At 55.0% G+C, this 225,957-nt stretch carries 226 protein-coding genes, 5 tRNA genes, 1 rRNA gene, 2 pseudogenes and 2 CRISPR repeat arrays (2 of these 236 running past the window's edge); of the genes and pseudogenes, 112 read left to right on the top strand and 122 right to left on the bottom strand.

Annotated features, from left to right (window positions below):
• Positions 1-813 (bottom strand): 16S ribosomal RNA (locus ACZ5ZS_RS03710) (it extends 692 nt beyond the left edge of the window).
• A 213-nt stretch (positions 814-1,026) separates the two neighbouring features.
• Positions 1,027-1,938 (bottom strand): membrane dipeptidase, encoded by a 912-nt coding sequence (locus ACZ5ZS_RS03705; RefSeq protein WP_188597184.1) that lies wholly within the window; start codon positions 1,936-1,938, stop codon positions 1,027-1,029.
• 64 nt (positions 1,939-2,002) lie between these two features.
• Here ACZ5ZS_RS03705 and ACZ5ZS_RS03700 point away from each other — a divergent pair, with 64 nt between their 5' ends.
• Complete coding sequence (locus ACZ5ZS_RS03700; protein WP_188597019.1) at positions 2,003-3,169, top strand: MFS transporter; 1,167 nt, start codon at positions 2,003-2,005, stop codon at positions 3,167-3,169.
• Positions 3,170-3,227: 58 nt separating this feature from the next.
• Here ACZ5ZS_RS03700 and ACZ5ZS_RS03695 read toward each other — a convergent pair whose 3' ends face one another.
• The gene (locus ACZ5ZS_RS03695; RefSeq protein ID WP_188597018.1) at positions 3,228-5,231 is read right to left on the bottom strand and encodes a thioredoxin domain-containing protein; all 2,004 of its coding nucleotides are present in this window, start codon (positions 5,229-5,231) and stop codon (positions 3,228-3,230) included.
• Positions 5,232-5,332: 101 nt separating this feature from the next.
• Positions 5,333-5,409: transfer RNA gene (locus ACZ5ZS_RS03690), tRNA-Ala, on the bottom strand.
• Between the two features lie 89 nt (positions 5,410-5,498).
• Here ACZ5ZS_RS03690 and ACZ5ZS_RS03685 point away from each other — a divergent pair.
• The 3 genes from ACZ5ZS_RS03685 to ACZ5ZS_RS03675 all read left to right on the top strand — a co-directional run bounded on the left by ACZ5ZS_RS03685 (position 5,499) and on the right by ACZ5ZS_RS03675 (position 9,073).
• Positions 5,499-6,368, top strand: a complete 870-nt coding sequence (locus ACZ5ZS_RS03685) for an NAD(P)-dependent oxidoreductase (protein ID WP_188597017.1) — start codon at positions 5,499-5,501, stop codon at positions 6,366-6,368.
• A gap of 355 nt (positions 6,369-6,723) precedes the next feature.
• The gene (locus ACZ5ZS_RS03680; RefSeq protein ID WP_229657752.1) at positions 6,724-8,310 is read left to right on the top strand and encodes a B12-binding domain-containing radical SAM protein; all 1,587 of its coding nucleotides are present in this window, start codon (positions 6,724-6,726) and stop codon (positions 8,308-8,310) included.
• 109 nt (positions 8,311-8,419) lie between these two features.
• On the top strand, positions 8,420-9,073 hold the full coding sequence (locus ACZ5ZS_RS03675; protein WP_188597015.1) for a trimeric intracellular cation channel family protein: 654 nt from the start codon (positions 8,420-8,422) through the stop codon (positions 9,071-9,073).
• Here the strand turns inward: ACZ5ZS_RS03675 and ACZ5ZS_RS03670 are convergent.
• From ACZ5ZS_RS03670 to ACZ5ZS_RS03650, 5 genes are all read right to left on the bottom strand, one after another.
• On the bottom strand, positions 9,021-9,437 hold the full coding sequence (locus tag ACZ5ZS_RS03670; RefSeq protein WP_188597014.1) for a hypothetical protein: 417 nt from the start codon (positions 9,435-9,437) through the stop codon (positions 9,021-9,023). The genes ACZ5ZS_RS03675 and ACZ5ZS_RS03670 overlap by 53 nt on opposite strands.
• 13 nt (positions 9,438-9,450) lie before the next feature.
• The gene (locus ACZ5ZS_RS03665; RefSeq protein WP_188597013.1) at positions 9,451-10,299 is read right to left on the bottom strand and encodes an SPFH domain-containing protein; all 849 of its coding nucleotides are present in this window, start codon (positions 10,297-10,299) and stop codon (positions 9,451-9,453) included.
• A 509-nt stretch (positions 10,300-10,808) separates the two neighbouring features.
• Positions 10,809-11,162 (bottom strand): DUF488 domain-containing protein, encoded by a 354-nt coding sequence (locus ACZ5ZS_RS03660; protein WP_188597012.1) that lies wholly within the window; start codon positions 11,160-11,162, stop codon positions 10,809-10,811.
• 310 nt (positions 11,163-11,472) lie between these two features.
• Positions 11,473-11,727, bottom strand: a complete 255-nt coding sequence (locus tag ACZ5ZS_RS03655) for a hypothetical protein (RefSeq protein WP_229657751.1) — start codon at positions 11,725-11,727, stop codon at positions 11,473-11,475.
• Between the two features lie 384 nt (positions 11,728-12,111).
• Positions 12,112-12,486: a hypothetical protein gene (locus ACZ5ZS_RS03650; protein ID WP_229657750.1), complete on the bottom strand. Its 375-nt coding sequence runs from the start codon at positions 12,484-12,486 to the stop codon at positions 12,112-12,114.
• Positions 12,487-13,366: 880 nt separating this feature from the next.
• Here ACZ5ZS_RS03650 and ACZ5ZS_RS03645 point away from each other — a divergent pair.
• The 3 genes from ACZ5ZS_RS03645 (at position 13,367) to ACZ5ZS_RS03635 (ending at position 16,854) form a co-directional block, all read left to right on the top strand.
• Positions 13,367-13,873, top strand: coding sequence for a hypothetical protein (locus ACZ5ZS_RS03645; protein ID WP_188597011.1), 507 nt, complete (start codon positions 13,367-13,369; stop codon positions 13,871-13,873).
• 74 nt (positions 13,874-13,947) lie between these two features.
• Positions 13,948-14,244 carry an antibiotic biosynthesis monooxygenase gene (locus ACZ5ZS_RS03640; RefSeq protein ID WP_075059942.1) on the top strand — a complete coding sequence of 99 codons (297 nt, stop codon included), beginning with the start codon at positions 13,948-13,950 and terminating at the stop codon, positions 14,242-14,244.
• A 171-nt stretch (positions 14,245-14,415) separates the two neighbouring features.
• On the top strand, positions 14,416-16,854 hold the full coding sequence (locus ACZ5ZS_RS03635; RefSeq protein ID WP_188597010.1) for an Ig-like domain-containing protein: 2,439 nt from the start codon (positions 14,416-14,418) through the stop codon (positions 16,852-16,854).
• On the opposite strand, the gene ACZ5ZS_RS03630 is transcribed toward ACZ5ZS_RS03635, so the two are convergent.
• Genes ACZ5ZS_RS03630 through ACZ5ZS_RS03620 form a run of 3 tightly spaced genes read right to left on the bottom strand, consistent with a single transcriptional unit; the run spans position 16,771 to position 19,125 of the window.
• Positions 16,771-17,412, bottom strand: coding sequence for a YkgJ family cysteine cluster protein (locus tag ACZ5ZS_RS03630; protein ID WP_188597009.1), 642 nt, complete (start codon positions 17,410-17,412; stop codon positions 16,771-16,773). The two genes, ACZ5ZS_RS03635 and ACZ5ZS_RS03630, sit on opposite strands and share 84 nt — an antisense overlap.
• Positions 17,413-17,416: 4 nt before the next feature.
• The gene (locus ACZ5ZS_RS03625; RefSeq protein ID WP_425445013.1) at positions 17,417-18,316 is read right to left on the bottom strand and encodes an electron transfer flavoprotein subunit alpha/FixB family protein; all 900 of its coding nucleotides are present in this window, start codon (positions 18,314-18,316) and stop codon (positions 17,417-17,419) included.
• Positions 18,317-18,321: 5 nt separating this feature from the next.
• Complete coding sequence (locus ACZ5ZS_RS03620) at positions 18,322-19,125, bottom strand: electron transfer flavoprotein subunit beta/FixA family protein (protein ID WP_188597007.1); 804 nt, start codon at positions 19,123-19,125, stop codon at positions 18,322-18,324.
• 180 nt (positions 19,126-19,305) lie between these two features.
• Here ACZ5ZS_RS03620 and ACZ5ZS_RS03615 point away from each other — a divergent pair, with 180 nt between their 5' ends.
• The 6 genes from ACZ5ZS_RS03615 to ACZ5ZS_RS03590 all read left to right on the top strand — a co-directional run bounded on the left by ACZ5ZS_RS03615 (position 19,306) and on the right by ACZ5ZS_RS03590 (position 24,129).
• Positions 19,306-21,765, top strand: a complete 2,460-nt coding sequence (locus ACZ5ZS_RS03615) for a V-type ATPase 116kDa subunit family protein (RefSeq protein WP_188597006.1) — start codon at positions 19,306-19,308, stop codon at positions 21,763-21,765.
• Between the two features lie 187 nt (positions 21,766-21,952).
• Complete coding sequence (locus ACZ5ZS_RS03610) at positions 21,953-22,444, top strand: CBS domain-containing protein (RefSeq protein ID WP_188597005.1); 492 nt, start codon at positions 21,953-21,955, stop codon at positions 22,442-22,444.
• Between the two features lie 197 nt (positions 22,445-22,641).
• A complete protein-coding gene (locus tag ACZ5ZS_RS03605; RefSeq protein WP_188597004.1) occupies positions 22,642-22,818 on the top strand; it encodes a hypothetical protein in 177 nt (58 codons plus the stop codon).
• 180 nt (positions 22,819-22,998) lie between these two features.
• A tRNA-Leu gene (locus tag ACZ5ZS_RS03600) sits at positions 22,999-23,086 on the top strand.
• A 100-nt stretch (positions 23,087-23,186) separates the two neighbouring features.
• A complete protein-coding gene (locus tag ACZ5ZS_RS03595) occupies positions 23,187-23,918 on the top strand; it encodes a PD-(D/E)XK nuclease family protein (protein WP_188597003.1) in 732 nt (243 codons plus the stop codon).
• A gap of 34 nt (positions 23,919-23,952) precedes the next feature.
• The gene (locus ACZ5ZS_RS03590; RefSeq protein WP_188597002.1) at positions 23,953-24,129 is read left to right on the top strand and encodes a hypothetical protein; all 177 of its coding nucleotides are present in this window, start codon (positions 23,953-23,955) and stop codon (positions 24,127-24,129) included.
• Positions 24,130-24,481: 352 nt separating this feature from the next.
• Here the strand turns inward: ACZ5ZS_RS03590 and ACZ5ZS_RS03585 are convergent, their stop codons facing one another.
• The 3 genes from ACZ5ZS_RS03585 to ACZ5ZS_RS03575 form a co-directional block, all read right to left on the bottom strand.
• The gene (locus tag ACZ5ZS_RS03585; RefSeq protein ID WP_188597001.1) at positions 24,482-24,790 is read right to left on the bottom strand and encodes a hypothetical protein; all 309 of its coding nucleotides are present in this window, start codon (positions 24,788-24,790) and stop codon (positions 24,482-24,484) included.
• Between the two features lie 258 nt (positions 24,791-25,048).
• Positions 25,049-25,462 (bottom strand): hypothetical protein, encoded by a 414-nt coding sequence (locus ACZ5ZS_RS03580; RefSeq protein ID WP_188597000.1) that lies wholly within the window; start codon positions 25,460-25,462, stop codon positions 25,049-25,051.
• A gap of 171 nt (positions 25,463-25,633) precedes the next feature.
• Positions 25,634-25,756, bottom strand: a complete 123-nt coding sequence (locus ACZ5ZS_RS03575; protein WP_464858531.1) for a hypothetical protein — start codon at positions 25,754-25,756, stop codon at positions 25,634-25,636.
• A gap of 755 nt (positions 25,757-26,511) precedes the next feature.
• On the opposite strand from ACZ5ZS_RS03575, the gene ACZ5ZS_RS03570 reads away from it, so the two are divergent.
• Together ACZ5ZS_RS03570 and ACZ5ZS_RS03565 are read left to right on the top strand one after the other, a co-directional pair.
• On the top strand, positions 26,512-26,691 hold the full coding sequence (locus ACZ5ZS_RS03570; protein ID WP_075060418.1) for a DUF1059 domain-containing protein: 180 nt from the start codon (positions 26,512-26,514) through the stop codon (positions 26,689-26,691).
• A gap of 363 nt (positions 26,692-27,054) precedes the next feature.
• Positions 27,055-28,176, top strand: a complete 1,122-nt coding sequence (locus tag ACZ5ZS_RS03565) for an MFS transporter (protein WP_188596999.1) — start codon at positions 27,055-27,057, stop codon at positions 28,174-28,176.
• Between the two features lie 162 nt (positions 28,177-28,338).
• Here ACZ5ZS_RS03565 and ACZ5ZS_RS03560 read toward each other — a convergent pair whose 3' ends face one another.
• Positions 28,339-29,274: a substrate-binding domain-containing protein gene (locus tag ACZ5ZS_RS03560; RefSeq protein ID WP_188596998.1), complete on the bottom strand. Its 936-nt coding sequence runs from the start codon at positions 29,272-29,274 to the stop codon at positions 28,339-28,341.
• A 90-nt stretch (positions 29,275-29,364) separates the two neighbouring features.
• On the opposite strand from ACZ5ZS_RS03560, the gene ACZ5ZS_RS03555 reads away from it, so the two are divergent.
• From ACZ5ZS_RS03555 to ACZ5ZS_RS03510, 10 genes are all read left to right on the top strand, one after another.
• On the top strand, positions 29,365-29,673 hold the full coding sequence (locus ACZ5ZS_RS03555; RefSeq protein ID WP_188596997.1) for a twin-arginine translocase TatA/TatE family subunit: 309 nt from the start codon (positions 29,365-29,367) through the stop codon (positions 29,671-29,673).
• The gene (tatC, locus tag ACZ5ZS_RS03550) at positions 29,673-30,470 is read left to right on the top strand and encodes a twin-arginine translocase subunit TatC (RefSeq protein ID WP_188596996.1); all 798 of its coding nucleotides are present in this window, start codon (positions 29,673-29,675) and stop codon (positions 30,468-30,470) included. The genes ACZ5ZS_RS03555 and tatC overlap by 1 nt, the downstream gene beginning before the upstream one ends.
• A 23-nt stretch (positions 30,471-30,493) precedes the next feature.
• Complete coding sequence (locus ACZ5ZS_RS03545) at positions 30,494-30,682, top strand: 50S ribosomal protein L24e (RefSeq protein WP_188596995.1); 189 nt, start codon at positions 30,494-30,496, stop codon at positions 30,680-30,682.
• A gap of 45 nt (positions 30,683-30,727) precedes the next feature.
• A complete protein-coding gene (gene infB, locus ACZ5ZS_RS03540) occupies positions 30,728-32,506 on the top strand; it encodes a translation initiation factor IF-2 (RefSeq protein WP_188596994.1) in 1,779 nt (592 codons plus the stop codon).
• 42 nt (positions 32,507-32,548) lie between these two features.
• Entirely contained in the window at positions 32,549-32,980 is a 432-nt protein-coding gene (locus tag ACZ5ZS_RS03535; protein WP_188596993.1) for a 30S ribosomal protein S6e, read from the top strand.
• A gap of 132 nt (positions 32,981-33,112) precedes the next feature.
• Positions 33,113-33,655 (top strand): hypothetical protein, encoded by a 543-nt coding sequence (locus ACZ5ZS_RS03530; RefSeq protein WP_188596992.1) that lies wholly within the window; start codon positions 33,113-33,115, stop codon positions 33,653-33,655.
• A gap of 43 nt (positions 33,656-33,698) precedes the next feature.
• Positions 33,699-34,361, top strand: a complete 663-nt coding sequence (locus tag ACZ5ZS_RS03525) for an endonuclease III domain-containing protein (RefSeq protein ID WP_188596991.1) — start codon at positions 33,699-33,701, stop codon at positions 34,359-34,361.
• 22 nt (positions 34,362-34,383) lie between these two features.
• Positions 34,384-35,127, top strand: a complete 744-nt coding sequence (locus ACZ5ZS_RS03520) for an exodeoxyribonuclease III (protein WP_188596990.1) — start codon at positions 34,384-34,386, stop codon at positions 35,125-35,127.
• A complete protein-coding gene (locus ACZ5ZS_RS03515; protein WP_188596989.1) occupies positions 35,128-36,111 on the top strand; it encodes a ketopantoate reductase family protein in 984 nt (327 codons plus the stop codon).
• Between the two features lie 110 nt (positions 36,112-36,221).
• Positions 36,222-36,632 carry a helix-turn-helix domain-containing protein gene (locus ACZ5ZS_RS03510; protein WP_188596988.1) on the top strand — a complete coding sequence of 137 codons (411 nt, stop codon included), beginning with the start codon at positions 36,222-36,224 and terminating at the stop codon, positions 36,630-36,632.
• A 43-nt stretch (positions 36,633-36,675) separates the two neighbouring features.
• Here ACZ5ZS_RS03510 and ACZ5ZS_RS03505 read toward each other — a convergent pair whose 3' ends face one another.
• Positions 36,676-36,867: a DUF1922 domain-containing protein gene (locus ACZ5ZS_RS03505; protein WP_188596987.1), complete on the bottom strand. Its 192-nt coding sequence runs from the start codon at positions 36,865-36,867 to the stop codon at positions 36,676-36,678.
• A 74-nt stretch (positions 36,868-36,941) separates the two neighbouring features.
• Between ACZ5ZS_RS03505 and ACZ5ZS_RS03500 the strand changes: the two genes are divergently transcribed.
• Both ACZ5ZS_RS03500 and ACZ5ZS_RS03495 read left to right on the top strand, forming a co-directional pair.
• Entirely contained in the window at positions 36,942-37,724 is a 783-nt protein-coding gene (locus ACZ5ZS_RS03500) for a nicotinamide mononucleotide deamidase-related protein (protein ID WP_188596986.1), read from the top strand.
• Positions 37,721-38,425: a phosphorylase family protein gene (locus tag ACZ5ZS_RS03495; RefSeq protein ID WP_188596985.1), complete on the top strand. Its 705-nt coding sequence runs from the start codon at positions 37,721-37,723 to the stop codon at positions 38,423-38,425. Before ACZ5ZS_RS03500 ends, ACZ5ZS_RS03495 begins: the two co-directional genes overlap by 4 nt.
• 121 nt (positions 38,426-38,546) lie before the next feature.
• Here the strand turns inward: ACZ5ZS_RS03495 and ACZ5ZS_RS03490 are convergent, their stop codons facing one another.
• From ACZ5ZS_RS03490 to ACZ5ZS_RS03480, 3 genes are read right to left on the bottom strand one after another with little or no spacing between them, the layout of a single operon-like run.
• A complete protein-coding gene (locus ACZ5ZS_RS03490; RefSeq protein WP_188597183.1) occupies positions 38,547-39,122 on the bottom strand; it encodes an Ntn hydrolase family protein in 576 nt (191 codons plus the stop codon).
• A 37-nt stretch (positions 39,123-39,159) separates the two neighbouring features.
• Positions 39,160-39,939: a peptidylprolyl isomerase gene (locus ACZ5ZS_RS03485; protein ID WP_306464053.1), complete on the bottom strand. Its 780-nt coding sequence runs from the start codon at positions 39,937-39,939 to the stop codon at positions 39,160-39,162.
• Positions 39,939-40,172, bottom strand: a complete 234-nt coding sequence (locus ACZ5ZS_RS03480) for a 30S ribosomal protein S17e (protein WP_188596983.1) — start codon at positions 40,170-40,172, stop codon at positions 39,939-39,941. The genes ACZ5ZS_RS03485 and ACZ5ZS_RS03480 overlap by 1 nt, the downstream gene beginning before the upstream one ends.
• A gap of 53 nt (positions 40,173-40,225) precedes the next feature.
• Between ACZ5ZS_RS03480 and sfsA the strand changes: the two are divergent.
• The 3 genes and pseudogenes from sfsA to ACZ5ZS_RS03465 all read left to right on the top strand — a co-directional run bounded on the left by sfsA (position 40,226) and on the right by ACZ5ZS_RS03465 (position 43,025).
• A pseudogene (sfsA, locus tag ACZ5ZS_RS03475) lies at positions 40,226-40,904 on the top strand (DNA/RNA nuclease SfsA).
• 22 nt (positions 40,905-40,926) lie between these two features.
• Positions 40,927-41,595, top strand: coding sequence for a 30S ribosomal protein S7 (locus tag ACZ5ZS_RS03470; RefSeq protein WP_188596981.1), 669 nt, complete (start codon positions 40,927-40,929; stop codon positions 41,593-41,595).
• A 38-nt stretch (positions 41,596-41,633) separates the two neighbouring features.
• Positions 41,634-43,025 carry a glycoside hydrolase family 57 protein gene (locus tag ACZ5ZS_RS03465; RefSeq protein WP_188596980.1) on the top strand — a complete coding sequence of 464 codons (1,392 nt, stop codon included), beginning with the start codon at positions 41,634-41,636 and terminating at the stop codon, positions 43,023-43,025.
• On the opposite strand, the gene ACZ5ZS_RS03460 is transcribed toward ACZ5ZS_RS03465, so the two are convergent.
• Complete coding sequence (locus tag ACZ5ZS_RS03460; protein ID WP_188596979.1) at positions 43,022-43,618, bottom strand: hypothetical protein; 597 nt, start codon at positions 43,616-43,618, stop codon at positions 43,022-43,024. The two genes, ACZ5ZS_RS03465 and ACZ5ZS_RS03460, sit on opposite strands and share 4 nt — an antisense overlap.
• A gap of 207 nt (positions 43,619-43,825) precedes the next feature.
• Between ACZ5ZS_RS03460 and ACZ5ZS_RS03455 the strand changes: the two genes are divergently transcribed.
• Genes ACZ5ZS_RS03455 through ACZ5ZS_RS03435 form a run of 5 tightly spaced genes read left to right on the top strand, consistent with a single transcriptional unit; the run spans position 43,826 to position 50,121 of the window.
• Entirely contained in the window at positions 43,826-45,232 is a 1,407-nt protein-coding gene (locus tag ACZ5ZS_RS03455) for a hypothetical protein (RefSeq protein ID WP_188596978.1), read from the top strand.
• Positions 45,222-46,778: a hypothetical protein gene (locus ACZ5ZS_RS03450; RefSeq protein ID WP_188596977.1), complete on the top strand. Its 1,557-nt coding sequence runs from the start codon at positions 45,222-45,224 to the stop codon at positions 46,776-46,778. The genes ACZ5ZS_RS03455 and ACZ5ZS_RS03450 overlap by 11 nt, the downstream gene beginning before the upstream one ends.
• A 6-nt stretch (positions 46,779-46,784) precedes the next feature.
• Positions 46,785-48,779, top strand: a complete 1,995-nt coding sequence (locus ACZ5ZS_RS03445; protein ID WP_188596976.1) for a hypothetical protein — start codon at positions 46,785-46,787, stop codon at positions 48,777-48,779.
• Positions 48,780-49,505 (top strand): hypothetical protein, encoded by a 726-nt coding sequence (locus ACZ5ZS_RS03440; protein ID WP_188596975.1) that lies wholly within the window; start codon positions 48,780-48,782, stop codon positions 49,503-49,505. It begins immediately after the preceding gene.
• A 4-nt stretch (positions 49,506-49,509) separates the two neighbouring features.
• Complete coding sequence (locus ACZ5ZS_RS03435) at positions 49,510-50,121, top strand: hypothetical protein (protein WP_188596974.1); 612 nt, start codon at positions 49,510-49,512, stop codon at positions 50,119-50,121.
• Between the two features lie 13 nt (positions 50,122-50,134).
• Here ACZ5ZS_RS03435 and ACZ5ZS_RS03430 read toward each other — a convergent pair whose 3' ends face one another.
• The 9 genes and pseudogenes from ACZ5ZS_RS03430 to ACZ5ZS_RS03390 all read right to left on the bottom strand — a co-directional run bounded on the left by ACZ5ZS_RS03430 (position 50,135) and on the right by ACZ5ZS_RS03390 (position 63,362).
• On the bottom strand, positions 50,135-51,274 hold the full coding sequence (locus ACZ5ZS_RS03430) for a cystathionine gamma-synthase family protein (protein WP_188596973.1): 1,140 nt from the start codon (positions 51,272-51,274) through the stop codon (positions 50,135-50,137).
• Between the two features lie 129 nt (positions 51,275-51,403).
• Positions 51,404-55,822 (bottom strand): glucodextranase DOMON-like domain-containing protein, encoded by a 4,419-nt coding sequence (locus ACZ5ZS_RS03425; protein ID WP_464858601.1) that lies wholly within the window; start codon positions 55,820-55,822, stop codon positions 51,404-51,406.
• Positions 55,823-55,981: 159 nt separating this feature from the next.
• Positions 55,982-56,647: pseudogene (locus ACZ5ZS_RS03420) on the bottom strand (glycoside hydrolase); the annotation flags it as partial.
• A 116-nt stretch (positions 56,648-56,763) separates the two neighbouring features.
• Entirely contained in the window at positions 56,764-57,618 is an 855-nt protein-coding gene (locus tag ACZ5ZS_RS03415; protein ID WP_188596971.1) for a sugar ABC transporter permease, read from the bottom strand.
• Positions 57,618-58,496, bottom strand: coding sequence for a carbohydrate ABC transporter permease (locus tag ACZ5ZS_RS03410; RefSeq protein ID WP_188596970.1), 879 nt, complete (start codon positions 58,494-58,496; stop codon positions 57,618-57,620). The genes ACZ5ZS_RS03415 and ACZ5ZS_RS03410 overlap by 1 nt, the downstream gene beginning before the upstream one ends.
• Before the next feature lie 31 nt (positions 58,497-58,527).
• Complete coding sequence (locus ACZ5ZS_RS03405) at positions 58,528-59,982, bottom strand: extracellular solute-binding protein (RefSeq protein WP_188596969.1); 1,455 nt, start codon at positions 59,980-59,982, stop codon at positions 58,528-58,530.
• A gap of 158 nt (positions 59,983-60,140) precedes the next feature.
• A complete protein-coding gene (locus tag ACZ5ZS_RS03400; protein WP_188596968.1) occupies positions 60,141-61,382 on the bottom strand; it encodes a cytochrome ubiquinol oxidase subunit I in 1,242 nt (413 codons plus the stop codon).
• Positions 61,379-62,692, bottom strand: coding sequence for a cytochrome ubiquinol oxidase subunit I (locus ACZ5ZS_RS03395; protein WP_188596967.1), 1,314 nt, complete (start codon positions 62,690-62,692; stop codon positions 61,379-61,381). Before ACZ5ZS_RS03395 ends, ACZ5ZS_RS03400 begins: the two co-directional genes overlap by 4 nt.
• A 142-nt stretch (positions 62,693-62,834) precedes the next feature.
• The gene (locus tag ACZ5ZS_RS03390; RefSeq protein WP_188596966.1) at positions 62,835-63,362 is read right to left on the bottom strand and encodes a hypothetical protein; all 528 of its coding nucleotides are present in this window, start codon (positions 63,360-63,362) and stop codon (positions 62,835-62,837) included.
• A gap of 225 nt (positions 63,363-63,587) precedes the next feature.
• Between ACZ5ZS_RS03390 and ACZ5ZS_RS03385 the strand changes: the two genes are divergently transcribed.
• The 5 genes from ACZ5ZS_RS03385 (at position 63,588) to ACZ5ZS_RS03365 (ending at position 67,735) form a co-directional block, all read left to right on the top strand.
• Positions 63,588-64,763 (top strand): NAD(P)/FAD-dependent oxidoreductase, encoded by a 1,176-nt coding sequence (locus ACZ5ZS_RS03385; protein ID WP_188596965.1) that lies wholly within the window; start codon positions 63,588-63,590, stop codon positions 64,761-64,763.
• The gene (locus ACZ5ZS_RS03380; protein ID WP_188596964.1) at positions 64,760-65,182 is read left to right on the top strand and encodes a DUF1641 domain-containing protein; all 423 of its coding nucleotides are present in this window, start codon (positions 64,760-64,762) and stop codon (positions 65,180-65,182) included. Before ACZ5ZS_RS03385 ends, ACZ5ZS_RS03380 begins: the two co-directional genes overlap by 4 nt.
• 55 nt (positions 65,183-65,237) lie before the next feature.
• Positions 65,238-65,576, top strand: coding sequence for a TusE/DsrC/DsvC family sulfur relay protein (locus ACZ5ZS_RS03375; protein ID WP_188596963.1), 339 nt, complete (start codon positions 65,238-65,240; stop codon positions 65,574-65,576).
• Positions 65,573-66,919: a cobyrinate a,c-diamide synthase gene (locus ACZ5ZS_RS03370; RefSeq protein WP_188596962.1), complete on the top strand. Its 1,347-nt coding sequence runs from the start codon at positions 65,573-65,575 to the stop codon at positions 66,917-66,919. The genes ACZ5ZS_RS03375 and ACZ5ZS_RS03370 overlap by 4 nt, the downstream gene beginning before the upstream one ends.
• A 78-nt stretch (positions 66,920-66,997) precedes the next feature.
• The gene (locus tag ACZ5ZS_RS03365) at positions 66,998-67,735 is read left to right on the top strand and encodes a creatininase family protein (protein WP_188596961.1); all 738 of its coding nucleotides are present in this window, start codon (positions 66,998-67,000) and stop codon (positions 67,733-67,735) included.
• Between the two features lie 95 nt (positions 67,736-67,830).
• On the opposite strand, the gene ACZ5ZS_RS03360 is transcribed toward ACZ5ZS_RS03365, so the two are convergent.
• Positions 67,831-68,160 carry a transcription factor S gene (locus ACZ5ZS_RS03360; protein ID WP_188597182.1) on the bottom strand — a complete coding sequence of 110 codons (330 nt, stop codon included), beginning with the start codon at positions 68,158-68,160 and terminating at the stop codon, positions 67,831-67,833.
• A 58-nt stretch (positions 68,161-68,218) separates the two neighbouring features.
• On the opposite strand from ACZ5ZS_RS03360, the gene ACZ5ZS_RS03355 reads away from it, so the two are divergent.
• Positions 68,219-68,698 carry a 30S ribosomal protein S19e gene (locus ACZ5ZS_RS03355; RefSeq protein ID WP_188596960.1) on the top strand — a complete coding sequence of 160 codons (480 nt, stop codon included), beginning with the start codon at positions 68,219-68,221 and terminating at the stop codon, positions 68,696-68,698.
• Positions 68,699-68,838: 140 nt separating this feature from the next.
• Here the strand turns inward: ACZ5ZS_RS03355 and ACZ5ZS_RS03350 are convergent, their stop codons facing one another.
• The gene (locus tag ACZ5ZS_RS03350) at positions 68,839-69,579 is read right to left on the bottom strand and encodes an RsmD family RNA methyltransferase (protein WP_188596959.1); all 741 of its coding nucleotides are present in this window, start codon (positions 69,577-69,579) and stop codon (positions 68,839-68,841) included.
• Positions 69,580-69,685: 106 nt separating this feature from the next.
• Here ACZ5ZS_RS03350 and ACZ5ZS_RS03345 point away from each other — a divergent pair, with 106 nt between their 5' ends.
• The 9 genes from ACZ5ZS_RS03345 to ACZ5ZS_RS03305 all read left to right on the top strand — a co-directional run bounded on the left by ACZ5ZS_RS03345 (position 69,686) and on the right by ACZ5ZS_RS03305 (position 79,518).
• Positions 69,686-71,131, top strand: coding sequence for an HD domain-containing protein (locus ACZ5ZS_RS03345; RefSeq protein ID WP_188596958.1), 1,446 nt, complete (start codon positions 69,686-69,688; stop codon positions 71,129-71,131).
• A 168-nt stretch (positions 71,132-71,299) separates the two neighbouring features.
• A complete protein-coding gene (locus ACZ5ZS_RS03340; protein WP_188596957.1) occupies positions 71,300-72,067 on the top strand; it encodes a hypothetical protein in 768 nt (255 codons plus the stop codon).
• A 6-nt stretch (positions 72,068-72,073) separates the two neighbouring features.
• Entirely contained in the window at positions 72,074-72,529 is a 456-nt protein-coding gene (gene aprB / locus ACZ5ZS_RS03335; protein WP_188596956.1) for an adenylyl-sulfate reductase subunit beta, read from the top strand.
• Positions 72,530-72,566: 37 nt separating this feature from the next.
• A complete protein-coding gene (aprA, locus tag ACZ5ZS_RS03330; RefSeq protein WP_188597181.1) occupies positions 72,567-74,381 on the top strand; it encodes an adenylyl-sulfate reductase subunit alpha in 1,815 nt (604 codons plus the stop codon).
• 5 nt (positions 74,382-74,386) lie between these two features.
• Positions 74,387-75,757, top strand: coding sequence for a sulfate adenylyltransferase (gene sat / locus ACZ5ZS_RS03325; protein WP_188596955.1), 1,371 nt, complete (start codon positions 74,387-74,389; stop codon positions 75,755-75,757).
• Positions 75,754-76,098 (top strand): DUF6955 family protein, encoded by a 345-nt coding sequence (locus ACZ5ZS_RS03320; protein WP_188596954.1) that lies wholly within the window; start codon positions 75,754-75,756, stop codon positions 76,096-76,098. The genes sat and ACZ5ZS_RS03320 overlap by 4 nt, the downstream gene beginning before the upstream one ends.
• Positions 76,099-76,128: 30 nt before the next feature.
• Positions 76,129-77,118 (top strand): molybdopterin-binding protein, encoded by a 990-nt coding sequence (locus ACZ5ZS_RS03315; protein ID WP_188596953.1) that lies wholly within the window; start codon positions 76,129-76,131, stop codon positions 77,116-77,118.
• A 145-nt stretch (positions 77,119-77,263) separates the two neighbouring features.
• Positions 77,264-78,283 carry a replication factor C small subunit gene (locus ACZ5ZS_RS03310; RefSeq protein ID WP_464858518.1) on the top strand — a complete coding sequence of 340 codons (1,020 nt, stop codon included), beginning with the start codon at positions 77,264-77,266 and terminating at the stop codon, positions 78,281-78,283.
• Positions 78,280-79,518: a replication factor C large subunit gene (locus tag ACZ5ZS_RS03305; protein ID WP_188596454.1), complete on the top strand. Its 1,239-nt coding sequence runs from the start codon at positions 78,280-78,282 to the stop codon at positions 79,516-79,518. The genes ACZ5ZS_RS03310 and ACZ5ZS_RS03305 overlap by 4 nt, the downstream gene beginning before the upstream one ends.
• Before the next feature lie 13 nt (positions 79,519-79,531).
• On the opposite strand, the gene ACZ5ZS_RS03300 is transcribed toward ACZ5ZS_RS03305, so the two are convergent.
• From ACZ5ZS_RS03300 to pcn, 10 genes are all read right to left on the bottom strand, one after another.
• On the bottom strand, positions 79,532-79,822 hold the full coding sequence (locus ACZ5ZS_RS03300; RefSeq protein ID WP_188596453.1) for a winged helix-turn-helix domain-containing protein: 291 nt from the start codon (positions 79,820-79,822) through the stop codon (positions 79,532-79,534).
• Positions 79,815-81,008, bottom strand: coding sequence for an ORC1-type DNA replication protein (locus ACZ5ZS_RS03295; RefSeq protein WP_188596452.1), 1,194 nt, complete (start codon positions 81,006-81,008; stop codon positions 79,815-79,817). Before ACZ5ZS_RS03295 ends, ACZ5ZS_RS03300 begins: the two co-directional genes overlap by 8 nt.
• An 81-nt stretch (positions 81,009-81,089) precedes the next feature.
• The gene (locus ACZ5ZS_RS03290; RefSeq protein WP_188596451.1) at positions 81,090-81,293 is read right to left on the bottom strand and encodes a 50S ribosomal protein L38e; all 204 of its coding nucleotides are present in this window, start codon (positions 81,291-81,293) and stop codon (positions 81,090-81,092) included.
• Positions 81,294-81,316: 23 nt separating this feature from the next.
• Complete coding sequence (locus ACZ5ZS_RS03285) at positions 81,317-81,556, bottom strand: RNA-protein complex protein Nop10 (RefSeq protein WP_188596450.1); 240 nt, start codon at positions 81,554-81,556, stop codon at positions 81,317-81,319.
• 78 nt (positions 81,557-81,634) lie between these two features.
• A complete protein-coding gene (locus ACZ5ZS_RS03280; protein ID WP_188596449.1) occupies positions 81,635-82,483 on the bottom strand; it encodes a translation initiation factor IF-2 subunit alpha in 849 nt (282 codons plus the stop codon).
• A 96-nt stretch (positions 82,484-82,579) separates the two neighbouring features.
• Positions 82,580-82,783, bottom strand: a complete 204-nt coding sequence (locus tag ACZ5ZS_RS03275) for a 30S ribosomal protein S27e (protein ID WP_188596448.1) — start codon at positions 82,781-82,783, stop codon at positions 82,580-82,582.
• 5 nt (positions 82,784-82,788) lie between these two features.
• The gene (locus tag ACZ5ZS_RS03270; protein WP_188596447.1) at positions 82,789-83,070 is read right to left on the bottom strand and encodes a 50S ribosomal protein L44e; all 282 of its coding nucleotides are present in this window, start codon (positions 83,068-83,070) and stop codon (positions 82,789-82,791) included.
• 2 nt (positions 83,071-83,072) lie between these two features.
• Positions 83,073-83,594 (bottom strand): DNA replication complex GINS family protein, encoded by a 522-nt coding sequence (locus ACZ5ZS_RS03265; protein WP_188596446.1) that lies wholly within the window; start codon positions 83,592-83,594, stop codon positions 83,073-83,075.
• Positions 83,585-84,613 carry a DNA primase small subunit domain-containing protein gene (locus ACZ5ZS_RS03260; protein WP_188596445.1) on the bottom strand — a complete coding sequence of 343 codons (1,029 nt, stop codon included), beginning with the start codon at positions 84,611-84,613 and terminating at the stop codon, positions 83,585-83,587. Before ACZ5ZS_RS03260 ends, ACZ5ZS_RS03265 begins: the two co-directional genes overlap by 10 nt.
• A 1-nt stretch (position 84,614) precedes the next feature.
• Complete coding sequence (pcn, locus tag ACZ5ZS_RS03255) at positions 84,615-85,358, bottom strand: proliferating cell nuclear antigen (pcna) (protein WP_188596444.1); 744 nt, start codon at positions 85,356-85,358, stop codon at positions 84,615-84,617.
• 177 nt (positions 85,359-85,535) lie between these two features.
• Here pcn and ACZ5ZS_RS03250 point away from each other — a divergent pair, with 177 nt between their 5' ends.
• Positions 85,536-86,942, top strand: coding sequence for a purine-cytosine permease family protein (locus ACZ5ZS_RS03250; RefSeq protein ID WP_188596443.1), 1,407 nt, complete (start codon positions 85,536-85,538; stop codon positions 86,940-86,942).
• A 54-nt stretch (positions 86,943-86,996) separates the two neighbouring features.
• Here ACZ5ZS_RS03250 and udp read toward each other — a convergent pair whose 3' ends face one another.
• The 5 genes from udp to ACZ5ZS_RS03225 are packed head-to-tail and all read right to left on the bottom strand — an operon-like array spanning position 86,997 to position 90,290.
• Positions 86,997-87,803: a uridine phosphorylase gene (gene udp / locus ACZ5ZS_RS03245; RefSeq protein WP_188596442.1), complete on the bottom strand. Its 807-nt coding sequence runs from the start codon at positions 87,801-87,803 to the stop codon at positions 86,997-86,999.
• Between the two features lie 22 nt (positions 87,804-87,825).
• Positions 87,826-88,428 carry a protein-tyrosine phosphatase family protein gene (locus ACZ5ZS_RS03240; protein ID WP_162508746.1) on the bottom strand — a complete coding sequence of 201 codons (603 nt, stop codon included), beginning with the start codon at positions 88,426-88,428 and terminating at the stop codon, positions 87,826-87,828.
• Complete coding sequence (locus tag ACZ5ZS_RS03235; RefSeq protein WP_188596441.1) at positions 88,425-89,177, bottom strand: SPOR domain-containing protein; 753 nt, start codon at positions 89,175-89,177, stop codon at positions 88,425-88,427. The genes ACZ5ZS_RS03240 and ACZ5ZS_RS03235 overlap by 4 nt, the downstream gene beginning before the upstream one ends.
• Before the next feature lie 58 nt (positions 89,178-89,235).
• Positions 89,236-89,961: a nucleotidyltransferase family protein gene (locus tag ACZ5ZS_RS03230; protein ID WP_188596440.1), complete on the bottom strand. Its 726-nt coding sequence runs from the start codon at positions 89,959-89,961 to the stop codon at positions 89,236-89,238.
• Positions 89,958-90,290, bottom strand: a complete 333-nt coding sequence (locus tag ACZ5ZS_RS03225; RefSeq protein ID WP_229657691.1) for a hypothetical protein — start codon at positions 90,288-90,290, stop codon at positions 89,958-89,960. Before ACZ5ZS_RS03225 ends, ACZ5ZS_RS03230 begins: the two co-directional genes overlap by 4 nt.
• A gap of 182 nt (positions 90,291-90,472) precedes the next feature.
• Here ACZ5ZS_RS03225 and ACZ5ZS_RS03220 point away from each other — a divergent pair, with 182 nt between their 5' ends.
• The 7 genes from ACZ5ZS_RS03220 to ACZ5ZS_RS03190 all read left to right on the top strand — a co-directional run bounded on the left by ACZ5ZS_RS03220 (position 90,473) and on the right by ACZ5ZS_RS03190 (position 97,011).
• Positions 90,473-91,114, top strand: a complete 642-nt coding sequence (locus tag ACZ5ZS_RS03220; protein WP_464858512.1) for a glycerophosphodiester phosphodiesterase — start codon at positions 90,473-90,475, stop codon at positions 91,112-91,114.
• 43 nt (positions 91,115-91,157) lie between these two features.
• On the top strand, positions 91,158-93,161 hold the full coding sequence (locus ACZ5ZS_RS03215; protein ID WP_188596438.1) for a COG1361 S-layer family protein: 2,004 nt from the start codon (positions 91,158-91,160) through the stop codon (positions 93,159-93,161).
• A 92-nt stretch (positions 93,162-93,253) separates the two neighbouring features.
• Positions 93,254-93,466, top strand: a complete 213-nt coding sequence (locus ACZ5ZS_RS03210; RefSeq protein WP_188596437.1) for a zinc finger domain-containing protein — start codon at positions 93,254-93,256, stop codon at positions 93,464-93,466.
• A 26-nt stretch (positions 93,467-93,492) separates the two neighbouring features.
• Positions 93,493-93,756, top strand: a complete 264-nt coding sequence (locus ACZ5ZS_RS03205) for an elongation factor 1-beta (RefSeq protein ID WP_229657701.1) — start codon at positions 93,493-93,495, stop codon at positions 93,754-93,756.
• Positions 93,757-93,832: 76 nt separating this feature from the next.
• Complete coding sequence (locus ACZ5ZS_RS03200; protein WP_464858510.1) at positions 93,833-96,043, top strand: CDC48 family AAA ATPase; 2,211 nt, start codon at positions 93,833-93,835, stop codon at positions 96,041-96,043.
• Positions 96,040-96,264: a hypothetical protein gene (locus ACZ5ZS_RS03195; protein WP_188596434.1), complete on the top strand. Its 225-nt coding sequence runs from the start codon at positions 96,040-96,042 to the stop codon at positions 96,262-96,264. The genes ACZ5ZS_RS03200 and ACZ5ZS_RS03195 overlap by 4 nt, the downstream gene beginning before the upstream one ends.
• Before the next feature lie 66 nt (positions 96,265-96,330).
• Entirely contained in the window at positions 96,331-97,011 is a 681-nt protein-coding gene (locus ACZ5ZS_RS03190; RefSeq protein WP_188596433.1) for a TIGR00266 family protein, read from the top strand.
• 30 nt (positions 97,012-97,041) lie between these two features.
• Here ACZ5ZS_RS03190 and ACZ5ZS_RS03185 read toward each other — a convergent pair whose 3' ends face one another.
• Positions 97,042-97,368: a winged helix-turn-helix domain-containing protein gene (locus ACZ5ZS_RS03185; protein ID WP_188596432.1), complete on the bottom strand. Its 327-nt coding sequence runs from the start codon at positions 97,366-97,368 to the stop codon at positions 97,042-97,044.
• Positions 97,355-97,990: a hypothetical protein gene (locus ACZ5ZS_RS03180; protein ID WP_188596431.1), complete on the bottom strand. Its 636-nt coding sequence runs from the start codon at positions 97,988-97,990 to the stop codon at positions 97,355-97,357. Before ACZ5ZS_RS03180 ends, ACZ5ZS_RS03185 begins: the two co-directional genes overlap by 14 nt.
• A 96-nt stretch (positions 97,991-98,086) precedes the next feature.
• Between ACZ5ZS_RS03180 and ACZ5ZS_RS03175 the strand changes: the two genes are divergently transcribed.
• The 3 genes from ACZ5ZS_RS03175 (at position 98,087) to ACZ5ZS_RS03165 (ending at position 99,964) form a co-directional block, all read left to right on the top strand.
• Positions 98,087-98,866, top strand: coding sequence for an ATP-binding cassette domain-containing protein (locus tag ACZ5ZS_RS03175; RefSeq protein ID WP_188596430.1), 780 nt, complete (start codon positions 98,087-98,089; stop codon positions 98,864-98,866).
• 5 nt (positions 98,867-98,871) lie between these two features.
• A complete protein-coding gene (locus ACZ5ZS_RS03170) occupies positions 98,872-99,138 on the top strand; it encodes a hypothetical protein (protein ID WP_188596429.1) in 267 nt (88 codons plus the stop codon).
• A 208-nt stretch (positions 99,139-99,346) separates the two neighbouring features.
• Entirely contained in the window at positions 99,347-99,964 is a 618-nt protein-coding gene (locus ACZ5ZS_RS03165) for a hypothetical protein (RefSeq protein WP_188596428.1), read from the top strand.
• A 287-nt stretch (positions 99,965-100,251) separates the two neighbouring features.
• Here ACZ5ZS_RS03165 and ACZ5ZS_RS03160 read toward each other — a convergent pair whose 3' ends face one another.
• Entirely contained in the window at positions 100,252-100,869 is a 618-nt protein-coding gene (locus tag ACZ5ZS_RS03160) for a hypothetical protein (RefSeq protein ID WP_188596427.1), read from the bottom strand.
• A gap of 148 nt (positions 100,870-101,017) precedes the next feature.
• On the opposite strand from ACZ5ZS_RS03160, the gene ACZ5ZS_RS03155 reads away from it, so the two are divergent.
• Positions 101,018-101,341, top strand: coding sequence for an AbrB/MazE/SpoVT family DNA-binding domain-containing protein (locus tag ACZ5ZS_RS03155; RefSeq protein WP_188596426.1), 324 nt, complete (start codon positions 101,018-101,020; stop codon positions 101,339-101,341).
• Positions 101,342-101,461: 120 nt separating this feature from the next.
• Positions 101,462-102,367 (top strand): pirin family protein, encoded by a 906-nt coding sequence (locus ACZ5ZS_RS03150; protein ID WP_188596425.1) that lies wholly within the window; start codon positions 101,462-101,464, stop codon positions 102,365-102,367.
• 396 nt (positions 102,368-102,763) lie between these two features.
• Here ACZ5ZS_RS03150 and ACZ5ZS_RS03145 read toward each other — a convergent pair.
• Positions 102,764-102,851: transfer RNA gene (locus ACZ5ZS_RS03145), tRNA-Leu, on the bottom strand.
• Between the two features lie 92 nt (positions 102,852-102,943).
• Here ACZ5ZS_RS03145 and ACZ5ZS_RS03140 point away from each other — a divergent pair.
• Positions 102,944-103,882 (top strand): mechanosensitive ion channel family protein, encoded by a 939-nt coding sequence (locus ACZ5ZS_RS03140; RefSeq protein ID WP_188596424.1) that lies wholly within the window; start codon positions 102,944-102,946, stop codon positions 103,880-103,882.
• Positions 103,883-103,917: 35 nt separating this feature from the next.
• The gene (locus tag ACZ5ZS_RS03135) at positions 103,918-104,550 is read left to right on the top strand and encodes a hypothetical protein (protein WP_188596423.1); all 633 of its coding nucleotides are present in this window, start codon (positions 103,918-103,920) and stop codon (positions 104,548-104,550) included.
• On the opposite strand, the gene endA is transcribed toward ACZ5ZS_RS03135, so the two are convergent.
• On the bottom strand, positions 104,551-105,099 hold the full coding sequence (gene endA, locus ACZ5ZS_RS03130; RefSeq protein ID WP_306464046.1) for a tRNA-intron lyase: 549 nt from the start codon (positions 105,097-105,099) through the stop codon (positions 104,551-104,553).
• Positions 105,080-105,469 carry a hypothetical protein gene (locus ACZ5ZS_RS03125; RefSeq protein WP_188596422.1) on the bottom strand — a complete coding sequence of 130 codons (390 nt, stop codon included), beginning with the start codon at positions 105,467-105,469 and terminating at the stop codon, positions 105,080-105,082. Before ACZ5ZS_RS03125 ends, endA begins: the two co-directional genes overlap by 20 nt.
• An 84-nt stretch (positions 105,470-105,553) precedes the next feature.
• Here ACZ5ZS_RS03125 and rqcH point away from each other — a divergent pair, with 84 nt between their 5' ends.
• Together rqcH and ACZ5ZS_RS03115 are read left to right on the top strand one after the other, a co-directional pair.
• The gene (gene rqcH / locus ACZ5ZS_RS03120) at positions 105,554-107,494 is read left to right on the top strand and encodes a ribosome rescue protein RqcH (RefSeq protein ID WP_188596421.1); all 1,941 of its coding nucleotides are present in this window, start codon (positions 105,554-105,556) and stop codon (positions 107,492-107,494) included.
• A gap of 195 nt (positions 107,495-107,689) precedes the next feature.
• Entirely contained in the window at positions 107,690-108,949 is a 1,260-nt protein-coding gene (locus tag ACZ5ZS_RS03115; protein ID WP_188596420.1) for a mandelate racemase/muconate lactonizing enzyme family protein, read from the top strand.
• A 63-nt stretch (positions 108,950-109,012) separates the two neighbouring features.
• Here ACZ5ZS_RS03115 and ACZ5ZS_RS03110 read toward each other — a convergent pair whose 3' ends face one another.
• Positions 109,013-109,675, bottom strand: coding sequence for a 5-deoxy-glucuronate isomerase (locus tag ACZ5ZS_RS03110; RefSeq protein ID WP_188596419.1), 663 nt, complete (start codon positions 109,673-109,675; stop codon positions 109,013-109,015).
• Positions 109,676-109,799: 124 nt separating this feature from the next.
• Here ACZ5ZS_RS03110 and iolC point away from each other — a divergent pair, with 124 nt between their 5' ends.
• The gene (iolC, locus tag ACZ5ZS_RS03105; RefSeq protein WP_188596418.1) at positions 109,800-110,819 is read left to right on the top strand and encodes a 5-dehydro-2-deoxygluconokinase; all 1,020 of its coding nucleotides are present in this window, start codon (positions 109,800-109,802) and stop codon (positions 110,817-110,819) included.
• On the opposite strand, the gene ACZ5ZS_RS03100 is transcribed toward iolC, so the two are convergent.
• Together ACZ5ZS_RS03100 and ACZ5ZS_RS03095 are read right to left on the bottom strand one after the other, a co-directional pair.
• Positions 110,797-111,087, bottom strand: coding sequence for a Gfo/Idh/MocA family oxidoreductase (locus ACZ5ZS_RS03100; RefSeq protein ID WP_188596417.1), 291 nt, complete (start codon positions 111,085-111,087; stop codon positions 110,797-110,799). The two genes, iolC and ACZ5ZS_RS03100, sit on opposite strands and share 23 nt — an antisense overlap.
• 30 nt (positions 111,088-111,117) lie before the next feature.
• Positions 111,118-111,801 (bottom strand): Gfo/Idh/MocA family oxidoreductase, encoded by a 684-nt coding sequence (locus tag ACZ5ZS_RS03095; protein ID WP_188596416.1) that lies wholly within the window; start codon positions 111,799-111,801, stop codon positions 111,118-111,120.
• A 99-nt stretch (positions 111,802-111,900) separates the two neighbouring features.
• Here ACZ5ZS_RS03095 and ACZ5ZS_RS03090 point away from each other — a divergent pair, with 99 nt between their 5' ends.
• Positions 111,901-112,641 carry a sugar phosphate isomerase/epimerase family protein gene (locus ACZ5ZS_RS03090; RefSeq protein WP_188596415.1) on the top strand — a complete coding sequence of 247 codons (741 nt, stop codon included), beginning with the start codon at positions 111,901-111,903 and terminating at the stop codon, positions 112,639-112,641.
• Positions 112,642-112,687: 46 nt separating this feature from the next.
• Here the strand turns inward: ACZ5ZS_RS03090 and ACZ5ZS_RS03085 are convergent, their stop codons facing one another.
• The 7 genes from ACZ5ZS_RS03085 to ACZ5ZS_RS03055 form a co-directional block, all read right to left on the bottom strand.
• Positions 112,688-113,392, bottom strand: coding sequence for an HAD family hydrolase (locus ACZ5ZS_RS03085; protein WP_188596414.1), 705 nt, complete (start codon positions 113,390-113,392; stop codon positions 112,688-112,690).
• 186 nt (positions 113,393-113,578) lie between these two features.
• Entirely contained in the window at positions 113,579-114,958 is a 1,380-nt protein-coding gene (locus ACZ5ZS_RS03080; protein WP_188596413.1) for an MFS transporter, read from the bottom strand.
• A 271-nt stretch (positions 114,959-115,229) separates the two neighbouring features.
• Positions 115,230-116,216, bottom strand: coding sequence for a Cgl0159 family (beta/alpha)8-fold protein (locus ACZ5ZS_RS03075; protein ID WP_188596412.1), 987 nt, complete (start codon positions 116,214-116,216; stop codon positions 115,230-115,232).
• 4 nt (positions 116,217-116,220) lie between these two features.
• Positions 116,221-117,207, bottom strand: a complete 987-nt coding sequence (locus ACZ5ZS_RS03070) for a Gfo/Idh/MocA family oxidoreductase (protein ID WP_188596411.1) — start codon at positions 117,205-117,207, stop codon at positions 116,221-116,223.
• Positions 117,208-117,308: 101 nt separating this feature from the next.
• Positions 117,309-118,790, bottom strand: a complete 1,482-nt coding sequence (locus tag ACZ5ZS_RS03065) for an aldehyde dehydrogenase family protein (protein ID WP_188596410.1) — start codon at positions 118,788-118,790, stop codon at positions 117,309-117,311.
• Between the two features lie 118 nt (positions 118,791-118,908).
• Positions 118,909-120,684, bottom strand: a complete 1,776-nt coding sequence (locus ACZ5ZS_RS03060) for a thiamine pyrophosphate-binding protein (RefSeq protein WP_188596409.1) — start codon at positions 120,682-120,684, stop codon at positions 118,909-118,911.
• Positions 120,685-120,758: 74 nt separating this feature from the next.
• Positions 120,759-121,502, bottom strand: a complete 744-nt coding sequence (locus ACZ5ZS_RS03055) for an ATP-binding cassette domain-containing protein (protein ID WP_188596408.1) — start codon at positions 121,500-121,502, stop codon at positions 120,759-120,761.
• 111 nt (positions 121,503-121,613) lie between these two features.
• Between ACZ5ZS_RS03055 and ACZ5ZS_RS03050 the strand changes: the two genes are divergently transcribed.
• A complete protein-coding gene (locus tag ACZ5ZS_RS03050; protein WP_188596407.1) occupies positions 121,614-122,600 on the top strand; it encodes an ABC transporter permease in 987 nt (328 codons plus the stop codon).
• 110 nt (positions 122,601-122,710) lie between these two features.
• Positions 122,711-123,844: a sugar ABC transporter substrate-binding protein gene (locus ACZ5ZS_RS03045; RefSeq protein WP_188596406.1), complete on the top strand. Its 1,134-nt coding sequence runs from the start codon at positions 122,711-122,713 to the stop codon at positions 123,842-123,844.
• A 59-nt stretch (positions 123,845-123,903) separates the two neighbouring features.
• Here the strand turns inward: ACZ5ZS_RS03045 and ACZ5ZS_RS03040 are convergent, their stop codons facing one another.
• Positions 123,904-125,331 carry an MFS transporter gene (locus ACZ5ZS_RS03040; protein WP_229657690.1) on the bottom strand — a complete coding sequence of 476 codons (1,428 nt, stop codon included), beginning with the start codon at positions 125,329-125,331 and terminating at the stop codon, positions 123,904-123,906.
• Between the two features lie 279 nt (positions 125,332-125,610).
• Here ACZ5ZS_RS03040 and ACZ5ZS_RS03035 point away from each other — a divergent pair, with 279 nt between their 5' ends.
• On the top strand, positions 125,611-126,093 hold the full coding sequence (locus ACZ5ZS_RS03035; RefSeq protein WP_188596405.1) for a hypothetical protein: 483 nt from the start codon (positions 125,611-125,613) through the stop codon (positions 126,091-126,093).
• Positions 126,094-126,140: 47 nt separating this feature from the next.
• On the opposite strand, the gene ACZ5ZS_RS03030 is transcribed toward ACZ5ZS_RS03035, so the two are convergent.
• Positions 126,141-126,938, bottom strand: a complete 798-nt coding sequence (locus tag ACZ5ZS_RS03030) for an S-methyl-5'-thioadenosine phosphorylase (protein ID WP_188596490.1) — start codon at positions 126,936-126,938, stop codon at positions 126,141-126,143.
• A gap of 81 nt (positions 126,939-127,019) precedes the next feature.
• Between ACZ5ZS_RS03030 and ACZ5ZS_RS03025 the strand changes: the two genes are divergently transcribed.
• The gene (locus ACZ5ZS_RS03025; RefSeq protein ID WP_188596404.1) at positions 127,020-127,583 is read left to right on the top strand and encodes a hypothetical protein; all 564 of its coding nucleotides are present in this window, start codon (positions 127,020-127,022) and stop codon (positions 127,581-127,583) included.
• A gap of 13 nt (positions 127,584-127,596) precedes the next feature.
• Here the strand turns inward: ACZ5ZS_RS03025 and ACZ5ZS_RS03020 are convergent, their stop codons facing one another.
• On the bottom strand, positions 127,597-128,727 hold the full coding sequence (locus tag ACZ5ZS_RS03020; protein ID WP_188596403.1) for a tyrosine--tRNA ligase: 1,131 nt from the start codon (positions 128,725-128,727) through the stop codon (positions 127,597-127,599).
• Between the two features lie 359 nt (positions 128,728-129,086).
• Between ACZ5ZS_RS03020 and ACZ5ZS_RS03015 the strand changes: the two genes are divergently transcribed.
• Positions 129,087-130,202, top strand: a complete 1,116-nt coding sequence (locus tag ACZ5ZS_RS03015; protein ID WP_188596402.1) for a DUF763 domain-containing protein — start codon at positions 129,087-129,089, stop codon at positions 130,200-130,202.
• Here the strand turns inward: ACZ5ZS_RS03015 and rpmC are convergent.
• Together rpmC and ACZ5ZS_RS03005 are read right to left on the bottom strand one after the other, a co-directional pair.
• Positions 130,180-130,404, bottom strand: coding sequence for a 50S ribosomal protein L29 (gene rpmC, locus ACZ5ZS_RS03010; RefSeq protein ID WP_188596401.1), 225 nt, complete (start codon positions 130,402-130,404; stop codon positions 130,180-130,182). The two genes, ACZ5ZS_RS03015 and rpmC, sit on opposite strands and share 23 nt — an antisense overlap.
• Complete coding sequence (locus ACZ5ZS_RS03005) at positions 130,394-131,062, bottom strand: 30S ribosomal protein S3 (RefSeq protein ID WP_188596400.1); 669 nt, start codon at positions 131,060-131,062, stop codon at positions 130,394-130,396. The genes rpmC and ACZ5ZS_RS03005 overlap by 11 nt, the downstream gene beginning before the upstream one ends.
• Positions 131,063-131,174: 112 nt before the next feature.
• Between ACZ5ZS_RS03005 and speE the strand changes: the two genes are divergently transcribed.
• Positions 131,175-132,122, top strand: a complete 948-nt coding sequence (gene speE / locus ACZ5ZS_RS03000; protein WP_229657689.1) for a polyamine aminopropyltransferase — start codon at positions 131,175-131,177, stop codon at positions 132,120-132,122.
• Here speE and folE read toward each other — a convergent pair.
• Positions 132,102-132,638 carry a GTP cyclohydrolase I FolE gene (gene folE, locus ACZ5ZS_RS02995; RefSeq protein WP_464858598.1) on the bottom strand — a complete coding sequence of 179 codons (537 nt, stop codon included), beginning with the start codon at positions 132,636-132,638 and terminating at the stop codon, positions 132,102-132,104. The two genes, speE and folE, sit on opposite strands and share 21 nt — an antisense overlap.
• Before the next feature lie 167 nt (positions 132,639-132,805).
• On the opposite strand from folE, the gene ACZ5ZS_RS02990 reads away from it, so the two are divergent.
• Complete coding sequence (locus tag ACZ5ZS_RS02990) at positions 132,806-133,300, top strand: hypothetical protein (RefSeq protein ID WP_188596398.1); 495 nt, start codon at positions 132,806-132,808, stop codon at positions 133,298-133,300.
• Here the strand turns inward: ACZ5ZS_RS02990 and ACZ5ZS_RS02985 are convergent.
• The gene (locus ACZ5ZS_RS02985; protein ID WP_188596397.1) at positions 133,282-133,980 is read right to left on the bottom strand and encodes an adenosylcobinamide amidohydrolase; all 699 of its coding nucleotides are present in this window, start codon (positions 133,978-133,980) and stop codon (positions 133,282-133,284) included. The two genes, ACZ5ZS_RS02990 and ACZ5ZS_RS02985, sit on opposite strands and share 19 nt — an antisense overlap.
• On the bottom strand, positions 133,977-135,122 hold the full coding sequence (locus ACZ5ZS_RS02980; RefSeq protein ID WP_188596396.1) for an MFS transporter: 1,146 nt from the start codon (positions 135,120-135,122) through the stop codon (positions 133,977-133,979). Before ACZ5ZS_RS02980 ends, ACZ5ZS_RS02985 begins: the two co-directional genes overlap by 4 nt.
• A gap of 109 nt (positions 135,123-135,231) precedes the next feature.
• Between ACZ5ZS_RS02980 and ACZ5ZS_RS02975 the strand changes: the two genes are divergently transcribed.
• Positions 135,232-135,834 (top strand): MBL fold metallo-hydrolase, encoded by a 603-nt coding sequence (locus tag ACZ5ZS_RS02975; RefSeq protein WP_188596395.1) that lies wholly within the window; start codon positions 135,232-135,234, stop codon positions 135,832-135,834.
• A gap of 110 nt (positions 135,835-135,944) precedes the next feature.
• Here the strand turns inward: ACZ5ZS_RS02975 and ACZ5ZS_RS02970 are convergent, their stop codons facing one another.
• The 4 genes from ACZ5ZS_RS02970 to ACZ5ZS_RS02955 form a co-directional block, all read right to left on the bottom strand.
• The gene (locus ACZ5ZS_RS02970; RefSeq protein WP_188596394.1) at positions 135,945-137,294 is read right to left on the bottom strand and encodes a lyase family protein; all 1,350 of its coding nucleotides are present in this window, start codon (positions 137,292-137,294) and stop codon (positions 135,945-135,947) included.
• Positions 137,284-138,495, bottom strand: a complete 1,212-nt coding sequence (locus tag ACZ5ZS_RS02965; RefSeq protein ID WP_188596393.1) for an argininosuccinate synthase — start codon at positions 138,493-138,495, stop codon at positions 137,284-137,286. The genes ACZ5ZS_RS02970 and ACZ5ZS_RS02965 overlap by 11 nt, the downstream gene beginning before the upstream one ends.
• A gap of 107 nt (positions 138,496-138,602) precedes the next feature.
• Entirely contained in the window at positions 138,603-139,673 is a 1,071-nt protein-coding gene (gene argC, locus ACZ5ZS_RS02960) for an N-acetyl-gamma-glutamyl-phosphate reductase (RefSeq protein ID WP_188596392.1), read from the bottom strand.
• Positions 139,666-140,382: a hypothetical protein gene (locus ACZ5ZS_RS02955; protein WP_188596391.1), complete on the bottom strand. Its 717-nt coding sequence runs from the start codon at positions 140,380-140,382 to the stop codon at positions 139,666-139,668. Before ACZ5ZS_RS02955 ends, argC begins: the two co-directional genes overlap by 8 nt.
• A gap of 75 nt (positions 140,383-140,457) precedes the next feature.
• Between ACZ5ZS_RS02955 and ACZ5ZS_RS02950 the strand changes: the two genes are divergently transcribed.
• The 3 genes from ACZ5ZS_RS02950 to ACZ5ZS_RS02940 are packed head-to-tail and all read left to right on the top strand — an operon-like array spanning position 140,458 to position 142,555.
• Positions 140,458-141,048 (top strand): hypothetical protein, encoded by a 591-nt coding sequence (locus tag ACZ5ZS_RS02950; RefSeq protein WP_464858497.1) that lies wholly within the window; start codon positions 140,458-140,460, stop codon positions 141,046-141,048.
• Positions 141,049-141,074: 26 nt separating this feature from the next.
• Positions 141,075-141,386, top strand: a complete 312-nt coding sequence (locus ACZ5ZS_RS02945; RefSeq protein ID WP_464858495.1) for an ATP-grasp domain-containing protein — start codon at positions 141,075-141,077, stop codon at positions 141,384-141,386.
• Complete coding sequence (locus ACZ5ZS_RS02940; RefSeq protein WP_188596389.1) at positions 141,386-142,555, top strand: aspartate aminotransferase family protein; 1,170 nt, start codon at positions 141,386-141,388, stop codon at positions 142,553-142,555. The genes ACZ5ZS_RS02945 and ACZ5ZS_RS02940 overlap by 1 nt, the downstream gene beginning before the upstream one ends.
• On the opposite strand, the gene ACZ5ZS_RS02935 is transcribed toward ACZ5ZS_RS02940, so the two are convergent.
• The 6 genes from ACZ5ZS_RS02935 to glpK form a co-directional block, all read right to left on the bottom strand.
• Complete coding sequence (locus ACZ5ZS_RS02935; protein WP_188596388.1) at positions 142,552-143,610, bottom strand: M20/M25/M40 family metallo-hydrolase; 1,059 nt, start codon at positions 143,608-143,610, stop codon at positions 142,552-142,554. The two genes, ACZ5ZS_RS02940 and ACZ5ZS_RS02935, sit on opposite strands and share 4 nt — an antisense overlap.
• Complete coding sequence (gene lysX / locus ACZ5ZS_RS02930) at positions 143,610-144,455, bottom strand: lysine biosynthesis protein LysX (protein WP_188596387.1); 846 nt, start codon at positions 144,453-144,455, stop codon at positions 143,610-143,612. The genes ACZ5ZS_RS02935 and lysX overlap by 1 nt, the downstream gene beginning before the upstream one ends.
• On the bottom strand, positions 144,456-144,632 hold the full coding sequence (gene lysW/argW / locus ACZ5ZS_RS02925) for an alpha-aminoadipate/glutamate carrier protein LysW (RefSeq protein WP_188596386.1): 177 nt from the start codon (positions 144,630-144,632) through the stop codon (positions 144,456-144,458).
• Between the two features lie 73 nt (positions 144,633-144,705).
• On the bottom strand, positions 144,706-145,503 hold the full coding sequence (locus ACZ5ZS_RS02920; RefSeq protein WP_188596385.1) for a [LysW]-aminoadipate/[LysW]-glutamate kinase: 798 nt from the start codon (positions 145,501-145,503) through the stop codon (positions 144,706-144,708).
• Between the two features lie 92 nt (positions 145,504-145,595).
• Positions 145,596-146,999 (bottom strand): MFS transporter, encoded by a 1,404-nt coding sequence (locus ACZ5ZS_RS02915; RefSeq protein ID WP_188596384.1) that lies wholly within the window; start codon positions 146,997-146,999, stop codon positions 145,596-145,598.
• A gap of 111 nt (positions 147,000-147,110) precedes the next feature.
• Complete coding sequence (glpK, locus tag ACZ5ZS_RS02910) at positions 147,111-148,658, bottom strand: glycerol kinase GlpK (protein ID WP_188596383.1); 1,548 nt, start codon at positions 148,656-148,658, stop codon at positions 147,111-147,113.
• A gap of 108 nt (positions 148,659-148,766) precedes the next feature.
• Between glpK and ACZ5ZS_RS02905 the strand changes: the two genes are divergently transcribed.
• Positions 148,767-150,548, top strand: a complete 1,782-nt coding sequence (locus tag ACZ5ZS_RS02905) for a chloride channel protein (protein WP_229657687.1) — start codon at positions 148,767-148,769, stop codon at positions 150,546-150,548.
• Between the two features lie 11 nt (positions 150,549-150,559).
• Here the strand turns inward: ACZ5ZS_RS02905 and ACZ5ZS_RS02900 are convergent, their stop codons facing one another.
• On the bottom strand, positions 150,560-151,705 hold the full coding sequence (locus ACZ5ZS_RS02900; RefSeq protein WP_188596381.1) for an MFS transporter: 1,146 nt from the start codon (positions 151,703-151,705) through the stop codon (positions 150,560-150,562).
• 87 nt (positions 151,706-151,792) lie between these two features.
• On the opposite strand from ACZ5ZS_RS02900, the gene ACZ5ZS_RS02895 reads away from it, so the two are divergent.
• Genes ACZ5ZS_RS02895 through ACZ5ZS_RS02880 form a run of 4 tightly spaced genes read left to right on the top strand, consistent with a single transcriptional unit; the run spans position 151,793 to position 154,975 of the window.
• Complete coding sequence (locus tag ACZ5ZS_RS02895) at positions 151,793-153,094, top strand: FAD-dependent oxidoreductase (protein ID WP_188596380.1); 1,302 nt, start codon at positions 151,793-151,795, stop codon at positions 153,092-153,094.
• Positions 153,094-153,567 carry an SRPBCC domain-containing protein gene (locus ACZ5ZS_RS02890; RefSeq protein ID WP_188596379.1) on the top strand — a complete coding sequence of 158 codons (474 nt, stop codon included), beginning with the start codon at positions 153,094-153,096 and terminating at the stop codon, positions 153,565-153,567. Before ACZ5ZS_RS02895 ends, ACZ5ZS_RS02890 begins: the two co-directional genes overlap by 1 nt.
• Positions 153,568-153,622: 55 nt before the next feature.
• Positions 153,623-154,354 carry a hypothetical protein gene (locus tag ACZ5ZS_RS02885; protein WP_188596378.1) on the top strand — a complete coding sequence of 244 codons (732 nt, stop codon included), beginning with the start codon at positions 153,623-153,625 and terminating at the stop codon, positions 154,352-154,354.
• Positions 154,355-154,402: 48 nt separating this feature from the next.
• Positions 154,403-154,975, top strand: coding sequence for a DUF998 domain-containing protein (locus ACZ5ZS_RS02880; protein ID WP_188596377.1), 573 nt, complete (start codon positions 154,403-154,405; stop codon positions 154,973-154,975).
• Here ACZ5ZS_RS02880 and ACZ5ZS_RS02875 read toward each other — a convergent pair.
• From ACZ5ZS_RS02875 to ACZ5ZS_RS02865, 3 genes are all read right to left on the bottom strand, one after another.
• Positions 154,953-155,297, bottom strand: a complete 345-nt coding sequence (locus ACZ5ZS_RS02875; RefSeq protein WP_464858490.1) for a hypothetical protein — start codon at positions 155,295-155,297, stop codon at positions 154,953-154,955. The genes ACZ5ZS_RS02880 and ACZ5ZS_RS02875 overlap by 23 nt on opposite strands.
• A gap of 117 nt (positions 155,298-155,414) precedes the next feature.
• Positions 155,415-155,491 (bottom strand) — tRNA-Ala (locus ACZ5ZS_RS02870).
• A 26-nt stretch (positions 155,492-155,517) separates the two neighbouring features.
• Positions 155,518-155,937: an HIT family protein gene (locus ACZ5ZS_RS02865; RefSeq protein WP_188596375.1), complete on the bottom strand. Its 420-nt coding sequence runs from the start codon at positions 155,935-155,937 to the stop codon at positions 155,518-155,520.
• Between the two features lie 90 nt (positions 155,938-156,027).
• Here ACZ5ZS_RS02865 and ACZ5ZS_RS02860 point away from each other — a divergent pair, with 90 nt between their 5' ends.
• Positions 156,028-157,359, top strand: coding sequence for a fucose isomerase (locus tag ACZ5ZS_RS02860; protein ID WP_188596374.1), 1,332 nt, complete (start codon positions 156,028-156,030; stop codon positions 157,357-157,359).
• A gap of 44 nt (positions 157,360-157,403) precedes the next feature.
• Entirely contained in the window at positions 157,404-157,823 is a 420-nt protein-coding gene (locus tag ACZ5ZS_RS02855) for a hypothetical protein (protein WP_188596373.1), read from the top strand.
• Between the two features lie 266 nt (positions 157,824-158,089).
• Here ACZ5ZS_RS02855 and ACZ5ZS_RS02850 read toward each other — a convergent pair whose 3' ends face one another.
• From ACZ5ZS_RS02850 to ACZ5ZS_RS02840, 3 genes are all read right to left on the bottom strand, one after another.
• A complete protein-coding gene (locus ACZ5ZS_RS02850; protein WP_188596372.1) occupies positions 158,090-159,748 on the bottom strand; it encodes a hypothetical protein in 1,659 nt (552 codons plus the stop codon).
• A 482-nt stretch (positions 159,749-160,230) separates the two neighbouring features.
• Positions 160,231-161,052 carry a metallophosphoesterase family protein gene (locus ACZ5ZS_RS02845; RefSeq protein ID WP_188596371.1) on the bottom strand — a complete coding sequence of 274 codons (822 nt, stop codon included), beginning with the start codon at positions 161,050-161,052 and terminating at the stop codon, positions 160,231-160,233.
• A gap of 191 nt (positions 161,053-161,243) precedes the next feature.
• Positions 161,244-161,879, bottom strand: a complete 636-nt coding sequence (locus tag ACZ5ZS_RS02840; RefSeq protein WP_229657700.1) for a metallophosphoesterase family protein — start codon at positions 161,877-161,879, stop codon at positions 161,244-161,246.
• 366 nt (positions 161,880-162,245) lie between these two features.
• On the opposite strand from ACZ5ZS_RS02840, the gene ACZ5ZS_RS02835 reads away from it, so the two are divergent.
• The gene (locus ACZ5ZS_RS02835) at positions 162,246-162,740 is read left to right on the top strand and encodes a hypothetical protein (protein WP_188596369.1); all 495 of its coding nucleotides are present in this window, start codon (positions 162,246-162,248) and stop codon (positions 162,738-162,740) included.
• 282 nt (positions 162,741-163,022) lie between these two features.
• On the opposite strand, the gene ACZ5ZS_RS02830 is transcribed toward ACZ5ZS_RS02835, so the two are convergent.
• The 4 genes from ACZ5ZS_RS02830 to ACZ5ZS_RS02815 all read right to left on the bottom strand — a co-directional run bounded on the left by ACZ5ZS_RS02830 (position 163,023) and on the right by ACZ5ZS_RS02815 (position 167,602).
• Positions 163,023-164,693 (bottom strand): hypothetical protein, encoded by a 1,671-nt coding sequence (locus tag ACZ5ZS_RS02830; protein WP_464858486.1) that lies wholly within the window; start codon positions 164,691-164,693, stop codon positions 163,023-163,025.
• A gap of 438 nt (positions 164,694-165,131) precedes the next feature.
• Positions 165,132-165,452 carry a hypothetical protein gene (locus ACZ5ZS_RS02825; RefSeq protein WP_188596367.1) on the bottom strand — a complete coding sequence of 107 codons (321 nt, stop codon included), beginning with the start codon at positions 165,450-165,452 and terminating at the stop codon, positions 165,132-165,134.
• 30 nt (positions 165,453-165,482) lie between these two features.
• Entirely contained in the window at positions 165,483-165,923 is a 441-nt protein-coding gene (locus tag ACZ5ZS_RS02820; protein WP_188596366.1) for a MarR family winged helix-turn-helix transcriptional regulator, read from the bottom strand.
• The gene (locus ACZ5ZS_RS02815) at positions 165,920-167,602 is read right to left on the bottom strand and encodes an MFS transporter (RefSeq protein ID WP_188596365.1); all 1,683 of its coding nucleotides are present in this window, start codon (positions 167,600-167,602) and stop codon (positions 165,920-165,922) included. Before ACZ5ZS_RS02815 ends, ACZ5ZS_RS02820 begins: the two co-directional genes overlap by 4 nt.
• Before the next feature lie 81 nt (positions 167,603-167,683).
• Between ACZ5ZS_RS02815 and thiE the strand changes: the two genes are divergently transcribed.
• Positions 167,684-168,298 (top strand): thiamine phosphate synthase, encoded by a 615-nt coding sequence (gene thiE / locus ACZ5ZS_RS02810; protein ID WP_188596364.1) that lies wholly within the window; start codon positions 167,684-167,686, stop codon positions 168,296-168,298.
• Here the strand turns inward: thiE and ACZ5ZS_RS02805 are convergent.
• From ACZ5ZS_RS02805 to ACZ5ZS_RS02795, 3 genes are read right to left on the bottom strand one after another with little or no spacing between them, the layout of a single operon-like run.
• Complete coding sequence (locus tag ACZ5ZS_RS02805) at positions 168,276-169,121, bottom strand: DUF92 domain-containing protein (RefSeq protein WP_188596363.1); 846 nt, start codon at positions 169,119-169,121, stop codon at positions 168,276-168,278. The two genes, thiE and ACZ5ZS_RS02805, sit on opposite strands and share 23 nt — an antisense overlap.
• 58 nt (positions 169,122-169,179) lie before the next feature.
• Entirely contained in the window at positions 169,180-169,497 is a 318-nt protein-coding gene (locus tag ACZ5ZS_RS02800) for a TA0938 family protein (RefSeq protein WP_188596362.1), read from the bottom strand.
• Positions 169,494-170,393, bottom strand: coding sequence for a thiaminase II/PqqC family protein (locus tag ACZ5ZS_RS02795; protein ID WP_188596361.1), 900 nt, complete (start codon positions 170,391-170,393; stop codon positions 169,494-169,496). The genes ACZ5ZS_RS02800 and ACZ5ZS_RS02795 overlap by 4 nt, the downstream gene beginning before the upstream one ends.
• 332 nt (positions 170,394-170,725) lie before the next feature.
• Here ACZ5ZS_RS02795 and ACZ5ZS_RS02790 point away from each other — a divergent pair, with 332 nt between their 5' ends.
• From ACZ5ZS_RS02790 to ACZ5ZS_RS02780, 3 genes are read left to right on the top strand one after another with little or no spacing between them, the layout of a single operon-like run.
• On the top strand, positions 170,726-170,944 hold the full coding sequence (locus tag ACZ5ZS_RS02790; RefSeq protein ID WP_188596360.1) for a hypothetical protein: 219 nt from the start codon (positions 170,726-170,728) through the stop codon (positions 170,942-170,944).
• Complete coding sequence (locus tag ACZ5ZS_RS02785) at positions 170,929-171,942, top strand: polyprenyl synthetase family protein (RefSeq protein WP_188596359.1); 1,014 nt, start codon at positions 170,929-170,931, stop codon at positions 171,940-171,942. Before ACZ5ZS_RS02790 ends, ACZ5ZS_RS02785 begins: the two co-directional genes overlap by 16 nt.
• Positions 171,942-172,703, top strand: a complete 762-nt coding sequence (locus ACZ5ZS_RS02780) for an isopentenyl phosphate kinase (protein WP_188596358.1) — start codon at positions 171,942-171,944, stop codon at positions 172,701-172,703. The genes ACZ5ZS_RS02785 and ACZ5ZS_RS02780 overlap by 1 nt, the downstream gene beginning before the upstream one ends.
• Positions 172,704-172,725: 22 nt before the next feature.
• On the opposite strand, the gene ACZ5ZS_RS02775 is transcribed toward ACZ5ZS_RS02780, so the two are convergent.
• Positions 172,726-173,388: a hypothetical protein gene (locus tag ACZ5ZS_RS02775; RefSeq protein WP_188596357.1), complete on the bottom strand. Its 663-nt coding sequence runs from the start codon at positions 173,386-173,388 to the stop codon at positions 172,726-172,728.
• Between the two features lie 49 nt (positions 173,389-173,437).
• On the opposite strand from ACZ5ZS_RS02775, the gene ACZ5ZS_RS02770 reads away from it, so the two are divergent.
• A complete protein-coding gene (locus tag ACZ5ZS_RS02770) occupies positions 173,438-174,409 on the top strand; it encodes a hypothetical protein (RefSeq protein WP_188596356.1) in 972 nt (323 codons plus the stop codon).
• 17 nt (positions 174,410-174,426) lie between these two features.
• Here the strand turns inward: ACZ5ZS_RS02770 and ACZ5ZS_RS02765 are convergent, their stop codons facing one another.
• The 3 genes from ACZ5ZS_RS02765 to ACZ5ZS_RS02755 form a co-directional block, all read right to left on the bottom strand.
• Positions 174,427-174,804, bottom strand: a complete 378-nt coding sequence (locus ACZ5ZS_RS02765) for a universal stress protein (RefSeq protein ID WP_188596355.1) — start codon at positions 174,802-174,804, stop codon at positions 174,427-174,429.
• Between the two features lie 31 nt (positions 174,805-174,835).
• Positions 174,836-175,810, bottom strand: a complete 975-nt coding sequence (locus ACZ5ZS_RS02760; protein WP_188596354.1) for an NAD-dependent epimerase/dehydratase family protein — start codon at positions 175,808-175,810, stop codon at positions 174,836-174,838.
• Positions 175,811-176,046: 236 nt separating this feature from the next.
• Complete coding sequence (locus ACZ5ZS_RS02755) at positions 176,047-176,490, bottom strand: pyrimidine dimer DNA glycosylase/endonuclease V (protein ID WP_188596353.1); 444 nt, start codon at positions 176,488-176,490, stop codon at positions 176,047-176,049.
• Positions 176,491-176,603: 113 nt separating this feature from the next.
• On the opposite strand from ACZ5ZS_RS02755, the gene ACZ5ZS_RS02750 reads away from it, so the two are divergent.
• Entirely contained in the window at positions 176,604-176,984 is a 381-nt protein-coding gene (locus ACZ5ZS_RS02750) for a putative metallopeptidase (RefSeq protein ID WP_188596352.1), read from the top strand.
• Positions 176,985-177,009: 25 nt separating this feature from the next.
• Positions 177,010-178,185, top strand: coding sequence for an MFS transporter (locus tag ACZ5ZS_RS02745; RefSeq protein ID WP_188596351.1), 1,176 nt, complete (start codon positions 177,010-177,012; stop codon positions 178,183-178,185).
• A gap of 30 nt (positions 178,186-178,215) precedes the next feature.
• Here ACZ5ZS_RS02745 and cas6 read toward each other — a convergent pair whose 3' ends face one another.
• The 5 genes from cas6 to ACZ5ZS_RS02720 all read right to left on the bottom strand — a co-directional run bounded on the left by cas6 (position 178,216) and on the right by ACZ5ZS_RS02720 (position 180,688).
• Positions 178,216-179,091, bottom strand: coding sequence for a CRISPR system precrRNA processing endoribonuclease RAMP protein Cas6 (cas6, locus tag ACZ5ZS_RS02740; RefSeq protein WP_188596350.1), 876 nt, complete (start codon positions 179,089-179,091; stop codon positions 178,216-178,218).
• Positions 179,092-179,170: 79 nt separating this feature from the next.
• Positions 179,171-180,031 carry a putative CRISPR-associated protein gene (locus ACZ5ZS_RS02735; RefSeq protein WP_188596349.1) on the bottom strand — a complete coding sequence of 287 codons (861 nt, stop codon included), beginning with the start codon at positions 180,029-180,031 and terminating at the stop codon, positions 179,171-179,173.
• A 44-nt stretch (positions 180,032-180,075) separates the two neighbouring features.
• Positions 180,076-180,219, bottom strand: a complete 144-nt coding sequence (locus ACZ5ZS_RS02730) for a hypothetical protein (protein ID WP_464858481.1) — start codon at positions 180,217-180,219, stop codon at positions 180,076-180,078.
• Positions 180,220-180,296: 77 nt separating this feature from the next.
• Positions 180,297-180,371: transfer RNA gene (locus tag ACZ5ZS_RS02725), tRNA-Glu, on the bottom strand.
• Between the two features lie 128 nt (positions 180,372-180,499).
• Complete coding sequence (locus tag ACZ5ZS_RS02720; protein ID WP_229657686.1) at positions 180,500-180,688, bottom strand: chromatin protein Cren7; 189 nt, start codon at positions 180,686-180,688, stop codon at positions 180,500-180,502.
• 595 nt (positions 180,689-181,283) lie between these two features.
• Here ACZ5ZS_RS02720 and ACZ5ZS_RS02715 point away from each other — a divergent pair.
• On the top strand, positions 181,284-181,859 hold the full coding sequence (locus ACZ5ZS_RS02715) for a protoglobin domain-containing protein (RefSeq protein WP_188596348.1): 576 nt from the start codon (positions 181,284-181,286) through the stop codon (positions 181,857-181,859).
• 35 nt (positions 181,860-181,894) lie between these two features.
• On the opposite strand, the gene cas2 is transcribed toward ACZ5ZS_RS02715, so the two are convergent.
• Positions 181,895-182,185: a CRISPR-associated endonuclease Cas2 gene (gene cas2 / locus ACZ5ZS_RS02710; RefSeq protein ID WP_188596347.1), complete on the bottom strand. Its 291-nt coding sequence runs from the start codon at positions 182,183-182,185 to the stop codon at positions 181,895-181,897.
• Between the two features lie 85 nt (positions 182,186-182,270).
• On the opposite strand from cas2, the gene cas4a reads away from it, so the two are divergent.
• The 3 genes from cas4a to cas4 all read left to right on the top strand — a co-directional run bounded on the left by cas4a (position 182,271) and on the right by cas4 (position 188,299).
• Positions 182,271-183,287 carry a type I-A CRISPR-associated protein Cas4/Csa1 gene (cas4a, locus tag ACZ5ZS_RS02705; RefSeq protein WP_188596346.1) on the top strand — a complete coding sequence of 339 codons (1,017 nt, stop codon included), beginning with the start codon at positions 182,271-182,273 and terminating at the stop codon, positions 183,285-183,287.
• Positions 183,247-184,173: a CRISPR-associated endonuclease Cas1 gene (gene cas1 / locus ACZ5ZS_RS02700; RefSeq protein WP_229657685.1), complete on the top strand. Its 927-nt coding sequence runs from the start codon at positions 183,247-183,249 to the stop codon at positions 184,171-184,173. The genes cas4a and cas1 overlap by 41 nt, the downstream gene beginning before the upstream one ends.
• Before the next feature lie 202 nt (positions 184,174-184,375).
• Positions 184,376-187,572: a CRISPR direct-repeat array (repeat unit 25 nt; unit sequence GCAGAATCTACAAAAGAATTGAGAG).
• A 151-nt stretch (positions 187,573-187,723) separates the two neighbouring features.
• Entirely contained in the window at positions 187,724-188,299 is a 576-nt protein-coding gene (gene cas4 / locus ACZ5ZS_RS02695) for a CRISPR-associated protein Cas4 (RefSeq protein ID WP_188596344.1), read from the top strand.
• A gap of 82 nt (positions 188,300-188,381) precedes the next feature.
• Here cas4 and ACZ5ZS_RS02690 read toward each other — a convergent pair whose 3' ends face one another.
• The 3 genes from ACZ5ZS_RS02690 to ACZ5ZS_RS02680 form a co-directional block, all read right to left on the bottom strand.
• On the bottom strand, positions 188,382-189,419 hold the full coding sequence (locus ACZ5ZS_RS02690; protein ID WP_188596343.1) for a type III-B CRISPR module-associated Cmr3 family protein: 1,038 nt from the start codon (positions 189,417-189,419) through the stop codon (positions 188,382-188,384).
• Entirely contained in the window at positions 189,416-192,685 is a 3,270-nt protein-coding gene (cas10, locus tag ACZ5ZS_RS02685) for a type III-B CRISPR-associated protein Cas10/Cmr2 (protein ID WP_188596342.1), read from the bottom strand. Before cas10 ends, ACZ5ZS_RS02690 begins: the two co-directional genes overlap by 4 nt.
• 147 nt (positions 192,686-192,832) lie before the next feature.
• Entirely contained in the window at positions 192,833-194,131 is a 1,299-nt protein-coding gene (locus ACZ5ZS_RS02680; protein ID WP_188596341.1) for a TM1812 family CRISPR-associated protein, read from the bottom strand.
• A gap of 153 nt (positions 194,132-194,284) precedes the next feature.
• Between ACZ5ZS_RS02680 and ACZ5ZS_RS02675 the strand changes: the two genes are divergently transcribed.
• Together ACZ5ZS_RS02675 and ACZ5ZS_RS02670 are read left to right on the top strand one after the other, a co-directional pair.
• Entirely contained in the window at positions 194,285-195,340 is a 1,056-nt protein-coding gene (locus ACZ5ZS_RS02675; RefSeq protein WP_188596340.1) for a DNA double-strand break repair nuclease NurA, read from the top strand.
• Positions 195,337-197,070: an ATP-binding protein gene (locus tag ACZ5ZS_RS02670; protein ID WP_464858477.1), complete on the top strand. Its 1,734-nt coding sequence runs from the start codon at positions 195,337-195,339 to the stop codon at positions 197,068-197,070. The genes ACZ5ZS_RS02675 and ACZ5ZS_RS02670 overlap by 4 nt, the downstream gene beginning before the upstream one ends.
• Here ACZ5ZS_RS02670 and ACZ5ZS_RS02665 read toward each other — a convergent pair.
• The 10 genes from ACZ5ZS_RS02665 to ACZ5ZS_RS02620 all read right to left on the bottom strand — a co-directional run bounded on the left by ACZ5ZS_RS02665 (position 197,048) and on the right by ACZ5ZS_RS02620 (position 213,436).
• A complete protein-coding gene (locus ACZ5ZS_RS02665) occupies positions 197,048-197,839 on the bottom strand; it encodes a hypothetical protein (protein ID WP_188596339.1) in 792 nt (263 codons plus the stop codon). The genes ACZ5ZS_RS02670 and ACZ5ZS_RS02665 overlap by 23 nt on opposite strands.
• A 35-nt stretch (positions 197,840-197,874) precedes the next feature.
• The gene (locus ACZ5ZS_RS02660; RefSeq protein WP_162508521.1) at positions 197,875-198,522 is read right to left on the bottom strand and encodes a hypothetical protein; all 648 of its coding nucleotides are present in this window, start codon (positions 198,520-198,522) and stop codon (positions 197,875-197,877) included.
• A gap of 507 nt (positions 198,523-199,029) precedes the next feature.
• Entirely contained in the window at positions 199,030-200,043 is a 1,014-nt protein-coding gene (locus ACZ5ZS_RS02655) for an AAA family ATPase (RefSeq protein ID WP_188596338.1), read from the bottom strand.
• Between the two features lie 67 nt (positions 200,044-200,110).
• Positions 200,111-201,016, bottom strand: coding sequence for a type III-B CRISPR module RAMP protein Cmr6 (cmr6, locus tag ACZ5ZS_RS02650; RefSeq protein ID WP_229657699.1), 906 nt, complete (start codon positions 201,014-201,016; stop codon positions 200,111-200,113).
• Positions 201,007-202,236: an RAMP superfamily CRISPR-associated protein gene (locus ACZ5ZS_RS02645; RefSeq protein ID WP_188596337.1), complete on the bottom strand. Its 1,230-nt coding sequence runs from the start codon at positions 202,234-202,236 to the stop codon at positions 201,007-201,009. The genes cmr6 and ACZ5ZS_RS02645 overlap by 10 nt, the downstream gene beginning before the upstream one ends.
• Positions 202,237-202,740 (bottom strand): type III-B CRISPR module-associated protein Cmr5, encoded by a 504-nt coding sequence (gene cmr5, locus ACZ5ZS_RS02640; protein WP_188596336.1) that lies wholly within the window; start codon positions 202,738-202,740, stop codon positions 202,237-202,239.
• Positions 202,737-203,693, bottom strand: a complete 957-nt coding sequence (gene cmr4 / locus ACZ5ZS_RS02635; RefSeq protein WP_188596335.1) for a type III-B CRISPR module RAMP protein Cmr4 — start codon at positions 203,691-203,693, stop codon at positions 202,737-202,739. Before cmr4 ends, cmr5 begins: the two co-directional genes overlap by 4 nt.
• A gap of 322 nt (positions 203,694-204,015) precedes the next feature.
• Positions 204,016-209,090: direct repeats of the CRISPR family, unit length 25 nt; unit sequence CTCTCAATTCTTTTGTAGATTCTGC.
• A gap of 473 nt (positions 209,091-209,563) precedes the next feature.
• Positions 209,564-210,505 (bottom strand): acetamidase/formamidase family protein, encoded by a 942-nt coding sequence (locus tag ACZ5ZS_RS02630; RefSeq protein WP_188596334.1) that lies wholly within the window; start codon positions 210,503-210,505, stop codon positions 209,564-209,566.
• Positions 210,502-211,773 carry an APC family permease gene (locus ACZ5ZS_RS02625; RefSeq protein WP_229657683.1) on the bottom strand — a complete coding sequence of 424 codons (1,272 nt, stop codon included), beginning with the start codon at positions 211,771-211,773 and terminating at the stop codon, positions 210,502-210,504. Before ACZ5ZS_RS02625 ends, ACZ5ZS_RS02630 begins: the two co-directional genes overlap by 4 nt.
• A 193-nt stretch (positions 211,774-211,966) precedes the next feature.
• Positions 211,967-213,436: an acetyl-CoA hydrolase/transferase C-terminal domain-containing protein gene (locus ACZ5ZS_RS02620; RefSeq protein WP_229657698.1), complete on the bottom strand. Its 1,470-nt coding sequence runs from the start codon at positions 213,434-213,436 to the stop codon at positions 211,967-211,969.
• Positions 213,437-213,784: 348 nt separating this feature from the next.
• On the opposite strand from ACZ5ZS_RS02620, the gene ACZ5ZS_RS02615 reads away from it, so the two are divergent.
• The 7 genes from ACZ5ZS_RS02615 to ACZ5ZS_RS02585 all read left to right on the top strand — a co-directional run bounded on the left by ACZ5ZS_RS02615 (position 213,785) and on the right by ACZ5ZS_RS02585 (position 217,592).
• Positions 213,785-214,951, top strand: a complete 1,167-nt coding sequence (locus ACZ5ZS_RS02615; protein WP_188596332.1) for an acyl-CoA dehydrogenase family protein — start codon at positions 213,785-213,787, stop codon at positions 214,949-214,951.
• 44 nt (positions 214,952-214,995) lie between these two features.
• A complete protein-coding gene (locus ACZ5ZS_RS02610; RefSeq protein ID WP_188596331.1) occupies positions 214,996-215,361 on the top strand; it encodes a DsrE family protein in 366 nt (121 codons plus the stop codon).
• 90 nt (positions 215,362-215,451) lie between these two features.
• On the top strand, positions 215,452-215,886 hold the full coding sequence (gene hjc / locus ACZ5ZS_RS02605; RefSeq protein ID WP_188596330.1) for a Holliday junction resolvase Hjc: 435 nt from the start codon (positions 215,452-215,454) through the stop codon (positions 215,884-215,886).
• A gap of 107 nt (positions 215,887-215,993) precedes the next feature.
• Positions 215,994-216,335 carry a hypothetical protein gene (locus tag ACZ5ZS_RS02600; protein WP_229657682.1) on the top strand — a complete coding sequence of 114 codons (342 nt, stop codon included), beginning with the start codon at positions 215,994-215,996 and terminating at the stop codon, positions 216,333-216,335.
• The gene (locus ACZ5ZS_RS02595) at positions 216,328-216,702 is read left to right on the top strand and encodes a hypothetical protein (protein ID WP_188596328.1); all 375 of its coding nucleotides are present in this window, start codon (positions 216,328-216,330) and stop codon (positions 216,700-216,702) included. The genes ACZ5ZS_RS02600 and ACZ5ZS_RS02595 overlap by 8 nt, the downstream gene beginning before the upstream one ends.
• Positions 216,703-216,870: 168 nt before the next feature.
• Positions 216,871-217,275 (top strand): HEPN domain-containing protein, encoded by a 405-nt coding sequence (locus ACZ5ZS_RS02590; RefSeq protein WP_188596327.1) that lies wholly within the window; start codon positions 216,871-216,873, stop codon positions 217,273-217,275.
• Positions 217,263-217,592: a nucleotidyltransferase domain-containing protein gene (locus ACZ5ZS_RS02585; protein ID WP_188596326.1), complete on the top strand. Its 330-nt coding sequence runs from the start codon at positions 217,263-217,265 to the stop codon at positions 217,590-217,592. Before ACZ5ZS_RS02590 ends, ACZ5ZS_RS02585 begins: the two co-directional genes overlap by 13 nt.
• 394 nt (positions 217,593-217,986) lie before the next feature.
• On the opposite strand, the gene ACZ5ZS_RS02580 is transcribed toward ACZ5ZS_RS02585, so the two are convergent.
• Positions 217,987-218,832 (bottom strand): ankyrin repeat domain-containing protein, encoded by an 846-nt coding sequence (locus tag ACZ5ZS_RS02580; RefSeq protein ID WP_188596325.1) that lies wholly within the window; start codon positions 218,830-218,832, stop codon positions 217,987-217,989.
• A 277-nt stretch (positions 218,833-219,109) separates the two neighbouring features.
• Between ACZ5ZS_RS02580 and ACZ5ZS_RS02575 the strand changes: the two genes are divergently transcribed.
• The 3 genes from ACZ5ZS_RS02575 to ACZ5ZS_RS02565 all read left to right on the top strand — a co-directional run bounded on the left by ACZ5ZS_RS02575 (position 219,110) and on the right by ACZ5ZS_RS02565 (position 221,892).
• A complete protein-coding gene (locus ACZ5ZS_RS02575; RefSeq protein ID WP_188596324.1) occupies positions 219,110-219,715 on the top strand; it encodes a hypothetical protein in 606 nt (201 codons plus the stop codon).
• Between the two features lie 263 nt (positions 219,716-219,978).
• Positions 219,979-220,476 (top strand): hypothetical protein, encoded by a 498-nt coding sequence (locus tag ACZ5ZS_RS02570; protein WP_188596323.1) that lies wholly within the window; start codon positions 219,979-219,981, stop codon positions 220,474-220,476.
• Positions 220,477-220,587: 111 nt separating this feature from the next.
• Positions 220,588-221,892, top strand: a complete 1,305-nt coding sequence (locus ACZ5ZS_RS02565) for a M20/M25/M40 family metallo-hydrolase (RefSeq protein ID WP_188596322.1) — start codon at positions 220,588-220,590, stop codon at positions 221,890-221,892.
• A 25-nt stretch (positions 221,893-221,917) separates the two neighbouring features.
• Here ACZ5ZS_RS02565 and ACZ5ZS_RS02560 read toward each other — a convergent pair whose 3' ends face one another.
• Positions 221,918-222,559, bottom strand: a complete 642-nt coding sequence (locus ACZ5ZS_RS02560) for an SAM-dependent methyltransferase (RefSeq protein WP_188596321.1) — start codon at positions 222,557-222,559, stop codon at positions 221,918-221,920.
• 260 nt (positions 222,560-222,819) lie between these two features.
• Here ACZ5ZS_RS02560 and ACZ5ZS_RS02555 point away from each other — a divergent pair, with 260 nt between their 5' ends.
• On the top strand, positions 222,820-224,211 hold the full coding sequence (locus ACZ5ZS_RS02555) for an outer membrane protein assembly factor BamB family protein (protein ID WP_188596320.1): 1,392 nt from the start codon (positions 222,820-222,822) through the stop codon (positions 224,209-224,211).
• 25 nt (positions 224,212-224,236) lie between these two features.
• Here ACZ5ZS_RS02555 and ACZ5ZS_RS02550 read toward each other — a convergent pair whose 3' ends face one another.
• Positions 224,237-225,724, bottom strand: a complete 1,488-nt coding sequence (locus tag ACZ5ZS_RS02550; RefSeq protein WP_188596319.1) for a (Fe-S)-binding protein — start codon at positions 225,722-225,724, stop codon at positions 224,237-224,239.
• Positions 225,721-225,957, bottom strand: the 3' portion of a protein-coding gene (locus ACZ5ZS_RS02545) for a respiratory nitrate reductase subunit gamma (protein WP_188596318.1). The gene runs 543 nt beyond the window's last position; only the last 237 of its 780 coding nucleotides appear in the window; its start codon lies off the right edge, out of view; the stop codon is at positions 225,721-225,723. The genes ACZ5ZS_RS02550 and ACZ5ZS_RS02545 overlap by 4 nt, the downstream gene beginning before the upstream one ends.

The following is a 225,957-nucleotide window of genomic DNA, read 5'->3' as shown; positions in this document are numbered from 1 at the left end:
CTAAGCCCGCCCAACAGCTAGCCCGCATAGTTTACAGCTGGGACTACAGGGGTATCTAATCCCCTTTGCTCCCCCAGCTTTCGCCCCTCACCGTCGGGCGCGTTCCAGCCGAGCGCCTCCGCCACTGGTGGTCCTCCTGGGATTATCGGATTTCGCCCCTACCCCAGGAGTACCCTCGGCCTCTCCCGCCCCCAAGCCCGGCAGTACCTTCCCCAGCCCCCGGGTTGAGCCCGGGGATTTCAGAGCAAGGCTTGCCGGGCCGGCTACGGGCGCTTTAGGCCCAGTAATCACCCCGACCACTCGCGGAGCTGGTATTACCGCGGCGGCTGACACCAGACTTGCCCCCCGCTTATTCCCCCGGCTTTCTACACCGGGGAAAAGCTACCCTCATCGGGTAGCACTCGGGGTAACCCCGTCGCAGTTTCCTGCATTGCGGAGGTTTCGCGCCTGCTGCACCCCATAGGGCCTGGGCCCTTGTCTCAGTGCCCATCTCGGGGCTCCCGCTCTCACGGCCCCCATCCGTCTTCGGCTTGGTGGGCCATTACCCCACCAACAACCATGATGGACCGCAGCCCCATCCTAGGGCGAATCGCGCCGGGTGCCGGACGCGGTTCCTTTCGGGGAGGGAGCCTTCCAGCTTCCCTCTCCTATGGGGAATTAGCCCCAGTTTCCCGGGGTTATTCCCCTCCCTAGGGTAGGTTGGCCACGTGTTACTGAGCCGTCCGCCATGCCCTGGCGGATCCCCAAGACATCCGACTCGCATGGCTAAGCCTCACCCCGATAGCGGTCGGGTCCGGCAGGATCAACCGGTTTCTGGGGATGGCCGCCCAAGGCCGCCCCAGGGGATGGGATGGGTCCAGGCCTCTCCTTCGTCGCCGGTGGTTGGATGAATCACCCCGTAACCTTCGCCCCAGGCTAGCCCCGAGGCGGTGTTAGGGGGCTCATTTGTAAACGCCTCGGGAAAAATCAGTCGCTGGAGCATTTATAAGTTTTACCTCAACGTTGGCGCCAGGGGCGTTTTGTGTATCACGTATTTTTAACCCTATCGGCCCTAAGCGTTTCATTAACGACCCGCAGCGGATTCTCCCATAGCTCATCTCCGTGGCCGACCGCCTCGACCAACTTGCTTATCATCAATATATTCTCGAAGCCGCTGGGAGTCTCGTCTATGCCGAGCATATCTGTGCCCACCGCAACGTGACCCCACCCAAAGCTCTCCCCTATGTACTTGAGGTTATCCACCATGCCTTGAATCGTAGGCGACGGAAGGGTCTCGCGTATTGCGGTCACCCCAATCACCCCGCCCGTCCTCACTATGGCCTCTATCTCCTCATCATCCAGGTTGCGTTTATGCCCCTTCAATGCAGCGGCGTTGGCATGAGACGCTATGACCGGCTTCTTGGAAATCGAGGCGACGTCCAGAACCGTGCGTTTACTGGCGTGGGCCACATCCACGATAACGCCAAGCTCGTTGGCCAACCTAACCAATTCCTCCCCCTCGCCCGTCAATCCGTAATCCTTACGGGTCATGCAGGAGGAGGCGAAGCGGTTATCCTCGTTCCAAGTGATGCCGATGGCCCTTACCCCTAGCTCCCTAAGCAGCAGCAAGTCACCGGCGTCGCCCAGGACATCGGCCCCCTCAATCGAGAGGAGTAGATTGATGCCCGGCCTTAGATCGCCTTCCCTCCGTACTATATTGACTAGCCCTGCCCTTTCTAATTCCAAGTAAAACCTCACCTGCTCCAGGAGAAGCTTCATTAGGGCTGGACGAGCTGTTTTCCCAACCCCCCTCAACTCAACCCGGGGAAACACGGCCGCGAATACTAACGCATGCTCGAAGTTCCTCAGCATGGATATGCTGGATTGAGCATTGCCATTGATGACGTCCGCCCTCATAGATGCGTATGCCAAATCCTCATGCAAGTCCGCCAACCGCATTGTGGAAACCATTGGCTCCCCGATAAAAACGCACTTATTTAAAGGGATTAATCCGTGTAGGTAGGTGGCGGGGAGCGTTAACTTAATACTGATCGCAAAGGGAGTTAGGACTCTGGCATTCGGGGCGGTGAGCGTGTTGACGCCCATATACTTAGCGATGCTTGGATACCCGCCGCAATTGGTGGGGCTGGGCATATTCTTCATAGTGGCGGGCAATGCCGTGTCCAACATATTATTGACGTGGTACGGAAACCTCGTCGGCAGGAGGAGAATGCTCGTGGCGTTCAGCTCATTAATGGCGGCGTCGGGGGCCCTCCTATTCCTGGGGGGACCATTCCCGCTACTCGCGGCGGCGCTGGCCATGGGCAACATAAGCACGACGGGCACTGAGGCCGGGCCGTTCCAATCAATAGAGGTCGGCGTCCTCCCCAGGCTGGCGGGGGCGAGGATAGGCCGCGTGCTGGGCGTCTATAACGTGATCGGGTACTCCGCATCCGCCCTAGGCGCACTGGCTGCTTCGCTTCCCTCATACGTGGAGGATCCATTGATGGCTATAAGAGACATGTACCTGGGCTACGCCGCCGTGGGGGTCATCTTGGCGTCCATATACGCAGGCATGGAAGGCTTAAATTCTAGCAAAGCATCCGCTGGGCTGAGTCATGTCTCGCCGGCGGCGAGGGCGGACATAGGCAAGCTCTCCGCCCTGTTCGCAGTGGATGCGTTCGGGGGAGGCCTCGTTTCTCAATCCATAGTATCGTATTGGTTCTATGTGAGGTACGGGGCATCGCTGAGGGAGTTGGGCATCATATTCCTGGCGGTCAACTCTGTGACGGCGGCATCAATAATCGCGGCGCCCCTAGTGGCCGAGCGGTTGGGTAACCTGAAAACCATGGTGTACACCCACATGGTATCAAGCGCCTTCCTGATCCTGATCCCCCTGGCCAGCACATTGCCGGGGAGCCTCTTATTTCTATTGCTCAGGCAAAGCACGTCCCAAATGGACGTGCCCACCAGGCAAGCATTCATGGCTCAGATATTCGGGGACGAGGAGCGGGTTCCCGCCATGGCTATCACGAACACGGCGAGGAGCCTCGCTGCCCTGCCGGGCGCGCCAATCGCCGGCTCCGCCATAGCGGTGGGATTGCTGGGGCTGCCGTTTTTGTTGAGCGGGTCATCCAAGATAGCCTACGACGCTGCGATTTACCTCTCGTATAGGGAGAGGGCTAGCTGACGACTCCCTGCCCTAAAGGGCGGGGCTTCATGATGTTTTTGTACAGGGTTGAGACGAATCAATACAGAAACATGTACTTATCCCGCGCGAAATCCACAATTAATTGCCGTAACTTGATGGGGTCTTCAATAGGCATGCTGCATTGAGAGTACGCGCACACGTATGCCGCTGTCCTTCCACGTCTTATCATTGCCTTGACTGATTCATCTACTACCAAGTCATCCAGCGAATCGCCCCGTATTGGGATCACCAGTTTGCCTGGCCTGAACGTCATCAAGGCGGTTCCATGAAGTTCCTCGAACTTCTTATCGTCGTTTCCCACTATTACCACGCGGGGAGGATCGAGGAAGTGATCGCCCATCGCAATGAAGAATGAGGCGGCAAAGGGACCGAAGCGAAGCGCTTCTCCATACAGCGCCTTAATGGCTTCCTCTGCGTCTGGGCTCGGGGACCCGCCTATTATCCTGGAGAGAACATCCATGGCTATTACGGCTATTGAGGCCGGGCTCCAGTTAGGCGAGTCGCCGAGCGGATCGATTAGGACCCGTAATGAGCCGCCTCCATCTTGAATTGAGTATAGAGGGCCGCCATCGCTCATGAACATCCTCAAGCCCCGTCCACAAGCCACTGCCAGCTCCAGGTATTTCCTATCCCCCGTGCGCTGAAACGCCGATAGTAGGGCCAGCATTGTATAGGCCTGGTCATCCAGGTACCCGGGGCCCAAGCGCTTGCCGTTCCTGTACCCCCTCCTCACCAAGCCGTCATCCATCAACCGCGACGCGAGGAAATCCACAGCAATGAGCGCGCGATCGGCGAAGGCTGGATCCACGTAATCCCCCGCCGCTAGGCCAGCAATTGCCGCCGCTGCTGTGGAGTGGGCATAGATGGTGCGATCGATGGGGGGCTTCTCCCTCCCCTCTCTAGCGGTCCTCATTTTATCAATGGCGGTCCTCAATACATTCAAGCCCTCAACCGAGGCATCGTTGGATACGTGTAGAACCGCCTTCTCCCCGCTTGGGAAGCGATCTAGGCCGAAATGCTCGTAGACTGCCTGAAGCTCTTCCTGTGTGAGTATGGACGCCAGCTCCTCAATGCTCCATTTATAGTAACCGCCCTCCTCTCCCCCGGAATCCGCGCCTTGACTGGAGTAGTAACCGCCTTCATCGTCTCCGAGGACAGAGTTAATGTACTCGAGCGTATCCACGGCCACCGATCTAAGGTACTTATTGCCGGTGGCGGCGAATGCCTCAACGTAATTCATTGAGAGCTCAGCGTTATCTATCAGTAGCTTCTCGAAGTGGGGGACCAGCCAAGCATCGTCCACCGAGTACCTGTGAAAACCGCCGCCCAATTGATCATGTATGCCTCCCCTCCCCATCGCCTCCAACGTGTGCACCGCTGCGTCTATGAAGCTGGAATTGGAGTAGAAACCCCTGTAGAGGAGGAGGGAGTGAAAAGTGACTTGCGGGAACTTCGGGAATGAACCGAAGCCGCCGTGCTCCTCGTCGTACATATCCATTATCCTCAGCAGAACTCCATTAATCGCCGATAGATCCACGCGATCCACGTCATTCTTCTCAGTTTGGACCCCACTTATGGGCACACCCCCATTGCCATCCCTATAGGCCTTCAACACGGCCTCAAGCACCCTGGGCATGCCGGGCAGCCCCATTGAGTCCCTCGGGGGGAAGTAAGTGCCGGCGAAAATGGCTTCCCCGCTGGGCGTTAGGAACACGGTGAGGGGCCAACCCGCTTGGCCGGATAGTGATGATGCGATTCCCTGAAGTATTTTATCTATGTCCGGCCTCTCATCCCTATCAACCTTTATAGGCACGAAAAATTCATTAATGATGCGAGCCACCTCCGGATCATCGTATGTAGACTCATCCATTACATTGCACCAATGACACCACGATGCGCCTACATCAACGAGAATAGGCCTATTCTCGCTTCTGGCCAACTCGAACGCCTCGCTGCACCAACCCCACCAATTAACCGGGCTCCCGGCGGCCTTCAACAGATAAGGCGAGCCGCTGCCCGTCAAGCAAGCCATCCTGTCCATTAAGTTAAGGAGCGGACCCCCTAATTATATTAGGCGGGAGCGGCGGGCCTGTGCGAGCGGGCGCGGCGATGGTGGCGTCAACAGGGGTTAATGCATAATCATGGTGGACCGGGTGGGATTTGAACCCACGATCTCCCGCGTGCGAGGCGGATATCCTTCCAGGCTAGACTACCGGCCCTTGAATTGATTGGGGCCATGCCTTTTAAAAGATTTTCCGCCGCGCGGTTAACTGGTTAAGTTTATTTTCCCCACGACCTGGACCAGATCATGCGGGTCGGCTTAATAGGCCTGGGAGTAATGGGGTACAGGATAGGCGCTAACTTGGCCAGGGCAGGCAAGCTCCAGTTGGTCTATAATAGGACTAGGGAGAAGGCGGATAGATTCAGCGCTGAACACGGCGTGGAGGTGGCCTCCACCGTGGGGGAATTAGTCGAGGGAACCGACGTGGTGCTGACCATGTTATCGGATGACTCCGCGGTTTCCTCTGTGATCAGGGAAGCGCTTCCGGTGATTAAGGGCAAGGTAATAATAGACATGTCCACTATATCCCCCACCACCAGCATCGGCTTGGCGGATCAGGTGAGGAGGGGCGGAGGCAACATGATGGATGCACCCGTTATAGGCACTTCAATACACGTGGAGCAGAAAAAGATAGCGGTCCTGGTGGGCGGGCCAAGGGAGCTCTTCGAGACTGCCAAGGATATAATTGGAGCAACTGCCGCTGCGGTCGAGTACATGGGGGGCAACGGCATGGGGCTCTACGCTAAATTGGTTAATAACTTGCTTCTGGGCGCATACGTGGCCGCCATGGGGGAGGCATACTGGTTCGGCGTGAGGAGCGGGGTGAAGCCGGAGGATGTGGAGAAGGTGTTGAGGCAACTCAGCAGCGCCAGGTCCCCCACCGCCGATTTAAAGGTGCCCAAGATCAGGAGCGGGGATTACTCAACTCAATTCGCATTGAGGCATATGAGGAAGGACTTGGAGATAGTGCAGAGGGAGACCCAGAACATAGGCATGCCGGCTCCAATGTCGTCTCTTGCGCTTCAATTATATAGATTAGTGGAGCAGGGAGGGGGAGGTGACTTGGACTTCGCGGCCGTGGCGGAGCTGTTCAAACCCAGGAGTAACACTTCCTAGCCTCCACGGAACCCCCATTGATTGCAGCAATGCGGCGGAGCGAATCCATGCCGCATCGATGAAAGGCGGTGAATCCGTATTACAGCCAAACGCGGCGTCAATGCGATCGGCCAGGAAAGAATGCGGAGACGCATCACGCTGGTGGCGTTTGAGAGGAGGATATTGCTAAAGCATGTGTTAAATAATAATATTGGTAATAAGATGATTGATAAGTCGAAGTAAAAGGAGTAAGCGAAGTAGTTAGCAATATTATACCTCAACCATTAATGACGAGAAGGAGGTAGGTTGCTACCTAATTCGAGCAATTCAGTTAACTGACAAAAGTTTAAATACTTAAATAATGCTTGAAAGCAGCATGTCAAGCCGGTCGGGTTATCCCGTGGTTTTGACCAGCGAGGGCTCGACCGCAAGCGATACCTTCGGCGCATCCATCGCGGGCTTCATAAGCGCATTGCCGGATTACTACATACGGGATTGGGTGGCCCGTCTCTACTTCCAGGTTAAGAGCGATAGGAGGGGCATAGTCAAGCGAGCTCCCTACGGCATAGCCAAGGTGCATGCATCGCTGGCTAGGGCCGGCATCGATGCAGTGATAGCTGACCCAAATAAGCTGGATAAGGTGGTGGGGCCCAGCACCAAGGTGCTCGGCATATACACCATGGACCCGCTGGGGCTCAGCTACGGATCGGGCATAGTTTACTGGATATTGACGCTGGCCGGCCTTAGGTACGCCGGCACTCCCTACATATCTAAGTCATTCCTTAAGGTACTGGATAACCCAGCAGTCAAGAGAAATAGGAACGGCATGAAGATAGTGGTGGGGGGACCCGCTGTTTGGCAATTGGTAGACACGGGAATGCAGGCCAAGCTGGGCATCGACGTGGTGTACGAGGGGGAGTTCGAGGAGGATGGGCCTGCCGTATTCAAGCGATTGCTGGCGGGTGAGGCTGTGCCAGCCGTGGTCACGGCCAGGCGGCCGGTTCCAGTCGACTTGATCCCTACCATAACGACGCCGGCAATCGGCGGGTTGGTCGAGGTCACCAGGGGATGCGGTAGGGGGTGCCAGTTCTGCACCCCCACGTTGAGCGGCATGATAAGGTCCATTCCCTTCGAGGGCCACGTGGATAAGGAGATAAGGATCAACATAGAGGTGGGTGGGGTAAAGGAGATAGGGCTGCACAGCGAGGAGTTCTTCAGGTATGGAGCTAAGGGAATAGACCCCAATCCGAATAAGGTGATCGACTTGGTGCAGAAGGCGTATAAATTGGTCAAGTCATACGGCGATGATTACGGCATAACCACTGACTTCACCACAGCGGCGGTGGCGGTGCAGGCGAGGAAGTTGGTGGAGGAGGTGGGCCAGTACATGAATGAGGGGGGCCAGATGAATTTCATAGAGATGGGGATAGAGACGGGATCGCCCAGGCTGTTGGCAATGGTTATGCCGGGCAAGGTATTGCCATTCAAGCCAGCCCAGTACCCCGATATAGTGGAGAACGCGGTCGGCATACTCAACGACAGCGGTTGGATAGTGGTTGGAACAATGATAATAAACCTGCCCGGGGAGACCGATGACGATGTGATTAAGAACCTAGAGCTTTTGGATAGGTTGAGCAAGCTCAGGATAATGACGTTCCCATTGCCGTTCATACCGATGGGCGCATTGAGGCACAGGGACTTCACTGTCCTCGACAAGATACTGGAGAACCCGCTGCGAGAGGAATTCGTATTACGGGCACTATCAAAGGCCATGAGCGAGGCGTACGCGGATGCCGATGTGGTGACGGCCAAGATGGAGAACCCGGTGGTGCGCCGACTAATAAAGCACTTGATGCATGCAGCCGTTGGGTTCGTGCTGAGGCGGTACAAGGAGAAGCTGCAATCCATGGAGCCCAGGCGACCCACGGCTCCCCAGGAAATCAAGTGGAAAATACACGTGTAGTTGCTTCCATCTTCATTATTTTAGTTAATTCATTCAATGTGTATACCCCATGTCTTGCCCATAAGTGGGAGGGGCATAAAATTAAAGCGCGCAACTCAGGGGAGCGGCGATGCTTGCCTCTCTGGTAATAGATGTGCTGAATTACGTGGGGATCGTTGCGTTCGCGGTGTCCGGCGCGTTGAAGGCCATTGAGAAGGACATGGATCTCCTGGGCGTGGTAGTGCTGGGATTCTCAACGGCATTGGTGGGGGGAATAACTAGGGATGTACTGCTCGGAGTGACCCCGCCCGTCAACATCACGTACCTCCCCTATCCAATCACCGCCATAGTGGCATCGCTCGCCGCGCTGCCGTTCGCTAGGTACGTGATGAGGGGAATCAAGCCATTCCTATACGCGGACGCCCTCGGCCTCGGCGCGTTCACAGCCATAGGCGCCCAGGTGGCGTTCATCCACGGCATAAATCCCCTAGGCATCGCCATGCTGGCCTCCATAACGGCGGTGGGGGGAGGCGTGGTGAGGGATCTACTGGCCAACGAGGTGCCTATGGTTTTATCAAGGGAGGTATACGCGACTGCGTCAATAATAGGCGGGCTTGCGTATTGGCCACTCGCCGAGGTATCTCCCCCCGGCGACGCGGCGTTGATAGTCACGGTGCTTGTCTCCTCAATAAGGATAGCGGCCATAGAGAGGGGATGGTCCCTTCCCCGCGCTAGGAGCTTGGCTTGGAAAGGAGACCGCCAGCGACACCAGCGATCAAGTTGATCAAAATGAAGATGCCGACCCTTGCTCTAAGGGGGCCCCCATAGGCGTCGAACGCTATTGATAATATGGCCAGGACAGCCAGGGTATAGGCAGCGAGCCTTCGAGCGTCCTTTAAGATAGAGTAATAGCTGGAACCCTCCTGGAGCCCGTACGGCGAGGCAAAGGCCAGCAGCAATGCGTACAAGGCAACTATCAGCCCCAGATCCACCCATTGCCCCACGTAGATTGCCCAGAATGGGCTGAGCACCAATCGCACTGGGTAGAAAATATCGGCGACGAGCTCCAAGCCGAGGGTCAACGCCGAGACCACAAATGAATAGCCGATCCCGGCAATTAATTGCAGCCTGAGCCGCCTGGCGCTCATATGGGCTAGGCCCTCATTGCTCCTTCTTCTCCTCCCTCCTAGGGATCAATTGCTCCAGGCCGGGCAGCGAGCCGCCCACTATCAGGTTGACAGGGTAGTAGGGGACTCCCAGCATCATGTTTGTCGCCGCGGGATCCGACTTGCTGGCCATGACCTCCGCCAGCCTAGCCCTCACGGCTTGCAGTGTGTCCACGCCGAGGGCCAGGTACTGAACTATCCTCCTCATCGTGTCGTCCTCCGGCTCAAGCCTCACTATCCTACACGCTATTAAGTTGATCCCTATCTCCTCCATTGCGGATCTAAGCGATGCGGCGACGGCGTCGGTTATCTTGTGTAGGTTGGCGTAGACCTCCCTCAGGGAGACCAGGTTCAGGACCTGAGACACGGATTGATCCACTATGGGGGATAGGAATGCCGCCAACGCGTCGACGGTGTACTTCAGCTCCCCGAATTGAACGCTATTCACGAGCTTCGCTGGATCGCTCACGGTGAAGAAATAGGCAACTTGGTACCGCATGGCCACCAATTCCTTGGTTTGGCTCACCCCCTCGCTCCTCGCCTCATGCCTTGCGGTGCTCACGAACAGCACCTCTATCTCCCAGGGAAGGTTCCCACTGTATTGAAGCCTTGAGAAGAATTGGGAGACCGGGTTGGCCGGCGTCTGCAAGTCGTGGGCGCCCGCGTCGAAAACGCCGGTTATCTGTCCCTGCACCCTCACCACCGCCTTCTGGTTTGAGTAAACGATGAGGCGGGACCTGGTCCTCACGTCCACTGAGTGGTACTTTACTATCAAGTCATTGGCCCCCATCTCATCCCGTCCCTGCTCATTTATTGTGGATATGACTGGTGCCCTTATGGACATATACATCTATTCACGCCCCTCCCTAATATACTTTCCACTCGGGGAAGAAAATAACCACACGGGCCGCCAGGCAATTTGGTAGGGGGCAGTAGGCCCTCCGTGGAGCCGCGAGAAACTACATATAATTACTTATGAGTAACTTAAGCAAATCGTGATTATTGACCTTCCATTCATGACTGATGATGAGCCAGCTTAGCTCATGGTGGTTCCAGCGGTCACCGTTTCAGTCTGTGACACTCCACGCGATTTAGGTCCATGACTCACTACACGTTCACTCATGACTCCCAATGGCCAAGTAATGTTCAAAGTAGAGGAGGCAACCTTGTCATCCCTCAACTTCAATTAATTACTACTGGATACCGCAACCACACAGCAAGCTCAACAGTTGGGTCCGGCGAGCCATGCTGTCTTCCCATAAACTACCTTTACCCTAACGCCCCTCAAGGCGCTCTCCACTTCACAGTCCTCTCTGGAGACTCTCAGCAAATGCCTTCACTACCATACACCCCCTAAACAACTCCTTTGCTTCTCAGGTATTCCAGCAAAGCCACGGCATTGTTCCGCTCCCTGTCCCTAGCTGAGTAGAGAAGCGTCACTTTATTGCCCTTAGCGAGCGAGATCAATCTATCCACTGCCTCCCGCTTCGAATCCAGCTCCCTCCAATACCTTGACTTGAACTCCTCCCACCTGCTGGGCTCGTGATTAAACCAACGCCTAAGCTCGCCGCTCGGGGCAATTTCCTTAAGCCATACATCTATCCTAGCCTTCTCACCCTTAATCCCGCGCGGCCATAAGGCATCAACTAGGATCCGCAAACCATCCTCCTCCTCAACAGCATCGTATACTCGCTTGACCTTAAGCATCTGTTTAAGGGATAGTTGAATATTTAAGATTTTTCAACGATACTAAAAATATAAGGATAGCATGCACTAGTAACATTTAGAGTACTAATTCTTTAGATATCAATAACAACAGTGCAGTAACAACAGTACAGTGCACTTATCCTTCATTCGCTACATTCCAACGTTGTATTGCATAGTTAAAGAGAGGAACCGCGAACATCTGTGCACCGCGCGGCCGCATTTCCATGCTGCGCTTCCTTCAATGTACTACCTTTCACGTAGTCCCCCTATGAGTTGTTGCGGCAATGGGAAGCCCTTAACCCTAAGAGGCCTAGAACACCTTTTCTATTAGGACATCTGCAGGCTTGTATGCTCCGTTATCCGCGACGAGAAATGATGCTTTCACTAAATTGCTTATCAATTCGGTTAGCCTCTTGTCATCTATCCTGGCTCCCTCCTTAGCCTCTATGGCCCTTTTCACGTCGCTCCACCTGCACCCTTTTTTGCAAACTGCCATTATTGTCTTGTACCTTTCCCTGGCCTCCTCCCTACCCCTGAGGAAATTATTGAACTCCTCCTCTATCAAGGAGACGGCAGTGGTGATTGTCTTATTGAGGGCCTTCTCGTGATCCCCCTCCTGGAGGTAATTGAATCCATAATAGGTTAACTACCCCGGAATACCGCCGAGGGTGTCCACCGCATCCTCAAGCTTGCTCTCCTCTACGTTTACCTTCACCTCGGCGAAACCCTCTCTTAAGAATTCCAATGCAGTTTTCTTAGGCAAAGGTTGTATAATGCCTCGGTATAAGCTCTGCCGTAAAGCGGATACTTTGCATCATCTAATTTTAGGAAGTCGTAAACCATTCCGGTTTCGCTGCCAGTAAATATGAACTTAATCCCTAGATTATCATATGCATAAGCTATGGGATGAAGGAGATCATATCCTTTTAATTTCCTTAATTCCTGCGATTCATCGAAGATTAACACTACCTTTTTTCCCTTCCTTCTCCCCCACCTCCGATAGTTTATCTAAGATTTGGGAAAACTCCACCCTCTCCTTCCCCCAGCTAAACCTAATGTTAACCCCCATGAGGCTTACTCCCCTTAATGCTGTGAATGCCTTCTTCAACTTACTTGGAAGGAATGCATTTATACCTCTTTCCAATTCTTGGAGTAAATCCTTGTAATTAATATAAGTTGAAGTATCGAATTTCCTCAAGTCCAAGTAAATCCAGATAGCATCCTCCTGCTTTGCCAAGACCTTTACAAGCGAGGATTTCCCGCTCCTCCTGATACCCAGCAGGAGAGTCATTGGATAGTCTATCCCAAACTTGAGTTTTCTCATTTCCTCCTCCCTGTCAAATAAATCCTTAGGATCTTCCTTCGGTTTCGGATCAAATAACAGAGAGGAGAGATCCCCAGTTACTGGGGAGATCCCCAGTAAATTTAAGCCTTATGGACCTTATGGATGTTTCCTACCATCATCGGCAAACCTCCCGAAAGGATGTAATTTCATTAACTAGCGAACAGCCTCCACCCTTCAGAAGAAAACTTCCGCCTCCCAACAACGTCCCGGAACCAAGGGGTAGCGGGCGCGGCTCTACCATTAAGGAGACTCACCCAAATCCCACATCCGGCGTTAAACCGCGATTAATGCATCCACACCTCGCACATTTGAGGTATATGCTGGATCCACGAGGAGAGACTCCTTCCCCGTCCTTCGTTAATTACCATTGAATGATGGCCCTAAGCTCCTTGAGACCAGCATCCATTAGGCTCCTCCTCAACCCCTTACCCGACCTACCCACTAACTCTAACCCCAACGTACTCAATAATCATACGTCGTAGTTAAGGGCAAGGTAATGCCCCATCTTGATGAAGATCCCTTCTATATTGATGGCATCTCATGCACCGTAAAATGCGTCATCCTTTCCACTCCTAATGAATGGAACACCCCCTCCACAACGAACCTTCCTTTTAGGCATCCACCCTTATCATTGGCGAGTCCTCTCAAGCGACGGAGCAGCCAGATCCATACACGAAGATCCAATCGCCATCAGCTGGACCCTAAACCATTCATTTCGCTTCTTGGAGATACCTACTCGGCGAAAGGATTTTTCCTAAAATGCACCATGGATTGAGTCCATGGAACATCTTTGGGTTAATATTTCATTCACGTGGCGACTGGAGGCGTCGCTAATCGAAGCATATTTAAGTCTCCTATAATGGGACTAAACAATATGTCGGCTTCCCCCTCCGATTCACCGCTCTCCCCACTGGAGAGGCTGCAGTTATTGGTTCCGGGGTTTAGAGGGTACAAGATAAAGGATTTGATAAGGCAGGACGATTTCCTGGTCAGGCAAGCCATAGTTCAATCCCTGGAGGAGGCCGCCAGGCTATTGGAGGAGCAGGCAGCGGAGAAGGCGATGGAGGATCCCCTAAGCGCTGCCGTCCAGGAATATGAGAGACTACTATCGGAACTGAGGAGCCTTACATTAGACATAAAGAGCGCTCCGATGGGGGACTCCGGAATGCATGATAGGTTCAAGCTTTTCCCGGAGGACTTGGAAAAGATAGTTCAGTACGACTTGGGGCTAGTCAATGCCGCCAGGGCCATACTGGATGGTGCAAGGGCGAGAAGGGAACCGGCGGCTCTGATCGGAATGATAAGGGAACTCAGGAATAGATTTAATGAAAGGAGCAAACTACTCATTCCGGGCCCACTGCGTTGATCCACTCGCCCGGCGCCCGGATTGGGGGCTCGCCCAGCAAAGGTATAAAAGCCCATTTGCTTGGAATGAATATGCTGATAAATGTCGGTTTTTACTATAGGGTTAAGAAGGGTCATGAGCGCGAGTTCGAGGAAGTGGCCGGCAAGATATTCAATCAGTTAAGGATGACGCATCCCGGCTTCAGGGACGCAAAGCTTTATAGGAACGTTAACGATCCACAGGATTACCTCTTGTTCAGCGAGTGGGATGATTTGGATTCGTTCAAGTCATTTATATCGAGCGATGCCTACAGGGATGCAGTATCATATGGAAGAACAATAATAGAGGGGCGACCGCTGCATAGGATAATGCAGCAGGTTGAACAGCAATAATAACGAGTAGGGTAAGTCATTCAAAGAACCTCAAGATGTGCTTTAACATTAGTGTCTAGCCGTCAGTGGCTTTATTGTACTAATGATATAGAGTAATGTTTATATATGCGTTACCAATTATTGGACACGCTATCAGCAACCTTTAATAGCACTTCCCCTCATCGACCCCTAATGAGGAGGATATTGCTGGCATTGCTCGCTGTGGCGGCGTTCGCCACGTCGCTTAGCGCTGCCTCCCCGTTAATAGTGGTCGGGCCCGTTTCCGCCCATTACCAGTCCTTTACAGTAAATGAGACGGCCGGTCGTCTTTTGCTTCCTGTGAATAACTTCACGTTGATTACTACTATCAGTTCAGCGGTGCCTTTTAATGCAACCATTGAGCTCAGGGTGGGCAATTACTCGGCCGTGCGCGAGGCGTTGATTAACGGTTCATACCTTGTCTCGTTTCCAGTCTCCATGAGGTTCGGCGAGTACCCGGCCTCGATCACGGTGTATGGAGGTAGGGCTCCATTGACTTCCCGCAACTTCACGCTGACGCTCTCGCCGCCCGAGATATCCAACGTCACGCTATCATCATGCGGCGTATCCCAGGCGTTGCCGGCCACAATTCTATTTTCGACGGCATCCATGTCGTTCACCGTCACGTCGGTGGCCCCCATAATGGTAAATGCATCCCTGGCGGCGGATGGATCCTCGTTCTCCACGCCCCTCCTGCTTAACTATTCATCGACGGTCAGCGAATCAATTCAACTGCCGCTGGGCAATTCATCAGTCTCCATTTCGCTGGAATACTATGGGGAGAGCCTGGCGGCCTACTCCTCCTTCATAATTAGGGAGCAGCCGACGCTCTCCGCATCGTACTCCTACGGGAATTACACGGCGCTGCTTGGCAACGGCACTGAGGCAATAGTATCCACGACGTATCCGTTATCAATTAGTTACCAGGCCCCCAATGTGCTGGGGACCAAGGTGTATACGTCGTTCAGCAATGGAGCACAAGGAACATCCATTGTGTTCGGCAGTCCAGGTAAGTACTCCGGGCAGGTAACGCTTGCGTACGGCAGCTGCAGCGTGGATTCCATACGCTTCTCTGTGATAGCCATAAACCCCAGCGTGTCCGTCGCTCTCATTAATGAAACCCTCCCCGCAGGAATCCCCTCCCCGCTATACTTGAGCGTCTCATTCAATCAATCCCTGATCAAGTACGTGCTGTTGAGAACCATCGGAGGCGTGGGCGTGCAAGTATCGCCGGCCAACTACGTGCTTAGGTACCCTGGGCTAGTCCCCATACCGGTCACCCCGTACTCTATAGGCGCCGGCTCAATTTCATTATCGTACTCAGCGATGGATTATGCTGGCCATGAGTACGGCCCGTTCAACGCATCGATGATGATAAACTCCATCGCGCCCAGCATAAATATTGAGGCGCCATCTATCACGTACGGGGAGGCGGAGAACTTGACCGTGATCCTCAGCTTCATGGGGTACCCCATAAGATCGGCGGGCGTTCAAGTGACGATCACGAAGGGGGGGCAAACCATGCTTAATTACGTTGGAAAAACGAATGCAGAGGGACGTCTAATCGTTGAATTCACGCCTCCATCAACGGGCACCTACATAGCCTCCGCCAAATTCGTGTCGCAGTCACCGATACCGATACAGAACTCCACGGTTTTCGCGGTTCTGCAAGCCAGGCCATCCTTGACAATAAAGCTGAACTCAACCCAGGCCGTGTACGGCGAATCTGTGCTGATCAATGCATCGCTGACCCCCAACGCGGCAGCAGGCATTATATCCATATTCGTGAACAACACGCTGCTCACCTCCAGAAACGGCACCTCCGCCTCATTCCTATTCACGCCGCCGGTCGCCGGTAGGTACTTGATAATAGCCCAGTACTCCGGCAATCAGAACTACATGCCGGCGGAATCCCAGGAAGCATTGATAGTGGGAAAGGCGACTTGCTCGATAAGGTTGGAGGGCGTATCGGGGACCGTGGGCGAGCCCCTGCATTTGCAGGGAGCCATATCCCCCACGCCCTCCGCAACCATAATGGCGGAGATCAACGGTACAAGCCTAGGCTCCATACAGGCATCGCCGTACTTCTCGCTTGAGTTCACGCCGCCGCTGCCCGGCCGCTACGTGGCCAACTTCTCGTGGAGCGGTAACTCCAACTTCAATCCATGCTGGGCAACGGAGCTAATAAAGGTATTGAAGGCTGTCCCCAGCGTGGAGCTGATCCCATCAACGTATTACGGAGTGGCTGGTGGGTTAGTGACCGTCGACGTCATCATAAAGAGCAATGCATCTCTTCCCACAAATTCATCCGCGGTGCTAGAGTTGAGCAGCGGCGGCGTTGATCATAGAATTCCCATTGCAGTGACTAATGGGACCCAGATCAGACTGACGCTGAACGGGTCGACGTCAATATACCTATACTATTTGGGTAATGAGTACTACGTGGAAGGCGTTGGAGGGCCGATAGAGATAAACGCTATCCCCGGCGTAGGTGGCTTGCCGTTATACTCAATAGTGGGTTACCCCATCGCTGCCCTGCTTGGTTTGCTGACCGCCATAATTGCCGAGAGAACCGCCAAGGGAAGGCGTTAGTTCCATTACCTCCTTATCGAGCACGTGCATGAATTCAGCTATGCTCTTCCCCGCTCCACCGCCTTCATTCCATCTACGCGCGAATTCCTCGAACCTCCTCTTGGCTGCCATTGATGACTCAATCACCGACGCCTCGCCGCTCAAGTCGTGATAGTTTCCCCGACCCACGCCTGGGCAGTAACCCACTGCCCCATTGAATAACTCAAATGACGCCACGCCGTCCATCCTATATATGAAGGGATAGTACCTGCAGGAAAGGGGCCGGTAATCGTGTATGGAGCACACAAGTCTACCTTCCTCCCATTTAGTGAATATGCAGGCCCCGTCCAGCTTCTTGCGCAGGACTAAGTAATGCTCGCCCCCCTCCACCTGAATGGATGGGTAATCCCAGCTCCCCGCCACGGATTTGGGGTATAAAGCCGAGACTTGGCTTGGGAGGAGACCGAGGCGGGAGTATATCCTTGCCAAGTCATCTAGGTTAACTGTTATCCAGTAACGCCTGCAGCACTCGCCGCAGAGGGTGCATTGAAATCTTATTTTTGGGCCCACGAACTGCATCTATTCACTTACCCAAAGCCTTCCTCAGCTTCTCCTTGAGGACTGGGACGAATTTATAGAGGTCCTCCACCACTCCGTAATCGGCGTACTGGAATATGGGCGCGTTCTTATCCGTGTTCACCGCGACCACTAACCTGGACTCCAGCATTCCTGCTATGTGCTGTGGTTGCCCCGATATCCCTATCGCCATGTACATCTTGGGCCTCACCTTGTGCCCGCTCAATCCAACCCAGTGATCCTCCGATAACCACTTGAGGTCGGCCGCTATTGGCCTGGAGCAACCTACCTGCGCGCCCAGCACCTCGGCTAACTCCATGGCCAGCTTCAAGTCATCTTGCTTCTTGAATCCACGGCCCACCGACACTATCAACTCCGCGTCCTCTATCTTCAGCGAGCCCTTTGCCTTCTCCTCCCTGCCGGTTAACTCGATTGTGGGCATTGCCTTCCTCCTCTCCACTGCTGGCTTGCTGGGTTTCTCCGCCGGCTGGAACCTCTTGGGCTGCACTACGAGGGCGACGGGGCCGTCCACCTCCACCTCCTCAGCTCCTCTATTCCCCATTGAGTACTTGGAGAACTTATTGGGCGCCAGGACGTCCACCACGTCGACTAGGTTGGGTATGCCGAGCTTTCCCGCTATGTAGCCGGCGATCGTTTTTCCATCCTTGGTGGCAGGAAAAACCAAGTGACTGAGACCGCTTAATTCCCCCGCCACCGCGTCATAGAGCACTGCTGGGTCGCATATAGCACCGCAATCGATTAACACGACCCTCCCCGCCCCATACTTGGCTGCTCTCTCCGCTGCCTGATCATCCCCGTTGAGGATGAACACCAGCGCGTCTCCGCCGAGCTTCTGGGCTAGACCCATTACCTCCAGCGTGGATGGGGTGGCGAATACTCCTATCACGCTCATCACCTCGGGGTTATTATTCCCTCCTGAGATAAGTACTGGATCAATTTATCGGCCTTCTCCTCAACCGTTCCGCTCTCTATCAACACCTTCTTGCGCTGTATCTGAAGCGGCTTTAGATCCGTGGTTCTGGCCCTTACCTGGACCTGCAATCCCAAGTCGCTCAGTGAGACCTTGCTTAGGGGCTTCTTCATCGCCATCCTTATCTGGAGGAGGGGGGGTATCCTAGGCGTGTTTATCTCCCTGGTCACAGTCATAACGACGGGCAACTTGGACCTCACCACCTGCACCTCATCCTCCAAATCCCTCTTCACCACTATGAAATCGCTTCCCGCCTGCGAGATCTCCCTGACATACGTTATTATGGGTATCCCCAGCTCCGCCGCAATCCTTGCAGGGACTTGACTGCTGTACCCGTCTATAGTGGCTTCTCCTCCTATTATCACGTCGAATTGCCCCACTTTCTTCCTAATCGTCTCCACTATGGCCTTGGCCGTGGCCGTTTGATCCGTTCCAATCAATCCATCATCAATCACAAGAATGGCTTCATCGATGCCCATTGCCAGCACCTCGCGGGCCAAGTTCTCGGCCTCCCCGCCTCTCTTGGCGATAGGCGGGTACTTGGACACCATCACCGCTATTGTTTTGCCCCCCTTCATCTTTTCCTTAAGCCTTATCGCCTCCTCCGCTGCATTTCTATCTATGTCGCTTATCTTAAGCGGTGTGTCCTCCACCATTATTTTATTCGCGGCTGTCCTCAGATTGCTCGTGTCTAGGGCTGGTTTTACCAGCACCACAATATTCATATGTAGAATAACCAGCGGATGGGCATTTATAAAATTTGCCTTAACGACATTGAAAACAGCGCCTTGACTTATCGAGCGAATACTTTACTGGCGTAGAATAACGAAGACCGCGGAGACAACTGATAGGCGAGACCGTACATGGATTAATCTTAAAAACCCCGAAAGCCTGTCCTGAAGTATATGCCCATTGAGCGAGTGACGGAGTATAGAATATCCGTGCCATACGAGGCCGCGCTTGATGTTATCGCTAAGATAGGCGAGACCGGGGTCTTCATGTTCATGCCGCGACCATCAGAGATGCCGTCTCCACCCATACCACAAGACGTATATGATAAGGTGAAATACGTGGAGGAGGCGGCCAGGGAACTGCGGCAATTGGTCCAGGAGGCGGAGGGGAAGGTCGAGGTTTATAGGTTCAAGTCGTTCGGGGACATGCTCGCCAGCATATATGGAGACATATCTAACGTTATGCTGAGGATAAAGCAGTTCCAGGATAGAGTAATCGCTGCATCGACGGAGATGGATAGGTATTCAGCCTTGCTGGCAGCCTCATCCGCGTTGAAGGCAATGCCAAGCGATCTTAAGCACTTCTCCGCAGTGCTGGCCAGGGTTCAATCCAAGGACCTAAGCGACTTGGGGAAGGCCATTGAATCAATGGATGCGATTGCAATGGAGGTATCGCGAGATCAAGGCAGGGCCAGCGTCATAGTGCTCTACCCCAAGTGGATGGGCGAGTCCGTGATGAACTCGCTGAGGCTATTCAATGCGGAGGTGATGGAGCTGGCTGGGATCGACGTGTCGCGCATCAGCGAGGCGGCTTCGAAGCTGGGCAGGGAGAAGGAGGAGGCGGAGAGGGAGTTGATGGAGTACGTGAGGAGGGAGGCGCCTCGCATTGCCGCCCTCGTGGAGCTGGCCTCGTCCGCATCGGATGTGTTCAAGACATACACTGGAAACGCCTTCGAGGAGGGCGGGGAGTTCCTGGCCAGGATAGACATGCTTAGGGCCTCCATGGATGAATTGAGGAGGAGAGCTGAGGAGTTAACCCAGGTGCTGGAGTTCCTGGGGGAACTCAAGAGGAATAACATAAACTCGATAAAACTAGGCGCCATACGGTATAGGGTATTCCTGGCAAAGGGGGAGGTACCCCCCGAACTGGAGAGGCTTGCTGGCTACGACATAAACATGGGGGGGTACTACGCCTACGTTGCCATAAACCCCCCAGCCCAGCTTCAAGTTAACGCGATAGAGGTCAGCCCGGATCTATTATCCGACGTGGATAATGGGATAAAGGTCGTGGAGAGGCAGCGGGAGGAGACTAGGAGGAGGGTGGAGGAATTGGAGGATGAACTTAATCGATTGGTCGAATCATACAACCAAGTATCCAATTTCGGGGTGGACGGCGCGAGGAGCATTGAAGGCGGAAGAGTGGTAACGCTGAGGGGCTACGTTGTTGAGCGCAATGCCAAGAAGTTCGAGGACGCCCTCTTTAAGATATTCTCCGTGCTGGCCATCGATGCCAAGGTCAGGAAGTTCTCCAAGGTAATGCAAGTGGCTGAGGTTAACCCCAGGGAGGCACCGACGAGCGAGTCCTACCCCTCCTTCGTGGATGCATTCAAAAACATAGTGTACATGTATGGAGTGCCCGAGTACAAGGAGGTCAGCCCGGTCCCCATAGCTGCCTTCTTCTTCCCAATATTCTTCGGATGGATGTTCCCGGACGCGGGGCACGGCCTGCTGGTCCTCTTGATGGGGCTTGCCCTATATAAGTATAGATATAAGGGCGGGAACTCCTTGATGAGGAGCATATTCGGGGGTAAGTACAGCACGTGGGGCCTCATATTCATGATGATGGGGATAATGGCCATCGTGTTCGCTGTGATCTACTCCGGCGAGTTCTTTGGGCTGGACCTGATACCCACGCTGACGGGCCTCCACATAATAGAGCTATCCGCTAGCGCGGGCTTATCTCCTTCAATGGATTGGATAGATTACACGTTCACGGCGGCCATATTGTTTGGCTTGATGGTGCTTACCTTCGCCTTAATACTCACTGTGATCAATAAAATCAGGCTGGGACACGTATTGGATGGCATGATACTGACATCCACCATAGTCGTATTCATAGGGGCTGCGTTGACTTTCATGTCCGTAGGCTTGGTTCCAATACTTTACCCGCCGATCTACGATTACATCAAATCCATGTATGCAGTCAACATTTCGCTGTTCATAATCGGCATGGCGATGTTCGGCGCATTGGTGGGCTACGTCAAGTACAAGTACAGGCACGAGAGGCTGGACATGGGCGAGCTGATAATAGCGTTCGCCATAGAGGGCATATTGGCTGCGTTGGCCAACGTGATTTCATTTATGAGGCTCGGCATAGTGGCACTCGTCCACTCGCTGCTCACTGCGATGAGCATAGGCCTGGTGGACACCATGGGTGGGTTGACCAATCCTGCCGGCTTCATAGTGTTCGTCGCATTAAACCTCCTAATAGCCCTGGGCGAGGGGTTCCTCACGTTCATTCAAGGACTCAGGCTCCACTATTACGAAATGTTCTCCAAGTTCTTCGAGGGACTCGGCACTCCATTTGCAGCGTTCAAAATAGGAGGAAGGCTAACCATGATCGAGATAGGGTGAGACCATCAATAAAAGACCGAGAAGTTCCAGGCCTTTGGTCTTCCACGCCGTAATTCGCCCCTCGCTGGTCGGAGCCGAATCATATCATTAATTCAAACATCAAACCCGCGGGCAGCTAGTTTTCAATATCAAGTACTGTGTAAGCGTTGCGCGGAAACATTTAAATGAGCGGGGGACTGAGAATCCCATGGAGCTCCCCAGGGTCAGCGACGTGATGCGAGAGGTGGCCGTCACCGCAAGCGAATCCGATCCTTTGCTGTTGGCGGTTAAATTAATGATGGATAACAAGATAAGCGTTGTTCTGGTCACCGACGAGACCGATGCGCCCGTGGGGATCCTGACGGAGAGGGACGTGGTTAAGGCCGTTGACTCCAGCGGGGGCTCCGTTGCAGCGATGACGGTGGGCTCCATCATGACGAGGTCGCCCATAACAATAACCAAGGACGCCAGCATATTGAAGGCGATCCACATAATGGCGAAGCACGGGATCAGGCACCTGCCCGTCGTCGATGAAAACGGATTCCTGGAGGGCATAGTATCCATTAGGGACGTCGCTGTTGAGGTGGCCCGAATGTTGGTGGACATGGAGGTGATGGGGGTGACGGAGGAGGAGAGAGAGTTGATCCGCTCCCTACGGGATGAGGTGGACGTTAACATAGATGAGGGGCGGGGATTCTAGTGGAGTTGCTGCCCAGTTCCCGCCATGCAGGCCCGAGCCGTGCGTCTTAGTCGGGTTGAACCCCCTAACCAAGCTAGACTACGGCCCCTCGACGCAGCAATGCCGGGTGCGTTTTTATTTTTTATCCCAACCAATCCTAGCCCGCCTCATGCACAACAGCAATCTTTAAAACCGGCCCTGCTCGAATCGTTGCCAGTATGGCGTACGTTCCCAAATCATTAATGCTGGGACGATGCTGGAGATGCGGCAAGAGGATATACAAGGCAGATGATTACTTCACCTGCCCCAAATGCGGATCCATGTACTGCACCACATGCGCCAAGAAGCAAAGGGGCAAGTGTCCAATAGATGGGTCCGAGCTTATCCCCCATTAATGCCGCCCCCAAAGCAATCACCAGGATCCATATCTGACTTCCTCTCCGCCCTAAAGGGCGAGGATCCCCTTGGGGCGATTCATAGGTTTATCGATTCATCGATCATAAATGCACGAATTGATCCTTGCCTGGAACCACACACGGTAAAATTTAAATGGTACCCTCCCATCGGCATCATGGGCGGGGGTACCCGAGCATGGTCAAAGGGGGCGGGTTTAGGTCCCGTTGGCGAAGGCCTGCGTGGGTTCAAATCCCACCCCCCGCACCATTATAATGACTATGAATCATAGAGCTGGATTACCTTAGATGTAATGGGATCCCATGCAGAGAAAGATATTTAATTCATGGCATTGATTACTTAGTTGGAAATGAGTGATCTAAGGGAAACGATAAGGATGCTGCTCAAGGAGGACCCGACAATAATACGGGATGCGCTAGTAAGTAATCCGTCTATCGTATACGATGCACTTATAAAATTAATGCCATGGCAGAACTTGGCCACGAAGGATGATATAAAGGAAATGAAAGAAACAATGGCAACAAAAGAAGACCTAAACAATCTACGAAAGGAAATGAAAGAAACAATGGCAACAAAAGAAGACCTAAAAATGATGGCTACTAGGGAAGACCTGGAAAAGCTCAAGGAGGAGGTCTGGAGGGAGCTGAAGAGCCTGAGGATTATGTTGGACTCGCTGGGAGCCAGGGGGGGATTGGTGAATGAGGATGCTGTGAGGAACGGCGTAAAGGAGCTGCTGGCCAGCGTTGGTTATAAGGCAGAGAAGTGGGTGTACTATGATGGAGATGGTTACGTGTATGGGTACGCATCTGAGATAGATGTTGATATATTGATCAGGAATGGCGTGAGGATAATCGCAGAAATAACATCGACGCTTAAGCGCGGAGATCTGCCCTTCATAAAGCGCAAGGCAGAGCTTTACGAGAAGTCCACCGGCATGAAGCCCGACAAGGTAATAGTGATAACTGCCTTCATACACGACAAAAACCCGGACCTAGTAGTTGCGAGAGCGCGGATGCTTGGCATAGATATAATAAAGCCCGGCGAGGACGTGGGTCCTCAAACCAAGGAGAAGCAGAAGTGAGATATAGCAGTAAACCTCCTCGCTGGTGGATCTCTTGAATCAACACTTAGTGGGAAGCAGGTATGCCGGACCCACTGGGACTAGGCTGTTCTCAACAGTCTCTTATGTTGATAACGCTGGGATTAAAGCTAAGGCGTCTCGGTTCAACTTCATAGCTCACAGCGCGTTGAGGGAGCTGATAATCCCTGTAATTACTTCAGTGAGGGGCTAAGATCATGCTAGTCCACGCGATATTCCAGGCAGCCCTTGCTATTATTCGCCTTACTGATGGTAGTATTCACGCGATCCAGGGTCTCGGCGAATACCATAAAATTAAAAGAACGGCACGAGATTGGGCTCTTCATCATTCGAATGCCGCCCCACATTGACGGGGTACGATTAATCCTTGGGGATAAGCGTTACTTGGAATAAGGGGGTAAGGGGGTTTGATTTTTTAAGAAAGGGGGCGCCCTTACTGTAGGGGCTTCATCTTGACGTTCAATTTTATGTCCGATCCCAAGCGTGCCAGTATTAGTATTGACTGACCTGATTTCAATGTTAATGTATACTTAGCATACATTCCTCTAAATTCGCCGATGTCGAAGTAATTTACATAATACACACCTATCGGCCCAGGAGTGATATTGCCTATTGGCCGTGGTGTCGGCTATGCTGAAGTACCCTCCATTAATGGTCACAGTTACGTTAACTGGGTATTGCCAGACCGTGTTATTAACGACCACAACGCGTGTTACATTGATTGGCGCGCTGATGAACTCAGCTATATCTGGTGGGGGTGGAACTATACGATAGATATGCACCAGCACTGCACCCGCCATGGCAGCCACCAACATTATCCCGACCAGGCCTCCGATCAAGAGGGGGTTAGCCATGCTCGGTTGGAAACCCCAATTGGACGCGTGGATTTAGTAGTAATGTCGATAGTAAGGCCATACCACGGCCATACCACCTTAACCGCCCACGCTTGAGTAGGCTAACCGTTAATGAGCCGCTTGGGCTTCTGACATACCCCCGCCCTAAAGGGCGAGGTTAGCCGTTCGCTTTATGAGGACCGACTTAGGACATTTCCTCATTATTCAATTTTAAGGCAGTGATTCGGCTTACTTTCTAGGTCAATGCCATGAATGGCGTTAGCCAATGAGCCCCAATTTCACTTCACCATTCGCCACCACCGGCCTTTCACGTACATCAACATCCTTCATGGGTCCCAGCTTAACCATGATTAGCAATGCCTGCCCAGGCTCAAGCATTGTTTCAAAGCTCGTATAGTTCCCTCTAAAATAGTTTATTTTAAAGAGCGTGCTATTAATTGAATATTCTCCATCCAACATGCACCTCAATGAGCCCGTAGCATTAAGCGCCGTTGATGCACATAGGGGCCTTATTAAGGCCGATTGATTAGCCATGCTGAAGGACGTGCCCTTGGTGGTTACCATGACCTTGGCTGGGTAACTAAACGTATTGGAAATTACTATTATGCGGCTCATGGACGTCGACGAACTAATATTCATGCCTAGTCCTAGTACTAATATCGCTGGCTTCATGAATACGGCAAAAGTAAGTATAATTACAATTGCTAGACCCACCGCTAAAGCCATACTGGCTACTTTACCCAGGCTCCATGCATTAAGACCACGACCCCCAACCCTCAACAGCGGGGAGACTACCCTACCACTGATTATTGAGTTGACATTCACCTTTTCCAAGAGCCCTATTTAATGCCAGATCATACCGTGCTTGATGTATACGTACTCCCTATCCCCAAGCCTCTTAATAATTACTGAACCCTCCCTACCACACTTAGGACACCTGCCTCTGCCTATGCTTCTAGAGCTCACGAAACACACTCAGACTAGAGATTTTTAGTGGTAACCGGTGGTAAAAAATACACAGAACCTTGAGTTAACTGATCCCCTCCCCGCCTTGGGGGGCGGGGGTTCCCGGGGTCTGGATTACCCCCTTGGGGCTACTCCGCCTCCTCCCTTGGAATTGTGGGGAAGATCAGCCCCACCCTTCAAGAGCTGACCAGGGGAGGAGCGAAGGAGAAGCGGGGCAAGCCCCTAAAAACCCACCCCACCCCAAAAGACGAGACCTACCTTTCCTATATAATGGAGATAAACCATTAGTCAACTATTGAAGACTAGTCTACTGATCATTGTAGAGCATTGGTGAAAATTGGTCCGCGAGCTGTCCCGTCCTTTAGAGCTTCCCATCTTATGGTTGGTTCCCTCTCCCCATGGGCAATCCCCATATCTAACCAATTACCAAAAAAAGCTCCCCTACAACAACGCTCACCTCTCATCCCTTCGAGCAAGGTCTTCTGCTGCCCAGGGATAAACCATTTTCTCAACCTGGGTGACCTAATAGGGGGACCCAGGCTCGGTGCAAGGGGCTCAAAACAGCTAAACCCAAAAACTTGCTCTAGTTGTACACCTAATACATGGAAGGAGCTATATTTTGTAATATTTGCTCTCATAATGTTGAGGCCCACGCAAATTTAGGCATTGCATCCAAAACATCTAAGGGCGATTATTTAAGTCTTTAATATTACAAAAACAAAACATTTATAACTAACAGTAGCTGAAATTAGTATATGCCGTATGGCTTTAAATGTAAGGACGTGGGCATGCAGTGTGGCTTTGAGGTTCACGGCGTATCCTCGGAGCAGGAAATGATGGATATAGTGGCGGCGCATGCACGGCATGCCCATGGCATGACTACAATACCTCCAGCCACTTTGGACGCCGTTAAGAAGGCAATAAAGAAAGAGTAATGGCAATTGCCATCAACTACAAACAAATTAAACCCTCTCTTTCCTTTTTCTTCATCTCTTTTCCCTCCCTTGAGCTTTCTACATTATCATTCTATGGGATCCCGCAAAATGACCTGGTTGAAGTGGGTCAGCAACATGTTCCTAGGTACATACGGTGAAGCCGCTTCCTCCTTAGGAGAGTACTCCCTGGCCCGCCTAACTCCCACGGCAAGCGCACCCAAGGGTATTGGAAGAGACCCTTAGCAGCTGACCCCCACGTCCAGGCTCGCATTCAAGCCCCCATCAATAGCGGAGCCTCGCCTATGGTGTTTAATCGACTTATCTCCGGCATTAAATAAAAAGGATCTGTTGACGGCGGGGGCAGTGAGGAAGTGGTTAATCATAGTCCAGGGATTGGTTCCCATGCTCTTGGTGGGCACTTATCAATATAGCTGGAACATCTTCATGAAGCCCCTAGCCAACAGCTTTGGAGTCGGTCTCCCTCTCATCCAAACCGCCTACTCCCTATTCGTTCTATTCTCAACACTATCACAAGTGCTTGGGGGGTACGTGGCCGATGCGCGGGGGCCGGCGATCGTGGGAGCCACCGGCAGCGCATTGGCCGGCATCGGCATGATGACTGCGGGACTGACTAAGTCGATATACGCCTTCTACGCGCTTTGGTCCCTGGGAAGCACGGGGGTCGGCTTTGTGTATGCCGTCTCAATAAACCTAGGCGTCAAGTGGTTCGGCAAATCAAGGGGGCTCGCCACTGGTCTGATAAACATGGGCTTTGGGCTGGGCTCCACTTTCTTCAATCCATTCATATCCCCCCTGGCCAGCCGCGGGGATTACCTAGCGCCGATGATGATCATAGGCGGCGCGTTGTTGATCGTGTCTACCGCATTGATGGCCAGCAGCAAGTACCCGGCAGCGGATAAGAGGGGGAAGGGAAGCAATCCATTGCCTCCTGGCCCAAGCTTCTGGTTGATCTTCATATCATTCTCGCTGGCATCCATACCTCTCCAACTCTATTCATCGAGTCTGTCCGTGATGGGGGTGAGGTATGATTACTTCACCGTGACTGCTGCTGCCACGGTGCTGCCCCTGTTCAGCGGCATAGGGCGGCCCATAATGGGCTTCATATCGGATTCCTGGGGAAGGAGGAATGCCATACTTGCCGAAATATCGATGCTGGCTGTGGCTACTCCCCTTGTGTTGAGCGGCCTTCCAGTCCTATACATAGCGGCGGCCGGCTTGGTGGGATTCCTAGGCGGTGCAATGATGACGCTATACGCGTCGCTGATAGGGGATAGATATGGAACCTCATCATCGACTTTCCTATTCGGCATAATCTATAACGGGAAATTCGTGGCGGCCGTGCTGGCCAGCGTTTTATTTGCCTTCATGATTATCCGCTACGGATTGATGGATGCGGTCCTGCTGGAGGCGGGCTTAACGGCTATGTCGATACCGTTTTTCTTGGCCGCTAAGCCTGGTGAGTAAACTACCTGCCCTCACGGACAAGGCCCCGGCGAGCATGGATGAGACGAGTATGATCATTCCGAGCTCAAGCATGCAGAGACCTGGGGGGGGGCTTTTCCAATCGGGAAATCAGGAACCAGGCACTGCGGGCTTTCGGTGGCCCTCATATTAGGGAACCGGCAATCACACTATGTATCCCTTCATTCTGCTTATCATGCTCTTAGCTACGTCGGATTCCAGCAGGGACTCGAATTTCCTTATGGCCGGCCTATTGTTTCCCCTCAAGTACACGAAGTCGAAGTCCTCCACCGCTAACCTAATGAATTGTAGGCCGAGGAGTGAGGCAGCGTATTCTATTGCCACCCCCACATCGGCTTCTCCCCTGGCCACGGCCTTAGCCACCTCGACGTGGGTGCGCGCCACGGACGGGGGGCTGGCCACCTCGGCTGGATCCAGTCCATTATCTGCCAGGAATTTATCAATCAACATCCGAGTGCCAGAGCCGAGGTTCCTCATCTTCAACCTGAGCCTGCCCTCCCGCAACCCCTCCACTACTTGCTTAAGCGTTAATTCGCTTCTAATCACTAGGCCTATGCTCCTCCTATACCCCTTCACCAATCGCAGCTCCTTGGAGAGCCCCAACTCATCTATGGCCTCCTCATTACCTCCCATCAAATGAATGCCAGCCACGTCTACCTCCATCATCAATACCTTGGATAGACCATTAAGCGAGCCCACCCACTCGCTGGATGATGATAACTCCAGCAAGCCGAGCAAACGCGGCACCGCCTCATCATTGCTGCCCGACACGGCGAGGTCAGCGCCGCCTCCCATTATTGCCTCCAACTCCCTCAGCAGGGCAACGCCATCCCCCGTCAACCTGGCTCCCCCGCCGCCCTCCCCTCCCCTTTGCCTCTCCATCAATCTACGTCCCAGGAAGGACTCGGCCTTGCTTATCCACTCCCAAGCCGAGGCGTACGGCACTCCAACTCGCCTGGCGGCTGCATTTAAGGAGCCCAGCTCCATCACAGATTTAAGCAGGTAGGCGAACCTAGCGTCCACCCTCAACCCATTACCTATTATCAATTCATCCCTGCTCCGCCTAGATACTGCCGGCACTCGTTTAAGTAACCGTCTCTCAGATAAACTTGACGTTGCGGCCGGAGATCCCCGGTAAATATATATACTCCTCTTCACGCCTTTCGAAGCATGCCTGGAAGCGTGTGGGACTGGATAATCTTGATCGTGGTGGCGCTGGTGCTATTCGGGGGCGCTAGCAAGTTACCGGAGATATTCAGGTCCCTGGGAAGGGCCTTCGGGGAGTTCAGGAAGGGCCAGATAGAGGTTGAGAACGAGCTGAGGCAGATGCAGTCAAGCACCCCACAGACCCAGCCGCAGCAACAGAATCAACAGTCGCAACCAGATGAGAGGAAAAACGATGAGGAGAGCGTGGAGGAGCTGAAGAAGAAGATAGAGGAGCTGCAGAGGCAGGTCGAGGAGCTGAAGAAGGGTAAGTGATGTCCGGGGAGGAGCTGCTCTCCCACTTGGCTGAATTGACTAGGAGACTCAGGCGGGCATTGCTTGCAGTCGCGTTGGCATTTATCTTTTCCTTCGCCTTCGGCGTAAGAATGGTGAAGGTGGGCGGGGATCCATTGCTTCCCGTTCCCTACCCATCAATAGATCACAGCATCTCCACTATGCTGGTGAGCAGATTCGTGGAGTCCCTCCTCCCCAGCCAGGTTAAGTTGATATCGATAGGCGTGTTCGATCCGCTCTACGCCTCGATAGAGGTGTCGCTGCTGCTATCCGCCGCCGTCGCGCTGCCGGTCGTAATGTGGGAGCTGTGGGGATTCGTGGCGCCGGGCCTTTACCCGCACGAGAGGAAGGCCGTCAAGGCCGCAATAATTCCATCCATTGCCCTCTTCGCCGCGGGGGCGTTGTTCGCCTACGCCGTTATAGTTCCAACAATGTTGAAGTTCTTCCTTTTATTTGATGAATCCCTGGGAGTGGAGCCGACGCTCAGCATTAAATCCTTCATAGGCACAGTGGTCTCCTTCATGGCTGCCATGGGCATCGGCTTCCAGTTGCCGCTGGTGATGGCTGGCCTCACCAAGGTCGGGGCCGTGAGCGCGGAAGCGTGGAGAAGGAATTGGAGGTGGGGCGTGCTCGCGTCATTTGTATTTGCATTGATAGTGTCGCCTGGAGCCACGGGGGGGATAATAGAGACGACAATAGGCTTATCCCTCTCTGCGCTGTACGTGGTGGGCATCGCGGTGGCCAAGGCCGTGGAGCCTAGGAGGCGACAAAATTTATAAATCATGAAGGAGCGCCCAAAGCCATGAGGATATATAATTGCAGTTACTGCGGGAGACCGATCGCGCCGGGCACTGGCTTCATGTATGTTAGGAGCGATGGCACTGTCTCCAGGTTCTGCAGTAGGAAGTGCTTCGTCAGCGCCAGGATGGGGAGGAACCCCAGGAGGCTGGCCTGGATACGTAAGGCGCAGGGAGCCGGGCAGGGGGCGTAGTGGATTAGGGTAATGATTTTTAAATAGCTATATCCTCGACTCGATATGGTTGAGTACAGGGCACCCATAGTTGTAGTGGTGGGCCACGTAGATGTTGGGAAGACGCTGCTGCTGGATAAGATAAGGAACACTGCCGTGGCCTATAGGGAGCCCGGCATGATAACGCAGCACATAGGTCTCTCATACCTGCCCTGGCCCGCCATAGAGCGGTACGCGGCGAGCCTCCTGGCCAAGTTCAAGCTGAGCGGGAAGATATGGGTGAGGGGGTTCCTAATGGTTGACACGCCGGGCCACGCGGCGTTCTCCAACCTTAGGCGAAGGGGAGGATCCGTGGCCGACTTGGCTATACTGGTCATCGATGCATTGGAGGGAGTGGAGGAGCAAACCAAGGAGAGCCTCTTCCTGTTGAAGTCCAGGGGCATACCGTTCGTGGTGGCTGCGAATAAGGTAGACAAGATATACGGCTGGGAACCCCACCCCAACTTCGCCTTCATAGATTCATACGAGGCGCAGGACGAGGCGGTGCAGGGCCGCGTGGAGGAAATGATAGCCAGGATAGCGGGGGAGCTGGCGGAGCACGGCATAGAGGCGGATAGGTACGATAGGGTGGCGGATTACTCGAGGCAGGTGCCCATAGTGCCAACGAGCGCGGTGACCGGGGAGGGGGTGGCTGACCTACTCGTGGTGCTGGCGGGGCTCACGCAGAGACTGGTGAGGGATAGGCTCGCCGTGGGAAATGGGCCGGGGAGAGGCGTCATAATGGAGATAAAGGAGGAGAAGGGTTGGGGAACCACGGCGGACGCCATAATATACGACGGCTCCGTGAGGAGGGGGGATAGGATAGCTGCGTTGGGCTTGGATGGGCCCTTCAACACCACGGTCAGGCTGCTGGTCATGCCGAAGCCCCTGGATGAGATGAGGGACCCCGAGGATAAGTACGTGTTCGTGGACGAGGTCAAGGCCGCGGCGGGCGTCAGGGTGGTCGGCGACTCCCTGGAGCGAGCCGTGCCTGGGTCCCCCCTGATAGTGGTGAGGGATGAGGCGCAGCTGAGGAGCGCTATGAGCGAGCTGAGCGCGGAGGCGGCGGCCATCAGGATAGAGGTTGATAGGAGCGGGGTCGTTGCCAAGGCCGATACGCTGGGGACCTTGGAGAGCATGGTCATGTACTTGAGGGGCCAGAACATACCCGTCAGGAGGGCTGATATAGGGCCCGTGACCAGGCGAGATGTGATAGAGGCCTCCGTGGTGAGGAGGAGGGATCCCCTCTACGCCGTCGTCCTGGCGTTCAATGTGAAGGTTACCCCTGAGGCGGAGGTGGAGGCGCAGCAGCATGGGGTCAGGGTTTTCCAGAACAACATACTGTACAGATTAGTTGATGACTTCCTGAATTGGCACAGGGAGCAGAGGAACCGGTCTGTGGAGGAGGAGTTGGCTAAATTGGTGCGGCCAGGCAAGGTGAGGCTGATGCCTGGGTACGTGTTTAGGAGGAGCAACCCCATAATAGTCGGCGTCAAGGTGCTTGAGGGCCAGTTAAAGCCTGGGTATCGATTGAGGAGGGCGGATGATGGGAGGGTCATAGGCACCGTGATGCAGATACAGAATAATGGGAGGCCGGTTCAATTAGCCAGGAAGGGGGAGGAGGTGGCGGTATCCATTCAAGGCAATTCCATGGTGGGCAGGCATGTGAGGGAGGGGGATGACCTCTACGTTGACCTCCCGGAGGATCACTTGATTAAGTTGCTCACGGATTTCAGGGAGCACTTGGAGCCGGGCGAGGTGGACTTGATTCATGAGTACCAGGAGGCCAGGAAGCGGTGGGCCTGAGCCCGGGGCAAAATTTAAATAAGATGCTGAAATGACTCTTCGATGCCTACTTTCAAGTTAGTGATATCGGATCCCCTCAGCGGCAGGGCTAAGCAGGTGGAGGTGAAGGACAGGGAGGCAGAGCGATTGATCGGGGCCCGCATTGGGGACACCGTGGACGCCAAACTATTGGAGGGAGCCATTCAATTGCCAAGCGAGCTGAAGCTCAAGATAACGGGCGGAAGCGGGTTCGAGGGGGCGCCCATGCTGCCTCACCTACAGGGCCCGGCCAAGCGGTACCTCCTTCTCTCCGGCCCGCCGGGGTACAGGCCAAGCGAGGAGGGGGGCAGGAGGAGGAAATTGGTGCGCGGCAACACGGTTAGCGATCAAACCGTTCAAATCAACATGGTGCTGGTTTACCCCAGCGATTGGAAGGGAGAACCCGTAATTAAGGAGGAGCCCAAGAAGGAGGAGCAGGAGGCAGCGCAGCAGTAAGGAGCGGCCCGCCTTCAATCAATGCTTGGGGTTTGATCCTGGATGGCTGGGTCGGTTTTCACGCTTCACTACATGGTAATTGAGATTATATATTGCGTGATAATTTATTAAGTCGCGCCAAAGTCCTTGCCCGTGAATAGGTTTCGCTCAGCAACGTTGACTAGCTTGACGGCGGGCATCACAATAATGGCAGTCCTATCGCTCACCGCATTCGTGCCGCTTCAATCGCTGTTCTCCTGGCCCCTCGTATCGATCCTCTGGATCCTCTGGGGCCTTGGCATTGCCGCGTATAGATTGTTTGGGAGCTCCGGGCTGGAGTCATCAACGTATATCCGCAGATACACCCCGTACTCCCTGGCGTTGACTCTTGCATTCATAGTGTTCGGCATGATGCATGAATGGACGCTGATGGGGGCGACTCTGATGGCTGGGTACTCGTTCGAGTTGGTGGCGGGCTTCATACTTTACAACGACTTCAAGAGGATCAGCGGGCGATTCAACGCCATCCTCTTCCTGGTGGGCATAACGCTATTCATACTCGCCCTCCCACTCGCGTTGTTCAGGCTCCCGTGGCCGGCAGTGGCCGGGGTCTTGTTGAAGACCATAAGCATAGCCAAGGTAGTCGCCGGGTCAAGCGAGCCCCCCGCGCTGGAGGAGAGGGCTGCCGCCGCGTAGGCGGTGAGGAGGCGTTTTTAAATCGATTCAGTGCCCGGCAGCCGTGCTGAGCAGGGAGGCCGTGATTCAAGCCCTTAAGGGCGTGAGGCTGGATCCGGAGAGGTTCGTGGCTTGGAAGGTGTTGCTGGAGGGCGGTTCCATATTTGAGGCGCTCGTAGCGACGGTGCTCACCCAGAACACGAGCGACGCCAATGCCGGCAAGGCGCTTGAGGCGCTGAGGAGGCGGGTGGGCAACGTAACGCCCAGGGGAATCTTATCGCTGGGCGAGGAGGAGTTAGCATCAATAATACGGCCGGCCGGGATGCATAGGAGGAGGGCAAGGCAGTTGATGGAGTTGGCCAGGGCGGCGGCCGGCGTTGATTTGGAGGGGGTGAGGGGGATGGATGTTGGGGAGGCTAGGCGGTTTTTGATGTCTATGCCGGGGGTTGGGCCCAAGACGGCCGACGTGATATTGGTGAATCTCGGGAAGCCCGCGTTCCCGGTGGACACCCACATACTCAGGATAAGCAAGAGGCTGGGCTTGGCTTCCACGTATAATGAGGCGAGCAAGGCATGGATGGGGATATTCAGGAAGGACGAGTACTTGTGGGGCCACTTATCCCTAATAGAGTTTGGGAGGAACGTGTGTAGGGCCAGAAATCCAAAGTGCGGCGAGTGCGGGCTGCGGGATTACTGTGATTACTATAAGAGACGGGTAGCGTTTTAAGCCCTGGAGTCGACGCCTTGCCGTGATGCTGCTCTCTTGGAACGTGAATGGGCTGCGCGCGGCCCTCGGGCGGGGGGTGCTGGACCTGGTTAGGTCGGGCCGTTATGATATATTGATGTTCCAGGAAGTGAAGGCGGACTCCGTGCCGCTGGACCTGCAGATGTCGGGCTACGAGGCGTACATGGCTACATCCAGGAGGAGGGGCTACAGCGGCGTCTTAACGCTCACTCGGATTCACCCAGTAAACGTCATCAAGGGGCTTGGGGTGGAGGAGTTCGACAGCGAGGGGAGGCTCTTGGCGCTGGAGCTCGATGACTTGTACGTGATCAACGCGTACTTCCCCAACGCTGGGGAGGAGCTGGGGAGGCTGGACTTCAAGCTCCGCTTCGACGAGGCCTTCGAGCGATTCGTGCTGGGGCTGGGGAAGCCCGTCGTGGCGTGCGGGGACTTCAACGTGGCGCACGAGGAGAGGGATATAGCTAGGCCCAGGGAGAATAGGAATCACGCTGGCTTCACGGACGAGGAGAGGGCGTGGTTCACGCGATTCCTGTCGCTGGGCTTCATAGATACCTACAGGTTATTCGTGAAGGAGGGGGGCCACTACACGTGGTGGTCCTATAGGTTCCACGCCAGGGAGAAGAACATCGGGTGGAGGATAGATTACTGCGTGGCGTCGGAGTCGTTGAGGGGCAGGATAAGGGGGGCGGGGATTTTGGAGGACGTGAGGGGGTCGGATCACGCCCCCATAACCCTGGAGATCGCGTAGGTGTCTTTTAAAGCGGGGCCGTTCAAGCAATTCATGGCTAGGGTGGCGGTTATTGGATTGAACGCCGGCACGGCCTACCTCGCCTACCTGCTGGCGAGGGGCGGGCACAAGGTTACCCTCGTGGCCGGCGCCAGGGAGGCCCGGATCCTAGAGCTGGAGCCCCATCGTCGGCTGGGCCTGCTGGGGGATAATAGAGTGTTCACGCTGGACTTCCTGTCCACGTTGATGGAGGTGGAGGAGGGCGGGGACGCGGAGGTGAGGGGGGGCGATGTAGTGCTTGGCGGGAGGCGGCTTGGCTCGTTCGACGCCGTCTACACGGGGACGGAGGAGGAGTTGGTGGTAAGCGGGGCGGGGGATTCAGTGTCGTCCAGCGACCCCTTCCTCGCGCTCTCGCAGTGCATGGCCATGCGGGCGGCCGGGGTGGATGCGGGGGTGGCGGTTGACTTGGATGAGTGGGTGATCAGCCGCAGCGGGTGTGAGAGGCGGGGGGAGGCGGGGCTTAGGGTGGAGGTGAGGGCTAGGAGGGCGGCGAATGGGGGGGTATTCATAGGCGTTGGGAGGAGGTTCGTGGACGTCGGCGGGACGGAGACCGTGGTGAGGAGGAGCATGCATGAAGTGTTGATCGGAATAGGGGAGGCGGGGAAGATGCTGGGGATGGGAGATCAAAGGCCGGTGGGGTTCGATTATGCCTGGGCGGGGGGCTCCGGGATATACGTGATAGGATCCAAGCCTGCCTCCCTGGGCGGAATGTCTGCCAGGCGAATCCACGCCTCGTTTAGGGACGCCGACGTGGAGGCGAGGGCATTGTTGCTTGGAGGGAGGCCGGTGCACGTAGTGGTTGCTTCAAGGGGCGGTGGCTTCACGCTGCGGGACGCCGTCGACTTGTATAGGTGGGTGGGCGGCGATTCGCTTGGTTTCCTGTTTGACGTGGGGCATTATCAATCCATGGGTAGGTTGAGGGGGGTTTTCTCCTTTATCCTCTAGCCAACGTTGTGGCTGTTCGATATTCGAATGCCGCTCACGTGCGCGCGGGTTGGGTTCGTATGCAAAACGTTTATAAAAGAGGACTGTGACTCTGTTGTTGGTGGTAATTGGTGGTGTCACTTGTCTCAATAAAGGAGAAGGAGGCTGACGAATTGGTGGAGAGGTTCGGAGAGGAGGATCTGCTTAAGTGCATATTCGGCCTCTCGTCCACCGAAATAGAGATATACAACACGCTGAGCAAGGGGGATACGATGACTGTGGCTGAGGTGGCCAACGCCGTGGGCAAGTCGAGGAGCACCGTGGAGCGCTCCCTCATAAAGTTCGTACAGCTCGGGCTGGCCAATAGGAGGCCGGTGCTCGCCAGAAACGGCGGCTATACCTACGTTTACTCCGTGAAGTCGCCCGAGCAGATCAGAAGCAGATTAACCGAGCTGGTCGATGCCTTCCACGAGCGCGCTAAGGCGATAGCGGAGTCCTTCCACGCAATAGCCAAAAGGCAGGAGCCAAAGCCCAGGAATTAAGCGAGCGTTTCTAGTCAATGCTAGTCCATCTCTATAATCCATTCTATTTAGCGGAGCCCTCCAGTAGTTTCCTAATGATGGATTGAGCCTCCCTCCCGGAGGGAGCCCTCTCCACCAGCGTGGCCTCCGCTATTTGGAACGTTGCCCCGCAGTATGGACAGGAATGGGAGCGTGACCTGGCCCTGGCCGCGGATGGCCTGCCGCACCTGGGGCAGAGCAGGACCAAGTACTCCATGGCTATAAGTCCATGAGGTCCATTATAAACCTCGCGCGTATATATTTATATGAGGGAGGGGGTTGTGGAAATCGATGAGGGCATGGATATTATCCATCGGCAATGAGCTCCTCATCGGTAGAACCGTGAATACCAACGCTGCCTGGCTGGCCAGGAAGCTGACGCTGCTTGGGTACGATGTTAGGAGGGAGGTAACGGTGCCCGACGAGGAGGACGAGGAGGCAGAGGCGTTCCGGGACGCCGTGAGGCGAGGAGTGGAGCTTGTGGTGTCCACTGGGGGCCTGGGCCCCACCTTTGACGATAAGACCAGCGAGTCCCTTGCCAAGGCATTGGGGCGGCAGTATGATTTAAACGACGCAGCGCTGGAGCTCGTGAAGCGTAGGTTCGCCGCCGCTGGGCTGGAGCTCACGCAGCCCAGGTTGAAGCAAGCCATGATGCCCCGGGGAGCGGAGCCCATCCCCAACCCGGTGGGCACGGCGCCGGGCATTTGGGTGAGGGAGGGAAGCTCAATCATAATAGCCATGCCTGGGGTCCCGGCGGAGATGCAGGGAATGTTCGAGCAATACGTTGAGCCCAGGCTCAGGGAGGTCGGGCCTAGGCTGAGCTTCGCCGAGGAGAGCTTCACGGTGAGGGGCGTGCCGGAGGCTGATGCGGCCCCAATAATAGAGAGGGGGATGAGGATGGGGAGGAGGGTGTACGTTAAGAGCCACCCCAAGGGACATGAGGTGGGGGCGCCCTACCTGGAGATACACGTGTACGCCAGCGCCGAGAGCGAGGGCGAGGCGAGGGAGGAGGTTGCCAGGGTGGCTGGTTACTTGAGGGAGGAGTTGAGGAAGGCTGGGGGCGAGGTAGAGTGAGCCCGGTGCACTTGAAGGCCAGGAAGGGCGAGGTGGCGAGCAATGCAGTGCTGGCGGGGGACCCCGGCAGGATAAGGCTACTATCTAGGCTACTCACCAATCCCAGGACGGTTAATACAAATAGGGGATTCCTCGTGGTGACCGGCGAGCGAGGCGGGGTGGAGATCACCCTGGCGTCCCACGGGATAGGGGGGCCGTCCGCCGCCATAGTGCTGGAGGAATTAATAAGGCTGGGCGCCTCCAACATAGTTAGGCTAGGCACTGCTGGAGGCGTGACTGCCAACCCGGGCGAGTACCTGGTGGCCAGGGGCGCGGCCTACCTGCCTGGGGGCCTGTACGAGCAGTACCTGGGCCGATTATCATACCCCGCCGCCGCCGACCCATCCCTCCACCTTGCATTGATCGATGAGGTGAAGAAGCGGGGACTGCCCGCCAGGGAGGGTGTTGTGTACAGCAGCGATGCGTTCTACGCGGAGAATAGGCTGGACGCGTCGAGCTTGGCGGGGCTTGGCGTGGCTGGCGTCGAGATGGAGTGCGGCGCCATCCTGGTGATAGCATCAATAAGGGGCGCCAGGGCTGGGTGCGTGCTAATGATAAGCAATAAGCTGGGCGGCGCATTTCTTCCAACCCGCGCCATAGGTGACATGGCATTGAAGGCAGGGGATGCAGTGATGGCTGCATTGTCGAGACTAGGCCGTTGATGCCCCGCCCCCTCGCTTGCCTTCCGCCTGGGTTTCCCAGGGAGGCGGTCTTCCTCCCGCTATGAGCGGGGTCGGTCAATGCGTTTTGAAAGTGATTTCGGGTTTGCTGGGATTTCGTGAGTTAGAGGTATTTCGACGTATCGATTTCCTTGAAGCCCTCCTTCGGGGTTATAGTTATCACGTCCACGCCCTCGCCGCTGGCCGGATCGTGCATCATGGCCGCCCGCACCGCCCGTATGCCCAGCTTAATGGCGTCCTCCAGGCTCATTCCATCCCTATATCCATCCTCAAGCACGCCGAACGCCGTGGGGGACCCGCTGCCCGTGGAGGCGAACCTCCTCTCCTCAGTCACGGAGCCGTACCAGTCAATGGTGTACAGGACGGGGCCTTCCTGCTCGGTGACGCCGCCAAGTATCATGTGGGCTATGAATATGTAGGGCCTGCTGGAGAACATGGCTACTGAGGCGTAATTGGCGAGGGTCTTCACGGGAACCGGTAGGCCCGTGCGTATCTTGTAATCCATGGCTTGAAGCGTCAAGGCCTCGAGTATCTTCTGGACGTCGGCGACTCCCCCGCTCATCGTGGCCGCCACGTGATCGTCTATGCGCCATATCTTCCTCCCCCTCCTGTGAGCTATGTAGTACCCAGCCGTAACCCTCCTGTCCGTGGCGAGCACCACGGCGTCGCGAGCCACCATTCCAACCGTGGTCGTCCCTGTCTCCAGGTTATTGGCGTTAGGCTTGAGCACTCTGGACACCTCCCTCCTGTTGCTGCGCCTGGGCTTGCTCCTGCTGCGGCTGCCCTCCTCCCTCCTCCTTCTGCTCCTCCCTCTTAATGGTTATCTCCTCGATGAACTGAACCTTCTCTGCGCCGAACTTCTCAGCCAGGTCCTCCGCTATCCTGAGCTTCACGTTGCCTATCTTATCGATGAAGAGGGTGCTGGGGGGCAGCTTGACGGTTACGGACTTAGCCGCCTTATCCACGCTCACCTCCACGTCCCCACCCTCGACTCGGGGGAGGTATATCTTCACTATCTGCTTTGCCTTCTCCTCGTCCGTGACCAGCTTCTTGACTATCCTGCCCTTTATTAGGAGAGTCTTGCCGGCGAGGGGGTGATTGAAGTCCAGTATGGCCCTCCCGCTGGATATGCTTATAACCCTGGCCTGCTGGCCGTCCATCTCCACGACGTCGCCGGGCTTCGGTATCTTGCCGTACTTATAGAACTCCCTTATGGAGAGCGTCTTCACCTTTCCCTGATCACGCTCACCGAACGCCTTGTCGGGCGGGACCTCGACGTTGACCTCGCCGCCCTCATCGGTCGCCAGGAGGGCTTGCTCCAGGGGCTCGAATAGTTTCGTCTCCCCCACTATTATGAGGCGCGGGCCGTAGACCTCGTCCGGGTTGTATATGTTGGCCTGCTTAGCAGTGTCCTCCACGGTGGTCTCCACCACCTTGCCGTCATCCTTGGAGGTGACCGTGTACTCGAGCAGTATGTAGTCTCCCTTCTGAACCATCACTCCTCCACCTCCTCCAGCCTGGGCGCCTCCTCACTGGCCTCCTCAGACTCCATCCTAACCACGTGGGTCACGTACCCGGCTATCTTGTTCCGTATCCTCTTCGACGGAACCTTGGCCACGGCGTTCACCAACTCCTTATTGGCCTCGAAATCCTTGGATGCCTTATCCCCATAAAGCGATATCAACTCCTCGGCCGCCCTCTTTATGTACCTCGGCCTTATCTTGCCCATAATTGGAAGACGGGGATGGGCATTTATAAACATTAACTCCTAAATCCCCGCCAATGCTTGCGGGGAACCCGGTCTACGAGTTCCGGGATACTTGGGAGGCCCGGGTCATCAACAGGCCCAATAGGTTTATTGTGGAGACTGACTCGGGGCCGTGCCACCTCCACGATCCGGGGCGGCTCCTCGACCTCATATACCCGGGCAATAAGGTGCTGGTGCGGAAAAGCGGGGGAGGCGCGACTGAGGTGCAGGGTGACGGCCGCGTGGAGCTGGGACGGCGGGGAGTGGGTCGTGGTGGACAGCGGGATACACTCCGATATAGCCTCCAAGTTCCTACCAAGCGGGTCCAGGAGGGAGGTGAGGGTTGGGAGGCATAGGCTGGACTTCGCCTTCGACGACGCGTACGTGGAGGTGAAGGGGTGCACGCTGGCGGTGGGCGGCAGGGCCCTCTTCCCCGACGCGCCGACTAGGCGCGGGGCGGAGCACATGGAGCTGCTGGCGCGGTTGAGGAGGGAGGGGCGGAGGGGCATCGCCTTCATCCTGGTCATGAGGAGGGCGACCTGCTTCGCCCCGAATTGGGGCATGGATCCCAGGTTCTCCGCCGCGTTTCGGGAAGCGGTGGACTCGGGCGTCGAGGTTTGGGTGAAGCGGTTCGGCTTGAGGGGGAGCGAGTTGGTGTATGGGGGAGACCTCGATCTCTGCCCGGATTGGCGACGTGAACACAATGTTTATTAATTCCACATGGAGATGGGGCGCAATGAGCGATCAGAGCCAGCAGCTGCCCAAGGGAACCACAGTTTATCAGGTATCGGGCGCCCAGATAATAGAGGAGTGCCCGAGGGCCGTGAGGACGCTCAGCGACGAGCCCATTAAGTTGTTCGGCAAGTGGACCTACGAGGACGTCGTGATAAGGGATCCGGGCTTGAGGAGGTACATGTGCTTGAAGCCCATGGTCCTGCCCCACACTGAGGGGAGGAACCAGAGGAGGAGGTTCGGGAAGGACAGGATGCCAATAGTGGAGAGACTAATGAACGCCCTCCTGCATCCCGGCAAGAACGCGGGGAAGAAGCATAAGGTGTACGGCGTCGTCAAGAGGTCCTTCGACATAATCTACCTGTCCACGGGAAAGAACCCCATCCAAGTGCTGGTGGATGCCATAGTTAACTCCGCCCCCAGGGAGGAGGTGACGAGGGTCATCTACGGAGGCATAGCGTACCCCGTGGCGGTTGACGTGACGCCGGCCAGGAGGCTGGACACGGCGATTAGGTGGATAGCGGAGGGCGCGCGGGGATGCTCTCATAACAACCCCAAGCCGCTTGAGGAGTGCTTGGCGGAGGAGATAATGGCGGCCGCGGCGGGCGACTTGAAGAGCTACGCAGTGAAGCACAGGGACGACGCGGAGAGGGTGGCGGCGTCGGCCAGGTAAGGAAAACCTTTATTACTTTCCCCATCGTTCCTCAAAGAATGGTAAAGAGATTGGTCCTTTTCCTGGAGATGCATCAACCGCGGCGCGTGAACCCGCTCCTCCCCTACTCCGCCAACAGGGGCCTCGAGGTGTTCGACGACGTCCTCAACAGGAGGATAGCGGAGAGGGCTGCGGGGAACTCCTACAGGAAGGTGCTCTCAATAGTGGGGGAGGCGCATCGCCTGTACGGGAGCAGGGTGGGCGTTGGGGTTACGGGTACCCTGCTGGAGCAGTTGAGGAGGTGGGGCGGGGACGTGGTGGAGACGCTGGGGAGGCTGGCGGAGGAGGGGGCGGTGGAGCTCGTGGGGGAGACGTACTACCACTCCCTGGCCAGCGAGTTGGATATAGGGGAGTTCCGGGAGCAGGTGGAGATGCAGGTGGATGCTATTAAGGCGCTGGGGGCGAGGCCATCCACTGCGGAGAACACCGAGTTCATCCTAAACAATAGGGTGGCGGAGGCTCTGGGAGGCATGGGTTTTCAGGCAGTGCTGGGGGAGGGGGTGGAGCGGGTCCTGGGGTGGCGGTCCCCGAACTACCTGTACAGGATAAACGGCGTTAAGCTCCTGTTGCGGAATTACAGGTTGTCGGATGACGTGGGCTTCAGGTTCAGCAGCAGGGAGTGGGATCAGTACCCCCTCACGGCTGATAAGTACGTGGAGTGGGTGAGGGCCTCCCCGGGTGACCTCGTGTTCGTTGGGATGGACATGGAGACGTTCGGGGAGCACCAGTGGGAGGGCACTGGGATACTGGAGTTCCTCAAGTGGCTCTTCAGGAGGGCTAGGGAGGAGGGGGTGAGCGTGGAGTCGCCGGGCGACGCGGCGGCGGAGCTGGACGCTAGGGAGGGCATAAGCATAGAGCCCTGGGGCACCACGTCCTGGGCCGACAGGGAGAAGGACCTAAGCGCGTGGCTTGGAAGCGAGGAGCAGGTTAGGGCCTTCGCCTTCCTGAGGATGACCATGGCCGCGGCGAGGAGGGCTGGGGGGCGGGCGCTGGAGGCGTGGCGGTACCTGTCCACCAGCGATCACCTCTACTACCTAAGCTCCAAGCGGGGCCCGGAGGGGGACGTGCACGGTTACTTCAGCCCAGGCTCGCCGCGACGCTACTTCGAGGCCTTCATGGCAGCCATACAGAGGGTGTGGGATTACGCGTCGCTGAGGATGGGGGACGCCGAGCTACTGGAGGCGGTGAGGGGGGTCGAGCTGCCGCGGGAGGCTTGGTTCCTGGTGGAGGGGGGCGGGGCGGCTAGGAGCATAGATGAGCTGGAGGCCGTGTTGAGGGGGAGGGGGGAGTTGAGGAGGAGGTACTGCGAGTCGGGGGACGTGGAGAGGTGGTTCTCCAACCTGCTGGGCCCCATGGGGGTCAAGGTGGCCGCCGGGGTATGTGGTCGCTAGGGCCCGCGGAGCAGGCCGAGCCTCCTCAGAAGGGATTCCCAGTCCAGCTTGAAGATGACCAGGCCCAGCAGCACGAAGGCGACGCTGCTTATAATGCCCAAGTCGAACGGCGTCAGGCCGAGGAAGGATAGGTAATCCGACACCAGGCCTATCCCCATCAACTCCACCGGTATCTCCACCGCGCTCTTGATCAGCTTAGCCGCCAGCATGTAGGCGTTGAGCTTGAGGAGGGGGACGCGCGCGGCTCCGCTGCCGAAGTACATGTAGTCCTCCACGGGGAAGCCGGGGAGTATGGCCAGTATCACCAAGGCCAAGTAGAAGTAACGCGAGCCGGAGAACCGCCTCAGCAGGCCCACGTTCCTGTTCCTCCCCAGCCACCTCTCCATGGCCGCCCCGGCCCCGTACATGACGTTCTTAGACACCGCGGCCCCAACGCCGCTCGCCACTATGGCAAGGGCCACCATTGGGGGCGACGCATCGAACCTTATGAGGAGCGTGGTGGCTATGAGCGTGTAGGACACGCCCGTGAACGGCGTGGCATTGGCGAGGAAACTCACGGTGAATATGGCCAACATCAAGTAGAGCAGATCCATTTAATTACCTTTGAATAATAACATATTAAAAAATATTATCGACTGCTCAACGCTTCCTAAACCTAAGAAGCAACAATGATGCTGTTAATAAGATATGGAGAAGAATGGAATAAATGGGGAAGCATTCATATGAAGATCCATAGTTAACATTGCCGTTCTTTGAATGGTAGGGAATAATATTTATATTTCTGATAATTACTTAAGCACATGGTTAGGCATAAAGGGCAAACTACCGCAATAGAGACGGCCGTTGCTATAGCAGTGATACTGGTGGGAGTCTACGCTCTCTTGGAGATCATTCCCCAGTACTCACACGTGACTGGCACACAGGTGAATACATTTCAACTAGAGGAAACCGCGCAGGAAGTGCTGCAAGAGATACTGACCACGCCAGGTTACCCGATTAATTGGGGCCTCAACGCATCATCACTATCCGCGTTCGGGTTGGCGGAACCGGGAGAACCCTACGTGTTGGATCCATTTAAGGTGATTAACCTAATATATTGGGGCTACTCAAATGGATATGGAAACGGAGCATATTGTAGCCTGAATAAGACCGTTAGCAATGGCTTTGAAACATACCTTAACGAATCAGGAATAAATACGCTGCAGTTGGATAACTTTCTCCTGGTGCCGGGAGGAAGCAAATGGATAGTATCCTACGAGGAGGTAAAAACCCTGTTGGGCCTCAATGGGTATGACTTCATGTTGACCATAGAGCCGCTGTTCAATGTGACCGTGCTGCCGCCAAGGGGAAACAGCTCCAGCACAGTGGTTATCGTTGAGGTCACGAGGTTCGGAGAAAGCGGGTCGGACTCCGCGGTGATCAATGCTACTGTGTCGCTGCAGTACTTAATAGCGACGACGTCAGGCAACGGAATAAACGAAGTGATTCAAGGCGATGCAGCGGCGTCAACCAACGCCAGCGGCTACGCGAAGATCACCATAAACGCGCCCTATAGCTCGAACAACTTCTATTACTTCGATGCATTCGCGTCCCTAGATGGATACGGGGATCATGGGTATTACACCACCGCCGCCCAAGCTCCATTGCTGATGGCAATGATACTGCCATTCACGTCATCCTACAACAACATAACATTCATCGACCCACATCTATTGACTAACTGCTTACTTAACTCAGGCGAGATAAGCAACCCAGGGCAATCCGCGCTTGGGTTAAGGATAGCGGCAGTGTACAAATCAATATATGGATACACCTTCAACAGCATAAACTTCACGCTAAATCCAGGAAAAGGAAGTAAGAGCTATCCAATCCCATGTACTGTCCTCCAAAGCCTTCAATCAAGTCATGGAAATGGAGGGCAAAAATACTCGGCTTGCTATTGGTCGCTGCCCACCACTCCGTTGTTTTTGGTGGTGAGCGTATATAGGAACAGCAATGGACAATCCGGTTCTGTGCCTCTTCATGAGATCTTGTTGATACCGTATGGCATCTCTCCCCAGTATTACCTGTCAAATAGGGAGATAGTGTTTGGAAAGAGCGTTAGTAATGCACCCACGGGCACCGCGTCCTCTTTGGTGCAGATAGGGGATTCAACTTATACGGCAAAGATCGTCCTTTACTATGATGGTGATTTCCTTGCAGGCTAAGGGTCAGGCCCGCTTGATTGAGGCTATGATTGCATTGGGCATACTGGTCATGTTGGTCTCCCTGCTCCCCCTCATGTCAAGGTTCCCGGAGACGCCGACCACCATACCCCAGAGCGGCGCATCCCAACTATACGTGACTCAGATAGTGAATGGATTGGCAGTTAACCCAAGCTTCCTAGGGGCGGTGCAGAGCGGGAATTGGAGTCGCGTCTATGAATTGATCAATAACATAGTTCCGCCGCAGTATAATTGGAGATTGATAATAGAGCCGCTATCCACTTCCGTGGGGACGAGCAACGGCATGATACCAATAACGGTGTACTTGCCGTCCACGCCGCCCGTGTCCCCCATAACCATACCCATAGACCTAAACGTTAAGTTCATAAACTCCGCGCTGGCCGGAGCCAATAAGATAAACCTGACATTGCCGCTGTCCAACGTGGGCTTCTATATCAAGGATCAAAATGAGTGGATCCCCATCGCTTGGTGGCTCGAGTACCTCGACAATGAATCCGGGGATGCTAGGATTTGGCTGAGCATTCCAGCCCATAAAGAGCAGGTCATATATATGACGATCGGTCCCGGGGGCAAACCGATTTACCCCAACGGTAGCCTATGCAACGTGCCCTATAATTATAATGATACTTGTACGGGGTACTCCGTGGGCGGCATAAGCGCATTCTACGGTGCAACACTAGGCCTTCCATATGGCAAGTATGACATGGATCCCTCCGAAATATTTCCATTCTACACAAACTTCACAAATGACGACGGAGTAAGCATTACCCCCAGTAATGGGGCTAGTTATGCAACTGGCACTGGATTGCAAGTTTTGATACCGGGAAATACAGGAGGAGGAGTTGAGGTATCGTTTACTGCTGATTTGCCTCAATTGACAAGCGGGTTCGCCACATATTATATCCAGTCGACTTATAGCGTTGCAATAAATTATTCATCCACCATAGAATACAAGATAAATAATAATGGATATTATTTTGATATGATGTTACATGTCCACTCAAGCGGCCAAAATGCGTTGAGCGGCACATTGCAGGAAACCGGTACCTCCGGGTTAAGCGTATATCCTCCATTGCTCTCGTATAAAATGGCATATAAGGCGTTACTTAATTGCACAACAGAAGGTGTTAATTACTTGACCGTGAGTGATTATGCGTACGTGCTTAATTATTATACTGGCCAGCTTCAGTCGACCGGTTGGGCGGCCGGGAAGAGACAACTCGCTTCGTGTCCAACTAGCATTCCAGTGACTATATACATTGAGGGAATTAATCCAAGCAATTATATTTTGTATAATGATACGTTCACGATATATGATTTGTGGTGGGTTCCTCTTTATTTCAATTCATCAGCTACCATAGCGATTCCGTACTCAGTGAATTATGGGTATGGCTCCGTGGTTCCCATTAGGTATCAGTACAGGTATCCCGTTTCATTCATGGTGCCAACGGCGTCGGATTACGCATTGATGGAGTTAAGCAATGGGTCCATTTATATACTGGGCCTGTCAATAGGATCTATTGGGTGATGGGTTGTGAAGCCAAGAAACGCCAGGGCCGAGGGCAGGAGGGGTCAGATGCTCATACTGATAGTGCTGATAGTCGCCGTTGCCTTAGTTACCCTTCTCTACCTGTACAAGGTCTTCGCGATGAGCCCGCTCTACGTGTCTCAGAGATCCATTTATGAGGTGTACAAGCAAAACCCGTACATGGTGGTTTCATCAATGACGAGCACGCTTCAGTATCTTATCGGCAACATACTCCGCAGCTACGACGAGTTCAGCATACAGTATGGAGCTGCCTTGAACCAGCCCATATTGACGGGGAGCGGCGCCATAGTTCCATCATCGTACAAAGAAGCACTACTTGCCCAGTACAAATACTACCTATCTCAGTACTATACGCCGCTGGGAATGGATCCAAACCCGACGTGGGGCAGGCTCGACTTCAACATAACAAACGTGTACGGAGCCCTCTCCATGTTCAACACCATAATAGCGCTGAACAACGCCAGCATATACGGGATAGCGGAGAACGAGACAAGCTTCCCGCTAATAGGGCTTAACAACGTTAAGGTGAAGACGACAATGAATTTCACCGTGAACGAGGTGCAGCCAAGCAGCTATACCTGCCCCGGAACCCCCAGCTACTACGTGATCCAAGCCGTAAATAGAACTATATTCAATTTCGAAAAATCACCAAACACGAAGTGGTGGGCATTAGCATCGGACAACTACGGCGAAATATCACATAATAGCAGCGGATGGTGGCTTGGGAGCAATGGATTAAGCGGATTGATGTACTTGATGCCGCTGGATAACATTTCATCAAATTATGGTTTTAACATAAGCGCTATAATGACCATTAACAAGGGAGGAGTGGGTGGAATAGAAATATTCCAAGAATACCCGGTGGTGGGAACTCAACAATGCAATAGTAATTATGATGGGGCTGGCTATTGTTTTAATTATATGTATACTACGAGCTCTAATAATCCGCTAACAGTAAATATGACCGTCGATGTATCGTTTGGTAAACAGCCAACTGTAACTTTTATAGTTATTAATACTATCAATAAACAAGTATTATATAAATATAATAGTAGAATAGCCGTCCCTGCATGGGTTAAAATAAGTAGTTTATTTGGTGTGGGTTATGAGTATGGAGCCGAGCAAGGAGTTGGTTCATGGGCATTGGTGGTTGGTAGCAATGCAGTGGTTTCCGAGGTATCCGTTAAGTTGATCAATAGATATTATTATCCAAAATGGGTCTTATTGCAGGAGTCATGGGATGGTGCCCCGGCTTTGGGGGTAATCCTTAGTCTCGATTCGTTCAATCCAAGCAAACAAGAGACAAGCCAACCACTGGAAGGAAATAGTCTGGTTGTTTGTAATGTTACATCCACCTCATTAATATTTAATGTATCACTTCCATATCCAAGCGGATATCCAGTGACTCAATACATTATCAATTCCACGCTAAATGGACTATCACTATTTACGTCGCCCATGCCAGCATCTGCATATGCCATGGTACCTTACATGAATGTCTTCTCAAATAATGGAGCCTTATTTTATTACGTATACGTTGGCAATTGGGGAACCATACCAACCATATTATTGTTCTATAATGGATTGGACTCCACATTATATGACGGATATGCTACAATCTCGCAAGTCGCCAGCATCAATACGCCCAGCAAGATCTTTCCAACAGTGGCCAGTAAAACCGAAATGGTATATATACCGGTAGGATACACAATGCTTAAATACGTCACCATAATACCAAGTTATATAGCTAACAAGCAACTGATTGGCACGCAAGTATTTTACTACGAACCTTCCTCAACGCATGAGTCACTACCGTTCACAGTAGCTAACCAAACTTATACGGTATATGATAATTATTACAACTATTTTATACCATTAACTATGGAAAATGTAAACGTATGGATCTGGTGCTATAGTGCCAACGCCAACGGATATTATGATTATAGTGAAAGTAGTTATTGTAGCGGAGGTGGTCAATAAGTGATGATCAATAATAGGAGGGGCATCAGCGAGAGCATTTCCGTAGTTATAATAATGGCGGTTGTGTTGGCCTTAATAGGGGTTATGCTCTACGTGGCCACTTATTACTTCAGCAATTCCGCATCGTCCTCCGGCATTTCGCTGGCCGAGTCATTCCTAATAAACGTGGCCGATGATATGGATACCATAGCTTTCCACACAGGGATAGACAGGGTGTACTATATCCCGTCGACTCCATATGGAGTAATGAATTGGCTCCCGAATTACTGCGTGTACAACCTAAGCGGGCTTGTATTCAAGGATGGAGCCGTGATATACGGGACGCCCCCCAATTACTATTCCATGCCTAGCGGCTTCGTTCAAGTACTGCGGGGCGATGGGGAACCCGTATCGACCTCGCCCTCATCAGTCATGTTCCAGGTAATTCAGTACGGCGAGGACACGCTGGGTGGGGAGACTTATGGAACGTACTTGGCCCTTTATCCCCGTCCCATAATAATTGGGAATAATACTAATTATGTATACATATACATGGCATCGTCGATGGGAGGCGGAAGCGGGAGGACAATCATGTCCATCAACGTGACCGACACAAGCGTGGTGTTGCTGGGCAAGGGATCCTACCCATTGAAGGCCACGTGCGGCTCCGAGACGGCCGAATATAAGGTGACATCCTTTGGATCGCTTTACGTTGTTTACTCCAACTACACGGTTACAATGAGGTGATCGGATGGATACCGTTGCATTCATAATAACCACCGTGGCCATCGTGGTCCTAGTGTCCATATTCGCCTACGAGATCGCCGCCTACGTTAATTCGCAATTCCTCCAGTTGAGGGGATACGTGGAGTCCATCATAGGAAACACGATTGTTTACCAAGTCACCGAGGGGCTGTCGGTTGCGTCGATACCCAACGTGGTGAGCGATTTCAATTACACAATACTGCTCGCCTCATCATCTATACCGCTCAGGGGGGCCGCCGTCAACTTCAACATCACGTTGTTCTGCGTGGAGGTAAATAAAGCAACTGACTCAATCATCTATAATAAGGGGGTGCCGGCCCAATGCGGCTCCTCCCCGCCGAAGGGCAGCGGCGAGGTCCTGGCGGTTAACGTGTCCATAATCATATCCACGTCCACCACGACAGTTAGGAGCAGGCAACCCGAGATGCTGCTAATAACCTCCACCAATCAACCATTCAACATAACGGCCTATGGCTGCCTGCAAGGCACGGTGACGCTGCTAAATAATAAGAAACCCACGGGCGTGTGCATCTGGACCCCGACGCAGCTGTATGGGGGAAAGGCGGTGCTGGAGATAGAGACCGGGAGACCACGATAAGCAAATGGAATCTCTACACGGCTGAGAGGGCCCTGTCCAGATCCCCTATTATGTCCTCCACGTCCTCAAGCCCCACGGAGAGACGGAGGAGGGAGTCGTCTATCCCCAGCAACGCGCGGTGATCCTCCGGTATGGCTGACGACGCGCTTACTATGGGGTACGTGATGAGGGACTCCGGGCCCCCGAAGCTTGGCGTGGGCCTTATTATCTTGAGGGACTTGAGGAACCGCTCCACCTCCGCCCTGCCTCCCCTCACCTTGAAAGAGACTATGCCGCCGAACCCGCCCCTCAACCTGGACGCCTCCCTTCCACCGTTCAATCCAGGGTAGTAGACTGCGGCTACCTTGGAGTGATCCCTGAGGAACTGCGCCACTGCCATCGCCGACTCACATTGCCGCCGAACCCTCAGCTCCAGCGTCTTCAATCCCCTCATGACCAGGAACGCCTCCATGGGTTGGAGAATGGAGCCGAGCCTCCGGCGCCAGTGCCATAGATCCACGATTCGCTCGCGATCCCCGATCACGGCCCCCGCCACCACGTCGTTATGGCCCGACAAGTACTTGGTAGCGCTGTGCACCACTAAGTCGGCGCCCAGCTCCAGCGGGTTGAGCAGGACGGGCGTGGCTATGGTATTATCCACCACGACGATCGCCCCGACCTCGTGGGCCGCCTTGGCTATCTCCTCAACATCCAGCACCCTAAGCGTGGGGTTCGTTATTGACTCAATCATCACGAGCTTCACCCTGCCATCAATGGCGTCCAGGATGGATCGCGTGTCGGGAAACGCCGTCCTCAACTCAACGCCGAACTTCCCCAGCTCCCGGGCCAAGCCGAGAGTGGTTCCGTACATCTCCATGGGCATCAAGACGGCGTCCCCGCTCCCCAACAACCCCAACAACACCGCCGAGACAGCCGCCATGCCGCTGTTCAACGCGATCGCGTCTTCCCCCCTCTCCAGCCTGGCCAGCGCGTGCTCCAGCGCCCTAGTGGTTGGGTTCTCCTCCCTGGAGTACTTGAGGTCCACCCCCCTGTCCGACTTATTGGCCTCCACCAATTGCACGAACATGGCGGATAAGTGAATGGGCGGAATGAACTCCCCAAGCCCCTCGTCGAAGTAATCATGGCCATGTATAGAATCCGTCTGGCCGCCCATGCATCCCGCTGGAAACCGCGTTTTTAAGCTTAGATCCCAACCACAGGGAGCCAGCACGAAGAAAAAAGGAGAGAAGTAAAGGGAGAAAAGAAAAAGGAGAGCTATTTTTAGATCCTCAATTCTGTAACTTCACCTCCTTCTCCTGATTGCAAGCAGCGCGCCCACTATCACGACTATGATTATCACCACGACGGCGATCACCAGGTCCTGCGATGAAGACGACGGTCTCGGTGTCGTTGTTGTAGTTGGAGGCGGAGGCACTGTAGTGGTGGGCGTGGAGGTAGTAGTAGTTGTGGTAGTTGGAGGCGGAGCCGTTGTGGTAGTGGTGGTGGGCGGGACAGCCGTGGATGCTTGCAGCGTGGCCACGGGCTGGGCTATGAAGTAGACATTGCCCTGGCCGGCGGAGCTCGTGAAGGCCATGTATATGGACGCGGAGCCTGGATCAACCAAGGCAATTGATGGGGAGTACTCAGTGCCATCCGTCGTGAGGACGGTGCTATTGATGTTGGTTAGGGAACCGTAGGACAGCCCTATGTTAGTGCCCGCCGCCATGCTTGACTCCACGGTGTAGCCAATCGCCATCTCCCCACCATATACGGCGAGGGATGGTTGAGTCAAGGAGTAGCCCGCGGGCTCCGCCAGCAATGGCTGCGGGCTGGAGAGGCTGCCCGGCGAGCCGCTGGATAGGTAAATGGTGCCGCCGCTCGTGATGGCCAGGTACAACTCGCCGCCGTAGGGGTACACGGAGACCCCGCTGGCGTTTATGGGCAGCTCATCCAAGACCCCACCGCTAGAGCTCAGGAGCAGCACCTTGCCCGGCACCGCGGCCGCTATGTAGTACGTACCATTGAGTGAGGCTATGGATGCGGAGTATATGGTGGATGCGGGCACGGTTAGGTTGCTGGCCACTACGTAGGGAGCCAGGTGAACCAGCGTCAAGCCGTGGCTATACGCCACCAACAGCAAATCTCCCTGCGGCGAGTAGGAGAGCGACACGACCGGGCTCGCCTCGCTGATCACCGGGGCGGGCTGGGTCCAGGACTCCCCGTTGCTCGACGTGGATTCATATACCTCGCTCCCAGCGGCGTAGAACGCGATGAAGCCGTTGGGGCCCGCGACCACCGTGGAGATGGACGGCTTGACCGGCTGGGCGGTGGATGCAGTGGTGGAGGACGCCTTCAGCAGTGGCAGCCTCACGGCGTACAGAGTGGCGTAGCTGGTGTTGGTGTAGTTGGATAGGACGGCTTGCTGGGTCAGCGGGGATGAGGGGTTGACTAGGTTGGGGGCTATGTAGCTGAATATGTTGGGCGCGTAGGGCGTCTTGGCGCCTCCTCCCTGGTAGTCAGTGGCGTTGGGGTAGACGGGGTCCCAACCGTTAGTGGCGTACCCATCCTGGAACCCCGCCACTATGACGTAGCTATAGCCCGTTATGTTGCTTCCTATCAGCGACGTGGGCACCTCTATGGAGACCGTCTTGGTGGCCAGGTCGCCCTTGACTATTAATGGGGTGGTGTACGTCTGGCCGGAGCAGCTCTCCACGTACGAGTTGGACGGCCAGCCCGCTGCCTGTATCACCCACTGCCAGGCCGAGCCTGGGGCTATCTTGGCGTTGACGCCGGGCAACGCATTGGTGCACCCGGAGGAGCCTCCCTCATGTATGTAGATGTCTATTATGGGCTGCGAGAAGCCGTTGGGGCCGTCGTACACGTTCGTGAGGTTCCCGAACGTTATGTTGAACTGAACCAAGTAATCATTCATTGAGACGTTGACCCACCTCATCCAGACGGAGCCGGGCGGGTAGTTAGCGGTGAGGAGTGGGTAGACGTAGTACCCAGGCCCATTGCTGGGGGCCGGGTTGTATATGGACATGACGGGGGTCAGCTTGGCTATATTGGATGGAATCGCGGCGAGGATCGGGCCCAGCAGGTTCACTATGGAGCCGCTGCTCTGGTTGACAGTGGCGACCGAGAACTCAATCGAGTCGCCTGGATTAATGCCTAGGGCGGAGAAGGGTATGGCGATCTCTATGGAGTCCCCTATGGCCACGGCGTTGGGTATGGACTCAACGTACGACCAACCGGATGGGCCGGACTCGTATATGGCCACGTCGTCAGAGCCTGGGCCCACGAATATCTCGGCTAGGCGAGTGGCTGCGAAGCCCAGCGGCATGCCGGGGGCGGCCGTGTAGTTCGCGTCGGGTATGTTTATCCCCATCAAGTCGCCCTTGCCCGGATTAACGGGGGAGAAGTAGACATATATGGTGTACTTGGACGTGGTCAAGGCGTTGGGCGCGGCGTAATCCATGGGATTCCCGTTCACCTTGACGTCTATGTAGAGGTCATTGGCATCGAACGCGTAGTAGACCGTGTTTATGCCCCCCGCCCCCTTGGTCTTGTTGAGGAGGTACTGGTACGAGCCGGCCCACGCGAAGTTATTGTTTATGGAGTAAGCAGGCTTTCCATCCACGTAGATGAAGTTATAGAGGTTCCCAGTCATCGGCGGGGTTATGGATGAGTTTGTGCCCGGCACGGTCGGCGCGAGCGGCGGCATCCATTGATCCTCCAGGAATGGGGTTAGCGGGAGGCCCAGCACCTCCAACGCGTTTCTCATGTCCTGCCTAACCTCCATCTCGAACACTATGGCGTTCTGCGACGTGAGGCTTTGATCGTTGGGGTCGAAGGTGAAGTATATGTCGGAGCCCTCCGCTCCGTATATGGACATCCAAGCCTCCACGTACCTGCCCTCCAGGGTGGAGGTGTTCCACGTGCCCAGGAACGGGAAGTCATTGTACCTGGTTATCTGGGTCAGATTCATGGGCTGCGTTAGGTTGTGCTCCTCCCCGAATTGAAGCACCATCGACCTCACTATCGCCAATTGCTGCCAGACAGCGTCCTGCGGAGAGTGCCCGGCCCACTGCGTGTAGAACGGCGAGACCGAGCCGGCGGGTCCCTGGTTGTTCCAGGACCCCATCGGTATTCCGTTCAGGACGGGCAGATCATGGTGGGTGGCCAGGTATTGCTGCATGGTGGTGGTCTGCACCCAGGAGGAGTTGCCGGCCAGGGCGGTGTACAGGTCTATCAGGAACGGCACGCCGTCCTCCGGGAACGGGCTCATGAACATCCAGTTCTCCCCGTCCAAGGCGACGGTTACCAACGTATCGTTGTGGCGGGACGCCGGTATTGAATCATAGATGCGCCTCAAGTAATTCATGAATTGATTCACTGCCGCCCAATTGCCCTGGGAAGCAGCTATCTCGCCGTAATTGAAGCCCCAGGCATCGGATAGAGTTCCGTCCCTGAACGCCACAACTATCGAGGCATTGCCGACGACCACCCTGTAGGGCTGGTAGAGGCTCTCCATTTCCTGAACAGTGGGGTTGGGGCCCGTGGGCACTGACACATTCGCCTCCGCCAGGGTGGACTCGCTGGCGTAGGTCCAGTAATAGCCCGACTCGTTTAGCAGCGGTATCATTGCGCTGGATATGGCCATCTCCGGGGTCCACATGCCCATGGGGTACTGGCCGAACACCATCTTGTACAGATCCCTCCCTATGTTAAGCTGCGCCAGCACGTCGCTGGTCCACGTGCCCTTCACCACGGGGTTACCGTTCTCCCCAGTCCAGCTGGGTATCAGCAATAGGGGAGTGAGGGGGTGATCGAACGGCGTGGTGATTATCTCCACGTTGCCGCCCGTGTTGTTGTTATTCATCCTATCCATCCTAAACGCGGAGAGGACTATCCTGGCCTCCACGGGGTAGTAGCTGGTTATCACTCGTATGTCGCTTATGTTGAACGATGTTTGATTGTAGAGGGCAGCTATGGTGGCGTTGTAGTACTGGCTCCCCAACTGCCCGGTGACTATGGGGTAGCTCACGCTCCAGAGGAACCACTCCACCAAGGCATTGGTCAATTGCTGGTTATTCAGCGGAACGCCGCGCTGCTCCAAGCTGAACAGGGACGCGTATACCTTGGAGGCCGGCGTGTTGGCGGAGTAGACCCAGAGGGGGGTGTTGAACGCCAGGTCGAACTCCAGCACCTGCCTAACCGTGGTGGTGTTCCACTCATAGCTGGGCGCGAACGCCTCCAGGAAGGTATCGTTGTACTGCTTTATCTCCTGGTAAAGAGTATTGTTCCACTGAGAGGAGGGTATCATTGCCGCCAGGATGTACGTGTTGTTATAATCGCCGGCGGCTATTGCCTCTATTTGGTACAGGAGGGAGCCCGATAGGGAGTAAGTGACGTGAACCGTGGGGAACATGTGCGCTATTATGGCTTGCTCGGCGTACTCCTCCAAGTGAACGGCGGTCCAGGGCAGGAGGTAGACGTTGCTGCCCACGTACGTGTACAGGGGTTGGTGATCGTTGAACACTATGTTGAGGTATATGGGCGGCGCCGGAGCCGTGTAGTTTACGAGAAGCGCGAAGTTCTGGCCGTAGTTATTGTACCAAGTGTTAGTGGTTGCATCGTAGTATACCCATTGTATCCATTGGCCCTGCTTGAAGGGACCAATCACGGCCGAGTAATTACCCCACAACGGATTATACTGCATGGTAACGTTAGTTATATCACTCCAAGGAAGACCAGTCTGAGGACCAGTGGTCAAACCAAAATGAAGGATGAACTTGTCTGGAGGCTTCCCGACCACGGTTATCAGCACGGAGCCGTTGGGGAGGACCCGGGCGAACGTGGTGGATGGGCTTGGGGCGCTGGATGCTGTCTCCTCCACAGCGTAGTTCTGGCCGTTGTTGCTGATCCACTTGTTGAGGGTTGGGTCGTAGTATACCCATTGTATCCATTGGCCCTGCTTGAAGGGACCAATCACGGCCGAGTAATTACCCCACAACGGATTATACTGCATGGTAACGTTAGTTATATCACTCCAAGGAAGACCAGTCTGAGGACCAGTGGTCAAACCAAAGTGGAGAATCATGGGGTCGGGGGCGCGGCCGACGGCGGTTATCAATATTGATGCATTTCCGAGCACCTCAGCATGCGTGTACCCTAGGTTCGGCGGGTTTACCTCCAGGTTCCAGTTCCAGAACGCGTGTCCCTGGTAGTTTATCCACGTATTGGTGGTCTCATCATGGAATACCCACGCTATCCACGTTCCATTGTTTATAGGCCCTATTGTAGCCGTGAAGTTGGCCCCGTCCCACTTCATCATTGTGTCGAATACCTGCGTCCAACTCCCCTGGGGAGCCGGCTCTATTCCCCAATGGAGGTCCACGGAGTCCGTGCTTGGCAGGCCGGCTATGTAGATTGTGACGTAACCGCTCCTGTTCACCGTGAACGAGACTTGATATGATTGGGCGACTGCTACCTGGACTATTAGTAAGGCGGCTAGCGCCGCCAGTAAGGCGTATCTGCGATCCATATCGGGCTTGACGCATTTCCCTTTTATTTTTTATAGGTCTTCCAAGTTAATAGTTAATACTCGATAAATAATTAATGCGGTAGATTAGATAGAATATATATTTAGTTTGAAAAAGCCTATGCCTTCAACCCGCCCAGGCTGTAGGCCCTCAACAAGAACTTCTGGAGAGCTATGAACAGTATGAATATGGGGAGGCCCATCAACACGGCGAAGGCGGCGAAGACGTTGTAGAGCGTGGCCCTATTGGTCACGGCCAGGTAGTACATGCCGAGCGTGAGCGTCCATAGTTTCCCGCTAGTTATGAATGCGTTCGCCAATACGTAGTCCGTGTACGCGCCTATGAATGACGTCAACGCCACGAATGCAAGGACGGGGCCCGTCATGGGGAGCAGTATCCTCGTGAAGGCGGTGAACCTGCCCAGTCCATCTATCATGGCCGCCTCCTCGAACTCCCTGGGTATCGTGTCTATGAATATCTTCCCTAGGTAGGCCCCGAATATGGACGAGCCGCCGGAGTACGCTATTATTAATCCGTAATACGTGTTTATTAAGTGGAGCTGGGCGAACATGAAGTAAAGCGGTATGACGGTCACCGTGAACGGGAAGAAAGTCAACACGTAAATGAAGTATATCAACGTGCTCTTTCCGGGCATGTTTATCCTGGACAAGGCGACGGCGCCCAGGAAGGCGGCCGCCGTGGCTATCAGCATGGAGGAGACGCCGAATATCAGGCTGTTCTTGAGCCACAGGAAGAAGGGGTTCTTGAAGAGTATGTAGTAATACGCGCTTAGGGTGAGCGATGAGGGGCGGGGAATCAGGCTGCCTATGCTTATGGATGCGAGCGTGGGCACGTTGCTGAACGACGTTATGAGCACGTAGTATATGGGGAACACCGCGAAGGCCGCGAACGCTATGAGCACTATGTGAGATATGGCCAGCCTCACGTACTTGAGCAGCCTGTAGGAGTCCATTACGTTATCACCTTCATTATGCCCGATATCCTCAGCATTATCAACGCGAAGGCAGCCAATATTATAGTGTCCACTATGGAATAGGCCGCCGCTATGTTGTAGAGGCTATAGCTGAACGCCTCCTGGTAGGCGTACACGACGAATATCTCCGTAGCCGTGCCCGGGCCTCCTCCGGTGAGCAGGTAGATGGGGTAGAAATTGTTCCACGTGAATATGAAGCTGCTTATGCCGACGAAGGATAGGGCGTTCTTCATCTGGGGAAGCGTTATGCTCGTGAACCTCCTGAACATGGATGCTCCATCCACGTACGCCGTCTCATACAACTCCCTAGGTATTCCCTGAAGGGCCGATGAGAATACTACAGTGAAGTACGGGAAGGAGAGCCAGAGATTGGTGATTATTAAGGCGATCCAAGACGTCGACACGTAATTGAACCAGTAAATGGGGTGCACGCCAATCAATGCCATGAGTTTATTCACTATGCCGTACTCGTAGTTCCACATGCCGCTCCACACCAGTATTGTTATGAAGGATGGAAAAGCCCAGGGAAACAACATGAACGTCATGTAAACTGTCCTCCCAACCAAGTCCCTCTGGTTCAGTATCAATGCCAGCACGAAGCCGGCCGCCATCATGGGAACCAAGCTGCCGACGGTCCATATGATGGTCTGCAGGAATATGTTGCCCAAGGCGCCCGACTTAATAATGGAGATGTAATTCTGAAGCCCCACAAGCTTATACGTGAAGAAGTGATAGAGGTTGAAGTTTGTGAACGAGATGTAGACCGCGTACCCGATGGGGTACAGGGTGAGGAATAGTATTATCGCGATTATGGGAAGGAGGTATAGGAAGCCAATAAAAGTATCCCTTTTAACCATGATTACCCAGCCTTCCTTCTTTATTTACTCATCAGCCCAGCATGCCGGCCTGCTGCATCTGGGAGACCATGTACTGCTCCCAGCAGTTCGCGGCCTGCGGGGCCGTCAACGTGCCGTTCACGGTGTAAAGAGTCACGCACTGGTGGAAGCCGTTCCAGTAGAAGTTCATTTGCGGTATGTTGGGGAACACTTGGCCGTGCTGTGCCTGCGCCAATATGCCGTTCATTATGCCGTTCATGTACGCCGGCTGCAGCTTGCCGGCCGTCAAGTTGGCTATTACTTGGTTGTAGACGGGCAGGTAGGACGGTATGTCCCCTGCGTACTTCCACAAATTCAGCTCCTGCACTGGCCCGCTCATGAACTCAATGAATAGGATGGCCGCCTTTATCTGCTCCGGCGTCGCGCCGCTGGCCTGGGGCACGCTTATCACCCACCCGGTGGAGCCTATGAAGGGCTCAGCGTACAGCCCTGTCTGGGACACCACGGGCAGTGGAGCCGCGCCCAGGTTGGGCCCGAGCGCCTTGACGTAGGTCGCCAAGTCCCACGGTCCGTCGAATATTATGGCCGCCTTGCCCTGCGAGAATAGGTTGCCCTCGAGCGTGGGGTTCATGTCGGGCGCGTTTATGTGTAGGTCATACGTTAAGTTATACCAGAACTCCATAGCCTCGGCCGCCGCTGGGGTCGCGTTGACCGCCGGGTAGCCCGCGCCGTTGAATATGTGGCCGCCGAAGCCGGCCAGCCAAGCGGCGAACCTATAGCCGTACTCGGATCCCATTCCATACGCTATTCCCCAAACGCCGTAGGTCTTATTGACTTGAAGCGCCATTTGGATGAGTTGATTAGTGGTGTTGGGCGGGTTAGGTATGTACTTCTTATTGTAGAACATCACTATGTAGTTTATGTTGTCGGGCAGGCCGTAGAGTGAGCCGTTCAACTCGAAGTTGCGTATGGCGATTGGGTTGTACTGGGCCAGCAGGGAGGCGGGTATGTACTTGCTCAGGTTCAGGAGGAGGCCGCCGGCGAAGAGCGCGCCCGCGTCGTTGCTGGTGTCCCTGTATATTATAGGTGCCTTGCCTGCCTTGGCCGCCGCCTCGAAGTTGCCTGTGGAGACCTGGACCCCAGTGGTCACCTCCACCTTAATGCATGGGTACTCCGCCTCGAATTGGGCTAGGGACGCGTTGAAGGCCTCATTCTCGCTTGGACTGTAGGTGTCCCACACGGTTATGGTAACTGGCCCGCTCACGCTGGCGCAAAATGACGCGGACGAAGGCGCGGTGGTCGTAGTCGTGGTGGTAGGCGTTGAAGTGGTTGTAGTAGTTGGAGTGGTTGAGGTGGGCGGCAATGTAGTTGTTGTAGACGTAGTAGTAGTGGGCGTGGTTGTTGTCTTGACTGGTGGTTTGTAGGTGAGGGCCGCTGCCGCCGCGACTATTACGACGATGATCACGACGGCTATCACGGCCCACGCGGTCCTAGATAATCCCTTCATGATTTATGGGTTTATGCCGGATAAATAAGCGTTTCTGTGATTAATTAATACTTGAGATGACACTTTAAGGAAGTAATAACATATCTATATACAATGGAATTACATACATATTATAAATAAAAAGATGCTGGCTCAATTTAATTATATGGAGGAACCAATCACTTGCCGCGGCGAACCAAGGCGTAGTAGAGAACCACGAATATCAACGCGTTGAAGAACGCGAATCCGACGGCGGATGCATAGAGGATGGCTGGCTCCATTGCTATCAGGTCGACGAGGGGAGTCAACGTGGAAACGAACGTGGAGACTTGGAGAGTGTGGGCGACTTGGACGGCGAACCCCACCCCGTACGAGTTAACGAGGGACTCAGCGGCGCTCAGCGGGGGCACCAGCGCGTACGGCATGTGGGCCACGCCGTTCAAGACCTCGGATGCATCAACGATGGCCAGCGAGGCGAGCAATGTTAAGGCAGCCACGGGCTTCGACGGCCTCCTAATGGTGACCGCCAAGGCTATCAGGTCCACCACCGCGAGAGCCACTATGAGGTAAAACAGCCACGCCAAGTCGTAGGTGGGCTGGTACACAGAGAGGAACGCGGAGGGCAGGTAACTCGGCGGGCGGCCCAGGATCGACCACGCCATGGTTGGGGAGTAGAGGTAGACCTCGTATAGATACCACGCCCCGAACACTGCCCAGAGCGCGCCGAACGCTATGGCTAGCCTCGCGCCGAGGGACCTACCGGCCTCGTAGTATGCGCTGGGAGACGACGCGCCGCGCCACGAGTAGATGGAGGCGATCAATGCGGAGGTGAGCGCCAGCGCCGCGGCTATGGTGGCTAGAAGGAGCGGTGGGTATGTTGGGTTCCCAATGGCCTGCCCTAGGTTCACGGATAGGTTGAAGCCTATTATGGAGGAGGAGCTCTTGGTTATCTCGACGCCGATGGGGTAGTTTATCACGGCGAACACCATCCTGAACATGGCCGGTATCACCGTCATGAAGGCGGCGGTCAAGTACCCGATGGCCACGTGCCTCATTGGGGGCAGCGAGTCGAACGTCCTGTAATAGAAGCCAAGCATGGGTAGGGCGATCACTATCCCGAACACTATGGCGACTCCCCAGACCGGCCAGAACAATGCCCCAGCCACGTCGGTGAATATTGGGAGGAGGCCGGCCAGGAATACCGTTATTATGGTGCCGAACAGCCCGCCTATGGCGTAGATGGTTATCAGGTACGCCCCCATGTTTCGAGCCATGCTCACGTAGTTCCCGTTCCCCCGCCTGTACCCCACGTACTCCAGCGTGGGCAGCAGCCAGGCCAGGCCGAGCACTGTGTAGACTATGGGTATGTGGATTGAGAACGCCCAAGCTATTAGGGCTACGGCTATGGTGGCTGCGTTCATGGCTCACCACCCGTCTTCCTGGGCCTCGTGGCGAGGTAGAGCATGTAGGCGGTTAGCCCGGGTATTGCTAGAATTACTAGGAGTATCGCGGCGGCGAGCAGGGGGGAGACCGCTATTGTTGGGTTATATATTGCGGAGACGGGCACTCCCGTTATGGTGGGTGGGTTACCGCCCAGGTTCTGCACAAGTATGAATGGGTTCCTCCCCGTCTCTGAAGTGACGGCTCCTCCTATGGATGCCAAACCAGCGGCGGGCCCCAGGGCATAGCCCAGCTTGAACCACCAGGTCGGCGGTTCCCGCTTGAGCAGTAGGTACAGGCCCGTTATGGCTGCCCACCCGCCTATGGCGGCTCCCAGGCCCACCATGAGCACCAGGTAGAAGAACGGCAGGAAGGCGGGGGGCCTTATGGAGGCGGGCCACGTGTAGTACCCCCAGAAGGCGTGGTTCGTGGTGCCGAACGCGAAGAAGCTGAGCAGTGGATCCACCTTCAACCCGCTCCAAAACATTCCCTCCATGGCGGCCAGCTTCAGCGGGTCCGCGGATAGCACAAGCTCGCCTTGATCGTGGCCCAACAGGAATCCCTCTATGGCCGTCAATACGGCTATAGTGGGTATCATGATCCTAAGTATGGCCAAGTGATGCGGGTCCCGTCCGTGGAGGTACTTATAGACGTATATGCTGGCCACTATGGACCAGCTCAGTATGGTGGCCGCCAACATGCCGTGCCAGATGAAGACCTGGGCACCCCACCAGTACATGTTGAAGACTTGGGTCGGGGATTGGAAGACGGCCACGTAGCTTATCAAGCCCCCTATGTCTGCCTGCTTTATCATGAGGCCTGGCGGAGCCATGCTTAGGGACGACATGACGGCCAGTATGTTGTACGCGCTGAAGTACGCCCCGAAGGCGGCTAGGGCCCCCAGCGTCAAGTGAACGCCCCGCCCAAGCTTGTTCCACGTGAACTCATAGAAGACTATGAATATCACCTCGAATAGGAAGGCGTAAAGCTCTATGTAGAATGGAAGAACGAGGGCGGATCCCATTATCGAGACGAAGTTGCTCCATATGGTCACCAAGCCGAACTCCACCAGCGTTCCGAAAGCGGCTCCCGTGCCCAGGAATATGCCGGCCACCCTGCCGAACATCTTGGCGGTGTCCAGCCACCTGGCGTCCTTGATGTAGGCATAGATGCCCTCCGAAACCACGGCGAGGGTTATGGTTCCTATGAACATGGAGGCCAACAACAAGTGAACCAGAATGCCGGTTGCCGATACGTACCTCACCAATAGGGGTGCGTAGAGACTATTCATGAATTTAGGCAATAATAGGGATGGATATAAGCATTTTATTCGAATATCGAACCTAAACACCGTTAAATTACCGAGGAATTCCCCCAATTCCCATTCGAAATTCGAACATAATTAGAAAACCAAAATGGAAACTACCCTGCCATCACTTGAGCAATTCCTCCAAGTCCCTTATTATGCCCAGCACCAATGCCCGCGGGGGATCCCCCACCCGGCGGCGATCCGCCATTATGTGCCCTATCACGGATAAAACCAAGTCCCTGGGCTGCCTTATGTCCACCGCGGCGGAGGCAAGCGAGTCCGCAGCTATCGATAACAACGCCAACAACTCCCCCTGGCTCCCCACCTCTACCCCGCCGTTCCTGAACATGGATGAAATCCGCCCCAGCAAGTAGCCATCATCGACGCAGCCCCTGGCGAAGCAGGCCAGCAATCCCTTAAGGGTCGACCTGCACGTGCCCGCCCTCCCGCGCCGCTCCACCTTAACCAAGCCGCGCCTGGCGAGGGAGGCGGTCTTCCTATACGCCGAGCTAATGGCGAGGCCCGTCACCCTGGACAGCCTATACATGGTGCTGCCCTCATTACATATCACGGCATTCATTATAGCGACCTCCTCGGCGTCAAGCGGGGGCAGCAGGCCGGCCCACTTGGTCCTCAGGGCCTCCAATTCCATGAGACGTGGGGGCCCGCCGACCCATTATTCCTTATCCACGTGGAGCGGGTCGAGGCGAGGAACGATGCACGGATTTAAAAGTCGCCGCGTTCCGGCGATAATAATCAGCCTCGCCAAGCGGGTCTAGAGATGCTTCACTGGGTTTAAATTGTGAATCGACGTTGGGCGGGACGTGGTCCCAAACGATAGCTCGGCTTATATGAGTACGGGCACGTCCTGGATCCCATGAAGAGGATATTGATACTGGGGGCGGGGGCGGCTGGGGTAATGATAGCCAATAGGCTGGCCAGGGAGTTGAGGGATAAGATAAGCAGGGGCGAGGTGGAGGTGGCGTTGATGGATAGGGGATTCAAGCACGTGCTTCAAGCAGGCTTCACGTACATCCCATTCGGCGTGCTCTCCCCCCGCGACTTGGTCAGGCCCATACGATCCCTCGTCAATCCCAGGGTGAGGCTGATGCTGGGCGACGCGGGCGCGGCGGAGGAGATCAATGCGGGGGATAGGATTGTGAAGACCCGGACCGGGAATGTGGGCTATGATTACTTGGTGGTGGCGAGCGGGGCGGAGTATGATTACGACTTCATAGGCGGGCTGCGGGACGCCGGAGTTACCTACTACAGCATGGAGGGCGCCCTCGCACTGCGGGATGCATTACGGGAGTTCAGAGGGGGAACCATAGTTACCGTGGCCGTGGAGGCCATGTATAAGTGCCCCGGGGCCCCGAATAAGTTCAACTTAATGCTGGACTCGTTCCTGAGAAACGTGCGCGGCAATAGGGATGACGTAGAGATAGTAACCCTCTGGCCCAGCGAGCACGTTCACGCCCAGGCGCAGTACCATAAGGCAGCCATGGAGGAGTACGAGGCGAGGAACGTGGAGGTGAGGCTTAACTGGATAATCGACTCGGTGGATGCGAGGGGGAGGACCGTTAAGTCGCTGGACGGGGAGGAGGTCAAGTACGACTTATTAATATACATACCGAAGCACGTTGGGTCCCCCGTGGCCAGGAGCCTCAGCAAGGACCCTGATGGGTGGCTCAACGTGGACAGGAACACGCTTAACCTGGTGCTGGATAGGTTTAAGATGGATGATATATACGTGGCCGGCGACGCCGGCCCCACCTGGATAACGAAGGCCGCCTCCAACGCCCACTACGAGGCCCCCATAATAGTGAGCAACATAGTGGATGAGCTGGGCGGCGGGAGGCGTTACTGGGGGGAGACCATCTGCCCCTTCGTCTCCGACCTGCCCAGCGCGGCGGGGCATCAGGGTAGGGCGTGGATACCGATTTGGACGTATGACTCCCCCACCCCGCCGTTCAGGGGGACGAGGTATGGTTGGATGTTTAATCTAATGTATTTAGATATATACTGGGACGCGTTGGCGAGGGGATTGGTGTGAGGGACGACGTGCTTGAAGCCCTCAACGACGAGAATGTGAAGGCATTGATGGACGCCGTGAACGCCGTGGGCAGGTACGGGCTATCGGATGACTTGGTGGAGGCATTGATGTTGTTGAGGATGGTTTCCAGGCTAATGAATGACCAAATGATACACGACATATCCCGCGCGTTGGCAGCCGCGTTCAAGGTAATCGATGCATTGGAGGGAAGCGCGGCGCTGGAAGTCGTTCTCCGCGCCCTCCAGGATCCGGGACTCGAGGCAAGCATGGGCTCAAGGGAGGCGGGCATGTACCAATTGATCAAGGAGATGGGGGACCCCAGCTTCAGGAAGGGATTTGCCGTTCTGGTGGAGCTTATCAAGGCCGTGGGGAGGGCGGCGGATGCTTATAAGCTGGCGCGAAGTGAGGAGTCACGGTGATTTGGACGTGGGCAAGCCTTAATCCAGCCCGCAGCCCCGATCTATCGGCGATTCCATGTCCAAGACCATAGATATCAACGGCAGGAAAATAGAGCTGGACTCCGATGGATACCTCAAGGATCCCTGGACCTGGAGCGAGGACGTGGCTAGGATCCTAGGCGCGGAGGAGTGCCGGGACCCGGAGACGGGGAAGCCCGCCATGACTGAGGAGCACTGGAAGGTTGTTAAGTACTTGAGGGAGTACTGGGAGAAGTACGGCACGTGCCCGCCCATAAGGATGCTCGTGAAGGGAACCGGGATAAGCCTTCAACGCATATATCAATTATTCCCCAACGGTCCAGCCAAGGGGGCGTGCAGGGTGGCGGGGGCCCCCAAGCCGACCGGATGCGTATGACCCGAATCCCCCGAGTAGTGATATCGGCGGAGCGGGGCAAGAGCGGGAAGACCCTGTTCACCACCCTGCTGCTTAGGGACTTGATCCAGCGCGGGATAGGCGTATCCCCCTTCAAGGTGGGGCCGGACTTCATAGACCCAATGCACCACGCGGCGGCGTGCGGCGTGCCCAGCAGGAACCTGGATGAATTCTTGATGGGCATGGAGGGCGTGAAGTGCAGGCTGCACAGACACGCCGAGGGGGTTGCCGTCATCGAGGGCGTGATGGGGTTGTACGACAGCATGGACGGCGTCAGCGACGTCGGCAGCACTGCCAAGGTGGCCAGGGAGACGGGCACGCCGGTGATCTTGGTGTTGAACGGGGATAGGATCAATAGAGGATTGGCGGCGGTGCTCCGCGGCTTCAAGGAGTTCGGGGAGGGGGTTGAGATAGCCGGGGTCGCGTTGACCAACGTCACGGAGAGGCAGGCCGAGAAGGTGGAGAAGGCATTGGCGGGGGAGGGCGTGCCACTGGTCGGCGTGGTCCCAAGGAGTGGGGAAGCGGAGAGGGACTTCAGGTATAGGCATTTGGGGCTCGTCACAACGGCGGAGGGCGGGGGAGGGTTCGGCTACGATCATTGGATTGACGTGGATGCTATAATCAGGATAGCGGAGTCGGCTCCACCGCTTGAGGACCCTCCCGAGTGCGACGAGGGCGGCATTGAGAGGACCGGGGTTAGGGTTGGCGTCATAATCGATGAGGCGTTTAGTTTCTATTATCCAGAGACCCTGGAGGAGATAGGGAGGGCGGCGGGCAGCGTCTCCTACATAAACTCAATGAAGTCCGGCGGATTGGGGAGCGTGGATGCATTGATAATAGGGGGAGGGTTTCCGGAGGAGCATGCCGACGCCATATCCCGCAACAAACCCCTCCTATCCGATATAAGGAGATTCTCAGAGGAGGGGGGCTTCATATACGCCGAGTGCGGGGGTTTAATGCTTCTCTCCAGCGTAGTGGAGACGCTGAGCAACGAGGAGTACGACATGAGCGGCGCAATAGATGCGTACGCCGCGATGCTGAGCAGACCGGCTGGGCATGGATACGCGGAGGCCGAGGCCATAGCTGATACGCCCATGTTCCGCCGCGGGCGCGTTGTGAGGGGGCACGAGTTCCACCACTCCAGGTTAATCCTCAGGGAGCCCGTGGATTTCTACTTAAAGCTGAGGCGGGGGAGCGGGATAAATGGGTTCGACGGCGTGAGGAAGCACAACACCTACGCCCAGTACACCCACCTGCACCCGTACGGAGTGCACGCCATAGGAGCGGCGCTAGCCGAGCTAGCCGGGAGGAAGAATTTATCCTAGCGACTGAACAGCGGGTCGGAAGGGGGAGGGGGGTGATTTGTGGAAATGCTTTATTAGGGGAAGAGCGGCGTTGGGGGCATGAAGTGGTGGGAATTATCGCTGGAGGAGTTCGGCAAGGTCGATAAAACGGTGGCAGTGCTGCCGGTGGGCATAGTGGAGGCGCACGGTCCTCACCTCCCCCTCGGCACGGACGCATTGATGGCTATTTACGTCGCGGAGAAATCCAGTGAGGCGGCCAACGTGTTGATGCTGCCGCCCATTTGGTATGGGAACACCTACGTGCTGGATAAATTCAGGGGAACCATATCCATAGACGCCCAGGCCCTTTACCATCTTTATAGGTCTGTCTTCAAGGCCGTCGCCGATAACGGCGTGAAGTACCTGGTCGTGGTTAACGGGCACGGCGGTAACGTGGATGCGCTGAGCATGGCGGCCAAGGACGTCGCCAGGGAGACTGACTTGGTGATAATAATAGTGAATTGGTGGATAGATCTGGCCAGGGAGGCTAGGAGGAAGGTGCTCGAGACCCCGGAGGGCCACGCGGCGGAGGACGAGACAAGCGAGGTAATGGCGGCGTATCCATCCCTGGTGAAGTGGGTCCCGCGCGATGGGAAGTACGACGAGTGGGTGGAGGCTAGGTTCAGGGTGTACGGCAGGGAGGCGTATGATGCCGAGTACCACCACGCGGTGCAGGGGTACCCGTCCAAGGCCAGCGAGGAGAAGGGAAGGGCAATAATGGACGCGGCGATCGCCGAGATGACGGGTCTACTCAACGACTTGAAGAGGGGGGTACTGCCTCTCAAGCGGGTGACCTAGGCCTTCCGGAAGGGAGCAGTGATGTAACCACGCAGGCCTTGATGGGTGATGAGTGACCTAAAGGCTGATGAGGTTTTTCATTTACGAGGAGAGGTTCACTCGTACTCCCTCCACGAGTAACCGCAACGCGTGCATCTATAGAACCTCGTGGGCGGTTCGTCTGCCGCCCTTGTTTGCTGCACCCAGTAGTATGCCTCATCATTGCCGCACTTGGGGCAGTACGCCTTTATCTTGGGGAGGGATGAGCCGGCGTCCTCAAGCACTATGGGGTCATCGCTGGCTTTCCTCTCTATTACCATCCTCTCCACGTGCTTGGATGATGGATCCACCTCCTCCACGTAGCCGCACTTGGGGCACCTATACACCGACTTGCCGTTGATCTTGGCAAGCACCATGATCGACTTGCATTTGGGGCAGAACTTCAACGGCATGGCTCCAAGCCGATCCAGTAATATTTATAAACCTTACTGAACGCATGGATTCGTGGTCAACATAAAGGACGTGCCGCCGGACATGTTGATAAAGCGATTGGCGGCGTATTTGAGGGATAACGTCCAGCAAATGAAGCCCGCCCCCTGGTCGCTCTACGCCAAGACGGGCGCGCGGAAGGACTCGCCGCCCCAGGACCCGAATTGGTGGTACGTTAGGGCCGCGTCGCTGCTGCGCAAGATATACCTCAACGACCCGGTCGGAGTTGAGAGGCTCAGGATGGCCTATAGCTACAGGGCCCCCGTGGGGAAGAAGGCCAGGGCGCCCCGAACCAGGAAGAGCGCGGGAGCCTCCATACGGGGCATTCTCCACCAATTGGAGCAGGCCGGCCTGGTGACCAAGGTTCCCGGTAAGGGAAGGACCCTCACCCCGCAGGGGCGGAGCTTATTGGATAGGACGGCAGCGCAAATAGCGAAGGAATTGGTCAAGACGAAGCCCGAGCTGGCCAAGTACATAGCCCCGCGGCAGGAGTAACGGCGAAATCGCGGGCCAGCTCCTTTAAGTCGAACTGTCCTTATGATCTATCTCAGGATGTAATGGAATGCTAATGAACCCTATCTCTGAATTAATTTATACTACTAGAATTAATAATGTACTTTAATTAATTATGAAGATTATAATAGTCTGTGGTTGCTTCTATAGTGGTGCCTTCTGTCCAGCACTGCGTATAACCCGTCGTTGGTCTCCTTTACTATGCGGAAGCCCGCCGCGCTCATTCTTCTCGCTATTCCCTTTCCTATATTTCTATTCCTATACTTCTCGCCCGGGTGGGGCAGGTAGTGATAAATGATCCCTCCCCGCTTGAGGACCCTCGCGTACTCCAGGTATAACTCGAGCGAGAAGAGGTGACCGGTGTCCTTCTTCAACGTTGGAGGGTCGTGTATAATAACGTCGAATGCCTCGCTCCTCATCCTCCTCGCCGCCACCATCGCGTCGGAGATCAACAAGTCGACCCGTGAATCGCCCAGCGACGAGCTGTGAACATTGTACCTGGAGAGCTGGAGCACCGTGGGGTCCGCCTCAATGGACACCACGCGCTTGGCCCCCCGCGATAATAGGGAGGAGGTAACGTAGCCCAAGCCGCTGCAGCACTCCAGGACGACGCGGCCCCTCACGTCTATCGGCTTAACCTTATTATCGGCGTAATCCATGGGATTCATCCGCAACGTGTGCATAACTATCCCATCGATGATGAGGACCGGGGCCCAGTCCGGCCTTACCTGGCACAGCTTATAGGAGCGGCTCGAGCCGACCGCCAGCTTCAATCCATCCACGTACACTTGCTTGCAAAGACTATCCTGCCGCCAATCCACGGCAACCTCCGCCGCGGCCGGCTCCCAGTCGAACTGCATCATCTACACGTCCGAGCCGCGCCTCGATAAAAAGCATTGCCCGGAGGAGGTGGGGGGGAAGACAATGTATCCGCCTCGCCCGGAAGGCAGGCTTTAAGAACCCCCGTGAATGCCATTTCAAAGGGATGAATCCGTGGAGTTCAGCAAGGAGGTAAGGGACCCAGTTCACGGCTGGATACGCTTGACTAGGGAGGAGGCACGGTTGATAGATGACAGCATGTACCTGCAGCGGCTACGGTACGTGGGGCAGTTAGGGCTCGTCTATTTGACTTACCCCACCGCGAGATACACGAGGTTCGATCACAGCCTGGGCACAATGTACTTGGCCCACAGGATCGCCGAGGAGGCGCTGGGCAAAATGGATGGAAGGAGGCTGGCGGAGGTGAGGGAATCCATGGGCATCCACGATGATGGCGTGGATCAATTGCTGGAGCACGTGAGGCTAGCCGCGCTGCACCACGACGTGGGGCACATTCCCCTCTCCCACACGCTTGAGGGGATCCTAAGCAGGAATTACCGGGCGGCGGGGTGCGGCGTTGAGTTGGACGAATCCCTCTTTAAAGCCATGAAGGAGCACGAGGCAGCGGGCTTTCTAATAACGATGAGCGGGGACTTCAAGAAGGTGATGGAGAGCGCTGCGGGGGGAGTGAACGTGGATGCCGTGAGGGCCCTCGCTTTCCCCAGCCCCGGGGGGCGCCCTCCCCTCCTCCACTCCATCCTATCGAGCAGTCTGGATGCGGATAGGATGGATTACGTGCTGCGGGACATATACTTCACTGGAGCGGGCGTCGGCACTAATGCTCTGGACGTGGAGAGGCTGGTGCAGTACGTTTACCTGGACGGCGACGAGCTCCTCTTCGATGAGAAGGCCAAGGTATTCCTGGAGGGATTCGCCATAGCTAGGTACAACTCGTACAAGTGGGTGTACTTCCACCACAAGCCCCTCCTATTCACTAAGATAGCGAGGGACCTATTGGAGAAGCTGATAGGCAGGCACGATTATCCCTGCCTCCTCCTTCGATTCATTGCTGGCGGGATCGGCAATACCTTGGAGCTGTTCAAGGTCACCGATGATTACTTCACGTCCCTCCTACCGGACCTAGCGGCTGAGCTGCCCGAGGCCGAGATGCTGCTCTCCAGGAGAACGCCCTACAAGCCCCTCTGGAAGCGGGACAACGATTACCTGGAGGCGCTCGGCGGCAGGGCGGCGTGGTTAAACGACGCGCTGGACGCGTTGAGGGCGGGCGGAACGGATCCGGAGACCGTAATAGAGAAGGGGCTCTCCGATAAGCTGAGGTGCGGCATCGATTGTGTGAAGGTGATAATACCCAGGTTCGATAAATCGTTTAAGTCGTTGATGAAGGGAAAGGCCGGGACCGTGACCACAATATGGGACTCCTCGCCGCTGGTTAGGGCGATAGACGAGTCGTGGAGGTACTCGCCCCATGCATTTATTTATGTCAACGAGAATTGCGGCTGCGATAGAGCCGCCGTGGTCAAGAGCCTCCTCGAAACTGTGGAGGAGCTGCTCACTGGGAAAAGCGGTTCCCTCTGACCCAGCGATTCAACCATTCACCAGGCCAGGGCAAGGCATGTAGGTCGCACCCGCGGCGAGGGCGGGTAGGACCGCTTTTAAGCGGAAACCACGTGAGACACGCCGAGGCTGCCACGTACCTAAACGCCTAGATATTCCGAGGCGGCCGGGCGACGCGGCGAGAATGGGATGGAACTACCAGTTCCGCATACGTGGATAGACTACGGCGCGGTAATCCTAGTAATAGCCATGCTGATAGGCTTCGCAGTGGAGATAAGGAGGGGAGCGCTGAGGAGGTATGACATATACCCAGCAGTTGGTCCCGTGACTAGGGAGGAGGCGGGATCCGCCTTCATCAAGGCAGCGGCCGAGGCTCTAGCCCTCGATGTGCTGGCCTCAGCGCCGCTGGCCGACTGCCACCAAGGCGCTTACTATGAGCGGAGGACGCGGGTGAAGAGGACCGCCCACCTACTCATTTTCTACGGCTTCCTGATGCTTCTCATAGCAACCATAGTGGGATTCATCTTCGATAAGTGGGTGACCGCCACGTCTTTCCTCCCCGCGTATTACCTAGGGCCCGGCGGGGAGGCGGCCATAGTGGGGATTGGAACCGCTGGGGGAGCGCTGTGCTTAATGGGGCTGGGCATTTACATACCCACCAGGTATAGGGGGGAGAGGCCCGCCGCCAAGGCCACCAGCGCTGATTGGTTCCTGGCGTTGCTGGCGCTGACCGTGATCACGGGCTTCGCGTTGGAGGCAAGCGAGTTCTACTGGAGCCAAGCCGTCGACGCCGTCTTCTGGATCCACATGCTCTTCGTCGCAAGCCTCTTCGTATCTATGCCATTCACCAAGTTCTCCCACGCGCTGTATCAACCCGTTTGGGCAATATATGAGAGAATGGCCAGGCGCAGCGGGAGGGAGCCACGGCTCCCGTTGCCCCGCGAGGCGGAGAGGTGAGGGGGAGTGCCCACCTTCGTCTACTCATCCAGGTGCGTGGGGTGCGGGGACTGCATCGATATTTGCCCAGGCGACTTGATGCGATTCGACCCGAAGACGAGGAAGGCGTACAACGCGGAGCCGGACATGTGCTGGGAGTGCCTTAACTGCGTGAAGGTGTGCCATAGGTATGCGATGGACGTGAGGGGGTACGCGGACTTCGTTCCAATGGGGCACGGCATATCTGTCCTTCGCGATGAGAAGGAGAACAAGGTTTACTGGAAGATAAGGTACAGGAACGGCGCGGTGAAGGAATTCGCGTTCCCCATAAGGACGACGCCGTGGGGATCCATAAGGCCGCCCCAATCATACGGGGAGCCGGACAAATCCAGGTTGAGGGATGAGTACCTATCCGCGGAGCCGGATAAGCTCTACGTGCCGGAGCTGCCCAGGCCGAGGGAGGTGATAGCCCGTGAGGAGTAGGTGGGTTGATTCGGACATACTGATAATAGGCGGCGGAATGGCTGGGACAGGCGCGGCGTGGGAGGCCAGGTACTGGTGCAGGAACTGCAGCATAGTGATAGCGGAGAAGGCCAACATAAACAGGAGCGGTGCAGTGGCCATGGGCCTCTCCGCAATAAATACGTACCTCGGCATGAAGTGCAGGGAGAACACGCCGGAGGACTTCGTCAAGTACGTCAAGACGGACTTGATGGGGGTGGTGAGGGATGACTTGGTGTATGACGTGGCGAGACACGTGGACTCCACGGTGCACCTATTCGACGAGTGGGGATTGCCGATTTGGCGCAACGAGAAGACGGGGTGCTACGTGAGGGAGGGGAGGTGGCAAGTCATGATAAACGGCGAGTCGTATAAGGCAATAGTGGCTGAGGCTGCGCAGAAGGCCGCCACCGAGGTGCTGAACAGGGTCATGGTGACGCACCTGCTGCTAGACCCAAGCGGTCACAGGGTGGCGGGGGCTGTTGGGTTCAACGTTAGGGACGGCACTTTCTACGTGTTTAGATCCAAGGCAGTGATAGTGGCGGCCGGCGGGGGGTCCCACATATACAGGCCCAGGTCCACCGATGAGGGGAGGGGCAGGACCTGGTACCCGCAGTGGTCCAGCGGCAGCGCGTATGGCCTCCTCATAGAGGCGGGAGCCGTGATGACCATGATGGAGGCGAGGTTCACAGTGCCTAGGTACAAGGACGGGTACGGGCCGGTTGGGGCTTGGCAATTGCTGCTGAAGGCAAGGCAAACCAATGCCCTCGGGCAGGACTCCTTCGAGCTGCACAGGGACGAGATAAGGAAGCTGTATAATGGGAGGGGAGGGTACGCGGACGCAGTGCCCACCCCCACAAACCTTAGGGTGCTGGCGAGCCTGATGGAGCTGAGGGCGGGGCGGGGGCCCATATATATGCACACGGAGAAGGTGCTCACGCCTGAGAACGAGGAGGTGGGGTGGGAGGACTTCCTTGACATGACCATAAGCCAAGCCCTGGTGTGGGCGGGCCAGAACATAGACCCCACGAAGCAGCCCTCCGAGATACTGCCCTCGGAGCCGTACGCAATGGGCTCCCACGCCACGGAGAACGGCGCGTGGGCGAGCGGGCCCTCAGACATATCGCCGGCCAAGATCGATGGACCAGAGGATAGGGGGCACCAATATAATTGGGGGTATAATAGGATGAGCACCATAGACGGGCTCTTCGTGGCCGGGGATGCTTGCGGCGCCTCCCCCCACAAGTTCTCCTCGGGATCCTTCACTGAGGGAAGGATAGCGGCTAAGTCAGCCGTTAAGTACTTGATGGATCACAGCGACTCGCCGCCCTCCCTGGATAAGGAGCAAGTCGATAGGCTGAGGGCGAGGATATACGAGCCCATGGAGAGGTTCCAGGGGGGAAGGGGGTTGATAACGGCGGGGACCGTGGCGCCGAACATGATGTGGTACAGGCAGGGACTGAGCAGGCTGCAGAAGCTCATGGATGAGTACGCGGCCGGCTGGGGTTCTTGGTACACGACAAACGAGGAGCTGCTCTCCAGGGGGTTGGAGCTGCTGCTGTACCTGAAGGAGGATTATGGGAAGTACATAGTGGCGGAGGATTACCACCAACTCCTCAGGTCCTGGGAGCTGTGGCACAGGATACTGACGGCGGAGGCCATAATAAGGCACATGCTTTACAGGAAGGAGACCAGGTGGCCCGGCTACTACACCAGGTCCGATTACCCGGCGCTCGATGACGATAATTGGAGGGTCTTCGTCAATTCCAGGTACGACGCGAGAAGCGGGGAGTGGTCCCTCTGGACGGTCCCCGTGGTGGATCTAGTGAGGTGATGGAGATGAGCCTCAAGGTCAGTCAACCCCCGCCGCACGGCGGGAGGCTGGTCAATGCCGTGGTGGACAGGGAGGAGGGGGCAAAGATGGCCGCCGGCTGCCCCGCCTACGACATAAGGCCCACTATCGACCCGCGCACGGGAGTCCCGATCAGGAACGCGTACAGGGAGGTGATGTCCATAGCGTACGGCTTCTTCAGTCCATTGGATGGATTCATGACGCGGAACGAGGTGGAGAGCGTGATGAGGGATCGAAGGCTGTTGAGCGGTTGGCTGTTCCCGTTCCCCATAATATTCGACGTGGACGGCGAGGAGTTGAGGAGGCTGGGCGTGAAGGAGGGGGATAGGCTCCTCCTGAGGCTTAAGGGGAGGCCGTTCGCCATTATAGACGTGGAGGAGGTGTGGAGGTTCGATCCGAGGGACGTAGCGGATAGGACGTTCGGCACGCCGGAGAGGAACCCCGAGGCGGTTAGGAGGCGGTTCGACGAGAAGCACCCCGGGTGGTTGATCTATAGGAGCATGACGGGGACGGCCGTGGGGGGAAGGGTGCACGTGATAAACGAGCCGCGGCTCAAGGAGCCCTACGACAGGTTCTGGTACCCCCCAAGCGCCTCCAGGCTGGAGTTCGGCAGGAGGGGGTGGCGGACCGTCATTGCGCACCAGACCAGGAACGTTCCCCACACTGGCCACGAGCACTTGATGAAGGAGGCGGCGTTTCTGGGAGACATAGAGCCGTGCAACGGCATACTGGTCAACGCCATAATAGGGGCCAAGAGGCTGGGGGACTTCGTTGACGAGGCAATACTGGAGGGGCACGAGGCCATCAATAAGTTCGGCTACATAAGGCCGGAGAGGCACTTGGTAACCATGACGCTGTGGGACATGAGGTACGGCAATCCATTGGAGTCGCTGCTCCACGGAATAATACGGCAAAACATGGGGTGCACGCACCACATGTTCGGGAGGGACCACGCCGCTGTTGGGGATTACTACGATCCATACGCCACCCAAACGCTCTGGAGCAAGGGGATACCCAGCTACGGCTTGCCCGCTCCTCCCTACGACGTGGATAGGGGGCTCAAGATAAGGCCCGTCAACATACAGGAGTTCTGGTACTGCCCCGTTTGCGGGGAGATAGCCTACAGCGAGTCCTGCGGCCATAGGGATAGGGCTGAGAGGTTCAGCGGCAGCTTCGTGAGGGGATTGATAGCGGAGGGCATCGAGCCGCCGCCCATGATATTCAGGCCGGAGGTTTACCAAGTCATAGTGAAGTGGTGGCGGAAGTTCAACTACCCATTCGTCAACAAGAGATACCTTGAGGCAAAGGAGGCGGAGCTGGAGGTGGAGCTGGACCCCATGGAGGTGACCACGAGATGACGTATAAAATAGCCATAGTTCTGGATAGGGCCAGGATGGAGCGGGTGAGGAGCAAGGGAGTGCAGGTGAAGGACCTCTACGGCGGTTACCTGAAGGTGGTGGAGCTGGAGGTGCCCGACGAACTTGCCAAGAGGATACTGGCGGAGTTCCCGAGGGCCAGGATAGACGCGAGGGGATTCATAGAGGAGACGCCGATAGCCTTCAAGAGGGAACTGTTCGATAACGTGGTTAGGATGGGGCCCGGCCCGGCGGCCATAGAAGATACGATGAGGCCGGAGAAGCTGGCCAGAATAAAGGAGCTGGCCTCCAGGGAGGACGAGTACCTCCCGCCGCCCAGTTAAATTAAAATAATCCTTCCATCCTCATCAAGCGTGTTAAGGATAAAAAGCGAGGACGCCGTCGGCAGGAGGTTGGCCTATGATACCACGTACGTCGGTGTCGACGGCGCTTCCATTCTGCTGAGGCGGGGGCACGTGCTGACCATGGACGATATAGAGAAATTGAAGAATTCGGGAACATATTATGTCTGGGTGGAGGGCGGGGAGGGGGAGGAGGGAGAAATATGCGAGTGGGACATAACCCCCTACGTCGCCTCCAGAGTGCTTGGCAAGAACCTGTCCTACTCCTACTCCGGGCAGGGATCGACTAGGATAGTGGCCGAGAGGCCCGGGGTGTTAAAGGTGGACGCAGAGGAGGTGACCAGGTTCAACTCCAATAGGTGGGTCCTCCTCATAACGCGCAGCAACAACAGGGCCCTGGGGAGGGGCGAGTTGGCTGGGGTGGTGGAGGCCGTTCCATTCAAGATGAGCAGACAGGACTTGATGTCCCTGGCCCTGAGGCTCCTACTCTACCTGGATGAGTTCAAGTTGACCAGGCTGGGGGCCGTGGTGACGGGGACGGAGATATACGAGGGACGGAAACGAGGTGCCTATCTGCCCGTTATAAGAAGCAAGTGCGAGAGGTACGGCTGGGAATTGGTGTATGACGAGGTGGCCCCGGACGATGAGGCGAGGATAGCCGCAGCCGTGGGGAGGGCGATAGACGCTGGCGCTCAGGCTGTAGTGGTGACCGGCGGGATGTCGGTCGACGCCACGGATAAAACCATGGATGCCATAAAGCAGCTGGGCGCCGAGATGATAGCGTACGGCATGCCGATGAAACCCACCACAATGTCTGCCTTGGCCTACTTGGATGGAGTGCCCATATTCGCCGTGAGCGCAGGAGGCATTTACTATAGGGAGTGGAATTCCATAGACGCCGTGCTGGCCAGGGTAATGGCCGGGGAGAGGATTGACTCGATGGATATAGCAGCCATGGGGGTCGGCGGGCTCACGGAGGCATTCCTGGAAAGAGGACATTAACCGCGGCCCTCGGACACGTATTACGCATTAAGCTTGGCCTGGCGCTCAGCTTGGCGGGGATGCTGCCCTCGGCGACTGCACGGAAATGTCTGCATCGAGGAGGCACTTCAGAACCTTTATAAGTGGAATGCACTCACGTCAATAGATGAGCTCGGATCTGCTTTGGGTGGAGAAGTATAGGCCGGGGAGGCTTGAGGACATGGTGGACCAGGAGGCGGCGAGGGAGGCCCTCGAGGGGATGCTGCCCAACATACCCCACCTCCTCCTCCACGGCCCCCCCGGCACGGGGAAGACCACCGCCGCCCTCGCGGTGGCTAGGCGGTTGTTCGGGGAGTCCTGGAGGGAGAACACGCTGGAGCTGAACGCCAGCGACGAGAGGGGGCTCGCGGCCGTTAGGGAGAGGGTTAGGGAGTTCGCGAGGAGCCTCCCCAGCGGCGGCGCCCCGTTCCGCCTCGTGGTTATGGATGAGGCGGACAACATGACTGGGGACGCGCAGCAGGCCTTGAGGAGGATGATGGAGGTGCACAGCGGGACTGCCAGGTTCATCCTGATAGCCAACTACGTCTCTAGGATAATAGAGCCCATCCAGTCCAGGTGCGCCGTTGTTAGGTTCTCCCCCCTGCCCAGGGAGGCCGTTGAGGCTAGGCTGTCCCAGATAGCGGCTGCGGAGGGGGTCTCCCTGGACTCGGGGGCCCTCGAGGCGTTGTGGGAGGCCAGCGGGGGGGATTTGAGGAGGGCGATTAACGCGCTTCAAGCCGCCTCCTCCATCTCCAAGAAAGTCACCGCAGAAACAATATACAAGGCGATAGGGTACATAGAGCCAAAGGAGATAACGGAGCTGGTGAAGCTGGCCCTTGGAGGGGACTTCCAGGGCGCCCGGGATAAGTTGAGGACCATAATGTATAATTACGGAATAGCGGGAGTGGACGTGCTGAGGAGGATCCAGAGGGAGCTTATCATTAATGACTCCGACGTGAACCTCCCCCTCGAGGCTAAGATAGAGCTGAGCGACTTCATTTCGGAGATAGACTTCAGGCTGGTGGAGGGCAGCGACGACGAGATTCAGCTCAACGCAATGCTGGCCAAGCTGGTGTTGATGGGCAGTAAGTACGGGCTGAGGGCTGGGAAGCCGGAGGCGAAGCCCGAGAAGAGGAGAAGCAAATGAGCATTCCCTGGGTGGAGAAGTATAGGCCGAGGAGCTTGAAAGACGTTGTTGACCAGGAGGAGGCCAAGGCCAAGCTGGAGGAGGTGGTGGGGAGGTGGTTGAAGGGGGAGCAGCTGCGTAAGGGCGTGCTCCTGGCCGGGCCCCCGGGGGTTGGGAAGACCACGCTCATTCACGCGCTGGCCAACGATTACGGGTTGGAGGTGCTGGAGTTGAATGCCAGCGACGAGAGGACGGGGGATAGGATAAGCCGCATAGTTGGGCGATCAATACGGGAGTCATCTCTGTTCGGCTTCAGGGGGAAGCTGATACTGTTCGATGAAGTGGACGGGCTGGACCTCAAGGAGGATAGGGGGGGCGTGGGGGAGATAATAAAGGTGATCGGGGAGTCCAGGTTCCCCGTCGTTTTGACGGCCAACGATCCCTGGGACCCCAAGTTGAGGGACCTCAGGGAGAGGTGCGAGGTCATTCAATTAAAGCCGTTGAAGGAGAGCGACGTGGTGAAGCTATTAAGGAAGATATGCGACGCGGAGAAGATACGATGCAGCGACGACGCGTTGAGGCTGCTCGCCAAGGCGTCCATGGGCGACGCGCGGGCCGCCATAAATGACCTGGAGCTGGTGGCCAGGGGGCGTAGCGCGGTCACTGAGGAGGACGCGGAGGCGATCAGCTACAGGGCGCATCAGGTCGACATGTTCCGGGTGGTGGACATGGCGATTAAGGCGAGGAACTTCGAGGAGGCCAGGAGAGTCACGTCGCTGCCCAGCTTCGACTGGGAGAGCTTCTTCACGTGGATAACGGAGAGCGTGCCCGTCGCGTATGGCAGCGCGCCCATGGCCTTGTTCGACGCCATGAATAACCTATCCAGGGCCGACCTCATTAGGGGCAGGATAGAGAGGCTGCAGGAGTGGGAGTTGATGAGGTACATGTTGGAGTTGATGACGGCCGGCGCGGCGCTGGTCAGGGAGAAACCGAAGCTTCCATTCTTCATAAAATACGGGTACCCAGCCAAGATAAGGCTCCTCAACAAAATTAGGGCCATGAGGCAGGTAAGGGAGGTGCTGATAAGGAAGTTGAGGGAGGAGGCCCACCTGGGGAGTAGGGTGATAAATCTGGAGGTACTGCCCATGCTTAGGCTACTGATAAGGGGGGAGAGGGGAAGCAGCGTCTTGGCGGAGCTGAGCAGGGTGACGGGGCTCGGCGAGGAGGAGATCAGGCTGGCGCTTAGCACGGATTAATTGTTATTATTAATTAATCCGTACCCTCCATCTGCTTCAACTCATCAAACATGGAACGAATCACCTTGACGCGGGGATCCTCGTCCCTTATTCTCACTATCTTTATCTTACCGAACTGCTTCTCCTCAACTATGCCGAGCCCCCTCAGGGCGGCTATGTGCTGCCCCACGGATCTATGATTCAACTCCACTATCTTGCCCAGCCTGGTTACGTTTATCTCCCTCACCTCGAGCAGGGCCCTCAGTATTCTTATCCTGCTCCTGGAGGCGAAGACCTCCTCTATGAAGTCGCCCAAATCAATCACCCAAGTCCCTCTTAACCATGGACTCCACGGCCTGCTTCATTGTCTCCAGGGGCTCCGTGGGTATGGATATGAAGGTGGTCCTGCCCCGCATGCCCTTGCCGGAGAGCCTCGTCTCTAGAATTCCCCTGGACGCCATGTCCTTCACGTAGTCCCACAGCTGGGTATGCTTGCGCGGCTCCTGGCCGTACTGCTCGCAGATCATCTCGTACTCGTCCTCCGCGTCCCCTATGGAGATGTAGGGGGTATCGCTGCTCCGCATCAGCCTGTTCACTATGGCCAGGAGGAGGAGCTTCTCATGGAGGGAGAGACCGATTAACTCGTCCTCCCTCACCCCGTGGAGGGTCTGCATGACGGCCTCCCTGACGTGGCTCGGCATTATGCGGGGCGAGGCGTTCAACTCTGCAAGCTTGGATGCCCGCCACAATATGTCGAGCGCGTACCTGGCGTCCCCCCTCATCGCCGACTTGGCTTGATCCTCCGGATCAACGCCCGCCACGTCCGAGATCATCTCCAGTATCTCCTCAGTGTACGCAGAGTCCTTCAGCGCCTCCCGGGCCCTGTTGAGCAGTATCTCGAATATCTGGTCCTTAGTGTATGGGGGGAACTCTATCACGGCGCCGCCCAGGGAGCTCTTGACCCCCCTGTTTAGTTGATCCATGAAGGACTCGCTCTGGCTGATCAGGAGCAGGCTGAACCTGTAGCCCTTCCCCGAGTACTCCTCGCCCAGCCTCACCAGCGCGTCTATCGCGTCGGGCCCGCTGTAGTTGAGTAGGTAGAAAACGTCGTCCAGCGCTATTATGGCGTACTTATCCTTGGTGGTCACGTCGTCCAGAATCAACTCCAGCAACTCCTCGCTGGAGAACCCCCTGCGCGGGACCGGGAGACCCAGGGCCAGGCCTATGGTCTTCAATACGCTGAAGGACGTCCTATGCAGCGCGCAGCTGACGTGGACGAACTCCACCCGGCCCTTGGAGGCAACCCTCACGTAGGAGCCGAACTTCTTGCTGGTCACTGTCTTCCCGCTGCCCGACCGCCCCACCATGACTGCCTTGACGTAGATGGAGCCGGGCATCCGTATGAACGAGTCGAAATATGTTTGAAGCAGCTTGAGCTGGTCATCCCTGAAGGGCAGCTTATCCGGCACGTAGTCAGGCGTCAATGCTCCCTCGTTCTTGAAAATGGCCATGTTCACTTTTACTCAACCAGGTAAACTTAAAGTTTTCTTTTACAGTGTTATAGCTAATGCATAATTAACCGAAACTTTTAACTAGAACTCCCTCACGGATCTGCCCTTGCCCTTAAGCTCCTGAATCAATTGATTCGCGTCCCCCTCGCTCAGCTTTATTGTGACCAACGCCTTCTTGGTCCTGGCCTTCAACTTCACAACGTCGCCGACCTTCTTAACCCTTATCTCAACGGCGGCATCCGCGTACCGCCTCCACTCATCCACTGAATCAACCTCAATGGGCATGGAACTATCCGGCCACCGCTCGTTTAAAAATTTGCCCCTCCCCCCAACTCGCCGCGGATCTTATCCAGAGTCTCCCGGCTCACCTGCACCCTGCCGGAGATTACATCCATGAACAGCTTATACCTCCTATACTTATCCTCCGGCGAGAACTTGGGCGGGTGGGGAACCCTCAACTCGCCCCCGCAGTAGGGGCACTTATCCTTCCTGAGGGTGTACCTACCGCAATCCCTGCACTTCCTCAAAATGGAGTTAACCAAGGCCATCCCCCGCCGCCAGCGATGCTAGGCAACGCATTGCAGTCGCTCACCGCGTCATGGCTTAAAAATATATCCCAACCCTCCTCAATCCAGCCTGCTGAACGACGCCTCTCCCCCGCTCTTCTTGGCCTCAACCACTATAAGCTTGGATACTTCCTCCATGGCCGCCTCAAGCCTCTTGGGGTCCCGCCCCCTCATTATTACCTTGTACCTGGGCGGCCCTATTGTGTAGATCTCCACCTCCTCCGCGCCCAGCTTCACCGCGGCGCTCCTGGCCGCCGACAGTATGTTCCTTATGCTCTCAACGCCGTTGGGCCCTATGTTTATCAGCCTTATCATGCCCTTCAACTCCACCTTGGGCACATCCACGTGCTGGGCAGCCACCTCCTTTATCGCGTTGGCTATGTTCTCCGGTATCCCCAATTTTCCTAACGCCTCGTCGCTCCTTATTACCGCCTCGAATATCCCGTACATGTCCCCATAATAATCCTCCACCCTCCAACCGACGTCCTCTATCAACTTCTGAAGCGGGATGCCCAGCTTCTGGGAAATCATGTTGAACAGCCTCAAGGCCTTCACCGTCCTCTTCCACCTAAGCAGCATTTTCTCTCTCTCCTCGTCCCTCACCTTCCTGTAGGAGAGATCTATCAATCGTCGCCCCCGCTCCACGCGTATAACCTTGAACACCGCCTTCCGCCCAACGTCCAGGTAATCCGTTATATCCCTGAACAGAGTGGGAACTATTTCGTTCACTGGAACGTATGCCTCCATGCCGTTGTACTCGTCGAGCCTCACGTAGGCCCCGTGCTCAGTTATCTTGGAGACGGTGCCTATCACCAACTCGCCCAACTCCGGCATGTCCCTCCTAGCTATCCTAACCTGGGGCAGGGACGATTTATCCCTACCCTTATCCCTATGTGAATCGGAGCTCATCTTAGGCGAAGAGCTGATCAATCCGTTTTAATCTTTTCGGATTTAGATGATCTAGGCGGGGCGGAATCGATTCTCTATGAAGGGGGGACCCCTCCTTCAATCCAACTCCTTAACCACTGCCCCTATGAACCTCCCCCTGCCGCCGCTGGGCTTCACGAGGGTCGCGCCGCAGACGAGGCACTTGATCTCCATGGAGGGATGTGAGAACACCACCTGCTCGTTTCCGCAGCTGTTGCATCTAACCCTGATGAACCTCGACTTGGGAAGGGGAACCAGCACCTTGCGCAGGCTCTGCGGCATTTAAATCACCTCTCAACTATCTCTATCTTCTTAAGGCGGCCCAGCGTCTTCATGGACACGTAGCCGCACTGCCTGCAGGTCAGCTTGAGCGTCACCTTCTTGGTCACCTTATATAGAGTCTTCTGCTTGGGCTTCCTGGTGGATCCGTAACCCTTCAACTTCCTCAAGTACCTCCTCTGGCCCTCGGACAACGTCCTCCTCTTGCCGCTGCTGTAGGTGGAGACGCTGTGATCCGTGTACGCATCGCACCTGGGGCAATACATTCTAACGGTCTTCGGGAACTTCATCATCACTCCGTCCACGTTCTCCCTTTAAAACTTTTTTCCTTCCTGAAAAGCACGGACACTATCTTCCGCTCCATCAAGTCCTCCGCGTCCTCCATGGGAATGACCGCCAAGTCCCCCGGCCTGAACGGGCCTATCTGGTTGCCGTTGCTGGTGCGTATCCTTAGGAATTGAACCCCGAACGAAACGATCCTGACGCGCCCATTGTAGTCCGACCTAGGCATCAAGGGCTCCAAGTAACTCAACGCGTTCACCAATCTCCTCTCCTCAGCCAGCAAATTCCTCGGAACCTTGCCGCCCCGAACCGCGGCGAGTATCTTATCCATCCGAACTCGAATCAACGCCGTTATGGCGGACCTGGCGTCCCTCGAATACGCCCCAGCCAAGGCGTTCTCCAGCGCCCCGCCGACGCTGAGGGATGAACCTATCGAGGCGGCCAGTTCCCTATATGAGCGGAACGGGAGCTTGGCGAGCCCCGTCCTACCCATCTCCGCCCTGACCAACTCGTTGAGCTCCCTCAAGTCCATGCCTCCCCCCTCGCCAGATCCGCGGAGCCGCTCAGCAATAAATACACAGCGGCTCCCTGGGGGAGGACCACCACGGAGCCCGCGCGGCCCTTAACGGACTCCCCCAGCACCTCGCCCACGGGCTCGTTGAGCTTTACCGCAATGCTTCCCTTACTGAACGCGATGGCCTTGCCGAGAACGGCCTCGACGCCCCTCTCCACCTCCCCAAGGCCCAGCTCAGCCACCTTCAGCCCGGTCTTGCCGTGGAGGGTGTTGGGCATCCTCATTAATCTGTTGACGTCTATGGTGACCACCTCGTCTATGGTCACCCCAAGCCTCCTCAGCACCTCCCCCTTCCTGCCCACCACGTCGGCCGGCTTGGGCTTACGGCCCAGCACCTCCAGCACCGCGGCGAGGACCCGCGCGGGGCCCCCCAGGTCCCTCTTTATGGATTTAGCGTCCACCACGTCGAGAAGGAACTCGCCGCCGGCGATCAACTGCCTAGTTAAGTCCCCCCTAGCCGTTATGTAGTTCACTATCTCCCGCCTCTCCTCCTGGCCCAGCTGAATCACCTCCTTGGCCTCCACGTGGACGTGGAAGCCCCTGTTCCCGGAGAAGGTTATCCTCATGGAAGCCACGCCGAACTCGTTGGATAGGATGTCGATCAACTTAATGGTCTCCAGGCGAGCATCATCAAGGCAGGCGAGTGTCATCAACTTAATTCCCATGCAGTTACTGGTTTGGAGGTGATCGCCGTCTATGTCGAACACCAAGTCGGCCCCCCTCCACTCCTTCAGCGACATGTCGGGCTCCCCAGGCTTCTCGAAGTAGGAGCTGGAGTAGTATGCGTGCCTAGGCGACGCCTCAGCGAATAATCTCCTCAACTCCGCTTCCCCGGATACGCTCTTGTGGCGAACCATTGAGTCGCTGCCGAACAATTGGTAAGCTATTTCCCGCTTCCCCATCTCGGGCACGTCGGGGGGCTGGAACGATCGCCTATAATAATCCTTGAAGAGCGCGTGGACGTACTTCATCGACATCCTAATCCATGCGCGGCGCTATGTAGTAGGCCAATTTACCCCCCATGGGTATCTCGAACGTCAGGGCAATGGGCTTCTGTGTGGCGAACTCCAGTGTCACTATGTCGCTTATGGAGGACGCCCTGGCAACTGCGTCGGCCAGGTAATCGGTTGAGTAAACGGCCGCCGCCGTCTCCTTCAAGTCGTACTCGAACATGACGTCGCCCTCCTTCTCGAACTTCACCTCAACGTCGCCCTTATCGCTGGATGCCTTGACGTAGATGCCGTCCTCCTTTCCCTCGAATTTTATGGCATCCGCTATTATCTCCACGTCCTTTATCGCCTGATCCAACGCGTCGCTGGCCAGCTTGGCGGTCACCGTGAACACCACCTTGGGCGTCGGCAATTGCTCCATCCCTATGTCCAGCATGGGCATGGTTATGGTCCTCGCCGCCTTCCCCACCAACTTCACCTTCAGCTTGCCGTTATCGGTCTCCAGCATCACCTTATCGTCCTTACGGGACCTCTTCAGCACCTTCTTCAAATCGTTGAAATTAATCCCAATGTGCTCCTCGCTGCCCACGTCCGGGTACTCCTCGAACGCCTCCTTGGGTATGAATAGATCCACCATCGATGTCCTGGACGGATCCAGCGCTCTCAGCCTAAGCCCGTCCTGGGCCACTGAGAACGTGGCCTCCTCTATCAAGACCGCTATCGCGTCCACTATGGCCGCCCACTCCCTGGCATCGGGGTAAATCAACCTCATGAAAGGGGAAAGCCGGCGGCGCTTTAAAAAGCTCCTGTTTCACAATAAAACATAATCTCCTCGAATCGATGGAGAGCAACACACGCTCCTATAGGCCCGGCGAGGTGCTGGGCAGCGGTATTACTTTAAGCAATTAGAGTTAAGCTTTATTTTAAGGCCTTGATTTGCCTTTACCCAATGACAGAGGAGGAGAGGGAAAGCAATGACATAACCGAGAAACAAATAGAGGAGATAGCTAAGGGACTCCCCGAGTTCGGCAGGTTCGGGAAGGAGTTGGAGACGATAGGGATACTGCCAATACCGAACAAGATGCGCAACTTCTCGGCTTGGAAGCTGTTCATCTTCTGGGCCATGGCCTCGGCATCAGCGACAACGCCGTTGATAGGGGACCTGCTTTACAACATGGGGCTCAAGTGGGCCATCGTGGCCATGTTCCTGGGCCTAGCCCTAGGCATAGCGCCCACTTGGCTGTTCAGCGAGATGGGGAGGCAAATGCCGCTCACGGCGCTGGTGGTCGCCAGGAAGACCTTCGGATACGGAACCGCCCAGGCACTATCCGTCCTCTACACCGTGATCAACGTGGGTTGGTTCGCCCTCAACAATGCAGTGGGGGCGGAGATACTCTCGTCTATAACCCACTCCTCGATATACATATGGTACGTGGCCATGGGGGTAATACAGATACTGCTGGTGCTGTTCGGGGCCAAGTGGCTGGAGTACTTCTATAGATTCACGTCGCCCATATTGATAGCCAGCTACGCCGTGCTGGCGTATTACTTGGTGACTACTTACCACGTGAATTGGGGCGCGCTATTCGCCGGCTCCCCCAACCCCTTCACCCTCAACTGGGGAAACGCGGTGGGCCTGGTGCTGGCGTTTGGAATGCTGTCGTGGGCCTACAAGACGACCACGACGTCCCGCTTTGGGAAGCCATACGATGGGTTCTCGTGGAGCTACGGCTTGGCGACTCCCCTAGGCATATTCCTACCCATACTGTTGATGGGCATCCTCGGCTACGCGGGCCAGCACTACGCCGGTAACTGGAACATAGCGGCCCTCAGCTACGGCGTAGCGCCTGCCTGGGTGATCGCGGCCTCCCTGGGCGCGTCGCTGGCCATAATACACACCAACGCCATGAACCTATACCCATCCACCATAGACCTGCTGGTCGCCGTGGATCCATTGATTAAGAGGAGGGAGGGGTTCAAGGCGAGGCTGCTTCAACCAACCACCACCGCTGCTCTGGGCATAGCGGCAGTGCTGACCTCAATATTCATACTGAGCTACGTTAATGACTTCCTCAACCTGGTGGGCGACGCTATATTCCCGTTGACGTTCATCCTAATATTCGATTGGTACCTAAGGCTTCGCGGCAGGGTTAATATGAAGGAGTTCTACGACGTGCCGCGCAGCGCGGCGGATCACGTGAAGCTGGGGGCCGTGGTCTCCTTCATAGTGGGCATTGCCTTGATATACGCGCTGCCCGAGATAGCGCCGACGATATTCAACTACGTGCCGGCCCTCTACGTCGGCCCACTGATAGGGGGGTTGCTCTACGCCGCAATGATAAAGGCAAGAAAGTGAGGCGGGTCCTTGAATCGGCCTCCCCGGCTGCTCGCAATTAGCCTCGTTTTGCCTTTACCTCTTGATCCCCATTATGGATTTCACCGGCTTGTCGGGGTAAGCGTCGTCCCACTCCTTCAAAAGCCTCACCGCCTCATTCGCGACGCTCACCTCGTCCTCAATCCCAGCGTGAGGATCGAATTCATTTGTCTCCCTGTTGGCTATCACCGCCATGACGGCGCCCGCCCTCAACCCGTACACGTTGGCCACCGTCAAGACGATGCTCGCCTCCATCTCCAGGTTAACCACGTTGAGGCCCCGCAGCCTACCCAGTAGATCCGCGCCGCCGGGGGGGAGGTACCCATTGAAGCCGGGCCTGCCCTGCCCCACGTAGAAGGTATCCGTGGTTGCGGTTAACCCAACGTGATACCTAACCCCTAGGGACTCAGCCGCCAGCACCAACGCGTTCAACACGTCCGGGTGAGGGACCGCCGGGTAGCCTGGCGGCGCGTAGTTGGAGCTGGCCCCATCCAGCCTGTAGGCCCCCCTCGTTATTATTAGGTCCCCCACCTTTATGGATGCCCACAGGGAGCCCGTGGTTCCCACGCGGATTATGGTTCTAGCCCCGATCATGGCCAGCTCGTCCATGGCTATAGAGGCGGCGGGGCCGCCTATCCCCGACGACGTGGCTGTTACCGGCGCCCCCCTGTAGGTGCCCAGGTACGTCCTGTACTCCCTGGACTCATTCCTCTCAGTCACTTCATCCCACTTGGATGCTATGAGCGGCACCCTGTCGGGGTCCCCGGGGAGGAGGACGTAGGGATTCACCTTGGAGGCCCGGAGGTGGTATATCCTGCCCTCCACTGATGGTCTGACTGCCATGAGGTGAGGAACCCGGCCCGGTTTAAAGCTGTGCAGACCCGTCCTTCTGCTCCTTCTCATCGCTGTCGGACGGGGCCTCCCTCAACATTGAGAAGGCTTGGACCGCCTTCCTCAGCATCTCCGCCTCCCTCTTCAACCGGCGGTAGACCTCCTCCGACAACTCGTTGCGGGCCTTGGCGTCCTCCACCTCCTTCAGCATATTGTCTATCTGCTCCAGGGATGTCTTGGTTATATCGATGGACCTCAGCCAGTGATCCGTGACGAGGGATGTCAGCTCCTCCAGCTTGGAGGATAGGTCCTCGTAGGTCTTGGATAGGGAGGTCATTATCTCGTTCAACTCAGCGGATGACTTGGCGAACGTGTCGTCATCTATCAATCCAATGTCCCTCTGGGCCGCCAACAGCTCCATCTGCTTCTTAAGCTCATCTATCTCCCTCCTCATCTGGTCGAGCCTGGAGTGAAGCAAGGCCTCGTCAAAGTCCCAATTCCTCTTTATCTTGTTCACTATTGATTGATAAGCATTCCAGGACTCCTGAGCCCTCCTCAACTCATCGCTGTACTCCTTGTACTTGCCCTCCACTAGCCTCCTTATGTCGTCGAACAGCTTGGATATGTTCTGCATCACGATGATCCTCCCTGCACCAACTTCTCGAGGTCTCCCTTAAGCTTCTCGTAAATGTCCTTGGATATCTTGCCGCTCTTCAGCAAGTCATCGAGCTTCGCGAGGGACATGCGTATCCTAGCGGACTCGGGGGACTCCGACGTGGTTATCACCCTCCTGTAGTGATTCATGACCCTATTGCTCAAGTCCCCGTACCTATCCTTGAAGTCCCTCAACTGGCCGTCCAGCTTATCCAACTTTCGCCCCAGCTCGTCCTTTAACTTGGAGTAGGCGTCGGAGTCTATGGTGCCTATCTCCTTCCTGAGCTCCACCTCTTTCAACTCATCCCTGTACCTAGACAGGGCCGACTCGAGGAGGGACAGGTATTGGGAGATGACGGGGGACGTCTGGTCGAAGTATCCCTTCACCTTAACGGTGTACGACTCGTACTCCCTCCACCTATCCTCTACGTTGCGCACCTCCCCGCCCAGCTTGTCGATCAATGATTGAATAGAACTTATTATGGCATCCTCCGGATCGCCCGCTGGAGGGGCTTGGGTAACGACGGTTATGGGCTTTACCTCCGCCGGCTTGACCTCCGGCTTCCTCTCCGGCTGCGGCTGAGGCTGTGCCCTTGATTGAGCTATGTAGACCGGGCAGGAGTAGTAATCGCCGAGGCAGTACCAATTGAATGGATTGACCTGCTTATTGGTGTACCCGCATATAAAGCCTCCTGCACCTCGCTTAAGCGCTGGACACGTGCTTGCACCCATGAAACTTGCGGGCAACTCTCTCTTTTATAGTTTTTGATTCTAAATATTATTATTGTATTTAATCCTCCATGCGCCAGCTCGCATCGCTGAAAGCCCTCAAGCCCTGCTGAAGCAGGGCAAGGTAGTCATCCATCGTCCCCACGTCCCTCTTAACGCCCCTCGCCTCGTAACCCCCCACCCTGTATCCCTTGCTCAGCAGCAGGTTGACGAAGTCGTTCATATCAATGAATGAGTCGGGGAGCTCCTTTATGGCCCTCCCCCCTATCACGTAGTTGCCGGCAGATATTGATAGCTCAAGCGTGGGCTTCTCCCTCCACTTGATTAACTCGCCCGACTCGCTGAAATCCAGCACCCCGAACCTAATGGGCTGCCTCAGCTTCGACGTCATTATGGTCATGTCCCACCTCCCAGAGACGTGACTATCCAGTAATCCCCTGAACCCCTCATCAATGACTATATCGCCGTTGGCCACCACCACCAAATCCTCGTCGCCGACCACTCCCTTGAGGAAACCCAAGTGGCCCGCCGTTCCCATCAACCTATCATGCACCACTATGCCCACGTCGAGCCCCAACGCCCTCCCCATGGATTTAACCGCAGGTATGGCCAGGTCAGCCATGTAGTGGAGAACCACGTATACCTTGGAGCTCACCTCGGCCAGCTTCCTCATTGAGCCCAGCATCACTGGCCCATCTGGGGTGGGCAGAAGCGGCTTGGGGATGCTCAGGGTCAACGGCCTAAGCCTCTCGCCGAGCCCCGCGGCCAGCACGACGCCGTAAATCATATATAATCATCCATGCCCATCTTCTTGAGGTGGCTCTTCACCTTGGAGTACTGCTTATCCATGTCCTTGGCCTCCTTAATCAAGTCAATTGTCTTAGGCCTCTCCCGCTCCAGCAAGCACCTGCCCTTGGGGTCCATCACGTGGGCGTTGCAGAGGGAGTACTGGCACTTATACCCAATGCACGGCCCATAACCCCCATTGGGCTCCTTGGCGAGGAGGCACATCGAGATCAATTCACTCCCCCTCCTCACCACCTTCAACGCGTGCTGGGCGCACGAGAAGTACTGGCACTTATACCCAATGCACATGTTATAGGTCCTGGACGACACGGGGAATCCCCGACGGCGTTTCTCCAGCGGTTCATGTATTTAAACTTTAACCGATGAGCATTGCGAAATGCTTTTACGCGGCGACGGCGTTCCAGATGCATGTTAATATACGGCCACAGAGGGGCTAGGGGGCGTGCGCCGAGAATACCATACCGTCGTTCTCCCTCGCCAAGGAGATGGGGGTGGACGGCGTGGAGCTGGACGTCCATTTAACCAAGGACGGCGAGGTCGTGGTGATGCACGACGCCGCAGTGGACAGAACGACCAATGGATCGGGCTTGATATCCCGGATGACCATGGAGGAGGTGCGGAGGCTGGATGCCGGCGTTAAGTTCGGGGAGAAGTGGGCGGGGACGCGGGTTCCCACGCTGGGCGAGGTGTTCTCGGCAATCGGGCGTGGAATTAAGTATAAGGTGGAGATAAAGCGGGGAAGCGATTTCTATCCAGGCATTGAGGAGAAGGTGCTGGACATAATTAGAAAGCATGGAGTCGATGCGCAAGTAATTTCGTTTGACTTCGACGCCCTGGAGAGGGTGCGTGAGCTGGACGGCGGGGTGGAGCTTGGCTTAATATTCGTGGGCCGCATACGGTGGTTCATAGAGCCGGCCCGCAGGCTTGAGGCGCAATGGCTTCACGCATCGCATGAATTGATCGACGGGAAGGGGGTGGCGGAGGCCCACTCCATGGGCTTGAGGGTTGGGGCGTGGACCGTCAATGATGCTGAGGCCGCCGCCGCGTTGGCTGGAATGGGGGTGGACGACATAACGAGCGACTACCCGGATTCCATTATCGCGGCCATACGGAAGGCGGGGAAAACCCATTAACTGAGGCGAAAAGTTTTAATACAGTAGATATCGATTTCGATTCATGAATGGATACAATGTACTACTATTATCGATCTTAATACTGCTGGCGACCATCACGGTGGGAGCCGAGGCCGCCTACGTCGTGGCCCACCCCACGCTCATGGCGCCCGGAGAGACCGGAGTGCCCCTAACCCTCACAATAATAAATAACGAGGAGTATCCCATGCTTAACGTTACCATTAAGCCGATATACACGTTCCCATTCGGTCAATACAGCACCATAAATAAGACCAACATAACCATACCTGCAATACCCGCCGGATCCTCCGTCAACGTGACGCTGCTGATAGACGTTAACCCCAAGGCGGTTGATGGGATATACACTATGCGGATAAGGCTGTACTACTCCATTCCAAACCCCAAGCTGCAATCCATTCCCATCCAATCAACGCTCCCACCATCAATTCCGAGGAACTCCACGCTAGCCAACTCGTCGAAGGCATTGCAGCCCTATATCCGCTTGAACTCCACGGTCAACGCGACTGTGCCCGTGCTCGGCTACGTGAGCATAGGGGTGGACACGCCGTTCTGGGGATCCACCTCATCCCCGATACAGGCCTCCCCGGGCATCGGCGTGGTGCCGCTAATGGTCCCCCTCATAAATACGGGCAACGTGGCGGCGAGCAACGTGACCGCCTACATACGGGTCGGCGATGGGTTGGTGGCGGTGACAAATGAGACGACGATAGGCTACATGCCGCCCGGCGTGCCCGTGTACGCCGCCTTCCTGATAAACGTTACAGGCAAGGCGAGGATAGGCGCGTTGAACGGGTCTGTAACGATTAGGTACTTCGCCAATTCCACGCAGAGGGATGAGGTGATGATACCCATAACTGGCAGGCCCGTGTTGGTGGCTCAAGGCGCTGTGTGGGGATCCCCGCAGAGCCCCATAACGGTGGGGCCGGGGTACGGCGTGGTGCCGCTGGTCATCCCCATAATAGACACGGGAAACACGGCCGTCACCAACGTTTCGGCAAGCATTGCGCTACCCCATGGATTGACGCCTCTCTACTCCTCGACACCTGTGGGGAGCCTCGCGCCGGGCATACCCAACTACGCCGTGTTCATGGTTAACGTGAGCAATGTGGAGCCTGGCACTTACTACGCTTACCTTAGGCTCAACTTCAATGGCGGAAGCGCCTCGGCAAGCGTGCCCGTCGTCGTGTCCGGGTCCCCCGACGTCGTGGTCCAATCCTATTACACCGACCCGCCCAACTTGTTCCCGGGCTATCCCGCCGCTCAGTTGGTGGTGTACCTAGCCGACGTTGGCACCTCCATAGCCAGGAACGTGAGGGTGCAGTTGGCGGGGGATGGCTATGTCAAGGTCATCGCGCCGTCCAACGGCGTCGTTAACGTGGGCAACCTGCCCGTGGGGACGCCCATCCCCATAAACTTCGTTATATCCACAAGCGATAACCTATACGCGGAGACCAAGGTTAACCTCACGCTGTACGTGAACGGCACCGGCTTCTCGCGCGAGTACGTGATACCGCTCACCGTGAAGCCCAAGGCATTGCTGGAGGTAACCAACGTAACGGGCTCCCTGACCGCGGGGGCCAGCGACGTGCCCCTCTACATAACGATAACCAACATGGGTAACATAACGGCCAGGAACGTGGAGGTCGTGTTGAATGGACAGGGCATTCTACAGCCGTACGTGAGCAGCAGCAACCCGCTCAGCGCGTTGACTGCGGGGAGGCTGGAGGTGGGGGACCTGGAGCCGGGCCAGAGCATTCAGGTGGTGTTCATGGTGGACGCGGAGAGCGGGGTGAGCCCAGGCAACTATAAGGTAACTCTCACCATGTTGTGGAACCAGAGCGGCTCGCTTATTCCCTTCATCCAGAACGTGCCCTTGACGGTAAAGATACAGCCATCGCTGGGACAATCAGCCGCTAACCTCCTCGTTCCAAGGAGCATCGCCTCGATAATGTTCTACGTGGTTGTGATACTGGTCATAGCGCTGATAGTGGTGGCGATCAGGGCGAGGGCCAGGCGGGCCGCGTGATCGCCGGAATGGCTTGGGGTTCATTTCCAATCTATTTTAATCGATCCCAGCCACGCGAAACGCTTAATAACCCTTTCATCTATGCATGGCAGATGATTCAACAGAAACTGGGCAGGCAGCGGCCTAAACTGCACGGCCCCGAGGTTAGGTACTGCGTCTCGTGTGGAAGACCAATATCGCCCAGCGAGAGGGCGACTCACTTCCTGTGTCCCAACTGCGGCCAGTACGAGGTGTGGAGGTGCGAGAGGTGCAGGAGGCTTGGGAATCCTTATAAGTGCCCCGTATGCGGGTTCGAGGGTCCGTAGGTGAAAGCGAGGTGGCTCAAGTATACATGGTTTACAGGGTGCTGCCCAGCTCGTCGGACGTGGATTACGCCAAGTTAATACAATCCATAAAGTCCGCGCTGGAGCCGAAATACACGCTCGATAAGGTGGAGGAGGAGGACGTTGGGTTCGGCATAAAGGCCCTCAAGCTGCACCTCAGGATGCCGGAGAGCAGCGAGGAGCACAGCAGCGATGACGTGGAGAACCTCCTCAACGGCATTGATGGGGTCGGCAACGTGGAGCTGGAGTACTTCACTAGGCTGGGCTTCTAGCCTGACCGCTCCGTTCATGGGCGTTAACAAGATGCATATGTTTAAAAACCCAAGTTGAGCTAAAGTCCGCGATAATATGGCATATTCATCTTCAAATGATTGGTTGGAGCTCAGAGTAATGGAGGCCAAGCAAAAGGATGCTGGGAAGCCCATAGTCAGGATAGACCCCATAGTCATGAACGAGCACGGGATAGAGCCGGGCATGGTGGTCGAGATAAGGGGCAAGAAGGTGACCGCCGCCAAGGTGTGGTACGGGCTCCCGGAGGATGAGGAGAAGGGAATAATAAGGATGAACTCCATAATGAGGAAGAACGCGGACGTCAGCGTCGGGGACACGGTGAAGGTTAGGCGCGTCGACCCTAAGCCGGCTCAGCTGGTGAAGCTGGCCCCCGTCTCCATGGCGTTGAGCATAGATCAGAACTTCGAGCAGTACATAAAGCAGAAGCTGAAGGACTACGTGTTGATGGAGGGCGACCTCATACAGGTCACGGTGCTGGGCCAGCCCCTCACGTTCCAGGCAGTGCAGGTGAAGCCAAGCAACGCGGCCACAATAATAGACGACGAGACCCAGTTGAAGCTGTTGGAGAAGCCCGTGGAGAACATAAGGGTGCCCCGCATAACTTGGGAGGATATTGGGGATTTGGAGGAGGCGAAGCAGAAGATAAGGGAGCTGGTTGAGCTTCCCCTCAGGCACCCGGAGCTCTTCAAGTACCTCGGAATAGACCCACCCAAGGGAATACTCCTAGTCGGCCCACCAGGCACCGGAAAAACCCTCCTAGCCAAAGCAGTGGCGACCGAGACCGATTCCTACTTCGTGGCCATAAACGGGCCGGAGATAGTCAGCAAGTACTACGGGGAGTCCGAGGCGAGGCTGAGGGAGGTGTTCGATGAGGCTAAGAAGAATTCCCCAGCCATCATATTCATTGATGAGATAGACAGCATAGCGCCTAAGAGGGAGGAGGTGACGGGGGAGGTGGAGAAGAGGATAGTGGCTCAGCTTCTCACGTTGATGGATGGGTTGCAGGAGAGGGGGCAGGTGGTGGTAATCGGCGCCACGAATAGGCCCGACGCGGTCGACCCAGCGCTTAGGAGGCCCGGGAGATTCGATAGGGAGATATGGATTAATCCACCCGACGCCAAGGGCAGGCAGGAAATACTGCAGGTGCATACGAGGAACATGCCGCTGGCCAAGGACGTGGACCTCGCCAAGCTGGCTGAGGTAACGTATGGATACACGGGGGCCGACTTGGCGGCGCTCAGCAAGGAGGCGGCTATGAAGGCACTGCGCCGCGCGCTTCAGCAGAAGATAATCAACCCCGAGGATCCATCGACGTTCACTGACGATAACCTGAAGAGGATACAGGTCTCCATGCAGGACTTCCTCAGCGCGATGAGGGAGACAATACCCAGCGCGTTGCGGGAGATATACATAGAGGTCCCCAAGGTTAGGTGGAGCGACATAGGCGGGCTCGCCGAGGCCAAGCAGGAGCTGCAGGAGATGGTTGAGTGGCCCCTCAAGCACCCCGACCGCTTCAAGAGGCTTGGCATAAAGGCGCCCCGCGGCATTCTTCTCTTTGGCCCGCCGGGGACTGGGAAGACTTTGCTGGCGAAGGCGGTGGCGACGGAGTCGGGGAGCAACTTCATATCCGTGAGGGGGCCGGAGGTGCTGAGCAAGTGGTTCGGGGAGAGCGAGAAGGCCATAAGGGAGATATTCAAGAAGGCCAGAATGGCGGCGCCGGCCGTGGTGTTCTTCGACGAGATAGACAGCATAGCCCCGGCGAGGGGGATGTCTGTGGACACGGGCGCCATGGATAGGATAGTGGCTCAATTGCTGGCGGAGATGGACAGCATATCCAGGCTGGACGATATAGTAATAATTGGCGCGACGAATAGGCCGGACATGATGGATCCAGCCCTCCTGAGGCCGGGCAGGTTCGATAGGATAGTCTACATACCCCCGCCCGACAAGGAGGCCAGGTTCGAGATACTGAGGGTGCACACGAGGAACATGCCGCTTGGGAAGGACGTGGACCTCGAGGAGCTCGCCAACATGCTGGAGGGGTACTCGGGGGCCGACATAGAGATGCTGGTGAGGGAGGCCGGCTTGATAGCGTTAAGGGAGAACGAGAACGCGACCAGCGTGGACGCCAGGCACTTCCTGCAAGCCATGAAGAAGGTCAGGGCATCCATAACGCCGGACATGATTAAGTTCTACGAGTCTTGGTGGGACCGCATCAGGCAAATGGTCGCCCGCACCAGGGCCAGGGCGGAGAGCCTCTACGTGTGACCTTGATGAACGCATCCCTTCCACTGGATTACTTGATATACAACTTCCTCAAGACGAAGAGAGAGATAGCGTACCCCGACTTGCTGCAGGCCGTGAAGGCTTGGTACAGCGATGCGTCGGAGTCGGAGGTTAGGAGGGCCCTCATGAAACTGGAGTTGAACGGGTTGATAACGGTGAGCAGCGACAAGAAGTCGAAGTACTACATAGTGATAAAGCAGTAAGCCGAATGGGAAGGGGGCATTTAACATTGAAAGATAGATTTTTATTTAGAGCGGCGCGGTAATTTCATGGCTGGCTTCACAGTAATGGGAGGCGACGTGCAGCACCTACGGGTAGAGCTGGGGCCGGAGGAGGCGGTCTACGCCGAGGGCGGGCACTTGGTTTGGAAGTCGAGCAGCGTGAGCGTGAGGGCAACCACAGGCGGTGGATTAATGGCGGGGCTCAGACGGGCATTGACTGGGGCAAGCTTCTTCGTGTTGGAGCTGGTGGGGCCGGGACAAGCCGATCTAGCGGGCTTCGCTCCGGGCAAAATAGTTGAGGTGGACCTGGACGGGTCGAGGAGCATATTAGCGGAGCACAGGTCGTTTCTAGCCATGGAGGCGGGCGTGAGGTACGATGCTAAGTTAATGGGGCTTGGCTTCGGTTGGTTGGGCGGCGAGGGGTTGTTGATGGCGAAGTTGACGGGCACGGGGCGAGTGTTCCTCCACGCCATAGGCGACGCCGTCGTCCTGGACCTGGGGCTTGGAGAGTCCATAGACGCGGAGGCAGGGCATGTCCTAGCCTTCGAGGAGGGGGTGGGGGTCACGATCAGCCGCGTCGGCGGCTTGAGGACTATGATCTTCGGCGAGGAGGGGCTTTGGTTTGCCCACATGAAGGGGCCCGGCAGGGTCTGGCTGAGGACGTTGAGCAGGCAGCAGATGATTATGGGCCTCATGCCGGAGATATCCAAAATCACCAGGTCCACGTGACGCGCCGCGGCTTTGGGGGTGGAGGGTTGCTTAATCTAGCTGGTCTTTATCTGAGCTGTCTAGCTGGCCGATCAGCCTTATGTACTTCTCGACGATTGCCTCGCCCCTATCGGTTAACTTAATCACGGTTCTAATGCCGAGCGGCGTTATTGCTCTCCTATGTTCTATTAGCCCCTCCTCCTTGAGGATGGTTAAATGCTTGTGAAGCGAGCTCTTGGGCATGTCGAGTGAACTGCGGATGTCGGAGAACGTTATGTAGCCGCCTACATAGTATAGAGCCAGCAGTATCCCCAACCTAACGCTGCTGTTCAGGGCTTTGTTAGAGAGGAGCTTCATGAGCTCGTTAATGTCGTCCATGCTCCATCGCCTCCAGAAGCGATGCCATGCCGGCGTAGACCCAGAGAAGCGTCATTATATAATAAAGGAAATAGAACATTAGCCCGAGCGACATGGATACGATATAGGCCGTCCAAGCGATGTAATCATAATACCTAGGCCTCACCCCCATGATGGTCATTGGTCTGTATAGGAAGATAAATAACAGCGTTGAGGACAACACGGCTAGAAACGCCACTGATAACACCGTTGTTAATTCGTATGCAAAGTAGTAGGCGATGCTTAATAGCATGGCCAAGGCCAGCGACAGCAAACGCCTGTGGCTACTCTTTATCCCATACTTGACGGAATTGAATATTTCGAAAGCCTTGCTGAACCTGTTGATTATGGTTCCATAGAAAATAACAATATATAATATGACCACCGACATGGATAAAAATCCATACAGACCCATAGGTAAGGGAAGATATGAATTGCGAATGCCGAGCTCCGAGATCGCGGAGTAAAGCGCAGCAAACGAAATGGATACCGTGGACCAGAAGATGTAGCTTATGCCCATCGCCTTCCTATACTCGAACCTAGCTATCCCAACCGCTATGCGATTGGCCCTATCCATCGACCTCCGCGGCACTCCATTCTCCATTGAATGACGTTGACGGGATGCCTTAAATAATTTTATAGAGTTCACGCATGCGAACTATGAAGTTCCTTATATAGAGATAAATCGCATAGGCCTTCAATGATAGAGCTGAGAGACACCACCATATCGGTGGGCGGCGGCGCATTCGTTGTTAGGAACGTGAATATGGAGGTGAACGGCAAGGCGGTTCTAATAGGCCCCAATGGAAGCGGCAAATCAACATTGCTAAGGGCTATATGCGGCTTGATACCGTATGAGGGCAGCATAAAGATTGACGGCATGGAGGTGAACGAGGTGAGGGGCTACACGCCGCTATCCTGCAACTTATCAGAAATATACCAAATGGCATTGACTATATCAGGGCTCCTGGAGATACTGGAGGACGTTAAGGGGGTGGACCGCAGGGAGTTCAAGGGCATTCTGGGCAGATTCAACATCAGCTACGAAAGCATCGAGAAAAAGCCGGTGTTCGGCTTATCGGCGGGCCAGTCCGCCATAGTTAAGCTGGCGCTGGCCCTCGCATCGAGGCCCAAGATAGTCATAGCCGACGAGCCCTTCGAGAACGTGGATCCGGCGAGGAGGTTAATGGTGTCCAGCCTATTAATGGAATACGGGGAGGAGGGCATGATAGTGACCCACGAGTTAGACATGCTGAGGAGGTTCTCCGGCTACGATGCTTACCTGGTCATCGAGGGCGTGGTCTACGGCCCGATCCAAGTTGAGCGACTGTTGAGGGCCAGCATAATCGCGGGGGAGTCCAAGGATGCCTTGATAGAGGTGACGGTGGGCGGGGCCAGGTACTCCATAGTGGAGGGCGGGGAAGGCGTTAAATTCAGCGACATGGGTAGCCTGAATAGGCTATATGGATTGCTGAGGTGATCCCAATGGGTCTAGCCAAGTTCCTAGTCACTGCGGAACTCAGGAACAAGAACATGCTGTTCTGGGGAATCGGCTGGATGCTGATATGGATAATCATGGGCGCATTCCTATTCAACTCCAGTTTCCCCAAGCTGGCACAGCCCTACATGGATGAGGCGGTCAAGATGTACACCGCAGATTGGCTCGCATTTGTGATAGTCTACGAGCCGACAGGCGTATTGATAAAAAAGAGGACAAACCTCGCCTCTTTGAGGCGGGGAGAAAGTTTTTAGGTGAGGAGTTTGTGGGGGGTTTTCACCCCCTCGGTTAACTCTTTGAAGATGGGGAGTGGGGGCCGACACACCCCCACAATACCGAGGAGGGGGCCGAGTAGCGCCCGTTAAAGGGGCGTAACCCCCAAGACCCCGGGGAACCCTCGCCCTTCAAGGCGGGGAGGAGGTCAGTGGGCTTCTCTACTTTCTAATATACCAAACGGCCGGCATGGCATACCTGCGCAGATACGGCAGGCTAACCCCCGCAAAATTCATAACATCATATTACCTTGGAATGATGATTCCCTCATCCATATTATCTCTATTCATGATCGCCTCCATAATGACGATGTTCTACGCCGGCTTCATTTACCACGGATACGACATATCGCCGACAGTCGTGATGCCGAGCAGCGCGCTGGGAATAATTGAGGTAATGGGCCTGGCCCTATTAACATCGCTGCTCATGCAAGCAATACTATTCCTGCTGGGAGTAGCAGCAATGAACACCAGCTTGAAGCACGTGAGCAGGATAGCTATGATTCCCTTCATTATAGTGTTCATCTCCTTCTACACATCGCTCTTCCTAAGCTTGCCCGAGTGGGCCTTGCTCATAAACCCATTCATGGCCCTAATGGACTCCATAGTAACCACGTATACCGGCCTCCCCAGCATGCCAAGCCAATTGAGCATCAACATGAGCGGTGCGCCAGCGATTAACCACGGAGTGCCGCTGACCTACGGCATCCTCTCCACAATAGCATGGACAATAGCATTAACCGCAGCGGCCGTGCCGCTAATCAACAAGATCAAGTATAAGCCGCCCGAGGAGGCGAGGGAGCTATAGAACCTTAAAACCACGTCGTTAAGGGCAAGCCGTACTTCTTGTTATTTTGGAGCGGCAGACTCGAGATGAAAATTTATCGCTGCTCTGATAGTCCAAAAATTGACCTGACCACAACGAAGCAATTAGAGCCACATCAATGATTAACCGCCCCGGTTTTCAGGGTTGGCGGTGGCGCTTCTTCAAAATTTGGACCGTCAGAGCCGAGATGAAAATTTATCTCGACTCTATCGCTCCAAAAATCACGAAGCCCCCGGCGGCCACCAATGATGGAGAAAAGATTCACTCCATTACCACGCGCGTCCCCTGCGTTCCTCCTTGAATTCAACCATGTCTTCGACCAGCTTGATCAGTCTGTCTGCGTTGTCCACGTTGAATCCTCTTCTCCTCCACTCCCTGGAGGCTGTTTTTGCTGCGTTGGTCCACGTCGATAGTGCCTCCACGCTAATGGAGGTGGCTTGGCCCCTTGAGTTGATGAGGCCCATCAGTCGCTTCCTCGCGTACTTGGTTAGTTCAATGAATGTCTCGCCCAGCGCCGCTTCCACGTATTGCCTGTTCATGGGCTCGACTTGGTACTCGACGGCGTTGGCCTTGGTTGGTATCTTGGAAAGCAGCATTTGCTTGGCTTCGTGGCTTGGGGCTAGGTACGTGGAGTTATCCATTCTTGGGGATAATAGCCAGGCCGCTGTTTCCTTGATCTTTGAGTAGATCCTGGCACCGCCTCCCGGTATGTCGAAGGAGATCAGCGTCAATCCATCTGGGTCGTCTGTCACCGCGAAGTCCATTAGTTTGTCGCCGAGCCTTGGCTTGCTTACCAAGTGTATGTCCCTTATGTCGTCAGGTGTCTTGTACCTGCCCTCGAGGGCTTTGGATGAGAGGCCCGCTGTTCTGCCCATCACCAGCAACATGGCTATCCCCTCCGTGCACTGGTTTATAAGTTTTTATTTATTATTAAATAAATATATATCTAAAATAATATCGCTATTATTTCGGTTATGATTTATTTTATAATAAATATAAAGGCAAGCTTTAATAGCCCGTAAGTGAGGAGGAGCCATGTCCATCGAATCATTCAAGGCATTGCAGGGCGTCGAGGTCAGGGCTCGGGTGAGGATTTACGGGCCTACCAACTCGTACATACCCATACCATCCTTCGTGAGGTACCTGGGTTTCGACGAGAGGGCTCGGGTGATAGTTGTCAAGGGCTCATCGTGGTACATGTACGAGACCGCGATCAGGAGGCCATCCTCTACTAGGTACGGGGTGACACTGCCAAAGAGGGTTATTGACGCGCTTAGCTTGAGCAACGACGATGAGGTGACGGCGATAATATTGAGGCCAGTAACGCGGGAGTACGATATAGGGAGGGGAAGGGATTAGGGCGTCCACTTGGGGCTGCTAGGATCTCACTAGCACAGGCCTCGCTTGGTTGATTGGGGATGGTTCGACTGGCCTCGGCACCCGGCCATCAATTTTTAAATAATTGATTAAATATCACAAATGGCTCGAAAAACGGTGGAGGCGGTACTTAGGGGTAATTGGACAAGGGATGGGGCTGGCGTCAAGCTGTACAGGGTGTTCGGCAGCCCCGGCCTTGTGGATGTGATGGATCCATTCCTACTGCTCGACAGCTTCGGGTCCAGGGACCCCGGCGAGTACTTGATGGGTTTTCCCTGGCACCCCCATAGAGGCATAGAGACCGTGACTTACCTGCTCAAGGGCGAGGTGCATCACAGGGACAGCACGGGCGTCGCGGGGGTGCTCGGGGAGGGGGATATTCAATGGATGACCGCGGGAAGCGGCATATTCCACGAGGAGATGCCCAGGCCCGGGAAGAAGGAGGGGGATCAAGAGGACCTGGAGGTAAAGGGATTCCAGTTGTGGATCAACCTGCCCAGGTCCAGCAAGATGAGCAAGCCAAGGTACAGAAACATCACTAGGCGCAGCGTGCCGAGGATAAGGCTGGACAACGGAGGGGAGGCCGTGTTGGTGGCGGGGAGAATTAGGGCGCCGGGGTATGGAGCTGTGGAGGGACCGGTGAGCGGCTTAGCGACGCCGATTCACTACATGGACGTAACCATCCCAAGCGAGTCCGAGTTCAGCTATGAAGTGAGGGATGGGTATACGACCATCATCTACGTAATCGATGGATCGATTAAGTTAGGCGGGGAACGGGCAGCATCGCTCGGCCAGTTGGCGGTGCTGTCCCGAGAGGGCGAGGAAGTCAAGATAGCCGCAGGCGACGCGCCGGCTAGGTTCCTCCTGCTCGCGGGGAGGCCCATAGGGGAGCCGGTGGCTTGGTATGGCCCCATAGTCATGAATACGGAAGAGGAGTTGAAGCGGGCGTTCGTTGAACTGAGAAATGGAACGTTTATAAAACAAGAGCCTGACGTGAACGACTTATGAACGCCCACGCACCCAGATAGAACGACCCAGAGCAGGATCTGTCAAAGACTGAGATTAACAAGCTAAGGAATAAATCCTTTCCATTATTGACACGCTGAATAACTGGCCCTCTTGTAGATTATGCTACGCTCCCAGCATCGCCATAATCGCCTAGCAAATTCATATAAACTTAGGCGGTCAACCGACCTCTTACCTGTCTTTAAAGGCGAGGCGCATAATTGGCTTCGCCAAGATTTTCAAACAGGTAATGCATTATCATACGTTGCCAAAAACTGGTCACGCAAATATCCAGGGAATGCAAAAACAAGCATGCCTACCGTTGCCGGGTCGGGAGTCGCGGTTATATCAGTCATCAATTCCCAGGGAACCTAAAAATGATGACCATAGCTTCATTGTTGGTGCGGGGGGTGGGACTTGAACCCACGCAGGCCTTCGCCAACGGATCTTAAGTCCGCCCCCTTTGACCATGCTCGGGCACCCCCGCTCAATGCCCTTCTGCGCACGGTTGGGTTTAAAGTCTTTCGGCATCATCTATGTTTTTAATACATTTTTAAATTGATTAAGTGCGCCTCACTCATGGGCAGCAATCAATGCAGCGGCCTCTCCGGCATGGGTAACCTAATGAGGAGGATAATCATTAGTTGGATACCCGTGATCGGCGCCGGGATCCTCATCTACGTAATATATGAGGTGCTCAAGGTCAGCGTATTGAATAGGTACGCCCAGTACGAGGACGTGGTCAGGCTCACTCTCACCGTGGCCGTTGGGGCGGCTGCCTTCTGGCAGACGGGGCGGGAGGTGACCAGGATGGTCTATGCATGCGATCCCAGGAAGGGGCCCGTCATAAAGTTCCTCCTCCAGCTCAGCATAGTCAGCGCGGTGATAATCGCGCTCGCGGTGGAGTTCGCCAAGGTGACCCCCTCGGCCGCAGCCTTCGGGGGAACGGCGGTGGGGCTCATACTTGGCCTGGCCGTCCAGCAATCCCTCTCCAGCATCTTCGCCGGCGTCATGATAATACTGTCGTCGCCGTTCAAGCCGGGGAACAGGGTGACCCTGGTCACGTGGCAGTACGGAGTGCTTAGGGCGACGTATCCCCACGAGGGGATGCCGAATGGATTCACGGGCACCGTGGTAGACATGACCCTCCTCTACACCACGTTAATAGACGACAAGGGAGTCACCATACGGATACCCAACTCTGTCTTGGTACAGGCCATGGTTATAAACCACGACGAGGCGCAGTTCAGGATGGCCAGGACCAGGCTGGACGTGCCCGCGTCCGTGCCCATAGCCAAGTTCGAGGAGGAGATTAGGAGGAGGCTGGCCGACGTGAAGCAGATAAAGTCTATCAAAGTCACCGCGGAGGAGACTTGGCAGTCCACCTCCATATACCAGGCAGCGGTGGAGGGCGTGGCGGATCCCTCCATGAGCGAGAAGGACTTGAGGGATGCATTGATGAGAGCCGCCCTAGCCGCCAGGTCCGCGTTAATGGATAATCCCTCCCCCCAGCGGTAGTTGGGTTTTTATAGAGAAACGCGCCTCTAAGCGCGGTGCTGGACCTACTTCTAAAGCGAGAGATGGATAGGCTGATCAAGTGGCTAACGGAGGAGAGAGGCATGGAGGTGGTGGAGAGGGGGGAGGACTACGTGAACTGCAGGGACGGAAATAACTTGGTTCACTTCAGGTACGTTTACCTGGACATACCCAACGAGGCCGACATAGCTAAGCGGGCCGCGGAGGTTGCGGGGAGTAGGACGGCCTTCAACAAGGCCTACCTAGTCGTGGATAAGCCCGCGGCTAACTTCGTGGACGGCAAACTCATGAGGAGGCTGGGCATAGGCATAATAGTTATGGGAAGCGAGATAGCGGAGGTGATGGCCAGCATGCCCATGCCCACTGCGAGGCCAGCCGTTGACGACGGGGCCATTGCCGAGGTGATGAGGGAGATGAAGTCGGTGAGGGATAGGTTGGCGGAGGTGGAGAGGAGGGTGGGGGAGTTGGAGGCCATGATTAGGTCGAGGAGCGGAAGGGAGGAGCGTGGGGAGGCCGAGGAGGGGGACAAGGCCGAGGAGGGGAGAGTCGAGGAGGGCGGCGGGGGAGGAGTGGGGCAGGTGCAGGGCGACGTGCCTCAATTCATGCGGGAGAACCCGTGGCTGGACATATTGGGAAAGAGGGGCAAGTGATTAGGGGTTCCACCACTCGAATCCTATGAAGTAGAGGTCGTCTATGTCCCTTGTGGCGAGCACGAACGTCTTCCTAACGCTGTGGCTCAGCCGGGCGGCCCGGGTTATGTCCAGCGCGGTGAGGTTCCTGGCCGGGTCTAGGTAGTGTATTAGGATGGGCGCGTGATCTATACCGGGCCCCTTCTCGTATATAGCGAATAGGCTGCCGAACTTCAAGCCGCTCTTCACTATATACCCCCCATCCCTGAAGAACCTGTATATGCCGTACACCGTGGATGGGTCGTGGAACCTGGACGCCAGGGCCTCCCTCAACTCATCTATGTGGACTGGGGAGCCGTCGCTCCTCACCACCTCCAGCGACCCCTTCTCAGCCAAGTATACTGCATCCAATATGGATAGATGCAGCGGCGATGATGCCGAGACCACCTCGCCTGGCTTTACTTTATCTAATCCAATGAATTTGCCGTAGAACGATGAGGTGTAGAGGAGCCGCGCCTCCTCGGGGTCGCTTACTATTACCGTGTCCCCCTTAAGGATTCCCCTGATCACTCTGCTCCCTCTTGTGGGCGCGTATTGTTGCTATTGAGTTGTCCGCTATGCCGTTCCTCCTCAGCTCCTCCTCGTTGCACCAAACCTCGCCGGGCGGCACGTCATCCTTGGCCACCACCTTGAAGACGTACCTGCGCTCCCTCGCGCCGCCGCCCACCAGCACGGCCTCTATTTCCATGGTTATATTCAATTCCTTCATGGTATTGGGATTCATCAATGCCCTCCCCTCATCCACGTCCCCCCTCCTCCTCAGCCTGAGACGCCTCTCCATGGGGGCCTTCCGCTCCTTCTTGAACACGTCCGCCGTGAGAAACGACGGAATGAGCAACTTCCTTTTCTCCGCGTCGCCTCCCTCCCTTTGATCGGACATCGAGGGGGTAATCAAGCGAGCGGTATTTATCCTTAACTGCGGCCCATCCAAAGAGTTTTTAACCCAAGCCGGGCATCGGGCTCGGTGAAGAAGTCCCTATCAGCGCTGGACCTGCTGGCCGTGGCGGGCGAGTTGAACGCGGAGGTGGCTGGGCAGGCCGTGGATAAGGTCTACGGGATCGGAGACTCCATACTGCTCAGGGTGGGCAGGGAGAAGCGATTGATCGTGGCCAACAAGAACAGGGTGAGCCTGACGACCAGGATGCCGCCCAACGTCTCCCCACTCCCCGCCCTGCGTGCTAGGCTTGAGGGGTGCAGGCTGGAGCGTGTAGAGGTGCCGTTCTTCGATAGGGTTATCGAGCTTAGGACGAACTGTGGGACGCTGGTGGTGGAGCTGCTCAACCCCTTCAACGCCGCTCTCGTCGAGGCAGAGAAGAACGGAAAGGAGGAAGGAGGAAGACGAATACTGTGGCTGCTCCATGGGTATAAGTCGAGGGACAGGGAATTGAGGCTGGGTGATCATTACGTCCCTCCCCCAAGGTCCTTCAAGGACCCCCGCTTCGCAGACTCATTCCTGGACGCGGTTGGGGAGGGCATGGGGAGGAGGCTGGGGTTGAGCCGGGAGTTGGAGGCTGAGGTGTGCGCTAGGGCTGATTGCGGGGATCCCCTTGAGGCGTGGAGGGCGTTTAGGGAGATGGCTGTGATGGCCGCCGTGGGTCCCAGGGAGCCGGTCATCCACGTAGTGAACGGGGAGGCGGCGTTCGTGTCTCCCGTGCCCTTCAAGACGATCGGCGGGGAGTTGGTGAGGTTCAATTCCTTCAACGAGGCCGTGGACGAGTACTTCTGGAGACTGGAGGCGGAGGAGGCCGCGCGTAAATCAGCGGAGGAGGCTAGAAACGAGGCCGGTAGGTTGATGGCCAGCTTGGAGGAGGCGAGGAAGGCGAGGAACAGGAATGAGGCGGAGGCGGAGGAGGCGAGGAGGGTGGGGGAGGCTATAATGCTTAACCTATACGGCCTGGAGGAGTTGCTGAGGGAGGCGAGGAGGCTTTACGGCGAGGATAAGGACTCCTTCCCAGAGAGAGCCCTCGGGCTGTCGGTGGGCTCCATTAGGGTCGTGGGCTTCGACGCAGCCAAGAGATCCTTGAGGCTGGACCTGGGTGGGTTGGAGGCCGTCATCGGATTGAACGAGTCGCCGGGGGACGCCGCCAACAAGTACTTCGGGCTAGCCAAGGAGTTGAGGCGAAAGGCTGAGGGAGCGGGGGAAACCATAAGGAGGATGGAGGAGAGGCTGAGGGGGCTGCAGTTGAGGGCTGAGGGGGCTGAGAGCTCATTCAAGGAGTCGGTGAGGGTGGTGTACGGGAAGGAGTGGTTCGAGCGGTTTAAGTGGTTCGTGACGTCCGGCGGGCGCGGCGTCTTGGCTGGGAGAAACGCCGATCAGAACGAGGCGTTGGTGAAGCGGTACATGAGGGACCAGGACCTCTTCTTCCACGCCGACGTGCCCGGCGCGGCGGCCACGGTTTTGAGGATAAACGGCGGCTCGCCGGATCCGGAGGACATAATGGAGGCCGCGGTCTTCGCCGCGTCAAACTCCAAGCTTTGGATCGCGGGGGCAATGGCGGGCGACGTGTTCTACGTGGAGGGAAGCAGGGTTGGCAAGGAGGCTCCCTCCGGGGAGTATGTGGGGAAGGGCAGTTTCATGATATACGGGGAACGGGGGTGGGTGAGAGGCGTGGAGCTCTCCCTGGGGGTGGGGGTTAGGTTCGATGGGGAGGTGGCTCGGCCGATCTCCGCGCCGCCCAGCGCCGTGGCTAGGCTGGCGCATGTGTACGCCGTTATAAGGCCCGGCGGCATGGAGCGGGGGCGGGCCGCGCAAGCGGTGAGGGAGGGGTTGATCAAGATAGATGCACGGGCCAGGAGGGTGGTGGCGGATCAATTGGTGGAGCTGATACCCGGGCCCAGCAGGGTGATGGAGGTGAGGGCCGGGAACCCAATGGATTGGGCCGAGGTGAGGACGGCTTTCCAGTGACGTGAAGGCAAGCGGGGCATTTCATTGTAGGCGTTGAGCGGCCGAGCAATTCTGCTTGCCGGGACGATTTCCTGTCTCGGCCGAAGGGGAGGCATAGCGTGCTTTCCGCCCATGGAATCCACGGGGCATTGATATGGGGAGCTCCTCTTATGCTATCCGCAGCAAATAATTTATTCGACAGACACAGATTCAGTTATGGAGCTCAGGATAACCGATATAAGGGCTCAATCCGTTCAAGCCAATTTTGAGTGGACATTCGTCAAAATATACGCGGGGGATTTATATGGGGTTGGGGAGGCTGGTCACGCGCCTGGCCTCGTCAACATGCTGCCCTCCTTCCGGGAATTGTTGGTGGGAGAGGATGCGTTAAAGATCAGGAGGATAGAGCAGAAGCTCAGGTGGGCCACGCATTACTCGGGCACCACGACGTATCACTTTATCTCCGCAATAAATATTGCACTATATGATTTGGTGGGCAAGTTCCTCAACATGCCCATCTGGAGGCTGTTAGGGGGGTATAGGGATAAGATTAGGGTATACGTAGATGCCCATGGAGGTAAGGGGTTGGAGGCCATGAATTCCCTGGCCATGCCCGTCGAACCGGCTTGGCTCGGCGAGGCCAACATAGAGAGGAGCAGAATTATCTCCGCCAATAATCCAATACATGGCAGGCTATCCATAGAAAAATGGAATGAGGATTACAGTCCAGAAGCCTATGCAGGCAGGGCAAAGGAATTGGCTGGGGAGGGGTTCACCGCCATCAAGTTCGACTTAGACGTGCCCACCCCCTACACTGACCCAGCGCTAATCATGAGCGGGGAATTGACTTTAAGGGACATAGATTATTTGGCATCTCTGGTGAAGGCAGCTAGGGAGGCGGTGGGGGATGGGGTCGATTTGATGTTCGATCTACACTGGAGGTATGACATAAACACGGCGGCAAGGATTTGCAAGGCCGTGGAACCGTATAGACCCCACTGGATAGAGGACCCCGTGCCCGCCCAGATGACAATCAGCAACCTAGATGAGTATAAACTGCTAACCCAGCTCTGCCAAGTCCCCATAGAGACGGGGGAGAACATGTACACCGTTTATCAATTCAAGGATCTACTGGGAACTGGAATTAGGGTGTGGGCCCCGGACCTCGCTAAGGCCGGTGGGATAGGGGAGGGAGTCAAGATAGCTGACCTGGCTTCAATGTATGACATAGAGATGTCGCCGCACAATATAGGATCCCCCATAGCCACAATGGCTCATGCCCATGTAGCGTCCATGGCCAACACGTTCGGCATGCTGGAATTCCATGGCCACGACATACCGTTCTGGAACAGCATAATAAAGCCCAAGAAACAATTGATAGACAAGGGATTCATAGAGCTAAGCGACGAGCCGGGGCTGGGCATTGACTTGGATATGAGCGAAATCAGGAAGATATGGCCCAACTTCGATTTATGATTGATTTCCCATTGATGATGAGAGGAATTAAATCCTGTTTTCCGGCGAAAATCAATTAACACCTCAAGTCTTCAGGTGGGACTGACCCATCGGCACGTTCTTGAACTCCGGCTGAATCATGACCGATAAATCCCTTTTCATGGATGGAGGAACAGCTATCACCCAGGCATACTTGATCCCGTTCAACGTGGTTCCAACGTTAGGATGATACCCTCTCGGAATCAACACGACATCGTAGTCATGAACGACGTAGGCCTGTTCATCCTCTTCCGTCAAAATGAGTTGAACGCCGAAGCTGTTTCCCATGCCGTAGAATATATAGGCCTCAGGCTTCCCATCATGCCTGTGAGGTGGGTAGCTGGTCCAATTCCCCGGCTCTCCCTCATCGTACCCAGCCAAGAAGCTGCACACGGGGTCCTCCTCACCTATCATGGTTATCACATCCCTTTTATACGGCGGGAACCCCACGGTTAATCTCTTGCCCTCGCTGAACCGCCTCACGAACATCTCCTTATCCGCCGACGCCGCCGCGCTCGCTATGTAAACCACGGAGCCGGGGGACACATCCAAGCCAAGCTCGTGGTTCCTAGGCACATAGAGCATGTCCAACTCGTTTAGAACTACATCCTTGGCCTTAACGGAGCCCTTGAGCGGGAAGATGAGCCTCTCATTGCCTTCGGCCTTCATGTGTACGGTGACCTCCCTATTGGTGCTTATGCTTTGCATGCGATAACCGTCTTTATCAAAGACCGTTGATAATTCATTGATTTTATTATAAACCGAATATTTGAACAGCATACCTATCAGGGATTAAAATAATGTTTAAATTTTTTGCCTAGTTGCGCCCGGCATGAATCAAAGAAGGGACGATTATGATGTGGTTCTCATAGGTAGGTTGGGAATAGATCTGTACTCCGATGATTTCGGCAAGCCGCTGGACAAGGCGGCGCGGTTCGTGAAATACGTGGGAGGCACCGTAACCAATACCGCAATTGGATGCGCCAGGTACGGCATGAGGGCTGCGCTGATAACCAGGGTGAGCACGGACCCGTTGGGCAAGTTCGCCAAGGATTACTTGAGGGATAATGGGGTTGATGTGAGCTACATAAAGGAGGACCCCGATGCATTGATGGGATTGGTGTTCGCCGCGATATTTCCAGGCAAGGACCCGGACTTCATATTTTACAGGCCGAAGGGCGAGGTGGCCGACCTCAGGATAACCAAGGATGACATACCCATTTCCGTAATAAATGGAACAAAGGTATTGGTGATCACCGGCACTGGGCTCTCCGCCGAGCCGTCCCTAGGCGCGAATCTCCACGCGGTGGATCTAGCGGCCAACGCTGGAAAAACAATTCTATTCAATTTGGATTGGAGACCATCGACTTGGAGCGGCGTGCCGGATGAGGACAGGATTAAGAGATACAAAGCGGTGCTGGATAAGTCAAGCATAGTAATAGGCGGCGTGCCCGAGTGGCTGGCCGCAACAGGCGAGTCAAGCATTGATGCAGCGATTGACTCGATTAGGGGTAAGGAGAAGAGGATACTAATAGTGACCAGGGGAGGGGAGGGGACCACCGTTTTTTATCACGGCAATGCGATAAACACCGAGGCGTTCAAGGTCAACGTGTTGAAGACCCTGGGCGCGGGCGACGCCTTCCTAGCAGCGTTCCTGTACGGATATCTCTATTTATTGAAAAGCGGATGGGAGGTGGGGGATGTACTGAAGTTCGCCAGCGCAGCCGCCGCAATAGTGGTGACCAGGCATTCCTGCTCCGAAGCAATGCCCACCTACGATGAGGTCATGCAATTTCTAAGGGAACGGGGGGAGCAACTGCACGGCAATGCTAAGCCACGTCACTTAACGTAATGGGCCTTCCCTCCATGAACGACTTAGCGGCTGCCTCTGCCAATATGTTTGCCCTCAATCCATCGAGCTCGTTAGGAGCGGGGGTTACCCCATCCGATAGGCTCCGCAGGAATGCAGCCAACTCGCTGCGGTATGCTTGATCGAACCTCTCGGCGAACCAGGGCCTAACAGCCGTCCTAATTATGTTCTCGCTAATTGTGAACACATTATTGTTTAGGTAATCCCTCATCCCTACCACTCCCTTGCTCATAAATGCCTCTGCCCTCACGTCATAGCCATAGTTGGAGCACCTGCTGGTCTATATCGTAACGAGCGGTCCATCCTTATACCTCAATTCAACGATTACATTATCCAGATCATTGGCATTGCTGTACCACTTACAAATAAATACACCTCCATCTGAGTAAACCGCGGTCGGCATGCCGAATAACCAATTCGACATGTCCAGATCGTGAATCACGAAGTCGTAGAAAATGGCGCCGGCCTCGCCCGTGAATATCCCCGCCGGCGGTTGCGGAGTCACTGGATCTCGCGCCACGAATCTGACGATGAGGGGGCGCCCCAGGTCCCCGCTCGTCACTGCCTTGCTAAACTCCGCGAAATCGGCATCGAACCGCTTATGAAACCCAACCTGCAGCTTAACGCCGCTATTATGAACCAATTTAACCACTTCCTCTGCCTCCACTCTATTGATGCCCACGGGCTTCTCGACGAAAATGTCAAGGCCGCACTCCACTGATTGCTTTATCAGCCCAAAATGAGTGGGCGTGGATGTCGCTATTATTACCGCGTCTACCTTATCCTTAAGCGATGCAAATGCAGCGTCGATATCCTTAAAATACGGCACGTGTAGCTCCCGGGCCAAGGCATTCGCTGCCTCATTGACGTCCACCACGCCAAGCAACTCGCCGCCAAGCGACTTCACGTTAATCGAGTGTATTCTGCCCATTCGTCCTCCTCCAATCACCAATATGCCAGTCATACCCTCACTATCGAGCAATTCCTAATTAAAGTTTGCCAAACATTAAATATGCAAAATATCCTTGAAAAAAGTTAATAACCCCCTCCAATAGATTAAGTCATGAGGAAATCGATAACCACCATTCTGTGGGGCAAATTTAAGGATGAGAAATCCTTTTTGGAGACTCTCGAGTACATAAAGCAACTAGGATATGATAGCGTGGGACTGGAGGTCAGAATGTTACCATCACGATTAATAAAAGAGCCCAGGAGGGTCAGCGATGACTTGAGGAAGGTGGGACTGGAAAACGGTGGTTCCTATTCCGTAATGCGGGATCAAGACATAGAATGGGCTAAGGCAGCTGGATCCAAGCTTCTCTGGGTAGTTGTAAGGAAAAAGGATTGTAATGAGGCCTTAAAGATGCTTGCAGAATTCACTGACAAGGCGAGCAGTGAGGGAATAACTGTGGCTCTACACAATCATCTACGCACGTGCTTTGAGACCGAGGACCAAGTACTAAGCGCGCTGGAGTCAATACCTAAATTAAGGATATGCCTAGATACTGCCCACGCGGAGGCTGCTGGAATAGACTCAGTAAAGTTCATAAAGGAGCACGCAAGCAAGATCGGGTTGGTTCACCTAAAGGACCTACGGGTGAAGGCCCCCAAGAGCAAGATAAGGTTCACGACAGACTTCGTGAATGTCGGCAATGGCATCATAAACTTCAAGCCCGTAATTGCCGCGTTAAGGGACGTGAAGTATAATGGCGACTTAATGGTGGAGGTGGAGGCATTATCCGGACAAAGCCCAAACGATATAGCCAAAAAAAGCATGGATTACCTCAACAAATTATTGTTGTAAAAACCGTTGGACTAAACTAAATAGAATGTCAAATAATTATATTATCCTAGCACTGCAAGATATTGATCAATTCATTAAGCGAGCCTATCACGAAGCTTGGCTTCGCCTCGTCAGCCATGTGCAATAAATCGCCTATTGGACCTCTCTTCACTATAGCAGTCCACATTCCGACTTTCTTGGCACCGGGCACGTCAGCGTACGGCTTATCCCCCACGTATAGGCAGGCCTTGGGATCCATTCCCAATATCGACAAGGCCTTGCTGAACGGGGCTGGATCGGGCTTCTCCTGCGGCACATCATCGCCGGCTATCAATATCAGCTTAAACAAGTCAAGCGGGATATCGCTGCGCTCAATCCTCCTGCGCTTATACCCCGGAGTGCCGTCGTCATTTGCTATCATACCGAGTACCACGCCGCACTTGTCCAGCTCCGGCAATGCATATATGGCATCCCTGAATGCACGGGACCCCTCAATCCACTTGCTCCAATAAAGCGATGTCAAGCCATTCTCTTGTTCCTCCCCAATGCTCACGCCTATTGCCTTAGCCACGCTCCTCCACCAAATATTTCTATTGAATATATTGGAGACCTCCATTTTCTGCTCTATTTCAAGGATCACTGAGTCTATGATTTTACTATCTATTCCAGTAAGGGATGACAATTCAGAAGCAACGGCCCGCCTCGCGCATTCCCTGGCGGGATTCGAGTCGACCAGAGTATCATCGAAGTCGAACAAGGCGCATCTTATCATAACCGTATAGGTATTATTATCTATACTATTAAGCTTTTGGGTTTATTGATCGATCAATTTAATCAATCTCTCCGCGCTAAATAACATGCGAGATAAGCTGATTGTTGAATTATATGGAGAAAATACGCACTCGATAAGCAAAAGAACATACTGATTTTAATTTTAACTATTTGAAGATATGGACCCTTACTTAGTCCCGGTTAACTTATCTTCTATCTGCGTTGGGGTCAACTGCTTAGTTTCAGGCATTAATAGGTACGACCACAGAGCAACGAAGAGAATTGCTCCGCCGAGCAATGCAAATGCTCCGCTGTATCCTATCTGTTTCACCAGGACTGGTAGGACGTACGTGCTGGCCGCCGCGCCTATCCTGGAGAACATCGATGCCAACCCATGCCCAGTCGCTCTAACCCTAGTGGGCCATAGTTCCGCCAAGGCCACTGTGTAGGGACCGGGGCCGAAGTTCATGAAGTAGTAGTATATGGTGAATAGTATCATTATGAGCGGGAACGCCAAGTTAGTCCCGAACAAGCCTAGCTCGTACATCACCAAGCCGGCTACCATGTCTATGCCCATTACTAGGGCTCCGACTATCACCATAAATCTACGTCCCCACTTATCGTACGTCACGGCAGCCGTGTAGTAGCCGAACAGCGCTATCACCCAGTAGAGCGCGGAGGCCAGGAAGGCCAGTTGAGGCGTGGTTAATCCTAATCCCTTGGTTATGTAGGGAGTGTACAGATTTGAGCCGTAGAAGGCGATGTCAGCCACGGGCCACCATACCCATATGAACAGCGTCGTCTTCCACATGTTTCCCTCGAACAGGGCCTTAAGAGAGGGACGGCCGGGCTTGCCCGGATCCAGTGATGCCTCGGATCCACCCGTCATCTTCTTGACCACGTCCTCATGCGTCTCCTTTATCTTCTGCCCGATCTTCTCCTGTATTGCGGCCCACCTCGGGCTCTCCAGTATGCCCATCCTCAATATTATTATGATAAGGCCCCATATCGCCTCGCTTCCCAGCATCACCCTCCAAGCTAGGTTTGGATTGCCTCCGTAGGCCACGGCGAAGGCGAACGCAGATAGGAAGCCCACCACCGATCCAATTCCCCAGAAGCTGTTCATAGATGCAAGCGCGAATCCCCTCCTCTTGGCAGGCGCGTACTCGGCCACCATTGTCGGGGAGAGGGCGTAATCTCCTCCCACCCCGATTCCTATCAATAATCTAAGTATGTATAGCTGCACGAAGTTGGCTGCAAACGCGCTGAGGAAGCCGAACACCACCAGGAATATCAAGTCCCAAATGTATAGAAGCCGCCTGCCTATCCTATCCGCGAATGCTCCGAATAGGGGCGCGCCCACCGCCACTCCTATGAATGCCGACGATGCCAGTAATCCGGTTTGGCTCGCGGTCAATTTCCATAGCGGGTCCAAGTATAGCAGCGCAGCGCCTATTATCAATGTATCGTATGCATCGACGAATTGGCCCATGGATGCCGTGAACCAGGCCAGCCAGAAGTATTTTCCCAGCTTTCTGAGAGGCATATCGTCGAAATTTAGACCCATAGATAGTTGCAATAATTAGCAGTTTTTTAAATATTTTCTAGATTACAAACTTGAAAAATATAAAATATTTTTTAATGTTGTTAATATTATATTAATAGAGATTAATATATATCATCTACATAAATCAGGCAATCAATACATTGATGCAGTAAATGTTCTATTTATTAAACCAAGTATCAACGCAGATCCCTCCAGCATTATTTAGTCATCACTGATTTCCTCCCGTTCCAGCAGAAGAGACTTTATGGCATTTCCTTCAATACGTTGAGGGCTAGGATGTAGATGTGTTTTTACCAGCCTTTACATGATTGATGGCATTTCTCAATTCCTTTATCACGGTCTCAGTATCGGAGTCCCTGGGAAAAAGAATATTCCTTCCAGCCACCACGCCCACAACGTTGTTTCCAGCCATTAAGGCCTCCCTCACATTCTTTATGAACACCCCACTATCGCCGGATCCGCCGCCCAGCAACATTATGGGTAAGGTAGTGGACCTGGCCACTATTTCAAAATCATGAGTGAACGGCAGCTTCAAGAACCTCCTAAACGTGCTATAACCCAACCCGGAGGCCACGTTAACCGCGGCGGCCAGTTCGTATGGATCATCTATTGTGGAATAGCCGTTACTCGCCTTGCGAACCGGGAACACCTCAATGAATAACGGCAAGCCCAAGTCGGAGCACTCCCGGGACGCCTCGTAGGCGTAGGTCAAGGTATTCAGCGTTCGTTCATCGCTTAAGTCTATTCTAAGCAATAACTTAGCTCCATCCAGTCCCAGCTTGGCTATGTCGCTGGGCCTAAAAGCGGTTACCCTATCATCCAATTCAAAAATCGACCCGTTTAATCCGCCTCTATTTATGGACCCTATTATTATTTTGCTGCCTAAATACTCCTTTAACGGCATGTCCAGCTCATCTTCCAAAACATTGGCCAATATCAACAGCTCATCAAGTATATCGGCGGTGAGCAGTATTCCATCCACTTCATCCAGCATCAACGCGGTAAATGTCTTTACTAACAATCTTCCCCTATCCAGTAACGCGTGCTTATCATCGCCTACTGCGAAGTTCAGCCGGGCCGGGTGATCCGCTGCAAGTATGATCAATCCCCTTTCCACAGCCCTTTCCAAGCTGGGCTTCTTCCTCCGCCTCAATATATCGTAAGCCTCATCCCTGGCGCGATCACTTATCCTGCGTCTCCAAATGCTTTTTAGAACATCATTTAATTTCTTTAGGCCGGCCTCCCCTATGTCGGGCATATGCCTAACCCAGCGGTAGATCAACTGCTTTTCTGCTTTGCATGGATAGCTTGGCAGCCAACGCTATTTCTAATGCAGCCCTACCATCCTCGGCAGTCACTAGGGGTCGTTTGTCATTCTTGACAGAGTCTATGAATGCCCGCAGTTCCTCCTTATACGCCTCCTGGAATCTCTCTATGAACCATTCGTATTTATCCTGCTTTTTTACAAGTACAACATCGTTACTGCGCGAGGAATTGACGGGCACCACCAATATGGAGCCCTTGGTGCCAAGAACCTCAACGCGTGTATCGTACCCATACGCGCTGAACCTACAGGCATCCACGTACGCCATTGCATTGTTGGATAGCGCAATAGTGGTGGTGGTCACGTCATAATCCCCCTGCCCCGTCACGCGGGAGCCTTGGGCCATAACTGTTTTAGCCTCCGTATTGGCCAACCACCTGATCGTGTCATAGTCGTGGCTGGAGGTATCCAGGAAGATGCCGCCGCTTATCTCCACGTTGACGCCCGGATTGGGAAGTGGGGGATCCCTGGTGACCGACATGATATAGATCAAGTCGCCTATTTCTCCCTCATTCATGTACTCCTTTATTTTCCTGTACATTGGATCGAATCGACGTTGATAGCCAACTTGCACCCATACCTTTCGTTTTTTGGATAAATCGACTATCTCATCCGCGTTTTTCAAATCCAGTGCCAATGGTTTCTCCACGAATACGTGCTTGCCGGAATCCATTGCGGCCTTTATTATTTCCGGCTTGAACGCGGTGGGCACGGCAACCACCACTGCATCCAGGTCCTTATTCTCCAGCAGCTTAACGTAGTCGTTATATGCAACGGTATGGGTCTCCGAGGCCACTCGCTCCGCTACCTTGGCGTTAGAATCGACGACTCCGATAAGCCTCGCGTCCTCGATTTCATGCGATAAGGTCAATGCATGAAATCTACCTATCAGGCCAACCCCTATAACCCCTATGTTTATTGTCATGATTGATTAAGATGCTGCTTATTTTAAAATTTTGTGTGAGGTTCATTAACTATCAATAATATACAGCAAAAATATTGAGCTATTTCAAATTGAAAAATAATTTAATACCATCTAGTTATTATTATTTTTCTATCTGTAAAGAAGTCCACGGTGTCTATTTGGGGATGGTGGCTGCCTAGGCCGGATATGCCCTTACCTCCAAAGGGGAACCAGCCCACGGGCGCGGCCACGCCTATATTGACTCCAACATTCCCCACCCTCACTTCATTGGAGAACGTCCTGGCCCATTTGCCGTTCTGCGTGAATATCACGGCGGAATGATGATACTTCCCCGCATTTATCCAGCTAACCGCCTCATCTAATTCCTTAGCCCTCATCAAATTGACCACCGGCCCGAAGATCTCCTCCCTTGCTGTCGCCATAGTTGGGCTGACGTCCTCCAGAATAGTTGGTCCTAGGTAAAATCCGCTGGGATACCCGTTTACAGTGAAGTTCCGCCCATCCAGTACAAGCTTGGCGCCTTCGTTCAAAGCATCATCTATCTTCTTCATAACGTTGCGGCGGTATTGATCCGTTGTCATCGGCCCCATCTCCACCCCCTCGTTTAGGCCGTAACCTACCTTCAATGCCTTAGTCCTCTCCACGAAGGAATTCTTGAATTTATTGTAATAGTTATCATCTCCCACCACAACTATGTTTTGTATGGCCAAGCATCGCTGACCCGCGTTTCCATACTTGGAATGTACAAGGGTCTCCACAGTATTTCCAAGCTCTGCATCTGGCATTACGACGGCGTAATTGGCAGCCCCACCGCCCCCTATGTATCTTTTACCTGACGCGGCTGCCGCCGAGTATAACTTCATGGCTATCGATGATGTGCCCACGAACCCTGTTCCCTCTATCTTATCATGGGATACCAAGTACTCCACGGCGGAGTTATCGAGGTGGACCAAGTTAAGGACTCCCGGCGGGAACACCTCTGCAATTAACTCCATCACGTACGTCATGGGTATGGGCGTTACTGGACTGACCTTAACCACCACGGTATCGCCCAAGGCGATGGCATATGGTATAAACCAGAAAGGAATCATCACTGGAAAATTATATGGGGTTACCGCCGCGAACACGCCGAGGGGTTCTCGTGCCATGACCTCGTCTATCTCGCTGGCGATTTCGCGCTGGTATTCGCCCTTGGAAAGAGAAAGCAAAACAGCTATTGAGCTCTCCACGTTCTCAATGCTCCTCCGTATATCTCCCCTCGAATCCCCTATTGACTTGCCGTGATTCTGGGTATTAACCCTGGCTATGAGTTCCTTGTTATCCTCAAGTATTTGTTTAAGCTTAAATAAATATTGAAGCCTATCTGGTATCGGTACTTTACTCCACGATTTGAACGCCTCATATGCGGCATTGACGGCCTCATCCACGTCATCCTTTGTGCCGAGCGGGACCTCCCCGATGATGCTCCCTAATCCCGGATCATATAGTGGAGCATAATTGGGCGAGTGGGATTCAACCCATTTGCCATTTATGAATTGCCTCAATTTGCCGTAATTTTTTCTAGGAACATCTAGAGTAGCCATGAAAAGCACATTCAAGCGATATATAAAAATATTAACCCATAGGCGCACTATTTCTATGTATTAATAGATTATATTAATAGTATTTAATAGTGATTCTCACGGCACCATTGGATATATTTCAATCTTTATACAATATACGACGCGATGGTATGTCCCAATAGCCATATGCCTTAGAGCCGCTGTATGGGAACTTCCTTTCAACTATTGCCTCGATCACCGTGGGCACATTCATACTAATGGACTTTGCCAATGCATTCCGCAATGCATCGGGGGATTCCGCCCTGATGTACTCGGCGCCATATGCACGGGTTATCTTCTCTATTGAAAATTCATATAGCGAATTATCGGACTTCCTGAACTCAGTCCTATAGATACGCTCCATGAAGCTCCTGATCTGGAGGTCCCTTATGGATACCCATCCATAATTATTCAGCACCAGGACTATTATCGGTATATTGAATTGAACTGCGGTGGATAATTCGACGTTATTCATCAGGAAAGACCCATCGCCTTCCACCGCCATCACCACATCGTTGGGCCTCGCCAATTTAGCGCCTATCGCAGCGGGCAATGCGAAGCCCATTGTGGAGAAACCGCCCGAACTTATAAAAGTCAATGGCTGGTAGGCCAGCCACTGTTGGGAGAATATCTCCTGGGGCAATCCAGCGCTCAGCGTTATTATGGCGCCTCTGGGAAGAACATCCCTGGCTATCTTAACTATATTGGGTATGCCCATGGGGGATCCCTTCCTCATTTCCTCCATCTCCTCCAACCATTTCTGCTTCAACTCCTTGAACCTCCTATACCACGCAGTGTTCTCCTTCTTGCTTCCAGCAGCAATAGAGGTCAGGGCATTATATAGGGCCGACATCGCTGAACCCGCATCTGCCACTATCCCCACCTCTACTGGGTAATTCTTGCCTATCTCATGGTAGTCAATGTCTATTTGTATGAGCTTGGTTGGAGGTATATTGAAGGTTATATCCGGCACATACGAGCTAGTCGTCTCATCACTGAACGTGACCCCCACTGCCAGAATCACATCGGCGGATTTGGATAGCTCATTCGCGACGGAACTACCTATGTTGCCGGGAGAGTAGGCATAAAGATCATGATCCTCAGGAAATCCTCCCTTGGCATCTCCCCTGAACGTGGTCATGACGGGAGCGCCCAGAAACTCCGCTACCTTAACTACCTGCTCCGCCGCGCCAGACATGGTAACGCCACCTCCGATCAGAATTATGGGGCGTTCCGCATTGATGAGCACCTCGGCCGCTCTTTTTATTGCATCTGGATCAGGATATATGCGACCCATCGGCGCGTACTTAAGGGGATCAGGCACCTCGGTCTTTATCTTGCTTACTTGTATATCCATCGGCAAATCTATTAGGACGGGGCCTGGTCTTCCGTATAGGGCCTCCTTGTATGCATTGACCAATACCCTGGGCAACTGCCGTATATTCGTGACAAGCCAAGTCCTCTTTGCAAAGTGATCCATTCCATTTGAATAATCAACCCAGTGCTTCCTCTCTATTTCTTGGAAAATACCCATACCGAAAAGGTATGTTTGTATCTGTCCAGTTATTGCTATGAAGGTGGAGGAGTCAACGAATGCCGTCGACATGGCAGTTGCCAGATTCGTGGCCCCAGGTCCGACGGACGTAGTGACGACGGCCGGCGTTCTTCTATTAGCCCTGAAATAGCCATCAGCCATGTGACCACCCCACTGCTCGTGCTTTACTGGAATCAGGGTGACATCCGGCTGTACGTCTAGTATTGCATCCACTATATTTACATTGCCATGGCCCGGGATTCCAAATACGTACTTTATTCCGGCTTTCTTTAGGAATTGAGCTATTAGTTCTGAACCGTCATACTCATCTTGATCGGGCATGCTTTGATAAAGTATCAATTATGATTTTAAATTTTTCCGACAAGTAGGAATGAATTCATTGAAGATTTTACAATTCACTTAGCGTTAAGACGGGATCTAACGGTTTCCACGATGTAATCCTCCAATTCTTGAGGCGACATCTTTCCTCCTTCGGTATCCAATGCAATGGTGCCATGATCCATTACTATTATGTGGTTAGCTATTGAGTGGACGTGGTGGATATTATGGCTTATCACTATTGCAGCCATTTCCCTGGTTCTTTTCTCCACCAGCGTCTTCACGAAGTCCAAAACGCTCTTCGATTCGTAGACAGAAAGAGCGGCAGTGGGTTCATCCAGTATCAGCAGTTTGGCATTGAACATCAATGCCCTTACTATTGCTACCATTTGCCTCTGGCCGCCCGACAACTCCTCCGCGTATTTATCTACGTTTATATCTATTCCAAATTCTTTCAGCAATTTGCTGGTAAGCTTTCTCATGCTGTTTTTATCGAGAAGGCCAGCCTTGGTGGCCTCACGACCTAAAAATACATTCCTATACACAGGCAGTTGAGGTATGAGGGCTAGGTCTTGATAAACAGTCTCTATGCCAGCCAATCGGGCCTCCTTTGGCGAATTAAATGTAACTGCCTTCCCATTCAACAGTATGGTACCCCTATCAGGTTTAAGGTATCCGGCCAATATCTTGGCTAATGTGGATTTTCCGGCACCGTTGTCTCCCACCAGGCCTATTAGATCGCCGTCCTTTATATCGAACGAAACGTCTCTTAATGCTATTACATGACCATAACTCTTCCAAAGATTCCGTACCTCCAACATATGTCAGCTGTTTTATGCTTATTTTTATATCTTTTCGTCAATAATTAGCCTATATAAATAGCAATTAATATAAAGAAATATTTAATAAGAGAAAGTAATTAATTACCAACCATGGTCGAACGAACCGATATACGAAAGAAGACAAGTGCCTTTCTAAAGCTCCATAGGGAGGTGATAACGGCCATAATATTTGCGCTGTTAATAGCAATTTTTTATGCAATTAACCCATTGCTCATGACATTATCATCTTGGGCTAGCATAATGATAACAGCATCGGAGTACGGCATAGTATCCATTTTCATTACTTTATTATTAATAGGTGGGGAGTTCGATCTATCCGTGGGTTCCGTCTTCGTTCTAGGCGGAATGTCATTTGGAATATTGATCAATTCCGGCTATAATCCGTACCTATCGCTCATAATATCGCTGGCCGTATCCACGGTTGTGGGATTGGCAAACGGATTGATAACTGTCTATCTGAATGTACCATCCTTCATAACCACATTGGGAACATCCTATGCATTGGAGGGGTTGCTCCTGATAGTAACTGGGGGTTTTCCAATATCAATAGTGCTTAAAAGCGTTCCATTTTGGACCATATTGAGTGGAAATATTTTCCATGGAATAAATGCGTGGACCATATGGTTCATAGCAATAACGGCCATCTCGTATATGCTCCTCGAGCATACCAGGTTCGGAAACCATATATTCGCAACCGGGGGTTCCGTTAGATCAGCATATGCAGTTGGAGTCAACGTGAAGATGGTCAAGATGATACTTTTCATGCTCTCCGCGCTGGCCGCCGGATTCATGGGAATCCTCTCCTTAACGTATTTCACATCAATGTCGGTAGATGAGGGACAGACGCTCCCGCTCTTGACTCTAGCGGTGGCCGTCATAGGGGGGACCCCATTGACTGGGGGCATAGGTAAGATGCAAGGTACCTTTCTGGCATCCTTGATAATAGGCCTAATCTATGTCGGTTTGGTACTAGCGAAGGTACCATCGTATTGGTACATCACGTTCGTCGGCATAATATTGATCGTTGTTGCCGTGATAAACCAAAAAGCAATAGGAGCCAAGCTGATACCAACTTGATGGGCAACTATATTAATATTTCTTAATATTTATATTAACATTTATTAATATAATATAGGTCAATATTATATTACAAAAAACTTAAAAACATATATAATTTATACCCGTTTATGAGCAAAAAATCAGCAAGACTAGGTATATCAAGCCAGACGATAATTATTATAGTGCTGGTAATCATCGTAGTAGTGCTGGCGGCCGCATATGCATATAAAGTGTCGGCCCCATCATCAACCACCACTACATCGCCTACAGCTAAATTGGCTGCCTTACCCGTCATTTGTCCAGCGCACCCCAATCAGAAGCTAACGGTGTATTTCGTAACACATGGGGCGCCAACGGATCCATTTTGGGTGCCAATAGTGGAGAGCTCAGTCTATATGGGGGACTTGCTGAATATGTCTGTAATATACGAAGCCCCCAGCACGTTCTCCATATCAAGCCTGGTTAATTTAATGCAGTCCGCCCTAGCAGCCCATCCTAATGGACTGATTATATCGGTGCCGTCGGGCACCGCCGTGGAGCCAATAATAGAGGAGGCGCACAGCATGGGAATACCAGTGATAGTTGTTAATGTAATACCGCCGCCAGGCAGCTTGCCCGGCTTTCCCTATAATGATACCCTGGCATACGTGGGCCAATATGATTATGAGGCCGGCGTTGGCGCTGGCCAATACATGATAAAATGGTATGAGCAGAGATTCGGCACCATGCCGACCCAAATAGTTATATTCAACCATGAGCCGGGACTCCTGGGATTGACCCTCAGAATTGATGGAATAGAGAACGTCACGAAAAGCATTGATCCGGGAGCCACAATAAATGTAGTTCCCATATCCCTCAATTACGCCGACTCGTATTCCATAATAACCTCATATCTAGAGGCCCACCCGAACACTCAATTAATAGTGACTCTGGGACCCGCTGGAACTGATCCCGCCGTCGCCGCAGTAGATAACATGCATCTAAACGGCAAGGTGTTCATAATGGCCTTCGACATAGACAACGTCACCTTGAATGCCATTAGAAATGGAACGTTAATAGGCACCGTAGATCAGCAACCAATGGAGCAAGGCTTCATGCCTGTATTCGAGATGTGGCTGTATCTCTGCTATGGAATAGTTCCGCAATACAACATGACCACGGGACCATTCATACTAAACAACAACACAATAGGCCTATACAACTATCAATTAGTGGCTTCCAGCAAGTACTTGACCCCGTACCTAAAGGCAATAACTGGTTGAGCATATTCTTTAATTATCTTTAAAAGATAATTAAAAATAATTTTATTTCCATGCAATTTTCAAGCAAGTGGAACTATGTCCTCCTCAGATACGGTCTCCAAGTCCTTCTGCTTGGGCTCCCTCAACAGCAGCGTTAATCCAAGGCCCAACACGGCAGCCACGGCGTATACCATCAATATGCCGCGTATCCCTATAGCCAGCTCCAGCGAGGGGAAGAGGAGCGTCGATATGGCCGCGCCCGCCTTCCCCGCGGCAGCCGATATCCCGTGCCCCGTGGTCCTGTACCGCGTTGGGTACACCTCGGCGGGCACCACGAAGGTGGTGGTGTTGGGTCCGAAGTCTATGAAGAAGAAGGTCAACACGTAGAGGGATAGGGCGTACGAGGCCGGTATCAGGAAGCCCACTATCTTGGTCCCGCTCACCTCCATTATGGAGGCCACTATTAAGTATAGTATGGCCATTCCGGCGAATCCCGTTAATTGAATTGATTTGCGGCCCAACCGGTCCATCAGCGCCACGGACAGGTAGTAGCCCGGCAGCCCGACTATGAATGGAAGGCCAGCCTCCAATATGAGCCTCTCTATTTGAACCGATGCAGGAAGCGAGGAGCTTATTGGGATAAACGATGAAACTATGGGGCCGGAGTACACGCCGGAGCCGTAGAACGCTATATCCATCAAGAACCAAGCGCCCGCCGTGGCCAATAGGGTGAGCCAGTACCTCCTCAGGAACTCCATCACGGGCATGCTCCTGGACGCCGCGGCGCCGCTGATCCTGGCGCCTAGAAGGCCAGCCGCCCTCTCCGCCTCCGTCTTGTCACGCTTCACTAGCAAAGCGTACCGCGGTGTCTCCGGTACCTTGCGCCTCAGGTATATTACCGACAAGGCAGGGATGGCGCCTACGCCCAGCATCACTCTCCAAGCCAGCCCCGGCGGGAGGAACAGCGCTGATAACGCGCCAACCAGTATGGCGGTAAGGGAACCCACTCCCTGCGTGGAGAAGACGAGGGCCACCAGCTTTCCCCTGTCCCTCGCGTTAGCGTACTCGCTCATTATCACGGAGGACACGGGGTAATCGCCGCCTATGCCCAGCCCCAGCACTAGGCGGGAGGCTATTAACCAGTAAAGGTTGGGCGACACGGCGGATAGGAGCGCGCCGATCACCATTAGGGTGGCCTCTATTCCGTACACGCTCTTCCTTCCAAATCTATCCGCCAATGCCCCGAAGAGGAGCTGGCCTATTATCGCCGTGAATATGGCGGACGCGCCCAGGAAGCCGGACAACGGCATGCCCAGCACCTTCGTCGCCACGTCAAATCCAGGAATGCTTGTCTTGCTGAACACGTCCAGCACTGCCCCTATTATGAAGAGATCATATGCATCCGTGAAGAAGCCCATGCCGGCGGTGAAGAACACCTTAATGTGGGCTAGGGATAGCCCCATGCCGTTCAAGTCGCTGAAGGGATTCCTCGACTGATTTGAACTCATGATAGTGGTGAATCCAGTCCTTCCTTAAACGCTTCCTATGTAAAACTCGAACACTATATATAAACTCAAATAAATACATACTCCAAAACACAGAGAGGCCACAGAGGAACTAAGTTGGCTTTTAATTGCAAGGCGATTGGGAGGCCCTAGCCCGTATAAGGCTCAAGATAGGTTGGCTTTTTATCTCCATATATTTAATATTAATTCCATGAATATAAATTAAATATAAACAACGAAAAACAACCTAATGCTTAAAAATCGATTAATGTCAACAAAAGCATGTCTCACATTGAGAACGCTAAGGAGGCGGCGGAGCTGATCTCCATCGCGCTCCAAGTGAAGCCCAGCGACTGCATCGATAAGAACCATCAATCCATAACTATGAGCGCAATAAACGATGTGGGCCGCATATTCCCAGAGCTGAGCGGGAAGCTTCAAGCACTGGCGTCCAAGTTCGCGGAGATTCAGGCAGCCAGCAGGAGACTCACGGAGGCTCCCAGCGTGGAGGCATACGCCGACGCTGTCCTCACCATCTTCACGCAATACAACGTGGACCCCGGCATATACGCCGTGTTCGCCGCTTTGCAGGGAATGCACGCTGCCCAGGCATGCGGGGCCGACGCCGCCAAGTTCTTCCTGGCCAGGACTATGCTGGCGGGATCCCTTCCATTCAATCTTTATTTGATGCTGGCCGACTACATAAACATAGATCACAAAATGATAGTCGAGATGTTCAAGAACCTGCTTGGCAAGGGCCATTAATAAAAGCAAGCCTCGCCCTTAAGGATGGGAAGCGGGCCGGGGCGATTCTATATGCAAGCATTTGCCATTTCCCTGGAGCACTTCTCACCCAGGGAGTCCGGTATCCTCGGTATCACGTCCACCAACACCTTCTTGGCCAGGTCCAGCTTCTCCGCGCTCATCCTCTCCACAGCATCGGCCGTGACGGGTTGGTGGGGGACCCATATGTCGTAGTCCGTCACCAAGGCGAGTAGGCCATAGCACATGCCCATCTCCCTGATCAAATTTATCTCCGGCACCAGGGTCATCCCTATTATGTCGCACGCGTACACATCCCTCCATATCCTGGACTCCGCCTTTGTGCTGAAGCGGGGTCCCTCTATGCAGACGTAGCACCCCCCATCGTGGACCTTGTTATACTTGGCGGCGGCCTCCACCAAGAGTCGCCTGATTTCCTCGTTGAAAGGCTCCACGCCTATCTGCGGGTGGCAAACACGGGGGCCGTCGAAGAACGTGTACTCCCTGGCCTTAGTCATGTCCACGAATTGATCTGGAACCACGAAGTCCCCCGGCGCGTAATCCTGCCTCAAACTGCCAACCGCGCTCACCGCTATGACGGAGGACACGCCCACAGCCCTCAAGGCCCACGCATTGGCCTTGTAGGGTATCTTGTGGGGAGGGTATTTATGCCCCCTGCCGTGGCGAGGCAGGAACGCGACCCAGGACCCCGCCAGCCTCCCCACTATCAGGTTATCGCTGGGGAACCCGTAGGGCGTGTGCATCTGCACCTCAACAGCGTCGCCCAGTATGCCAGGATCATACAGCCCCGAGCCGCCTATCACGCCGATCCTCGGGGTTATCCCCATGCTGCGCAGCTCGTCTGGAGAGGTTGCCTTTACTAGTTTCACTTATAAATCGCCCCGGAGTCCTCTATTTAAGGATTTCACATGTATAGGAGGACATATGCCATAGGCAATCTACAGATGCTGGTAAAGATGTACTCGGCCGCCCAGCTCGACTTGGTCAGGATGTTCAAGGCAGTTAAGAAGGGGAACTCCTACGAGGTCCCGCTTGAGAACCTGCCCTGGGCAACGGTGATAGACCTGGGGCAGCAGTACAGGTTAATCAGCGACGGCAAGCCGCTGACCCTCACCAACGCATCCCTGACCAAGATGCCCCACGGCACGGAGCTGATAGTGGGGTTCCTGGCAAGCGATGGGAACATCTATGGATCCTCCATAGGCGTGGGGAGACCCATGTTCAAGTGCCGCCGAACCCCGCTGGAGAGACCCCTCGACCTGTGGGACGCGCCCGGCAACATATCCATGCCGCAGGTCCAAGCCATCGTGGAGGATCTGGCCTACGCGGAGTCGATAAACGTGAGCGCGCCGGTCAAGTGCGTGGAGGACCCCAACCTGGAGACCAGGAAGTTAGTCGTGTACTCCTGGCTGGTGTCGATCCTGGACAAGGCGACCATAGACCTAACCAAGTCCGAGCTTACCTACATATAGCGCTCGCCATCGATCAACCGGGCCGGGCGCTCCCCATTAACCTCCTCATCTCCTCGAGGAGGACCGCTCCATCGCCCTTGGTGAACCACTCGTGGAACGGCGCCATGGCGTTGACGACCTCCTCCGCCACCGTCTTCTTCAAGTCGAGCGGGTGAACAGCGCCGTCGCCGTAGGCCTTGGCCAGCTCCTCGAAGGTCCAGAACTCCAGCCTCCCCCCGCCGAACTGAGCCGGCTTCTCCACTGTGAAGGGGGTCTTCCTGGGCTCCCTGAACGAGAACACCCTGGCCAGGTCCAGGACTGGGTTGCCCTCCAACACCTTAGGCGGGCAGTAGGCGTTGAGAACCTTGCGCCTCACCTCGTCCGGCTGATCATGCAGGAAGAGGGCGGTGTCCGGCTTTGACTTGCTCATCTTGGCCTCGGACAGCTCCTCCCTGGACTCGGTTCCCTTCAGGTTGAGCGCCGGTATTAGGTGGTGTAGCACTATTATTGGCTTCACGCTCCTCTCGCCCAGCCGCAGTGGCATCAACCTGACCCTGTCCCATACCTCCCTTGCCAGCACGTATGCCTTCCTCTGATCCACGCCGCCCTGCGCTATGTGGGTTCCCAGGGAGTAGACGTCCACCACCTGCATTAATGGGTAGATGAACCACGCCAGCTTGGCTGACTCGCCGTACTTCCTCCCCATTATGGTGAGGCTGTGCTTGGCGTCCGCCATGGTGACTTGCCTGGCCAGGTCCAGGACTTGGTACCAGTAATTCTCGTTTTTCTCGAACATATCTGATGCAAGCACGAACTCCACTCGAGAGGGGTCCCCTCCAAGCACCTCTATGGCCTTGGCCAACGTCCTCCCGAAGTAGCCCGTGGCGGCCCTCCTTATGGCGCCTAAGTCTCCCCCCAGCTTATCGTTGAGCCACGAGTGAACGTCGGCCAGCAGTATCGATGTTTTGATCCCGGCACGCTGCATGTCGACGAGCTTGCTCATGCTTATCACGCCAGTGCCTATGTGGACGAAGCCCGATATCTCGAAGCCTATGTAGTGCTTCAATTCCTGCCCAGTCTCCAAGTACTCCCTCAATTCATCCTCGGTTAGCACCTCCTCCGTGGGGAAGCGCTTCACCAGGAATAGCCTCTCCTCCAAATCCATGCAGCCGCAGCGCACAGCCGCTATTAATGCGTTTCTTACCCGTGAGCCGCTCGGCCGACGGCCATTTACGGCCCCACGCTCGATTTCTCAAATGGTTCTGGCCTGGGCCTAATCCCCATTCAATTATGAAGCGAGCAATGTCCTAGTAGGGCAGGTGCACACCCGCAGCCCGGACCTCCACTGCTCCAGCACGCACCAAAACCTAAGAGTGACGAACATGGAGGGGATCCAGCGGCGTTCATGAATAAGTGAGCGAGATAAACGCTGCGGCCGAGGAGAGAGCGCAGTGAAACTACCGCCTTTACGTGTGGGGCTTTTGTAATTTCCATTAATATAAACCCCCAGCGCGCACTGTCCCAGTGGGGTTGGGCGCGGCGGATCTACCGCTTCATTGGGGGAAGGTACCTCCTTGGCTTATCCCAATAATGAAGCGAATGGCCCGTGCAGTGATAGATGCCATGTTGATTGAGTGGGGAGAGGAGGAGTTATTGGAGAGGCTTGGCAATCCCTTCTGGTTCCAGGGATTCAGTAACATCATTGGAATGGATTGGGACTCCAGCGGCTCCACAACAGTGGTGATACACATACTGAAGCAAGTGCTGGAGCCGGGGGACGGGTTGGCGGTGCTCGGCGGTAAGGGGGAGTGGGCGACGGCCGTGCCGACAGAGCTTAGGGGGCTGGGCGGGGAGTTCGACGTGGACGCGGACGCGCTGGAGAGAGCCAGCAGGCTGGCCGCCAAGGTGGATTCAACGCTTCTACTGGATGGGCATCAAATATACATCCACTCCATGCTGGTTACGAGAAGGGGGAGGTGGGCCATCATACAGCAGGGAATGAATGTGGCCACGGGGTTCGCCAGACGGTACCACTGGGTGGAGCCGGGGAGCTTCGTCAACGAGCCTCACTCAGCCGTGGCTGGGGTGAGGGGGAGGGCGGCGAACGTGATAGAGGCGGGGCAGGAGGGGACCAGGAAGCTCCTCATTGATTTGCTCAACGAGGACCCCAGGAAGCTGGTGAGAGAGTATAGGGTGGCTAGGTCAATGCTGGGCGGGGGCATCGATGCGTGGCTATACGGAAGGTCGTTTGGGGCCGTTTCGAGGGACTTGGTATACTACCAACCGGTGAGGAATCGCGGGCTTCGCTCTCTGGAGGCGTTAGCGGCTAGGAGGCCGGAGAGCTTGGAGGAGGCGTTGTTGATGGGCATGGGACCGGCAGTCTCCAGGGCACTGTTCCTGGTGGCTGACTTGATCTACGGGAAGCCGCCGTCCCCCAACGATCCCGTGACTCATCCATACGATCCATTCAAGTACGCCTACGCAATAGGCGGGAAGGATGGAGTTCCGTACCCCATAGATAGGAGGACCGCGGATGAGGTGATAGCCACGTTGAGGAGCATTGTTGAAAACGCCAAATTAGAGGAGAAGTATAGGAGGAGGGCCTTGGGCTCGCTGGCTAGGCTGAGCGGCTCGTCTTGAGCTCCTCCTCCCGCTTAATGGTTAGTATCCTAGCTATTGCCTTCCTCACAGTTCTAAGCCGGCCCGGGTTCTCGACCACTCCCTTGCCTGCCTGGGCCCTCAGCTTCCGTACCTCCGTCAATAAGTCCCCCAATAACCTCTCCCTGTCCTCCTTTGACAGCGACCTTATGTACTTGGAGTTAAGCCTCTGCTTACTGCTCATTCGCCTCGCCTCCCGCCTCGCCTTGGACTGTTATCTCGGGCTTCGTCTCGACTTTCTCCGGCTCCGCTATCTCTATCTTGTCGCTGGGAGTGACGCCTGGAGGCATTATCATTACCTTTACGCCGAACAATCCTTGGTTGAGCAATACCCAAGTGACTGAGCGCTGTACCTTAGTGGACGCGTCGTTGCCTGACTTATACACGACTCCCCTCACGTACTTCTCGAACCTGGACCTCTCGCTGCTGAGCTTCCCGCTTATCACTATCTCCACGCCCTTCGCGTCGCCGAGTTGCCGCAGCGCGGCTAGGGCGGCTCGCCTGAACTTGACTCCCTTCGCCATGGCGTTAGCTATCTTCAATCCAACCAGCTTTGCGTTGTGTTGAGGATCCTCGACTTGGACCACGTCTATCATAACGTTATCCAGGTCGAACTTGTTCTTCAATTGCTCGCTCAACTCCTTAACTATGGCTCCCTTCCTGCCTATTATTCTGTTCTTGTGCTCCGCGCTTATCATTATTCTGGACCCTATGGGGAGCCTCTGGATGGTGGCATCCACGTAGCCTGACTTGGCCAGCCTGTACTCCAAGTACTCCTTTATCATCCATTTCCTTTTATTGTCCTCCAATATCTTCTTCCTCACCGGCACCTTAGTGGACAATCAGATCACTGCAAACCGCCTTACAGCCCCATTTAAAAAACTTACCTTGAAGAAGAATTGAAAGCCAGACGCGGCAGCCATGCTTATAAAGGGATATCGACGCGGAGTTCACATGAGCTTCAGCAAGATGAGCAAGCTCGGGAGCTACTTCATAGAGTTCATATCGCCGACCAGCTGGCACGTGAGGGGGGTGAGAAAGATATACTACAGCGAGGAGTCCAAGTACCAGAGAATAGACGTGGTTGAGTTCGAGGACCTGGGGAGGGGATTGGTGCTGGACGGGAAGGTTCAGAGCGCCCTCTACGATGAATTCATATACCACGAATCCCTCGTCCACCCCGCCCTAATAGCCCACGGAAAGCCGGAGAGGGTCCTGATAATAGGGGGAGGCGAGGGCGCAACGGCCAGGGAGGCGCTCAAGCACAAATCGGTCCGGGAGGTCATCATGGTGGACCTGGACGAGGCAGTGGTCAACGCCTCCAAGAAGTACCTGCCTGAGATGGGGGCCGACGCGTTCAGCGATCCCCGGTTCAAGCTGGTGGTGGGGGATGGGCGCAAGTACGTGGAGGCGGCGTGGGGGGAGTTCGACGCCATAATAATAGACGCCACGGATCCAATGGAGGGGGGGCCCGCCAGCCTCCTCTACACGGTGGAGTTCTACAGGGCCGTCAAGAACGCCATGAGGCCGGGCGGAGTGATGGTGACGCAGGCCGCCAATACATCGGATGCGCTAGACGTCATGGCATCAATACATAAAACCATAAGCACGGTATTTAAAGTCACCAGGCCCTACAGCGCGTACGTGACGTCCTACGACGCGCCTTGGGGATTCATATTCGCCAGCGACTCGGCGGATCCAAAGGCCATCCCCCCAAGCGACGTGGACTCCAAGATAGCCGCCAACGTGAAGGGGAGCCTCAAGTACTACGACGGGGAGACGCACGTCCACATGTTCAGCCTCCCAAAGAACGTGAGGGAAGCCTTCGCCTCCGCTAAGCGGATAGCCACCGATAGGGAGCCGCCGTCCGTCAGGCTCCCCTCAGAGCACCCACTTGGGTAACCTGTAGGGCCTTATCATTTCGTAAACCTCCCCCCTCAACTCCTTATCGGTCTTGAAGGCCCCCCTGAGACCCATGGATACCATGGCTGCCGTGTTCTTGGCGCCCCTCATTATGACGCATAGGTGGTACGCCTCCGTGACCACCATGACGTCGGGGGAGCCCGTGGTCTCCATTATTTCCTGGGCTATTTGATGCGTCATGCGCTCCTGAATTTGAAGGCGACGCGCGTACTTCTGCACTATCCTGGGTATTTTGCTCAGCCCAATCACCTTGCCGCGCGGCACGTAGGCGACGTGGGCCAGCCCCATGAATGGAAGCACGTGGTGCTCGCAGAGGCTGTAGAACTTAATGCCGGCTATCACGACGAGGTCCGTGGACTCCGTGAACCAAGTGTAATCCACCTCGCTCTCATAACCCTCCAGCAGTTCCTCATACATGTCGGCCACCCGCCTAGGCGTGTCGCGCAGCCCCTCCCTGTCCGGATCCTCCCCAATCGCCTCCAGGATGGAACGCATTGCCTTGGATACCTTGGCCTTATCTATTTTCGTGCCGGATTCCTTGTTCACGATTAGGGCCGTCTTCCAGCTATCAATTTAACTGTATCGCCATGCAATAATTACAAAAACCCAACGCAAAAAGGGGAGGGGCTAGGGCTTAAAACGGGGGAAAGCGAGTTTCCGGAGTGAAACAGAGGCTGTTGATTGCCATCGGCATTGCCGCGTTGGCGGCTGCCGCCACCATGCTCTACGAAGCCCATGAGCTGACCAGCAGCTCCTATAACTACATAAACGCGCGGACCTGCGTGGAGGCGCTGAAGGAATTGGAGCCCAATCCCTTCAACGAGTCCGCCGCCGCATCAATCACCGCCAGGCTGCCCATCTCAATTCAAGTGGTGGTGGAGGGAGTGAACGGGACCCAGCTGGCCAGGTACGGGAACTACATACCCATAACCCCCCAAGCCCCCGGCGGCGTCCTCCCGCCCAGCGGCGGAGTGGCCATACTCGGCCCCGGCGCGTGCATGTACGTCGGGAGCGAGTACACGGTCACCGTGAAGCTGGGCCTCTGGCCCAAGGCCCTATACGCCGGCGCGGCGGGATTCGCGCTATTGATCGGCGGGTTCGCCTCACTAATAGTGGCTGACAGGGCCGGCGAGGGCCGTCAGGAAGGCGATGAGTAGGACGAGTACCTGGACCTGGTCTCAGCCAAGCCGTGCCTAATCAACTCCAAGTACCTCCGCGTCGATTCGTCGTCAAGGAAGCCGGACGAGCCGCCGGACGCCGACAACCACTTGAACGCTGCAGTCAACACGGCCTCCACGACGCCTCGCGCGGCCGCTCCCCCAATGGACGTGCCGGGCCCCGCGAACCTAGCGCCCTCGCCGGCGAGAGGGGCGGCTACCGCCACCGCGTCCGACACCGTGCCCACAGCCACGTCGTCGCCGCACATCAAGCCCAGCTTGATGGCCGCCAATGACTTCGCCTCCACCGCCGTCTTGAATAGATCCACCAATCCCTCCTGGTTCAACGGCTCCCTGCTGACCGCCAGCACGTTTATCGTGTGCAGGCACGCTGGGGGCTCCAGACCCGCCGTGGATACGGCGAATCCACGCCCCCAATCCACGATGGAGGCGAGGCCCACGTCAACCGCCGTGAGGAACACGAGCCACTGCCCGCTCACGCCGGCCATCGATAGGGCGGAGGCGGCCTCCTCGTCTGGATCCCCGTCGAAGTCGCGTGGGACTGTCTTGAAGATGGCGCCCCTGGCCGCGCTCATTCCCCCACCCCTAACGGTGGTGGAGAGCGATGTCAACTCCCCGCCGAAGTCGACGGTGACCAAGCCCGGCGCTCCTCGGATCATCTCTTGGCCACCGCCACGGCCGCCGGCCTCAGGGATGCATCGTCGAGCGTCAAGTATAGGACCGCCATGGATGCCCTCGCCGCGGCGTCCGCCGTGAAGAGGAGGTCCAAGCCCCTCCTAATGCCCAGGTAGGGAATCACCAGCGAGCTGGCCCACCCGCCCATTATGGAGCCCAGGAGGGTGGCGGCGCCGTACACGGCGTTGTACAGCCCTATCGCTTTATTTCTATCCTTGGCATTATCGAATAGGTACGCCATGTACGCCGTGTTGGAGACGGAGTTAGTGAAGCCGGACACCACGTTGGCCACGTATATCCAGTACACGTTGGGGGACAGCGCGTACGCCAGGGGGAACGTTATCAGGCCCAGCCTTCCCAGGAACATCATAGTCCTCCTATGCCCATCCACCATTCTACCAACCCTCCTCTGCAGGGCCAGCGTGGAGACCCCAGCTATGACGGAGATTATGGCGACGTTGGTGGTGGTCATGTCGAAGACGTACACCTGCGCCAGCGGAAAGAGGGGCCAGGAGAAGGACCAAGTGACCGCGAACAGCGTGGTTACCAGGTAAAACCGAGGCGGGGCGGAGGGGCCCGGCAATCGCTGCCTCTCGCTGATGGTTATGCCGATCACGTTGATGGAGTTCAGGGCCAGGATCGCCGCGGTAACGTAGAACACGTACGAGGCGGCCGCGAGGCTCCTCCCTATCCACAGGCCGGCCAGGAGCGTCGCTATCAAGCCGCCCACGGACCCGAAGAAGGAGTACTCCGCCAACACCCTCCCCCTGGATCCCTTGCTCAGCTCCTCCATAACCAGCAACCACGCGAACGATATCAAGCCGTTGAGGGAGGCTATGCCGACGTATATGGCGGTATAGATGATTGAATCAATGGGGCCGAACAGACCTAGGAGGACCCAGAGCAGGGCGAGGAGTAGGTTGCCCAGCAGCAGTAACCTGCCCGGCCTTGCCTTGGAGTAGCTGAGGGGGAGTTGAACCACTCCCCAGAAGAAGGAGTTGGCCGACGACACGAGTCCCAGCAATGGCCCTCCGGCACCGCCCACGGCGGCCAGGAAAGATATGAACGGCTGCGCAAGGCCGTTCGCTATGTTCTGGAGCATTATATATAGCCTAAGCTTAGCCACGGGGACCGCCGATCAATTATTTACTATATAAATATCTCTACCCACGACCGAATCCCGCGCGGGGCGTCACTGCATTAACGTTAAATCCCCAATGAAGGCGGGGATAGGCGTGAGGATACACTTAATTAGGGGAATGTCAAATAGCTACTTGGTAGACGATGGAACCCTCATAGACGCCGGGGCCAAGCCAGCGGCGGTTCTAGCCAAGGCCCGGGAGGCTGGGATAAACATTAAGGCCATCATCATAACGCATTACCACGTGGACCACGTGCGATACGCCCGGGACTTGAAGAGAGAGACGGGCGCCGAGGTGATAGCCCCCGCTCTGGACGCGGACGTGATAAGGGGCAAGGCGAGGCCGCGGGCCCCAAACCCGCTAGTGGCGGCATTCATGGCGTTAGCGAAGGCGCCTGGCGTCGATGTGGATCGGGAGGTAATGGACGGCGAGGAAATAATGGGTTACAGGGCGATACACATGCCCGGCCACACTCCTGGAAGCACGGCGTACCTCAAGGAAGACGCGCTGTTCAGCGGGGATGCCGTGGTGGAGCGCGGGGGCGGGGCAGCGTTGCCTCCCAAGATGTTCAGCCTCGACATTAACGAGGCCCGGAGGAGCCTGGCTAAGCTGGCTGGCCTTGGGATCTCCACGATTTACCCGGGCCATGGGGATCCATTCCCAGCGGCATCGTTGAGCAAGTTGATTGTGAAGTAAAGGCACGGCTGGCCGCCGGCTCCGCGATTAATGGCGAGCCGACCTTGGAACTATCACAAATTATCTGGGTGGCTCTCGACAATAACTCACTGGGATCGCTGGTCCCCTCCCTAGCCGCTCCCGCCCAGCACTTCGTCCTCCACGTCGCTCACTGCCTTAAGCATGGAATCCACGGCGAGCTTGAACTTCTCCACCTGCTCCAACCTCCTCCTCGCGCTTTCAATCATGGTTGCAGGAGCGCCCATGGAGCGCTTCCCCCTCACCACCGCGGCGGGGTCCAGACCCCTGAATTCGCGTTTCTTGATGGACTCAGCCACGGCCCTGTGGGCCTGCCTGAAGGGGATTGACTCCTCCAGGGACAGCTTCTCCGCGGTCTCCGCTGCGGTGACGGGGAAGGCGGATAGGTCGCGCGACACCGCTGGGGAGTTGACCTTGAGGCCCCTAACCACGTCCGCAAGCATCCGCGTTGATTCCATGGCTATCCCCATCACCTCCCACAAGTGCCTCGTCGCCTCCTGCAGGTCCAGCTCGTAGCCGACCTCCAATGGCCTAAGTATGGAGTACATGGCGGTTAAGTGCCCAATGGCCTCGCCGATGCGGGCCCTCATCACCTCCACAGTGGCTGGATTCCTCTTGTGGGGCATTATGCTGCTGGTCGCCAAGTGCTTTGGATCCACGTCAACATAGGACAGCTGAGGCATCAACCACATCTGGAGATTGTTGAGGAACCGCCCCGCCTCCGTTAAGTAAGCCACTACGCTGGACGCCGTGGATAGGGCGAAGTACCTGGACCCCGTTGCGTAGACGGTGTTCTCGACCACCCCCACGAACCCCAGCTCACCGGCCTCCCTGCCTCGGTCCGCCCCCACCATGGAGCCCGCCAACGCGCCGGAGCCCAGGGGGGACTTGTTCACGAGGCAGTAATTGGAGAGCAGCGTGGAGAGGAAGTCGCCGCTCAACTCGTCCAGGCCAAGCAGGTAGTGGCCGAGCGTGGTGACTTGGGCCGGCTGCTTGTGGGTTGAACCGATCATCAATTCCTCCCCCAAATCGATCGCCCTCCTCAGCAACGCGTCCCGCAGCTCCGCCACGTCGCGAGCTAGGAGCAGCATTAACCTCCTGAGCCTCAGCCGTATCGCGGTGGCCACGTGATCATTCCTGGACCTGCCCAGCCCAACCCAGCCCCCCTCCGGCCCCAGCTCTTCTATTAGGCGGGCCTCCAGGTACTCGTGAACGTCCTCATAGCCATCCCCGCCGCCGATGCCCTCAGCCGCCGCCCTCCTCAGGACGCCGCGTATGCGGGCCGCCGACTCCCCTGGCACGGCGCCCAACCTCTCCAGCTCATTTAAGTGAACCATCATGGCCAGTATCGTCTCCCTGAATATCTCCGCATCGTCCTTCAGGGACGAGGTATAAACCGTAACGTCGCGGCTCCCGGAGCCGAGGAGCCCCTCACGATACATCGACTCCCCACCTGGATCTATGGGCGGTCAGCGAGTGGAGCGTTGACATTTCTATGAATCCCCTGGCCTCATCATCGCTTGGGTACCAACCCCTCACGTACCCTGCTAATTCCTCGTCGTAGCCCGAGTAGGGGCTGGAGCGGCCGGCCACGGTTAATCCGCCGCGGACCACTAACTTGACGGACCCCGTTACCCACCTATTCATCGATCTTGCCAATCCATCCAGCTCGGCGCGGAGGGGCTCGTGCCACAGCCCCCTGTACACCAGGTCAGCCCATTCCCGATCCACCAATCTCTTGAAGCGCAGCTCGGAGGGGGTGTAGACGAGCTTCTCCAGGTCCTTGTGCGCCCTTATCAACGCCAGCGCGGCGGGCGCCTCGTAGACCTCCCTGGACTTGAACCCCACCGCCCTATTCTCCACGTGATCCACCCTGCCGAACCCATGCATGCCCACCAACTTATTCATCAATGAAATCAACTGCGGCAATTCCATTCTCTCGCCATTCACTGCGACGGGCACCCCGCCCTCGAAGTCCACCTCCAGCCTCAAGTCCTCCCCCACCTTGGCTGGGTTCACGGTCCACTTAAACGCGTCCTCGGGGGGCTCCGCCCAGGCGTCCTCCACCTCCGGCCCCTCTATGCTCCTAGTCCAGAGGTTATCGTCTATGCTGAACCTGCCGTGAATCTTGGGGATCGGTATCCCATGCCTCTCCGCGTACTCCAACTCGCTTTTCCTATCCATTCCCCAAATCCTGGCCGGGGCTATTATGAGCAGGTCGGGGGATAGCGCCTTGATGGTCTCCTCAAAGCGTATCTGGTCGTTTCCCTTCGACGTGGCTCCATGAGCGACCGCGTCGCCGCCCTCCCTCCTCGCCACCTCTACCGCCTTCTCCGCTATGAGTGGGCGCGCCAAGGCAGTGCCGAGCGGGTACTCATCCTCGTATAGCGCGTTCATCATTATGGCGGACGCGACCGGCTCCTCCGCGAACTCCTTCTTGGCATCTATCGTGTAATGCTTCAGGACGCCCAGGCTCTCCGCGCGGGAGGCGATCTCGCCGAAGTCGTCCTCCTGCCCCACGTCAACGGTAACCGTTATCACGTCGGCGTTGAACTTATTCTTCAGCCAGTGAATGGCGATCGTCGTGTCGAGGCCGCCCGAGTACGCGAGGATTATCTTTGATGGTTTTTCGCCGGTTTTCAACGTCGTTCCAGATTATCCATAATTGGATCGATGGACTATTGTTAATAAATATTTCGGAGAAAGCCCGGCGAAGACAGGATTGAATAACCATGAAGGGGAAGGCGGGGCTAGACTGGGTATAGAGGCGCTGAGCCCAGCGCCTCCGCCTCATCGAATCCCAGTGCTATGTTCATGTCCTGAACCGCCTGCCCCGCGGCGCCCTTCATCAAGTTATCTATGGCGGAGAACACTACGAGTCTCCCCATCCTATCATCTATCTCGAAGCCTATGTCGGCCAGATTGCTGCCGATCACGTACTTGACGTCGGGGTAGCGCTGATAGCCCGCCCTATCCTTCACCAGCCGTATGAAGCGCTCACCTCCATACATGGACCTATAGGCGGCCCAGACGTCGGGCTCCGAGACCTCCCTGGAGAGCCAGGCGTGGCCCGTGGCCAGGATCCCCCGCACCAGGTCCACGGCGTGGGGCGTGAAGGCAGCCCTAACCCGCTCCCCGCTCACCAGCCCCAGCTCCTGCTCTATCTCCGCTATGTGCCTGTGATGCACCACCTCGTAGGGCCTCACCACGTAGGTCCTGAAGGGGTGCATGTCGAGGCGGGAGGCTTGAGAGCCCGCGCCTGAGCTGGATATCTTCACGTCTATCACGAGCCTCCCCACATCCACCAGCCGGGCCCCTGTGGGCGGCGCCAGTGCCAGTATTGAGGCGGTCGCCATGCAGCCGGGAACAGCTATCAACTTGGCCCCCCTAAGCTCGCCCCTATGCAGCTCCGGCAATCCATACACGGCTCGACCGAGCAGGTCGGGGTATGGGTGGCCCCCGCTCCATCCATACCACTCAGCATAGGCGCTGGGGTCCTTGAGGCGGAAATCTGCGGATAAGTCTATCACGGTCAAGCCGCTCTCCACGAGCCTCGGAACCCATTTAACGCTCTCGCCGTGAGGCAGCGCGAGGAACACGACGTCTGGGTCGCGCTTGAGCACGGAATCCAAGCTGGGCTCCGCGAACGCGACGCTCAGCCTGCCCCTCAGGTTGGGGTGCACCCTGAACGCGTACTCCCCCCTGTGCTCCCTGGACGTTATGCATGAAATATCGACGCCGCCGTGGCCCACCAACAGCCTGAGGAGCTCGCCGCCGGTCACGCCGCTCGCGCCGACGACGCAGGCCCTTGCCCTATCCATGCAACCACCTGGCCAAGGCGGCGGCCAAGGGATGAACGGCCTCGCTTGTCACCTCAATCGATGCATTGAGTCCAATCACCAGGGGAGGCTCATCGCCGTCGACTCCCAGGAACACGTCGCAGAAGACGCACCCAGCCCTCTCCGCCGCGTATATTGCCTGCTCCTCCAGCCCGGCGCAGCCGCTGCACTCGCCGCCGATTACCCTGGCCTTCACTATGCTTGCCGGCTCCGGGATCAACACGTTGACCTTGGCCAGGGGGTTATCTATGTACAGCCTATGCTCCGCCACGGACTTACCCCCAGCCCAACCAGTGACCGCCCCGTCCAACCCCAATGAGGGCGTGAGCGCCCCTATGTACCTCAACCCCCTCCTCCTTATGGCGTTGGAGACAGGCTCGGGGGCGAAGGCCACCACCGGCCGGGGCGATTTATCCCCCAGCTCCCTGTAGAGCAGTAGCCTGTTTATGGTCAATTCATACGCCCTAGGCGGGTTGGCGGCCCTCTCAAAGAGCGCAGATACTGCGTAAGCCTTAACCGCATCGCCGACTAGCACGGCTGCCGCGGCCCGGCTTGGCTCTAGCTCCGCGTCGATCAAGGAAAGCGGGAAGGGGGTGACTCCCCTTGACCTCAATTCATCTATTAGGAGACGCTCGATGGGGCCCAGCCCATCCGTTACCAGGAGGAGATCCGAATCGTGGAGTCCTCTCATTGTCGTTCCATCAATATATCCCCGGCCCATATAAATAGCGACCGGTTAATTAAAGTTACCGTCAATAATCGCGCCATGCTCCTCTGGGCGCTACGTGAGGGATTGCGGAGACTATGTTGGACGAAAATATTTATATTTAAACGCGCGGGGACCGGCGGAAGCGATCTAGATGGAACGATATCAATAATATACGACGCGGCCAGGCAGGAGGAGAAATTACTGATCCGCGAGCTCTCCCGCCGCGGCGCCTCGGTGCGGCCGGTGAACCTGGACGACGTGGAGCTGGGCCTCGATGGACCGCCGGAGCGGCTTGGGCTTGCCGTCATGAGGCCCGTGAGCCACATGAAGGCGATCTTGATCGCAAGGATGCTTAACATAACCGGGATCCCAACGATCAACAGCGGGGAGTCCATGGAGCTCTCCTGGAACAAGGCGCTCTCTCTAGCGGTCCTGAGGAGGGCGGGGCTGCCCGTGACGCCGAGCGTGTTGGTGATGGGGGGAGGAGTCAAGGCGGACGTGGATTACCCGGCGATCCTGAAGCCAATACAGGGATCGTGGGGCAGGATGGCCAGCATGGTTTGGAGCAGGGACGAGCTATCGCTGATATTGAGGCATAGATCGGCCATGGATCCCCACGCGCGCCGGCGCTGCTTCAACCGTTCATAGGGGACGGCACGGATTACAGGGTGTTCGTGATAGGCGGCGAAGCCGTCGCCGGCATGAGGCGGAGGCCCCCGAGCGGGGATTGGAGAAGCAACGTGGCGAGGGGAGGCAAGGCGGAGGCCGTGAGGGTTGATCGCGACATGGGGGAGGCCGCGGCGAGGGCGGCCGAGGTGCTTGGCCTGGAGTACGCCGGGGTTGACTTCCTGATTGGGGATGGGCTTATGATAAACGAGGTGAACGCTGTTCCCGAATTCAAGGGATTGATGCAGTCGACGGGCGTCGACGTGCCCGGCCTGCTGGCCGATTACTTAATTGAGGCAGCCAAGAGGGGGGTTAATTAATGGATGTCAAGTCGATAGAGGATTCGCTGATGGCTAGGTACTACGCCAAGAAGCCCATAACAATAGATCGCGGGTTCATGCAGTACGTGTGGGACTCCTCCGGCAGGAAGTACCTGGACGCCCACACTGGGTTCGGGGCTGCCTTCCTGGGCCACCGCAACCCCAGGATAATCAAAGCCTTAACCGAGCAAATGAACAGGGTGATCACGGTGCCTTTAACCATGTACAGCGAGGCCAGGGCTGAGTTCCTCTCAAGGTTCAGCGCCGCGCTCCCGGCCGGCTTCGGCAAGGTTTTCCTCCAGAACAGCGGCGCGGAGGCCGTGGAGGCCGCGTTGAAGGCGGCGCGTAAAATCACGGGCAGGTCCTCGTTTCTCTCCTTCCACGGCTCCTTCCACGGGAGAACGCTGGGGGCGCTCTCCGTTACCGGCAACGAGAAGTATAGGAGGGCGTTCGAGCCTCTGCCCTACCCCGTAAGGTTCGCACCATTCAATTCGGTGGACCAGGTGGATAAGTTGGTGACGGAGGACTTGGCCGCAGTGATAGTGGAGCCCGTGCAGGGCGAGGGGGGCGTGAATCCAGCCAAGCCGGAGTTCATGAAGGCGCTGCGCCAGGCCACTGAGGAGAGGGGGGTGTTGTTGATCATTGATGAGATACAAGCCGGCTTTGGTAGGACTGGGCGCGTGTGGGCGTTCCAGGGACTGGGCGTCGAGCCGGATATATTCACTGCGGGTAAGCCAATAGCCGGGGGGCTGCCCATAGGCATTGCAGTGGTTAAGTCTAAGTTCGGCGACGTGTTTGAGCCGGGGGAGCATGGAAGCACGTTCGCCGGGAATCCCCTCGTCATGGCGGCGGCGGCCGCCGGCGTGGACGTGTTGATGGGGGAGGACGTGCCCCGCAGGGCGGCCGAGCTCGGCGGTAGGGCAATTAAGTCGCTGCAGGAGTTGAGGGCTAGGGCGGTGTTGAGGGTGAAGGGGGTTGGATTGATGATTGGAATCGAGCTGAGAACCAGGGCGGAGAGGTACTTGGATGAGTTGATTAAGCTCGGAGTGCTCGCCAGCGCGGCAGGCGGGGGATCCACGATTAGGCTTCTTCCCCCCTTCTGCGTGAGCGATGAGGACGTGGACCTCTTGAGGAGCGCCTTGGAGACCGCCTTGGGCAGGGAGGGCTAGGAAAGCAGTTCCTCCACGGCCCTCCTATACACCCTTATCGACGCCAGGTAATCCCGTATGGATACGTACTCCACGCCTGAGTGGGAGAGAGAACCGTCCCCCGGCCCGTAGGCCACCATGTTCGCCGTCAACGCGTACAGCTCATTCATATCGCTCGTCCCCCACTTCCTGGCCGGCACCGGTTTCCTGCCCAGCGCGGCTATTATTGACCTAGCTATGGCCCGGGACGCCGGGTTGGCCACGTCCACCTCAACGGGGTCCACGCATTTCCCGGCGGATATGTAGACGCCGAGCCTTGGCTCCAAGCCACTCAATGCCTGGAGCAGCTCCTTACATGATTTTCCAGGCGGTATCCTGACGTCCACCACCAACTCGCACCTGCTTGGAATCACGTTGCCGGCGGTCCCGCAGTTAATCATCGTGGGCGTGGCCAGGTAATCCTCGTATCTCCTCCCGACCCCGAGCGCGGCTGATACGCCCCCGTAGGCCTTCATTGCTATCAGTATGGCATTGGAGGCGAAGTCCGGATTGGAGGCGTGCCCGCCCCGCGTCTCCACAGCAATGCGCAGCCTGACGCTGCCCCTGTACTTGGTGACGACCCTATCTATGCCCGTCGGCTCGCCCACTATTATGAATGATGGGCGCGGCGCAGATTCGCTGCTCACCAAGAATGATGTGCCCAGGCTCTCGCCCTCCTCCTGGACGACCGCCGCCAGGACAAGCGTTCCCCTCTCGACGTGGCTCTCTAGGAAGGCGAACGCCATAGCCATGAGGGGAGCCTTATCATCGCTCGCGCCCCTCCCGATCAACCTATCCCCATCAAGTGCCACATCCATGAATCCAGGCACGGTGTCCATGTGGGCATGCAGCCAGAGGATGGGGGGACCGCTTCCCTTGATGGCAACCACGTTCCCCGCCCCGTCAATGAACGGCGCCTCCCCCATCCCGGACAGCAGCTCGAGGAGGTACTTCGCCATCTCGTCCTCACGCCCGGTGGGCGAGTATATCTCCACTGCCTCCCTCAACGCAGCCACCTTACGGTCCTCGCCCATCATTAAGCGCCCCTCCGCGCGGCGAGCATCAATAAATCGACTATCCTCCTCGCCACGTTAACCCCGGTCACCCGCATCACGTTCTTGAACTCCGGCACCACGTTGACCTCCAGCACCTTATACCCATCCCTGGACTCCACCACGTCGACCCCGGCGTAGCTGGCCTTTATCGCCTCGGCCGACTTGACCCCGATATCCTCCAGCTCCGGGCTTAATTTAGCGGCCTCCGCCCTACCTCCCCTCGCCGTGTTGGTGCGCCAATCATCGCCGGGCGAGTACCTGTATATGGCGGCGACCGCCTCGCCCCCCACCACGGTTATCCGTATATCCCTACCGGGCTTGTCTATGAACTCCTGCGCCACTATTGACCCGCTGGATGCAGATCCATGCCTCGCCAGCATCGCTAGGTCCTGCACGCCGTTGGCCAGGCCCACCATTCTTCCCCACGATCCCTGTATGGGCTTAACTATAATGGGGAAGCCAAGCTTTTCGGCCACTTCATCCACGTCGGCGCCGGCGTTAATTACTATGGACCTGGGTATGGGCAGGCCCAGCCTCGAGAGCGCGGCCATGGTAGCCGCCTTGTTGTTGCCCATAATTATGGAGACGAGGGAATTGATGGATTGATTCCCCAACGCCTCATTGATCTGGGCCACCAATTGGGTCCTGCGTTGACTGATGGTTCTGGGGAACGCCAAGCCGCGCCGCGGCTCGCCGGGGAGCTCGAGGTGATCGCCCGTGTTGATCAATTCATACCTGGCGCCCGCATTGCTTAATTCCCTAATCAGCAGCTTCTCGTCCTGCCTGATCATGTCGTGAAAGAGGAGTATTGTTTCAATTATAATCACCTACTCGCCCCAATCCTCCTCCTCGGCGTTTATCAGCTTTAATTGAATTGAGTTGTTTTGAATGACCACCTGGTATTTCTGACCGCAGGATGGACAGGAGGTGAGCTCCCCATCCAACGCGTCGTCGGGGACGGGCACCTCGCCGCCGCATACCTGGCATGCCATGTTGGTGGGCATCTCTATACCAACATGAGGTAACTATTTAAGTATTGCGAGCAAGTAAAAAGCGTATGGTGGGTCCCGCTGAAAATCAATAGACGTGGGTCCCGGCGCCGCGCAGCGCGGCGGAGACTGGGGACTCGGCGAGACCGTTGGCTATCACCACCTTGATCCCGGCGCCGCCCATTCGCATCGCCATGCGGAGCTTCCTCCTCATGCCGCCCCCCACCTCGCTGGATGAGAGAAGGGATTCATCGCTTGGATCCACCTTGGGAATCGGCGAGCCCCCCACCAGCACGCCGTCCACGTCGGTGAGCATCACGGCGTAATCCGGCATTACCGACCCCGCCAATGCCTCCATCACTTGATCGCTGTCCACGTTCAGCGGGCCCTTCGTGTCCTCGTCCATGGCTATCGGCGCTATTATGGGAAGGAAGCCCGCCGACGATACGGCCCTCAACGCCTCGGCATTAACCTGAATTATCTTGCCAGTGTATCCCCCCTCAATGACCCTCTCCCTGCCCCGCTCGTCCACTATTATCAATCTATCCTTCCTCTTTGCGCGGAGGATGCCGCCGTCCAAGCCGCTTAAGCCCACCGCGTTCACCCCCATGGATTGGGCTGAGGACACCAGGTCCTTGTTTATCTTCATCATGGCCATTACGTACACCGCGAGCGTCTCCAGGTCCGTGTAGCGGCTCACAACGCCGCTGGGGCTGGTGACGAACCTGGGCGTCAAGCCCATCCTCCCCAGCAGGTCGTTAACCATGTACCCACCCCCATGAATCACCACCAACTCATTGCTTCCCGCCAGGCTGGGCAATTCCTTAATGAAGCCGCCCGCGCCCTTCCTTATTACGGAGCCGCCCAGCTTTACTATTATCCTCACGCATCGCTCTCATTTTTCTGGCTTAAAAATATATTCCATATATAGAAGGTAGAAACCCCTCTTAATTCAAGGATTGCCGGGCCGACTCGCCGTTAATGCTCCTCCCGCTTCTCCAGCCTAGGGTGCAGGCCCGGTCCTCTGTACTCCGCCGTGGCTATGTCCTCCAGCGATATGCCCTTGGTCTCCGGCGTGAAGAATATGGTGAAGACGAAGGCGGCGAACGTGATTACGGCAAGGAAGATGAAGAACGGCAGCTTGCCCAGCGTTAGGGCTATATACGGGAACTCGAACGCGCTTAGGAAGGAGACGAACCTGGTTATGGCGGTTGCGCCGCCCATGGAGGTGGACCTAAGCTTTGTTGGGAACAGCTCTATGGCGTATAGCCCCATCGTGTTGCCGGGGCCCAGGTTGCCCATCCCGTACCACAGCACCAGCCCTATTGTCCCTATCACCATGGCGATTAATCCCCCAATCAACGCGCCCATGGCGACGAGAACCATGCCCAGGGTCGCGAAGCCGAAGCCGAGCAGTTGAAGCATTCTCCTCCCCCACCTATCGTTCAGGAAGGCCGCGCCCATGGCGCCCAACGCCCCAGGTATGTAGAGGAGGGCCGACATCAATATTGATGAGGCGCCCGTGAAGCCAAGCATGGATATTATGGATGGGGCGTAGAGGCCGAAGCCGTAGGAGCCCACGTCGTAGAGTATCCATTGAACCCAAACCACTAGAGTCCTGATGGCGAACTTCCCCCTGAACAGCTCCAGGAACGAGCCCGGCTTAACGCTGGATAGCTTCCTGGTCTCCGTGTCCACAAGCTTGCTTATATCGTCATCCCCCATCCCGGTGGCATGGGACAGGGCCTTGGCCTCCTCGACGGACTTCTCGTCCGGCTTCACGGCCACCTTCCACCTACTCGACTCGGGCATCCTCGTCCTCACTATTATCGTTATCAATGCTATTACAGCGCCTATGCCGAGGGCCCACCTCCACCCATACACTGGATCCGCCAGGTAGAATGCGTACCCCAACATGAAGGCAATGAAGGCGCCCACGCTCCAGAAGGTGTAGACCCAACCATAGCCCATGCCCCTCTTGTTGGTGGGGTACATCTCGGTGGCGTAGACGGGGCTCAACGCGTAATCCGCCCCAACTCCCCAACCCACGAAGAATCTGTAGATTATCATTTGTATTATGTTGGTGGAAACCGCGCTCAGCGCGGCGAATATGACGAAGAACAGCAGGTCGAACGTGTATAGGTACCTCCTCCCCAGCCTGTCGGAGTAGTGGCCGAATATCAATGCGCCGAACATGGCCCCCAACAAGGCCGCGCCCGTGACGAAGGCCAGCTCGAAGCTGTTGTACTGGAAGAATTTATAGTGTATAAGCGAGAACGTGAACACGCTTATTACGCTCAAGTCGTAGCCGTCCAGCATGTAGCCAAGGGCGGAGACGACTGTATACGTCGCCCTGCTGGGATAGCGTATTGTCTGACCCATGTTGAGGGGTTTTTAACATGCTATTTCAATTTTTCCCCAGCATTTTAAAAACACCAAATATAAATAAATAGTTTATTTATAAAACGAAACCCATGATAGGGAGTGAAGCCATTAAGCGGCCCAGGGAACTCGCCGCGCCCAGCCCGCCGCCCTGGCCACGGCGTCGCGCCACGCCCCGTACAACCTATCCCTCTCCTCCCTCGGCATCGCGGACTTGAACCGCTTATCCAATGACCACATGGAGGCAACATCATCCAAGGACCACTCGCCAACTGCTACCCCCGCCAAGTAGGCGGCTCCAAGCGACGTGGTCTCCACATTGACCGGCCTCAACAAGTCTATCCCCGCCACGTCGGCCTGCAGCTGCATGAGGAAGTCACTGCTCGAGGCCCCTCCATCCACCCGCAGCTCCCCCAATGCGGCGCCTGAGTCCTCCATCAAGGACTCCAACACGTCCCTAGCCATGTAGGCGATGGACTCGAGGACTGCCCTGGCCAGGTACCTGGAGTCGCTGCTCCGAGTCAACCCTATCAACAATCCCCTGGCGTACCTATCCCAGTACGGCGCGCCCAGCCCGGCGAAGGCCGGCACCAGGTAAACCCCGCCGTTATCGCTCACTTGCCTGGCGAGCTCCTCCACCTGGGAGGGAGACTTGGCTGCGCCTATATCCATTAGCCACTGTATGGCCGCGCCCCCGGCGAACATGCTGCCCTCCAAGGCGTACGCCGCCGAGCCGGGCCTCGTGGAGTAGAAAACGGTGGATATCAAGCCATGCCTGGACTCGATTATGTCCCCGCCCGTGTTCATTAAGATGAACGTGCCCGTGCCGTAAGTCGCCTTCGCGCACCCCCTCTCCATGCAGGCCTGCCCCAAGAGGGCTGCTTGTTGGTCCCCCAAAGCAGCGGCCACGGGTACGGGTCTCCCCAGCAACTCGCTTGCCTCGGGCCCCGTGAAGCCGAAGATGGCTCCGCTGGGCATTGGTAGCGGGAGGGAGTGGAGCGGCGGGGAGCCCATTAATTGAAGCAACTCCCCATCCCACTCCAGCCTGTGTATGTTGAAGAGCATGGTGCGGGACGCGTTGCTGTAATCCGTCACGTGCGAGCCGCCTCCCCTCTCGTTCACCAGCTCCGACCCTCCCCTGGTCAAGTTCCAGGTTATCCATGAATCCACGGTGCCGAACAACGCCTCCCCCCTCTCAGCCCTCCCGCGCAGGCCTGGCACGTTGTCAAGCATCCACATCACCTTCGGCCCCGTGAAGTAGGGATCGGGAATCAAGCCGGTCCTCCTCCTAACCTCGTCCCCGTAATTGGCCGCCAATTCATCAACGATGGGCGACGCCCTCCTGTCCTGCCACACTATGGCGTTGAGCAGGGGCTTCCCGGTGGAGGGATCCCAAACCACCACGGTCTCCCTCTGATTGGCTATGCCCACCGCCCTAAGCTCAGCCGGGTCGATCCCGCTTTTCGCCACTGCTTCCCGCATGACCGCCTTGACGTTGCTCCATATCTCCAACGCATCGTGCTCCACCCAGGAGGGGCGCGGGTAGATCTGGGAGTGCTCCCTCCTGCTCCAAGCCACGACCCTCCCCCTGGAGTCCACCACGGCCGCCCTGGTGCTCGTCGTTCCTTGATCTATGGCCAACACGTAGCTGCCCGGCACTGCCGGAAACCGGGGGCCAGCGTTTAAAGCGTTCCCGACCTCGGGCCCTCGTGACCGCTCCGGCGGGCAATGACAAGACTTAAAATTATATTAATTCTATCACGGCCCATGTCGATAGGCGAGAGACTGAACTCCCTTCCATATCTGGAGAAGTGGCTAGTCCTGGGAGTCATCCTGGGAATCGTGGCTGGGCTCTCCTCGTTGACGTTCTACTTCGCAATAAAGGCCATGGAGTACGTGTTCCTCACCCACTTGGTGGGCATGTCTATTCCAAGGCCGCTTGGAGAAGGGGGAAGCCTGGACTTCCTGTTCAGGGCGGGTAGGTACTACTTGATCCCCGTATCCATGGTCATTGGGGGAGCCATCTCCGGCCTCCTCGTCTACACCTTCGCGCCGGAGGCGGAGGGTCATGGCACGGACGCCGCAATATCAGCCTTCCACTACAGGCAGGGAAAGGTGAGGTGGAGGGTCATCCCGGTCAAGCTCATTGCCTCCGCCGTGACCATAGGGAGCGGGGGAAGCGCTGGGAGGGAGGGACCCACGGCACAATTATCGGCGGGGATTGGGTCCATGATGGCTGACCTGCTGGGTCTCTCGCCTGAGGACCGGAGGAAGGCGGTGGCCGTCGGCATAGGGGCGGGGATTGGAACCATATTCAAGACTCCAATAGGCGGGGCAATATTGGCGGCCGAGATACTCTATAGGAGGGACTTGGAGACCGATGTCATATACCCCTCCATAATCGCGGCCGCGGTGGGCTACTCCATATTCGGCTCCGTGGTGGGGTTCACTCCCATCTTCGGCAACTACTTGGGAGCGTTCAATCCCTTCAGGCTGCCCCTATACGCCGTGCTGGGCCTCGTGGCGGGCGGGGTGGGTCTGCTCTACATAAAGTCGTTTTACGGCATTCAAAGAGCATTCAGGAAGGCGGCTCTCTCGCCGTACCTGAAGCCGGTGATTGGAGGAGCGGGGGCTGGGTTGATCGCGCTGCTGGCCCCGGAGGTGATGGCGACTGGGTACGGATGGATTAACTTGCTGGAGTACGAGAGGCTGGGCGAGATCGTGTCCATTACGGCGGTGCCCATTGTCGTCCTGCTCCTCCTGCTGCCGTTTCTCAAGATACTGGCCACGGATCTAACCATAGGATCCGGGGGGAGCGGGGGAGTCTTCGCTCCCGGCATGTTCATCGGGGCGTTCCTGGGCGGGGACTTGGGGCTCTTGTTCCATTACTTGTTCCCCCAATTGGTTCCCTCCATAGCTCCATTCGTGATAGTGGGAATGATATCCCTCTTCGGCGGCGCGGCTAAGGCGCCCCTCTCGGTGCTGATAATGGTTACGGAGATGACGGGCAGCTTGCAACTGCTTCCTGGAGCTATGATAGCCGTGGCGATCTCCTACATAGTGACGGGCAACAACTCCATCTACAGCTCGCAGGTCCCCACGAGGAGAGAGTCGCCGGCACACGCCGATGAGTACGAGAGATCCATGCTGGCCACGATAAAGGTGGCTCAATGCAAGCTTAGGGATTTAAAGGTGTATGCGTACTCCTCGGTGGAGGATGCGGTCTCCATCATGACCCAGAACAACCTCCTCTCCATCCCAGTCATAGACGGCAACGGCGGTTTCATAGGCATCGCGTACCTGAAGGACCTGCTTGGAAAAGTGGGAGCGGTGGGCGCCTTCGCCGTCCGCGGCGTGCCCACTGTGGGGTTGAGGAGCAGCTTGGAGGAGGCTTGGGAGGTCATGGCCAAGACCAAGTCCAGGTGGGTCCCCGTGGTGGAGGGGGGAAGGCTGCTGGGGGTGGCCATGATGGACGACATGGTCGAGGCCTACAGGAAGGAGGCTGAGAGGCTGAAGCAAATGCCGAGGCAAGCAGGGGAGGCGGCGTGACCCTCTATTTACTAATCCACCTTCAGGAACGGCGATGCTAGGAACGCGGCTAGGGATATGGCTATCACGGCCGCGAGCGCCGTGGATGGATTGCCCTCGAACATGGCGCCAAGAAGGGAAGGCACCACCGTGACGCCCAGATTCGTGGCTACGCTGTACATCGATGTGGCGAGGCCTGCCTTGGCTGGGTCCTCCACGTACTTAGTGGTGGATGTCATGGCCATGGACCAAAAGGCGTTGCCCATAGCGCCCAGGAGAAAGAAGAGGGCGGACAGGAGGGTCACGTCAGCCGTGAAGGCCAGGAAGAAGCCCAGTAGGGACGCCGTAATGAAGGTGAGGAGGCCCGTGGAAACCATGCCCAGCCGAACCTTGCCTGCCTGCTCAAGCAATGCCGGCAGCGACGCCGCCCCGATGGCGGAGCCAAGGAACGCGAGTCCCCCCAGTTCCCCGCCGTAGATCAACGCCTCATCCATGGCCAAGCCATTGCGTTGAAGCATTGTGCTCGCTATTGAGCTGAACATGACCGACAGGGACGCAACGGCGAAGCCAACGTACCAGTTCTTCAGCATTCCAACCTTGAACGAACCCCTCAACGATCTCTCGTAGCGGGCCGGGTACCGGCCGGAGACCGCCGATAGCCAGGCGAGGGCTATCACGGATAATGCGGCGGAGGCGTACAGGGCGCCGCGGAGCCCCCACTCCACGTAAAGCCTCGCGCCCAGGAGGGAGCCGACCGCCATGCCTAGGAACAACACCCCCACGCTCGCCCCAACCACCGCGTGGGGCCTACCGCCGGGCGCGGCTTGGGCTATAGACCCTATCGGCGCCAATGCTAGTGGGTAAGCGGCGGCAGCCACGCTCTGCAGCGCAAGGAATGAGACGTAGCTCACCGCCACGGCCCTGCCCACCAGCCCGATCACGGAGAGGACGGCGGAGGCTAGGAGCACTCGCCTAACCGTTAGGCGGGCGGAGAGCCACCCAGCCACGAGGCCCAGCACCACCATTGCCAGCCCGTACTCGGACACGGCGAACAGCACCGCCCCAACGCTTGAGTTGAACCCCGACGCCAGCGCCGGAACTAGGGGAGCCAGGAGGAACCAGCCGAACCCTATGGTGAATAGGAGGAACCAGAGGGGAAGGAGGTCCAATGTACGCATGGATTCATCTTCACGTGCGGTTTTTAATTTTTGCCGGGAAGCACGGGAGGGGTTAAGCATAAATAGTTAATCGACGTTCCTGCTGGAATGAGCGAATCCAAACAAGGGGTTGACGTGATCATAATAGGGGGCGGCGTTAATGGTTTGTTCACGGCGCTCGACTTATCACTGAGGGGGTTCAGCGTAGCCCTACTGGAACGGGGCGCGGTGGGGAGCGGGACCAGCGATAAAATGCACGGCCTCCTCCACAGCGGGGCCAGGTACGCGGTGACGGACCCCAAGGCGGCCGCCGAGTGCGCCAGCGAGAACGAGATAATATCCAAGATAGCCCCCCACGCCGTCGACGATACCGGGGGGCTGTTCGTGGCAGTGGATAAGGCCGATCTTGAGTTCGCCGAGCGATTCTTGAAGGGACTAGACGCGGCCGGGATAAGGCATGAGGAGACGGATCCCCGGGAGACGGCGAGGGAGGAGCCATTCCTCACCCCCGAGGCCAAGCTAGTAGTTAGGGTGCCCGACAAGGTGGTGAGGGCCAGGGAGCTCATGGGGAGCGCCGCCCTTGCCGCGCATGACGCGGGAGCCCTCATTATCCAGGACGCGGAGGTGGTTGGCATTGAGACCGGGGGAGGTGAGGTCGGCGCCGTGATTGTTAGGGATGCGTTGAGCGGGGATAACAAGCGACTGGAGGCTAGGGCCGTGGTGAACGCGGCTGGGCCCTGGGCCCCCCGGGTGGCCGCCATGGCCGGGATCCAAGTGGACGTTATGGCCACCATGGGGGTGATGGTGGTCTACGACAAGTTGCTCAGCAACGCCGTGCTGAATAGGATGAGGGTGCCGTCGGACGGCGATATAATACTGCCGTACGGGGGGCGATCCGTGGCCGGCACCACCGCATTGATAGTGGAGGACCCCGACTCCGTGGAGATAAGCGAGGAGGACGTGGAGCTGATAACGAGGGAGGCGGCGGCCCTGGTTCCGGCCATAGCCAAGGCCAGGCCCGTCAGGGCGTACGCCTCTGTGAGGCCGTTGATAAAGATGGAGGGGGTGGACGGCAGGGAAGCCACGAGGGATTTCGCCATAGTGAGGCACGCCAGGCCCAGGAATTTGATAACCATAATTGGAGGCAAGTTCACCACGGGCAGGTTAGTGGGGGAGCGGGCGGGGAATGAGGCTGCCGCCATACTGGGCTCCGACAAGCCGTCCCGCACAGCCGAGCACCTGCTCCCGGGGGATCCATACGAGAGAGCGAGGGACTTGGAGCCCTACCTCAGGTCCGCCGTGACGTCGCTCAGGGGGAGCATGGATGAGGAGCATGGAAGGACGGCGGCGTACACGGCGTTGCTGGGGGCGATCTCGAGGGAATCCAGGAGGAGGCTTGGGTGGTCCTAGTGAGTGAGTTAACGTACGAGGGGTCATTCAACGTGGGCAAGCCGGCGGGCGAGGTAATGGAGTTCATTAGGGATCTGGGCCGGGTGGCGCCCTGCATACCCAACGTCGTGTCCCACTCTGTGGAGGGGAGGAGGGGGAGGGTTAAGTTCAGGGTGGATTTGGGGGATGAAGTCCCCATAGCGGAGCTGAGGAGGGTGACGGCGGATACCGAGATAGAGGTGACGCCAATCGAGGGAGGGGCCTCCTACATCATAAGCGGCAGGGCCGCTGGCGGCAGCGTGAAGGTGGAACTCACGCTCACCGTGAAGCAGGGAGTGGGTGGGTCCACGGTTGAGTGGAGGGCCAAGGCTTCGCTGAGCAGGGCGTTGGCCATGGTGAGGCGATTCATAGATCTGGACTCAATGGTTAGAAGGATAGCGCAGGACACGGTGAGCGGTATAGTTAAGTGCATGGCGGGCTCATCACAACCCTGAGAAAGCGGGGAGGGGAAAGCCAAATGTTTATTACCAGCATTAAGCCGCCCCCTACATGATTGAGCGGGCATTGCTTGGGGTAGCGTATCCCTTGTTGGTTTTGGCCATTGCTTACCTGCTGTTCGCCAGGCTGTGGAGGGGGACTCGGGGATGGGTGTTCGTAGGCGTGGGCTACATGTTGCTGGCATTAGTAATTCAAATCCCGATACAGGAGGCGCCCGGGGCGGCTCTGGTCTTGACGCATGGGTTGATTGGCGCGGTCGCCGCGGAGCGGGAGTGGGGACCCGCGTTGGCCGTGTACGCCGGCGTGGTGGCGGGGGTGGCCCAGGAGGCGGCGAAGTTCTTCGCTGTGAAGGACAGGGAGGAGAGGGCGGCGCTTTGGATAGGTTATGGGTTCGCCATAATAGACATTGCCGTGCTGATCGCTGAGGTCGCCGTCGCCCTCATAACCTCCCCCAACGTCTCCCTCCAAGTCGTGCCAATGGTGGGCCTAATACTTAATCCCGTAGTGTCTGCCATGTTTCACCCAGGCACTGCAATGTTCCTCAGGCTTATGCAGGGAAGGGGCGGCGGGGCAGTGGGGCTACTGGCTACCACGCTGGCCCACGCGTACATTGACTCGCTCGCGGCCTACATAAACTACGCCGCTGCGCTGGCTGTGATTGGGGGAACGGGAATGTATGATTTGGTTGGGTTATTGTGGTCATCATCCATCGCCATCTCTGCGGCGTTCCTCTTTGTTGGGGTGCGGGGGGTTGGGGGATTGCCCAGCCCCTCCCGGCATTGATTGTGGTGGGATCCTCAAGGTTTTTACGGCCGCGTTCCAGTCCCATTCATGGCCTCTCGCCTGCGATTTGCTGGGCTGGCAGCCGCCGCGCTGGCTTGGGTCGTCATACTGGCCAGCATAGCGTTGAATCCGTGGTTCGTGTTCGTTAGGAACGCGTTCAGCGACTTGGGTGGTCCCCACGCGAATTATCCCTGGGTCTACAATTACGGCTTGATCGGTGTTGCCGTGCTCACGTTCCTCTTCTCCGCTTACCTGCTCTCCACGTCCAGGAATAAGGTAGAGGCAGCGGGGGCGTCGTATATTTCCGTGGCGGCGGTGTTCCTGGCGTTGATTGGGGTTTTTCACGAGGGGACCTACCCCCACGTGTTCGTGTCGCTTTGGTTCTTCGTTCAATTTGATCTGGCCATAATGGCTTGGAGCATCGGCGCCGCCATGGCCGGGGACAGGGCGGGGTGGCCTCTCTTCCTGCTCGGGGCGGCGGCCCCCATCCCGGCCGCGTTATTGAGGTGGCCGTCAGCGGCGACGTTGGAGGCGTACGGGGTGGCCGTTATAGACGTGTTCGTCATAGCCGTCACGCTGCGGCGCCCACAGCAGGCGGTTAGGACAGCGAGGCCATTATGATGAATATGAACCCCAGCTCCACCAGCTCGTAGGCCCCGTACAGCTTCAACCGGCGCAGGGTGGAGAGCCTGCCCAGGTACCCCCTGTAATAGGCGAACGCCCCCGCCCAGTGAATCACCGCGAACAGTGCAAGGGGAGCCATTAGCGGTGAACCGGCCAGTAGCAGCATCATGGCGGCGTAGTAGAGGGCCTCGTATATGGAGATGTACGTGCCCGGCGTCCTGGGAATCGCCTCCCCCCTCAGCCCCAGGTAGGCGCCGCCCGCGTGTATGGCAACCATGACTGCGCCGAGGCCGTACGTAATTGGGAGGACGGGAATCACGGGGGGAGGAGGGAAGCGGATCCGTATTAAGGGTTTCCCTAGTTACCCACATAATGGAGCGGCTGCGGCGGGTAACGTGACTCGATCACGGGTTCCTCCGGCGTGGAGAGGATGAATTGGTGGACCGGGTGGGATTTGAACCCACGATCTCCCGCGTGCAAGGCGGATATCCTTCCAGGCTAGACTACCGGCCCTCATTCATGGCCTTGGATACATCCTTTTAATGCTTTTCGCGGCTAGATGGGCCCATCAACCGGGGCCTCACCTTGGACAAGACCCTCTCCGCCTCCTCCCTCGTCAATTCATGCCTGCTCCACTTATACGCGCCGTAGTAGGGAATCACGTGGAAGTGCACGTGGAAGACCACCTGCCCCGCGTCGGCGCCGTTGTTCTGGAGGATCCTGACCCCAGTGGCGTTGAGGGCCTCCTTGACCGCCATGGCCACCTTCTTCGTTACCTCCATCACCTTGCACAGCACATCATCGGGCAGCTCATAGATGTTCTCGTAGTGCCGTTTAGGCATGACTAGCAGGTGGCCCTCGGAGGCGGGGTACTTATCCAGTATCGCCACCACGTCCTCGTCCTCGTACGCCACGTACCCCGGAGCCGACCCGCTTATTATATCGCAGAAAACGCACATCCCCCAGCGCCCCGCTCCACGCCTTATAATTATTGCTGGCGGTCCTCCTCATTGCCTAAATAGTTAAATCCACGTGATCGAGTCGACCCCATGATAGAGATACCGGTGGCGTTCATAGACCCGCCCACTGGGGATTTGGGCGGGCCGCCGGGCTCGATTAATCGCTTGGAGCAGGAGGCGGGGGAGGCGATGAAGAGGCTGGCAGAGCTGTACCCAGGCGTGCGGTTCCGCGAGCATCACGTGAGGAGCATGGCTGACGTCGAGGAGTTCCTGGAGGAGGAGGCGGGGGCGGTTGGGTACCTCGTGTTCTCCCTAAACTCGATAGTGGGGCTTTTGGATCCCATTGCAATGAGCGGGAAGCCCACCGTGGTCATAGCCGAGGCCTACGGAGGAGCGGGTGAGGCCCTCCTCGGCGTGAATAGGCCGCGCGGCTCCGGGCGCGCCATTGCTGTGTACACGAGGAACCCGGTGAGCGATTGGGCGTTGGGGAGGGTTAAGCACTTGATAGCGTTGGCCAGGCTCAGGGAGAGCAGGGTGCTCTACATTGTGTCCCCCACCTCTAAGTCCCACATAACCTGGCAGTTCCCCCTCAGTACCGACTTGTACTCGGTGTTCAGGAGCGTGGAGGCCATAACTGGGGCATCGCCTATAGTGATGGACGCGGAGGAGTTCCGCTCCAAGTACATGGACCCCGTGGGGGAGGAGGAGGCGGGGGCTGTGATGAAGGCATGGATCGAAGGAGCCATGGCCGTCGAAGAGCGCGACCTGAGCGAGGTGCTCAACTCGGCCAGGCTGTACCTGGCGATGAGGCGGGCAGCAGAGGAGCTTGGAGCGGCCGCGGTGGCCGTGGACTGCATATCCCTCTACAACTCCGGCCTGTTGAGGGCGTGGCCGTGCCTGGGCTACATGCAGCTCTGGTACGATGGGGTGGCTCCCGTGTGCGAGGCCGATCCCTACTCCGCGATTCCAATACTGATCGGGAAGTACTTGCTGGGCAGGAATGGCTTCGTGGTGAACGTGGGGATGGATGAGGAGGCTGGGGAGTTCATTTACCACCACTGCTACGCGCCCACCAACCCCCACGGCGGGAGGCCCGAGGCCGGCTACGTGATAACCACGGCTCACCTGGGGTCTAAGCATGCATCAATCCACGTCAAGCTCCCCGTGGGCGAGCCCGTCACGGCGGTCGGATTCAACCCGGAGGAGCGGGAGCTCTACATTCACGTCTCCAACGCGTTTATCAACGAGCACAGGCCGGAGGCGTGCGCCACCAAGCTGGTGGCTAGGGGTGACGTGCGCGCAGCCGCGGGGAATTGGAGGTCGAGGGGAGGGTGGCACAGGGTCATCCTTTACGGGGATCACTCGGCTGAGTTGGAGGAGTTCGCCGCGTTGCTTGGGTTGAGGGTAGTGCGCGAGGCTTGAAGCTGCCCTCATGGGGGAGCTGCTTAAATATGTGGTGGGGAGGCGTGGTCATGGCAATGGGCTGGGGGGCCTTGAGGGATTTGCTGGTGCAGCAGTTGTCCGCCTCGATCCAGATAATTAAAGGCATGATTGAGTGGATGAAGTACGTTGGCGAGGCGGGTAAATCAAGGGAGGGGGGATTGGTGGGGCCCTACGGCAAGATGCTCGAGCAGATGCTCAATTCATACTTCAAACTCCTCTTCATAATTCTCAACTCCCTGGAGGTCCTCCTAACCACCTACTCCAGAGTGGATGCAAGGCTCGACGCCGTGGTTCCCCGCATTGATGAGGCGCGGCGGTTGGTGAACGATGCTGCGCGGGACCTATCAATGGGAAGCATGGATGCCACGGCGAGGGAGTTGGAGGCGGCGGCCGAGGTCTTGCTTTCAATCCAAGGAACAATACTATCCAACACGCCGCCCTAGGATTCGCTTGGCCAATCAATGAATCTCCCCGCCATAACGTGAGGCACCACGTTAAGCATCGTTGAATTAACGCTGTTCGGGTACCGCGCACCTCGGCTGGGGCGCAAAAAACACATGCAATCCGGGAAGCGGGCGATATATCCGTCATGTGCCGAATAATGCATTCCTTCACTGGATTAATTGCGTGTCCAATTTTTGGTAACGCTAAACGAGATTAATTTTCAATATTAATTTGAAGTCGTTATTGTTGTCGTTGGATTGCTAGATTATGGGCCAGCATTAGCCACGCAGTAATCTATCGTTGAGGTGCTGTTCATGAATATGGTGCCCGAATCGTAGTACTGGATGCCTTTCAATGGGGCCGCGCTTATTTGATTTATCAATTGATAAAAGCCGGCCCAGTAGGGGGGATTTGGCCACAACACCACCCACTCAATTCTGCTGCCCCAGAACTCGTAATCATTATAGAGACAACCGCCGAAGGCATCCCCATAATAGCTTTGCCCGGTGTATATGCGCATCCAAGAACCGGTCGGTATATCTATTTCTTGAATGGTTGAGTTACCCTCAGGCACCGCCAGCGGCTCATCGGAGCTGGACATGTATGCATTGACTTGCTGCCCGGCTCCAACGTTCTCGTTCGGCTTAAATATCCAGGTAAAGTTGGCTGCACCGCCGAGAGGACCGCCAGTGGTCTCAGGAGCGTATACCGAAATAGCAACTTGGGGAATGCTTACGGTTGTCGACTCTGTTATTGAACCGCCGAAGGAACCGGACGCGCCGGATCCGCTGAAGCCCACGGCAAAGTTCAATCCATAGGATGTGGTGGTCGAGGAGGAGCCCAGGCTGTAGGATGGCCACCAACCGTAGGGTGCGGGCATGAATCCCATGTCCACGCGGGCCAAACGGCAATAGCCATCCGGCGCCTGGTAATTGGGGTTCACGTAACACTCATAGGAGGCATACGAGTCCTGATAAGATCCTCCCGTCATAATATACCCGCTGTTATTGATCAACGTGCTGCTTGGTCGATACTCCACGAAGTTGTAGATCCACGCGGGCACGTATGGGATCCCGTTTATGGTTCCCCGTATGTAGTTGGCCATCTCGATGCAGTAATCCACAGTGAATGTGCCGTTACCGTCAGACCCGAACCCCGGACCGGTCCAGTACAGGTAGCCGTTCTCTACACCGCTGAAGCCGGTGCTGGTACCTATGTCGTAGCACACGTCGTTGCCGCCGCTGGATTGCAGTTGGGCAATCGCTGGCTCAAGTTGAAGGCCGCCCACTGAGTCGACGCTTGCCCTGTCGATTATGCTGGACCAAAGCCCTAGCCTCTCCATGACTCCCTCCCCACCTGTCTCCGCTATCATGAGGACTCGGGAACCCACCGGGGCAGCCACCACGTATCCCCCGCCGGCCCCGTGGAGGTCCATGGGGATGGCCGCTGGGGCTCCCCTAGCCTTGGCCCATAGGTAGGCCAGCTCCACCTCCACTGGAAGAGCTTGGGATGAGTTGACCCTCACCTCCACGAACACCTCCCTCTCCAAGAGGGGGGCTAAGTACCGTGCTGCCTCTGAGGCATTATTGCCCAACTCCCTCATTAAGTACCCCCAGTCTATTACCACTACGGAACCCGCTGGGATGCTTCCAATCGAGTTGAGCGGGATGGGCTCGGCCCCGGGCAGGGAGGACTTTATATCCTCGACGAGGGATGGCGGGCCCACGACGTAGGCCGGCAGCGAGAGCCGAGGCTGGGGCTGGGAGAGCGAGATAGATGAACGCGGCCCAGCACTGCCGTCCCTCAAGGCGTGTATTGTTGCAATGGCTGTTAGAATCACCAGCGCAGCCAGTATTAACGGTACCACGGCCGATCCGCGGCCATTGATTGCCCCTCCCCCATTTGCACGGGATCTAGACAGCATCTAGGGGAAACATAGCCTCGACCTATTTAAACGTGGAGCAAGTCTGTTAGACAGAACACCATAATGTTTTAAAAATACAGTTAAAAAGCGGCCGTCGCACTTAATACATAAATCATATAGATATATAATAAGGTGTTTCACCATTCACGCATTAAGTCAATCATCCTCTAATTATGATTCCCTCTGCATGGTGGGGCTAATCGTGGAATCCCTTGACGGAGGGCAATCGCCCGCCCTTGCTCGACCGGGTGCTCTCCATATGTGGGAAACCACGCGTGGCTTCGGCGATGGCCCAGGTGTGTGAGCTGGTCCCACCCCACACATGGTGAGGGGACCGATAATCTGAAAGTTTTCCCCACCACGGTGGGGATCAAGCCATGCAGTTCCCACGCAGCGCTGCTTCATTGCTCGCCGGCGCGTTGAAGACTGGTGCAACTCCCCTCCCAGGGAGTGGGTGGGTTTGAGGTGCTGGCCTGCTCTGTTCATAGGTGCAGCAGCGCCTTGCTGGCGTAATCCCTAGCCTTCAATTGATAATTATAAACATTGATGAACTGGACGCCGTTCACCGTTGTTTCGGGGATGGATCGCTCGTGTATGTGGCCGTAGGCGAAGTACTTGACTGACCCGTTGAACGCCAGGTCCGACATGTCCTGCCCATCGAAGGCCAGGAAGAACCTATCCTCCCCATCCTCCCTATCCAACTCCCTCAGCGGCACGTGGTGGGTGACCAATATGGTGGGCCTTCCCCTCATGTTCCTCCTGATCCTCTCCTTGTTCTCCCTAGCGAACTCCCTGGAGTCTATGTCGACGTAGAGGCAGTCATTGAACCAGGCGGGGCAGTCGCAGTAGCTGAACGCGCCCATGCAATTCGCCCTGATCCACTCCTTGCCGCAGCCATAGGGGTTGCAGTTTAGGTAATCCTCCTCCCCATAGCCGGGGGCGAAGGAGTAGTCGTACCAACCCACGTTGCCCACCACGTCGTAGTCCCCCAGCTCCGCCCTGCCCACCACGTCCAGTAGCTCGACGCCGAGCCTCTCTGCAAGCCTCCCCGCCCTCTCAATCTTCGAGTACGCATCTCCATCCCTGGACCAGAGATCGTGATTCCCAAGCACCGCTATAAGCCTCGCCCCCTCCCAAGCCCTCCTCAACTTCCTGAAGAGTCTCTCCATGTCCCCCAGGTTGCCTGAGTCAGTCAAGTCACCCGAGACTATAACCGCGTCGGGCATTGATGCCCTAGCCGCCTCCAGTATTGTACCCAATATGGGGGAGGGGACGTGGACGTCAGTGGCCAGCAATACCCTCATACTCGCACCGATTTCAAGAGCTTTAAACCTAAATAGCCTTATCGGTCGCCCACGGGAAGGGAATCCGCTGTCCACGTCCCCGCCGGGCCTGCAATACCTTCTTAGAGCCGCTCCGGGCCCCTCGACCAACCCTCAAAGCCCGCCTGCTCAGCGATGCGAGCTACATCATTAATGATTGCTAGCCGAGTGGCCTACCATGCCCTTAATCGCTCCACCAAGCCGTCCCTATCGTATATCGCGACCTCGCCCTCCTCTATGGTGGCGAAGCACCTAAACCTCGCGGAGCTATCCACCCTCAAGTGGGGACCGTGGAAGGAGTAGCAGCCCCCGGTCATGTGGCCATACAAGTGGAGCCTCGGCTTTACTTCCCGGATGAACTCCAACATTCTGATGGATCCCTCGTCCATAGTCATGCCTGGGTACGCCTCCGGCAAGTAGGGGGGTTGGTGGGATACGAATATGTCTATGCCCCTCAGCTTCCCGATTAGCCTCATCAACTTCTCCGGGGACGTGTAGTACTCCCTCCTCCCGCTGCCTATGAGCCCATTGATCCCGGAGACCTTGATTCCGCCGGCCCTCACTATATGCCCATCGGGGATGCTGTTCATTCTGGCCACGGCGAAGTTCTCGTGATTGCCGTACACCATTATCAGCTTCGCCCTCCTCGTTATCTCATGGAAGTCCTCGGGAGTCATCCCCTCGCCATTATCGCCCGCCGAAATCAGGTAATCAGGGCTAAACTCATCCAACACGCCCAGCAGCCACTCAATGGACCTCATCTCCTCCAGCGAGTCGTAGCTCTTGTGAAGATCGCTAATGAAGAGCATCACGCCGTTTAACAATCATTCACCTTAAAATAACTAACGCATGCCCCACAAGCGAATCGATATGCAGCCGCCCAACGCCCAAGTTACATTCCTCCCGCAACCATCAAATCCTTACCGCATGATGCCCTCCAATCCCCAATCAAAGGACTTGCCCTCTTCTTTCTTATGTAACGCAGTTCATCGTTTACGAACCGAGTTGCCCAGAAACGGCCTAGCCCAAACTTTTCCCCTCAACGGAGGCCCCACGGCATTGAGCGGGCGACGTAGTTGTGGGGCGGGGATCCACTATCAATTACCTAATTAAGGAATCGAGACTTGTCGCGCACAGCATGCAAAAATATAAGGTTGGGCGGCGGGGGTCACTGCATGGAGAGCAAGCGAGCTATCGGCAGGGGAGCGCCCAGGGCATTGATAATCGCGTTAGTGGCGCTCTGGGCGTATGATCAAGTTATCTATTTTTATGGTGACCTCCACGACTTCGTCAGCTACGCCGTCGTGCCCACCGTCGTCGTAATAATGGGGCTCATTATGTTCTACCTACTACCGGGCAGGAGGCGAGCCGAGAGGCGACGGGTTGAGATAATCACGGGTAACTCCGAGGCTGAGATGAAGACCCTAGAGGAGAGACTGGATGAGTATAGGAGGAAGGCGGGCGACGATCCATCTAAGTTGCCGGACCTAGTGGAGAGACTCGCCTTCCTGTCCGTTTACTACAGGGAGAGGGAGCCGGAGAAGGCGGCCAATTACGCTAGAGAGGCCATGGCCTACCTCAACTCACCCAATTATCCAAGCAATGAAGCGGCATTGACGGTGAGGAAAATAGTGGAATTGATCATTTTTTCGCGAACTACATCCACCTAAACGGAACCTCCTGCCTAGCAGTGAGGCATTGCACTAGTTAAAATATATTATAAAAACGGCATTAAAAGCACAGAGTTTTTATTCTAAATTACTTCTTGGTTGCCATGAGGTGCCGCCAAGTGACTACATTGGGAGCATTGGTAGGCGTTGACTTGTATGAAGATAACATTGAGATCCTAGTTAAGGCTAAGGAGCTTTAGGGATATTGGCCCTAACACCATTAGGGATTACGTACATTAGGCAAGCCCCAGCCGAATTAATGAATACTCGGCCCAGAGAGTATTACTCATGATTTAACGATTGGTGTTCAGGGCATGATTGGAACGATGCGTAGATGGTGAATGTGGTTGTTGAGGGCTTGTAGGTTATTGAGCCGTACCTCGTCGAGTACCCGCCATACGTCAACTCCATGTAGTAGACATTGTAGGGAACGCCGTAATTGAAGACAGTCCACGGAACGCTCACCACGACAGGCTCGTGGGGCGAGCCATCGAAGCTCGCCGGCACGCTAAACGAGCCGCTCCAGACTATGGAGCCCCGGGAATCATAGATAACCGCCTCAACGGAGCCGCCGGGCACCAGGAGGGGCGAGCCGCCTATCTGAACGTACGCGGTCCAATTATACGAATCGAAAATGGGCGCGCATTGATTAAAGACGACCCCAGGCCCATCCACGTAGATCGAGGCGCCGCTTGAGTAACTGCCCAACCCAGTGACGTTGAAGCCCAGCAGATACGGGTAATAAAAGTAACTCCTCGAGGGATTGCTATACGGCACGGGCACCGCAGCAACGAGCAAATCACCGTAAGCCGGGTACGAAGAGGCATGGCCGACGCTAATGCTTATAATGCTTATCTGCGTAGCGGATACCTGCAGCCTAGCCGCCAGATTCGCGAGTATAAGCCCAGGCGCGCTGAGTTGAGCGCCTAGCCTTGAGGCGGTGAGCGATATGATCAGCCCTATGGGTATGGTGCCCATGAAGCCGAAGGGAGGGCTGTACGTCTGGATATTGCTAAACATGTATGCATACCCATGACCGCTGCCCTCGTAAATCTCGTCGAAGGGCACGTACCGCGGATGGACGCCGGTATACGCCTTGTATAGGCTCATGAAGCCGTTTATGTACGACACGTTGGCGGAGAAGTACAGCTGCCCGTTCTGCCCTATGGAGGACACGAAGGCCTCATAATCATATTGATCGGTGGGCCCGGTGATGCAGATCAACCGCAGCCCGGCAACGCCGAGGGTGCCCACGTGGTAGAGATACCCACCACTAGGTTGCCCAAGGCCGAAACTGAGGCTATTCCAGTTTTGAGCCCCCACCTGGCTTGAGTACCCTATGAATCTGTAGGTCACGCCGGCCGAGGTGCCTTGGGTGATGCCGGCCGAGGCGTAGAAGTACACTGTCGCGGTAGTATATTGATTATAGTACGCGCTGAGGGAGCCGGCCAGGTAGTTCGGCGCCTTATCCACGACCCACGCTATGGGTATGTCCACCTGCGGCGTCTGCCAGGACCAGAGGAGGCTCCACCAGCAGCCCGCTGGGGCCGGCGGCGTCGGCGCCTGCGCCGTTGTGCCCGCGGGTTTCTTCGCTGTTAGTGTTAGGTTCATCTTTATGCTTCCGTAGTTGAGCTTAATAATGCCCGCCACGGGGTTGCTCAACGCATTGAGGGCGTCGCTTGGCTTGTATGTCGTGAACTTCATGTCATAGCGCACCGTGGATCCGTTGACGTAGGTGGCTATCACCTCGACGCCGGCGCCCTCGCCGCCCAGCCCCTCGTCTATCCATCCCCGGGCGACGTTGAGGAGGGCAGTCATGGGCACCCTGGCCGCCCCGTCGATCGTGGTCCCGTTCCAGACCTGGATTAGGGAGTTGCCGTGCCCAGGCGGCGGCACTGCGAATACTTGGATAAACGCGTTCACGGGCCTCCCGCCGGCGTACGTGGTCACCACGATGCTCGGCGTGAGTAGGCTGAGGGAGTATGCCGCGAGGGATGCGAGCGCACAGCGCCGTGATTATGCCTATCAGGAAGTACTTGCCCGCTCTAGGCGTATTCACTCCCTCCTCTGCATTACTGCGCGTATTGGCGCGATTGCCTCAATTGCCATGGTCGTTAGCGGCGATCTGGCAATGCGTGTTTTAGCCTCCATAGGAATTTAAAGCAATACAGCTATTTAAATACTATATTTAGTCTGCTTCACAGACCAAGTATGTAATGGTGTTACCCCGCATTCGGCAACGTGCTTGTCGCCTTATCCATCGCCCGCTCATTTCCCCATCAATGCACCCTCAACTTGGCAGCATCACAAGCTTTGCTCAACCATGGCGAGCTTCGCGGCTTTTTATAATCCTATCTATGGGGGTGCTTATCGAGAGGGGCTCGTGGGGCTTCATGGGGAAGGAGCAGGAGGCGGAGTAGTTGTTCGGGCCGGTGACGCTGACCGTGACGGGCCCGCCCGGCACAGTGAGGGGGAGGAGCCTATGAACGCGGAGACGGAGCCTGTCCAACTATTCGGCGGCGCGCATGTGTAATCGACCACCGTGCCCCCCGGCCCCACGGACGTGGCCGTGCTGGAATAGCAATAATATCCAAATTGAGGCGGCTCCACGTATACTCCAGTGAGCGGCGGGTAGAAGGAGTGCCCATCATACGTGTACGCGATGGGCAGCTGCGCCATCAACACGTCGCCGAGCCGAGGACCTGCGTGCAATGCTGCCTTGCCTATGCTAATAGAAAGGGGTTACTCTCCCTCCCCCGTGGCCTTGAGCAAGCCCTTCAGCACCTTGTTTAGGAGGGCGGAGAGCTCGGCCATCTCCTCCGGGCTGAGCTCGCTTAGGGACGCTGAGGCCACTTGCCTGTACGCGGCGTCTATGCCGGCCAGGAACTCCTCCCCCTTCTCCGTTATGCTTATTATGTTCACGCGCCTATCCCTCTTATCCCTGCTCCGCGACACCAGCCCGCCCTGCTCTAGCCTGTCCACGGAGTTCGTCACCGCAGCCTGGGTCACGTAGAGGGAGTTGGCCAGCTCCACCATTGGCTTCGGGCCCTCCCTGAGGCTCTTCAATATCCAGAAGTCGAGTATCGTGAGGGACGTGTTACCCATCCTCTCCGATAGCTTTCTGTGCAGCAACTTGTATATCCTCACTATGCTCCCATATACGTCCGTCGCCTCTACCTTCATTGTGGATCCCTGCTCCTCAGGGCAGCCTCCTGGGCCTCGTGTATATATTTCTCACCCCTCAACGCCGACGCCAGGGCCGCCGCAGCGGAGAGGGCAGCGCCTATGTAGAAGGAGATCCTGAGGGACGTCATGAAGGGGGGCGCTATCACGGTTGGGAACCACGTCTTGCTCGTCAGGTAAGCCACCACGCTGGGGCTCAGCGATGAAGTTAGGACCGGAGGCAGCGTGGAGAGGATGGATTGAACAGGGTTGTAGCCGAGGAAGGCGGAGAAGAGGGCCCCCGTCACCGGCACGCGGGACAGTATTGGGGCGAGCTGGGGCGCGCCGGCGGACGTCACGGCGGAGGACAGGGCGGGGGGCAGGTAATTGCTCAGCGCGATTATTATTATTGTGAAGAATAGGGCCAGGCTCGCCGTTTGACCCGTGTTTTGCAGAGTGGCCCGCATTCCGGAGGCGGCTCCCCTGTGCTGCGGGGGCACGCTGTTCATTATCGAGGCGGTGTTGGGGGAGGCGAACATGCCGCTCCCGAGCCCCATTATGAATATTATTGATGCGAACTCCGCGTAGTCGAAGTTGAACGGGAGCAGGGAGAGAGCAATGAAGGAGGCGGCCACTATGGCCATGCCCAGCGTGGCGAGGAGCCTGGCGCCGTACCTATCCGAGAGCCAACCGCTTATTGGCCCCATGGCAACGAAGCCCAGCATCATTGGGATCATGTATATGCCCGCCCAGAAGGGGGTCGACGCGTAGCTGTACCCGTGGAGGGGCAGCCATATTCCCTGCAGCAGTATTATGAGCATTATCATTATTCCGCCGTACGCTATGGACCTCAGCATCCCCGCCACGTTAGCGGCGGCGAACATCCTTATCCTGAACAGCTCCAGCCTGAACATAGGCTCCTCCACCCGCCTCTCCACGAATGGAAACGCGACGAGGAGGGCGGCGCCCGCCGTGAGGGCCGCCATGACGTAGGGATCGCCCCACCCCATCTGGGAGGAGCCGTACGGCATCAAGCCGTAGGTCACCCCTATCAGTATAAGGGTGAGGCCAACCGCGAACACGGCGTTGCCGGCCCAATCTATCCTCTGAGGCCTGGGCTTGCTGAGCTCGCGCAGCTTGAGGTAGCTCCAGGCAGTGCCGAACACGCCCACTGGGACGCTGACCAGGAAGACGAGCCTCCAGTCTATCTGCGCCAGTATGCCGCCCAGTATCAGGCCCACGAGGGACCCGGCGAGCGCGGCGACTTGGTTTATGCCGAGGGCCTTCCCCCTCTCGTTGTAGGGGAACGCATCCGTTATTATGGCCGCGCTGTTGGCGAAGAGGAAGGCTCCCCCCACTGCCTGCACTATCCTGAATATTATCAATTCCATGGCCCCCACGTCCCCCGTGCCTGGGGTTAGGGAGAGGAGGATGGAGCCTATTGTGAATATCACGAAGCCCATGTTGTACAGCCTCACCCTTCCATACATGTCGGAGAGGCGGCCGAAGGAGACTAGGAGGGTGGCGGTCACTATGTTATACCCCATCAATATCCACAGTAGGTACTGAAAAGAGGTGAGGGGGTTAATATGTATCCCGTTGAATATGGCGGGGAGGGATATCATAACTATGGAGCCGTTAATGGATGACATCAAGACCCCGAGGGTGGTGTTGGACAGCGCGGTCCATTTATACTCCATGAGCTTAAGCCATTTATTATTTATTTTTTAAACTTAATCCAAGCGTGAACGACTTATTAACCCGCGCCTTTGGGAGCTATCATGCGACTGCCAAGGGGTCTCTACGGCATAACGGACACGGGTTATAAGGCCAAGACGCACCTGGAGGCGGCCAGGATATTCCTGGAAGGAGGATCCAGGATAATCCAGTACAGGAGGAAGAGCGGGCCCACTAGGGAGATGATCGAGGAGGCGAGGGCCGTGGGGAGGCTGTGCAGGGATCACGGCGCCCTCCTCATAGTGGATGACAGGGTGGACGTGGCGGTGCTGGCCGACGCGGACGGCGTCCACGTCGGGGCGGAGGATGCGCCTGTGGACGAGGTGAGGGCCAGGTTCGGCGGGCTAATAGTGGGGGCCAGCGCCAGCTCCGTGGAGGAGGCGGTGGATGGGGTGAGGAGGGGGGCTGATTACCTGGGCGCCGGGGCCGTCTTCCCCAGCCCCACGAAGCCGGACTATGAAGTGCTTGGACTGGATGGGCTGAGGAGGGTGGTGGAGGCAGTGCGCGTGCCCGTCTACGCCATAGGCGGCGTGACCCTGGACAGCGTGCCGGCCATAAGGGCGACCGGCGCGTGGGGGGTGGCCGTGATATCCGCGGTGCTGGCCGCCGATGACCCGGTGCGGGCCGCCAAGGCCTTCACGGAGGCATGGGATGGATGAGGACGGCGGCGAGGGCCAGGACGGCGGAGGTGGCCAGTAGGTTGACCAACTCGTTCGTGACCACTCCCCACCTTATCTTTATCGTCTCCGCCCCGCAGTGATGTATCCTCTGATCCGTGGTCACGCCGCACTTGGGGCAGAAGTACTTGGGCTGGAGGAGAGCGCCTAGGACGCTGTCCAGCACCTCACCAACGTACCCAAGGGCCCAGAGGGCGGGGTAATCGCTCGGCGGGGCCGTGAGCCACGTGTAGGCGTAGGCGGGGCCGGCGAGCGGGGCAGCCGCCGTCAAGGCCAGGGCGGCCAGCACCATTGCTGCGGAGCCCATCATGGAGCCAAGCTCCCCCAAGGCGGTGACGCCGCCGGACGTGCCGGGGGAGAGGCGGATCCACGGCTTGGTTATGAGGCGGGGCCGGGACCTGCTGAGGACCCCCACCTCGCTTGCCCAGGTATCTGCCGAGGACGCCGCGACTGCTATCACGAGGAGGTCCATTAGGTAGCGGCTGGGCAGGAGGGCCACGGCCGCGCTGAGGATGCCGGGCACAATGCCTACGGCAAGCACTTGGCGGGAGGTCCTGCCCTCCAAGTCGCTCCCCACCCCCAGCTCCACCTTCCTCCCGGCCCCCAGCCTGGTCACTATGGTTGATAGGAAGAGGAAGATTATGAAGAAGGCCACGGTGAAGGGGCCGCTGAGGGATATGAGCGTGCCTATGAGGACGGCGGCGAGGGCCGCGCTTCGCCTGATGACCCTCAACTTGACGGCGGCGAGGGCTAACGCGATGGAGGCGGCCAGGCCTATCGCGAAGTAGTAGGCGATGTACTGCATTGCCTTGATGCCGCTCAAGGGGGCGTTTTAAACTTAAGCATCGGAGATGCCCGCATCCTCACTCCTCCCTGAACGTCTCTATCTCGGCGTCCTCGTTGAACTTCACGTAGAACCTGGCCGACCTGCCTCCGCTGATCGCGGTCACGGTCCTCCCCGCGTGGTAATTACCCACCAACTGTATCTCATCTATGTAGTCCCAGCCCGTCCTCCGCTTTATCTCCTCCACAGTCCTCCTGAACCCAGCCGCGCATAGGTCGCAGCAGAAGAAGAGCCGCTCCCCCTCCACCTCCTCGTGGTGATTCCCCCACGTGGCCCCGCACAACGCGCACCCCATCTCCTTGCTGCCCGCCTCCCTCCCATTCACGAGAGCCTTCACGGCGCCATCACCTTGGCCAGCCCAGGATCAAATTGAACCCCCCTCTCCAGCCTCGCCGTGAGGTAGGTGGACAGGGCATCGAATGACTCGAGCACGGTGACTTGAACGGCCTCCGGGTCCTCTGCGTACCTCTCCACCAACTCCAGCGCGAGGCCGGCGTGGGCCTCATCGGCCTCATACCCCTCCCTCAAGAAGTCCTTAACGGCCCTCGGGTACTCCTCGGACTCCAGTATGGACTCGTTGAAGTAATGCATCCTAGCCCCGCGTCGCCGTAATGATCTATCCGCCGCCAGCTCCAGGCAGTGCATTGCCGCCATCGCCTCCACCCAGCTCCTCTCCTCAACTATCCTCCTCCAAGTGCCGAGCGCGTGCGACGTGGCGGGCAGCGGGGGAGTGCTCAGTATCTCGCTCCTCCCCAGCCCCAGGCTCTCCCCCATCCTGATCAACAACTCGTAGTGGGACGGCTTGTCCCCGCGGCCCAGGAACTCCGTTGCTATGTTCTCCAACTCGTACCTGGCCACGTCGTCCTTATCCGTCTTGTACACTATCAGGGAGAGGACCCTCGCCCAATTCCTCAGGAAGTGCTGGTGCTCCAGCACGTATCCAAGCAGCACCCCCCTGCTGGGCCTCTGCATGGCAACCATGAACGGGTGAGGCCTCTCGCCGTAGAACCTCTCGATGAATCTAGTCCTTATCCAGTCCGCCAAGCCGCTTTCGACGCGGAAGAACTCCTCCAGCGCCTCGCCCAGCTCCTCGGGCCCCACCTCCCTGGGCCCCAAGTTCCTGTTGAGCCACATAACGTGCCGCGCATCGCTCTCGCCCGCGCGGGATGACATGTGGGAGGCCACGTCGGCCCAACTCCTCGATCTATAACCGCAAGCCGGGCAAATCGGCATGGCCTTACTCGCGGTCTCCCATATTTAAGTCAATGAATCAATGTGCCCTTCAGGAGGGAAGCCGGTCTCCCCTCCCCCTCGCCGCTCCCAGGACCGCCTCTCAAGCATGGCCGGTTTCTTAACAATGGCATTTAGGGTGATTCACTGACAAAACGAGCGGCAAGCCTCTTCGAGGTGAAGAGGGTTTTGCTCATGGGGACTTCGGCATGCGAGGCGTGAATCGATGAGGCACTGGGGGATCCAATTAGGACATGCCTAACCAACGCCCCCGCTCAGAGACCGCACGGCCCCCAAATCCCCATCTAGGGCAGGGGATGAATTCCCCGTGATGGATGGGTAATTGGTTGGAGGCGAGCGGCATAGCTGGACGAGGGGGATTGGGCGAGCGGTATTATTTGCCTAGTGGTGGGGCCGTGGACGGCGACCCCCTCCTCAAGGAAGTCCCTTCTAGGTGGGTCAGCGAGGTGAATCAATGGGTAAGGCCATTCATTGCTTCTGCGTTAATGCTTTTAAATGCGTCATTCAGCGAGGATCGATGCAGGACATATTGACGAGGCTACACGAGAGGTACGGCCGCGAGATAGATGAGGCGCTCCTCAAGTATCTATCGATAGATGCATCGCCGGAGTTCCTGGACGCCGTTAAGTACCAAGTAGCGACTGGGGGAAAGAGGATACGGCCCCTCATGACCATGGAGGCGGCCAAGGCGTGCGGGGGGGATCCCTTCAAGGCGCTCCCCTACGCCGCCATAGTGGAGCTGATTCATAATTACTCCCTCATCTACGACGACATAATAGATAGGGGGGACTTGAGGAGGGGGTTGCCCACGGTTAGGAGGAAGTACGGGGATAACGCGGCAATCCTCATAGGGATCTGGTACAGGGAAGCCATAGAGGAGGCAGTGCTGGAGACGAGGGACCCAGCCGAGGTGGCCAGGGCCACGGCGAAGGCCATAAAGGCGATAGATGAGGGGGAGCGGTTGGACATACTCATGGAGCACAGCGGCAGGACGGACCCGTACTTCGTTGATCACCTGGTAAGGGAGGCCACGCCCGACTTGCTGGATAGGTACTTGACCATGATAAGAATGAAGACTGCGGAGCTCATAAGGTTCGCCGCCTGGATGGGGGCCAACTCCGCCGGCGGCGACGCCGCGTGCCTGAACGCGATGGGGGAGTTCGGGCTCAACGTGGGCATGGCTTTCCAGATAATAGATGACGTGCTTGACGTGTTCGGCGACGTTAAGAAGTTCGGGAAGGAGGTGGGGAAGGACGTGAAGGAGCATAAGATGGGGAACATAGTGATTCTGCTCTCAGTGCTGGAGGGCAGGAGGGAGTTGATGGATATAATAGGGAAGCCGGAGGTGGGGGAGGGGGACGTGAAGCGCGCGATTGAGCTGATGAGCTCCACCAACGCGCGGTCCAGGGCCCTATCCATGGCTAGTCAATACATGGAGAGGGGGTTGAAGGCGATGGAGGGCGTGCCTGAGGGGGAGGGGAAGGAAAACTTAATAGAGCTGGCCAAGTTTATCGTGTATAGAGAATACTGATGTTGATAATAAAGATAGGAGGATCCGCCGTAACGGATAAATCCAGGCCCCTTAGCCTGGACCTAGCCCCGATCCAGCCCCTGGCCCGGCTCATAAGGAGGAGCGGGGAGGAGGTGGTGCTAATACACGGGGGAGGGTCCTTCGCCCACCCCATAGCCAAGGCGTACGGGCTGGGGGGCGGGGTGAGGGACGAGGGTCAGTTGATAGGGGTGGCGCTTACCACTGCCGCCCTCGAGATGCTGAGCCACGCAATAACCATAGAGCTCGCCAAGGGGGGAGTGGCGGCGTACTACGTTAGGACGGGGGACGCCTTCAGGGCTGAGGGGGGCAGGGCGGTGCTGGCCGACGCCGAACCCATCTTGGACGCGATGAGGAGGGGGGCCGTGCCCATGCTTCACGGCGACGTGGTGAGGGACTCGGAGCTGGGCTTCTCCATAATAAGCGGCGACGCCATAGCGGAGGCCCTGGCCCGCCTCCTGAGGCCCAGGGCGGCCCTGTTCCTGATGGATGTGGACGGCGTGTACTCCGAGGGGCCGGGGAGGGGGAGGCTCTTGAGGAGGCTGGCGAGGGGGGAGGACTCGGTGAGGGTGGGGGGAGAAGGGATAGACGTGACGGGGGGCCTCTCGGGCAAGCTGAGGCACGCTTGGGGCATTGTGGAGGCGGGGGCTAGGGTGTTTCTATGCTCCATAAGGGACCTGGAGTCGCTGGAGGCCGTCGTGGGGGGAGGGGAGCCGCCCAAGTGCACGGAGCTGGCTCTGTAAGGGGCTTCCCAACCTGCCCCGGCTAGTTCTCGACGAGCTTCTGCACTACTGTGCCGTTCAACGCCTGTGGGCCATACACGACTCCCTTCACTGTCCCGTTGCCGTAGGACGCTATGGCCAGCGGCATGTAGGGGTTGAGGTCGTTGATGTTTATCTTCACGAGGGGTTGAGTAGCGTTCACCAAGCCTATGGGGAGTTGATTGGCGGTGGGCGTGACCCAGTAGGCGGAGGCGAGAAGCACGCCGCTGCTCGGGGAGGCGCCGCAGGAGAGCTGCATGTTGCTTAGGGACGTCACTAACTGGCTTCCCCCCAGTATTGGCTGTAGGCCGTAGGGGTTCATGAGAACCAGTATAACTCCGTACCCGCTCTTGGCCAGGGAGTTCAGCGTGGTGACTGGGGCGAAGCACCCGCTGGTGGTTGGGATGGTGACGAATATGAGCGTGGTCCTATTTATGTATGGGGCCGGGTTGACCAGGGTGGGCTGCGTGGAGGATATGTTTATGAGCGTCTCCTCCATAAGCGCTAGGGAGTTGAATCCCTGCTGCACAGCCGTAGGCCTCGACTCCAGCGCCGGCAGCAGCATGGCGGATATATAGCCCACCTCCGCCACCACTATCGCCAGCAACGCTATTATGAAGAACTTGCGGTTCCTCCTAGACTTGCCGCTCCTCTTCTTGCCGCTCATCGATCCTCAATCCAGGAAAGCTTAATAAGTCTTGCCCCAATTCGGCCGCGTGGAGGAGGTATTGACAACTTACACGGGTTCCTTCCCCCTCCCGCACAGCAGGGATAACGTGAGGAGGGTGTTGAGGGACGTGGCGGGGATAGGCATTGACTGGCCCAACTACCCTCAATTGATCAATTTCATAGACATGTTCCTCGCCCCCCTGGCGAGGAGCGGGGGGTTGGAGGTCGTGGGGGGGAGGTTCGTCTTGACGGGGGAGCTGAGGATGCCCAACGTGGACGAGGCTGTTCAACCCATAATGGAGTCCCTCGAGGAGTGGAGGGAGTTGAGCGGCGGGGGGAGGGGGTTGAGGGCTTGCGTTACGGGGCCATTCACTCTCTCCAGCTTCACCTTCAAGAGGCCCGGCACCACGAACATAATGGACTCCGCGCTGGGGGATAGGGAGGCGGTTCACTTCATGGCTAGGTACGTGAACGCCGTGTTGAGGCGCTTAGAGGAGCTGGGGGTGAATTACGTCAACGTGGACGAGCCCATAATAGGAACAATGGTGGGGGCCAGGCGCAATTTGTTCAATTACTCCGACGACGAGGTAGTTCAAGTGGTGGACGAGGCGTACGCCGGGGTGGGCGTGAGGCTTAGGGGGATCCACGTGTGCGGGAGGCTGAATCCAAAGGTGTTCGGGATACTGGGTAGGTTGGAGAGGGTTAACCTGCTCGATAATGAGTACGCCGACTCGCCGGAGAACGTGGGCTACCTCTCCCTCGACTTGATTGGGGACAAGAGGCTCGCCGTGGGGGTGGTGTCCTCCAGGAGAGCGGAGGTGGAGGACGCTGGCTCCATAACGCGGCTGGCCGGCAAGATAATGGATAAGGTGGGGAGGGAGAGGGTGTTCGCCTTGAAGCCCGACTGCGGCTTCGGCTCCCTCAGGACTGAGACGGGCAGCGTGGAGGATGCCTACGAGGTGTCCCTGGCCAAGTTGAGGGCGTTAAAGGTGGCCGCAAACGCCATCAATGGTATGTGAAGAATAGAATCGGGGGCCTAGTACCTCAGCACCATTATGCTTGACTCCGTGTACGCCAGCGCGGCCAGTATGGGTCCAGCAGCCTCAAGCGCGTCCGGGCCCGTGCGTCCCTCCAGCGGTATCAGGATGAGGTCGGGGGCCTTCCTCCTCAGGTAATCCATGGGGTCCTCCGCCCTCTCCAGGGAGTAATTCACGCCGCTCCTCTCCAGGGACTCCCTCACCATGGAGACGAACTCCTCGTCCCCACCGTTGTATATCAACACCAGCCTGGAGCCGTATCTCTGGGCGAAGTCCTTCAGCACGGACAATGCCCGCAGCGACGCCTTGGAGCCGTCCAGCACGGCCGCCACTTGCCTCAATCCAAACGACACCTCGTAGCTGGGTTCATCAACCATAGGGAGGCGGGCGGGGACCAGTTATAAACCTTTATGCCGAGCCATGCCCTCCCCGGGCCAGCCCCAGCTCCCCGCGGAGCGCTTCTATAGTTAATCGAAGGGACTCCACGCTGTTGTGCCTGGGCTTGAAGCCCAGCGCCTTAAGCTTATCGATGCTGAGGGCTATCCTCTTAACGTCGCCGGGCCACCCCACGCCGTGCAGGAGGGGCTTGTAGGTGAACTCCACCCTACCCTCCAGGCCGAGGGACTCCACTATGAGCTTGGCTATGTCGTTGACCGTGACCCAGTCCTCCGAGCCAACATTGAAGGCCTCGAAGCCCGACCCGCCGCGCCGCCACGCCAACACGGTGGCCTCCACCGCGTCGCCCACGTATATGTAGCTCCTCACCTGCGTGCCGTCGCCCAGTATCTCCAACTGCCTCGGGTTCTTGGCGAGCTTCAACATGAGGTCGGGCACCACGCCATGCCTCAGCCTTGGGCCAGCCACGTTGGCGTACCTCATCGCAACCGCCTTGATCCCGTACAGCCTGGAGTAGGCGTGGATCAAGTTCTCGCCGGACGCCTTGCTCGCGCCGTACACGGAGACGGGGCGAATCGGCGCGTCCTCACCCACCGGTATCCGCTCCGGCTCGCCGTACACGCTGCTGGAGGAGGCGAAGACCAGCTCCCCCACGTCTGCGCGCCTCATTGCCTCCAGCAAGTTGAACGTGGCCACCACGTTCTCCCTGAAGTGCACGTCGGGGTTTGTGGTGCTCACCCTCACCTCCGGGTTGGCGGCGAAGTGGAATACGGCGGACGCCCCTCTCAACGCCTCGGGGAGGGCCGAGCCATCCTTCAAGTCCATCTTCACTATTGAAAGCCTCGGATCCCCGGAGCGGTGGGTCAGGTTCTCCATCCTGCCGCTGCTGAAGTTGTCCAGCACCTTGACCGAGAAGCCCATGTCCAGCAAGGCGTCGACCGCGTGGGAACCAATGAAGCCGGCGCCCCCAGTCACAACTATGGACATGACGGGCCAGGCACGCCGAGATTAATAACGATTATTGCGGGGGAGGGGACGTTACCTATAGCGTGTCCAATTTCTGGTAACGCGCTGGCAACTAGTGGGGGGTTGGTAAGATTACTGCGTGTCCAAAAATTGGTCACGCATATTTAAACATTTCCCTCCACCAAAACGAAGCAAAAATCAATCCCGACTGAACGCGAAATGGGAGGAGGGAGGGGAAGGGAGGGGGATTACTTCCGTTAATGCTTGGTTTTTTCCCATTTCTCTATTCCTCCCTCCACTATGTAGAACAGGGGGTGGGGCTTGATGTTTTTCATGCCCTTTAGTTGCTCATACTTCCCCCTGTCCCTCTCCCGTAACTTTCCCAGTAGGTGGTTGAACTCGTAATCCACTTGCCCTCTCTTCACGGGCAGTCTCAATCCCTCGTCGTACCTCTCTATCCTTGACTTGTCGAACCTGTACCCCCTCCTTTCCCCCTCGGCGTGAACGTGGTGAAGGTAGGTTCCAATTGAAAGAATGGGGTCCCTCGATTCCTTGAACCTGATCAATTGGGGGTGGTTCCTGTACCCATTTGTCCCTACGCTTTCATTCAGCAGCACGCTTTGAGCCAGCAACGCCTCCCTCCACAGCCCCAGCAATCCCCTGGCGTCCAGGTACTCCGGGTGTATGGACCACAACCTCACGCGTCGCTCCGCTGGCCCAGAAAATTATGCATTGCTCCCCTCCCACCCCACCCACCGGCCCGGGCCTTCCTCGTCACAATGGATAAAAGGAGGGGGCTAACGATTGATTCTCCATGCTTCGCTTCGAGGCTGCGCTGGACGTGGCCGCAGTGGCGGTTAAGTTGAATGAGGAGTTCGGGCTCGGCCTGGACCTGGGGAGGGTGGCGTTCATCAGGAGCCGCGGGTCGCGGAGCCGCGCCGTGGCCAGGACGCTGGGCACGCCGTCCCAATGGCGATTCGTCCTGAACCCCGGCGTCCTCTACGTGGTGGAGGTCATCGCTGAGCGATTCGATCATCTGGACTGCGCTGGGAGGGCTTGGGTCGTGCTCCACGAGCTCCTCCACATACCGCCCAGCATGAGTGGGGGGTTGAGGAATCACTCCAGCCCCGCCTTCAAGGCAATGAATCGAATGAGGAGGCGGGTGGAGGCAATGTGCAGGGATGGAAGAGTTTAAAGGCGTTGAAGGGAGGCGGGGAGGAGTGGATAGTAGCTTCAAGTTCCTCGTGGCTGAGATGGGCTTGTCGAGGCTTGGCGTGTCCGCCTTCGACTTAATGATCATCTGGATACTGCTCCACTTCACGGGCTCCCCCGTCCTGGCGGGGTTGGGGGATGGCATGCTGTCCCTCCCATTAATGGCCAGCTTCTTCGTGGGGGCGGCGGTGGATAGGCTGCGGCGGAGGAAGCTCATCGCCGCGGCCGCCTCGGCGGTTAGGGCCGCTGCCTTGATCCCGCTGTCGCTGGCCGTGGAGGCGGGGCCGGCTATAGGCGTCGTCGCTGCATCGTACGCGGCGGCCTTCCTCGTCGGGTTCACGTCGGACGTCCTCAACTCAGTGAGGGCTGTGTGGAGCAAGGAGTTGCTGGGGGAGGGGGAGTATAAGGCGGGGAGCGGGGCCTATAACGCCGTGGGGTCCCTCGCCGAGGCTCTGGGCTTCGGGATTCCCGGCCTGCTGCTTGGCCTGGGCTACGCCCGCTCCATGGCGGTCCTAGCCGCCGTGCTGGCCGCCTCCCTGATACCCCTCGCCGCCGTGAGGGCCCCGCCCGGCTCCGCCTCATCAATGGATGCCGGGGCCTCGGTGAGGGAGGGGGTTAGGTTCGTTAGGGAGAGCGCCTTCCTGCGGGAATTAATGGTGGTCGGGCTAATAGCTAACCTAGTGTTCGGCATGTCCGGCGTGCTGTTCACGGACCTCATACAGGTGAGGCTCGGCTTGCCGCCCATATACATGAGCATGCTGCTCTTCACCATAATGGCGGGGTCCATAGCGGGCTCCGCGGCGGCGTCCCGGGTCAGGGGGAGCGTGGGGGCGATTTGGACCGCGTGCATGGTCTCCATAGGGCTGGCCGCCATCGCGATAGGCGCGTCCAGCAATGTTTTCCTTGACGTGGCGCCGGCGGCGGTGATTGGGGTGGGGATTGGGGTGGTTAACGTGGTGAGCAGCGCGGCGATGCTCAAGGCGATCCCGAGGGACATGATGGCGAGGGCGCAGGGAGCGTTCAACACTTTCGCCCTGACGGCCACTTTCGCGTCCGGCGCAGTGGGGGGATTGCTGATAAGCGCGGTCACGTTGAGGGGGGCCTTCCTATTCCTGGGCGCCGTGTTGATGCTTATCAACCTGCTGTGGCCTAGGTTCAAGGCCCTATCCAGTATACGAGTGTGATGGGGCTGGGATCGCCGCCGTTAATTGGCGTCACGCGTGGTTCAGCATGGATAGGGCTACCTGGCCCAGGCCGAGGGAGGTGGAGTGCCCCACGCCTGTGAACGTTGCCATGTGGAGCAGTCGAAGGTAGCTCCCCAGCCTTTCCTGGCTGGCGGCGGCGAGCCGGTACACGGCCCAGCCGGTGAATCCCCTCTCCCCCACGCCGTTGAGGGGAATGGTTATGGGCCTTATGCCGTGATCCACCTCCCTCAACTCGAAGGGGATGTAGGCGGGGATGCCCACGGGCCGCTTCCCGCTTTCGTACATCTCCCACTTCTGGGCGAGGTTCATTATGAGGAGGTGGGGGGTTGGGTAGAGCGAGTGCACGCTCTCCCTTATCCTCAGCCTGCTCGGCTTGGGGTACTGGAGCAGCGTGGGGGTTTGGAACTCCAGCCTCACTCCGCTTCCCCGCAGGTCAGCGCCCAGTTGGTCGGAGGACACCGCGGTGATGCTGGTCAGCGATATGGTGGCCTCGCCCGAGCCGTACACGGCTGACCTGCCCTCCAGCCCTGTCAACTCCTCAATCACCCTCCCCGCCACGCCCTCCCCCAGCCCTAACCGCTTCTCGGCGATGGGGGAGTCCACGTACACCACGTCGAAGCCGTACTCCTCCCCTCCCCTCAACACGACGGGGTAGCCCCCTACCCAGTTCCAGAGGGGGCGGCCGGCCCTGCTTATCATGCTCATCTTGACCGGCTTCTCCGGCGCGCGGGAGATGGGCGAGTCGTCAGCCAGCAGCTTGTGGAGGATGGAGCCTGGCCTCGCCTTCCTCAGTATCACCTGCTTCACCACCTTGGAGGTGATGGGTTGGGCAATCAAGTCCCTGGACGGGATTAACGTGAACGACGCCCTTATCAGCGTGAACACGCCGGGCAATGGCTCTCCCTCTTATAAATATGACCGCTCAAGCCATGACGCCGCAGGAAGGCACGGATCATGCCCTCTATCAATACTCAATCAATTTCCTGGCCCACTCGTTAACCTTCACCATGCCGTCCTCCTCCGCGACCAGGAGGCGCTCCTTCAAGTCATTCAAGTCCACCAACTGCCTCGCCGCCGACGCGGGGATCTTGGACTCCCCGAGGCGTTTCAGTTCCTCCGCGTACATGTGATCCAGGGTTATGGGGAGGCTGGGCAACTCTACGACTTGCTTCATGCTTTCATGCATGTATATTATGCGCCACGCCCCGGCCAGCATAGCTATCAACGTGAAGTAAGCTGTCTCCGCCTTGAAGCCCCCGGTTGGGTTGGCCACCACCTTATAGCCATCCCTTCTCTTGCTAGTTATTAGCCTGGCCACCTTATCCAGGAGATCGGTGAGGCCATCGTTGAAGTTAGTCTCGTCGCCGAACCTTGAGAAGCCACGTAGGGTGATCGGATCGTTAACATTAATGGTGGTCCCCAGGGGGAGGCCGGTTCTCCGCCCCAAGTTCCCGGTCTTTATGTACTCCTGAATTGCCCTCGCGCAGAATAGTGACGTGGCCGTGTCGGTGGGGTATAGGTACAGCTCCACCTCCTCTATGGCGGTCCTCGCCTGGAAGCCGGATAGGTACCCCATCACGGCGTTCAGCTCCGCGCTCATTTCCTGAGGAGCATCCGCCACCGCCTTCTTCGCCGCCTCGAAGAGGGGGTCACCATTAACTATCCTATTCCTAATCCTGGACTGCCTCTCATCGCTTGTCCCCCACTGGCTCGGCCTTTCCTTCAAGAGGTTCTGGTCATCCGAGCCCAAGCCCAGGGAGGAGGCAGTCTTCTCCATATTGCCCAACACGCTCGTCCCTACCGTGGATAGAATAGCTAACTTCATGCCGGAGAGAACAGAAGGAGTAATATAAATCTATTCATTCATAATTAAAACACGAGCGGCAAGCCCCTCGACGCCCTAATCGAAATGGAGGATGACTGAACTCCCTGTCGGATCGGTAGGATCGCTATGTAGTTGAAGATGCATGCATCTGGGCTGGAGGAATATGATGGAGGGATGGTTATATTCATGGATGATGCCGGAGGCTCGTTGAGGAGCTGGAATTGATTTGCTAAGAAGCGAAAACGTCAATCGTGAATATGTATGATGCCCCGGCCGGGATTTGAACCCGGGTCGCAGGCTCGAAAGGCCCACATACTTGACCGAGCTATACTACCGGGGCCTCGTTCCTTCGCCTATTATGGGTTTTAATTTTTTCCCGTGCGCGTGGAGAACTGGGATTATCGAGCATAGAAGAGAGAGGAAAAATAGGGTATTGAAGATTTGATTTTTTACGCAGTGGGTCATTTATTACTCTATTTTGCCTATTGCCTTCCTGATCTTCTTGCCGTTGGGGAGCTGGAAGAGCCCTATCACTATGCCCTTCCTTCCCCTCGGCTGTAGGACCCAAACCTTCAGAGGCTTCAGCTTATACTTGTGTCCCTCGTACTCGACCTCGTATTCCTTCCCCATGTATTCCTGGGTATTCACTCCCGGCATATTCCGGTCAACTAGATAGGAGGCCATGTGGTTTATTAAGTAATCATGGGGGTATCATGCAGAGATCAATAATAATCAATCTCTTTCTACATATGTATATATGGATACAGTAGATAATAACCGCATGTTTCCGACTCGATACAGCCTTAAAACAAAGCTATGCGGCACAGCATCCAAAACACCTACATAACGTATACGCCCCAAAGCGGAGAGCCACGCCTTACAACGAAAAAGCAAGAAAAACCACCTCACCAACCCCTAGCCAGGAGTTGTCATCCACTTCTAATTCCCTGGGACTAGGAACGTGGAGATCTCTCGGGAATCCCCTTGAGGAGACACACCTTGTCTTACAATTTTCAAAAGAGGTTTAAAATCTATGCCCCGCCTTGAAAGGCAAGGCCTGCCATCCATTTTACCGCGGAATCAAAGACCGCGGGATGATGAGCAAGCACTCCTCCCTTCCCATCAACGCGTTAATCGTAGTTGTAAATGCGATTCCCTACCAACGAGCTGTGATTCAGTAATAACTGCTGAGAGACTGAGGGAGTTGAATACTTGTAAAAAAGTTTAAAAATGTCAAATAATGCTTCCCAACATGGAGCTGGATCTTCTGAATCGAGCAGTGAGAACGGTGTTCGACGAGATTCCCCCGCCGATCCGGTTCGGAGAGGAGGACGCCCAAGCAATACGGAAATACTCGAGAGAGCTTGAGGCTATCACGGATGAATTGGTGAGGGGTTTCTATGACCTCCTCTACTCCCACCCAGCCACCGCCGCCGTGTTCAAGGAGGGGGAGAGGGCGGAGAGGGAGGCGACGTTGAGGGATTGGTGGTTGAGGACGGTGAGGGGGCCCTTCGACGAGGGGTATTGGAGGTGGCAGGCCTTCGTTGGGGTTGTTCACTTCCGCCGCGGCGTGACGAACTCCATGATGATGGCAATGTACGCGTGGCTCGTGGGGAGGGTAGGGGAGTTGCTATCCGGGAGACTGCCTCCCCAAGCCGTCTCGGAGGTCTCCCAAGCCCTCCTCAAACTCGCCGTGACCGGGGCAGCCCTCACCGTGGCCGGGTATGAGGCCTTGATGGAGGAGGGATTCGCTGAGGAGGCCGGCGCCGACCCTCGGCTGGTGAGGAACATAGTTGCTATGAGAGCGGATCAATTGAGGAGACCGTGAGTCGCTAATTCACGCGCGAAACTGTCTATTTTGGTTTACGTCACTAAGCCCGATTCGTCCTCGTTATATTTCAATTCTCCGATAATTGTCCTCGAATTAAAACATGCTGGGGTGAGCAGGTAGAGCTGGACATTTATCTCGCCCTCCCTTCCCCTCACTAGCCTAGTCACGCCGGCCTCCACGTTCCTGGCAAGGGATGGAGTGGCTGGGCCTATAAATGCAGATCTCTGTATCCTCTCCAGTCCCTGGCTTTTGAGGAAACTGGCCATCTTGCTTCTGAGGGCGTTGTCCGATATATCGTATATTACCAATAGATATAGGTCCATTGATTTAGTATGGATTAGTTGTTTTTATTTTTCTCTAATAAACATAACGGTTAAATTTAAACACTGGTATTAGCTAAAATTTTCAGTGTTTTACACATTGGATGATTCCATCAGGTTGAGCCGGCAATTCGGCAAGAGGCCTAGGGAGTTCGTGAGCGATGAGTTGAGGGGCTGGAGGTGGAACGAACCACCTCTCCTCAGCGACTCCCCAACGAGACTGTCGGTCTCCGATGTGGCCAGCGGCATATGCCCAACAGGAAGGGATGTCTTCAATAAATCGGTGTCTCATGTCAGGCCCGGCGATAATCCATCCATGCACTTGGGCCTCTTGGTTCACATCACCTATGAGACAGCGGTGAGGACCGCCAAGAAACTGATATACTCCGGCATAAACAAGAGCTCGGACTTCATAGACGCAATGAGGAACGAGGGGGAGCGCAATATAGCCCTGACAAGGAGACTGCGCAGGTGGTCGATTGCGGAGGATGATTTTCAATCCATCTATTGGTCCCTCTGGGATCAAGCCACCTCAACGTACTCCGGCGCGCTAGGCAAGGCGAGGACGTTATCCAAGTACGCCACGCTGGAGAGCCTGGCCGGCGCCGTGATTCCCATAAACGTCGAGTTCATGATAGATGGATCGTTAATAGGATTAACCAAGGCAATACGAATAGATGGGGTTTTATTACCATTTATACCCATAGAACTGAAGACCGGGCCCCCGAGCGAGTGGCATAGGGTGGCGCTGGCGGGCTACGCATTGGCGATGGAGAGCCAGTGGGAAACCCCGGTGGACTTCGGCGTGTTGATATACGTGGACTTCCAAGATGGAGACCTCTATATACGGGAGGAGGAGGTAGCCATAGGGGATGAGCTTAGGATGGATTTCATACACGAGAGGGATAGGAGGGCCAGTATTGCGGAGAAGGGAGTGGACCCCGGCATGCCCGATAAGTGTAATACTTGGTGCCCCTACCTAGAGTACTGTGGGCAGCAGAAAAACCTTGGTGGTGGACGAGTGGGGATCGGCGTTAAGATCGAGAAAAGGGATGATAACTCTAATGGTCCCCGGCGAAGAAGAGGGCAAGAAGGGGCTGGTTAAGAAGGCGGAGCTATCCCCTGTCTCCCTGGATTCCATAATATTCGCCGTCCCCGGCTCAACCGCGTCTATATCCGCCTTAATCGATGCAGCTCGAGCCGGCGTCGATGTAGTACTAATGGATAACTGGAGACCAGTTGCTAGGCTGGTTCCAGCAAGGTACGGCTTCTTCCTGAGGCTTTGGCATGCGCAGCTAAGAACATATATGAGCAAGAAAAGGAGGGCCAGTATTGCGGCTGAGGTGGCTGGGGCTAAGATATGGAACCAAAGGATAAATTTGATATACATGAGCAAGCTCAGCGTCAAGGATAAGTACTCCTTGAGGAGACTGGCGGATGAGGTCGGGAAGATAGTGGATTCCCTGTCTTCCATAACCACGGCGGAAGAGGCAATGCAGGCAGAGGCGGAGGCGGCTAGGCTATACTGGAGGGGGGTGAGGCTATTGGTTCCAAGCGAGTTGGGATTCAAGACAAGGCTTAAGCGGTTCAGCCTACCGCCAGGCTCCTCTCCTGACCCGTTTAACGCGGCCCTCAACATAGGATATGGAATGCTCCAGAAGGAGGTATGGAGAGCCATTTTTGCCGTTGGGCTAGATCCTTTCATAGGATTCCTTCACAAGCCCAGGCCGGGTCGCATGAGTTTGGTTTTTGACTTAATGGAGGAGTTCAGACCACTAATTGATAGAGAAATGCTGAGCCTGGCAAGGAGAAAGCCCAACATAATAGCTAGGCTGCAAAACGAGAAGAACGAGGAAGCCGTCAATGAAGTATTGCGGATAGCCTTGAACACATTAAATGAGCATAGACAAGATATATTCAAGCAGACTAGGAGACTGGCAACCAGCCTACTGAATGAAACTGAATATAATGGGTTCAAGCTGTCTTACTGAGTGTCTTGCTTTTTTCCTTGAAAATCGGCTCTCCCTTATTTTCAGTTTTTAATGGAGCCGGGCCCGGCGCCTTGAGCCGCTCCTTGAAAAAAGCACGTTGCTCCACGCCCCCAGAGCGGTTTTCCAAGGCAGAAAAACAAAAACCACAAAAAACAGAAACAAACAAAAAACTTAAAAAAGACCACCCAAATAAAAACTTACAGCAGAATCTACAAAAGAATTGAGAGATAACTTTCCAAAATAGATTAACTCTATCACGGCCTTCCGCAGAATCTACAAAAGAATTGAGAGATATATACGGCTTATAAGCGAAACACCACACCTTATCCTCCTGCAGAATCTACAAAAGAATTGAGAGCGGGAGGGCATGCAGGCGGGCCCCCTCACCCTCAAGCGCAGAATCTACAAAAGAATTGAGAGACTCCTAAACCCCGGGCTAAAACCCGGTATAGGGATGCAGAATCTACAAAAGAATTGAGAGTGAAACTTCGCGCCGAAGAACATGATGGGGGCGCCCGCGTGCAGAATCTACAAAAGAATTGAGAGACCACCTACATCGGCCTAATTATGCGGCCGCTAACGGGGCGCAGAATCTACAAAAGAATTGAGAGCCTTCCCATTCATCCCGGAATTATTCAAGATGAAGGACGGCAGAATCTACAAAAGAATTGAGAGTTATCCCCTTTGCGTCATTCCTATCAAAAACCATTTTGTTGCAGAATCTACAAAAGAATTGAGAGTCGCCCATGTCTCTCCAGGTGGCCATGGGGGAGTGTAGTCGCCGCAGAATCTACAAAAGAATTGAGAGAAGGTTTCTGTATACTCGTCGCTGGGATCGCCGTTGAACGGCAGAATCTACAAAAGAATTGAGAGAATTCCTTATCGCCAAAAGCAATGTAATCCCCGTTATCGGCAGAATCTACAAAAGAATTGAGAGTTCAACTTACTAGCAGTAATTATGGGTTGGATTGATGCCCAAGCAGAATCTACAAAAGAATTGAGAGCAAAGAGGGGATTGGGGAGGTTAGGATTCGTTCGGAGTATCGCGCAGAATCTACAAAAGAATTGAGAGATATCATTGACACCATGTTTCCCTACCAGGTTGTATAGCAGAATCTACAAAAGAATTGAGAGTTTGAGACACAAAAACTATCCCCGTTCGAGCCTAGGAAGCGCAGAATCTACAAAAGAATTGAGAGTATGTAGCTCTCAAACACAACAAACATGAGCTTAAGAGAGTACTTGGGCAGAATCTACAAAAGAATTGAGAGTATGTAGCTCTTAAAGCCGAATTGCTTTATCAGTCTTTTGCAGAATCTACAAAAGAATTGAGAGTGTTTACCCCGCCGGGGGTTGAATTTCCCTAAACCCTAATGCAGAATCTACAAAAGAATTGAGAGTTTTCATTCATGCAGGTCGAAAAAATGGCACAGCACACCTGCAGAATCTACAAAAGAATTGAGAGAGCAATGCTGGCCTGGGTCCCGGGGGGCGGGGCTGGGCTCGCAGAATCTACAAAAGAATTGAGAGCCTAATCGAAAACGAAACTTTATCTTACCATCAACCATCCACGCAGAATCTACAAAAGAATTGAGAGCCGTCCTCGTCCAAAACACTGAGACTCAATACACGCGCAGAATCTACAAAAGAATTGAGAGCCTGAGCCGGCTAACTGGTACTGGGATAGGGATTAGGCAGAATCTACAAAAGAATTGAGAGCAACCGGAGTCCTCTCAATCTGGGATAAAAGCTTCTCAAGCAGAATCTACAAAAGAATTGAGAGAGTCGGCGGGGCGAGCGTGCTGGTCAACCCAGTGCTGCAGAATCTACAAAAGAATTGAGAGTCTATGAATGTGGGGGTATCGCAGTGGTTTATTTGGGCAGGCAGAATCTACAAAAGAATTGAGAGCAGTTCTCTCCACGAAGGCGTTGCAGGACCAGTATGAGAGGGATTACAGCGCAGAATCTACAAAAGAATTGAGAGCAGTTCTCTCCCGTTCATGCGGGTCGATTACGTATACCGGCAGAATCTACAAAAGAATTGAGAGATTTAATTCGTCGGCCTGACCTGCGACCGACAGGGGTGCAGAATCTACAAAAGAATTGAGAGTGGAGTACCCAGCCGTTGGTTGGTAACGAAGAGTGGCACCCAGCAGAATCTACAAAAGAATTGAGAGAATACTTCCTCATCCTCTTCGTTTCCGGATTTCTAAGGCAGAATCTACAAAAGAATTGAGAGCCCCTTGCCTGGGCAGCCATGATTAGTAGGCCATTCAGCAGAATCTACAAAAGAATTGAGAGTATAGAAAAGAAAACCCAGAAATAGATGACCTAAACGGCAGAATCTACAAAAGAATTGAGAGATATACGAGGTCGGGTTGCCGCCGATTGCCAGTGCCACCATGCAGAATCTACAAAAGAATTGAGAGCTCACGGGTTGGCCTGGATCCTGAACGGGTTGGGCTGGGGCAGAATCTACAAAAGAATTGAGAGTGTTATTCCCTATCACTTTCTTTAACTGGGGAAGTAGTTTATGCAGAATCTACAAAAGAATTGAGAGCTTGTTATTTTGATTGACTTGCTCTTGCTAATCATTATCAGCAGAATCTACAAAAGAATTGAGAGACTAAGTCAAGCTCGTAACTCCCGCAGGCCCTGCATGGCAGAATCTACAAAAGAATTGAGAGAGGCACGAGCGTGTTGTAGTGGTGCTGGACGAGTTTGACAGCAGAATCTACAAAAGAATTGAGAGCTATCTTCCTCGTTCTCTTAAAAATGAATGGCATATGTAGCAGAATCTACAAAAGAATTGAGAGCCGAAAGCAATGTAATCCCCATTATCGTGGGGATTATAATCTTTCGCAGAATCTACAAAAGAATTGAGAGTCGGTGACCGAGCCACCGTACAGGTATACTAATACTGGTATGCAGAATCTACAAAAGAATTGAGAGAAGCTTTTATGAGGGCGGTATACGCTGCCCTATCTTGATCAAGCAGAATCTACAAAAGAATTGAGAGACCAATGCCCAGGATTACTACATTGTTAGCAGTCCTGGGGCAGAATCTACAAAAGAATTGAGAGACTCGGAATGTATCCGCAATATAATCGCTATAATCATTTATGCAGAATCTACAAAAGAATTGAGAGTTTAAATCGTCGAGCGGCTTCCCGAACTCCTGCACCGTGCAGAATCTACAAAAGAATTGAGAGCATGATTTCATTAAGCCTACCCAAATACAATATTCTGCAGAATCTACAAAAGAATTGAGAGTATCCATATTGTCCGTTCTAAGTATGCTTCCTACCAGTTGCAGAATCTACAAAAGAATTGAGAGCTCCCGATCGAGCCCGAGGACGCACTGCCCCCAACGAGCAGAATCTACAAAAGAATTGAGAAACTAGTATAAGTTATCATCTGAATTGGGTTCATTGACAAAGAATAATCCATGAAAGAATTGAGGGTTATATTGGATATTACATGTCGTTTTATCTATTTGTCTGTGAAATAAATTATATTCTGGGCGATTTACTTAATAGGGGGATAAATAATGCAAATTATGCTCACAGTTACTGATATTAAGCACTATGCATATTGTCCTGTAATTATATACATTAATCGTTTTCTAGGCATAAATGAGGAGGAGACGGAATACATGAAGCTAGGCCAGGAGGTAGAGATGGAGAGCATGTTGGCACCAGCGATTCGAATGGTGAGGGCTGTTAAGTTAATGAGGAGCGTCAGTGTCAAGAGCAGAGCTGGGTTTAATGGCATTGTGGATTTTGTTTTGATAACCAAGCATGGCGAGTATGTGCCACTTGATGTAAAATGGAGCAATGTTGCTGGACGGGCTAGGCCCGATCACGTGCTTCAATTGGCCGCTTATGCATTGGCAATAGAGGAGAGCTTCGATACAGTCGTGAAGCTGGGGCTGCTGTACTACATAACTGGAAGTGAAGGTAAGTTTATCAAGATATACATCACCTCTTCACTGAAGGCACAAGTAGTTAATGCATTGAATCGCATAAAGAAGATAGCTAGTGGGGAGTTGGGGGAGGTCAGGATCAACAAGCGTAAATGCAATGGCTGCAATTATAGGCAGCATTGCCCCGTGAATCCATGGTAAACTAAATGGCTCTTAACGATTTGATTAAATTTATAATTGAACTGGACTAATTATGAAGCGATATTTAGTCCTTGGTGAACCATTATAATTTGAGCAGCGATCCGTATCCCAACATGGATAGCAATCCAACGGATTTGGCATTGCCGCATTCCTTCCTTAATTTTATTATGGTGCCGGCCGGCAGCGCCTGAAGTATTGGCCTCCTGACCCCACATACCTCGCTGAATCCAAGACCTAAATGCATTGTTCTGACCTTTAATCTTCCATTGCTATATATACCATAAACCTCATCAATGCACTCCAATCCCCTTATCTCGCTCAACTTCATGCCCGCCCTGTCTTGATAGTAAAGTATTGGTTGAAGCGTTACCGCTAACTCCCCGCCTCCCCATAGATCGGCATCCCCATCTTCGAAGCTAATCAAGGCCACCCTACCCTCTCCGCCAAGCCTGGTCAGCACTTGCGCGCCTCCTCCGCCTATGTTATTGCTTGAACCATATGATTCATTCAACATGGATCCCAGCAATCCATTGCTTGGCCTCTTCAGTAGGTAGACCATCTCGATGTCTTCCTTATAATTAACGAATCTCGCCCTATACATATTGCTTACGGTTCCCGTGGAGCGATCTATGCTTACCCCTATCCTAGTTGATTCTTGCACAATAAGCCTCTTTTCGACTTGCGTAGGTGACTCATCCGGCGTTGGTTTTAATAATTTTTTAATGATGGACTCCACAAACTTCAACAATTCGTTCCTCTCAATATATACATCGCCGGTTGATACATAGTACTTCCCATTTCCTCTCATATAGATGAGCGGGCCCCACAGTAATGGTTCCTTATTGTAATTAATTAAATCTTGGGCGGAGATATCCTTTTCGCCGAATATCTCGCTCACTAATTGAATTAAATCCTCGAAGCTGTAACTCCCATTGATCAAACCATTACAGACATTCGTTAACCTGACATTTAGGTAATTGCCCAATGCGCCCAGAATAGTCGTGGGAGGCGGCACGCGCGTCACTGAGTCGACCGAGAATGACTCCGGGCCTCCTAAATCTCCCAAGCCCAGGTGAAGGGGTTCAAGGGGACTCACCAAAAGCCTTACTAAGTTGCTCATGGGTATCCCCTCAATATCTTGATGGCCTTGATAAATTCATCAATTATATTTTTTTTCTGATTACCATTGGTGTCCCTATTAAACAGCAGTATGCCGTAAACCGATTTCTTAAATGAATCAAATGATACTTCCAAGTCGCTTGGCAAGTATTTAAGGCCATGATTGTTAACTATTATGTTATTGGATATCAAGCTATTCCATATGCTCGCCAACAATTCGTCATCGATATTCTTGGATAAGATCATCCTTATAATATCGGCGTATTTATCGTAATCCTCCGGTATGTTGTGGCTCAACGCGTTACCGATCATGAATAAGAATACCTTATTGAGGAAATCCACCGCGGTTCCCACGGTAGACAGAGAAGAACCATCGCTCAACGGAACAACTGCCGATGCATTGGATCTAGACTCGCTTATTGTTAATGCATCCTTCTCCTTTATATCCTTGTCTCCCCACTTGGCCTCCTTGCTATTCATCTCCAAGTCCTCGGCGGCTCGCTTTATCTCCTCGTTCATATTATCCATTATGTTGACGAACCTAGCCGCAAAGCTTCTTCCAAACACTGTCAGAGCAGGGAAGTGATACTTGCCTACTGAGTGAAAACCTGGATTGGAACCTTGCGTGCTGCCCCAATAATTCTTCCTCAAATCCTTAACCATGGCCAGCGCAACCTCGATGGGAGCCAGGGCAAGCACGTCGTCTCCGCCGCTGAAGATCATGCTGGAGACACTACCACCTAGATATTTGTAATCCGTTATGTAGATATCAGTTAGAGCGGTTATCATTAAAGCCATAGAAAGGGATGACAAGTAAGCGGGAGTCACCAATAACTCAATATTAGCTATATTTTGGCTGATTGATCTATAGACGTTTCCATATTCCTTCATGCCGTTATTGAAGAAATGATTCGCAAGCTCTTCCATTAAATTCGAATAGCTCTTCATATCTATCTTACCTCTACTTAGCTTCTTACCTATATTATCGGCATCTCCCCTTATTATCACATAGTTAGATCTGAAATGTATCAATTTCTTGTTTGGTCTCATCTCTATTTTCAAGTTTTTCAGTTCAGGGAAGTTTGGCAATCTCCTAAATACATTGATCAGCGTTTCCTCATCGATCTCATCCATGCATTTATTAAAATTCTTAACAGCTGACTCAACGCAATTCCCTTTCCCTGGACTACACAACTCGGTAATGCTTCTGCTATTATTTGATCCATTATGTGGTTTCAAGTAATTAGCGACTTGATTGCATGAATCTTTTCCCTCTATTTTCTCAATTAATTCCTTAGCATTGCTTGCAATCCATGCAATGGCAATATCATCGGTTGTATCAAATGGCAAAGCACTATCATGCCCCATGCTTGACATAAATCTGTAATATATGGTCCTCTTCAGCAGGCATAGCGGTCCGATTTTCTCGCCTGGCTTCACTTGAGACACTAGGTTGGCCGTCACGTCGCCGTCACTTACGTTGAGCAGCTCGGCTATCATCTTCTTAGTGTCACTATCGTAATCCTCTCCATTCCTGGATTTCCTGAAGTGAAGTATTGCCGGTTCCTCTCCACAGATGGAGCAATACGAGTAACCTGTGGATTTCCGGCCATAGAATACATATTTAGAGAATGGATCCTCGCCTTTGACATTTGTTTTAACTATGTTATTTCCATTCATCTTGAACCAAGCCTTCGAGTAATTCATGATCCTCATCGACTTAATCACGGAATTATGGCGGAGGACATTTAGACCCAAGTCCAGTATAGCTCTCTTAATGTAATCATCATTATCCTCCTTCTTCTCCTTTTCTTTATTATCATTAATCGATTCACGATCGTCAGCATCACTTGACTCAGATATCTTAGTTATCTCTTCTATTGTTTTATTAATTGCCTCTATTCTACCCTTAAAGTCATTCAATAAGTCGTCTGTGATACCATTGTAATAACAATTTTCATCAATTTTATTTTGCTCAATGTAATTCTTGGCACATGAATATACTATACTTAAGTCAATTACATTAAACCTTGGATTTATTAAGCCATCGAATACCTCGCCGTCCTTGAATTCGCCGTATATCTTACTAGCAATCTTCATAAATTCCGTGGGTGGCGACCTTTCTTTCAGCATTATGTTAATTTCCTCATAATTCTTATCCTCGCAGCTACCGTTGAATGCCCAATCCATCAAACATTTATAGGCTTTCTTAAAATTATCGGCTAATAGGTTTTCAATATTTTCCATGCTTCCCAAATCTCTTGGGAGGATCAATTGTATAGTTCCTGGTATTATCGGTCGACTGATCAATAGTCGAGTTAACCATTTATCAACTTCACTGTATTCTTTGCCGCTGGATTCCATTTTGAAGATTAACTTCATGTAGAAGTCCAGTATAGCTCTCTTTATGTAGTCCTCAGCACTAATCTGGTTTAACTTACCTACCAGAAAAACATGATAGATGGGGTTCAACCTGAGGGTTGGCTTGATTATTATGTCAGGCCCATACTTCCACACAAGCGGCCACACCGCCAGCCACGCCAGCATTGATACCAGCCAACTGCCGGCCCAGAAATCACCGGCCTTCCTGGCAGCGTTTATCACGCGCTGTATGCCCGGTATGTCCAGCTCCACCAAGTAACCCCCTATAGTTCCATTGGGCCAGAGCATGTTGATCGACATGGCCGTTGCATAGACGTGATCGAATACGGAGTGGGTTGGCATCCTAGTATCGGCCAGGCTGGGCGGCAATCCATCGCTTATCCATTTTAGCTCATACATTGAATACAGCACGTGATATTTAATGCGAGAGAGCTTCTCCTTATCTAGCTCATTACCGTTATTGACTATATCCAGTATATTTTTTAGTTCCGTTATATATTTACGAACATCTGGGCAATTCACCGTATTTAGATCTACCTTTAATGTGGGATTGAATATATTATGAAGCTTATGGTATGAAAATACTCCTCCCCTGTTCTTGCCGAGGGTCTTGCTTATCAACCACCTATCCATCGATGATGCCAATTTATCCGCTTCCTTGACCAGGCCATACATTCCACTTGAATTATTTATATCGCCGAACGGATCGGATAAGCCGAGCTCATACCACATCTCGGCGGCGTCCTCTTCATGAGCATCATTAAATCCCCTCGTCTTATCATAGCATCGACCGGTTCCATTCTTGCCTACTATAATCCACATTTTGTTCGGGGGATCATGCAGTAGAGCCCATGATTTATCGCCAAAATATTTCAACCAGTCCATTTTTGAACTATTGGATCACTACGTTAGATTTTTTAACTTTTGTGCCTTCAAAAAAAAACAAAACAATTAATGCCAAAGCTAATTTATCAATAATAAATTAATAAAAAATATATTTATGGAATACTAAGCCCAAGCAAATTAATAGATCTAATTTTCATCTCTCGTGTTATCCAGACAACTTAGAACTTTATCGTCTATTTCGATAACATAATCACTATCACTTTTCCTGATGCTGGTGCACTCACGCAGCAAGCCGGCATGTGCTATCAAGTTCCTATCATTGCCTCCAGGACACGGCGAGCACTCATCCTGTCTCTCAACACATTCCCATGGCAGTACTTTGCTATACTTGACCTTTTCATTGTTATTAAGCTGCTTCATTACGTCAGGACTAGCCCTATCTATTCCGTTCTTCATATTATTCAATTCATGCTTAACCATGGCCTCGATTGTTTTATTTACCTTGCTGAACAATTCAGAATTGAGTAATTGACTTAGTTTGTTAGTTGATCGCTTGCATGCCAGCTGCTCGAGCAAGCTCTCATATAGCCGCTCCACATTTATGCCGGGATTCTTGTATTTAACCGTTCTCCCATTTAAATCTATGCTGGCTTCTACATAATTGAACACGTCGTCAGCGACGCTGTGCAGGTTATCATTGCATAACCTATGCATGACTAGGGGCAGGCCCTTTCCGAGGGCCTCAATTATGGGAGACCGCGGTTGCGCCGGTACCTCAATTGTAGCCATATCCTCGCTGAGGAATTTCATGTAAAGCCAATCGCCCGGGGTGGCATTGAACGCACGTATCATTACCTTTCTAGCGCCCTTCATTAATAATAAGGATGCCAGAAATCTGCCTACGTGCAATGTAAGTGCTGGCATGAAATTTATTCCATGGGTTAAGTCTATGTCTAGATCAACCTGATCGCCTTCTACGCCTTCATCCTTTACTTTCTGCCATAATCCCCACAGGAGCTCTCCAACTATTGTAGCTGGGTAGCTGGCCTCATACTTCCACGATATGTCCTTATATAGAGTAAAGGTGCCTCTCGATGCTGTTAGTATAATGTCCGTGTTACTAATAATTTTACTTGAAATGCACCGTATATAATTACGTGCCATATCCCTCCAACTTCTTAGATCACGTATGTCGGAGCCGGGAGGCGGCATTACGGCTTTTCCATCACCTAAGTCTGTAAGTATGTTCTGTTCCTTTGCGCATTCTTCGGTAATTGAATTACCAGCCGATTTGGAGACCGACGCAGTTAGCACGCTGTCAACTGCATATATTATATATTTGTCATAATTATCAGCGCAAACTATGGAGGCGATTCCATGCCTTCGCTCACTATTGCCGGAACCCTGTCTGGGGACCTCCATGCAATCATATTCAACCTCACGCCATGAGAGAGGATTACCCCAAGTACCTATATATATCCTCATAACGCATTAGTTAATTAATATTAATATAAAGTGATTGTTTAATCAAAAATGGCACTCAATTAAATATTATTGAAGTCTCTTCAATATCGGTTTCGGCGAGGCGTATCTCTCCAAGATGGATAGGTTTATTACATAGATCCATTCCGGTGACGCGTGAAGGAGGTCTTTAGATTAATCGATTCATTGATTAAGCTAAGGGATAACATAGGAGAGTACATATCGCAGGAATCGATTGACGTGGGCGATGGCGGTGCCGAGGTCGATTGTGGGGAGGGCGTGAATGTCGAGTTAATTGATGAGGGAATTCATGACCAGCAGGGATTGGCTGGGGCAGATTCCCAATCCACAATATTGAGGCTGGAGAATGCTGACGTCCACGTGGTTACGGGCGCACTCCTCGGAGGCGTTAATGCATTGATACCTGGCCTGGATGGCGTTAAGTGGCTCGGCATAAGGCTTAGATTCAAGCCAAGCAATGCGCTGCTGAAGGACTTGGAGGGCTTGCTGGACGGTATAGCCTACTTCAAATCGGAATTATTGGAGAGGACATTTGATGGGTCATACAACGAGGAGGCAATTAGGGAGGAGATCAGGACTAATGTGGAGCTGAGGCTGGCGAGTGCATTTAGAGGCAGCGGCGTCCTAATGATGGATGGACCCATATTTTCCACGCCCAAGGTTCTCTGGATGAAGGATAATCCATACTCCGATCTGTATCGAATGTTAGCTGGAAGGAGGGTGAGCGCCTATGATGGGCTGAATATCATAGGCGTGGTGAAGAGGCTAAGCCAATCAACTTATTACTCCAAGTGCTTGGGACTGAACGTAGATGATGCCACGCTGGTGAAGAACGAGGTAATCAAGGCGTGGGGAAGCAAGGCGTCCGTCAAGGCCAGGTTTGGGCCCATTAAGATAATTGCTGCGGGTTACTCGAAGCATTGCTGGTACGTCGCCGTCAAGCTGGGCAAGGATGTAAACGTGGTGAGGGTTGAGGCGCTCTCTCCTGGGCTAGCCGAGCGGGGAGCGGAGCTAGTCGCTAATTCTATGACTATCAGCGGCGTTCCACTGCCGATACACGCCGCAGACAAGATGGCGAGGAGACTGAATGCGGGGGCGGTAAGATTGCTGGCTGCATCCCCGTTGGGCTTAACTTATGAGGGCTTGGAGGAGTTAGGCAGGGCGCTCAAGGAGTTGGGTGAGGCGGCGTGAGCATTGATTGCAGGACCGAGGTTGGCCTGATAACCAGGCAAATGCCGAGCGAGGTATCACTGGAGAAATCGGTTGCCTACATGGTTAGCAACTGCGACGAGGACTTCAGCGTTGGGGATTACTTGGTGATAGAGTCCAACGGCACCAATTACTTAGCCAGAATAGCGGCGTCCAGGATAGAGGATATATTATCCGTGGCCAAGGCCCCCGTGCTATCGCTAGAACATGAGCTGGGCATGGATGTGAGCTACATTCCAAAACTCGTCGCGCTGGAACTCATCGCGGAGTGCTCCAACGATAAATGCGCGCTGCCCAGTAGGCCCCCAAAGATAAGATCTGTGGTGAGGGTGCCCAGGGAGGGGGAGGTGGCTGGCATGCTGATGCTTCCGAGGGATGGTATAACAATAGGCAATCTATCGCTGCCCAACGGCAAGGCTGTGGAGGGCAATTATGCTAAGCTGCCCCTCAGCGCGTTGAATCACCACGTCTTGATAGTTGGAACCACGGGGAGCGGGAAGACCACGCTAATGAAGAACATGGCATTGGAATTGATAAATAACTACCCAAAGGCCACCGTAATATCGCTGGATACCATTGGTCATTACCATCACTTGGCCATGAGTGGCATAGATGTGAGGGCTATAGTGCCGGTAACCAATAGCATGATTAGGAGGTACTTGAGAGGAGACGCTTTCAGGGATAGAAGAGGAATGATTCGAAGGTTCACGAGGGGCCTAGTCAGGGATTACTTGAATAGAGTATTCAAGTCCCACGGGATTAGGCTCAGCGTATCGAGGATAAAGGTGAGGGGCAAGACCATTGGTAGGACGGAGGTGCCGTTGTTCATTGAGGTAACCTCGAGCGGCAATGCAGGGAGGATGACCTTGATCCCATGGGCGCTAGGCAGCAGGGCCATATTGCCTAGGGTGAACGCGGTGACCGGCATGTTAACGGAGCAGGCCAGCATGTTTTACAGTCGCATCCTGGAGCAGCTTAAGGCAAAGGCAAGGCCCTACTCAGTGAACGGCATTTATGCCTACCTAACCAGCCCCAGCGAGACGCAGCAATCCGGCAGGGCTCTCCTAAACTACGAGGACTTGGCCAGGCGCATGGGGATTCACCCCAGCACAATGGAAAACATAGTGAGGACTATTCTTGCAATCAAGGAGTCGGGGATCGTGGACGTCAAGCTGGGGAGGGGATCGTTGGAGCTGGGCGTTAGCGAGCCCAATTACGCTCGTATCCTATCGCCCGGCTATGTTACTGCGGATTTATCCAGGGCATCAGGCGTGGGACAGAGAATGGTTGTGTACAGGATACTTAGCAAGGTCTATAACTTCATGGGGCCCGAACACTTGGGCGATAGAGATAGAATGGCTGTCATAATGGTGGATGAGGCGCATTTATTCTTTCCACAGGCCAAGTCGGAGGAGGAGAAGGGCGTTCTGGAGCACCACATAACCAGGCTAACCAGGCTGGGCAGGAGCAGGGGGATAGCCGTCATATTCGCCACTCACATGCCGGAGGACTTGAACGATGCGGTCCTCCAGCTGACCAACACTAAGATAGTGCTTAGGAGCGAGGAGTCAGTGCTGGAGAGGCTCGGCGTGAAGGCCGAGGAAAGGCGGTTCCTCGTCACGGCAGAGGCGGGGGTGGCTCACGTGCGGTCCTTTGCATATAGGTACCCCGTCTACATAAAGTTCAGCCCTAATGCATACCACGTTGGCTGATGCACATATTATTCAGCTCCAATAGTTTGCCAACCCACTCAACCACCCTTAATCCACCATCCCGGACCAGCAAGCCAGCATCCACCAGCTCATTTACTACATCGCCGCTAGGATTTAATCCGTTCTTCACCATGCACAACGCCTCCAAGGCATCTCCCCTAAACCCCAGGGGCAGCCGCGGGAAGATCAATGGCTTGCCGTCCTCCGACACGTAAACCAGCTTCGCCCCGACGAGCCACGCCACCATGGAGGCCATGACTGCCTCCGGCTTTATCCCGCCGCTCATGCCGACATAGGCGTCGCATCCCATAGATACCTCATTTATTAAGGATTTTCCCATCGTATTGAGGAGGTGCAATAACCCGCTCCCCAAATCCCCTCCTCCGAACAGCTTGATTCTGGCATACCCCACTAACTCCGCAACATTGGATTTCGAGATGCTGCTTGCCAATGCCTTCATGGCCAGCTCAGCCACCCCCGAATCCGTGGAGAACAGCTCCGACCTGACTTGCTGATTCACTAAATCCTTGATTGAGTATAGCGTGGCCAGCTCCGCGCAGCAGGACTTGCCCTTTATACTTATGTAATCCGTCAAGGCATTCAACAAGTTACTGCCAAGCGCTAGTTTAGCCAACACCGAGTCCACGGAGATGTCGCGGGAGAGCGCTTTGCTTACCATATCTCTATACTCTGCTGAGATGAAGCCATCCGAGTAGGCGTTCCTTATGAGGGACGTACCCACCACAACCGCCGCATAGACGCACTTCATCACATTTTAACCGCAGATTACCAATAAAAACTTGATCACTTAATTTCTCGTCTCCATCCAATAATTATCAGCGGTTTGCCGCCTACTTCCTCCTTACTTGCCTCACATCCAACGTCCTTAAAGATTCTCATCATTTTGTCTACGCTGGGCTTATCGATTAACTCCTTGACTACTTCCGGGATTATATATGAAGATGCCAGGAAAGGCATATATACATTAATTTTAGTTATCAATAATCTATAAATATGTGCAAGCAATTGAGAATCTTCGTTTCCTATATACATAGCACCTTTGCTACATGGAGAACGCATTAGCTCCTCCTCCATGCTTAGCCCTATAATGAAATCTCTAGTGAACGGCACCGGCGTAGCAAGTGCAAAATCGGGATTATTCGCAATAATCAAGCTCTTGAATAATTCATAAATGTAATCCCATTTAATCGCAAACACTTCTTTTGCCTTTAAGTCTAGATAAGATATACCATCTATTAGGAAAGATGGAACGAGCACTACCAGATACTTATCATTATCTATTACCTTACCAACTAGTTCAATGCTATTAAATGGCTCACTTAAATGGTCACAAGAATACTTTACTATTCCGCTTCCATCTCTACCGATAGGTACCTTGCTGCATCCAGATAATTCAATTTCCTTTATAGATCCGAATTCTAGAATGAACATCAAACATCACCTTGTACCCTTGCATCCAATTACTCTACATTGTTTTTTATTACATTTATTGTAAATTTTTTTTATTAATTTGTCAGGAATTATCAGTATAAATTTAAAACCTATTGATCCTGCCACATGTAAATAATCCCGCAATATATTATTCTTACTGGACCCAGTGTTGGAACCGCACGCACACTCTACCATGAATCTATAGATATATCCTGGTTTCTTACGACTCACAGACACCAACAAGCATATATCCGGGTTTAGACTTCCTGATCTTGAGCATTTTTCACACTTGATTATAGTTCCATTTTTTATTCTATTACTACATTCATCTAGTCTACAGAGGCCTATTTTAACCGGTGTGTAATTACTTAATTCCTTTATTGCCTTTATTAAATCATGGTTTGGATTTAATATACCACACTCGCAATCAACAACTTTATCGGAATTAATCGGCATGCCTTGCGAATTTAAGTCGCACGATGTAACGGAATAATATGATGGATTCATCTAAGAGGACACCTCCATATATGCCTCGTGTTCTTCTTCGAATAGGTCAATGTCACTTAACTCATTAATAGATTTAATTTCCTTTATCGTTCCTTCCTTAAACACGTATACTGTTGCCTTCTTTTTGATGGCGAGCAACGGTATGAGCCCATTATGTGTTTCCATTATTATTGGAAAACCATATTCTTCATCGCTAAGCAGGCCGAATAGTCCGCTTAAGTAATCGACATGGAGCCCAAACTCTGCTGTATCTATATATACGAAAACTGCTTCTCCAATATCGCTTAATATCCGTGCCATAGATAATGCGGATGCTATCAGCGATAATTGCCTTATTCCGGTGCTAATGAATTCCTCATTGCATATCATCTTTTTATTATCATATATGTCGGTAAGGCAAGGTGTTACTCCAACCGCTCTCAGCCGATATCTTGGCTCGATCCCCGTCACTATATCATTCAGATACTCTAGATATGTTAAGTAAAGTTTCCCCAAGTCCTCTTGTGTATATGATCTTTTGAGTATATTACCCACCAATGATTCGATGCTCACTATATTGCCAAAATGGATTTCATTATTCATAGATGAAGATGGACTAATTCTAATTGATCCCCACGAGATCGTTATTATAGCGTATGGCTTATTGCCTATTGCACGAAACGGTAGAGATCCTTCCGAGCAGTTACTCTCACTCTTCACCTCATTACCATCGTACTTAAAGGTGATCCTTAACTTGCCTTGGCTCTCCCTTACTTTTTCCAGGATTAATTCACTACTATGGGCCCCATCGCTGAGAATTGCATTTGAATTATCCTTGTCAAAATTAACCAGCAAACATAGGTCTCTGATGGGTACAGTCGCGTCTAGGGATCCAAATGCTAAAATGCGGTCTAGAACCCTTATTGTAGTGCTTTTTCCTGAATTATTGGGACCGTAGAAAATAATGGGTCTGTTATCGAATTCAACGCTTCCCCTCTCTATGGGCCCCATGTTCTCCAACTCCAATCTATACATTATAATTATTGCATTAATGAAGATTTAAAAGATTATCTTTATTTTATGCAATGAATTTCTTTATTTTTTATTTTGTACTGAATCTACCATATCCGAGGGCCGTCTTTGCCCCCAATCCCTTGATAAATGCGCCCTTCAACGCCTCTATCAACACCTGCGCAGTGCACATGCCTTGACATTCATTGCCCATTTGAGCCGCGTATATATAGTCACCGGGCGCGTCTGTCTTGCACTTTACCATCACTTTATGCTTAACTCTTTTTCTGTTGGCCATTATTACTACCCTGAAGCCGATACCCTTGGAGACAGTGAGGAAGGGCAGTGGGGTTGGACTGACGTCGGTCTCGCTTATTGCTCCCTCGACCTCCCTGTAGTGGGGATTAATTATATCAATGCTCAATAACCCTCGCCCAGAGGGGCAGTAAGTTGGGTATGAATCCAGCACTACCACGGGGGAAGCCTCAACTGGACTTTTCCTGGCATTAACTGGACTCAACGCCGTGAGGCACGGAGCCGCACTGGGGCTAGACTCAAGTGCTCCCCTGAGGGAGGTAGAGGGTATATATGGCAGGTTAGCTATGGGATCCCAGGCAATGCCCAGCTCCAGGGCCTCCATGTATGGATTGCTGAGGCCTATGGCTAACCTGCTCGTCAAGATGAAGGTGGAATCTATTATTTTCTCATAGCCCAACCCGATAAGCGCGTCTCTGACTTGATCCATATGGGCATTAACATCCCTCACTAAGTTAGAGATACTATTACAACTATATGTCCCTACAAGCCTTTTCATTATAGCCTTCACTCGCTCGTTAATCAGTTCCCTATAATTGGAATTATTAATGCTTCTTCCACTTAATGCTCCTCCAGTTATTATTTCATTTATGGATTTCACGTATTTGAGCCTAATGTAACTTATCGCATTAGTTGATTGATTCATTATATCATGAGTTGGTTGAGTGGGGTTCACGGCCATGAATGCCACCTAATTCCCCTTCTATTAAGGTACTCAGTGAATTCATTCAACGCAGTATAGGTGGCATTGATTATATCGTTCTCGCTTATATTTATCGGCTTGTTTCCCCCGTCGATCCACATCAATTTCCTGGGCCAATCGGCAGATGTTAACACTGTCAGATAGCTGGTTTTCCCGTGTACTGCGAGCAGCATGGGGGAAGCCCTCCTATCCGAGCCGCTGGTAATCTCGTAGCCCGTGCCCCTCTGTTCTCTGGGCAGTCCCAATATCCATGCCATGAGCCTAAGCCTAAGATCATCCTTACCTCTTGGATCACCTCTTGTAGCCCTAGCCCTCTCCGGCCTCAAGAAAAAGTTGTGTAGAAGCTGTAACTTATCCTTGCCGGCCTCCATTGTGATTACTTGGAATGAAAATAGTTTTTGATCTCTATTACTCCTATAATTCCTATCAACGCAATTAGTCAAGTCGCTGATAGTCACGCTTGGTATGGGAGACAAGCTGCATCTGCTCCTTCCACTGCTCCCCGCCATTCTCTCCAGAACGTGATTACCCACTACCTTATCTACGTAATTCATTGCCTCATTTACAGCATCGCCTATTCTCCACTCCATATTGAAAAGCCGAGAATAATTACCCTCAACTTGTATATCCAAGCAACCCAACCCCCTCCTACCCCCCTTGCCAAGGCACGATAAGTTCAAGGCCAGACCAAGCGCGCCGAGCGATGCCTTCACTGCATCACTGCTTAGCCCGCAATTTAAGTGATCATCTACTATAATTCTGATCCTCAATTGATCCAAGTACTCCACCTGCCTCTTGCCCAGAGTGAGAAGCTTAACCCTGTTCAAATCCCTTATGTTATAATCATTGTTGGCTATCTTGGGAGACACATTATCCATGGTCTCCACCTCTATGCTAAAGCAAGATGCTCTGTGCTTTTTCCCCCTACCGACGTACCCAAGCCCCATATCGATGCCGACTATCTCTGAAATAACGCTTGCCTCCGCCTTTGTGGGCGTCTTGACGGCGTTTTTATTGGATTCTCCATTGAGTAATCCCCTATTGAATAAGGCGCCGGCCACCAGTGACCTAGCCCACCAACGCCAAATCCCCTTCACCTCGCTGGGCCTTATCGGGTAGTCCACATCTACCTCGTTCGGGTCGGCGGAGCCTGATAAGAGGGGCGTCGCGAGGCTTGCGCTTATCTGAGCCAATACCATTTAATCGCCTGTTGGCTTCTCTATGGAGGCCTCCGCTAGTCTCTTCAATTGAACCGCGAACAGCAGCAATTTATTGTCGGCCAGCAGCTCCGCGTTGCCAGCGTTTAATTGATTTATGACGTCAATCAACGTGCCTGCCTTGCTTATGGTACTCAACTTAATCAATGCCTTCACTAAACACGCGCCGTACAATTCATAGGCCTCATTGCTTACCTTGCCGCTTTCCTTCAATTTCCTAAATACATCCTCAATGGAATTACTGCCTAGCGCTATGCCTAGCTTTGAGAGGCCCGTCTCGTTTTTATCGCTTGACTTTGACAATATATAACTCAAGACATACGTTGAGCCGTTGTAGTATAGGTCGGTCAACATGTCCCTACACCTAGACCTAAAGCCGGACCTGACTTCTTTGTCTCCATCCCTGTCCCCGAACACCTTGTTGAAGGCTGTAATGCATTCTACGGCCAGATCCAATACGCCGTCCCTGACCTGGACGGAACTCACTCCAACCACCACAGCTTAGCCAGCCCCTTCCCTACAGTTTCCTTACCGCCAATCACCACGGAGCCCAACTTCGTCAGTTTCTCACATATCTTGCGTGGATCCTTTAATTCATCATTGGACGCCTTGGTGCTGCTGCATAAAACCGCCGACGCCATCAATGAGTGCTGGGGCAGGTATTCCTCCTCCCAGAGCCCGCCCGAGACCACAGTCTTCGTGGCCCTATCCAGCCTCACCCTGGTCTGCACTATCAAGCTCCTCCTCACAATGTCCCGGATAACATCATCATCCACTACCACCAATCCAGCGGCCGATACCTTGTTCCCCAATTCGCCTCCAAGCAGATCGGCCAGTTTCTTCTTGACTCCTTTTTGATCTATTTTGGCCTCCAGCTCCAACTCATTTATCACAACCTTATCATTTATTGTATATTCTCCGGCGCTGGCCAGCGATTTTCCATTGCCCATGGCCTCCCTAACATCACTGATCAATTTATCGAGATCCTCATGTTTCTTTCTATATGATTCCTTGAGATGACCATTAAGTCCAGACAATGCATATAGGTAAGTGGAGTAATAGCTCAGTAAGTGGGGAGACGTAACGTAAACCCAAACCCCCCTTAATGACCTGGCGGGAATCAGGAGAAGCCTGGCATCCAGGAACGATACCGCGGATGAATAATCAGGAGCCCCCGCCTCTGGTCCGAATATTGCATTCACTTCCTTCCTGCAATTATCATCACCGCAATCAAGCGCGAAGCTGCTCCGCACGGTTCCCTTCAACTCGCTTGCCCAGATAACCGGCATGTCGAACTCATCCCGCTGGATCTGCAAGTCAACTACATCGCCCCCCCTACCGCTGCCAGGATGCATCGGCGTCAATGCTTGAATGAATAACAGCCTAGCTTGATTGCCAGCCGCACTAGAAGCAGATGTCGCCGAAGTAACCCCGCTCATGCTCATAAATGCGAGAGGCAACGCTTTCTTATAAAATTATCCCCCAAGTTATCAGCAAAATAACTAACATTACCTACACAACAAGATAACTCATCGCTTTGCACATTATAATATATTTTTATAACAACTATACTAACCTCCTCCCAGTCCAAAGAAGCAAGTATCATTCCATTATTACAATAATTCATTAGCCTTACAATTCAATTATTTTATAAACTCTGCCCATCCAACAGAGCCAATAATATTTACCATTCCTCACTCTCAATTCTTTATGTAGATTCTGCATCATTAACCGTATTAATTAACCACTCCACAGCATTGACTCTCAATTCTTTTGTAGATTCTGCTTTTACCCCAATGCGGAGCTGAATTTCCCGCGCGCTCTCAATTCTTTTGTAGATTCTGCAAAATCATGTGAAATCCATAGGGGTAGAGCTAGAAGGGCTCTCAATTCTTTTGTAGATTCTGCTGGGCAAGGTGAGGCGGCAGACTCTCGGAGCCGAACACACTCTCAATTCTTTTGTAGATTCTGCTTTTTCACCTTTCTTTTTTCTCCCCTCCCACATGGTCTCTCAATTCTTTTGTAGATTCTGCATGATACTATCATAATTAGTGCTAACGGAGATATACTCTCTCAATTCTTTTGTAGATTCTGCAACGCCGTACACCGAGTCATTGCTCCAAGACACTACCCTCTCTCAATTCTTTTGTAGATTCTGCTCTCAGCCACTCGTTGGAAATGAGGAATGGATGCCTCACTCTCAATTCTTTTGTAGATTCTGCCTAAAGAATTCCTCGGCAAGGGAAAGAACGCCGAGGAGTTCTCTCAATTCTTTTGTAGATTCTGCCCATAACCTGGAAGCAAGCCGCGGGCGAGATAATTCTCTCAATTCTTTTGTAGATTCTGCTTGAATGAATACATAACTCATGCGTCAAAGGTATACTACTCTCAATTCTTTTGTAGATTCTGCTTCAACAAACCGGTTTCGAGCCCGATACAATCTTAGATCCCTCTCAATTCTTTTGTAGATTCTGCTATGAAGCGGTATGGGTAGTAGTACTTGTCGCCGTCCGGCTCTCAATTCTTTTGTAGATTCTGCTGCAGTTTTTGGAGAAGGTGAGGATGAATGGATCTTACTCTCAATTCTTTTGTAGATTCTGCGTAACCACAACACCCGATCCTCCGGTTCCTTCCCAACTCCTCTCAATTCTTTTGTAGATTCTGCTGGATCCAGTGTTCACGAATGATTTAGAGGTGCCGATCTCTCAATTCTTTTGTAGATTCTGCTTAACGTTTCTTAATGATGTGAATAACGGTAATGCAGTAACTCTCAATTCTTTTGTAGATTCTGCGCCCTGCCTTTATCAAGCCGCATGGTCTCTCTCCCCTGGAATCTCTCAATTCTTTTGTAGATTCTGCCTGCTGCTCCGCCACGAAGGTGTGGTAGATCTTGGGGTAGCCTCTCAATTCTTTTGTAGATTCTGCGATAGTGACTTAGTTGATTCATATGTGTGGCTGAAAAAGAACTCTCAATTCTTTTGTAGATTCTGCCCTCAAGGATGTTTTAGCCTTTCTCGAGAGGGTAAAAACTCTCAATTCTTTTGTAGATTCTGCGGTTTGGGCAGCCTTTTCGGCTGCCTCCAGGTTTTGGTCTCTCAATTCTTTTGTAGATTCTGCGGGGAGCCGGATCCAGGCTTCCCCTGGACGTCCAAGGAGACTCTCAATTCTTTTGTAGATTCTGCCCAAGGGCCTCCAGGCCCTTGAAGAGCAAAAGGAAGAGGACTCTCAATTCTTTTGTAGATTCTGCTTTGCCGTGTCGCAAGAGACGGACGCCGGCGAGATCCTCTCCGCTCTCAATTCTTTTGTAGATTCTGCTTTAAAGGGGAATTTCCAAATGGGGATCCCCTTAAACTCTCAATTCTTTTGTAGATTCTGCGCCGAGCGAGCTTAAGCAATTCATGGAAACACGGCCAGGCTCTCAATTCTTTTGTAGATTCTGCATGGATGACAGGGTAGCTCTGGACGCGGTGAGCCCGGCTCTCAATTCTTTTGTAGATTCTGCTATCAATCATTTCCCAAAACATCGACGTCGTCCACTCAACTCTCAATTCTTTTGTAGATTCTGCGAACAAATGAGGACGATCTATTGTACCGGTACGTCCCGGACTCTCAATTCTTTTGTAGATTCTGCGTAAGGATGACTCAATTGATAGCGGACAGTTAAATATTCACTCTCAATTCTTTTGTAGATTCTGCTGGACGTTTACTTTTTTGAGGTGAGTCTCGATGAGTGACTCTCAATTCTTTTGTAGATTCTGCTATGAAGAGGCTGATAAAGAATAGGGATAACGTAATTTGCCTTCTCTCAATTCTTTTGTAGATTCTGCTTAGGTTTAACATCGCCAACAACCTGGTTCAAGCATACTTCTCTCAATTCTTTTGTAGATTCTGCGAACCGGAGAGCCTCGAGCTGCTCATCACGTCTAGATCTCTCAATTCTTTTGTAGATTCTGCTAGTATCATTGTAAATCCCACGTCTAAGCCCATAGACGTCTCTCAATTCTTTTGTAGATTCTGCATGAGTTTGGGAGAATACTTGAAAGAAAGGGGGATAATAATCTCTCAATTCTTTTGTAGATTCTGCCAGGCTCATCTGCAGCAGCTGGACAATTCTACGTTACCGCCTCTCAATTCTTTTGTAGATTCTGCGAGTGACGACATAAACTTTACGTCATTCACTAATAGTCTCTCAATTCTTTTGTAGATTCTGCGATAGTATAATCTCCTCGCTTTCATCGCTACCGCTCTCAGCTCTCAATTCTTTTGTAGATTCTGCTCAATCAATTAAGCGAGTCACTACGCCCACTAATAGCTCTCAATTCTTTTGTAGATTCTGCAGCAATAAGCTCCCCAAACACGTGCCCACATCGCTTGAGGCTCTCAATTCTTTTGTAGATTCTGCCTGATGCTCACCGCTGAGGCTGCTAGGGTTGATCGGAGCTCTCAATTCTTTTGTAGATTCTGCAGTGGTCGAAGTGCGTCTCCGACGGTCTGCTGAACGCCGACTCTCAATTCTTTTGTAGATTCTGCGCCTACCCGTCCCCGCTCAAGCCATGAAAATAGCGGCTCTCAATTCTTTTGTAGATTCTGCGGTGCTGGGAAGGAGTACAGGAACTTAATAATCCTCGTGACTACTCTCAATTCTTTTGTAGATTCTGCCGGCCGCTACCTCATTCGATATTTCTTATATCCATTTGGTCTCTCAATTCTTTTGTAGATTCTGCTGAGGCAGTCATTCCAGCGAGAACCAGCGACTTCCAGAGCTCTCAATTCTTTTGTAGATTCTGCAGGTTGGCTTGAACCCCAAGGCTCACCGCGGGGCTTGTGACTCTCAATTCTTTTGTAGATTCTGCAGGCGACGGGCTTTATATCGTTCATAAGAATCTTGTCATCTCTCAATTCTTTTGTAGATTCTGCGGGATTCCCCTCTCGGACGCTCTCAAGTTTTTGGAGAGGGCTCTCAATTCTTTTGTAGATTCTGCAGATGAGTGACGATATAAACTTTTCAACCTTCTCCTCAAGCTCTCAATTCTTTTGTAGATTCTGCTGATGGCTCTTGGATTGGGCACTAGCCCAAGTGCAAATGTCTCTCAATTCTTTTGTAGATTCTGCTCGTATGCCGCTACCGCTGCCGTTCTATTCAGGTTTATCTCTCAATTCTTTTGTAGATTCTGCAAGGATGCAGGGAAGGCCGTGATAGAGTTAATCTATTTTCTCTCAATTCTTTTGTAGATTCTGCGAGGACGTTCAAGTTCAAGAGAATGCCCGTCCCCTACCAATCTCTCAATTCTTTTGTAGATTCTGCAGGTAAAACGGAAACCACGTGAAAAAGGGTCGAGGACTCTCAATTCTTTTGTAGATTCTGCTATACAGCCTCACCTCCACATCCACCACCTCACCCCTCTCCTCTCAATTCTTTTGTAGATTCTGCGCAAGGTGAAGAAAAGGCCATGAGTAAAGGTTGGCGTTCAGCTCTCTCAATTCTTTTGTAGATTCTGCGGTTCAACCCTGAGGAAACGGATTTCAGTGATGAAATATGCTCTCAATTCTTTTGTAGATTCTGCGCCTTGAGGGGAATTTCTTTTCCGGGATTCCCCTTAACTCTCAATTCTTTTGTAGATTCTGCGGGAAGCCAAGCGAAGAAAAAACCACCCCACCAAGTGCTCTCAATTCTTTTGTAGATTCTGCTTATACTATCTACTACAGCCTCATCATCCTCGTACTTGCTCTCAATTCTTTTGTAGATTCTGCCTAGCATTGTTCAGGACGCAGCCGTCAGGCTTGGAGACGTGGGCTCTCAATTCTTTTGTAGATTCTGCGGGGAGATATTACTATTCTTTCATCTACGGGACTGAATACGCTCTCAATTCTTTTGTAGATTCTGCTTAGTCAGCACTGATTGATTGATTGACTGCATCGCCTCTCTCAATTCTTTTGTAGATTCTGCTTGAGGAGAAATACAGCTTTGACGTAATCATCAAAGCACCTCTCAATTCTTTTGTAGATTCTGCGCTTCAATCAACGTTCTCCCCACTCATCGCCGCGATCCCCTCTCAATTCTTTTGTAGATTCTGCGGAGCCCGTCACTATTCGGTTTGTCATGCGTAATAATCTCTCAATTCTTTTGTAGATTCTGCAGCCGGTGACGGGAACGGAGGAGTGGGTACCGCGTAATATCTCTCAATTCTTTTGTAGATTCTGCTCATCTATGCCTCCGCGATCACGGCGATAACGAGGACTCTCAATTCTTTTGTAGATTCTGCAATAGCGGGTACGCTGATCCTGTCGCTTGGGGGACGGAGTCTCTCAATTCTTTTGTAGATTCTGCACTTAACGTAACCGTCTACGCTCGGCGAGGCCGTCACGTCTCTCAATTCTTTTGTAGATTCTGCCTATCTGCGTGGACTCATTAAAATTACGGGCAATGGTAGACTCTCAATTCTTTTGTAGATTCTGCGGGCGGGATCACGGGGGCGTGAATGCCCCACCGCCTTAATCTCTCAATTCTTTTGTAGATTCTGCACAACATGTCGGCTAGAGACATTTGAGGATCGCCTCTACTCTCTCAATTCTTTTGTAGATTCTGCTTACGGCCGATCAACTTGACGTTTACTTTTTTGAGGTCTCTCAATTCTTTTGTAGATTCTGCCCGCCATTCTAAAACCGTGGATTCTCGCCCACAGAGTCTCTCAATTCTTTTGTAGATTCTGCGCAACTCTTGAGTCAGGTACTGGAGGAGGAGAGGAAGACTCTCAATTCTTTTGTAGATTCTGCTGGGAAGCGATTCGTTCACGGCCTCGTCATAAATGAGCTCTCAATTCTTTTGTAGATTCTGCTGTAAGTTTTTATTTGGGTGGTCTTTTTTAAGTTTTTTGTTTGTTTCTGTTTTTTGTGGTTTTTGTTTTTCTGCCTTGGAAAACCGCTCTGGGGGCGTGGAGCAACGTGCTTTTTTCAAGGAGCGGCTCAAGGCGCCGGGCCCGGCTCCATTAAAAACTGAAAATAAGGGAGAGCCGATTTTCAAGGAAAAAAGCAAGGCGCACCCCCCAGAGAAAACCACCCATACTAACTAAACAGTTATGTTAATGATACTGATTGTGGAACCAAGTGTTTTGAGGATATTTGAGAATTATCGCTTATAATAGGTATTGAGGAGTTTCTTCCTAATTGCTCTAACCTTAAATGAAGTATTTAAAAATAAGAATCACGTGATGACCATATCATCCATTCATAGTTTGGGCATGTCCTAATAAGCCTTGGAAAGCATGAGCGGTCAATGCATTGTCCTGAGGGTTAAAAGGGGGACGGCGGCTTACCGTGGATTGCCCATCCACTCCCCTATGCTTTTGGGCATGGTTAGGGTCACGACGTAGTTGGGTTCGTCCACTATCTCCGAGATCCTCAGGTTCCCCACCACGCTGCTCAACACGTACCCCTCCTCCGGCGTTAATCCGTACCACTTGCCCAGGATGGCCAGCATGTCCTCTAGGGCCTCCACGGCGGCTCGGTGCAAATCGCTGGATATGCCCATGGTTGCTATCACCTCCCCAGGTTCATCCCTGGAGGGCGCCATTGTGAACGGCCTCCCCACCCTAAGCCCCTTCACCACGCTGGCCCTCACAACCACGCTCGCGCTTGTCTCTATCGCGGTGCCCGACACCTCCCCATCCCCTTGGCTCGCGTGGGGATCCGCCAGGGATAGGAGGGCGCCCTCCACGCTCACTGGGAGGTATATCCTGGCCCCGACCCCGTGCAGCCTGTTATCCATATTACCCCCGAAGCTCTGGGGCGGTATCATGCCGAACTCCCCCTCACCCGGCGCCACGCCCACCACCCCCAGGAACGGCTTGACCGGCACCCTAATGCCCCTCAGAAAGCCGCCCACCGCTTGGGCGCGGCCATCGCCTATCCTCCAATGCACCAGTAGGTCCTTGAACCTGCCCTTGAGCAGGCCCATGAAGCTCAGTATTGCTGACCAACCCCAATCCCCCACCTGCATGTCCAGAATGTCCACAGCCAAGACGTCGCCCGGCTTCGCTCCCTCCACGTATATCGGCCCCACCGCTGCGTCGAACTTGGTGGAATCCGCCCTAGCCAGGTCCTCCGCGCCCATCCCCGGCCTCACCTGCATTGTGGACGCGTCCGGTATTATCACCTTGAACTTCTCCCCATCCCCCACCCGGGCGATGGGCTTTAGATCCGGCCTCCACTTGTAGTGGAGGTTCTCCTCCCTAGTGCCGTCTATCACTATCACGCCTCCTCACCCTCCTCCAGCCTTGGATTCGCCGGCCTCCTCCAGGAGTAAATAAAGGTGCCTATTAACCAAGCCGCCAGGAACGCGACGCCCACCAGCACGGGGGTGCTTATGGCCGTGGTGGCGAACGTGGCGTAGATGGCGTACAAGTAAATCGCTGATGCAATAGCCGGAACCACGGCGTGAAGCACATTGAAACTCCCCCTGTGCCTCGTGTATAGCGGGAACGCTATGTTGAGCAACGTGTGCTCTATGGGGGGACCAATGCCAGTCCACAGCCCCGTTACCAGGAACGCATTCAGCGGCCCCATGGTGAGGCCCAGCGCCAGGAAGATCAAGACCCCAATTAATGTATTGATTATCAAGGCTATGTGGGGACTTCCGTATCTTGGGTGTGCCTTGTACGCCGCGGAGAGGAATGCCCCATCCTTAGCCATGGTATACATATCGCGTGCGGCCGCATTGATTATGGCTATGGTATCGCTGAAGCCGCTGTTTATGGTTAAGGCGAATATTACCCAGAACAACGGTGGCCCGCCGTACTTCAGTATCTCAATTAGGCCTGGAATGAAGTTTTGGAAGTAGGTAGATGCATTGGAGGGGCCCCATCCAATTATTAAATAATAAATAGTAAATATGAAGAACACCGCGTAAAGCCCTATGACCGCTATCAATCCCCTCCTTATGTTCTCCCTGGGCGCCTTCGCCTCCACCCCGAAGAATACCATGGTTCCCCAGCCTGAGATAGCGGTAAATGTGAAAACTATCGCAGTGCCCACCCCAACCCACCCAGTCGGCGAGTAGTGAGGAGTGAACACAAGGGGATTCCATGGATGCGGCACATGCGTCAAGACCACTATGCCGGCTACCATCAATGCAGCCATCTCGGCCAACCCTGTCCATAACAAGTACCTGACGCTGGGCTTTACCCCCAGATACGGCAGGACCAAAGCGAGGGCGGCGTCCAGCAATCCCATCGGAATCCATGACCACGAGGGCAAGCCAATCCCCATTAGGCCAAGACCATATTGAACCACTAAGGCCGTCTCCAGGTATATGAACGGCGTTGCCCCTATCATGCTGTAAAGAAGATAAACCCAGCCGGCCCAGGTCCCAGGCCGCGTGCCTAGCCCCCTCTCAATAAGCCTGTAATAGCCTCCGCTGGATGCAACGTACCTCGAAAACTCATATACTGGGTAAGCGGCCAATGCTATGGTTATTATGGCTATTACCATGGATAAGGGCTCCGACCCATACGCGAATGCCACCGCCGCGCTCAACGTGGCCAGCGACGCTATTGCGGGAGAGCGGTGAAGCTGATGGATACATAGACGAGCTCCCAGAAAGTCACGACGCCCCTCCGCAAACCAGGCTGAGAACTCATGTGATTCGCATGGATTATGGTTTATAAGCATTATATGTCAAGTTCTCCCACAAATATGATCAACTTCATCGCCGTTACTAGTCATTCAACCACTTGCCGGCCAGTCCCAGATCGTAAGGCTCGTGACCTCCCCTCCTCTCCACCACGGCTTCATAGTACTTGAGCAAGCCATCCCTGAACCTGGGGTGCGCGCAGTTCTCTATTATTGCCCTAGCCCTATCCCTGGGCGGCAACCCCCTCAAGTCAGCCACGCCTTGCTCCGTCACCACCACGTCCACGTAGTGCTCCGGCACGTCCACGTGCCCCGTCGCCGGCACTATCCTGGACACCAGCCCATCGCTCGTGGTGGAGGGCAGGGCGATTATGAGGAGGGAGGCGCTTGGGGCGAAGTCCACCGAGCCCCCGACTCCGTTATACACGTCGCCGCCTATATGGGATATATTGGCGTTGCCGTATATGTCCACCTCCAGGGCCTGTTGAATGGATATGACGCCCAGTCTTTGAATCACCTCTGGATTATTGCTCACCTCCTGCCCCCTTATCACTACCCTACCCACGAAGTCCCGGTAATCCCCGAGGAACTTGTCTAGGCGAGGCTCCTCGCCCGGCAACGCGTAGAGCGCGGAGGCGCTGATGCCGTTAATGGGGCCGCCGATCAACTCGGTCCACTTCACGGGAAGGGTCTCTGCCCAAACGCCGAGGCTTAGGCCGGAGCCCTGGACCGCGTCGGCCAACGCGCTGGCCAGGGGGCCTCCCCCGGGCTGCATCACCAACCTACCCGCCTCCCGAAGCCTCCCGAAGAATCCACGCCCCGCCTCCTCCGCCATGAATTCAACCGCCTTCTCAGCTATCTCGCTCTCCACCCTGGCCGGCGGTTTGTAAGACTTGGTGACTCCCTCACCCGCGTTCGTAATGATCACGGCGCCTATCTTCTCCCTCGGCAGCATTATCCGGGCCCCGCCTACCCTATCCGTCACGTTCCTGATGGGGATGACCTCGCCGTCGCCCGGGGAGTACGTGTCGTGCAGGCCCTCCAGAACCGGCTTGGACTCATTGACCTCTATCACAACCTTATCCGCGCCTTGAATGAAGGATGGAACCGCGTCCAGCGATATGGATGGAACCACGCCGCAATCATCCATCACGGCCGTCGCCTCGAAGACCGCCAAGTCTACCTTAATGAAGCCCCTCCTAACCAATTTATTGAACTTATTTAGGCCGTAATCGAAGAAGGAGAGGGACCCCCTGTTGGCCAATTCCTTATACAGGCCGCCGCTGAGGTAGGGGTACCTAGCCCTCACGGCGTTAGGTATCCTAGACAGGGCATCCTCGTAAGCCGCAGACGTAGCGCCGCCCGTCAATAACGTGAGACTGAAACCGCCGACCTCGCCCACGTAATCGGCGAGGGCCCTCGGGAACTCCTTGGGCACAGCCACGCCGCTCATGCCGCCCGTAGCTATCGTGCCGACCCGCGGCACAAGCCTCCTAACAGCATCGCTGGCATCCATTACTAAGCCATCTAGGAGCCCGCACTTGACCCTATCCATCACCAACCCTCACCCGCTCTACACGCGATCGCCCTTTAAGGATTGCCCAAGCACCGCTGATGAGCAACTCCCCTACCAAGCCGCGATTACCTCCTGCAATGCCTTTGCTATTGCCCCTCATCCGTCATGGATTGAAGGAGACTCCCGATTCTCTGTTTGTTGTTTCGTGGTTGACCTAACGTTGATTTTATAAATAGGAGAATTCACCTATTTATAAAGCCAAACCCACATTCCCCCAACCCATGCCCAAATTAAAAGCACTATATTATGGTTAGTGCACTATGATTATTTGTAGTATTATTAATAATATTGAGTTAAAGTTATTAATTCCTTCTGGTCGTGAAGTGTATGGGATTGATGAGCGAGGAGCATGAGTTGGTGAGGAGGGCGGCGAGGGAGTTCGCCGAGTCTCGTGTGGAGGCGGTGGCTAAGTCGATGGACATGGATCAATACCCGCGGGACTTGATAAGGGAGGCGGGGAGGCAGGGTATCCTCGCACCCACGGTGCCGCCGGAGCACGGGGGGCCTGGGTACGACTTGAGGGCTGGGGTGGTGGTTCTGGAGGAGTTGTCCAGGGCCAGCGGTTCCTTCGGCCTCCTGGTGGAGGCGCTCGGCGTCCTCTTCGCGCACACGCTCAATAGGTTCGGAGCGGGGGATCAAATGAAGGCTCTGGAGGAGGTGGCCAGGGGGGACGCGGTGGGCGCCTTCGCCTTGAGCGAGCCCTGCTGCGGAAGCGACGCCGCTGCGCTGGAGACAAGGGCGGAGAGAAGGGGAGGGGAGTGGAGGGTAAGCGGCCACAAGATGTGGATAACCAATGGCCAGCACGCTGATTACTTCCTGGTCTTCGCCAGGACAGGGGCGGAGGGAGCGGGGGGAGGCGGTGAGGGAAGGAGGACGGTGACCGCGTTTCTCTTGAGGAGGGGGAAGTGCATTGAGACGAGCCCCATAGACTTGATGGGGGTTAGGGGGATAGGTGATGCCGAGGTGTTCCTCAACGACTGCGCGGCTGGGGATGAGGACGTGGTGGGGGGAGTAAACTCGGGCTGGAGCGTCATGAATTACGCCCTCTACGTGGGGAGAACCGCCGTGTCCGCCGTGGCGCTGGGCCTGGCCGCGAGGGCTGTGGAGGAGTCCGTGAGGTGGGCCCGGGAGAGGAGGGCGTTCGGGAGGGCATTGATTGATCACCAAGCCGCTCAGTTCAAGCTGGCCTCCATGTACCAGAGGCTGGAGACGATGAGGACGCTCGTTTACTACTCCGCCTACCTCTACGACTCGAGGGACCCCTACTTCCTCGTCATGACGCACGCCGCCAAGCTGTACTCCGGCCCCACGGCGGTGGAGATAGCCAGGGACGCGGTTCAAATGCACGGGGGGTACGGCTACAGTAGGGAGAGCGCCGTGGAGAGGATATACAGGGACGTGAAGGTGATGGAGATAGGGGAGGGCACCAATGAGGTGCAGCAGATGGTCCTCTTCAAGTTATTGACGGGCGGCAGGCTGAGGTTCGAGTTCTGAGGAGCCGCGCAGGGGTTAAAGCGGCTCAAGGCGCTCACGACCGCATGGGAAGGTATGCATTCATAATACTATCCAACCCCGAGGACTTGAGCGAGGCCGTAAGGGCGGCACACGCGCTGCACTACGCGGCGGGGCTGAAGGAGGAGGGGCACGACGTGGTTGTCTACTTCGATGGACTCGGCTCCAGGATACCCATAGCCCAGTCCCCCTACAAGGGGCTCAGGCCAGCCTACGAGGAGGCGGTGAGGGCAGGCGTGATATACGGGGCGTGCGGTTACTGCGCCTCGCCTCCCCACCTAAACATAGGCGATGAGTTGAGGAGGGCAGGCTTGAGGTTGGTGGGCGATGAGGAGCATCACGAGGATATCTCCATCTTCATAGACTCGGGCTACCAGGTCCTGATCTTCTAGAGGGGAGGGAAGGAGAGCGGAAGGGCCGGAGGAGGGAATACCGCTGCGCCTGGGCGGGCAAGCTAAAAATACCGCCGCGCTTCTCCGCGCGTGTCCCATAAGGCGAAGGGGTCGTCTTACGAGAGGAAGATAGCGAATTACTTGTGGGAGGAGGGGTTCGCGGTCCTGCGCGGGTGCTCCTCCGGCGGGGGGGTTAGGAGGAGGTACGTACCTGACATAGTGGCCACCATAAATGGGAAGACCCTCGTCATAGAGGTAAAGTACAGGGCGAGGGAGGGGACAATATACATAGAGGGGGATAAGTACGCCCGGCTCCTGGAGTTTGCCAGGAGGGCGAGCGGGGCGGCGTACGTGGCTGTTAAGTACGGCAGCGATAAGTGGCGAGTCATACCGGCGGAGAAGCTGGAGCGAACGGGGGAGGGCAACATGGCGGTTAGGCCGAGCGCGGTGGCGGAGCTGGGCATGCCCCTAGAGGCCCTCGTGGCGTCCCTCAAGAACGAGCCCCTCACGGAGTTCATGGGTTGACTCGATCCGGACCATAGGCCCTCCACCACCGGGGCCGAAAATTTCGGGGATAGGTATTACGCTTTTTTATCCACTACCATTTTTAACGCGGCGTGGATCAAGGGGTCATGGCTCTACGCCAGGAGGGCGGTCTGGGGAACGAGTTCGTGCTCATGCGGCACGCCGCGCGGTCCAACTCCAGGCTCCTGGCGCAGGAAGTGGCGAGGCTGGCCCTCGACGAGGCCCTTCCCAGGGACGTGGCTCTGGCGATAATCCGCAACCTGGGGCTTGAGGTGGCGAGGGAGGACGACCCCACGCGATACTCGATCGTCCCCGATGAGTATGAGGAGGTGGGGGAAGAGGAGGAAAGAGCGAGGGACCCCATAGTAAGGGTGAGGAGTTGGGAGGAGCCCGTGGTGGAGCACTACGTTGGGGAGGGGGTGATAAGGAGGGTGATCCCGCATGGATAGGGGGGAGGTGCACTTCATAGCGTCCAAGTACGGGAGGTACCTGGGCGGGATAGACTACAATGCCGTCATCGACGCCCTGGAGGGCGAGGAGGAGAGGCTAAGAGAGGAGGAAGAGAGGCTCCTCGGTCAATCCCTCGGCCCCGCTCCCCAGAACCCGCTCGGCGATGCATTGAGGCTTTGCGGGGAATTGGAGAGGCTAAGAGAGGAGGAAGAGAGGTGCGTCGAGGTCGTGAACGAGGTGAAGCTGATGGGGCTCACTAAGCCCCATGTGGACAAGGCAGTGAGGAGGCTGGGGGCCGTGAGGAGGCGCGCCAGGGCGGTGAGGCGGGCCCTCAAGTACATGGGGGATCCCCTCAAGTGCCTCTGACGGCGAGTTTGGGCGTTGAGCATCGCAATCCTCCCGCCCCGGGCAGGTCCTACTTCATTCCCCAACCCCAGCGGCGCCTCGCCCAGTCGATGAGACACGCGGCCCGAGTTGAGTGGGTTGGGGAAATCTATATTTGGCCGTTTCTTCGCTTTAAGGCGGGAAGGGGAAATGCATGAACTGCATGAGGTTTACTGCAGAAGAGCGGTTCAGTATCTCGAGGCCGCTGAAAGCGCTCTTGATAGGGGCCTTTACGATGCCAGCGGTGTTCTCTCACAGATAGCGGCGGAGCTCTCGGTGAAGGCCACCATTTCGTTCCTTGGGTACTCGTTCCCAGAGACCCATGAGCTCAGGAAACTGCTCTCCGTCTTGTCCTCGCTCGCCATGAGGGAGGAAATAGGGGATTTCGCCAGGAAGAGGAGGGGGGAGCTCATATTGTTGGAGGACGCCAGGAGCAGGGGGCAGTACTTCTCCTCCGGCCTGGATAAGGAGGACGCGGAGGTTTGCCTAAGCACGGCGAAAGAAATAATTAACCTTGTGAGGGAGATATGGGGCGATAAGTGGTGTTCGGAATAGAGAGGATTCGCTTCCTCGAGGAGAGGTGGAGGGAGGTAGTCGAGGTGGTGCTCAGGGAGGGGGGGAGAGTCGCCGACGTTAAGGAAGCGGTGGTCTTCGGCTCCGTGGTGAAGGGGAAGGCAATGGGTGCAAGCGACCTAGACATAGCCTTGGTGGTCAGGGGAGGGGGGTGGAGGGAGGGGGAGCTTCTCTTGAAGATACACTCTCTGCTGCCCGATGAAATCTCCGAAATCATTGATCTATCCATAATACGCGAGGAGGAGGAGCAGGAGTTCCTGAAGTTCGCTGGCGAGTACGTCATAATATCAATCGTTTAACCTAGCCGAACGCGGTATCTGACCTCCTCCCCGCCCTAAAGGGCGAGGGTTCTCTGGGGTCTTGGGGGTTACGTCCCCTTTAGGGCTACTCGGCCCCCTCCCCTACTGGTATTGCTGGGGTGCGTCGGCCCCCACTCCCCATCCTCAAAGAATTAACCGAGAGAGGGGTCGAAAACCCCCACAAACTCCTCACTTAAAAAACCTAACCCCGCCTCAAAGAGGCGAGGATTATCCTCTTTTTTATCATGCTCTACATCAAGGAGTGACCGCCCACCAGTGGGGGGGGGGGGTAAGCGATCCTGTGCATTTATCTAAAGCGCCTCTGACGGCTGGCACTTAGGGCGTGAATTACTGATTCCGTTTCCTATCGGATTCGCCCGTGGTCTCTGGGGCACTACTTTATTTGCTGGCCCTTATACATAGCGATGGCTCCATGCTGGATTAGGTAAGCCATTATGTCTCTCTTCTTTTTCGCAGCAGCATAGGTCAACGGCGTGGTTCCTGTTTCGTCCATTGCATTAACATCGGCCCCCGCCTCCACCAAGAACTTTACCGTGTCTAGATTGGCCTCCAGCGCTGAGAATAATGGGGTTTTTCTATAGCAACCGATTATGTTTGGGTCGTGATGAATGTCCATTAGGAATTTGAGGAAATTAATATGCCCGAACATAGCGGCGGAATGATAGGGGGTTATCAAGTTATCCCCGCTCTCATCTACCCGCGCTCCATATTGAATCAGTATTTTTCCTATCTCTATGTTCCCTTTAGAGCCGGCGGCGGTTAGGGGGTTAATGTAGCATCTGCTGGAATCATTGGATGCCGCGGTGATCATGACGTCGGCCCCCGAGTCTAGGAGTAACTTAACTAGAGTGGGGTCCTGCTTCATGACTGCGATGATAAGGGGAGGAGGCGAGCCTTCCTTTGAATTAACATCGGCCCCGTACCTTATAAGCGTCCTTATTACGTCGTAGTTAACGTTTTTTGAAGCTGCTAGCTGCAATGGAGTGAAGATTTTATTGAAGTCCGAACCTACCGGCGTGTTAAGCATGTTGGGGTTTGCGCCGTTTTGAAGGAGAATCTCAACTATCTGGGCGTGGCCGGCATTTACTGCCCAGTGCAATGGGGTAAGTCCATACCAACGCTGGTTTACGTCTATTCCCCTCGCCAGGATCTCCTTGACCTTGGATACGTCATTCGCTTTTATCGCAGCGATTAACGCCTCATATTCCCTAGCCATCATATAATAAACTTTCTGCTTATTACATTAAAAAATTTGGTACAATGGTATTTTATGCATTCATTATATTCCATTTTAATAATCAATAGTGGTTTCCTAGGGATGTGCGCGCCTAAGAGAGGACTCCCACCCATTAATTGCCTTGATGGCGGTGGATGCAGGAAGCCACGGTAATTCCCCATGCTTTTCGTTGGGGGAAGTTTTATTTACAATATTTTGAAATTCATGAATTCATAACTTGCTGAGAATCTTTATAAACTATTAATTGAATGATACTATAATGAGTATAGATATCACGTGCCCAAAATGCGGTTACGTAAACCAGGAGGGGTCCTCCAAGCCCTCACATTGTAAGCTATGCGGTTTCAACTTCAGCTATTCCGACAAGTTCCCCTCCGAGGAGGAGGTGCTCTTCGAAATACCAATAAGCATGTGGATCTCAAATCACTACGGCCCGATCCTGATAACCGGCGAGAGATTCATAGCATTTGAGGAGGCGAGAATCTTCAACGTTTACCTGGCCTATAGCATTACTAAATTAATAGCCATGAATCTAATCGAGAGGTCGCTCGAGGGCATATATAGGCTGAAAGACCAAGCGATCACGGTCAATAAACCATTAAAACAAATCGCTTCCAAGCTAGTGGATTATCCGAAAACCAAGCGATCCCTTTATTACCTAGAAGCAAGTCAAGTGAAAATAGAGAAAAGAAAGATAAAGTTAGGGAAAGCTTGGTTTTACGCTACGCATGTGGGTATAAAGACTAAGGGATTAATCGGACACCCCACAATAAATCACATGTTTTACCTCCTCGACGATAACCAAACCCTAGAAATCATCAAGAATATTCCATTCCTTTCTAACGTTAACATAGTTCAAGGATAGGATCCCGGAATTGCAAGCTCGCCGAATCATAGTAATTATATGGTCACCAACAAGGCCAAGGCCACTTCATGATCCCCTGGTCAACCCCAATACGCGCAAATCGATCAACGCATCAAATGAGGGGACAGACAATACACAATGCCACCGCCAGCGATTCATAACCACCACGAATCGCTTGAAGCCCTACCCAACCGTCTAAACAAGCGTGGGGGGTCATTAATTCAAGCGAATAAAAATAAAAAACCAACCAAGGGCATCAATACATGAGCGTGTATTTTGAGGGCCTCGTCGAGGATAGGCTATACCTATTCGCCTTCTCATCAACGTCGTTCATGATGAAGGACATAACTGAGGAGAGGAGATTCAAGCGGAGACTCATCCTCAGCATAGTAGTGGGCCTAGTCCTGGTAATAGCGGCCGCCGCCTACGTCCTGGCCCTCTACGCGCTTAACAAGGGCCCCTCCGCGCCCAGTCCATTGGAGCAGGACGGGCCCCTCCTCGGCTCCATAGGCGCGATGGCAGCTCTAGTCTTCTACTCCCTATCCAAGAGACCCAATGTGGATTACTCCGCCCCGGACTACGAGACCAGCTATAGGTACGTGAGAGTGATCGGCTACCCCAATGACGGATTGCTCAGCATAAGCATAGACACGTCGCAGGGCACGTACGAGTACCAGGTCAAGGTGGGGAAGAGGGCGTTGGGGATAATAAGGGAACTGGCGGAGAACCCCACCTGGAGGACGAGGGTCTACTCATACTAAGCCGCAACCAACCGATGAGGAACACACCCTCCCACCTCCTCACCTCCCAATCTTCACCTTCAAGATGGAAAGCCCTGCTAAACCTTTTAATTGGGGACACCTTAGCCATACGTGGATGCGTTAAAGCTATTGAGGGAATTGGTGGAGATCGACACAACCATTAACCCAAGCGAGGGCAAGTACCCCAACCCAGCCGCGCTGGACCTTGTCAGGGAGGCAGCGTCGTCCCTCGGCCTCTCCTGCCAAGTCATTAGCCAGGGCGGGCTGAGGCACTTGATCGCCCGGGCCGGCGATGCCCCCGTCGCCCTCTTCATGGCTCACCTGGACACGGTGCCGTTCGATAGGGGTGAGTGGAGGCATGATCCCCTCAAGCTCACCGTGGAGGGGGGCAGGGCCTTCGGGAGGGGCGCCCTTGACGATAAGGGAAACGTGGCTGCCCTCCTGGCCGCGGTCGAGGAGGCGGGGGTTGGCGAGGGGATTGCCCTCGCCGTCACCATGGATGAGGAGGCGGGGGGAGGAGGCGCGAGGCTGGTGAGGGACTCCATGAGGGGAAACCCCCCGCGGTGGTTGGTTAACGCGGATGGGAACGGCATGGTGGTGATAAACAGGAGGCGCGGCGTCTTCGAGGCTACGATCAGGGTGCCGGAGAGCAAGTTAATTGCCAGGGGGAGGGAGGAGAGAGTTGAGTTCAGGCTGGACTACAAGGTCAGGCCCGCCCACCACGCCGCTTACTTCCTGGCCGGCGTTGACTCCCACCCCCTCATAACGCTCTCGCACCACGTGAGGGTGAACGACTTGGCCGTCGCTGAGCTGGGCGGGGCTTGGATTAAGACCAACGTAGTGCCCGCGAGGACCTGGGCCACCGTGGTGGCTAGGGGGGAGGGGACGGAGGTTGAGGTGGATCCCAACTTGACGGGGCTCGTCAAGGCCATAGTGCCCCTCACCAGGCCCGTGATTAGGACGAAAGCGCCCAGCGAGTACGGGATTAACGCCACGCCGAATTACTATAGGAGGGCGGGAGGGGGCATGCATGAGTTGGTGATAGACATACGGGCCATGACGGACGACGAGGCGGAGGTGAGGAGGGCCGTGGAGGAGCAGTTGGGAGAGTTGAGGGCGGAGGTTGAGGTGAGCGGTGGAGGCGGGTACCTCTACACGGACCCCTCCTCCGACCTAGTCGCCGCCGCATTCAACGCCTTGAGGCGGCTCGGCGTGGAGCCTAGGACGGCTGAGATGAATGGGGCCTCTGACAGCAGGCACTTCGCCTCCCTCGGCGTGCAGGCCATAGACTTCGGGCCCGTGGGCGGTAACATACATGGGCCGGATGAGTACGTCGATTTGAACTCCCTGGAGTTAACAGTTAAATTCTACGCGGAATTGATGAGGAGCGTGATGAGGAGTAAAGCCCGCGGATGATGTGAAGTGAACCACTAGCCTGAAATCACCTAGTCCTTGACGAGGGGTCGTCAACGATTCCCCTCCTCGCCGCGAAGATCAGCTCGAGCCGCCTGCCCCCACCTCTCTCCGCGTCAACCACCTCGACGCACTCTAGCTCGCCGCATACGGCGTCCACGTAGTCCCGCCTCGGCATCAATATAAAGCCGCGGCCCACCAGCTTAAGTACCTCCAATTGGATGGGGAGGGGCGCGTCGTGGCCGTTCAGCACCACGAAGCCCGCGAAGCCGTTCTCCCGCGATGTAGGGAAGAGGCCCAGCGATGCGCACGCCGCCGACGTGGAGGACACGCCCGGCACCACCTCGTACTCCACCCCCAACTCCCTCAACTTCCTAGTCTCCTCCTCCAATCCCCCGAAGATGGAGGGGTCCCCGTTCTTTAGGTGCGCCACGTTGGCCCCAGCCCTCGCCCGCTTGATCACCTCATCAACCCCATCACCCCTATGTTCCTTGTCCAGGACCACCAGCTCGAGACCGGGGAAGTGCTCCTCTATGAAGTCAATCAAGCTCGGGGTTAGGGTGGCGTCCCCCGCCACCGCTGCCTGGCAAGAGGCCAAGGCATTCACTGCCCTCAGCGTGAGCAGGTCGAAGCTCCCGGGGCCCACCCCTATTATGAACACCTTCCCCATCAATGCAGGATCGGCGGAGAACCTATTCTACTTAACCCACGTGGCCGGCAACGCCGCGGGTATTGAACCCACTGCTTAAATTGAGGTCTAGCCCTCCTTCACGTGGCCGGAATTCCTGGCCGCCTTCGATTGATGGAGGTAAACGGTAATTTTCTATAACTTTAGTATTATATTTGCTAAAAATTTCATAAAAAGCTTAAAAACACGGTAGCGCTGGAGAGAGGCGGTGGTCTCATTGATCATCACCGAGGGAACCATGGATGAGCAATAGATCCAACATTGGGGCCGGCGTGATCGCCATAATCGCCGTCGTGGTTGGCTTCTTAATGGGCTTCCTACTGAAACCCGCTGCAGTTTCCCCAACTGCCTTGGCGTCCACAACAATCACGACAAAGTATCCCACGATAACGGTGAGCGCCCCGGCCAGCACCATAACCAGCACCACAACTAGCACAACCACAATCACCATAACTGGCACTGCGACGAGCACCGCCACGGCTGCCAGCACCATAACAGTGACCACCACGGTAACTGCGATGGCCACGGAGACCGAGACCGCGACAACCACCATAACCAGCATACCGCCCCTGGTCCTAACCAACGTTACCCAGCCAGCCCAGCAGTCCCAGTACCATGGGGATTACGCGCACGCGGGCTTCATAGACAGCTCTGGACCGGTGAACCTAACCCAAATAGAGGCGTATAACATGGGCATAGGCGGTGGGGAAGAACTAGGCTTGACCGCGTATTCACCATCAATAATTATGGCCGATAATGCCCAGAACGGGCATGGCGCTATGTTTGATTTAAGGACTGAAAGCCTAGAAGCGAATCAAGTCGGAGCTGATGATCAGTACATCCCAGTAATTGGCGGGAGCGGTTTATTTTGGTGGGGCGGCACTTACCCCGATAATTTATTTTACGGTGCGAATCCATTAGCTAATTCCTATGGACCATTCATTACCGTCTATGGCGGTTTAGTAATAGCTGCCGGCGGCGACTCCATGGAGGCGCTGAGCCTCGCCGATGGATCCACCATATGGAGCACCAACGCATTAACATCTTATATAGGCTACGCCTCAGGAACTGTAGTAACCATACCCACGGTGGGCGGTGATTTGGTGGTGGTAGGCCTGTCCTCCCCCAACGTGGTCATGGCCTTCAACGCCAGCACCGGGCAGTATGTGTGGAGCATTGATCTGAACGCATCGAGCATCGACGGCTCCCCGGCTTATAGCAATGGTTACTTCTACTTCGCATCGGGTGACCGCCTATACAAGGTCTCCCTCAATGGAAATATGGCATGGGATGATGACTTAGGCGTGCCAGCGATGGACACGCCCGCGGTGGCCTACGGAGCCCTATACCTGGGCACCAATAACGGGTTGCTCCTAGCCATAAACGCGACCACGGGCTCCGTGGTTTGGTATGATGATTTGAACGGCTCGGTGACCGCATCGCCCATAGTATCAACAAACGCCGTAGTCTATGCAGCAACCATGAACGGCATGGTATACTCAATCAATGCCCGCAACGGCCAAGTTCTGTCAAGCTACAACGTTGAAGCGCCGGTGACCGCGAACCCAGTGCTCACGGGCGGGTACCTGTTGGTGCTTGACGACAATGGGGTACTCCACGTGTTCAAGCCATAAACTGACCCAGCACACCGGCGAGAAGCTAGGCTATCTTGTCCACGTCGAGCCCGTACATCGCGGCGTAGACGAAGTCGGAGACGCCCTTGAACTTGATGGGGGCCCTGTGGTACTGTATGACGACCGGGAACTGGGCCTTGTCTATGCTGCACGGCGCCACCATGTACTGCGCGCCAGTCCTTAGGGAGTCGTACACGGACGGCCACCCCGCCCACACCCTCAACGGCATCAATTCGTCCGTCAACAACCCCCCGCCCGCGCCGCAGCACAGCGTCTTCTCCTTGTTGTGAACCCTCTCCCTCAACTCCTTCACGACGCTCCTCAACACGAACCTGGGCTCCTCAATCAAGTCCCCCGCCCTAGCTAGATTGCACGGGTCGTGGTACGTCACCACGGCGTCCACCTTCTTATCCACCCTGAGCCTCCCCTTCCTGAGGGCCCACGCCGTGAGCTGGGTTATGGATATGGCTTGAATCCCCATGGCCTCCAGCCTCGGTGCCACGTAATTCTTGAAGGCGCGCCACCCGTGCCCGCACTCCCCGAACACGACCATCTTGACCCTCCTCCTCAACGCGGCGTTCACGTAATTATCCCCTATGTACCTTAGGTGGGCCTCGTCCTCGAACAAGCCGAAGTTCGCCACCTCCAGCGCCCTGGAGTCGAGGGTCCAATCCAGCCCGAGCCCGTCCATTACGGCTATCTCGCCCTTCAGCGTGCCTATATTGGAGAAGAAGTCCGTCGAGGAGGGAAGGAGAAGGGCGTCCGCCTTCTCCGCGTCCACGGCTGCCCTGAAGTCCCTCCCCGTCTCCTGCCGCATGTCGTCCAGCACGAAGTCCAGCACGTTCTGCGCCGCCTCCTTCTTTATGTACATGTTATTCCCCGTCTCGTATACTCCCCTTATCGTCCTCGCATTGAACTCAGGTATCATGCCCATCTCAACGAATATCTGCCTCACCGCCCTCGTTATCTCCCCCTGGTCTATCCCCATGGGGCAGTACACGGAGCACCTCCTGCACTCAGTGCACTGGTAGTAATACGTCCATATCTTGTCCAGGTCCACCTCCTCCAGGAACCTCGCCAGGTCCTTATCATCAGCGTCCCTCCCCAGCAGCCCGTCGCTGGCCTTATTGAGCCTCCTATATATGCGCCTAACCAGGTCCGCCCTACCCACTGGACTGTTCGTGGGGTCCCTAGTTCCCAAGTACTCCGGGCACTTATCTATGCAGAGACCGCAGTGGACGCAGGCATCCATGTGGTGCCTGAACGCCCTGTTCTCCCTCGCCATCTCCGCCACCCTAGACGCGAAGAACCTCTTCTTCTCGGCGGGGGAGGCGCCCCGGCCGATCCTCTGCATCCCAGTCACCCCTATTGCCTTAAGGGTCTCCTCGTCCGTCTCCTCCTTAATCCTAACGTGAACGCTGCCGCGCTCCTCGAACTCCCTCCTCCACTCCCCATACATGGGGCTCTCCTCCAGTATGTCCCTCCCGCCCCTGCCGTAAGTTATCTTCCTCACGCTCCCCACCCCAGCTCCTCCTCCACCCTCCTCCTCACCTCATCCATGTCCTCGAACTTGCCGTACAGCACTGGGTTCACGGGGAACGTGAATGGATGCACCATCTTGGAGAAGGGGAGGTAGATCATGAAGAGCTCCACGGCCAAGACGTGGGCGTAGAAGAGGGGGAACGCGGGGGGTGGGGTGGGGTGGAGGCTGGATAGCCCGGTGGCCCACGCCACCGCCTCCCCGAA

This window comes from Thermocladium modestius (genome assembly GCF_055398215.1).
This window is presented reverse-complemented; position numbering and strand designations above follow the sequence as displayed.

What these genes read in the sequence shown, in the direction of transcription:
- ACZ5ZS_RS03705 (WP_188597184.1), bottom strand. Translation starts at nt 1,938, where the DNA reads ATGCGGTTGGCGGACTTGCATGAGGATTTGGCATACGCATCTATGAGG.
- ACZ5ZS_RS03695 (WP_188597018.1), bottom strand. Translation starts at nt 5,231, where the DNA reads ATGGACAGGATGGCTTGCTTGACGGGCAGCGGCTCGCCTTATCTGTTG.
- ACZ5ZS_RS03685 (WP_188597017.1), top strand. Translation starts at nt 5,499, where the DNA reads ATGCGGGTCGGCTTAATAGGCCTGGGAGTAATGGGGTACAGGATAGGC.
- ACZ5ZS_RS03680 (WP_229657752.1), top strand. Translation starts at nt 6,724, where the DNA reads ATGTCAAGCCGGTCGGGTTATCCCGTGGTTTTGACCAGCGAGGGCTCG.
- ACZ5ZS_RS03675 (WP_188597015.1), top strand. Translation starts at nt 8,420, where the DNA reads ATGCTTGCCTCTCTGGTAATAGATGTGCTGAATTACGTGGGGATCGTT.
- ACZ5ZS_RS03670 (WP_188597014.1), bottom strand. Translation starts at nt 9,437, where the DNA reads ATGAGCGCCAGGCGGCTCAGGCTGCAATTAATTGCCGGGATCGGCTAT.
- ACZ5ZS_RS03665 (WP_188597013.1), bottom strand. Translation starts at nt 10,299, where the DNA reads ATGTCCATAAGGGCACCAGTCATATCCACAATAAATGAGCAGGGACGG.
- ACZ5ZS_RS03660 (WP_188597012.1), bottom strand. Translation starts at nt 11,162, where the DNA reads ATGCTTAAGGTCAAGCGAGTATACGATGCTGTTGAGGAGGAGGATGGT.
- ACZ5ZS_RS03650 (WP_229657750.1), bottom strand. Translation starts at nt 12,486, where the DNA reads ATGAGAAAACTCAAGTTTGGGATAGACTATCCAATGACTCTCCTGCTG.
- ACZ5ZS_RS03645 (WP_188597011.1), top strand. Translation starts at nt 13,367, where the DNA reads ATGGGACTAAACAATATGTCGGCTTCCCCCTCCGATTCACCGCTCTCC.
- ACZ5ZS_RS03635 (WP_188597010.1), top strand. Translation starts at nt 14,416, where the DNA reads ATGAGGAGGATATTGCTGGCATTGCTCGCTGTGGCGGCGTTCGCCACG.
- ACZ5ZS_RS03630 (WP_188597009.1), bottom strand. Translation starts at nt 17,412, where the DNA reads ATGCAGTTCGTGGGCCCAAAAATAAGATTTCAATGCACCCTCTGCGGC.
- ACZ5ZS_RS03620 (WP_188597007.1), bottom strand. Translation starts at nt 19,125, where the DNA reads ATGAATATTGTGGTGCTGGTAAAACCAGCCCTAGACACGAGCAATCTG.
- ACZ5ZS_RS03615 (WP_188597006.1), top strand. Translation starts at nt 19,306, where the DNA reads ATGCCCATTGAGCGAGTGACGGAGTATAGAATATCCGTGCCATACGAG.
- ACZ5ZS_RS03610 (WP_188597005.1), top strand. Translation starts at nt 21,953, where the DNA reads ATGGAGCTCCCCAGGGTCAGCGACGTGATGCGAGAGGTGGCCGTCACC.
- ACZ5ZS_RS03605 (WP_188597004.1), top strand. Translation starts at nt 22,642, where the DNA reads ATGGCGTACGTTCCCAAATCATTAATGCTGGGACGATGCTGGAGATGC.
- ACZ5ZS_RS03595 (WP_188597003.1), top strand. Translation starts at nt 23,187, where the DNA reads ATGAGTGATCTAAGGGAAACGATAAGGATGCTGCTCAAGGAGGACCCG.
- ACZ5ZS_RS03585 (WP_188597001.1), bottom strand. Translation starts at nt 24,790, where the DNA reads ATGGCTAACCCCCTCTTGATCGGAGGCCTGGTCGGGATAATGTTGGTG.
- ACZ5ZS_RS03580 (WP_188597000.1), bottom strand. Translation starts at nt 25,462, where the DNA reads ATGAAGCCAGCGATATTAGTACTAGGACTAGGCATGAATATTAGTTCG.
- ACZ5ZS_RS03570 (WP_075060418.1), top strand. Translation starts at nt 26,512, where the DNA reads ATGCCGTATGGCTTTAAATGTAAGGACGTGGGCATGCAGTGTGGCTTT.
- ACZ5ZS_RS03555 (WP_188596997.1), top strand. Translation starts at nt 29,365, where the DNA reads ATGCCTGGAAGCGTGTGGGACTGGATAATCTTGATCGTGGTGGCGCTG.
- tatC (WP_188596996.1), top strand. Translation starts at nt 29,673, where the DNA reads ATGTCCGGGGAGGAGCTGCTCTCCCACTTGGCTGAATTGACTAGGAGA.
- ACZ5ZS_RS03545 (WP_188596995.1), top strand. Translation starts at nt 30,494, where the DNA reads ATGAGGATATATAATTGCAGTTACTGCGGGAGACCGATCGCGCCGGGC.
- infB (WP_188596994.1), top strand. Translation starts at nt 30,728, where the DNA reads ATGGTTGAGTACAGGGCACCCATAGTTGTAGTGGTGGGCCACGTAGAT.
- ACZ5ZS_RS03535 (WP_188596993.1), top strand. Translation starts at nt 32,549, where the DNA reads ATGCCTACTTTCAAGTTAGTGATATCGGATCCCCTCAGCGGCAGGGCT.
- ACZ5ZS_RS03505 (WP_188596987.1), bottom strand. Translation starts at nt 36,867, where the DNA reads ATGGAGTACTTGGTCCTGCTCTGCCCCAGGTGCGGCAGGCCATCCGCG.
- ACZ5ZS_RS03500 (WP_188596986.1), top strand. Translation starts at nt 36,942, where the DNA reads ATGAGGGCATGGATATTATCCATCGGCAATGAGCTCCTCATCGGTAGA.
- ACZ5ZS_RS03490 (WP_188597183.1), bottom strand. Translation starts at nt 39,122, where the DNA reads ATGGTGGCTCGCGACGCCGTGGTGCTCGCCACGGACAGGAGGGTTACG.
- ACZ5ZS_RS03485 (WP_306464053.1), bottom strand. Translation starts at nt 39,939, where the DNA reads ATGGTTCAGAAGGGAGACTACATACTGCTCGAGTACACGGTCACCTCC.
- ACZ5ZS_RS03480 (WP_188596983.1), bottom strand. Translation starts at nt 40,172, where the DNA reads ATGGGCAAGATAAGGCCGAGGTACATAAAGAGGGCGGCCGAGGAGTTG.
- ACZ5ZS_RS03470 (WP_188596981.1), top strand. Translation starts at nt 40,927, where the DNA reads ATGAGCGATCAGAGCCAGCAGCTGCCCAAGGGAACCACAGTTTATCAG.
- ACZ5ZS_RS03465 (WP_188596980.1), top strand. Translation starts at nt 41,634, where the DNA reads ATGGTAAAGAGATTGGTCCTTTTCCTGGAGATGCATCAACCGCGGCGC.
- ACZ5ZS_RS03460 (WP_188596979.1), bottom strand. Translation starts at nt 43,618, where the DNA reads ATGGATCTGCTCTACTTGATGTTGGCCATATTCACCGTGAGTTTCCTC.
- ACZ5ZS_RS03455 (WP_188596978.1), top strand. Translation starts at nt 43,826, where the DNA reads ATGGTTAGGCATAAAGGGCAAACTACCGCAATAGAGACGGCCGTTGCT.
- ACZ5ZS_RS03435 (WP_188596974.1), top strand. Translation starts at nt 49,510, where the DNA reads ATGGATACCGTTGCATTCATAATAACCACCGTGGCCATCGTGGTCCTA.
- ACZ5ZS_RS03430 (WP_188596973.1), bottom strand. Translation starts at nt 51,274, where the DNA reads ATGGGCGGCCAGACGGATTCTATACATGGCCATGATTACTTCGACGAG.
- ACZ5ZS_RS03425 (WP_464858601.1), bottom strand. Translation starts at nt 55,822, where the DNA reads ATGCAGTATAATCCGTTGTGGGGTAATTACTCGGCCGTGATTGGTCCC.
- ACZ5ZS_RS03415 (WP_188596971.1), bottom strand. Translation starts at nt 57,618, where the DNA reads ATGGACTCCTACAGGCTGCTCAAGTACGTGAGGCTGGCCATATCTCAC.
- ACZ5ZS_RS03410 (WP_188596970.1), bottom strand. Translation starts at nt 58,496, where the DNA reads ATGGTTAAAAGGGATACTTTTATTGGCTTCCTATACCTCCTTCCCATA.
- ACZ5ZS_RS03405 (WP_188596969.1), bottom strand. Translation starts at nt 59,982, where the DNA reads ATGAAGGGATTATCTAGGACCGCGTGGGCCGTGATAGCCGTCGTGATC.
- ACZ5ZS_RS03400 (WP_188596968.1), bottom strand. Translation starts at nt 61,382, where the DNA reads ATGAACGCAGCCACCATAGCCGTAGCCCTAATAGCTTGGGCGTTCTCA.
- ACZ5ZS_RS03395 (WP_188596967.1), bottom strand. Translation starts at nt 62,692, where the DNA reads ATGAATAGTCTCTACGCACCCCTATTGGTGAGGTACGTATCGGCAACC.
- ACZ5ZS_RS03390 (WP_188596966.1), bottom strand. Translation starts at nt 63,362, where the DNA reads ATGGAATTGGAGGCCCTGAGGACCAAGTGGGCCGGCCTGCTGCCCCCG.
- ACZ5ZS_RS03385 (WP_188596965.1), top strand. Translation starts at nt 63,588, where the DNA reads ATGAAGAGGATATTGATACTGGGGGCGGGGGCGGCTGGGGTAATGATA.
- ACZ5ZS_RS03375 (WP_188596963.1), top strand. Translation starts at nt 65,238, where the DNA reads ATGTCCAAGACCATAGATATCAACGGCAGGAAAATAGAGCTGGACTCC.
- ACZ5ZS_RS03370 (WP_188596962.1), top strand. Translation starts at nt 65,573, where the DNA reads ATGACCCGAATCCCCCGAGTAGTGATATCGGCGGAGCGGGGCAAGAGC.
- ACZ5ZS_RS03365 (WP_188596961.1), top strand. Translation starts at nt 66,998, where the DNA reads ATGAAGTGGTGGGAATTATCGCTGGAGGAGTTCGGCAAGGTCGATAAA.
- ACZ5ZS_RS03350 (WP_188596959.1), bottom strand. Translation starts at nt 69,579, where the DNA reads ATGATGCAGTTCGACTGGGAGCCGGCCGCGGCGGAGGTTGCCGTGGAT.
- ACZ5ZS_RS03345 (WP_188596958.1), top strand. Translation starts at nt 69,686, where the DNA reads ATGCCATTTCAAAGGGATGAATCCGTGGAGTTCAGCAAGGAGGTAAGG.
- ACZ5ZS_RS03340 (WP_188596957.1), top strand. Translation starts at nt 71,300, where the DNA reads ATGGAACTACCAGTTCCGCATACGTGGATAGACTACGGCGCGGTAATC.
- aprA (WP_188597181.1), top strand. Translation starts at nt 72,567, where the DNA reads ATGGCTGGGACAGGCGCGGCGTGGGAGGCCAGGTACTGGTGCAGGAAC.
- sat (WP_188596955.1), top strand. Translation starts at nt 74,387, where the DNA reads ATGAGCCTCAAGGTCAGTCAACCCCCGCCGCACGGCGGGAGGCTGGTC.
- ACZ5ZS_RS03320 (WP_188596954.1), top strand. Translation starts at nt 75,754, where the DNA reads ATGACGTATAAAATAGCCATAGTTCTGGATAGGGCCAGGATGGAGCGG.
- ACZ5ZS_RS03310 (WP_464858518.1), top strand. Translation starts at nt 77,264, where the DNA reads ATGAGCTCGGATCTGCTTTGGGTGGAGAAGTATAGGCCGGGGAGGCTT.
- ACZ5ZS_RS03305 (WP_188596454.1), top strand. Translation starts at nt 78,280, where the DNA reads ATGAGCATTCCCTGGGTGGAGAAGTATAGGCCGAGGAGCTTGAAAGAC.
- ACZ5ZS_RS03295 (WP_188596452.1), bottom strand. Translation starts at nt 81,008, where the DNA reads ATGGCCATTTTCAAGAACGAGGGAGCATTGACGCCTGACTACGTGCCG.
- ACZ5ZS_RS03290 (WP_188596451.1), bottom strand. Translation starts at nt 81,293, where the DNA reads ATGCCCATTGAGGTTGATTCAGTGGATGAGTGGAGGCGGTACGCGGAT.
- ACZ5ZS_RS03285 (WP_188596450.1), bottom strand. Translation starts at nt 81,556, where the DNA reads ATGGCCTTGGTTAACTCCATTTTGAGGAAGTGCAGGGATTGCGGTAGG.
- ACZ5ZS_RS03280 (WP_188596449.1), bottom strand. Translation starts at nt 82,483, where the DNA reads ATGAGCTCCGATTCACATAGGGATAAGGGTAGGGATAAATCGTCCCTG.
- ACZ5ZS_RS03275 (WP_188596448.1), bottom strand. Translation starts at nt 82,783, where the DNA reads ATGCCGCAGAGCCTGCGCAAGGTGCTGGTTCCCCTTCCCAAGTCGAGG.
- ACZ5ZS_RS03270 (WP_188596447.1), bottom strand. Translation starts at nt 83,070, where the DNA reads ATGAAGTTCCCGAAGACCGTTAGAATGTATTGCCCCAGGTGCGATGCG.
- ACZ5ZS_RS03265 (WP_188596446.1), bottom strand. Translation starts at nt 83,594, where the DNA reads ATGGACTTGAGGGAGCTCAACGAGTTGGTCAGGGCGGAGATGGGTAGG.
- ACZ5ZS_RS03260 (WP_188596445.1), bottom strand. Translation starts at nt 84,613, where the DNA reads ATGTCGATGAAGTACGTCCACGCGCTCTTCAAGGATTATTATAGGCGA.
- pcn (WP_188596444.1), bottom strand. Translation starts at nt 85,358, where the DNA reads ATGAGGTTGATTTACCCCGATGCCAGGGAGTGGGCGGCCATAGTGGAC.
- ACZ5ZS_RS03250 (WP_188596443.1), top strand. Translation starts at nt 85,536, where the DNA reads ATGACAGAGGAGGAGAGGGAAAGCAATGACATAACCGAGAAACAAATA.
- udp (WP_188596442.1), bottom strand. Translation starts at nt 87,803, where the DNA reads ATGGCAGTCAGACCATCAGTGGAGGGCAGGATATACCACCTCCGGGCC.
- ACZ5ZS_RS03235 (WP_188596441.1), bottom strand. Translation starts at nt 89,177, where the DNA reads ATGGGTGCAAGCACGTGTCCAGCGCTTAAGCGAGGTGCAGGAGGCTTT.
- ACZ5ZS_RS03230 (WP_188596440.1), bottom strand. Translation starts at nt 89,961, where the DNA reads ATGATTTACGGCGTCGTGCTGGCCGCGGGGCTCGGCGAGAGGCTTAGG.
- ACZ5ZS_RS03215 (WP_188596438.1), top strand. Translation starts at nt 91,158, where the DNA reads ATGAATGGATACAATGTACTACTATTATCGATCTTAATACTGCTGGCG.
- ACZ5ZS_RS03210 (WP_188596437.1), top strand. Translation starts at nt 93,254, where the DNA reads ATGATTCAACAGAAACTGGGCAGGCAGCGGCCTAAACTGCACGGCCCC.
- ACZ5ZS_RS03205 (WP_229657701.1), top strand. Translation starts at nt 93,493, where the DNA reads ATGGTTTACAGGGTGCTGCCCAGCTCGTCGGACGTGGATTACGCCAAG.
- ACZ5ZS_RS03200 (WP_464858510.1), top strand. Translation starts at nt 93,833, where the DNA reads ATGGCATATTCATCTTCAAATGATTGGTTGGAGCTCAGAGTAATGGAG.
- ACZ5ZS_RS03190 (WP_188596433.1), top strand. Translation starts at nt 96,331, where the DNA reads ATGGCTGGCTTCACAGTAATGGGAGGCGACGTGCAGCACCTACGGGTA.
- ACZ5ZS_RS03185 (WP_188596432.1), bottom strand. Translation starts at nt 97,368, where the DNA reads ATGGACGACATTAACGAGCTCATGAAGCTCCTCTCTAACAAAGCCCTG.
- ACZ5ZS_RS03180 (WP_188596431.1), bottom strand. Translation starts at nt 97,990, where the DNA reads ATGGAGAATGGAGTGCCGCGGAGGTCGATGGATAGGGCCAATCGCATA.
- ACZ5ZS_RS03175 (WP_188596430.1), top strand. Translation starts at nt 98,087, where the DNA reads ATGATAGAGCTGAGAGACACCACCATATCGGTGGGCGGCGGCGCATTC.
- ACZ5ZS_RS03170 (WP_188596429.1), top strand. Translation starts at nt 98,872, where the DNA reads ATGGGTCTAGCCAAGTTCCTAGTCACTGCGGAACTCAGGAACAAGAAC.
- ACZ5ZS_RS03165 (WP_188596428.1), top strand. Translation starts at nt 99,347, where the DNA reads ATGGCATACCTGCGCAGATACGGCAGGCTAACCCCCGCAAAATTCATA.
- ACZ5ZS_RS03160 (WP_188596427.1), bottom strand. Translation starts at nt 100,869, where the DNA reads ATGTTGCTGGTGATGGGCAGAACAGCGGGCCTCTCATCCAAAGCCCTC.
- ACZ5ZS_RS03155 (WP_188596426.1), top strand. Translation starts at nt 101,018, where the DNA reads ATGTCCATCGAATCATTCAAGGCATTGCAGGGCGTCGAGGTCAGGGCT.
- ACZ5ZS_RS03150 (WP_188596425.1), top strand. Translation starts at nt 101,462, where the DNA reads ATGGCTCGAAAAACGGTGGAGGCGGTACTTAGGGGTAATTGGACAAGG.
- ACZ5ZS_RS03140 (WP_188596424.1), top strand. Translation starts at nt 102,944, where the DNA reads ATGGGCAGCAATCAATGCAGCGGCCTCTCCGGCATGGGTAACCTAATG.
- ACZ5ZS_RS03125 (WP_188596422.1), bottom strand. Translation starts at nt 105,469, where the DNA reads ATGTCCGATCAAAGGGAGGGAGGCGACGCGGAGAAAAGGAAGTTGCTC.
- ACZ5ZS_RS03115 (WP_188596420.1), top strand. Translation starts at nt 107,690, where the DNA reads ATGGAGCTCAGGATAACCGATATAAGGGCTCAATCCGTTCAAGCCAAT.
- ACZ5ZS_RS03110 (WP_188596419.1), bottom strand. Translation starts at nt 109,675, where the DNA reads ATGCAAAGCATAAGCACCAATAGGGAGGTCACCGTACACATGAAGGCC.
- iolC (WP_188596418.1), top strand. Translation starts at nt 109,800, where the DNA reads ATGAATCAAAGAAGGGACGATTATGATGTGGTTCTCATAGGTAGGTTG.
- ACZ5ZS_RS03095 (WP_188596416.1), bottom strand. Translation starts at nt 111,801, where the DNA reads ATGACTGGCATATTGGTGATTGGAGGAGGACGAATGGGCAGAATACAC.
- ACZ5ZS_RS03090 (WP_188596415.1), top strand. Translation starts at nt 111,901, where the DNA reads ATGAGGAAATCGATAACCACCATTCTGTGGGGCAAATTTAAGGATGAG.
- ACZ5ZS_RS03085 (WP_188596414.1), bottom strand. Translation starts at nt 113,392, where the DNA reads ATGATAAGATGCGCCTTGTTCGACTTCGATGATACTCTGGTCGACTCG.
- ACZ5ZS_RS03080 (WP_188596413.1), bottom strand. Translation starts at nt 114,958, where the DNA reads ATGGGTCTAAATTTCGACGATATGCCTCTCAGAAAGCTGGGAAAATAC.
- ACZ5ZS_RS03075 (WP_188596412.1), bottom strand. Translation starts at nt 116,216, where the DNA reads ATGCCCGACATAGGGGAGGCCGGCCTAAAGAAATTAAATGATGTTCTA.
- ACZ5ZS_RS03070 (WP_188596411.1), bottom strand. Translation starts at nt 117,207, where the DNA reads ATGACAATAAACATAGGGGTTATAGGGGTTGGCCTGATAGGTAGATTT.
- ACZ5ZS_RS03065 (WP_188596410.1), bottom strand. Translation starts at nt 118,790, where the DNA reads ATGGCTACTCTAGATGTTCCTAGAAAAAATTACGGCAAATTGAGGCAA.
- ACZ5ZS_RS03060 (WP_188596409.1), bottom strand. Translation starts at nt 120,684, where the DNA reads ATGCCCGATCAAGATGAGTATGACGGTTCAGAACTAATAGCTCAATTC.
- ACZ5ZS_RS03055 (WP_188596408.1), bottom strand. Translation starts at nt 121,502, where the DNA reads ATGTTGGAGGTACGGAATCTTTGGAAGAGTTATGGTCATGTAATAGCA.
- ACZ5ZS_RS03050 (WP_188596407.1), top strand. Translation starts at nt 121,614, where the DNA reads ATGGTCGAACGAACCGATATACGAAAGAAGACAAGTGCCTTTCTAAAG.
- ACZ5ZS_RS03045 (WP_188596406.1), top strand. Translation starts at nt 122,711, where the DNA reads ATGAGCAAAAAATCAGCAAGACTAGGTATATCAAGCCAGACGATAATT.
- ACZ5ZS_RS03040 (WP_229657690.1), bottom strand. Translation starts at nt 125,331, where the DNA reads ATGAGTTCAAATCAGTCGAGGAATCCCTTCAGCGACTTGAACGGCATG.
- ACZ5ZS_RS03035 (WP_188596405.1), top strand. Translation starts at nt 125,611, where the DNA reads ATGTCTCACATTGAGAACGCTAAGGAGGCGGCGGAGCTGATCTCCATC.
- ACZ5ZS_RS03030 (WP_188596490.1), bottom strand. Translation starts at nt 126,938, where the DNA reads ATGGGGATAACCCCGAGGATCGGCGTGATAGGCGGCTCGGGGCTGTAT.
- ACZ5ZS_RS03025 (WP_188596404.1), top strand. Translation starts at nt 127,020, where the DNA reads ATGTATAGGAGGACATATGCCATAGGCAATCTACAGATGCTGGTAAAG.
- ACZ5ZS_RS03020 (WP_188596403.1), bottom strand. Translation starts at nt 128,727, where the DNA reads ATGGATTTGGAGGAGAGGCTATTCCTGGTGAAGCGCTTCCCCACGGAG.
- rpmC (WP_188596401.1), bottom strand. Translation starts at nt 130,404, where the DNA reads ATGAGCAGTAAGCAGAGGCTTAACTCCAAGTACATAAGGTCGCTGTCA.
- speE (WP_229657689.1), top strand. Translation starts at nt 131,175, where the DNA reads ATGAGCTTCAGCAAGATGAGCAAGCTCGGGAGCTACTTCATAGAGTTC.
- folE (WP_464858598.1), bottom strand. Translation starts at nt 132,638, where the DNA reads ATGCGTTCCATCCTGGAGGCGATTGGGGAGGATCCGGACAGGGAGGGG.
- ACZ5ZS_RS02985 (WP_188596397.1), bottom strand. Translation starts at nt 133,980, where the DNA reads ATGATCCGAGGAGCGCCGGGCTTGGTCACCGTCGACTTCGGCGGGGAG.
- ACZ5ZS_RS02970 (WP_188596394.1), bottom strand. Translation starts at nt 137,294, where the DNA reads ATGTATCGTGAGGGGCTCCTCGGCTCCGGGAGCCGCGACGTTACGGTT.
- argC (WP_188596392.1), bottom strand. Translation starts at nt 139,673, where the DNA reads ATGGATAGGGCAAGGGCCTGCGTCGTCGGCGCGAGCGGCGTGACCGGC.
- ACZ5ZS_RS02955 (WP_188596391.1), bottom strand. Translation starts at nt 140,382, where the DNA reads ATGAGAGGACTCCACGATTCGGATCTCCTCCTGGTAACGGATGGGCTG.
- ACZ5ZS_RS02950 (WP_464858497.1), top strand. Translation starts at nt 140,458, where the DNA reads ATGCTCCTCTGGGCGCTACGTGAGGGATTGCGGAGACTATGTTGGACG.
- ACZ5ZS_RS02940 (WP_188596389.1), top strand. Translation starts at nt 141,386, where the DNA reads ATGGATGTCAAGTCGATAGAGGATTCGCTGATGGCTAGGTACTACGCC.
- ACZ5ZS_RS02935 (WP_188596388.1), bottom strand. Translation starts at nt 143,610, where the DNA reads ATGATGGGCGAGGACCGTAAGGTGGCTGCGTTGAGGGAGGCAGTGGAG.
- lysW/argW (WP_188596386.1), bottom strand. Translation starts at nt 144,632, where the DNA reads ATGCCCACCAACATGGCATGCCAGGTATGCGGCGGCGAGGTGCCCGTC.
- ACZ5ZS_RS02915 (WP_188596384.1), bottom strand. Translation starts at nt 146,999, where the DNA reads ATGGGTCAGACAATACGCTATCCCAGCAGGGCGACGTATACAGTCGTC.
- ACZ5ZS_RS02905 (WP_229657687.1), top strand. Translation starts at nt 148,767, where the DNA reads ATGTCGATAGGCGAGAGACTGAACTCCCTTCCATATCTGGAGAAGTGG.
- ACZ5ZS_RS02900 (WP_188596381.1), bottom strand. Translation starts at nt 151,705, where the DNA reads ATGCGTACATTGGACCTCCTTCCCCTCTGGTTCCTCCTATTCACCATA.
- ACZ5ZS_RS02895 (WP_188596380.1), top strand. Translation starts at nt 151,793, where the DNA reads ATGAGCGAATCCAAACAAGGGGTTGACGTGATCATAATAGGGGGCGGC.
- ACZ5ZS_RS02885 (WP_188596378.1), top strand. Translation starts at nt 153,623, where the DNA reads ATGATTGAGCGGGCATTGCTTGGGGTAGCGTATCCCTTGTTGGTTTTG.
- ACZ5ZS_RS02880 (WP_188596377.1), top strand. Translation starts at nt 154,403, where the DNA reads ATGGCCTCTCGCCTGCGATTTGCTGGGCTGGCAGCCGCCGCGCTGGCT.
- ACZ5ZS_RS02865 (WP_188596375.1), bottom strand. Translation starts at nt 155,937, where the DNA reads ATGTGCGTTTTCTGCGATATAATAAGCGGGTCGGCTCCGGGGTACGTG.
- ACZ5ZS_RS02860 (WP_188596374.1), top strand. Translation starts at nt 156,028, where the DNA reads ATGATAGAGATACCGGTGGCGTTCATAGACCCGCCCACTGGGGATTTG.
- ACZ5ZS_RS02850 (WP_188596372.1), bottom strand. Translation starts at nt 159,748, where the DNA reads ATGCTGTCTAGATCCCGTGCAAATGGGGGAGGGGCAATCAATGGCCGC.
- ACZ5ZS_RS02845 (WP_188596371.1), bottom strand. Translation starts at nt 161,052, where the DNA reads ATGAGGGTATTGCTGGCCACTGACGTCCACGTCCCCTCCCCCATATTG.
- ACZ5ZS_RS02840 (WP_229657700.1), bottom strand. Translation starts at nt 161,879, where the DNA reads ATGCTCTTCATTAGCGATCTTCACAAGAGCTACGACTCGCTGGAGGAG.
- ACZ5ZS_RS02835 (WP_188596369.1), top strand. Translation starts at nt 162,246, where the DNA reads ATGGAGAGCAAGCGAGCTATCGGCAGGGGAGCGCCCAGGGCATTGATA.
- ACZ5ZS_RS02820 (WP_188596366.1), bottom strand. Translation starts at nt 165,923, where the DNA reads ATGAAGGTAGAGGCGACGGACGTATATGGGAGCATAGTGAGGATATAC.
- ACZ5ZS_RS02815 (WP_188596365.1), bottom strand. Translation starts at nt 167,602, where the DNA reads ATGGAGTATAAATGGACCGCGCTGTCCAACACCACCCTCGGGGTCTTG.
- thiE (WP_188596364.1), top strand. Translation starts at nt 167,684, where the DNA reads ATGCGACTGCCAAGGGGTCTCTACGGCATAACGGACACGGGTTATAAG.
- ACZ5ZS_RS02805 (WP_188596363.1), bottom strand. Translation starts at nt 169,121, where the DNA reads ATGCAGTACATCGCCTACTACTTCGCGATAGGCCTGGCCGCCTCCATC.
- ACZ5ZS_RS02795 (WP_188596361.1), bottom strand. Translation starts at nt 170,393, where the DNA reads ATGCCGATTTGCCCGGCTTGCGGTTATAGATCGAGGAGTTGGGCCGAC.
- ACZ5ZS_RS02790 (WP_188596360.1), top strand. Translation starts at nt 170,726, where the DNA reads ATGGGTAATTGGTTGGAGGCGAGCGGCATAGCTGGACGAGGGGGATTG.
- ACZ5ZS_RS02785 (WP_188596359.1), top strand. Translation starts at nt 170,929, where the DNA reads ATGCAGGACATATTGACGAGGCTACACGAGAGGTACGGCCGCGAGATA.
- ACZ5ZS_RS02780 (WP_188596358.1), top strand. Translation starts at nt 171,942, where the DNA reads ATGTTGATAATAAAGATAGGAGGATCCGCCGTAACGGATAAATCCAGG.
- ACZ5ZS_RS02775 (WP_188596357.1), bottom strand. Translation starts at nt 173,388, where the DNA reads ATGAGCGGCAAGAAGAGGAGCGGCAAGTCTAGGAGGAACCGCAAGTTC.
- ACZ5ZS_RS02765 (WP_188596355.1), bottom strand. Translation starts at nt 174,804, where the DNA reads ATGGTTGATGAACCCAGCTACGAGGTGTCGTTTGGATTGAGGCAAGTG.
- ACZ5ZS_RS02760 (WP_188596354.1), bottom strand. Translation starts at nt 175,810, where the DNA reads ATGTCCATAGTTGTGACTGGGGGCGCCGGCTTCATTGGTTCCCACGCG.
- ACZ5ZS_RS02750 (WP_188596352.1), top strand. Translation starts at nt 176,604, where the DNA reads ATGCTTCGCTTCGAGGCTGCGCTGGACGTGGCCGCAGTGGCGGTTAAG.
- ACZ5ZS_RS02735 (WP_188596349.1), bottom strand. Translation starts at nt 180,031, where the DNA reads ATGAAGTTAGCTATTCTATCCACGGTAGGGACGAGCGTGTTGGGCAAT.
- ACZ5ZS_RS02730 (WP_464858481.1), bottom strand. Translation starts at nt 180,219, where the DNA reads ATGAATATAACCATCCCTCCATCATATTCCTCCAGCCCAGATGCATGC.
- ACZ5ZS_RS02720 (WP_229657686.1), bottom strand. Translation starts at nt 180,688, where the DNA reads ATGCCGGGAGTGAATACCCAGGAATACATGGGGAAGGAATACGAGGTC.
- ACZ5ZS_RS02715 (WP_188596348.1), top strand. Translation starts at nt 181,284, where the DNA reads ATGGAGCTGGATCTTCTGAATCGAGCAGTGAGAACGGTGTTCGACGAG.
- cas2 (WP_188596347.1), bottom strand. Translation starts at nt 182,185, where the DNA reads ATGGACCTATATCTATTGGTAATATACGATATATCGGACAACGCCCTC.
- cas1 (WP_229657685.1), top strand. Translation starts at nt 183,247, where the DNA reads ATGGTCCCCGGCGAAGAAGAGGGCAAGAAGGGGCTGGTTAAGAAGGCG.
- cas4 (WP_188596344.1), top strand. Translation starts at nt 187,724, where the DNA reads ATGCAAATTATGCTCACAGTTACTGATATTAAGCACTATGCATATTGT.
- ACZ5ZS_RS02690 (WP_188596343.1), bottom strand. Translation starts at nt 189,419, where the DNA reads ATGAGCAACTTAGTAAGGCTTTTGGTGAGTCCCCTTGAACCCCTTCAC.
- cas10 (WP_188596342.1), bottom strand. Translation starts at nt 192,685, where the DNA reads ATGGACTGGTTGAAATATTTTGGCGATAAATCATGGGCTCTACTGCAT.
- ACZ5ZS_RS02680 (WP_188596341.1), bottom strand. Translation starts at nt 194,131, where the DNA reads ATGAGGATATATATAGGTACTTGGGGTAATCCTCTCTCATGGCGTGAG.
- ACZ5ZS_RS02665 (WP_188596339.1), bottom strand. Translation starts at nt 197,839, where the DNA reads ATGAAGTGCGTCTATGCGGCGGTTGTGGTGGGTACGTCCCTCATAAGG.
- ACZ5ZS_RS02660 (WP_162508521.1), bottom strand. Translation starts at nt 198,522, where the DNA reads ATGTTCATTCTAGAATTCGGATCTATAAAGGAAATTGAATTATCTGGA.
- ACZ5ZS_RS02655 (WP_188596338.1), bottom strand. Translation starts at nt 200,043, where the DNA reads ATGTATAGATTGGAGTTGGAGAACATGGGGCCCATAGAGAGGGGAAGC.
- cmr6 (WP_229657699.1), bottom strand. Translation starts at nt 201,016, where the DNA reads ATGGCCGTGAACCCCACTCAACCAACTCATGATATAATGAATCAATCA.
- ACZ5ZS_RS02645 (WP_188596337.1), bottom strand. Translation starts at nt 202,236, where the DNA reads ATGGTATTGGCTCAGATAAGCGCAAGCCTCGCGACGCCCCTCTTATCA.
- cmr4 (WP_188596335.1), bottom strand. Translation starts at nt 203,693, where the DNA reads ATGAGCGGGGTTACTTCGGCGACATCTGCTTCTAGTGCGGCTGGCAAT.
- ACZ5ZS_RS02620 (WP_229657698.1), bottom strand. Translation starts at nt 213,436, where the DNA reads ATGGATAGGGTCAAGTGCGGGCTCCTAGATGGCTTAGTAATGGATGCC.
- ACZ5ZS_RS02615 (WP_188596332.1), top strand. Translation starts at nt 213,785, where the DNA reads ATGGGATTGATGAGCGAGGAGCATGAGTTGGTGAGGAGGGCGGCGAGG.
- ACZ5ZS_RS02610 (WP_188596331.1), top strand. Translation starts at nt 214,996, where the DNA reads ATGGGAAGGTATGCATTCATAATACTATCCAACCCCGAGGACTTGAGC.
- ACZ5ZS_RS02600 (WP_229657682.1), top strand. Translation starts at nt 215,994, where the DNA reads ATGGCTCTACGCCAGGAGGGCGGTCTGGGGAACGAGTTCGTGCTCATG.
- ACZ5ZS_RS02595 (WP_188596328.1), top strand. Translation starts at nt 216,328, where the DNA reads ATGGATAGGGGGGAGGTGCACTTCATAGCGTCCAAGTACGGGAGGTAC.
- ACZ5ZS_RS02590 (WP_188596327.1), top strand. Translation starts at nt 216,871, where the DNA reads ATGCATGAACTGCATGAGGTTTACTGCAGAAGAGCGGTTCAGTATCTC.
- ACZ5ZS_RS02580 (WP_188596325.1), bottom strand. Translation starts at nt 218,832, where the DNA reads ATGATGGCTAGGGAATATGAGGCGTTAATCGCTGCGATAAAAGCGAAT.
- ACZ5ZS_RS02575 (WP_188596324.1), top strand. Translation starts at nt 219,110, where the DNA reads ATGAGTATAGATATCACGTGCCCAAAATGCGGTTACGTAAACCAGGAG.
- ACZ5ZS_RS02570 (WP_188596323.1), top strand. Translation starts at nt 219,979, where the DNA reads ATGAGCGTGTATTTTGAGGGCCTCGTCGAGGATAGGCTATACCTATTC.
- ACZ5ZS_RS02560 (WP_188596321.1), bottom strand. Translation starts at nt 222,559, where the DNA reads ATGGGGAAGGTGTTCATAATAGGGGTGGGCCCCGGGAGCTTCGACCTG.
- ACZ5ZS_RS02555 (WP_188596320.1), top strand. Translation starts at nt 222,820, where the DNA reads ATGAGCAATAGATCCAACATTGGGGCCGGCGTGATCGCCATAATCGCC.